Origin of the sequence: Nonomuraea sp. NPDC050227, assembly GCF_044459705.1 — a bacterium.
Classification (GTDB): domain Bacteria; phylum Actinomycetota; class Actinomycetes; order Streptosporangiales; family Streptosporangiaceae; genus Nonomuraea.
The window spans coordinates 1-224914 of sequence record NZ_JBITJF010000013.1; the positions used below are offsets into that span (position 1 = coordinate 1).

The 224914-nt window shown below is 73.3% G+C and carries 213 protein-coding genes and 2 pseudogenes (1 of these 215 cut by a window edge); 109 read left to right on the forward strand and 106 right to left on the reverse strand.

Annotation, left to right across the window (positions count from 1 at the left end):
* Nucleotides 1–88: 88 nt before the first annotated feature.
* Nucleotides 89–1366, reverse strand: a complete 1278-nt coding sequence (locus tag ACIBK9_RS39740; protein WP_397163972.1) for an NAD(P)/FAD-dependent oxidoreductase — start codon at nucleotides 1364–1366, stop codon at nucleotides 89–91.
* A gap of 53 nt (nucleotides 1367–1419) precedes the next feature.
* Nucleotides 1420–3273, reverse strand: a complete 1854-nt coding sequence (locus ACIBK9_RS39745; protein ID WP_397163973.1) for a serine hydrolase domain-containing protein — start codon at nucleotides 3271–3273, stop codon at nucleotides 1420–1422.
* A 227-nt stretch (nucleotides 3274–3500) separates the two neighbouring features.
* On the opposite strand from ACIBK9_RS39745, the gene ACIBK9_RS39750 reads away from it, so the two are divergent.
* Entirely contained in the window at nucleotides 3501–3965 is a 465-nt protein-coding gene (locus tag ACIBK9_RS39750; protein WP_397163974.1) for a hypothetical protein, read from the forward strand.
* Nucleotides 3966–4043: 78 nt separating this feature from the next.
* Complete coding sequence (locus ACIBK9_RS39755) at nucleotides 4044–4754, forward strand: SDR family NAD(P)-dependent oxidoreductase (RefSeq protein WP_397163975.1); 711 nt, start codon at nucleotides 4044–4046, stop codon at nucleotides 4752–4754.
* A 41-nt stretch (nucleotides 4755–4795) separates the two neighbouring features.
* Here the strand turns inward: ACIBK9_RS39755 and ACIBK9_RS39760 are convergent, their stop codons facing one another.
* The 8 genes from ACIBK9_RS39760 to ACIBK9_RS39795 form a co-directional block, all read right to left on the reverse strand.
* Nucleotides 4796–5773: a hypothetical protein gene (locus ACIBK9_RS39760; RefSeq protein ID WP_397163977.1), complete on the reverse strand. Its 978-nt coding sequence runs from the start codon at nucleotides 5771–5773 to the stop codon at nucleotides 4796–4798.
* The gene (locus tag ACIBK9_RS39765) at nucleotides 5770–6330 is read right to left on the reverse strand and encodes an RNA polymerase sigma factor (protein ID WP_397163979.1); all 561 of its coding nucleotides are present in this window, start codon (nucleotides 6328–6330) and stop codon (nucleotides 5770–5772) included. The genes ACIBK9_RS39760 and ACIBK9_RS39765 overlap by 4 nt, the downstream gene beginning before the upstream one ends.
* Before the next feature lie 119 nt (nucleotides 6331–6449).
* Entirely contained in the window at nucleotides 6450–7325 is an 876-nt protein-coding gene (locus ACIBK9_RS39770) for a hypothetical protein (protein WP_397163981.1), read from the reverse strand.
* Nucleotides 7318–7917 carry an RNA polymerase sigma factor gene (locus tag ACIBK9_RS39775; protein ID WP_397163983.1) on the reverse strand — a complete coding sequence of 200 codons (600 nt, stop codon included), beginning with the start codon at nucleotides 7915–7917 and terminating at the stop codon, nucleotides 7318–7320. Before ACIBK9_RS39775 ends, ACIBK9_RS39770 begins: the two co-directional genes overlap by 8 nt.
* A 106-nt stretch (nucleotides 7918–8023) precedes the next feature.
* A complete protein-coding gene (locus ACIBK9_RS39780; protein WP_397163984.1) occupies nucleotides 8024–9403 on the reverse strand; it encodes an amino acid adenylation domain-containing protein in 1380 nt (459 codons plus the stop codon).
* Nucleotides 9396–10670 (reverse strand): condensation domain-containing protein, encoded by a 1275-nt coding sequence (locus tag ACIBK9_RS39785; RefSeq protein WP_397163985.1) that lies wholly within the window; start codon nucleotides 10668–10670, stop codon nucleotides 9396–9398. The genes ACIBK9_RS39780 and ACIBK9_RS39785 overlap by 8 nt, the downstream gene beginning before the upstream one ends.
* Nucleotides 10667–11848: a cytochrome P450 gene (locus ACIBK9_RS39790; RefSeq protein ID WP_397163986.1), complete on the reverse strand. Its 1182-nt coding sequence runs from the start codon at nucleotides 11846–11848 to the stop codon at nucleotides 10667–10669. The genes ACIBK9_RS39785 and ACIBK9_RS39790 overlap by 4 nt, the downstream gene beginning before the upstream one ends.
* Nucleotides 11841–12137 (reverse strand): phosphopantetheine-binding protein, encoded by a 297-nt coding sequence (locus ACIBK9_RS39795; RefSeq protein WP_352353844.1) that lies wholly within the window; start codon nucleotides 12135–12137, stop codon nucleotides 11841–11843. The genes ACIBK9_RS39790 and ACIBK9_RS39795 overlap by 8 nt, the downstream gene beginning before the upstream one ends.
* A 118-nt stretch (nucleotides 12138–12255) precedes the next feature.
* On the opposite strand from ACIBK9_RS39795, the gene ACIBK9_RS39800 reads away from it, so the two are divergent.
* Nucleotides 12256–12708 (forward strand): hypothetical protein, encoded by a 453-nt coding sequence (locus tag ACIBK9_RS39800; protein WP_397163988.1) that lies wholly within the window; start codon nucleotides 12256–12258, stop codon nucleotides 12706–12708.
* A pseudogene (locus ACIBK9_RS39805) lies at nucleotides 12705–12863 on the forward strand (AbfB domain-containing protein); the annotation flags it as partial. The gene ACIBK9_RS39800 and the pseudogene ACIBK9_RS39805, both read left to right, overlap by 4 nt.
* A 38-nt stretch (nucleotides 12864–12901) precedes the next feature.
* On the opposite strand, the gene ACIBK9_RS39810 reads toward ACIBK9_RS39805, so the two are convergent.
* The gene (locus ACIBK9_RS39810) at nucleotides 12902–13807 is read right to left on the reverse strand and encodes a polysaccharide deacetylase (RefSeq protein WP_358293507.1); all 906 of its coding nucleotides are present in this window, start codon (nucleotides 13805–13807) and stop codon (nucleotides 12902–12904) included.
* A gap of 107 nt (nucleotides 13808–13914) precedes the next feature.
* Here ACIBK9_RS39810 and ACIBK9_RS39815 point away from each other — a divergent pair, with 107 nt between their 5' ends.
* Nucleotides 13915–14469 carry a TIGR00730 family Rossman fold protein gene (locus ACIBK9_RS39815; protein WP_397163989.1) on the forward strand — a complete coding sequence of 185 codons (555 nt, stop codon included), beginning with the start codon at nucleotides 13915–13917 and terminating at the stop codon, nucleotides 14467–14469.
* Nucleotides 14470–14549: 80 nt separating this feature from the next.
* Complete coding sequence (locus ACIBK9_RS39820) at nucleotides 14550–16601, forward strand: SpoIIE family protein phosphatase (protein WP_397163990.1); 2052 nt, start codon at nucleotides 14550–14552, stop codon at nucleotides 16599–16601.
* Here the strand turns inward: ACIBK9_RS39820 and ACIBK9_RS39825 are convergent, their stop codons facing one another.
* Nucleotides 16602–19301: a M48 family metalloprotease gene (locus ACIBK9_RS39825; protein WP_397163991.1), complete on the reverse strand. Its 2700-nt coding sequence runs from the start codon at nucleotides 19299–19301 to the stop codon at nucleotides 16602–16604.
* 2 nt (nucleotides 19302–19303) lie between these two features.
* Complete coding sequence (locus tag ACIBK9_RS39830; protein WP_397163993.1) at nucleotides 19304–19852, reverse strand: hypothetical protein; 549 nt, start codon at nucleotides 19850–19852, stop codon at nucleotides 19304–19306.
* A 184-nt stretch (nucleotides 19853–20036) separates the two neighbouring features.
* On the opposite strand from ACIBK9_RS39830, the gene ACIBK9_RS39835 reads away from it, so the two are divergent.
* The 4 genes from ACIBK9_RS39835 (at nucleotide 20037) to ACIBK9_RS39850 (ending at nucleotide 23525) form a co-directional block, all read left to right on the forward strand.
* On the forward strand, nucleotides 20037–21257 hold the full coding sequence (locus tag ACIBK9_RS39835) for an NAD-dependent epimerase/dehydratase family protein (RefSeq protein WP_397163994.1): 1221 nt from the start codon (nucleotides 20037–20039) through the stop codon (nucleotides 21255–21257).
* Nucleotides 21229–21690 carry a hypothetical protein gene (locus ACIBK9_RS39840; protein ID WP_397163996.1) on the forward strand — a complete coding sequence of 154 codons (462 nt, stop codon included), beginning with the start codon at nucleotides 21229–21231 and terminating at the stop codon, nucleotides 21688–21690. The genes ACIBK9_RS39835 and ACIBK9_RS39840 overlap by 29 nt, the downstream gene beginning before the upstream one ends.
* Nucleotides 21691–21692: 2 nt before the next feature.
* Nucleotides 21693–22151 carry a hypothetical protein gene (locus ACIBK9_RS39845; RefSeq protein WP_397163998.1) on the forward strand — a complete coding sequence of 153 codons (459 nt, stop codon included), beginning with the start codon at nucleotides 21693–21695 and terminating at the stop codon, nucleotides 22149–22151.
* 189 nt (nucleotides 22152–22340) lie between these two features.
* Nucleotides 22341–23525: an FAD-dependent oxidoreductase gene (locus tag ACIBK9_RS39850; RefSeq protein WP_397163999.1), complete on the forward strand. Its 1185-nt coding sequence runs from the start codon at nucleotides 22341–22343 to the stop codon at nucleotides 23523–23525.
* A gap of 168 nt (nucleotides 23526–23693) precedes the next feature.
* Here the strand turns inward: ACIBK9_RS39850 and ACIBK9_RS39855 are convergent, their stop codons facing one another.
* Nucleotides 23694–25541, reverse strand: a complete 1848-nt coding sequence (locus ACIBK9_RS39855; RefSeq protein WP_397164000.1) for a S8 family serine peptidase — start codon at nucleotides 25539–25541, stop codon at nucleotides 23694–23696.
* 220 nt (nucleotides 25542–25761) lie between these two features.
* Between ACIBK9_RS39855 and ACIBK9_RS39860 the strand changes: the two genes are divergently transcribed.
* From ACIBK9_RS39860 to ACIBK9_RS39890, 7 genes are all read left to right on the forward strand, one after another.
* Complete coding sequence (locus ACIBK9_RS39860; RefSeq protein WP_397164001.1) at nucleotides 25762–27150, forward strand: serine hydrolase domain-containing protein; 1389 nt, start codon at nucleotides 25762–25764, stop codon at nucleotides 27148–27150.
* A 164-nt stretch (nucleotides 27151–27314) separates the two neighbouring features.
* Nucleotides 27315–29375: a dipeptide ABC transporter ATP-binding protein gene (locus ACIBK9_RS39865; protein ID WP_397164003.1), complete on the forward strand. Its 2061-nt coding sequence runs from the start codon at nucleotides 27315–27317 to the stop codon at nucleotides 29373–29375.
* Entirely contained in the window at nucleotides 29372–30322 is a 951-nt protein-coding gene (locus ACIBK9_RS39870) for an ABC transporter permease (RefSeq protein ID WP_397164004.1), read from the forward strand. The genes ACIBK9_RS39865 and ACIBK9_RS39870 overlap by 4 nt, the downstream gene beginning before the upstream one ends.
* A complete protein-coding gene (locus ACIBK9_RS39875) occupies nucleotides 30319–31206 on the forward strand; it encodes an ABC transporter permease (RefSeq protein ID WP_352353874.1) in 888 nt (295 codons plus the stop codon). The genes ACIBK9_RS39870 and ACIBK9_RS39875 overlap by 4 nt, the downstream gene beginning before the upstream one ends.
* A 59-nt stretch (nucleotides 31207–31265) precedes the next feature.
* On the forward strand, nucleotides 31266–33128 hold the full coding sequence (locus ACIBK9_RS39880) for an ABC transporter substrate-binding protein (RefSeq protein ID WP_397164006.1): 1863 nt from the start codon (nucleotides 31266–31268) through the stop codon (nucleotides 33126–33128).
* On the forward strand, nucleotides 33125–34348 hold the full coding sequence (locus ACIBK9_RS39885; RefSeq protein WP_397164008.1) for an erythromycin esterase family protein: 1224 nt from the start codon (nucleotides 33125–33127) through the stop codon (nucleotides 34346–34348). The genes ACIBK9_RS39880 and ACIBK9_RS39885 overlap by 4 nt, the downstream gene beginning before the upstream one ends.
* Nucleotides 34345–36420 carry a prolyl oligopeptidase family serine peptidase gene (locus ACIBK9_RS39890; protein ID WP_397164009.1) on the forward strand — a complete coding sequence of 692 codons (2076 nt, stop codon included), beginning with the start codon at nucleotides 34345–34347 and terminating at the stop codon, nucleotides 36418–36420. The genes ACIBK9_RS39885 and ACIBK9_RS39890 overlap by 4 nt, the downstream gene beginning before the upstream one ends.
* On the opposite strand, the gene ACIBK9_RS39895 is transcribed toward ACIBK9_RS39890, so the two are convergent.
* The 6 genes from ACIBK9_RS39895 to ACIBK9_RS39920 all read right to left on the reverse strand — a co-directional run bounded on the left by ACIBK9_RS39895 (nucleotide 36398) and on the right by ACIBK9_RS39920 (nucleotide 43511).
* Nucleotides 36398–38059 (reverse strand): helix-turn-helix domain-containing protein, encoded by a 1662-nt coding sequence (locus ACIBK9_RS39895; protein ID WP_397164011.1) that lies wholly within the window; start codon nucleotides 38057–38059, stop codon nucleotides 36398–36400. The two genes, ACIBK9_RS39890 and ACIBK9_RS39895, sit on opposite strands and share 23 nt — an antisense overlap.
* An 89-nt stretch (nucleotides 38060–38148) precedes the next feature.
* The gene (gene menC, locus ACIBK9_RS39900) at nucleotides 38149–39258 is read right to left on the reverse strand and encodes an o-succinylbenzoate synthase (protein ID WP_397164013.1); all 1110 of its coding nucleotides are present in this window, start codon (nucleotides 39256–39258) and stop codon (nucleotides 38149–38151) included.
* Nucleotides 39255–40142 (reverse strand): GNAT family N-acetyltransferase, encoded by an 888-nt coding sequence (locus ACIBK9_RS39905; RefSeq protein ID WP_358293482.1) that lies wholly within the window; start codon nucleotides 40140–40142, stop codon nucleotides 39255–39257. Before ACIBK9_RS39905 ends, menC begins: the two co-directional genes overlap by 4 nt.
* Nucleotides 40143–40255: 113 nt before the next feature.
* Nucleotides 40256–41383 carry a M20 family metallopeptidase gene (locus tag ACIBK9_RS39910; protein WP_397164015.1) on the reverse strand — a complete coding sequence of 376 codons (1128 nt, stop codon included), beginning with the start codon at nucleotides 41381–41383 and terminating at the stop codon, nucleotides 40256–40258.
* A gap of 114 nt (nucleotides 41384–41497) precedes the next feature.
* Nucleotides 41498–42160 carry a TrkA family potassium uptake protein gene (locus ACIBK9_RS39915; RefSeq protein ID WP_352326306.1) on the reverse strand — a complete coding sequence of 221 codons (663 nt, stop codon included), beginning with the start codon at nucleotides 42158–42160 and terminating at the stop codon, nucleotides 41498–41500.
* Nucleotides 42153–43511 carry a TrkH family potassium uptake protein gene (locus tag ACIBK9_RS39920; protein ID WP_397164017.1) on the reverse strand — a complete coding sequence of 453 codons (1359 nt, stop codon included), beginning with the start codon at nucleotides 43509–43511 and terminating at the stop codon, nucleotides 42153–42155. The genes ACIBK9_RS39915 and ACIBK9_RS39920 overlap by 8 nt, the downstream gene beginning before the upstream one ends.
* 237 nt (nucleotides 43512–43748) lie before the next feature.
* Between ACIBK9_RS39920 and ACIBK9_RS39925 the strand changes: the two genes are divergently transcribed.
* Both ACIBK9_RS39925 and ACIBK9_RS39930 read left to right on the forward strand, forming a co-directional pair.
* A complete protein-coding gene (locus ACIBK9_RS39925) occupies nucleotides 43749–45344 on the forward strand; it encodes a PP2C family protein-serine/threonine phosphatase (RefSeq protein WP_397164019.1) in 1596 nt (531 codons plus the stop codon).
* On the forward strand, nucleotides 45341–46402 hold the full coding sequence (locus ACIBK9_RS39930) for a B12-binding domain-containing protein (protein ID WP_397164021.1): 1062 nt from the start codon (nucleotides 45341–45343) through the stop codon (nucleotides 46400–46402). The genes ACIBK9_RS39925 and ACIBK9_RS39930 overlap by 4 nt, the downstream gene beginning before the upstream one ends.
* A 46-nt stretch (nucleotides 46403–46448) precedes the next feature.
* On the opposite strand, the gene ACIBK9_RS39935 is transcribed toward ACIBK9_RS39930, so the two are convergent.
* Nucleotides 46449–47090, reverse strand: a complete 642-nt coding sequence (locus tag ACIBK9_RS39935; protein WP_397164022.1) for a 4a-hydroxytetrahydrobiopterin dehydratase — start codon at nucleotides 47088–47090, stop codon at nucleotides 46449–46451.
* Between the two features lie 196 nt (nucleotides 47091–47286).
* Between ACIBK9_RS39935 and ACIBK9_RS39940 the strand changes: the two genes are divergently transcribed.
* On the forward strand, nucleotides 47287–47586 hold the full coding sequence (locus ACIBK9_RS39940) for a hypothetical protein (RefSeq protein ID WP_397164023.1): 300 nt from the start codon (nucleotides 47287–47289) through the stop codon (nucleotides 47584–47586).
* A 24-nt stretch (nucleotides 47587–47610) separates the two neighbouring features.
* Here the strand turns inward: ACIBK9_RS39940 and ACIBK9_RS39945 are convergent, their stop codons facing one another.
* Nucleotides 47611–48072, reverse strand: coding sequence for a VOC family protein (locus tag ACIBK9_RS39945; RefSeq protein ID WP_397164025.1), 462 nt, complete (start codon nucleotides 48070–48072; stop codon nucleotides 47611–47613).
* A gap of 50 nt (nucleotides 48073–48122) precedes the next feature.
* Nucleotides 48123–49052: a LysR family transcriptional regulator gene (locus ACIBK9_RS39950; RefSeq protein WP_397164027.1), complete on the reverse strand. Its 930-nt coding sequence runs from the start codon at nucleotides 49050–49052 to the stop codon at nucleotides 48123–48125.
* Between the two features lie 72 nt (nucleotides 49053–49124).
* Between ACIBK9_RS39950 and ACIBK9_RS39955 the strand changes: the two genes are divergently transcribed.
* The 4 genes from ACIBK9_RS39955 to ACIBK9_RS39970 all read left to right on the forward strand — a co-directional run bounded on the left by ACIBK9_RS39955 (nucleotide 49125) and on the right by ACIBK9_RS39970 (nucleotide 52865).
* A complete protein-coding gene (locus tag ACIBK9_RS39955; RefSeq protein WP_397164028.1) occupies nucleotides 49125–50072 on the forward strand; it encodes an NAD-dependent epimerase/dehydratase family protein in 948 nt (315 codons plus the stop codon).
* Between the two features lie 6 nt (nucleotides 50073–50078).
* Complete coding sequence (locus tag ACIBK9_RS39960; RefSeq protein ID WP_397164030.1) at nucleotides 50079–50951, forward strand: aldo/keto reductase; 873 nt, start codon at nucleotides 50079–50081, stop codon at nucleotides 50949–50951.
* Nucleotides 50952–51011: 60 nt separating this feature from the next.
* Nucleotides 51012–52055 (forward strand): response regulator transcription factor, encoded by a 1044-nt coding sequence (locus ACIBK9_RS39965; RefSeq protein WP_397164032.1) that lies wholly within the window; start codon nucleotides 51012–51014, stop codon nucleotides 52053–52055.
* Between the two features lie 87 nt (nucleotides 52056–52142).
* A complete protein-coding gene (locus ACIBK9_RS39970) occupies nucleotides 52143–52865 on the forward strand; it encodes a hypothetical protein (RefSeq protein WP_397164033.1) in 723 nt (240 codons plus the stop codon).
* Nucleotides 52866–52936: 71 nt separating this feature from the next.
* Here the strand turns inward: ACIBK9_RS39970 and ACIBK9_RS39975 are convergent, their stop codons facing one another.
* Together ACIBK9_RS39975 and ACIBK9_RS39980 are read right to left on the reverse strand one after the other, a co-directional pair.
* Nucleotides 52937–54286 carry a S8 family peptidase gene (locus tag ACIBK9_RS39975; RefSeq protein ID WP_397164035.1) on the reverse strand — a complete coding sequence of 450 codons (1350 nt, stop codon included), beginning with the start codon at nucleotides 54284–54286 and terminating at the stop codon, nucleotides 52937–52939.
* A 91-nt stretch (nucleotides 54287–54377) separates the two neighbouring features.
* Complete coding sequence (locus ACIBK9_RS39980) at nucleotides 54378–55346, reverse strand: EamA family transporter (protein WP_397164036.1); 969 nt, start codon at nucleotides 55344–55346, stop codon at nucleotides 54378–54380.
* Between the two features lie 210 nt (nucleotides 55347–55556).
* Between ACIBK9_RS39980 and ACIBK9_RS39985 the strand changes: the two genes are divergently transcribed.
* On the forward strand, nucleotides 55557–56378 hold the full coding sequence (locus tag ACIBK9_RS39985) for a lysostaphin resistance A-like protein (protein WP_397164038.1): 822 nt from the start codon (nucleotides 55557–55559) through the stop codon (nucleotides 56376–56378).
* Nucleotides 56375–57034, forward strand: coding sequence for a transcriptional repressor LexA (gene lexA, locus ACIBK9_RS39990; protein WP_397164039.1), 660 nt, complete (start codon nucleotides 56375–56377; stop codon nucleotides 57032–57034). Before ACIBK9_RS39985 ends, lexA begins: the two co-directional genes overlap by 4 nt.
* A 9-nt stretch (nucleotides 57035–57043) precedes the next feature.
* Here the strand turns inward: lexA and ACIBK9_RS39995 are convergent, their stop codons facing one another.
* Nucleotides 57044–57658 carry a peptide deformylase gene (locus tag ACIBK9_RS39995; protein WP_397164041.1) on the reverse strand — a complete coding sequence of 205 codons (615 nt, stop codon included), beginning with the start codon at nucleotides 57656–57658 and terminating at the stop codon, nucleotides 57044–57046.
* Between the two features lie 164 nt (nucleotides 57659–57822).
* Between ACIBK9_RS39995 and ACIBK9_RS40000 the strand changes: the two genes are divergently transcribed.
* From ACIBK9_RS40000 to ACIBK9_RS40015, 4 genes are all read left to right on the forward strand, one after another.
* The gene (locus tag ACIBK9_RS40000; protein ID WP_397164042.1) at nucleotides 57823–58737 is read left to right on the forward strand and encodes a hypothetical protein; all 915 of its coding nucleotides are present in this window, start codon (nucleotides 57823–57825) and stop codon (nucleotides 58735–58737) included.
* A gap of 182 nt (nucleotides 58738–58919) precedes the next feature.
* A complete protein-coding gene (locus ACIBK9_RS40005) occupies nucleotides 58920–59966 on the forward strand; it encodes a methyltransferase (RefSeq protein WP_397164044.1) in 1047 nt (348 codons plus the stop codon).
* Nucleotides 59967–60034: 68 nt separating this feature from the next.
* The gene (locus ACIBK9_RS40010) at nucleotides 60035–60874 is read left to right on the forward strand and encodes a GNAT family N-acetyltransferase (RefSeq protein ID WP_397164046.1); all 840 of its coding nucleotides are present in this window, start codon (nucleotides 60035–60037) and stop codon (nucleotides 60872–60874) included.
* Between the two features lie 129 nt (nucleotides 60875–61003).
* Complete coding sequence (locus ACIBK9_RS40015; RefSeq protein WP_397164048.1) at nucleotides 61004–61510, forward strand: PepSY domain-containing protein; 507 nt, start codon at nucleotides 61004–61006, stop codon at nucleotides 61508–61510.
* Between the two features lie 116 nt (nucleotides 61511–61626).
* On the opposite strand, the gene ACIBK9_RS40020 is transcribed toward ACIBK9_RS40015, so the two are convergent.
* Genes ACIBK9_RS40020 through ACIBK9_RS40030 form a run of 3 tightly spaced genes read right to left on the reverse strand, consistent with a single transcriptional unit; the run spans nucleotide 61627 to nucleotide 64237 of the window.
* The gene (locus tag ACIBK9_RS40020; protein WP_397164050.1) at nucleotides 61627–62238 is read right to left on the reverse strand and encodes a class I SAM-dependent methyltransferase; all 612 of its coding nucleotides are present in this window, start codon (nucleotides 62236–62238) and stop codon (nucleotides 61627–61629) included.
* Nucleotides 62235–62849: a TIGR04282 family arsenosugar biosynthesis glycosyltransferase gene (locus tag ACIBK9_RS40025; RefSeq protein WP_397164051.1), complete on the reverse strand. Its 615-nt coding sequence runs from the start codon at nucleotides 62847–62849 to the stop codon at nucleotides 62235–62237. The genes ACIBK9_RS40020 and ACIBK9_RS40025 overlap by 4 nt, the downstream gene beginning before the upstream one ends.
* Nucleotides 62850–62890: 41 nt before the next feature.
* On the reverse strand, nucleotides 62891–64237 hold the full coding sequence (locus ACIBK9_RS40030; RefSeq protein WP_397164052.1) for a glycosyltransferase 87 family protein: 1347 nt from the start codon (nucleotides 64235–64237) through the stop codon (nucleotides 62891–62893).
* Between the two features lie 128 nt (nucleotides 64238–64365).
* On the opposite strand from ACIBK9_RS40030, the gene ACIBK9_RS40035 reads away from it, so the two are divergent.
* Together ACIBK9_RS40035 and ACIBK9_RS40040 are read left to right on the forward strand one after the other, a co-directional pair.
* On the forward strand, nucleotides 64366–65346 hold the full coding sequence (locus tag ACIBK9_RS40035; protein WP_397164054.1) for an NAD-dependent epimerase/dehydratase family protein: 981 nt from the start codon (nucleotides 64366–64368) through the stop codon (nucleotides 65344–65346).
* Nucleotides 65343–66032 carry a glycosyltransferase family 2 protein gene (locus ACIBK9_RS40040; RefSeq protein ID WP_397164056.1) on the forward strand — a complete coding sequence of 230 codons (690 nt, stop codon included), beginning with the start codon at nucleotides 65343–65345 and terminating at the stop codon, nucleotides 66030–66032. The genes ACIBK9_RS40035 and ACIBK9_RS40040 overlap by 4 nt, the downstream gene beginning before the upstream one ends.
* Here ACIBK9_RS40040 and ACIBK9_RS40045 read toward each other — a convergent pair.
* Nucleotides 66010–66342 carry a YnfA family protein gene (locus ACIBK9_RS40045; RefSeq protein ID WP_352353939.1) on the reverse strand — a complete coding sequence of 111 codons (333 nt, stop codon included), beginning with the start codon at nucleotides 66340–66342 and terminating at the stop codon, nucleotides 66010–66012. The two genes, ACIBK9_RS40040 and ACIBK9_RS40045, sit on opposite strands and share 23 nt — an antisense overlap.
* 173 nt (nucleotides 66343–66515) lie before the next feature.
* On the opposite strand from ACIBK9_RS40045, the gene ACIBK9_RS40050 reads away from it, so the two are divergent.
* Complete coding sequence (locus ACIBK9_RS40050; RefSeq protein WP_397164058.1) at nucleotides 66516–66680, forward strand: hypothetical protein; 165 nt, start codon at nucleotides 66516–66518, stop codon at nucleotides 66678–66680.
* Nucleotides 66681–66784: 104 nt separating this feature from the next.
* Nucleotides 66785–68002 carry a Na+/H+ antiporter NhaA gene (gene nhaA, locus ACIBK9_RS40055; protein ID WP_397164060.1) on the forward strand — a complete coding sequence of 406 codons (1218 nt, stop codon included), beginning with the start codon at nucleotides 66785–66787 and terminating at the stop codon, nucleotides 68000–68002.
* On the opposite strand, the gene ACIBK9_RS40060 is transcribed toward nhaA, so the two are convergent.
* Nucleotides 67999–68955: a WYL domain-containing protein gene (locus ACIBK9_RS40060; RefSeq protein WP_358293426.1), complete on the reverse strand. Its 957-nt coding sequence runs from the start codon at nucleotides 68953–68955 to the stop codon at nucleotides 67999–68001. The two genes, nhaA and ACIBK9_RS40060, sit on opposite strands and share 4 nt — an antisense overlap.
* Before the next feature lie 72 nt (nucleotides 68956–69027).
* On the opposite strand from ACIBK9_RS40060, the gene ACIBK9_RS40065 reads away from it, so the two are divergent.
* The 4 genes from ACIBK9_RS40065 (at nucleotide 69028) to ppk2 (ending at nucleotide 72702) form a co-directional block, all read left to right on the forward strand.
* Complete coding sequence (locus ACIBK9_RS40065) at nucleotides 69028–69786, forward strand: DinB family protein (protein ID WP_397164062.1); 759 nt, start codon at nucleotides 69028–69030, stop codon at nucleotides 69784–69786.
* 1 nt (nucleotide 69787) lies between these two features.
* A complete protein-coding gene (locus ACIBK9_RS40070; protein WP_397164064.1) occupies nucleotides 69788–70495 on the forward strand; it encodes an alpha/beta fold hydrolase in 708 nt (235 codons plus the stop codon).
* Nucleotides 70496–70563: 68 nt separating this feature from the next.
* Complete coding sequence (pstS, locus tag ACIBK9_RS40075) at nucleotides 70564–71640, forward strand: phosphate ABC transporter substrate-binding protein PstS (RefSeq protein WP_397164066.1); 1077 nt, start codon at nucleotides 70564–70566, stop codon at nucleotides 71638–71640.
* 102 nt (nucleotides 71641–71742) lie between these two features.
* Nucleotides 71743–72702 carry a polyphosphate kinase 2 gene (gene ppk2 / locus ACIBK9_RS40080; protein ID WP_358293419.1) on the forward strand — a complete coding sequence of 320 codons (960 nt, stop codon included), beginning with the start codon at nucleotides 71743–71745 and terminating at the stop codon, nucleotides 72700–72702.
* 54 nt (nucleotides 72703–72756) lie between these two features.
* On the opposite strand, the gene ACIBK9_RS40085 is transcribed toward ppk2, so the two are convergent.
* Nucleotides 72757–73254, reverse strand: coding sequence for a CAP family protein (locus ACIBK9_RS40085; RefSeq protein WP_358293417.1), 498 nt, complete (start codon nucleotides 73252–73254; stop codon nucleotides 72757–72759).
* A 246-nt stretch (nucleotides 73255–73500) separates the two neighbouring features.
* Between ACIBK9_RS40085 and ACIBK9_RS40090 the strand changes: the two genes are divergently transcribed.
* The 3 genes from ACIBK9_RS40090 (at nucleotide 73501) to ACIBK9_RS40100 (ending at nucleotide 75936) form a co-directional block, all read left to right on the forward strand.
* Nucleotides 73501–74607 (forward strand): dipeptide epimerase, encoded by a 1107-nt coding sequence (locus tag ACIBK9_RS40090; protein WP_364334226.1) that lies wholly within the window; start codon nucleotides 73501–73503, stop codon nucleotides 74605–74607.
* 528 nt (nucleotides 74608–75135) lie between these two features.
* On the forward strand, nucleotides 75136–75294 hold the full coding sequence (locus ACIBK9_RS40095) for a hypothetical protein (protein WP_397164069.1): 159 nt from the start codon (nucleotides 75136–75138) through the stop codon (nucleotides 75292–75294).
* Nucleotides 75295–75429: 135 nt separating this feature from the next.
* Entirely contained in the window at nucleotides 75430–75936 is a 507-nt protein-coding gene (locus ACIBK9_RS40100; RefSeq protein WP_397164071.1) for a hypothetical protein, read from the forward strand.
* A 115-nt stretch (nucleotides 75937–76051) separates the two neighbouring features.
* Here the strand turns inward: ACIBK9_RS40100 and ACIBK9_RS40105 are convergent, their stop codons facing one another.
* The 10 genes from ACIBK9_RS40105 to ACIBK9_RS40150 all read right to left on the reverse strand — a co-directional run bounded on the left by ACIBK9_RS40105 (nucleotide 76052) and on the right by ACIBK9_RS40150 (nucleotide 87831).
* Nucleotides 76052–77059 carry a dihydrodipicolinate synthase family protein gene (locus ACIBK9_RS40105; RefSeq protein ID WP_397164073.1) on the reverse strand — a complete coding sequence of 336 codons (1008 nt, stop codon included), beginning with the start codon at nucleotides 77057–77059 and terminating at the stop codon, nucleotides 76052–76054.
* A 1-nt stretch (nucleotide 77060) separates the two neighbouring features.
* Complete coding sequence (locus tag ACIBK9_RS40110; protein WP_397164075.1) at nucleotides 77061–78086, reverse strand: NAD-dependent epimerase/dehydratase family protein; 1026 nt, start codon at nucleotides 78084–78086, stop codon at nucleotides 77061–77063.
* Nucleotides 78073–79512: a beta-N-acetylhexosaminidase gene (locus ACIBK9_RS40115; RefSeq protein WP_397164077.1), complete on the reverse strand. Its 1440-nt coding sequence runs from the start codon at nucleotides 79510–79512 to the stop codon at nucleotides 78073–78075. Before ACIBK9_RS40115 ends, ACIBK9_RS40110 begins: the two co-directional genes overlap by 14 nt.
* Entirely contained in the window at nucleotides 79509–80279 is a 771-nt protein-coding gene (locus ACIBK9_RS40120) for a sugar phosphate isomerase/epimerase family protein (protein ID WP_364334208.1), read from the reverse strand. Before ACIBK9_RS40120 ends, ACIBK9_RS40115 begins: the two co-directional genes overlap by 4 nt.
* A complete protein-coding gene (locus ACIBK9_RS40125) occupies nucleotides 80276–81283 on the reverse strand; it encodes a Gfo/Idh/MocA family oxidoreductase (protein WP_352328344.1) in 1008 nt (335 codons plus the stop codon). Before ACIBK9_RS40125 ends, ACIBK9_RS40120 begins: the two co-directional genes overlap by 4 nt.
* Nucleotides 81284–81314: 31 nt before the next feature.
* Entirely contained in the window at nucleotides 81315–82127 is an 813-nt protein-coding gene (locus ACIBK9_RS40130) for a carbohydrate ABC transporter permease (protein WP_397164079.1), read from the reverse strand.
* A complete protein-coding gene (locus ACIBK9_RS40135) occupies nucleotides 82120–83052 on the reverse strand; it encodes a sugar ABC transporter permease (protein ID WP_358293385.1) in 933 nt (310 codons plus the stop codon). Before ACIBK9_RS40135 ends, ACIBK9_RS40130 begins: the two co-directional genes overlap by 8 nt.
* Nucleotides 83049–84341: an extracellular solute-binding protein gene (locus ACIBK9_RS40140; RefSeq protein WP_397164081.1), complete on the reverse strand. Its 1293-nt coding sequence runs from the start codon at nucleotides 84339–84341 to the stop codon at nucleotides 83049–83051. The genes ACIBK9_RS40135 and ACIBK9_RS40140 overlap by 4 nt, the downstream gene beginning before the upstream one ends.
* Nucleotides 84342–84396: 55 nt before the next feature.
* Complete coding sequence (locus ACIBK9_RS40145; protein WP_358293382.1) at nucleotides 84397–85512, reverse strand: GntR family transcriptional regulator; 1116 nt, start codon at nucleotides 85510–85512, stop codon at nucleotides 84397–84399.
* A 111-nt stretch (nucleotides 85513–85623) separates the two neighbouring features.
* Nucleotides 85624–87831, reverse strand: a complete 2208-nt coding sequence (locus ACIBK9_RS40150) for a hypothetical protein (protein ID WP_397164083.1) — start codon at nucleotides 87829–87831, stop codon at nucleotides 85624–85626.
* 234 nt (nucleotides 87832–88065) lie between these two features.
* On the opposite strand from ACIBK9_RS40150, the gene ACIBK9_RS40155 reads away from it, so the two are divergent.
* Entirely contained in the window at nucleotides 88066–88545 is a 480-nt protein-coding gene (locus tag ACIBK9_RS40155) for a hypothetical protein (protein WP_397164085.1), read from the forward strand.
* Here ACIBK9_RS40155 and ACIBK9_RS40160 read toward each other — a convergent pair.
* From ACIBK9_RS40160 to ACIBK9_RS40175, 4 genes are all read right to left on the reverse strand, one after another.
* Nucleotides 88534–89157, reverse strand: coding sequence for a cysteine hydrolase (locus ACIBK9_RS40160; RefSeq protein WP_397164086.1), 624 nt, complete (start codon nucleotides 89155–89157; stop codon nucleotides 88534–88536). The genes ACIBK9_RS40155 and ACIBK9_RS40160 overlap by 12 nt on opposite strands.
* 11 nt (nucleotides 89158–89168) lie before the next feature.
* A complete protein-coding gene (locus ACIBK9_RS40165) occupies nucleotides 89169–90197 on the reverse strand; it encodes an alcohol dehydrogenase catalytic domain-containing protein (RefSeq protein WP_397164088.1) in 1029 nt (342 codons plus the stop codon).
* 147 nt (nucleotides 90198–90344) lie between these two features.
* Nucleotides 90345–92039, reverse strand: coding sequence for an RICIN domain-containing protein (locus ACIBK9_RS40170; RefSeq protein WP_397164090.1), 1695 nt, complete (start codon nucleotides 92037–92039; stop codon nucleotides 90345–90347).
* 191 nt (nucleotides 92040–92230) lie between these two features.
* On the reverse strand, nucleotides 92231–93385 hold the full coding sequence (locus ACIBK9_RS40175) for an ROK family protein (protein ID WP_387670058.1): 1155 nt from the start codon (nucleotides 93383–93385) through the stop codon (nucleotides 92231–92233).
* 161 nt (nucleotides 93386–93546) lie between these two features.
* On the opposite strand from ACIBK9_RS40175, the gene ACIBK9_RS40180 reads away from it, so the two are divergent.
* From ACIBK9_RS40180 to ACIBK9_RS40215, 8 genes are read left to right on the forward strand one after another with little or no spacing between them, the layout of a single operon-like run.
* Nucleotides 93547–94848 (forward strand): glycoside hydrolase family 36 protein, encoded by a 1302-nt coding sequence (locus ACIBK9_RS40180; protein WP_397164092.1) that lies wholly within the window; start codon nucleotides 93547–93549, stop codon nucleotides 94846–94848.
* Complete coding sequence (locus ACIBK9_RS40185; RefSeq protein WP_397164093.1) at nucleotides 94845–95774, forward strand: carbohydrate ABC transporter permease; 930 nt, start codon at nucleotides 94845–94847, stop codon at nucleotides 95772–95774. Before ACIBK9_RS40180 ends, ACIBK9_RS40185 begins: the two co-directional genes overlap by 4 nt.
* Nucleotides 95775–95782: 8 nt before the next feature.
* Entirely contained in the window at nucleotides 95783–96592 is an 810-nt protein-coding gene (locus ACIBK9_RS40190; protein WP_397164095.1) for a carbohydrate ABC transporter permease, read from the forward strand.
* Between the two features lie 22 nt (nucleotides 96593–96614).
* Complete coding sequence (locus ACIBK9_RS40195; protein WP_397164096.1) at nucleotides 96615–97916, forward strand: ABC transporter substrate-binding protein; 1302 nt, start codon at nucleotides 96615–96617, stop codon at nucleotides 97914–97916.
* 8 nt (nucleotides 97917–97924) lie between these two features.
* A complete protein-coding gene (locus ACIBK9_RS40200; protein WP_397164098.1) occupies nucleotides 97925–99469 on the forward strand; it encodes an alkaline phosphatase D family protein in 1545 nt (514 codons plus the stop codon).
* Nucleotides 99470–99479: 10 nt separating this feature from the next.
* Nucleotides 99480–101429, forward strand: coding sequence for an NPCBM/NEW2 domain-containing protein (locus tag ACIBK9_RS40205; RefSeq protein ID WP_397164099.1), 1950 nt, complete (start codon nucleotides 99480–99482; stop codon nucleotides 101427–101429).
* A gap of 4 nt (nucleotides 101430–101433) precedes the next feature.
* Nucleotides 101434–103056: a beta-N-acetylhexosaminidase gene (locus ACIBK9_RS40210; RefSeq protein ID WP_397164101.1), complete on the forward strand. Its 1623-nt coding sequence runs from the start codon at nucleotides 101434–101436 to the stop codon at nucleotides 103054–103056.
* Entirely contained in the window at nucleotides 103053–103775 is a 723-nt protein-coding gene (locus ACIBK9_RS40215; protein ID WP_397164103.1) for a tyrosine-protein phosphatase, read from the forward strand. Before ACIBK9_RS40210 ends, ACIBK9_RS40215 begins: the two co-directional genes overlap by 4 nt.
* Before the next feature lie 19 nt (nucleotides 103776–103794).
* Here the strand turns inward: ACIBK9_RS40215 and ACIBK9_RS40220 are convergent, their stop codons facing one another.
* Nucleotides 103795–104637, reverse strand: a complete 843-nt coding sequence (locus ACIBK9_RS40220) for a PHP domain-containing protein (protein ID WP_397164105.1) — start codon at nucleotides 104635–104637, stop codon at nucleotides 103795–103797.
* A gap of 121 nt (nucleotides 104638–104758) precedes the next feature.
* Here ACIBK9_RS40220 and ACIBK9_RS40225 point away from each other — a divergent pair, with 121 nt between their 5' ends.
* A complete protein-coding gene (locus ACIBK9_RS40225) occupies nucleotides 104759–105403 on the forward strand; it encodes a TetR/AcrR family transcriptional regulator (RefSeq protein WP_397164107.1) in 645 nt (214 codons plus the stop codon).
* On the opposite strand, the gene ACIBK9_RS40230 is transcribed toward ACIBK9_RS40225, so the two are convergent.
* The 7 genes from ACIBK9_RS40230 to paaA are packed head-to-tail and all read right to left on the reverse strand — an operon-like array spanning nucleotide 105391 to nucleotide 110855.
* Complete coding sequence (locus tag ACIBK9_RS40230) at nucleotides 105391–106245, reverse strand: 3-hydroxyacyl-CoA dehydrogenase family protein (RefSeq protein ID WP_397164109.1); 855 nt, start codon at nucleotides 106243–106245, stop codon at nucleotides 105391–105393. The genes ACIBK9_RS40225 and ACIBK9_RS40230 overlap by 13 nt on opposite strands.
* Nucleotides 106242–106982, reverse strand: coding sequence for an enoyl-CoA hydratase/isomerase family protein (locus ACIBK9_RS40235; protein ID WP_397164110.1), 741 nt, complete (start codon nucleotides 106980–106982; stop codon nucleotides 106242–106244). Before ACIBK9_RS40235 ends, ACIBK9_RS40230 begins: the two co-directional genes overlap by 4 nt.
* Before the next feature lie 57 nt (nucleotides 106983–107039).
* Entirely contained in the window at nucleotides 107040–108125 is a 1086-nt protein-coding gene (paaE, locus tag ACIBK9_RS40240; protein ID WP_397164112.1) for a 1,2-phenylacetyl-CoA epoxidase subunit PaaE, read from the reverse strand.
* Nucleotide 108126: 1 nt separating this feature from the next.
* A complete protein-coding gene (paaD, locus tag ACIBK9_RS40245) occupies nucleotides 108127–108669 on the reverse strand; it encodes a 1,2-phenylacetyl-CoA epoxidase subunit PaaD (RefSeq protein ID WP_387670030.1) in 543 nt (180 codons plus the stop codon).
* Nucleotides 108666–109586, reverse strand: a complete 921-nt coding sequence (gene paaC / locus ACIBK9_RS40250) for a 1,2-phenylacetyl-CoA epoxidase subunit PaaC (protein WP_397164114.1) — start codon at nucleotides 109584–109586, stop codon at nucleotides 108666–108668. Before paaC ends, paaD begins: the two co-directional genes overlap by 4 nt.
* Nucleotides 109587–109599: 13 nt before the next feature.
* Complete coding sequence (gene paaB / locus ACIBK9_RS40255) at nucleotides 109600–109893, reverse strand: 1,2-phenylacetyl-CoA epoxidase subunit PaaB (protein WP_352324188.1); 294 nt, start codon at nucleotides 109891–109893, stop codon at nucleotides 109600–109602.
* The gene (gene paaA, locus ACIBK9_RS40260; protein ID WP_397164116.1) at nucleotides 109890–110855 is read right to left on the reverse strand and encodes a 1,2-phenylacetyl-CoA epoxidase subunit PaaA; all 966 of its coding nucleotides are present in this window, start codon (nucleotides 110853–110855) and stop codon (nucleotides 109890–109892) included. Before paaA ends, paaB begins: the two co-directional genes overlap by 4 nt.
* 91 nt (nucleotides 110856–110946) lie before the next feature.
* Between paaA and paaZ the strand changes: the two genes are divergently transcribed.
* Together paaZ and ACIBK9_RS40270 are read left to right on the forward strand one after the other, a co-directional pair.
* A complete protein-coding gene (paaZ, locus tag ACIBK9_RS40265) occupies nucleotides 110947–112986 on the forward strand; it encodes a phenylacetic acid degradation bifunctional protein PaaZ (protein WP_397164118.1) in 2040 nt (679 codons plus the stop codon).
* 1 nt (nucleotide 112987) lies between these two features.
* Entirely contained in the window at nucleotides 112988–113779 is a 792-nt protein-coding gene (locus ACIBK9_RS40270) for an enoyl-CoA hydratase/isomerase family protein (RefSeq protein ID WP_397164119.1), read from the forward strand.
* Between the two features lie 47 nt (nucleotides 113780–113826).
* Here the strand turns inward: ACIBK9_RS40270 and ACIBK9_RS40275 are convergent, their stop codons facing one another.
* Nucleotides 113827–114336, reverse strand: a complete 510-nt coding sequence (locus ACIBK9_RS40275) for an Lrp/AsnC family transcriptional regulator (RefSeq protein WP_397164120.1) — start codon at nucleotides 114334–114336, stop codon at nucleotides 113827–113829.
* A gap of 126 nt (nucleotides 114337–114462) precedes the next feature.
* Here ACIBK9_RS40275 and pdhA point away from each other — a divergent pair, with 126 nt between their 5' ends.
* From pdhA to ACIBK9_RS40295, 4 genes are all read left to right on the forward strand, one after another.
* Entirely contained in the window at nucleotides 114463–115563 is a 1101-nt protein-coding gene (pdhA, locus tag ACIBK9_RS40280; RefSeq protein ID WP_397164122.1) for a pyruvate dehydrogenase (acetyl-transferring) E1 component subunit alpha, read from the forward strand.
* Nucleotide 115564: 1 nt separating this feature from the next.
* Nucleotides 115565–116584, forward strand: coding sequence for an alpha-ketoacid dehydrogenase subunit beta (locus ACIBK9_RS40285; RefSeq protein ID WP_397164124.1), 1020 nt, complete (start codon nucleotides 115565–115567; stop codon nucleotides 116582–116584).
* Complete coding sequence (locus tag ACIBK9_RS40290; RefSeq protein WP_397164126.1) at nucleotides 116581–117963, forward strand: dihydrolipoamide acetyltransferase family protein; 1383 nt, start codon at nucleotides 116581–116583, stop codon at nucleotides 117961–117963. Before ACIBK9_RS40285 ends, ACIBK9_RS40290 begins: the two co-directional genes overlap by 4 nt.
* A 231-nt stretch (nucleotides 117964–118194) precedes the next feature.
* Nucleotides 118195–118536, forward strand: a complete 342-nt coding sequence (locus ACIBK9_RS40295) for a MazG-like family protein (protein ID WP_397164127.1) — start codon at nucleotides 118195–118197, stop codon at nucleotides 118534–118536.
* A 150-nt stretch (nucleotides 118537–118686) separates the two neighbouring features.
* Here ACIBK9_RS40295 and ACIBK9_RS40300 read toward each other — a convergent pair whose 3' ends face one another.
* From ACIBK9_RS40300 to ACIBK9_RS40310, 3 genes are all read right to left on the reverse strand, one after another.
* The gene (locus ACIBK9_RS40300) at nucleotides 118687–119007 is read right to left on the reverse strand and encodes a GYD domain-containing protein (RefSeq protein WP_358293340.1); all 321 of its coding nucleotides are present in this window, start codon (nucleotides 119005–119007) and stop codon (nucleotides 118687–118689) included.
* A 146-nt stretch (nucleotides 119008–119153) separates the two neighbouring features.
* Entirely contained in the window at nucleotides 119154–119759 is a 606-nt protein-coding gene (locus tag ACIBK9_RS40305) for a hypothetical protein (protein WP_397164128.1), read from the reverse strand.
* Nucleotides 119760–119924: 165 nt separating this feature from the next.
* The gene (locus tag ACIBK9_RS40310) at nucleotides 119925–120452 is read right to left on the reverse strand and encodes a hypothetical protein (protein WP_397164129.1); all 528 of its coding nucleotides are present in this window, start codon (nucleotides 120450–120452) and stop codon (nucleotides 119925–119927) included.
* 413 nt (nucleotides 120453–120865) lie between these two features.
* On the opposite strand from ACIBK9_RS40310, the gene ACIBK9_RS40315 reads away from it, so the two are divergent.
* The gene (locus ACIBK9_RS40315; RefSeq protein WP_397164130.1) at nucleotides 120866–122335 is read left to right on the forward strand and encodes an alpha/beta fold hydrolase; all 1470 of its coding nucleotides are present in this window, start codon (nucleotides 120866–120868) and stop codon (nucleotides 122333–122335) included.
* A 160-nt stretch (nucleotides 122336–122495) separates the two neighbouring features.
* Here ACIBK9_RS40315 and ACIBK9_RS40320 read toward each other — a convergent pair whose 3' ends face one another.
* The gene (locus tag ACIBK9_RS40320; protein WP_397164132.1) at nucleotides 122496–123062 is read right to left on the reverse strand and encodes a histidine phosphatase family protein; all 567 of its coding nucleotides are present in this window, start codon (nucleotides 123060–123062) and stop codon (nucleotides 122496–122498) included.
* 357 nt (nucleotides 123063–123419) lie between these two features.
* Here ACIBK9_RS40320 and ACIBK9_RS40325 point away from each other — a divergent pair, with 357 nt between their 5' ends.
* Both ACIBK9_RS40325 and ACIBK9_RS40330 read left to right on the forward strand, forming a co-directional pair.
* Entirely contained in the window at nucleotides 123420–124172 is a 753-nt protein-coding gene (locus tag ACIBK9_RS40325; protein ID WP_397164134.1) for a peptidylprolyl isomerase, read from the forward strand.
* A gap of 146 nt (nucleotides 124173–124318) precedes the next feature.
* Complete coding sequence (locus tag ACIBK9_RS40330) at nucleotides 124319–125074, forward strand: PASTA domain-containing protein (RefSeq protein ID WP_397164135.1); 756 nt, start codon at nucleotides 124319–124321, stop codon at nucleotides 125072–125074.
* Between the two features lie 184 nt (nucleotides 125075–125258).
* Here the strand turns inward: ACIBK9_RS40330 and ACIBK9_RS40335 are convergent, their stop codons facing one another.
* Both ACIBK9_RS40335 and ACIBK9_RS40340 read right to left on the reverse strand, forming a co-directional pair.
* The gene (locus tag ACIBK9_RS40335) at nucleotides 125259–125621 is read right to left on the reverse strand and encodes a DUF1622 domain-containing protein (protein WP_397164137.1); all 363 of its coding nucleotides are present in this window, start codon (nucleotides 125619–125621) and stop codon (nucleotides 125259–125261) included.
* 449 nt (nucleotides 125622–126070) lie between these two features.
* Complete coding sequence (locus ACIBK9_RS40340; protein WP_397164139.1) at nucleotides 126071–126679, reverse strand: TetR/AcrR family transcriptional regulator; 609 nt, start codon at nucleotides 126677–126679, stop codon at nucleotides 126071–126073.
* A gap of 288 nt (nucleotides 126680–126967) precedes the next feature.
* Here ACIBK9_RS40340 and ACIBK9_RS40345 point away from each other — a divergent pair, with 288 nt between their 5' ends.
* The gene (locus ACIBK9_RS40345) at nucleotides 126968–127330 is read left to right on the forward strand and encodes an STAS domain-containing protein (RefSeq protein WP_364334100.1); all 363 of its coding nucleotides are present in this window, start codon (nucleotides 126968–126970) and stop codon (nucleotides 127328–127330) included.
* Nucleotides 127331–127855: 525 nt separating this feature from the next.
* Here the strand turns inward: ACIBK9_RS40345 and ACIBK9_RS40350 are convergent.
* On the reverse strand, nucleotides 127856–128236 hold the full coding sequence (locus ACIBK9_RS40350; protein ID WP_397164141.1) for an STAS domain-containing protein: 381 nt from the start codon (nucleotides 128234–128236) through the stop codon (nucleotides 127856–127858).
* Between the two features lie 342 nt (nucleotides 128237–128578).
* Between ACIBK9_RS40350 and ACIBK9_RS40355 the strand changes: the two genes are divergently transcribed.
* The 3 genes from ACIBK9_RS40355 to ACIBK9_RS40365 all read left to right on the forward strand — a co-directional run bounded on the left by ACIBK9_RS40355 (nucleotide 128579) and on the right by ACIBK9_RS40365 (nucleotide 132312).
* Nucleotides 128579–129025, forward strand: a complete 447-nt coding sequence (locus ACIBK9_RS40355) for an ATP-binding protein (RefSeq protein ID WP_397164143.1) — start codon at nucleotides 128579–128581, stop codon at nucleotides 129023–129025.
* A gap of 156 nt (nucleotides 129026–129181) precedes the next feature.
* A complete protein-coding gene (locus tag ACIBK9_RS40360; protein WP_397164145.1) occupies nucleotides 129182–130045 on the forward strand; it encodes an SDR family NAD(P)-dependent oxidoreductase in 864 nt (287 codons plus the stop codon).
* A gap of 77 nt (nucleotides 130046–130122) precedes the next feature.
* Nucleotides 130123–132312, forward strand: coding sequence for a SpoIIE family protein phosphatase (locus ACIBK9_RS40365; protein ID WP_397164146.1), 2190 nt, complete (start codon nucleotides 130123–130125; stop codon nucleotides 132310–132312).
* A 94-nt stretch (nucleotides 132313–132406) separates the two neighbouring features.
* Here the strand turns inward: ACIBK9_RS40365 and ACIBK9_RS40370 are convergent, their stop codons facing one another.
* Nucleotides 132407–133114, reverse strand: coding sequence for an NADPH-dependent F420 reductase (locus ACIBK9_RS40370; protein WP_397164148.1), 708 nt, complete (start codon nucleotides 133112–133114; stop codon nucleotides 132407–132409).
* Nucleotides 133115–133434: 320 nt separating this feature from the next.
* Here ACIBK9_RS40370 and ACIBK9_RS40375 point away from each other — a divergent pair, with 320 nt between their 5' ends.
* Complete coding sequence (locus ACIBK9_RS40375; RefSeq protein WP_358293316.1) at nucleotides 133435–133950, forward strand: carboxymuconolactone decarboxylase family protein; 516 nt, start codon at nucleotides 133435–133437, stop codon at nucleotides 133948–133950.
* 23 nt (nucleotides 133951–133973) lie between these two features.
* Here ACIBK9_RS40375 and ACIBK9_RS40380 read toward each other — a convergent pair whose 3' ends face one another.
* Nucleotides 133974–134366, reverse strand: coding sequence for a nuclear transport factor 2 family protein (locus tag ACIBK9_RS40380; protein ID WP_352330337.1), 393 nt, complete (start codon nucleotides 134364–134366; stop codon nucleotides 133974–133976).
* A gap of 139 nt (nucleotides 134367–134505) precedes the next feature.
* Between ACIBK9_RS40380 and ACIBK9_RS40385 the strand changes: the two genes are divergently transcribed.
* Both ACIBK9_RS40385 and ACIBK9_RS40390 read left to right on the forward strand, forming a co-directional pair.
* Nucleotides 134506–135078, forward strand: coding sequence for a carboxymuconolactone decarboxylase family protein (locus tag ACIBK9_RS40385; RefSeq protein WP_387669993.1), 573 nt, complete (start codon nucleotides 134506–134508; stop codon nucleotides 135076–135078).
* Complete coding sequence (locus tag ACIBK9_RS40390) at nucleotides 135078–136613, forward strand: NAD(P)-binding domain-containing protein (protein WP_397164150.1); 1536 nt, start codon at nucleotides 135078–135080, stop codon at nucleotides 136611–136613. Before ACIBK9_RS40385 ends, ACIBK9_RS40390 begins: the two co-directional genes overlap by 1 nt.
* A gap of 64 nt (nucleotides 136614–136677) precedes the next feature.
* Here the strand turns inward: ACIBK9_RS40390 and ACIBK9_RS40395 are convergent, their stop codons facing one another.
* Complete coding sequence (locus ACIBK9_RS40395; protein WP_397164151.1) at nucleotides 136678–137820, reverse strand: glutamate--cysteine ligase; 1143 nt, start codon at nucleotides 137818–137820, stop codon at nucleotides 136678–136680.
* Between the two features lie 185 nt (nucleotides 137821–138005).
* Here ACIBK9_RS40395 and ACIBK9_RS40400 point away from each other — a divergent pair, with 185 nt between their 5' ends.
* Entirely contained in the window at nucleotides 138006–139262 is a 1257-nt protein-coding gene (locus ACIBK9_RS40400) for a cytochrome P450 (RefSeq protein WP_397164152.1), read from the forward strand.
* Nucleotides 139263–139287: 25 nt separating this feature from the next.
* On the opposite strand, the gene ACIBK9_RS40405 is transcribed toward ACIBK9_RS40400, so the two are convergent.
* Nucleotides 139288–140139 (reverse strand): DUF72 domain-containing protein, encoded by an 852-nt coding sequence (locus tag ACIBK9_RS40405; RefSeq protein WP_358293310.1) that lies wholly within the window; start codon nucleotides 140137–140139, stop codon nucleotides 139288–139290.
* 78 nt (nucleotides 140140–140217) lie between these two features.
* On the opposite strand from ACIBK9_RS40405, the gene ACIBK9_RS40410 reads away from it, so the two are divergent.
* Entirely contained in the window at nucleotides 140218–141075 is an 858-nt protein-coding gene (locus tag ACIBK9_RS40410; RefSeq protein ID WP_397164154.1) for an NAD(+)/NADH kinase, read from the forward strand.
* Nucleotides 141076–141081: 6 nt separating this feature from the next.
* On the opposite strand, the gene ACIBK9_RS40415 is transcribed toward ACIBK9_RS40410, so the two are convergent.
* On the reverse strand, nucleotides 141082–142371 hold the full coding sequence (locus ACIBK9_RS40415; RefSeq protein ID WP_397164156.1) for a YibE/F family protein: 1290 nt from the start codon (nucleotides 142369–142371) through the stop codon (nucleotides 141082–141084).
* 70 nt (nucleotides 142372–142441) lie between these two features.
* On the opposite strand from ACIBK9_RS40415, the gene ACIBK9_RS40420 reads away from it, so the two are divergent.
* Nucleotides 142442–143155 carry a DUF72 domain-containing protein gene (locus ACIBK9_RS40420; RefSeq protein ID WP_352354077.1) on the forward strand — a complete coding sequence of 238 codons (714 nt, stop codon included), beginning with the start codon at nucleotides 142442–142444 and terminating at the stop codon, nucleotides 143153–143155.
* On the forward strand, nucleotides 143155–144123 hold the full coding sequence (locus tag ACIBK9_RS40425; protein ID WP_397164157.1) for a magnesium transporter CorA family protein: 969 nt from the start codon (nucleotides 143155–143157) through the stop codon (nucleotides 144121–144123). Before ACIBK9_RS40420 ends, ACIBK9_RS40425 begins: the two co-directional genes overlap by 1 nt.
* Before the next feature lie 16 nt (nucleotides 144124–144139).
* Here the strand turns inward: ACIBK9_RS40425 and thrS are convergent, their stop codons facing one another.
* On the reverse strand, nucleotides 144140–145315 hold the full coding sequence (thrS, locus tag ACIBK9_RS40430) for a threonine--tRNA ligase (RefSeq protein WP_358293304.1): 1176 nt from the start codon (nucleotides 145313–145315) through the stop codon (nucleotides 144140–144142).
* A gap of 196 nt (nucleotides 145316–145511) precedes the next feature.
* Here thrS and ACIBK9_RS40435 point away from each other — a divergent pair, with 196 nt between their 5' ends.
* Nucleotides 145512–146486 carry a response regulator transcription factor gene (locus ACIBK9_RS40435; protein ID WP_387669976.1) on the forward strand — a complete coding sequence of 325 codons (975 nt, stop codon included), beginning with the start codon at nucleotides 145512–145514 and terminating at the stop codon, nucleotides 146484–146486.
* Here the strand turns inward: ACIBK9_RS40435 and ACIBK9_RS40440 are convergent.
* Nucleotides 146440–146940: an ATP-binding protein gene (locus tag ACIBK9_RS40440; RefSeq protein WP_358293301.1), complete on the reverse strand. Its 501-nt coding sequence runs from the start codon at nucleotides 146938–146940 to the stop codon at nucleotides 146440–146442. The genes ACIBK9_RS40435 and ACIBK9_RS40440 overlap by 47 nt on opposite strands.
* Nucleotides 146941–147146: 206 nt before the next feature.
* On the opposite strand from ACIBK9_RS40440, the gene ACIBK9_RS40445 reads away from it, so the two are divergent.
* The 3 genes from ACIBK9_RS40445 to ACIBK9_RS40455 all read left to right on the forward strand — a co-directional run bounded on the left by ACIBK9_RS40445 (nucleotide 147147) and on the right by ACIBK9_RS40455 (nucleotide 149065).
* On the forward strand, nucleotides 147147–147614 hold the full coding sequence (locus ACIBK9_RS40445; RefSeq protein WP_352354085.1) for an adenylyltransferase/cytidyltransferase family protein: 468 nt from the start codon (nucleotides 147147–147149) through the stop codon (nucleotides 147612–147614).
* Nucleotides 147615–147696: 82 nt separating this feature from the next.
* Nucleotides 147697–148281 carry a hypothetical protein gene (locus tag ACIBK9_RS40450; protein ID WP_358293300.1) on the forward strand — a complete coding sequence of 195 codons (585 nt, stop codon included), beginning with the start codon at nucleotides 147697–147699 and terminating at the stop codon, nucleotides 148279–148281.
* Between the two features lie 40 nt (nucleotides 148282–148321).
* Complete coding sequence (locus ACIBK9_RS40455) at nucleotides 148322–149065, forward strand: DUF427 domain-containing protein (RefSeq protein WP_387669971.1); 744 nt, start codon at nucleotides 148322–148324, stop codon at nucleotides 149063–149065.
* Between the two features lie 45 nt (nucleotides 149066–149110).
* Here ACIBK9_RS40455 and ACIBK9_RS40460 read toward each other — a convergent pair whose 3' ends face one another.
* The 6 genes from ACIBK9_RS40460 to ACIBK9_RS40485 all read right to left on the reverse strand — a co-directional run bounded on the left by ACIBK9_RS40460 (nucleotide 149111) and on the right by ACIBK9_RS40485 (nucleotide 156860).
* The gene (locus tag ACIBK9_RS40460; RefSeq protein WP_397164159.1) at nucleotides 149111–149710 is read right to left on the reverse strand and encodes a TIGR03086 family metal-binding protein; all 600 of its coding nucleotides are present in this window, start codon (nucleotides 149708–149710) and stop codon (nucleotides 149111–149113) included.
* Nucleotides 149711–149856: 146 nt separating this feature from the next.
* On the reverse strand, nucleotides 149857–151119 hold the full coding sequence (locus ACIBK9_RS40465; RefSeq protein WP_397164161.1) for a M20/M25/M40 family metallo-hydrolase: 1263 nt from the start codon (nucleotides 151117–151119) through the stop codon (nucleotides 149857–149859).
* Nucleotides 151116–152987 carry a prolyl oligopeptidase family serine peptidase gene (locus ACIBK9_RS40470; RefSeq protein WP_397164162.1) on the reverse strand — a complete coding sequence of 624 codons (1872 nt, stop codon included), beginning with the start codon at nucleotides 152985–152987 and terminating at the stop codon, nucleotides 151116–151118. Before ACIBK9_RS40470 ends, ACIBK9_RS40465 begins: the two co-directional genes overlap by 4 nt.
* Before the next feature lie 6 nt (nucleotides 152988–152993).
* Complete coding sequence (locus ACIBK9_RS40475; protein WP_397164163.1) at nucleotides 152994–154028, reverse strand: C39 family peptidase; 1035 nt, start codon at nucleotides 154026–154028, stop codon at nucleotides 152994–152996.
* Nucleotides 154029–154146: 118 nt separating this feature from the next.
* Nucleotides 154147–155259 (reverse strand): DUF5925 domain-containing protein, encoded by a 1113-nt coding sequence (locus tag ACIBK9_RS40480; protein WP_358293268.1) that lies wholly within the window; start codon nucleotides 155257–155259, stop codon nucleotides 154147–154149.
* 56 nt (nucleotides 155260–155315) lie between these two features.
* Nucleotides 155316–156860, reverse strand: coding sequence for a serine/threonine-protein kinase (locus tag ACIBK9_RS40485; RefSeq protein WP_397164165.1), 1545 nt, complete (start codon nucleotides 156858–156860; stop codon nucleotides 155316–155318).
* 95 nt (nucleotides 156861–156955) lie between these two features.
* Between ACIBK9_RS40485 and ACIBK9_RS40490 the strand changes: the two genes are divergently transcribed.
* The 5 genes from ACIBK9_RS40490 (at nucleotide 156956) to scpA (ending at nucleotide 164560) form a co-directional block, all read left to right on the forward strand.
* Nucleotides 156956–158821 carry a potassium transporter TrkA gene (locus ACIBK9_RS40490; RefSeq protein ID WP_397164167.1) on the forward strand — a complete coding sequence of 622 codons (1866 nt, stop codon included), beginning with the start codon at nucleotides 156956–156958 and terminating at the stop codon, nucleotides 158819–158821.
* Between the two features lie 40 nt (nucleotides 158822–158861).
* The gene (gene mtnA / locus ACIBK9_RS40495; protein ID WP_397164169.1) at nucleotides 158862–159800 is read left to right on the forward strand and encodes an S-methyl-5-thioribose-1-phosphate isomerase; all 939 of its coding nucleotides are present in this window, start codon (nucleotides 158862–158864) and stop codon (nucleotides 159798–159800) included.
* 78 nt (nucleotides 159801–159878) lie between these two features.
* Entirely contained in the window at nucleotides 159879–160658 is a 780-nt protein-coding gene (locus ACIBK9_RS40500; protein WP_397164170.1) for an N-acetylmuramoyl-L-alanine amidase, read from the forward strand.
* Between the two features lie 45 nt (nucleotides 160659–160703).
* On the forward strand, nucleotides 160704–162419 hold the full coding sequence (locus ACIBK9_RS40505; RefSeq protein WP_397164172.1) for a methylmalonyl-CoA mutase family protein: 1716 nt from the start codon (nucleotides 160704–160706) through the stop codon (nucleotides 162417–162419).
* Nucleotides 162416–164560, forward strand: a complete 2145-nt coding sequence (gene scpA, locus ACIBK9_RS40510; RefSeq protein WP_397164174.1) for a methylmalonyl-CoA mutase — start codon at nucleotides 162416–162418, stop codon at nucleotides 164558–164560. The genes ACIBK9_RS40505 and scpA overlap by 4 nt, the downstream gene beginning before the upstream one ends.
* A gap of 61 nt (nucleotides 164561–164621) precedes the next feature.
* On the opposite strand, the gene ACIBK9_RS40515 is transcribed toward scpA, so the two are convergent.
* Nucleotides 164622–166286, reverse strand: coding sequence for a protein kinase (locus tag ACIBK9_RS40515; protein WP_397164176.1), 1665 nt, complete (start codon nucleotides 166284–166286; stop codon nucleotides 164622–164624).
* A 101-nt stretch (nucleotides 166287–166387) separates the two neighbouring features.
* Here ACIBK9_RS40515 and meaB point away from each other — a divergent pair, with 101 nt between their 5' ends.
* The 5 genes from meaB to ACIBK9_RS40540 all read left to right on the forward strand — a co-directional run bounded on the left by meaB (nucleotide 166388) and on the right by ACIBK9_RS40540 (nucleotide 172725).
* Nucleotides 166388–167356, forward strand: coding sequence for a methylmalonyl Co-A mutase-associated GTPase MeaB (gene meaB, locus ACIBK9_RS40520; protein ID WP_352354119.1), 969 nt, complete (start codon nucleotides 166388–166390; stop codon nucleotides 167354–167356).
* A gap of 215 nt (nucleotides 167357–167571) precedes the next feature.
* A complete protein-coding gene (locus ACIBK9_RS40525; RefSeq protein WP_397164178.1) occupies nucleotides 167572–169755 on the forward strand; it encodes a CehA/McbA family metallohydrolase in 2184 nt (727 codons plus the stop codon).
* 121 nt (nucleotides 169756–169876) lie between these two features.
* A complete protein-coding gene (locus tag ACIBK9_RS40530) occupies nucleotides 169877–170497 on the forward strand; it encodes a TetR/AcrR family transcriptional regulator (RefSeq protein ID WP_397164180.1) in 621 nt (206 codons plus the stop codon).
* Nucleotides 170494–171555, forward strand: coding sequence for an acyltransferase (locus ACIBK9_RS40535; RefSeq protein WP_397164182.1), 1062 nt, complete (start codon nucleotides 170494–170496; stop codon nucleotides 171553–171555). Before ACIBK9_RS40530 ends, ACIBK9_RS40535 begins: the two co-directional genes overlap by 4 nt.
* 105 nt (nucleotides 171556–171660) lie before the next feature.
* A complete protein-coding gene (locus ACIBK9_RS40540; RefSeq protein ID WP_358293245.1) occupies nucleotides 171661–172725 on the forward strand; it encodes a glycoside hydrolase family 19 protein in 1065 nt (354 codons plus the stop codon).
* 19 nt (nucleotides 172726–172744) lie between these two features.
* Here the strand turns inward: ACIBK9_RS40540 and ACIBK9_RS40545 are convergent, their stop codons facing one another.
* Nucleotides 172745–173146 (reverse strand): MerR family transcriptional regulator, encoded by a 402-nt coding sequence (locus ACIBK9_RS40545; protein ID WP_352354129.1) that lies wholly within the window; start codon nucleotides 173144–173146, stop codon nucleotides 172745–172747.
* Between the two features lie 87 nt (nucleotides 173147–173233).
* Here ACIBK9_RS40545 and ACIBK9_RS40550 point away from each other — a divergent pair, with 87 nt between their 5' ends.
* A complete protein-coding gene (locus tag ACIBK9_RS40550) occupies nucleotides 173234–174124 on the forward strand; it encodes an NAD(P)-dependent oxidoreductase (protein ID WP_397164183.1) in 891 nt (296 codons plus the stop codon).
* A 76-nt stretch (nucleotides 174125–174200) separates the two neighbouring features.
* Here the strand turns inward: ACIBK9_RS40550 and ACIBK9_RS40555 are convergent, their stop codons facing one another.
* Both ACIBK9_RS40555 and ACIBK9_RS40560 read right to left on the reverse strand, forming a co-directional pair.
* Entirely contained in the window at nucleotides 174201–175970 is a 1770-nt protein-coding gene (locus tag ACIBK9_RS40555; protein WP_397164185.1) for an AMP-dependent synthetase/ligase, read from the reverse strand.
* A 50-nt stretch (nucleotides 175971–176020) separates the two neighbouring features.
* Nucleotides 176021–176203, reverse strand: a complete 183-nt coding sequence (locus ACIBK9_RS40560; protein ID WP_352354135.1) for a hypothetical protein — start codon at nucleotides 176201–176203, stop codon at nucleotides 176021–176023.
* 25 nt (nucleotides 176204–176228) lie between these two features.
* On the opposite strand from ACIBK9_RS40560, the gene ACIBK9_RS40565 reads away from it, so the two are divergent.
* The 3 genes from ACIBK9_RS40565 (at nucleotide 176229) to ACIBK9_RS40575 (ending at nucleotide 179654) form a co-directional block, all read left to right on the forward strand.
* Complete coding sequence (locus ACIBK9_RS40565; protein ID WP_358293235.1) at nucleotides 176229–176765, forward strand: CGNR zinc finger domain-containing protein; 537 nt, start codon at nucleotides 176229–176231, stop codon at nucleotides 176763–176765.
* 221 nt (nucleotides 176766–176986) lie between these two features.
* Complete coding sequence (locus ACIBK9_RS40570; protein ID WP_397164188.1) at nucleotides 176987–178615, forward strand: ABC-F family ATP-binding cassette domain-containing protein; 1629 nt, start codon at nucleotides 176987–176989, stop codon at nucleotides 178613–178615.
* Between the two features lie 37 nt (nucleotides 178616–178652).
* Nucleotides 178653–179654 (forward strand): hypothetical protein, encoded by a 1002-nt coding sequence (locus ACIBK9_RS40575; protein ID WP_397164190.1) that lies wholly within the window; start codon nucleotides 178653–178655, stop codon nucleotides 179652–179654.
* A gap of 71 nt (nucleotides 179655–179725) precedes the next feature.
* Here ACIBK9_RS40575 and ACIBK9_RS40580 read toward each other — a convergent pair whose 3' ends face one another.
* Nucleotides 179726–179983 carry a zf-TFIIB domain-containing protein gene (locus tag ACIBK9_RS40580; RefSeq protein ID WP_352331027.1) on the reverse strand — a complete coding sequence of 86 codons (258 nt, stop codon included), beginning with the start codon at nucleotides 179981–179983 and terminating at the stop codon, nucleotides 179726–179728.
* A gap of 59 nt (nucleotides 179984–180042) precedes the next feature.
* Nucleotides 180043–180897, reverse strand: a complete 855-nt coding sequence (locus ACIBK9_RS40585) for a phosphotransferase (protein ID WP_364389668.1) — start codon at nucleotides 180895–180897, stop codon at nucleotides 180043–180045.
* Between the two features lie 40 nt (nucleotides 180898–180937).
* Here ACIBK9_RS40585 and ACIBK9_RS40590 point away from each other — a divergent pair, with 40 nt between their 5' ends.
* Complete coding sequence (locus ACIBK9_RS40590) at nucleotides 180938–181252, forward strand: hypothetical protein (RefSeq protein WP_397164192.1); 315 nt, start codon at nucleotides 180938–180940, stop codon at nucleotides 181250–181252.
* Between the two features lie 63 nt (nucleotides 181253–181315).
* Here ACIBK9_RS40590 and ACIBK9_RS40595 read toward each other — a convergent pair whose 3' ends face one another.
* Nucleotides 181316–181555, reverse strand: a complete 240-nt coding sequence (locus ACIBK9_RS40595) for a hypothetical protein (protein WP_352331431.1) — start codon at nucleotides 181553–181555, stop codon at nucleotides 181316–181318.
* Nucleotides 181556–181703: 148 nt separating this feature from the next.
* Here ACIBK9_RS40595 and ACIBK9_RS40600 point away from each other — a divergent pair, with 148 nt between their 5' ends.
* Nucleotides 181704–182600, forward strand: coding sequence for a TIGR03619 family F420-dependent LLM class oxidoreductase (locus ACIBK9_RS40600; RefSeq protein ID WP_397164194.1), 897 nt, complete (start codon nucleotides 181704–181706; stop codon nucleotides 182598–182600).
* On the opposite strand, the gene ACIBK9_RS40605 is transcribed toward ACIBK9_RS40600, so the two are convergent.
* From ACIBK9_RS40605 to murQ, 3 genes are read right to left on the reverse strand one after another with little or no spacing between them, the layout of a single operon-like run.
* Nucleotides 182597–182977: a VOC family protein gene (locus ACIBK9_RS40605; protein WP_358293224.1), complete on the reverse strand. Its 381-nt coding sequence runs from the start codon at nucleotides 182975–182977 to the stop codon at nucleotides 182597–182599. The two genes, ACIBK9_RS40600 and ACIBK9_RS40605, sit on opposite strands and share 4 nt — an antisense overlap.
* A 4-nt stretch (nucleotides 182978–182981) precedes the next feature.
* Nucleotides 182982–184076, reverse strand: coding sequence for a serine hydrolase domain-containing protein (locus ACIBK9_RS40610; protein WP_397164196.1), 1095 nt, complete (start codon nucleotides 184074–184076; stop codon nucleotides 182982–182984).
* 55 nt (nucleotides 184077–184131) lie between these two features.
* On the reverse strand, nucleotides 184132–185031 hold the full coding sequence (gene murQ / locus ACIBK9_RS40615; RefSeq protein WP_358293220.1) for an N-acetylmuramic acid 6-phosphate etherase: 900 nt from the start codon (nucleotides 185029–185031) through the stop codon (nucleotides 184132–184134).
* A 57-nt stretch (nucleotides 185032–185088) separates the two neighbouring features.
* Here murQ and ACIBK9_RS40620 point away from each other — a divergent pair, with 57 nt between their 5' ends.
* Nucleotides 185089–186201: an exo-beta-N-acetylmuramidase NamZ domain-containing protein gene (locus ACIBK9_RS40620; RefSeq protein ID WP_397164198.1), complete on the forward strand. Its 1113-nt coding sequence runs from the start codon at nucleotides 185089–185091 to the stop codon at nucleotides 186199–186201.
* Nucleotides 186202–186203: 2 nt separating this feature from the next.
* Here ACIBK9_RS40620 and ACIBK9_RS40625 read toward each other — a convergent pair whose 3' ends face one another.
* From ACIBK9_RS40625 to ACIBK9_RS40660, 8 genes are all read right to left on the reverse strand, one after another.
* On the reverse strand, nucleotides 186204–187058 hold the full coding sequence (locus ACIBK9_RS40625; protein ID WP_397164200.1) for a GNAT family N-acetyltransferase: 855 nt from the start codon (nucleotides 187056–187058) through the stop codon (nucleotides 186204–186206).
* Nucleotides 187058–188068: an ABC transporter ATP-binding protein gene (locus ACIBK9_RS40630; RefSeq protein WP_397164202.1), complete on the reverse strand. Its 1011-nt coding sequence runs from the start codon at nucleotides 188066–188068 to the stop codon at nucleotides 187058–187060. Before ACIBK9_RS40630 ends, ACIBK9_RS40625 begins: the two co-directional genes overlap by 1 nt.
* A complete protein-coding gene (locus ACIBK9_RS40635) occupies nucleotides 188065–189051 on the reverse strand; it encodes an ABC transporter ATP-binding protein (protein WP_387669939.1) in 987 nt (328 codons plus the stop codon). Before ACIBK9_RS40635 ends, ACIBK9_RS40630 begins: the two co-directional genes overlap by 4 nt.
* 3 nt (nucleotides 189052–189054) lie before the next feature.
* Nucleotides 189055–189960 carry an ABC transporter permease gene (locus tag ACIBK9_RS40640; RefSeq protein WP_387669937.1) on the reverse strand — a complete coding sequence of 302 codons (906 nt, stop codon included), beginning with the start codon at nucleotides 189958–189960 and terminating at the stop codon, nucleotides 189055–189057.
* The gene (locus ACIBK9_RS40645; protein WP_387669935.1) at nucleotides 189957–190964 is read right to left on the reverse strand and encodes an ABC transporter permease; all 1008 of its coding nucleotides are present in this window, start codon (nucleotides 190962–190964) and stop codon (nucleotides 189957–189959) included. The genes ACIBK9_RS40640 and ACIBK9_RS40645 overlap by 4 nt, the downstream gene beginning before the upstream one ends.
* A 3-nt stretch (nucleotides 190965–190967) precedes the next feature.
* The gene (locus ACIBK9_RS40650) at nucleotides 190968–192800 is read right to left on the reverse strand and encodes an ABC transporter substrate-binding protein (RefSeq protein ID WP_397164204.1); all 1833 of its coding nucleotides are present in this window, start codon (nucleotides 192798–192800) and stop codon (nucleotides 190968–190970) included.
* A gap of 170 nt (nucleotides 192801–192970) precedes the next feature.
* Complete coding sequence (locus ACIBK9_RS40655; protein WP_397164205.1) at nucleotides 192971–193936, reverse strand: zinc-dependent alcohol dehydrogenase family protein; 966 nt, start codon at nucleotides 193934–193936, stop codon at nucleotides 192971–192973.
* A complete protein-coding gene (locus ACIBK9_RS40660) occupies nucleotides 193936–195129 on the reverse strand; it encodes a M20 family metallopeptidase (protein WP_397164207.1) in 1194 nt (397 codons plus the stop codon). The genes ACIBK9_RS40655 and ACIBK9_RS40660 overlap by 1 nt, the downstream gene beginning before the upstream one ends.
* A 100-nt stretch (nucleotides 195130–195229) precedes the next feature.
* Here ACIBK9_RS40660 and ACIBK9_RS40665 point away from each other — a divergent pair, with 100 nt between their 5' ends.
* From ACIBK9_RS40665 to ACIBK9_RS40685, 5 genes are all read left to right on the forward strand, one after another.
* A complete protein-coding gene (locus tag ACIBK9_RS40665) occupies nucleotides 195230–195970 on the forward strand; it encodes an HAD-IIA family hydrolase (protein ID WP_364334674.1) in 741 nt (246 codons plus the stop codon).
* A 176-nt stretch (nucleotides 195971–196146) separates the two neighbouring features.
* Nucleotides 196147–196329: a hypothetical protein gene (locus ACIBK9_RS40670; protein ID WP_358293204.1), complete on the forward strand. Its 183-nt coding sequence runs from the start codon at nucleotides 196147–196149 to the stop codon at nucleotides 196327–196329.
* Nucleotides 196330–196408: 79 nt separating this feature from the next.
* Nucleotides 196409–197338: an acyl-ACP desaturase gene (locus tag ACIBK9_RS40675; RefSeq protein ID WP_397164208.1), complete on the forward strand. Its 930-nt coding sequence runs from the start codon at nucleotides 196409–196411 to the stop codon at nucleotides 197336–197338.
* A gap of 53 nt (nucleotides 197339–197391) precedes the next feature.
* On the forward strand, nucleotides 197392–199359 hold the full coding sequence (locus tag ACIBK9_RS40680) for an AarF/UbiB family protein (protein ID WP_358293201.1): 1968 nt from the start codon (nucleotides 197392–197394) through the stop codon (nucleotides 199357–199359).
* Nucleotides 199360–199455: 96 nt separating this feature from the next.
* Nucleotides 199456–199989, forward strand: coding sequence for an NAD(P)H-dependent oxidoreductase (locus ACIBK9_RS40685; RefSeq protein WP_352327446.1), 534 nt, complete (start codon nucleotides 199456–199458; stop codon nucleotides 199987–199989).
* A gap of 24 nt (nucleotides 199990–200013) precedes the next feature.
* Here the strand turns inward: ACIBK9_RS40685 and arfB are convergent, their stop codons facing one another.
* A complete protein-coding gene (arfB, locus tag ACIBK9_RS40690; RefSeq protein WP_397164211.1) occupies nucleotides 200014–200424 on the reverse strand; it encodes an alternative ribosome rescue aminoacyl-tRNA hydrolase ArfB in 411 nt (136 codons plus the stop codon).
* Between the two features lie 145 nt (nucleotides 200425–200569).
* On the opposite strand from arfB, the gene ACIBK9_RS40695 reads away from it, so the two are divergent.
* Complete coding sequence (locus ACIBK9_RS40695) at nucleotides 200570–201349, forward strand: hypothetical protein (protein WP_397164213.1); 780 nt, start codon at nucleotides 200570–200572, stop codon at nucleotides 201347–201349.
* A gap of 20 nt (nucleotides 201350–201369) precedes the next feature.
* Here ACIBK9_RS40695 and ACIBK9_RS40700 read toward each other — a convergent pair whose 3' ends face one another.
* Nucleotides 201370–201636 carry a helix-turn-helix domain-containing protein gene (locus ACIBK9_RS40700; protein WP_387669925.1) on the reverse strand — a complete coding sequence of 89 codons (267 nt, stop codon included), beginning with the start codon at nucleotides 201634–201636 and terminating at the stop codon, nucleotides 201370–201372.
* Between the two features lie 155 nt (nucleotides 201637–201791).
* Here ACIBK9_RS40700 and ACIBK9_RS40705 point away from each other — a divergent pair, with 155 nt between their 5' ends.
* The 3 genes from ACIBK9_RS40705 to ACIBK9_RS40715 all read left to right on the forward strand — a co-directional run bounded on the left by ACIBK9_RS40705 (nucleotide 201792) and on the right by ACIBK9_RS40715 (nucleotide 204862).
* Complete coding sequence (locus ACIBK9_RS40705) at nucleotides 201792–202613, forward strand: hypothetical protein (protein WP_397164215.1); 822 nt, start codon at nucleotides 201792–201794, stop codon at nucleotides 202611–202613.
* Nucleotides 202610–203200: an HAD family hydrolase gene (locus tag ACIBK9_RS40710; protein WP_397164216.1), complete on the forward strand. Its 591-nt coding sequence runs from the start codon at nucleotides 202610–202612 to the stop codon at nucleotides 203198–203200. The genes ACIBK9_RS40705 and ACIBK9_RS40710 overlap by 4 nt, the downstream gene beginning before the upstream one ends.
* Before the next feature lie 117 nt (nucleotides 203201–203317).
* On the forward strand, nucleotides 203318–204862 hold the full coding sequence (locus tag ACIBK9_RS40715; protein ID WP_387669921.1) for an alkaline phosphatase D family protein: 1545 nt from the start codon (nucleotides 203318–203320) through the stop codon (nucleotides 204860–204862).
* Between the two features lie 146 nt (nucleotides 204863–205008).
* Here the strand turns inward: ACIBK9_RS40715 and ACIBK9_RS40720 are convergent, their stop codons facing one another.
* Nucleotides 205009–206901 (reverse strand): efflux RND transporter periplasmic adaptor subunit, encoded by a 1893-nt coding sequence (locus ACIBK9_RS40720; RefSeq protein ID WP_397164218.1) that lies wholly within the window; start codon nucleotides 206899–206901, stop codon nucleotides 205009–205011.
* Between the two features lie 176 nt (nucleotides 206902–207077).
* Between ACIBK9_RS40720 and ACIBK9_RS40725 the strand changes: the two genes are divergently transcribed.
* Genes ACIBK9_RS40725 through ACIBK9_RS40750 form a run of 6 tightly spaced genes read left to right on the forward strand, consistent with a single transcriptional unit; the run spans nucleotide 207078 to nucleotide 212900 of the window.
* Nucleotides 207078–208178 carry an efflux RND transporter periplasmic adaptor subunit gene (locus ACIBK9_RS40725; protein WP_397164220.1) on the forward strand — a complete coding sequence of 367 codons (1101 nt, stop codon included), beginning with the start codon at nucleotides 207078–207080 and terminating at the stop codon, nucleotides 208176–208178.
* A complete protein-coding gene (locus ACIBK9_RS40730; protein ID WP_397164222.1) occupies nucleotides 208175–208930 on the forward strand; it encodes an ABC transporter ATP-binding protein in 756 nt (251 codons plus the stop codon). The genes ACIBK9_RS40725 and ACIBK9_RS40730 overlap by 4 nt, the downstream gene beginning before the upstream one ends.
* Nucleotides 208917–210176: an ABC transporter permease gene (locus ACIBK9_RS40735; protein WP_397164224.1), complete on the forward strand. Its 1260-nt coding sequence runs from the start codon at nucleotides 208917–208919 to the stop codon at nucleotides 210174–210176. Before ACIBK9_RS40730 ends, ACIBK9_RS40735 begins: the two co-directional genes overlap by 14 nt.
* 5 nt (nucleotides 210177–210181) lie before the next feature.
* The gene (locus ACIBK9_RS40740) at nucleotides 210182–210739 is read left to right on the forward strand and encodes a hypothetical protein (RefSeq protein WP_397164226.1); all 558 of its coding nucleotides are present in this window, start codon (nucleotides 210182–210184) and stop codon (nucleotides 210737–210739) included.
* Complete coding sequence (locus tag ACIBK9_RS40745) at nucleotides 210736–211428, forward strand: response regulator transcription factor (RefSeq protein WP_358293176.1); 693 nt, start codon at nucleotides 210736–210738, stop codon at nucleotides 211426–211428. Before ACIBK9_RS40740 ends, ACIBK9_RS40745 begins: the two co-directional genes overlap by 4 nt.
* Nucleotides 211425–212900 (forward strand): sensor histidine kinase, encoded by a 1476-nt coding sequence (locus ACIBK9_RS40750; RefSeq protein WP_397164228.1) that lies wholly within the window; start codon nucleotides 211425–211427, stop codon nucleotides 212898–212900. Before ACIBK9_RS40745 ends, ACIBK9_RS40750 begins: the two co-directional genes overlap by 4 nt.
* Here the strand turns inward: ACIBK9_RS40750 and ACIBK9_RS40755 are convergent.
* Entirely contained in the window at nucleotides 212885–214264 is a 1380-nt protein-coding gene (locus ACIBK9_RS40755; protein ID WP_397164230.1) for an FG-GAP and VCBS repeat-containing protein, read from the reverse strand. The two genes, ACIBK9_RS40750 and ACIBK9_RS40755, sit on opposite strands and share 16 nt — an antisense overlap.
* A gap of 136 nt (nucleotides 214265–214400) precedes the next feature.
* Between ACIBK9_RS40755 and ACIBK9_RS40760 the strand changes: the two genes are divergently transcribed.
* Nucleotides 214401–215630: a cytochrome P450 gene (locus ACIBK9_RS40760; RefSeq protein ID WP_397164231.1), complete on the forward strand. Its 1230-nt coding sequence runs from the start codon at nucleotides 214401–214403 to the stop codon at nucleotides 215628–215630.
* On the opposite strand, the gene ACIBK9_RS40765 is transcribed toward ACIBK9_RS40760, so the two are convergent.
* From ACIBK9_RS40765 to ACIBK9_RS40805, 9 genes and pseudogenes are all read right to left on the reverse strand, one after another.
* Complete coding sequence (locus ACIBK9_RS40765) at nucleotides 215620–217026, reverse strand: MFS transporter (protein ID WP_397164233.1); 1407 nt, start codon at nucleotides 217024–217026, stop codon at nucleotides 215620–215622. The two genes, ACIBK9_RS40760 and ACIBK9_RS40765, sit on opposite strands and share 11 nt — an antisense overlap.
* A gap of 57 nt (nucleotides 217027–217083) precedes the next feature.
* Nucleotides 217084–217683, reverse strand: a complete 600-nt coding sequence (locus ACIBK9_RS40770) for a TetR/AcrR family transcriptional regulator (protein ID WP_397164235.1) — start codon at nucleotides 217681–217683, stop codon at nucleotides 217084–217086.
* A 111-nt stretch (nucleotides 217684–217794) separates the two neighbouring features.
* Entirely contained in the window at nucleotides 217795–218736 is a 942-nt protein-coding gene (locus tag ACIBK9_RS40775; RefSeq protein WP_397164236.1) for an urease accessory protein UreD, read from the reverse strand.
* Nucleotides 218718–219401 (reverse strand): urease accessory protein UreG, encoded by a 684-nt coding sequence (gene ureG / locus ACIBK9_RS40780; protein WP_397164237.1) that lies wholly within the window; start codon nucleotides 219399–219401, stop codon nucleotides 218718–218720. The genes ACIBK9_RS40775 and ureG overlap by 19 nt, the downstream gene beginning before the upstream one ends.
* Before the next feature lie 16 nt (nucleotides 219402–219417).
* The gene (locus ACIBK9_RS40785) at nucleotides 219418–220089 is read right to left on the reverse strand and encodes an urease accessory protein UreF (protein WP_397164238.1); all 672 of its coding nucleotides are present in this window, start codon (nucleotides 220087–220089) and stop codon (nucleotides 219418–219420) included.
* Nucleotides 220086–221810 carry an urease subunit alpha gene (gene ureC, locus ACIBK9_RS40790; protein ID WP_397164240.1) on the reverse strand — a complete coding sequence of 575 codons (1725 nt, stop codon included), beginning with the start codon at nucleotides 221808–221810 and terminating at the stop codon, nucleotides 220086–220088. The genes ACIBK9_RS40785 and ureC overlap by 4 nt, the downstream gene beginning before the upstream one ends.
* Before the next feature lie 274 nt (nucleotides 221811–222084).
* A pseudogene (locus tag ACIBK9_RS40795) lies at nucleotides 222085–222390 on the reverse strand (urease subunit beta); the annotation flags it as partial.
* Between the two features lie 31 nt (nucleotides 222391–222421).
* A complete protein-coding gene (locus tag ACIBK9_RS40800) occupies nucleotides 222422–222727 on the reverse strand; it encodes an urease subunit gamma (protein WP_352330244.1) in 306 nt (101 codons plus the stop codon).
* Nucleotides 222728–222736: 9 nt separating this feature from the next.
* Nucleotides 222737–223669 (reverse strand): urea transporter, encoded by a 933-nt coding sequence (locus tag ACIBK9_RS40805; RefSeq protein WP_397164242.1) that lies wholly within the window; start codon nucleotides 223667–223669, stop codon nucleotides 222737–222739.
* 225 nt (nucleotides 223670–223894) lie between these two features.
* Here ACIBK9_RS40805 and amt point away from each other — a divergent pair, with 225 nt between their 5' ends.
* Nucleotides 223895–224914: the 5' portion of an ammonium transporter gene (gene amt, locus ACIBK9_RS40810; protein WP_387669900.1), read on the forward strand. It continues 198 nt past the right edge of the window; only the first 1020 of its 1218 coding nucleotides appear in the window; its start codon is at nucleotides 223895–223897; its stop codon lies off the right edge, out of view.

Sequence of the window (224914 nt, forward strand, 5' to 3'; positions counted from 1 at the left end):
CGCCATCTGGCACAACCGCGCCACCGGCCAGCCCATCACCCGGTCCCTGATCGCCTACGACCACTGACCCGACTTAGGACTTACTCGTCTAGAGCGCCGCCCGGTCGAGGGCGGCCAGGCTTTCTGCGCGCAGCGACCGAAGGTCGTCGAGCACGGCGTCGGCCGCGCGCCGGCCGGACACCAGCGCCCCCTGCAGGGAGCCGGTGTCGCGGTGGTCGCCGCACACGTACAGGCCGGCCCGCAGCCGCACGGGCCTGCGCAGCGGGTACGGCGGCCGCATCGCCGGCAGCGCCGCCGGCACCTGGTACGTCGCCACGTGCTCCCAGCCGGAGGTGTCGCCGTAGATCTCGGTCAGGCGGCGGCGGACCGCGCGTTCGTCGTCGGCCAGGCCCAGGACCGACGTGGACACCAGCGCCCGCCCGTCGGCGGAGTACCCGGGGGCCGCGTCGGTGAGCACCAGGGTGTCGGTGACGGCCCCGGTGGCGTCCACGACCTGGATCGGCTCGCGCATGGGGGAGCGGGGCGCGGCGTGGTAGAAGGTGGTCACCGCGCGCATCTCGGGCGTCTCGATCCCGCTCAGCAGGCGGCCCGCGGCCCCCGGGTCGGCGGCCACCACCACGGCCCGGCCCCCGACCGTGGCGCCGTCGGCGAGCCGCACGCCGCCGGGGCTCACCTCGATGACCCGGGCGCCGAGCGTGACGGTGCCCGGCGGCAGCCGGTCGGCGAGCCGGCGCGGGATCTCGCCCATGCCCAGGGCGGGCACCGCGATGGTGCCGCGCGCGAACGACCGCCAGAACAGGTGGAAGATCCGGCTGGAGGTCTCCAGGTCGCGTTCCAGGAGCACCCCGGCCAGGAAGGGACGCATCAGGCAGTCGATCATCTTCTCCGACATGCCCCAGGCGCGCAGCTCGTCGTCGGTGCGCCGGTCGGGCCCGCCGCGCAGCCGGGACGCGGGCAGCACCAGGTCGCGGGCCGTGAGGGCGGCGAGCACGGCGTCGTCGCGCGGCGTGCCGAGGCCGGTCAGCAGCCCGCTCAGCGCGTGCCGGGGATGCCGCCACGGCAGCATCACCCTGGCCCTGGCCCGCGTCCCCTGGACGATCACGCCCGAGGCGAACGGGCGCAGGTCGAGCGCGTCCAGGTCGAGCAGCCGGCGGGCCTCGGGGTAGGCGGTGTTGAACACCTGGTAGCCGCGGTCCAGCCGGAACCCGTCCACGACGTCGGTGCGCACCCGGCCGCCCACCCCGTCGGACGCCTCCAGCACCCGTACCGGCACACCGGCCTCGTGCAGCCGCACCGCGCAGGCCAGCCCCGCCATCCCGGCCCCCACGACGATGACGGTGCCAGCCGTTCTCCGCTCGTTGTCCATGCCAGGGGCCCTACCCGCGTCCTCGCAGCTCAGACCCCACGAGTCGTCGTGCCCTACGCCCAGCCGTAGACCGACCTGACGGCCGCGGCGACCTCGTTGACCAGCGCCGTGTCGTTGCCGTTGGCCAGCACGGCGTAGCCCGCGCCGAGCTCCGGATAGCCCTTGAACACCGATCTGAAGCCGTAGTTGGAGCCGTCGTGGGTGTAGGAGAAGTTCTGGGTGCCGGAGCCGGCGACGAACAGGCCGCGTCCCATCCCGGGCTGCGGGCCCTCGGTGAGCAGCGAGCGCACCGACGCGCGGGTGAGCGGCCCGGCGATGTCGCCGGTGGCGGTCCAGGCCCGGTTGAGGTACGACACCAGGCGGCACAGGTCGAGCACGTTCGTGTAGAGGCCGGCGGCGGCGGACTCGGGATACCGGTTGTGGCCGCCGGGGATCACCGTCCCGGTGGAGGTGTGGCCGGAGGCGAGCTCGAAGGCGGGGGAGAGCGCGTACGAGCTGCCCGCCATGCCCAGCGGGGCGAACACCTCCTGGCCCATGTAGTCGGCCAGCGACCTGCCGGTCAGCTCCTCCACCATGCGCTGCAGCAGCACGTACCCGGCGCCGGAGTAGTGGTACTCGGCGCCTGGCTCCGTGGACAGCTCGATCCTGGGGGAGTTGCCCTCGCCGTTCATGACCTGGAGCAGTGACGGGACCGTGGCGGCGGCGCCGTACCCGGCGAAGCCGCCGCCGCCGGCGTCGAAGCCGGAGCAGGCCCCGGCGGGCGAGGTCGAGCCGCGCCCGACGACCCCGGCCCGGTGCGTCAGCAGCTGCTCGACGGTCGGCACCGCCGTCGGCGACACGCACGAGCGGGCCGGCAGCGTCCAGCCGAGATGCGGGCGGACGTCGGCGGTGAGCGCGATCTTGCGCGTCTGGAGCAGCCGCAGCACGCCCACCGCGGCCACCGCCTTGCTGATGGAGGCGGCCTGGAACGCGCTCTCCGGATGCGCGGCGGGGGCGCCGCCGGCGGCGAGCCGGCCGTATCCGGTGGACCAGGCGATCTTGTTGCCGACGACCACCGCGACCGCCACGCCCGGCGTCTTGTACGCGCTCATCCGCTGCCAGATGGTCGAGCCGCCGACCGCGTTCTCGAACTGGCGCACCCGGTCGGCGGGCAGCGCGGGCGCCTTGCCCCGGGAGCACAGCGCCCAGCCGCCGCCCGGCCGGAAGGCCACGTTGTGCAGCTGCCAGCCGCCGCCGGCCAGGCTCTTCATCTTCGCGAAGCAGGCGTCGTCGATGCCGCGGGCGTGGAACTCGTCCTGCGCGACCAGGGCCCAGCCGCCCGCCTTGGGGAAGGCGACGCGGGTCAGCCGGCGGCCGCCCTGGGTCAGGTTGCGCATCATCTGGTAGCACTCGTCGTCCACGCCGTTGGCCTGGAAGGCGCCGGACGCGACGACCGTCCAGCGGTCGCCCCCGGCGGGCGGGAAGGCCACGTCCACGACCTGCTGCCCGGCGGTGTAGTACGCCTTGATCCGGCTGAGGCACGCCGCGGGCAGGCCGCGGGACGACACGCCCTTGTCGGTGGTGATCACCCAGCGGTCGCCGCCCTCCGGCGGGAAGGCGATGGCGTTGACCTTCCGGCCGGCCTTGACCAGCGCCCCCAGCTCCGTGAAGCAGGCGTCGGGGATTCCGCGGGCGAAGTACCGCCCGTCCTGCGTGACCATGACCCAGCCGCCGGACGGCGTGAAGGCGAGCGCCGTGACGCCGTAGGGAGCCAGCTCGGCCAGCTTGGCGTGCGCCTCGGCGGTCAGCCCGGCGTCCGCGGACGGGTAGGCCGCCGCGAAGGCGGGCGCGGCGGGCACTGCGGCGGGCACTGTGGCGGCCGCCAGTCCGGCGACACCGGTCAGGGTGAGAAAACGTCTCCTGTCCACAGGGCTCCTCGGTCAAGGCGGGGCGAAACACGGTGATCTTGGCAGAGATGTCCGGCCAGGGCCAACCGCGACCGGCTCCGGCGGGGGCCGGGGGTGTATGCGAATCGGATGAATTCCCTGCGATGAGGGTCGATCTGATGGATCATGATCAGCGCATCGGAACAGGCGGAGGAGATCGGCGACGCCCTCTCCCCGCATTCGGCCGGACGAGCGGGAAGGACGAGGGGTTGACGACGAGAAAGCTGCTCGCGACGCTGGCCGCCCTGCTCCTGGTGTGCTGTGGTGCGGGCTGTTCCACCTGCTCCGTCGCGCAGGGGCCGCCGGTCACCATGCCGAAGCGGGACGCGGCCGCCGATGTGGTGGTGCGCGCGTATCTGGCGGCCATCGCCGCCCGTGACGACGAAGCGGTTCGTCTTCTGTCGGCGCCGGCTCATTACCGGCGTGTCCACAGCTGGCCCGACGACCCGCTGGACACCTGGGCCGACGTGCAGGTTTCCGACGTCGGCGAGCCGACATCGGACGAGTACGGCCCCGGCGGGTACCGGCAGGTGCGAAGCGTCGCCGTCGTCCTCGAGGTGCGCCGGTGCGATGAGGACCCGCCGAACGACGACAGGCACTGGCCGCACAGGTTTCTCACGGGCCGGCAGTCGGACGACGCTCCCTGGAAGGTCATCGGGTTCGGGGCGGGCTGAGGGCCGCCGGTGCGCCTGTGCCAAGGACCATCAGGGCGAATTGACTTCGAGCGCGCTCGAATTCCTAGCGTCGCGTCCATGACGACGACACTGATCACAGGGGCCAACAAGGGGCTCGGGTTCGAGACCGCGCGGCGGCTCGTCGGCGCGGGGCACACCGTCTACGTCGCGAGCCGGGACGCCGGACGTGGACGGGTGGCCGCCGAGCGGCTGGGCGCGCGGGCGGTGGCGCTGGACGTCACCGACGACGCGTCCGTGGCGGCGGCGGCGCGGGCCGTCGAGGCGGACGGAGGGCTGGACGTGCTGGTCAACAACGCCGGCATCCAGGTGGAGATGGGGGACGACCAGGCGGTGGCCGGGGCGGCGGAGGTGACCGCCGAGATGATGCGGCGCACGTTCGAGACGAACGTGTTCGGCATGGTGCGGGTGCTCCACGCGTTCCTGCCGCTGCTGCGGCGATCCGGCGCGCCGGTCGTCGTCAACGTGAGCAGCGGCCTGGCCTCGCTGTCCCGGATGACCGACCCCGGCAGGCCCGGCTATCCCTACCCGGGCGTCGCCTACCCGGCCTCGAAGGCGGCCGTCAACATGGTCACCGTCCAGTACGCGAAGGCGTTCCCGCAGATGCGGATCAACGCGGTCGAACCCGGCTTCACCCGTACCGACCTGAACGGCAACAGCGGCCTGCAGACCGTCGAGCAGGGCGCCGAGATCATCGTGCGCATGGCCCAGGTGGGACCGGACGGCCCCACCGGCGGCTACTTCGACGCCGAGGGGCCGCTCGCCTGGTGACCGTCCCGCGCGCCTCCCCGGGAGGCGCGCGGGACCGCCGGTCAGTCCTTGATGACCGCGTCGCGGGGGCCGCCGTAGACCGGGTTCTTGTCCAGGCGCTGCTCCGTCACGAGCAGCTGGATCACCCCCTTGGCGTTCTCCTCCGCCTCCCAGACCACCCAGTTGTCGCCGACGGGCGTGCTCTGGGTGCGGTCGATGCCGTACCCTCCCGGGTTGCCGGGCGGGACGCCGATGACGGCGAAGATCACCTTCTTGCCGCGCTTCCGCAGCTCGGGCAGCACCTCGCCGACCGTCTTCTCGTCCACCCGCAGGCCCTCCAGCGAGCGGCCCTTGTCGGTGGCGACGCGGAACTCCGGCTCCATCTGCCGCGGCGTGGGCGCGGGCACCGGCTCGCAGGGCGACACCGGGCCCTCCATCAGGTACGTCGTGGTCGTGCCGGTCCTGCCGCTGATGGTCCAGACGAACGTCTGGCCAGGACCGAACAGCTTGCTGTTGATGCGCATCTGCCAGCCCTCGGTCTCGCCGGGGATGTTCTCCGGCACGCTGTAGAGACCGCGCGGGATGTTCTCCACGAACTTCCCGCGCGGTTCGCGGCACATCATGCCCGTGGGGACGTGGTCCACCATCGCGGGCACACCCAGCTCCTTCAGCCGCCGCTCCAGCGCCGGGGCGTCGTCGAAGTCGCGGATCTGGATCGTCACCATCCCGTCGTCCAGGTTGACGGCCCACGAGGCGGGCGCGCCGTCCTTCAGCACGATGGGGACCGTCACCACACCCGCGGCCAGCGCGACCGCGGCGGCCAGCCCGAACGCCAGCCGCCTCGGCCTGACGCCCCGCCGCACCCGTGGGGCCGTGCCCGGCTCCGGCCCCGGCTCTTCGGCGGTGATCGCGGCCAGCAGCGCCCGCGCCCCCGCGCCGGACGGCTCACCTGCCCGCTCGCCCGGCGCGACCCGGGCCAACGCCCTGATCGCCGCGATCTCGTCGACCTTCTTCACGGTGTCCTTCACGGTGTCCTTCACAGCGCTCCCCCCAACGGCCTCTCCGCCGGGACCAGTCGGCTCTCTGCGGTGACGTGCACGCCCGCCGACGTCAGAGCGCGCGACAGGCGCTTGCGGGCGCGGTGCAGCCTGATGCGCACGGCGTTGCGGGACAGCCCCAGCGCCTTCGCGATCTCCTCGCGCTCCAGCCCTTCCCAGGCGACCAGGGACAGCAGCTCCCGGTCGTCGTCGGGCAGGCTGCGGAACGCCCGGCCGATCGCGTCCAGCTCGACCTGGGTGTCGGGCGAGTGGCCGTACCGGTCGGCCAGTTCGGCGTCGAGCTCGGCCGTGCGCTCCCTGCGGCGGTTGTCGCCCCGGAAGTGGTTGGCCAGCACCTTGCGCGCCACCCCGTACAGCCAGAGGGTGGCCTCCGGGCCCTCCGGCAGCTCGTCCACCCGCCGCCAGGCGACGGTGAAGGTCTCGGCCACCACGTCGGCGGCGTCCTGAGGCGAGTCGCACCGGCGTACGGCGTAGGCGGTGATCTGGCCGTAGGCCCGGTCGTAGGCGGCCTCGAACCTGGCCGACCGCTCGTCATCCACGGGCGGTTCCCATGGCGGATCTCCTCATCGAATCATTTGTTCGGACACCTCTGCCTATGTGCGCTCATGGGCCATCATTTCGCCGGAAACAGCGGCGAGGTGTGAGAGGAGCCGGAAGGTCACTCGCCGCTCACCGGGTTCTTCGGCACCCGCTTCTCCGACACCAGGAGCCGCACCGCGCCCTGCCGTTCCGGCTCGGCGGCCCACACCACCCAGTGGCCGCCCACCTTCGCCGACTGCTCGCGCGGGTTCACCGAGAAGCCGTTCCCGTCGGGAGCGGGTTCGATGATCTGGAACGTCACCTCCAGCCCCCGCCTGCGCGTCTCGGCCAGGACCTCGGCGACCGTGCGGCCGTCGGCGACGTACCCCTCCAGGGCCTCGCCCTTCCGGCCGGCGTCGGTGTTGTTCTGGTACGGCTCGCCGGGCCTGGCCGGACGGCCGAGGTAGAGCGTCCCCTTGCCGCCGAACCCCTTGGAGACGGTGACGGTGAGCGCGCAGCCCGGCTGCCCGGGGGTGCAGCCGTGCGGCCGGAGGGTGCCGCCGATGCGGTCGCGCTCGGTCGTGCCGGCGAAGCCGAGCCGGAAGACCCGGCCGACCCCCGTCGGGGACGCGGGCCGCAGGTCGAGGGCGACGTCCAGGCCCATCGCCCGGAACGCCTCGTTGTAGAGGGCGTGGTCGGCGAACGGGTCCGTGATCGTGGCCACGTACTCGTCGCCGCGCAGCTCGATGTCGATGGCGGCGTTGGCGTACGCGGCCGGACGGGCGTCGCGACCGGCCACCACCGGCCCCAGCACGGCCACGGCGGCCAGCACGGCGGCCGCCAGCAGCCCCGCGAGCAGGAAGCGGCCGCGCCGGGGAGCGCGCGGCGCGGCCGGGACGCGGTCCCCCTCCGCGGCCAGCGCGGCCAGGAAGCGGCCCTCCTGCGCGGCCAGCGCGTCCGCGGCGGGCGCGGGCACCTCGCAGCGGAGGCGTTCGAGCTCGGTCATCTCATTCATGGACGGGCTCCTCGCTGACGATGGCCATGGGGTTGACTCCGCCGAGCTCCCCGCGCAACTTCTCCCTGGCCCGGTTGATCCGCGACCGCACGGTTCCGACGCGTACGTCCAGCGCCTCGGCGACCTCGGGGTACGTCAGCCCGGCCCAGGCGACCAGGAGCAGCGCGTCCCGGTGCCCCCGGGGCAGCGTCGCCAGCGCCCCGGCCAGGCGGCGGCGGGCCGCGGCGGCGCTGACCCGGTCGTCGCTGCGGTCGGTGAAGGAGGCCGTGACCGGGTCGGCGCCGGTGCGTTCGAGCACCCGCAGCTGGTGCACCTCGGTGCGCACGTGGCGGCCCATCAGATTGGTGGCGATGCCGTACAGCCAGGGACGGGCGTGCGGGCGGGACAGATCGTAACGGCCGCGCTGCCGGAACGCCGTCAGGAACGTCTCCGCCACCACGTCGTCCGCGGCGTCGGCCCCCAGCCTTCTGGTGACGTACCGGGTGATGCCGGAGGCGTGCCGGCGGAACAGCTCGGCGAAGGCCTCCGGTTCGTGCAGGGAGCGTTGGACATGGGAGGCGTCATCACCTTCCGTAGGGTTCGGGGCGCTCACTTCGTGGCCTTTCGGCGATGAATCAGGACAACTGTTGTTGCCTGACCGGCCGCGAGCGGTTCCCGGCGACCGCGTACGGAACGCCCCCCATCATCCCGGGAGGCGGTCAGCCGCCGTCGAGGGCGTTGTAGTCGACCTTGCCGTTGGGCAGCCGCGGCAGCGCGTCCAGCCGCTGGAACACCGTCGGGACGGCCACGATCGGCAGCCGGTCCAGCAGGTGGGCGCGCAGGGCCCGGCGGTCGATCCGGTCCTCGCCGGTGACGAGGTAGCCCTTCAGCCGGGCCGGTCCTGAACCGGCCCGCGCGACCCCGACGGCGGCGGCCAGCACGCCGGGGAAGCCCGCCATGGCGTGCTCGATCTCCGCCCGTTCCAGCCGCGCGCCGCCCAGCTTGAGCTGGTGGTCGGCGCGGCCGTGGAACAGCAGCTCGCCGTCCGGGCGCAGGGAGACCAGGTCGCCGGTACGGTAGACGTCCCCGACGCCCTCGGCCAGGCCGGGGCCGGAGATCACCAGCTCCCCGACGCCGTCCGGGCCGGGATCGGCGATGGACACCCGCGCCCCCGGGACCGGGCGGCCGATCGGCACCCGGGCCGCCGCCGCGTCCTCGGGGACGCAGCGGTGGACCGTGCTCCAGACGGTGCACTCGGTGGGGCCGTACTCGTTGTGCAGCACCGCGCCGGGCAGCGCCGCGTAGTGCTCCCCGACCAGCGCGGGCGGGCACGTCTCGCCCGCGACGATCACCGTGCCGAGCGACCCGAACGCGTCGGCCAGGCCGTTGCGGAGCGCCAGCCCGTAGAACGACGGCACCATGAGCAGGTGCGAGGGCCGGTGCTCGACGGCGAAGCGCGCGACGGCGGCCAGGTCGGACGGGCGCTGGCTCGGGATGACCAGCCTGCCGCCGCAGGCCAGCGTCCAGTAGATGCCGGCGACCGAGCTGTCGAACGAGATGGACGAGCAGAGCAGGAACCCGCTGACCGGCGCCGCGTAGTGGGCCAGCCGGGCCCCGGTCGACCAGGCCAGGGCGGCACGCGAGACGGTGACGGGCTTCGGCGTGCCCGTCGAGCCGCTGGTGAAGCAGGTGTAGGCGAGCCGCGCCGAGGTCGCGGGCAGCGGCCCGTCCGGCAGTTCCGTGCCGGACATCTCCACGCGACGGGCCGGGCCGGTCAGCGGGACGATCATGTCGGGCTCGATGAGCGCGATCCGGGCCCCGCACGCCTGCGCGACGTCCTGCTGGCGCTGGAAGGGGAAGGCGGCGTCGATGGCCACGTAACGGCCGCCGGCCCGCAGGACGGCGAGCATGCCGATCACCGCCCACCGGGACAGATGCGCATGGATCACCACGGGCTCGTCGGGGCGCAGGCCCGCGTCCAGCAACACCCGGGCCAGCCCGGCGCTGATCCGGTCCAGGTCCCGGTAGGACAGCTCGCCCTCGCGGTCGGCGATCGCCGTGGCCGCGCCGCCCAGGTGCGGCTCGATGAGCTCAAGCATCGGCCAGCCGCTCCAGCACGCGCAGGAACCCGGCGACCTTCGCCTCCACCCAGTCCCGGCCGAACATCGCGGCCTCGTAGGCGACGATGCCGACCACCTCCTCGTCCACCCGCATCGACCACAGCAGGTGCACCGGCATCACGGGCGCGGGCTGCCGCTCCTCCGGCACGGGCGTCAGCACCAGCGCCGGGTCCTCGGCGGTGGGGGCGAACGGCGTCCTGGGGATGAGCTGGAACACCGGGAAGGTGCGCTCGACGACCTCCGACGGGTCGAACATCACGGCCGCCAGCTCCGGCGCCTGCGGCAGCACCCGCAGCAGCGGCACGTCGTGCCGGTAGGCCGCCCGGCACGCCTCGTCGGCGCGGCGGCTCAGCTCGTCCAGGTCGGCGGGGTCGCCGGTGGTGATCCGCAGCCACAACATGTTGAGCATGAACCCGGCCGTGTACCACTCCGACGGCTTGCGCCCCGCGGTGATGACCGGCACGACCGCGTCGTGGCGCCCGGCCCAGACCGACGCGGTGAACGCCGTCAGCAGCAGGGTGAACGGCGTGGTCCGGCGGCGGCGGGCCGCCCGGCCCAGGTCCCGCCACAGCGGGCCGGGCACGGTGAAGCGGCACGTCCGCTGGTCGCCGCGCCTGCCGGGCGTCGGCACCGGCATGGCGAGCTCCGCCACGCCGTCCAGCCGCTCCTTCCAGTACGGCAGCGCGTCGGTGATCGTCCGCTCCCAGGAGGGCGAGAAGTCGTCGGCGGCGACCTCGGCGTACCCCATGACGGCGGAGCCGGGCGGCGGGCCGCCGCGCAGCCGGGCGGTGTAGGCGTCCGACAGGTCGCGCGCCAGCAGCGGCAGCGACCAGGCGTCGGAGGTGAGGTGGTGGGCGACGATCGCCAGCAGGCTCGTGCCGTCCGCGCACCGGCCCAGGTGCACCCACAACAACGGCGGCTCCTCCGGCGGGTACGCCGAGCCGGTGGCCATCGCGAGGAAGGCGTCCTCGTCGTCCACGTCGTGCACCAGCAGGCGGCCCGGCGCGCTCTCGTGCACCCGCGCCCGGACCTCGCCGTCCGGGTCGCGCGACACGGCCGTGCGCAGCGCGTCGTGCCTGGCCACGACGTCTTCCACGGCCAGGCGCAGCACGCCGGCGTCCACCTCGTGCGCCACCCGGTAGGCCGCCCGCACGATGAACGTCGAGTTGACCACGCTCCCCGGCACGGCCTGCTCCAGCCCGAGCAGCAGCTGCTGGGCGTAGGTGAACGGGATCTCTGTCGTCATTGGCCTCTCCTGGGCGTCCCCGAGATGATCAGCTTCTTGAAACCGGTGAGGAAGGTCGATCGCACCCGGACCGGTTCGCCGGCCACCTCGACGTCGGCGAAGGTCGCGAAGAGCGACGCGAAGAACAGCCGCAGCGTCAGGCGGGCCAGGTGGGATCCGATGCAGTAGTGGTGTCCGCTGCCGAAGGCGAGGTGGCGGTTGGGCGTGCGGGCCGGGTCGAACGTGTCGGGGTCGGCGAAGACGGCGGGGTCGCGGTTGGCCGAGCCGATCCAGGCGACCACGGGCTCGCCCGCCGCGAGCTCCACGCCCGACAGCCGCACCGGCCGGGTCGTGTGCCGCATGAAGTGACTGCCGGGCGACGCCCAGCGCAACGCCTCCTCGACCCCGTCGCGCAGCAGGTCCGGACGGCCGGCCCAGGCGCGGTAGCCGCCGCCCCTGGCCAGCTCGAACACCGTCGAGCTGGCCACGTTCGGCAGGGTGACGCTCGCCCCCAGCAGCAGGCTGTAGCAGTTGGAGACGGCCGTGCCGGGGTCCATCCGGCCGCCGTCCTGCGACACCATCAGGCTGATCAGGTCGTCGCCCGGTTTGCGGGCGCGCTCCCGCACCAGGTGCAGGAAGTAGGCGAACAGCTCCCGGTGCGCCCGGCGCAGCGTCCCGGACGCGTCGCCGGCGAGCTGGTAGTCGGGGTCGTCCTCGGCGCTGGCCGCCATGACCAGCGTCAGCAGGCGCGGACGGTCGTCGCGGGGCAGCTCCAGCAGCGGCCCGACCAGCGCCAGCGGCAACCCCCGTACGGCGGCGGCCAGGTCGAACTCCGGCCCGTCCAGGCCGGGGGCGAGCAGGGCGGTGATCGCCGCGATGACGGACGGCTCGTAGGCCGTGGCCGACCGCATGCCCATGACCTTCTGCAGCGGGGCGCGCATCCGGTCGTGCTCGGGCGGGTCGGTGGCGGCGAGCTGTCGCCCGGCGGCCGGGTCGTCGCGGCCCAGGAGGTTGAGCAGGGTGCCGCGCTCGCTGGTGAAGCACATGTGGTCGCGCAGGACGCGGTCCACGTCGGCGTACCGGGTGACCGACCAGAAGCCCCGGTCGTGCCGGTGCACCGGGTCGTTCTCGCGCAACCACCGCCAGGTATCGTGCTGCCCGCCCGCCTCGAACAGGCCGGGGTCGGCGAGGTCACGCATGGTCGAGCGGGGCCGGCGAGCCGATCACCTCGGCCAGCTCGGCGATGGTCGGCGACAGGAACAGCGTCCAGGCGGGCACCTCGAAGCCGAACTCCCGGTCGATCGCGAACTGCACGTCGGCCGCCAGCAGGGAGTCGCCGCCCAGCTCGAAGAAGTCGTCCTCGATGCCGACGGGCGCGACGCCCAGCTTGGCCGACCACAGGCCGGCCAGCCGCCGTTCGATGTCGGTGCGCGGAGCCTCGTACGCCGATTCCAGTTCGAGGTCGTCCCGTGACGTGACAGTGGTCATCCCAGCTCCGTGGTGAGGTGAACGCGAAGACCCGGCCACCCTGCCCCCAAGGATGTTGAGCCCCCGTTGAGAATCCGTTGATCAACCCGCCCGGCTGGACTCCCGCCGGGAGGTGACCGTGAACGGTCCGCGCACGAGGAACGCGCTGCCGGCCCTCTGCCTGTCGGCCGCCCTCACCGCCTGCGGAACCCAGTGGTTCCCCCATCGCCTCCAGGCCGACCCGGCGGCCCTCGCCCAGGTCAGGGAGATCGGCCGGACAGTGCGACAGGAGCAGGCGGAGCTGGCCCATGACGGCACGATCCAAGTCGAGGACATCGTGGTGCTGGACCTCGGCGCCGCCACCTTCGAGGAGGCCCTGCGCCTGGCGCACGACCGCCTGCGGCGGCGCGGCTGGCAGGACGACGCGGACGGGCCGGATCGCCTCGGGATGAGCTCGCCCGCCTGGAAGCAGGCGTCACTCACCGTCGGCTCCCTCTGGAGCGCCGGCACCCACCGGATGCAGGCGGACGCCTACGCCGGTCGGCTGAAGTCCGATGCGGTCGTCGTGGTGCGGCTGTCTGAAACGGCGTGAGCCCGGCCCGCGTCTCGCTGCGCGCGACCACGGCCTGCTGCACCACCCGCTACCTGCGCCACCAGAACGACCAGGTGGTCACGTCGGTGATCGGTTCCGGCAGCTCGTCGCTGGACAGGAGCGACGCCACGTGGATCGTCCGCAGCGGCCTGGCCGGGGCCCGAGCCGTCCCCGGCCGGCGGCCGGGGACGGCTCAGTGCATGTCGGCCGGGCGCGCCCGCCCGTCGAAGGGAAAGCGGGCGCGGAAGTCGATCTCGGCCTCGGCCATCGACATGAACGTGACCCCCTTGTGCCCGCGCATGTACGCGATGAGCCGCTCCAGCATCAGCAGCACCTGGGGACGCCCGCTGACGTCGGGATGCAGCGTGACGGGGAAGACCGCGTAGTCCAGCTCGCGGTAGACCCAGTCGAACTGGTCGCGCCACTGCTGTTCGAGGTCGCGCGGGTTGACGAAGCCGTGGCTGTTCGGCGAGCTCTTGATGAACATCATCGGCGGCAGGTCGTCGAGGTACCAGTTGGCCGAGAACTCCACCAGGTCCACCTCCTGGCCGGGCACGAGCGGCTTCATCCAGGACGAGGCGGCCTGCTCGTAGTCGATGTGCGTCCATTGCTCGCCCTTGCGGGCGTAGAAGGGCTGGAAGTCGCGGTAGGACTGCGAGTGGTCGTAGCCGAAGCCGTAGCGCAGCAGCAGCTCGACGGTCCGCGCGGACATCTCCCACCACGGCGCCACATAGCCCCGGGGCCGGACGCCGAGCACCTTGTCCAGCACCTCCAGGCTGCGCGCCAGGACGTCCTCCTCCTGCTGGGCGGACATCGCGACCGGGTTCTCGTGCATGTAGCCGTGCGCGCCGACGTCGTGCCCGGCCTCGACGATCCGCCGCATCTGGTCGGGGAACGACTCCGCCGAATGCCCGGGGACGAACCAGCTCGTCCTGATCCCCTCGCGGGCGAACAGGCGCAGCAGCCTCGGGGTCCCGACCTCGGCGGCGAACACGCCCCGCTGGATGTCGTTGGGCGAGTCCTGGCCGCCGTACGAGCCGATCCAGCCCGCCACGGCGTCCACGTCCACGCCGAAGCAGACGTTGATGGCTTTCTTCATGGACCAGGACGTACCCCCGCCATGACGGACGGGCACCGGGCTCGACGGATCTTGGGCAGATCCTTCCCAGGTGCCCTGGCCTGGACAGGTTCGCCTACAGTTACGGCGTGAACATCTGCGTCTTCTGCTCCGCCGCCGACCTCGACGAGCGTTACACCCGCCCAGCCCGCGAGTTCGCCGAGCTCATCGGCAAGGGCGGGCACACCCTGGTGTGGGGCGGCTCCGACAGCGGCCTGATGAAGGTCATGGCCGACGGCGTGCAGGAGGCCGGCGGCCGCCTGGTGGGCGTCTCGGTCGAGTTCCTGGCGCACAAGGCCCGTCCGGGCGCCGACGAGATGATGATCACCCGCGACCTGGCCGAGCGCAAGGCGCAGCTCCTGTCCCGCGCCGACGGCTTCGTCATCATGGTGGGCGGCAGCGGCACGCTCGACGAGGCCACCGAGATCCTGGAGCTGCGCAAGCACGGCCTGCACAGCAAGCCGGTCGTGCTGCTGAACACCGCGGGCTTCTACGACGGGCTCAAGCAGCAGTTCCAGCGCATGGAGGCGGAGGGCTTCCTGCCGTTGCCCCTCGCCGAGCTGGTGTTCTTCGCCGAGGAGGCCGTCGGGGCGATCGCCTACCTGGAGGAGCAGTCGGGCCTGGTCCCGGGCGCCGGCGGCTGACCGGCCCCCGCGGCGCGCGTTCGGGGCGGATCGTGCGCGGGTAGGGGGGAGGGAGGCTGTGGCCGTCGGGGGAGGTCACGATGGGGGCTGACGGCGAGCCCGCGGGCAGCGGGCTGGCGTTCGAGGTGCTGGACCCGGCGCCGGTCGGCGTGGTGGTCGCGCGCGGCCCCGAACACCGCCTGGTCTACACCAACGCCGCCTACCGCTCCCTGTTCGCCGACAGCCGCACCGGGATGCCGGTCGAGGAGGCGTTCGCGGAGTTCGTCCAGGTGCACTTCCGCGCGCAGTTCGACCGGGTCTACGCCACCGGCGAGCCGTTCGTCACCACGGCGGAGCCGGAGTACGTCGTCGGGCCGCAGTGCGAGGAGCCGCGGTTCTTCACCTGCAGCCTGTCGCGCGTGGTCTTCGGGCCGGGCGACTACGGCGTGCTCGAAGTGGTGATGGAGGTGACCGAGCAGGTCACCGCGGCCCGCCGGATCGAGGCCCTGGCCGAGGAGCGCCGCCGCATCCTGCGCCGCTACGAGAGCCTGATGAAGGTCAGCGCGCAGATCGTCTGGGTGACCACCCGCGACGGCTACGTGCACGAGCCCAGCCCGAGCTGGGAGCGGGTCACCGGACAGCCGTGGGAGGGGCACCGCGGGCAGGGCTGGCTGAGGATGGTCCATCCCGACGACCGCCAGGACACGATCAGGTCGTGGTCCGGGGCGGTCAGCAGGGCCAGCGAGACCTGGGAGCACGTCTACCGGCTGCACACCGCCGACGGCTCCTACCGGCACTTCGAGATGCGCGCCGTGCCCATCTGCGAGAACGGTCAGGTCGTGGAGTGGGTGGGGTCGTGCACCGACATCGAGGAGCAGTGGCAGGAGCAGCGGCGGCAGCGCCTGCTCGACAGCGCCGCGGCGGCCACGGCCCAGCTCAGCAGCCTGGAGGAGATGCTCGGCGCGCTGTCCGATGTCATCGTGCCCGAGCTGGCCGACGGCTGCGGTGTCTACCTCGTCACCGACCTGACCGGCGATCGGCGCGGCGCGGTGCCGTTCGTCGTCGAGCGGCTGGCCGGCGCGGCGCGTCGCGGCCTGGTGCCGCTGTCGCCGTACAGCGAGGAGCAGCTCGACGACGGCAACGCCTTCGTGGCGGTCGTCCGCCGGCGGCGGCCCGTGCTCCAGACGTTCCCCGCCGGGTGCCCGCCGCCCGACCTGGCGCCCGCCGGCACCCGCGCGTGGCTGGCCGCCAGCGGCGCCAACAGCATGCTGGTCCTGCCGGTCGTGGTCGACGGCGCGGTGCCCGCCGTGGTCGGGGTGGTGACGTGCGGGGACCGTCCGGCGATCAACCGGGCCGACATCACGCTGCTGGGCAACATGTTCGGCCACGCCCACGACGCGCTGAGCCGGGCCATCCGCTTCCAGCGCACCCAGCAGGTCGCGCTGGCCCTGCAGTACAGCCTGCTCGCCGAGCCGCCGCGCCTGCCCGGCCTGCGGATCGTGGCCCGCTACCGGGCCAGTCCCAGCGCCGCCGAGGTGGGCGGCGACTGGTACGACTCCTTCGTCCTGCCCGACGGCGTCCCGGCGCTGGTCATCGGCGACGTGGCGGGGCACGACCTGTCGGCGGCCGTCCTGATGAGCCAGTTGCGCAACATGCTGCGGGCGCTGGCGATGGACCGCCGCGAGCCGCCCGGCGAGATCCTGACCCGGCTCAACGTCGCGATGGAGTCGTTGTCCTCCGAGGTCACGGCCACGTGCGTGTTCGCCCGCGTGGAGGAGGGCAACGGCGGCCACCGGCTGCGGTTCGCGGTGGCCGGCCATCCGCCGCCCCTGCTGGTCACCGCCCAGGGCCACGGACGTTTCCTGGAGGAAGCCGTCAGCCCGCTGCTCGGCTTCTTCGACGACGAGACCCGCGCTTCCGCGGCCGAGCCGCTGCCGCCGGGCAGCACGCTGCTGCTCTACACCGACGGGCTCATCGAACGGTCGGGCGAGCACCTGGACCTCGGTCTCGAACGGCTGCGCCGGGTGGCGGAGTCGCTCGCCGCCGAGCCGCTGGAGAGCTTCTGCGACCAGGTGCTCAGCGGCCTGCCCAGCACCGGCCTCGACGACATCGCCATCATCGCCCTGCGGCTGCCGCCCGCGCGGGAGGAGTGATCACGAGGGCAGCACGCCCGTGACCACGCACAGGCTGCGCAGAGCGTCGTGGTCGAGGATCGCCCGTGCGGAGTCCCCGGCCAGCAGGGCGGCCGCAGTCTCGCGTCCCATGGCCTGGACGGCCGGGTCGCGCGCGGCCATGGCGTACCCGGCGCTCCTGGCCATGCCCGCGATGACGCGGGAGAAGTCGCCCAAGGTGTTGGTGAACAGCAGTCCGGAGCTGACCGCGCCGACGGCCGAGCAGGCGCGGGCCGGTGGCAGCGGGCCCCGGGGAGCCGCGCCGAGCTCGCGGGCCACGGCCGCGCGATCGACGGCCACCGGCCTGTCGCCCGCGGCGGCCACCATGTTGACGGCCAGGTAGCCGAAGAGCAGCGTGGCGAGCGCGGTGGGGACGAGCGACAACACGGCGCCGACCGGCCGCCCGGTGACGCCGTTCCACGGACGCGCTCCCCAAGGCCGGGGGCCCGCGGCGGACAGCGCCTGCGCGGCGCCGCGCAGGGCGCTGCCCAGCCACGCGGCGCCGGTGCCCACGACGACCAGCCCGGCGAACCCGACCGAGAAGAACGGCCCGCTCTGCGACAGGTCGACGAGGCGCGGCAGAGGAGCCATGCAGGACGACAGATTCTCGGCGCCGCACGCCGCGATGACCAGGTGGATCATGATGAGCGGCACCAGGCCGAACACGGTCAGCAGCATGAGGATCCCGGCGCCCGCCACGACCGGCGCGGTGCCGCCCCGCCCTCCGGCCGCCACACCGAAGCAGAACGCCCCGGTCAGGGCCACGGCGGTCGCCACGACGAGCAGAGGGGCGAAGAGAGCGGCCGCGCTCTCCATGGGCACGGCCCCCGTGAGCGGCACGCCGCCGAAGGTCGAGCGCAGCCATCCGGAGAAGGGGATCATCACCCCGGCGTAGACGAGGCAGATCGCCAGCGCGGTGACGTTGACCGCCGGCAGCGGCATGCGGGGGGCCGCCAGACGGCTCGGCGGGGCGTCCCGCCAGACGGCCGCGAGGGGCCGGGGCGGCAGGCCGCGCCGCACCGCCCAGCCGATCGACGCGGTGGCGCAGGCCAGCACGACGCAGAGCTGCAACGCCGGGCTGAAAGCGGCGGTGAACAGGCCGTACCAGAGAATGTCCCAGCTCGCCGCGCTGTCGATCATCGACGCGATCATGTCGAACCAGTGGCTCAGCCACGCCCCGAAGATCACCGCCGACAGCGCCGAGCCGGCCAGCGCGGCCGTCCGGACCCGCCGGGCCAGCGGCAGCCACACCGACGCGCACAGGACCGCCCACCTCAGCATGAGCTGGAACAGGACGGCGAGCAGCGCCGCCAGCGCGACCGCGATCACGGGGGAGTCGGCCAGGACGTCGGCCCACGAGCCGGCCGCGGTCGGCAGCGGCGGCGCGACGAGCTGACCGGTCACCGTCCCCGCCGTCATCGCCAGCGCGGCGGGCAGCGTGGACGGCGGACGCGTGTGCGTGGCCTGCGCCAGCAGCCCGGCCCGCCACACGGTGCCGGCGACCGCCCCGGTGGCCAGCGCCCCGAACAGCACCCCGACGGCCAGGCGCTCCGGGCTGAACAGGGAGGCCACGGGCACCGTGAAGGTCATCTCCACGAGCTGGACGCACGGCGAGTACCCCAGTCCGAGCAGCGCGCCGGCGGCAGCGGACTCCACCACGCCGATCCGGAACAGCCGGGGCGCGCCGCGGATGACGCCGGCCCGCTCCTCGTCGCCCGGGTGGAAGGACCACGGTCCCCGGTCCCGTCGGCGCCGCCGGTTGTGCGGCCGTGACGGGCTCAGGGTGTCCAGGAGCAGCCGCTCGCCGTCCGGTGTGGCGCAGCCGCGCAGGTCGGCGTAGTACTCCCTGGTCCTGAGCACCGAGGTGCGGGCGAACCACAGCAGGGCCAGCACGGCCGCCAGCCGCCACGGCAGGACGGTGAGCAGGCCCGGCTGGACCGCCGCGAGCAGCAGCAGGGGCAGCGCGACGACCAGCAGGTACGCCCACCAGACCGCGAAGGCGAACGTGGTCAGGCCGACGTCCTTGTTGCGCAGATGGGCCAGCTCGTGGGCGAGGACGGTGTCGAGTTGCCCGGGGTCGGCGTCGGCCGCGCGCAGCAGCCCGAGGTCGAGGATGATCCGGTACCGGGGACGACGGCCGAAGGCCCGGCCGCTCGCGCTCGCGCGCAGGGTCGCGACGTACACCTCCGTCCCTGGGGCCAGGGCCCGTACGGTGTCCTCGACGCGCCGCACCACGGCGGCCATGCCCTCGTCCACCGCGAACTGGGCCAGCGGTCGGGGGCCGGAGAGCATGACCAGGCGCGGGTGCAGGAGGTGGATCACGACGGCCACCGCCAGCAGCCCGGCCACCATGCCGATCACCACCCACCCGGTGCGCGCCGAATACCGCTGGACACAGTCGATGTAGGCAGAGACCAGGACGCCGTCGGGGATCCGTCCCGCGCCGGATCCCGCGGCCAGGGCGCAGGCACGATAGCCGCGGTCAGGGCTGCCGGCGGCGTACCGGTCGAGCAGGAGCAGGTACAAGTGGACGGCGCTGGTGACCGCGACGACGATCATGAGCAGGAAGCGGGCCGTGGTCGCAGCCGGCAGCGCGAACGGGTCCAGCCGCGGAGGAGGCGGCGTCGCGGGCGTGCCGGCCCGCGCCGTCGCCTGCCGGAAGGGGCCGGCGGGCGGGGCCACGGTCAGGGCCGCGGGTCGATGAGGGCCGCGGCGAGCAGCGTGTTGACGCGCTGGGCCAGCTCCTCGGGCATCCCCGCCGCCAGCACGATTTCGGCCGCCTGCGCGCCGATCGCCGCCGCCTCGACCGCGCTGACCCTGGGCAACGGCGTGCGCTCGCCCTGCGGGGCGACGGCCGAGGTCAGCGCCCTGCGACGGCGGCGCTCCCGCCACCGGGCCCGCAGCCGGTCGACCCGTTCGGTGGTCATGCCCGTCAGCACCTCGCAGGCCACGCCGTTGAGCAGGGTCAGAACCACGCCGAGCACGAGCTGCATGCCCTCGCCCGCGTCGAAGCCGGTGGGCTGGTCGCGTTCGCGTCCGCGCAGCGTGGCGCGGACCGCGCGTCTGCGGGCGGCCGGGTTGCCGAAGAAGTCCGCGCAGGCCAGAGGCAGGAAGCGCACGTCCTCGGGGGCCACGTCGAGCAGGATCGTCCAGGCGGCCTCTTCGATGGTCGGCGCCGTACGACGGGAGCCGTCGCCGGAAATGCCGGGTTCTGGGGAGCCTGGTTCGGGCATGTCTCCTCGCCTGACTTGAACTGAGTCCCCGAATCACCCCTATGAGAGCATGTCCGCCGCTCTGCGGATACATGACCGCTGAAGGCGATCGGCCCCTTTCGCGGACGTCCCGCCGCCGGGGGAGTGTTGCGCTGGAAGTGAAGAGCGGGGGTCCGGACGGGCCGGGTGGGCCAGGATGGCAGGCATGCGGACACTTGTTCTCGGCGGCACGAGGTTTCTGTCCAGGGAGATCGCGCGGCAGGCCCGCGACCGCGGGCACGAGGTGGTGTGCGCGGCGCGCGGCGTGGCCGGCGAGCCGCCCTCGGGCGTGGAGTTCGTCCGGGTCGACCGGGCCGAAGACGGCGGGCTCGCGCCGCTGAAGGGGTCGTTCGACCTGGTCGTCGACGTCGCCAGGCTGCCCAGCCAGGTGCGGCGCGCGGTCACGGAGCTGGCGGGCCGGGCCGGTCACTACACGTTCGTGTCGTCGTGCAGCGTCTACTCCGACGCGACCCGGGTCAATCAGGTGCTGCACGACCCGTTGCCCGCCGGCGCCGACGAGAGCGACCCGGAGAACTACGGGCCGGCCAAGGTGGCGTGCGAGCAGATCCTCGGCGACGGCGCGCTGCACGTACGGGCCGGGCTGATCGTCGGCCCCGAGGACCAGTCCGACCGGTTCACCTACTGGGTCGAGCGGCTGGCGCGCGGCGGCCGCGTGCTGGCTCCCGGCTCGCCCGGCGATCTGGTGCAGCTCGTCGACGTACGCGATCTCGCGGCCTGGACGCTCGACGCGGCCCAGGCCGGGCTGACCGGCCCTTACGACGGCATCTCCATGCCCTTCACCAGGGGGGAGATGCTGGCGGGCATCGCCGAGGGGCTGGCGGTGGCGCCGGAGCTCGTCTGGGCGGGCCAGGAGTTCCTCACCGGGCACAAGGTCGAGCCGTGGGCCGGGCCGCGTTCGCTGCCGCTGTGGTTGCCGTTGCCGGAATACGCCGGGTTCATGGCCCGGGACACCTCCGCCACGCTGGCCGCCGGGCTGCGCATCCGCCCGGGTCGCCGACACCGCCCGCGACACGCTCGCCTGGCTGCGCGCCTCCGGCCACCGGGTGACCCGCGCCGGCCTCACCACCGACGAAGAAGCCGAACTCCTCCACCTGCTTCCCTGACCCCCGGTTCCCCGGTTTCCGGGCCCGGCCCCGGGCCCGGGCCCCTGATCCCTTGGCTTCCGGGCTTCCGGGCCGCATGGTCGCCCGGCTGCTCGCGGGGGCGCCGTGGCCGGGATCATGGAGGGTGTGTTGCGCGTGACGATGAACGACTCCGCGGCCGGTCTGCTCGGTGTGCCGGGCGGCCCGGCCCTGCCGGCACCGCCGGGCGGCCTCGCGCCAGGTCTGCGGGAACGGGTGGCCCAGGGGCTGGTCCGGCGGGGTGAGGTGCTCGGCTGGGCCGCCTCGACGGACGGCGCCGAACGTGCCCCCGCGCCCTTCCACGACCTCACCGGCTGGGAGTGCGACCGGAGTTCCGTGCATCTGGAGGACTTCGTCCCGGTCGAGGTCGTCACCGTCGATCACGCGCCGGTGATCGGCGACGACGGCCAGCGCGTGCTGCTGCTGCACGGCGTGGCGCTCGCCCTGGAGGTCGTCCGGCTCGCGCGCGCCCTGCACTCGCGCGGGCCGGTGCGCTGCGTCGTGACCGCGAACGAGACCAGCGCGACGTTCCGGTTCCACCAGATCAGGCCGGGCGAGAGCTGGAACGCCGCTGACCTGGACGGATACGCCGGCGACAAGGTGATCGTGGTCGATCGGGGGCCGTTCGCCGCACTCCAGGAGCATCCGGACGTGCCGGGCGCCGCGTACGATTCCTGATCGTGTCGATGAGGTTGAGCCTCGCGAAGATCGAGGCCGCGCTGCTGGAGTCCGTACGGGCCGACCCCGCCCTCATCGGGGCCGTCCTTGAGGGCCGGTCGCGCGGTCTCCCTCCAGAGACGGACGTGTTCGCGGACGACCACCGCTCGCTCACCGCCATCGCCGAGGGACGCGCCGAGGCGGAGCACGGCACCGCGCGATGGAGGCACTGCTTCCCCTGGCTGGCGGCGGCCACCGGCGAGGACGGCGCGAACGACGTGGCCGGGTGCGAGGTCGGCTATGGGCCGCCGTTCGCGCTGGATCCCGGTCAGGTGGCGGCGGTCGCGCGGGGCCTGGCCGAGGAGGGGTGGAGGTTCGGCGCCGGTCACGCGGACGGGACGTACGAAGGGCTGGAGGCGCTGGCGCCGTTCTACGCGGCGGCGGCCCGCGAGGGCAAGGCGGTCGTGGGCGCGGTGCGCTGACATCCCTCGCCCGTGGGGGCGCGGTGCGCTGACGGCCCTCGCCCATGTGCGGGGATGCGCGGCCCTGACTGTCGGCCTCGGGCCTCTGTGTGAACGTGCCGCCGGTGGTGTGGTGGGGGTGTGCAGGTTGGGGGCGGGTACCGTGCAGACTGCCCCTTGGATGGGGGTTCGGGCCTAACGTCCCGGAATATGCAGACAGTGGACGTTCTGGTGGTGGGGGCGGGGCTGGCCGGGTTGAGCACCGCCCGCCTGCTGGCCCGGCGGGGGCTGGACGTCATGGTCGTCGATCGCCGCAGGTCGTTGTCGGCCGGCGTCCGGACCACCGGGATCTTCGTACGCCGCACGCTCGACGACTTCGACCTGCCCGGCCACCTGCTCGGGCCCGGTGTCCGGGACGTCCTGCTGTATCCGCCGTCGCGGCGCTCGCCGATCCGGCTCACCAGCGACCGGGACGAGTTCCGGGTGGCCGACATGGCCGCCGTCTACGAGCACGCCCGCCGCGCGGCGGAGTCGGCCGGCGCCCGCGTCCTGCTGGGCGTCCGCTACACGGGCACCTCATCGGGCCTCGTACGCCTGGAGCGCACAAGCGGCGCGGAGGGCGCGGAGGGCGTGGACGGCGTCGTGGGGGTGGAGGTGGTGGGGGTCAGGTTCGTCGTGGGGGCGGATGGGGCACGGTCGCGGGTGGCGCGTGATCTCGGTCTCGACGTCAACCGGCGCTTTCTCGTCGGCGCCGAGATCGTCCATGCCGTCGCGCCGGGTTCGGGCGTTCCGGCGTTCCACTGCGTGCTGGATCCCCGGGTGGCTCCGGGGTACCTCGGGTGGGTGGTGGACGACGGGCGGCACGCCCATGTGGGGGTCGCGGGGGAGCCGGGGGCGGTGCGGGCCGGCGTCCGCCGTCTGCTGGACGCCTTCGCCGCCGACGCGCCCGGTCGCGCGACGCCCGCCGGGCCGGTCGAGCGCCGGGGAGGCCCGATCCCGGTCGGGGGCGTGCTGCGGCGGCTGGCGTGCCCGGACGGGCTGCTGGTCGGGGACGCGGCGGGCGCGGTGTCGCCCCTGACGGCCGGTGGGCTGGACCCTTGCCTGCGGATGTCCGAGCTGGCCGCGTCGGTGATCGCCGACTATCTGCGTACCGGTGACCGAGAGGTGCTGAAGCGGTACGACGGGGCCGCGCTGCGGGCCCGGTTCCGGGGCCGGTTGTTGCTGCGGCGGCTGTCGGCGGGGATCCGGTCGCCGGTCGCGGCGGAGGCCGCGGTGACCGTCCTGCGCACCCGTCCCGGCCGGGCGCTGGCGGCGCGGATCCTGTTCGGCGACGGCTCCTTCCCCGAGCTCGAACCCCGGCTCACGGCGGGGGCGGGCACGGTCCGGCGACCCTGACGATCCCCGGCGAGCCAGGCTCGTGAGCGGCCGCAGCGGGGCCGGGCGCGGCGTGCCCGAGATCGGGTCTAAACGCGGATGGGGGAGCGCGATCCCGTGTGGGAGAAGGTGGGAGGCCGGAGAACGGGGGCGACCCCGTGTGGGGCACGGGGTCGCGGAGGTGTGGGGTTACGGCTTGGTGTAGCCGCCCGTGTAGGCGCCGCTTCCGCTGTACGCGTACACGCGGATGCGGTAGGTGCCCGCCGTGCCGTTGTAGGTCAGCGACTCGTCAGGTCCGCTGCCCGCGCTGCTGGCCACCGTGGTCCAGCCGAGGATGCCCTGCTTCTGCAGGTACAGGTCGAAGTCCACGCCGGAGGGCCCGTCGAGGCACGCCCGGTGCGTCCCGGCGGCGGCCGTGTAGCCGGAGCTGTTCGGGTAGTACACGTTCTGCCCGCTGGTCAGGTTGCCGGAGAACGGCGTCTGGTAGCCGGTGCAGTTCCCTGGGGTGGTCCCGACCGTGATGCTCTTGCTGGTGGAGTTCGTGGCCCCGCCGTTGTCGGTCACGGTGAGGGCCACGGTGTACGTGCCCGCGGCGGCGTAGGTGTGCGACACGGTCGCGCCGCTGCCGGTGGAGCCGTCGCCGAAGGTCCACGCGTAGGAGGCGATGCTGCCGTCCGGGTCGCTGGAGCCGGAGCCGTTGAACGAGCACGCCCGCGTGGTGTTGTCGCACGACTGGGTGAAGCTGGCCACCGGCGGCTGGTTGCCACCGGTCGTCGGCGGGTACTGCGTGGCGTCGTGCACGTCGAGCAGTGGCTCCTTGACCCCGTCGCTGGCGTCGTCGGTCCAGTTGAGGTTGCCCGTGGCCTTGAGCTTGTCCCGTACGGCCAGCGCCCCCGCCCGGGTGGTGGGCTTGTTCGAGCCGCTGGTCAGCACGGCCGCGGCGCCCGCGACGTGCGGGCTGGCCATGGAGGTGCCGCTGATGGTGTTGTAGCCGCCGTTCATCCACGTGGAGTAGATGCAGGTGCCGGGGGCGGCGACCTCGACCGTGGTGCCGTAGTTGGAGAACCAGGCGAGGGTGTCGTCGGTGTCGGTCGCGCCGTCGGTGCGGCACGGCACGGTGATCGTGCCGACCAGGCCGCCGGGCTGGCCGTCGAAGTCGGTCACGGCCGAGACGGTGACGACGTCGGGGTGGTTGGCGGGGAAGAAGCCGGAGGCGTCGGCCGAGCTGTTGCCGGCGGCCACGACGACGACGATGCCCGCGTTGGTGGCGTTCGTGATCGCGTTGCTGATCGCGGAGCTGCTGCAGCCCTGGCAGCCGAGGCTCAGGTTGATGACCTCGATCGTGCTCGCCCTGGCCACGACCCAGTCGAGACCGGCGGCGATGCCGGCCAGCGTGCCGGAGCCCGCCGAGTTGAGCACCTTGACGGCGTGGATGCGGGCGCCGGGGGCCACGCCGACCGCGCCGACGGAGTTGTCGATGGCGCCGATCGTGCCGGCCACGTGGCTGCCGTGCCCGTTGTCGTCGTCGCCGGTGCCCGAGCAGACGCCGCTGGTGCAGTTGGTGCTGGCCACCACGTTCAGGTCGGGGTGGTCGAGGTCGACGCCGGTGTCCACGACCGCCGCGTCCACGTCGACGCGGACGTCGTCGGTGCCGTCGATGTCGAGGTTGATGTTCTGGTCGGCGAAGATGCGCTTGATGCCGCTCGGTACGGTCTGCGCGAAGGCGTGCACCTCGTGGTCGGGCTCGACGGTGAGCACACCGGGATCGCCCTTCAGCTTGGCGGCCTCCTCGGGGGTGAAGAGGGCCGAGTAGCCGTTGAAGGCGTACCGGTAGGTTCCCACCAGCACGCCCTTGTGCGCCGTGACCTGCTGCTGCGCCTCGTTCGCCACCTGCGCCCGCGACACGCCAGAGAGCTGGACGATGTAGCGCTGCTGGTCGGCGGCGGCCGGGGAGTCGGCCTCGGCGGCGGTGGCCCAGCCGGACAGTGCCAGGCAGACGCCGGAGGCCAGGGCTAACAGGGTTGAGATTCGACGCATGGAAACGCCTTTCTCCGGGGGTGACATGAGCTGTGCTCATGCGGCTTGTGAGCGGAACATCGCATATGACAGCGAGTCAGGCAATACTGAAATATCTGTCATAGATCACATCGGTCTGGGTCGTTCCGACGAAGAACCGGGGCCGTCATAGTGACGGTGGACGAACCGGGCGGTCCCCGCCGGCTCTAGGGTCGGGCGGAGTCGACCAGGGGGGACACCGGTGCCGGAGCTGGAGGAGATCGATGCGTGGCTGCGTCACCGGCTGGCGGGACTGCTCGCCGAGAACCAGGTGCCCGGGGCCGCCGTCGCGGTCCACGCGGGCGGCCGGACGGTCGAGGTCGCGGCCGGGACGCTGAGCACGGCGACGGGCGTCGAGGCGACCCCCGGCTCCCTGTTCCAGATCGGCTCGATCACCAAGGTGCTGACCGCGACGCTGGCCATGCAACTGGCCGACGAGGGCCTGCTCGACCTGGACGCGCCCGTGCGCGACTGCCTCCCGGCGTTCCGGATCGGCGACGAGCGGGCCGCCCGGCGGATCACCGCGCGCCAGCTCATGTGCCACGTCGCGGGCTTCGAGGGGGACGTCTTCACCGACACCGGCAAGGGCGACGACTGCGTCGAACGGTTCCTCGACGTCCTGCACGACGTGCCGCAGCTGTTCGAGCCCGGCGAGATGTTCTCCTACAACAACGCCGGCTACTGCGTGCTGGGCCGGATCATCGAGGTCGTGCGGGGCAAGCCGTTCGACGCGTGCCTGCGCGACCACCTGCTCACGCCGCTCGGCATGACCCACGCCGCCTGCGACCCGTACGAGGCGATCGTGCACCGCACGGCGGTCGGCCACGTCCAGCGCACGCCGGACGGCCCGTACCGGCCGACCCCGGTGTGGGCGCTGGCCCGCTCGAACGCGCCCGCCGGGTCGATGCTGGCGATGCCGCCGCGTGACCTGCTGGCCTTCGCCCGCATGCACCTCGCCGGCGGCACCGGCCCGGACGGAGCCCGCGTGCTGAGCGCGGAGAGCGTCGCGGAGATGCGGCGGCCGCAGGTCAGGTTGCCCGACTTCGCCCAGGGCACGGCCTGGGGCCTGGGCTGGGAGCTCTTCGACCGGCCCGGCGGCGCGGTCTTCGGCCACGACGGCAGCACCGTCGGCCAGGCGGCGTGCCTGCGCGTGGCGCCGGGGCGCGACGTGGCCGTGGTCGTCGTCGCCAACGGCGGGCGGACGCGGCCCGTGTTCGCCGAGATCACCGGCCGCGTGCTGGGCGAGCTGGGCGGGGTCGAGCTGCCCGCGCCGCCGGTGCCCGGCCCGGCCCCCGTCCCGCCCGCGAACGCGGCCCGGTACGCCGGCACGTACACGTCGAGCACCTGCGAGACGGAGGTGACCCTGGACGGCGCCGGGCGGCTGTGGCTGAGCCGGACGCCCGTGGGCATCACCGCCGCCCTGGACGAGGTGCCGTACCGCACCGAGCTGGCCGCCTGGCGCGACGACGTGCTGATCCCCCTCGAACCCGAGCGCGGCGCGCACGCGCCGATCGCCTTCCTCGGCGACGACGGGACCGGCCGCGCCCTCTACCTGCACGACGGCCGCGCCGACCGCCGCACGTCCGGCTGACCCCGCGAGAACGGCCCGCCCGCGCACAGCGCCGGCGGGCCGTTCTCATGCCCGCCCCCGTCTCCGCACCGTGCTGATCAGTTGGTACGCCCGGACGAACCCCGGCCCCAACGTTCGATGTCCGCGACGAACACCGCCGGGGACGCGGGTCCCACTATCGTCGGATGGATTTGGAGAGTGATCGCGTGCTGGCGATCCGGGATCTGTCGGTCGAGATCCGGCGCGGCGACAGGGTCGTCCGCCCGGTCTCGGACGTCAGTCTGGTGCTGAACCGCGGCGAGACCCTGGGGATCGTCGGCGAGACCGGGTCCGGCAAGTCCATGACCGGTCTCGCGATCATGGGCATGCTGCCGGCCGGCGGCCGGGTGACCGGCGGCTCGATCGACTTCGGCGGCGAGGAGCTGGTCGGCCTGCCCGCCGCGCGCTACCGGGCCCTGCGCGGCAACGAGATCGCGATGGTGTTCCAGGACTCGCTGACGGCGCTGAACCCGACCCGGCGCATCGGCGAGCAGGTCGCCGAGCCGGTCCGGCTGCACCACGGCGCCTCCAGGCGGGCCGCCCGCGAACGCGCCGCCGAGGTGCTCGCCCTGGTCGGCCTGCCCCGCCCGGCCGAGCGCATGGACGACTACCCGCACCAGCTCTCCGGCGGCATGCGGCAGCGCGTGATGATCGCGATGGCGCTGGCCTGCGAGCCGCGGGTCGTCATCGCCGACGAGCCCACCACGGCGCTCGACGTCACCATCCAGGCCGAGATCCTCGACCTCCTGGACGGCCTGCGCTCCCGGCTCGGCATGTCGATGATCCTCATCACCCACGACATGGGCGTCATCGCCCGGCACGCCGACCGCGTCGGCGTCATGTACGCCGGCCGCCTGGCCGAGACCGCCCCCACCCCCGTGCTCTTCGCCCGGACCCGGCACCGCTACACGCACGCGCTGCTGGCCTCGATCCCCTCGCTCACCCACGACCGGGACGAGCGGCTGTTCAGCATCCCCGGCGCGCCGCCCGACCTGACCGTGGCCGGGCCCGGCTGCCCGTTCGCGCCGCGCTGCGACGCCGCCACCGACCGGTGCCGCGAGGAGCGTCCGGCCCCCGTGGCCGAGGACGGCGGGCACGTCCACGCCTGCCACCATCCGGCCACCGGACCGGCCGACCGGGTCCAGAGCCGCTTCCGCACCCGCCCGGCGGAGCCCGCGGCGTCCGCGGAGCGCGCGCCGCGGTTGCGCGTCGTCGACCTCAGGCGCGAGTACCCGATCGGCGGCAGGGGCCTGTTCGGCGCGCGCCGCACCCTCAAGGCGGTCTCCGGCGTGAGCTTCGAGGTGGCGGCGGGGGAGACGTTCGGGCTGGTCGGCGAGTCGGGATGCGGTAAGTCCACCCTGGGCAGGATGCTCGTCGCCCTCGACCGGCCCACCTCCGGCGAGGTGATCTTCGACGGCGAGCCGGTCAGCCGGATGGGCGCGCGGGCGCTCGGCCCGCGCCGGAGCCGGCTGCAGATGATGTTCCAGGACTCCGGCGCCGCCCTCGACCCGCGCATGCGCATCGGCACGATCCTGCGCGAGCCGCTGGCGATCCAGGGCGCGGGCGACCGCGCCCACCGCACGGCCCGCGCCCGCGAGCTGCTGCGGGACGTCGGCCTTCCCGCGGGCGTCATGGAGCGCTACCCCCACGAGCTGTCCGGCGGGCAGCGGCAGCGGGTGAACCTGGCCCGCGCCCTGGCCCTGGACCCGGCGGTGCTGGTCGCCGACGAGCCGGTCAGCGCCCTGGACGTGTCCATCCGCTCCCAGGTGCTCAACCTCATGCGCGCCGTCCAGCTCGAACGCGGCCTCAGCAGCGTGGTGATCTCGCACGACCTCGCCGTCGTGCGGTACCTGGCCGACCGGGTCGGCGTCATGTACCTGGGCAAGCTGGTCGAGACCGGCACCACCGAAGAGGTGTACGGCGCCCCCGCCCACCCCTACACCGCCGGCCTGCTGGCCGCCGTCCCCGACGCGGACCCGCAGGCCCGGCAGCCGCGCGGCGAACGCGTACGCGGCGAGCTGCCGAGCCCGATCGACCCGCCCAGCGGCTGCCGCTTCCGCACCCGCTGCGCCCTGGCCGACGACCTGTGCGCCCAGGCCGAGCCCCTTCCGCGGCCGGTCACCGGCAGCCACCAGGTCGCCTGCCACCACCCGCTCCAGCCGCTCGAACCCGCGGCCACCCCGCTGAAGGGAGCCTCCCGGTCATGACCTGGTACGTCGTCCGGCGCCTGGCGATCTCGGTCGTCGTCCTGCTCGGCATCTCCGCGGTGGTGTTCCTGCTGCTGCACCTCGTCTCGGACAGCCCCGGGCGGGTGGTCCTGGGGCAGCGCGCCTCGCCCGAGGCGGTCGCCGACTTCAACCGGCAGCACGGGTACGACCGCCCGGTCCTCGCCCAGTACGTCGGCTACCTGGGCCAGCTCGCCCGGGGAGACCTGGGCAGGTCGTACAAGCTGAACGAGAACGTGGCCACCCTGCTCGGGCAGAACGCCGGCCGCAGCGCGATGCTCTCGGCGGCCGGCCTGGCGCTGGCCCTGGTGATCGCCGTGCCGCTCGGCGTGCTGCAGGCGGTCCGGCGCAACAGCGTCGCCGACCGGCTGCTCACGGCGGTCTCGTACGTGCTCTACGCGACGCCGTCGTTCCTGCTCGGGCTGATCCTCATCGCCGTCTTCAGCCAGGCGCTGCCGATCTTCCCGGCGGAGGCGTCCCAGTCGCACTCGCCCTGGGTCGTCCTCACCGATCCGCGGGCGATGGCGCTGCCGGTCATCACGCTGGCCGCGGCGAGCGTCGCGGTCTTCGCGCAGTACCAGCGCTCCTCGGCCCTTGACCAGCTCGGCCAGGACTACATCCGGGTGGCGCGGGCCAAGGGGCTGCCCGAGCGGCTGATCCTGCTGCGCCACCTGCTGCGCAACGCCTGCCTGCCGCTGGTCACCCTGGTCGGCACGCTCATCCCCACCCTCCTGGCGGGCAACCTGATCGTCGAGTCGCTGTTCAACTATCCCGGCCTCGGCCTGCTGTTCCTCAACAGCCTGCAACGCGAGGACTATCCGGTGCTGCTCGCCTACACCCTCGTCGGGGGCGTCCTGACCGTGGCCGGCAACTTCGTCGCCGACCTCGTCGTCGCCGCCGCCGACCGCCGAATCGAGCTGACGAAATGACCACACAGAACGTGGAGGCCCGGCCCGAGGCCGAGGCCGTCCCGGCGCGGAGCCGGCGCTCGGTGCTGCGCGGGCTGCGGCGCAGCCCGCTCGGCCTGACCGGCGGCCTGCTCCTGCTGCTGATCGCCGGGTTCTGCTTCCTCGGGCCGCTGCTCTACCGCACCAACCAGATCGACGTGGACCTGGTCAACGCGGCCCTGCCGCCCGGCCCCGGCCATCCGCTCGGCACGGACGCCAACGGCTTCGACGTGCTCGGCCGGCTGATGGCCGGCGGCCGCCTGTCGCTGCAGATCGGCCTGCTCGCCGCCCTGTTCGCCACCGCGATCGGCACCCTGTACGGCGCGGTCGCCGGCCTGGCCGGCGGCGTCGTGGACGGCTTCCTCATGCGCCTGGTCGACGTCATGCTCTCGGTGCCGTTCCTGTTCTTCGTCCTGATCCTGTCGGCCCGCTTCCACGCCGACGCGCTGTCGCTGAGCCTGGTCATCGGCGGGTTCTCCTGGCTGGTCTCCGCCCGGCTGGTCCGCGGCGAGGTGCTGACGCTGCGGGTTCGCGAGTTCGTGCTGGCCGCGCGGGTGATGGGCGCCTCCCGCCGGCGGCTCATCCTCACCCACCTGATCCCGAACGCGCTCGGCGTGATCATCGTCAACATCACGTTCCAGGTCGCCGACGCGATCCTGGTCGTGGCGGCGCTGGGCTTCCTCGGGTTCGGGCTGACGTACCCGACCGAGGACTGGGGCAGCCAGCTCGCCGGCGGCGTCGCCTACATCTCGGCCGACTACTGGTGGCTGATCTACCCGGTCGGGGGCTGCATCGTCCTGACGGTGCTGGCGCTCAACCTGCTCGCCGACGCCCTGCGCGACGCCGTCGGGCGCCGGGCCGACTGACGTCCGCCGACCGATGAACGCCGACTGACATCTCCACCCCCACATGTAGGGAGCCTGCAATGACGCACGTGTCCGGAAAGCAGCGAGCACGCCTGGCGGTGGCGCTCGCCGCCGCGGTGGCGGTGCTCGCCACAGCGTGCACCGGCGGCGGGGGCGCCGCGAAGGACCCCGCCGCGGGGTACGCCAGCCAGCCGGCGCAGTCGGGCAAGCCCAAGGACGGCGGCACGGTCACGGTCGCGCTGACCCCCGGCCTCAGCCCGAACTACATCTACCCCTACCCGCCGGCCGCCGCCAACGGGACCGTCATCGCCCGCGGCCTGATGTGGCGCTCCCTCTACCGGCCCAGCGGCGAGGGCGACCAGGTGGCCGACGCCGAGCTGAGCCTGGCCGAGCCGCCCGTCTACAGCACCGACCGCAAGACCGTGACCATCAAGATGAAGGACTACAAGTGGTCCGACGGCAACCCGGTCACCGCCGGTGACGTCGTCTTCTCTCTGACGCTGCTCAAGGCGGCGCTCGCGGAGAGCCCGGCCAACTGGAGCTTCTACACCCCGGGCCAGTTCCCCGACGGGGTCACCGCCAAGGCCGCCGCGCCCGACACGCTGACCCTCGAACTGGAGACGGCGTACAACCCGTCGTACCTGATGTCGATGCTGACGCTGCTGTACGTGATGCCGTCCAAGGCGTGGGACATCGACCGCGCGGGCGGCCCGCACCTCGACTACACCAAGCCGAAGAACGCCACGGCGATCTACAAGTACCTCACCAAGGAGTCGGAGTCGCAGTCCACGTTCGCCACGAACCCGCTGTGGCAGGTGGTGAACGGCCCGTTCCGGCTCAAGAGCTTCGACCCGACGACCGGCTCGTTCTCGCTGGCGCCCAACGAGTCCTACAGCGGGCCCGGCGACTCGCGGCTCGACCAGGTCGACTTCAAGGCGTTCACCTCGGCCGCCGCGGTGCTCAACCAGTTCAAGGCGGGGAACCTGACCGTCGGCACGCTCGACTCCAGCTTCATCACGCAGATCGGCGCGCTGAAGGCCAAGGGGTTCAACGTCTACGGCGCGCCCGCGCCCGCCCGCTTCGACTCGCTGACCATCAACTTCGGCAACACCGTGAACGGCTTCGACAAGATCATCGCGCAGCCGTACGTCCGGCAGGCCCTCCAGCGCCTGATCGACCAGCCGGGCTACATCGCCGGCCGGGGCATCTACAACGGCGCCGGCTCGCCCAACTACAGCACCGCGGGCAGCGGCTCGCCGTACCCGCCGGCCTTCGGCGACGCGCCGCCGTACCCGCACGACCCGGCGGCGGCGGCCAAGCTGCTCACCGACAACGGCTGGCAGGTGGTCCCGAACGGCTCCACCACCTGCGTGCGGCCCGGCACCGGGCCGGGCGAGTGCGGCGCCGGCATCCCGCGCGGCCAGAAGATCAGCTTCACCCTGGCCTCCGCGAACACCCCCGCCTACGTCGGCGCCCGGGACGTCGCCTTCGCCTCGGCGGCCAAGAAGCTCGGCGTCGAGGTCAAGATCGTCACCAAGTCCCTCACCTACATGTACGCCAACTACGGCAACACCTTCGCGCCCGCGAACAAGAACGAGTGGGCGATGCAGGACTACGGGCCGCTCTACCTGGCGGCCGGTTACCCCAGCAGCAACACGGTGTTCAACGCCAAGGGCAGTTTCAACCTGGGCGGCTACCGCGACGACGAGGTGGACCGGCTCATCGACGCCTCGACCTTCGGCGCCGACGCCGGGGCCCTGTCGGCCGAGGTGACCAAGATCGCCCAGGAGCTGCCCGTGCTGTTCTTCCCGACCCCGCACACCCTGGTCGTGTGGAAGGACACGCTGTCCGGCCCGCAGTCGTCGTTCCGGGCCCTGCTCAGCTACCTGTACACGCCCGAGCTCTGGTACTTCCACGCATGACGCGCGACGCCTTCGCCCGGCCGCTGCGCCACCTCGACCCGGCCGCCGCCGCCGTCGCGGACGCCCGCACACTGCGCGAGCTGGTCGGCGACGCCCGTGTGGTGGCCGTCGGCGAGGGGGCGCACAACGTCACCGAGTTCTACCGGCTCAAGGACCGGCTGTTCCGCATCCTCGTCCGCGAGCTGGGGTTCTCGGCGTTCGTGATGGAGTCCGGCTTCGCCGAGGGGCTGGCCGTGGACGCCTGGGTCCACGGCGGGCCCGGCGCGGCCGCGACGGTCGCCCGCGACGGCATCACCTACCGGTTCGGCGAGTGCGAGCCGATGCGGCGGCAGCTGCGCTGGATGCGCCGCCGCAACTCGGCGGGCCCGGGGCAGGTCTCCTTCTACGGCATGGACCTGCCCGGCTCGTCCACCTCGCCAGGCCCGGCGGTGCGCGCGTGCTTGGACCGCATGCCGGCCGGACCGGGCGACGAGGAGCTGCTGATCCTGAGCGACCTGGGCGGCCGCACCGAGGCGGCGGTCCGGTACGCGGCCATGCCCGCCGCGGGCCGGGCCCGCCTGCTCGCGGGGCTGCGCGAGCTGGCCGGGCGCGCGCTCGGGTCGGCGGACCCGGTGCTGCGCCGGTGCGCGGCCTCCCTCCAGGCGTTCGCCGACGAGGCCGAGGCGGGGGAGGCCGGGCCGGCGGGCGCGCCCTATCCCCGGGACCGGTTCATGGCCGAGACCGTGGAATGGGTGCTCGAACGGGAGCAGCGGATCGTCGTCAGCGCCCACAACTCCCACGTCCGGCGCTCGCCCTTCCACGGGCGGCCGACGCTGGGCGGCCTGCTCGCCGCGTCCCTGGGAGACGACCTGGTCGTCGTCGGCACGACCTACGGCTCCGGCCCGGAGGTGCGCTTCACGCAGCGCTCCCCGCGCCCGTTCGACTGCGACGTCTCGCTGGAGGCGCGCACCCTGCCGCCGAACTGCGTCGAGGCGCCGCTGGACCGGCTCGGCCCGCCCGTGACCGTCGTCGACCTGCGCCGCGCGCCGGGCGAGCTGTTCGACGGGATCGACGGCACGCTCGCCAGCGGCGGCCTCGACCCGGTGGACGACTTCCCGGCCGCCTACGACGCCCTGATCCACGTCCGCCGGGTCAGCCGGGTCCCCGGCGCGTTCGAACGGCTCCAGGCCGAGTTCGCCGCCGCCCGTCCTGCCCGTCCTGAATCGCCGGAGTCATCGTGACCCTTTCCTATCCGCCCGCGCGCACCGTCGAGGTGGTCGAGAACGTCGCGGGCGTCCGCGTGCCCGATCCGTACCGGTGGCTGGAGGAGGAGACGCCCGAGGTGCGGCGGTGGCAGCGGCGGCAGGCCGAGCTGGCCGCCGCCGTCGCCTACGACGGGCAGGACCCGGCGGCCGTCCGGGACCTGATCCTGGCCTTCGACGCCGGATCCCGCCCGGCCCTGCCCAGGTACGCGGCCGGCCGCTGGTTCCGCCCGGTCACCCCGCCCGGCGGGACGGCGTCCACCGTGGTCGTCGGGGACGAGCCCTACGGCCCCGGCCGGACGGTGGCCGACCTGGCGCGGTTCGGCGGCACGCAGGACGCGGTGCTGTCCTGGCTGGCGCCCTCCCCGGACGGCCGCGTCCTGGCCCTCGGCGTGTGCACCGACGGCAGCGAGCACAACACCATCCGGCTCGTCGAGGTGGACACCGGCCGCACGCTCGACGCGCCCGGCCAGGTCCTGCACAGCGCGTGGGCCGGCGGCGTCTCCTGGACGCCCGACAGCGGCGGCTTCTCCTTCCTCGCGCTCACCGGCCCCCCGGAGGAGTTCCGGCAGGCCGTGTTCAGCCACCGCCTCGGGACGCCGGGCGAGACCGTCGTGGAGCCGATCCCGATCCCGGCGGGCTCGCGGGAGTACACGCTCGTCCAGTTCTCCCCGGACGGCCGCTGGGCCGTGGCCGCGCACCGGGTGGGCAGCCCGATCCCGTGCGCCGTCCGCGACCTGTCCGTGCCCGGGTCCGCGTGGCGGCCCTTCGTCACCAGCTGCGCCGGCACGGTCGCCGGTCACGTCGTCGGCGACCGCTACGTGGCGGTGACCGACGTCGGCGCGCCGCGCGGCCGGGTGGTCGCCATCCCGCTCGACGCCGCCGACCCCGACGACCCGTCGGGATGGACGGAGCTGGTCCCCGAGGGCGAGACCGTGCTGCGCTCGCTCACGCCCGTAGGCGAGCACCTGTACCTCAGCGAGTTCGACCGGACGTTCGCCCGGGTGCGGATCCTCGACCGCGCGGGCGCCGTCGCCGGGGAGGTGCCGCTGCCCGGCCGGGGCGCGCTCGCCGCCCCCTTCTTCGCCCTGACCGCCCTGGCCACCGGCGCGCCCGCGGCCGACTTCGTCTTCGCCTTCTCCACGCTGACCAGCTCCTGGGGCGTCTACCGGCACCGGCCCGGCCAGGGCGTGCCGCACACCCTGTCGGCCCCGGCGGTCACGCTCGACGCCGAGGTGGAAGAGGGGCAGGCGGTGGCGGCCGACGGGGTCGCGGTGCCGTACCACGTGGTGCGCCCGGCCGGCCTCGACCCGGCGCGGCCCGCGCCGGCGCTCGTCTCGGCCTACGGGGCGGCCAACGTGCCCCTGCTTCCCCAGTACCAGCCGGACCTGGCCGCCTTCGTCGCCGCCGGGGGAGTGCTGGTGCAGGCGTACCTGCGCGGTGGCGGCGAGTTCGGCGGGGACTGGTACCGGGCCGCGCACCGGGAGCGGCGGCACGTCCGCGACTCCGACCTGGTGGCCGTCGCCGAGCACCTGATCGCCGAGGGCGTGACGGCCGCCGACCGGCTGGCGCTGACCGGCGGCTCCGACGGCGGGCTCATGTGCGGGATCGCCGTCACCAGCCGGCCCGAGCTGTGGCGGGCCGTCCTGCCGCGGGCGCCGCTGCTGGACCTGATCGGCGGCACCCGCGACCCGTACCTCGACTTCGTCATCCGCAAGGCGTGGGCGGACCCGGACGACCCCGAGGAGGTCCGGCGGCTGCTGCGGATGTCGCCGTACGAGCGGGTGCGCCCCGGCGTCTTCCCCGCGGTCTACCTCCAGGCCGGGGCGACGGACCCGCGCTGCCGTCCCTGGCACGCGCGCAAGTTCGCCGCCCGCCTCCAGGCGGCCCAGCAGGGGGACGAGCCCGTCCTGCTGCACGTCTTCGACGACGCCGGGCACGGCGCGGCCACCCCCCATGACGTGGCGGTCGCCCAGGACGCCGAATGGCTGGCCTTCCTCATCGGCACGCTGGGCCTGCGCGGCCCGGTCAGTCGTCCGGCGCGGACCTGATCGACATCAGGCGCAGCTGCAGCATGGCCGACAGGCGCGCGTCCGGGGAGCCGAGGTCGATCCGGCCCACCTCGGCCGCGCGCCGCAGCCGGTAGCGGAACGTGTTGGGATGCACGAACATCGCGGCGGCGGCCACCGAGACGTCGCCGAAGGCGTCGAGCCAGGCGTCCAGCGTCTCGACCAGGCTCGTCTGGTGCTCCTTGTCGTAGGCGACGACCCGGGCGACCGGCCCGCTGGGGACGTCGCCGCGCGGCACGAGGTCGGCCAGCTCCAGCAGCAGCGCGTCCACGTGCACGTCGTCCAGGCGGGCCACCTGCCGTCCGGCGCCGCCCGAGCGCAGCACGCGCAGCGCCCGGTCGGCGCCCGAACGCGAGCGGGCCAGGGCCGAGTTGTCCCCGGCCGGCCGGCCCACCCCGACCAGCGGGCGCAGGCGGGAGCCGACCCGGGCCAGGAACTCGGTGGCCACCAGGACCGCGCGCTCGTCGGCGTCCTGCCGGTTCTGCGGCAGCGGCAGGATGCCGTAGGCGACGTCGCCGACCAGCGCGGCGGCGGCCCGCGGGTGCACGGCCGACAGGTGCATGGCGAAGGCGTCGGCGAGCCGCTTGCGCTCGGCGGCGAGCTGGGCGGGCAGCGGGCTCTCGCCCGCCGGGCCGACGACGGTGAGCGCCAGGACGACCGCGGGCTCGTCCTTCAGCCCCAGGCGGCGGGCGGCCTCCAGGGAGCCGGGCCCGCTCTCCAGCGCGGTGCCCAGCAGCTCGGCCCGCAGCCGCCGTTCCATGTCGGCGTCGGCGCGCTGCCACACCATGTGCATCGCGACCAGCTTGGACGCCTCGTAGAGCGCCTGGCTGCGCTCCTCGCCCAGCGGCTCGGGGACGACGACCCAGATCGTGCCGAGGATCTCGTCGCCGGCGCGCACCGCGATCGCCACCCGGGGCAGCGCGGGCGGCTGCCGGCCCTCGGGGTCGGGCAGGGGTGCCACGAAGACGGGCCGGTCGCTGCGGTAGATCGCCTGGAAGACGCCGCGTTCCTCCAGGATGCGGGTGTACTGCTCGGGGACCTGGCGGCCCAGGATCGTCCGCACGCGGGAGGTGTCGGTGTCCTCCTGGCGGCTGGAGAAGGCCAGCAGCCGCGAGTGGCGGTCCTCGATGGTGACGGGCGCGTCGAGCAGCGCGGCGATGGCGTTGGCCACGGCGAACAGGTCGCCGGACCCGATCCGGCCCGAGGCATGGGCGTCGGGGTCGAGCCGGCCGCCGTCGGAGGTCAGCTCGCGCAGCATGCCGGCCAGGTGCGTCCAGGACGCGCCGCGGGCGAAGGCCAGCACCGCCACGCCCGCCCGGCCCGCCGCCGCGACCAGCCGTTCGTCGGCGACGACGGGCGCGCGGACGACCAGCGCGGCGGCGCCGTGCCGCCCGAGCCGGGTCACGACCTGCGCGATCTCGGCCGGGTCGTGCAGGCCGACGCCGAGGACGAGCGCGTCGGCGGGCAGCTCGGGCTCGTCGAGCGGGTCGTGGATGACGACGCCGCCGATGTCGCGGGCGAGCCCGGCGTCGCCGCAGACGACCTGGAGCAGGGTGGTACCGAGTTCCTCCAGGACGCGGCCCAGGCTGGCACGCGGGAGGCCGGTCACGGGGACAAGCACGCTCCCGACGCTAGCGCCGCCCCGGTGGCACATCGTTCGTCCGGGACGACGAAATGCCACCTGCTGACCTGTCGGAACCGACCAACAGATCAGGACGGCATCGGCACCCACGTCGTCGCGACGGTGACCTCCTCCAGCACCTCCGGGATCGGGGCGACGCCGATCCCCGGGCCGGTCGGCACGGCGAGGTGGCCGTCCTCCAGGCGGAACGGCGGCGTCAGGTCGGTCCGGTAGTAGCGGTCGGAGGCCGAGGTGTCGCCGGGCAGCAGGAACCCGGGCAGCGCGGCCAGCGCCACGTTCGCGGCCCGGCCCACGCCGGTCTCCAGCATGCCGCCGCACCACACCGGGACGTCGTGCGCGGCGCACACGTCGTGGATGCGCCGGGCCTCCAGATGGCCGCCGACCCGGCCCGGCTTGATGTTGACCACCTGGCAGGCCCCGAGCGCGATCGCGTCGGCGGCGGCGCGGGCCGAGACGATGGACTCGTCCAGGCAGATCGGCGTCGTGATCCGCTCGGCCAGCCGGGCGTGCCCGAGCAGGTCGTCCTGCGCGAACGGCTGCTCGATCAGCAGCAGGCCGAACGGGTCCAGCCCGGCCAGGTGCCGGGCGTCGCCGCGCCCGTAGGCGGTGTTGGCGTCCACCTGGAGCGGGACGTCGCCGAACCGCTCGCGCACGGCACGGACCGGCTCGACGTCCCAGCCGGGTTCGATCTTCAGCTTGATCCGCAGGTAGCCCGCGTCCAGGTACTCGGCGACGGCGTCCAGCAGCGCCGGGATCGACCCGGTGATGCCCACCGACACCCCGCACGGCACGCTGGCGCGCACCGCCCCGAGCGCGTGGGCCAGCGGGACGCCGCGGGCGCGCAGATCCGCGTCCAGGACGGCCGTCTCCAGCGCGGCCTTGGCCATCCGGTGCCCCTTGAACGCCGCCAGCGCCGGGGCGACCTTGTGCGCGTCCAGGTCCGCCACACCGGCCAGCGCCGGGACCAGGAACCGGGTCAGCACGTCGGCGGCGGCGTCGGTGTACTCCGAGGAGTACAGGGGCGCCGTGCCCGCCCCGCACTCGCCCCAGCCCTCGGCCTCGCCGGTGACGACCCGCACCAGCACCGCCCGCCGCACCGTCTCGGTGCCGAACGACGTGCGGAACGGCGTCACGAGCGGCATCTCGACCGTGCGGACCTCCACACCGGTGATCTTCACTCCGTCTCCTGTCTGTCCACGATGTACCAGCCTGTTCGGTCGAAGCCGCGTACCCGGCCGCCCTGTTCGAGCAGCTCGCCCAGCACGTCCCGCAGCGCCCTGCGCCAGTCGGCGGCGCGGGCCGGGTCGCTCTCGCGCATCGCCTCGACGTCGCCGGGCACGCCGACCAGGACGGTGGCCGCGCGGGCGTACCGGACCAGCGGCCCGCCCGCCGCCGACGCCTCCAGCGCCACGGCCGCGCCCGCCGCCCTGGCCGCCGCCGCGTCCGCCACGGCCGGACGGCCCGCGCAGGCCGCCTCGACGACGGGCGTCTCCAGCCGCCAGCGGACCAGGACGCGGTCGGTGGCGTCGGCGCGGTTGATGTCGTCGTCCATGGGGCCGTAGAAGTCCGGCAGGTACTCGGCCGGGTCGGCGCCCAGCTTGGCCAGGTTGAAGTAGGCGTTGCGGCGTACCAGCGGGTCGTAGGTCCAGCAGATCTCGCCGACGCCGCGCAGCATCGCCCAGGCCCGCTGGTGCAGCTTCATGGCGAACCCGACGTTGCGGCCCTGCATGCCGGCCAGCACGCCGGCGATGTGACTGTGCAGGGCGGCGCGCGCCGGCGGCGAGAAGAAGCCGAAGCACGCGCCCACCATCCGGTCGCCGTCGAAGGCGCCGCTCACGTAGCTGCCCGCCTTGGACAACGCGCGCAACATGTCGGCCGTCACCGGGGGGTTGTTCTCGCCGGTGCGCCAGATGTGCTCGTACAGGCGGCGGACGGCTTCCAGCTCGCCGACGCTGTCCAAGGGGCGGATGTCGATGCCCGCGCCGTCGGCGGCGGCCTGCGCCGCGGCGCACGCGGCCTCGACGGGCCGGGAGTCGCGACGGTCACGGATGAGATCAGTCACGCCGGTCATGGTCGCAGCCGCCTTCGTCCCGTAGCTGGTCGGCGAGCACCGGGCGGCGGCGTCCGGTTCGTCCGCCCGGACAACAGCGTCCAGGGCCCCCTTGTGAGGGGCGGTCACCGCGCTGCGGCCAGCAGGTCGGCGACCAGGGCAGTCAGCAGCCGGGTGCGGCCCGGCAGCTCCGCGACCAGCACGTGCTCGTCGTCGGCGTGCGCGCCGCCGCCGACCGCGCCCAGGCCGTCCAGGGTGGGGGTGCCCGTCCCGGCGGTGAAGTTGCCGTCGGAGGCCCCGCCCACGGCGACCGACGCCAGCGGGCCGATCCCGAGGGCGCCGGCGAGCCGGCACGCCCGCTCGAACAGCTCCTTCGACGCCGACGCAGGGAGCGGCGGCCGGTTGGGCCCGCCGCCGACCGTGACGTCCGCGCCGGGCAGCACCGGCCGCAGCCCGCGCATGGCCGCGTCCACCCGGTCCTGCTCGCGGGCGTCCCTGACCCGTACGTCCACGTCGAAGCGGGCCCGCGCGGGCACCGTGTTGACCGTGGTGCCCGACTCCAGGCGGGTCGGGGTGACGGTCGTGCCCAGCGCGGGATCGGCCAGCGCCGCCACGGCCGCGACCTGGTGGGTCACCTCGACCGTCGCGTTCACGCCGCGTTCGGGCTCCAGCCCGGCGTGCGCGGCCCGGCCCCGCACCAGCACCTCGTACCGGGAGACGCCCTTGCGCTCGGTCTTGAGCGCCCCGCCGGGACCGGCGGCCTCCAGGACCAGCGCCGCCGCGCAGCCGCGCGCCTCGTCCTCGACCAGCCGCCGCGAGGTGGGGGACCCGGGCTCCTCGTCGCCGGTGACCAGGACGGTCACGCCGTCCAGGTCGTCCAGCGCCGTCAGCGCGTGGAAGGCCATCACCAGCCCGGCCTTCATGTCGAAGCAGCCCGGCCCGCGCAGCACCCCGTCGCGCACCTCGAACGGGTGCCGCTCCAGCGAGCCGACCGGCCACACCGTGTCGTGGTGGCCGAGCAGCAGCACCCGGGGCTCGCCGCCGAACCGCCACCGCAGGTGGGTGCACCCGTCGATGACGACGCGCTCGGCCTCGGCCCCCAGGCGGGCGGCGCCCAGCTCGGCCACGGCCGTGGCGCTGCGGGCGACCGCGGCCAGGTCGCCGGACGGCGACTCGCAGCGTACGAGCCGCTCGATGTCGGCGATCATCGTGGCCTCGCGGGCCCGGTCGGACGGGGTACGGCTTGGTGTCATGGTGGCTGCCTCCGGTCGGACGGACCGCCCATCATCGTCAACCACGATCCGGACGGGCCTGTCGCCCCGGCCAACATCGGCCCGCCCCGTTGGGCCCCGCCGACGACCGCCGAACTAGGTGAGGTCGGCGAAGCGTTCGACGTCCTCGGTGCGGCCGGAGACGATGATCACGTCGCCGTACCCCAGCTCGGTGTCGGAACCGGCGTAGGTGAACTCCTCCTCCGCGCTCTTGACCGCCACCACGGTGACGCCGTGCTTGCGGCGCAGGTTGGACCGGCCGAGCGGGACCCCGATGTACTCCTTGGGCGGCCGGGTCTTGGCCATCGCGAAGTTCTCGTCCACCTGCATGAAGTCCAGCATCCGGCCGGTCACCATGTGGGCCACCCGCTCGCCCATGTCGTGCTCGGGGAAGACGACGTGATGGGCGCCGATGCGCCCGAGGATCCGGCCGTGCTGGCGGCTGACGGCCTTGGCCCAGATGTCGTCGATCTCCAGCTCGATCAGCAGCGACGTGGTCAGGATGCTGGCCTCCAGATCGCCGCCGATGGCCACCACCGCCCGGTAGAAGTCGGGCACGCCGAGCTGCCGCAGCGTCTCCAGGTCGGTGGAGTCGGCGGTGGCGATGTGCGTGATCTGCCCGGCCAGGCTCTGGGCGACCTTCGGCCGGTTGTCGATGGCCAGGACCTCGGTGCCGCGCCGGGTGAGCTCCAGGGCGAGCGAGGTGCCGAACCGGCCCAGGCCGATGACCACGACGGGGTCTGTCTTCTTGTCAGCCAACGATGACACGTTCCTCGGGTAGTTCGTAGCGACGGGTGCGCTCCTTCAGGGCGAGCGCGGAACCCAGCGTGAGCGGGCCGATGCGCCCGATGAACATCAGCGCCGCCAGCAGCAGGTGCCCGGCGGGCGTGGCGTCGGCGGTGATGCCGGTGGACAGCCCGTTCGTGCCGAACGCCGAGACCACCTCGAACAGCACCTGGTCCAGGCTGTGGGGCGTGAGCGCGAGCAGCAGGTAGGTGGAGACGGCGACCAGCACGACGCCGATCATGGTGATCGAGATGACCTGGCGCTGCGCGGACTCGGCCAGGCGCCGGTGGCCGATGTTCACCCGGGGCTCCCCCCGCAGCTCGGCCCAGATGATGAACGCCAGCAGCCCGAACGTGGTGACCTTGATGCCGCCCGCCGTGCCGGCGCTGCCGCCGCCGATGAACATCAGCAGGTCGGTGGCGAGCAGGCTGCTCGGGTAGAGCTGGCCGATGTCGAGGCTGTTGAACCCGCCCGACCGCGGCATGACCCCGGTGAAGAACGCGGCCAGCAGCTTGCCGGAGTCGTCGAGCCCGCCGAGCGTCCTGGGGTTGCGCCACTCGGTCACCAGGAAGACCATCGTCCCCACCGCGAGCAGGACGAGCGTCACCCCGACGGTGACCCGGGTGAGCACCGACCACCGGCTGGGCCGGCGCCAGGCGCGGGCCAGCTCGAACACCACCGGGAAGCCCAGCCCGCCCACGATCACCGCGAACGCGATCGGCAGGCAGATCCACGCGTCGGTGACGAAGCGCATCAGATTGTCCGGCCACAGCGCGAACCCGGCGTTGTTGAACGCCGACACCGCGTGGAACCAGCCCAGGTACATCGCCCGGCCCAGCGGCTCGCCGTAACCGGTGACGAAGCGCGCGGTGAGCACGGCGCCGACGATCAGCTCGGAGACGAGGCTGAAGATGACCACGTTGCGCACCACGCGCCGGACGTCGGACATGCTCAGCGTCTTGGTCTCGGCCTGGGCGAACATGCGGGCGCGCAGCCCCAGCCGGCCCGCGACCAGGACGGTGAACAGCGTCGCCATCGTCATGATGCCCAGCCCGCCCACCTGGGCCAGCATGGCGATCACCACCTCCCCGGCCACCGACCAGTGGGTGGCGGTGTCCACCACGACCAGGCCGGTCACGCAGGCCGCGGACGTCGCGGTGAACAGCGCGGTCAGCCAGCCGGCCGACTCGCCCGTGGCCGTGGCCATGGGCGAGGTCAGCAGGGCCGTGCCGGTCAGGATGAGGGCCGCGAACCCGGTCGCGATGACCTGCGCCGGATGGTGGAACCGGGACAGGAAGGCGCCCGTCAGCCGCAGGTTTCTCATGGCGCGCCCCCGCCGTGCGCGGCCGGGCGGGGGACATGGTGTGAGGCGAGCACGATCAGACGGTAGACCACCCGGCCACCGCTCCGGCACACGCGTCCGCAGACGGGGGCCGGGAGCGTGCTCCGAAGGTAACGCGACTAAAAATGCGACAAAGACGATTCGGCGTCGGGAAAGCCGTGCAGGTCACGTCAGTAGAGTGAAAATCTCGTAGGTGTTCACGAACGGGGCGCGATCGGCATGCTGGGGGAGGACACGCCGTACCCGATGCTGGTCGTCGACGCCTCGGGCGCCGTCGAGCGGGCGAACGCCGCCGCCCGGTCGCTGCTGGGCGACGCGACGCGGATCGCGCCGGACTGGCTGGCCCGCGCCCACCACGACCTGTGCGCCCGCCTGGCCGCCTCGCCCGACGCCGGGAGCACGCCCGAGCCCGCGCGGGGGCCGGTCGGGGAGCGGGTGTTCGAGGCCCATCCCGTGCGCGCCGGGCGCGACCGCGTCACCTGGTGGCTGGTCGACGTCACCGCGCGGGAGCAGGCCATGGAGGTGCTGCGGGGCGAGCGGGACTCGGCCGCGTCCATGGTGGCGGCGGCCACCGAGCTGCTGTCCTCGCTCAACCTCGACCGCTGCCTGGAGGCGGTCGCCCGCCTGGCCGTGACGCACCTCGCCCACGCCGCCCGGGTCGTCGTGCCGCTGGGCCCGCGCCGCTACGAGGTCGCCTACCACGAGGCCGGCGGCGCGGCCGTGCGCCGGAACCTGGACATCGACCCGCGCTCCATGCCGGGGCTGGCCGAGGCGCTGCGGGCCTTCCCGCCGGTCCCCGCCCGCTGGGTGGATCCCGAGCGGGCGCCCGGCTGGGTGCTGGGCGAGGGACGGGACGACACGCGTTCCGTGGTGGTGATCTCGCTGCCCGGCTACGGCCTGCCCGCGGGAGCGCTGATCCTGCTGCGCTCCTCGGCCGGCTTCTCCGCGGCCGAGGAGGTGTTCGCCCGGCTGTTCGTGGCCCGCGCCGGCACCGCGATCTCCATCGCCCGCGTGTACGCCGAGCAGGGGGCCATCACCGAGACGCTGATGGCCGACCTGCTGCCGCCGATGACGCCGTACCTCGACGTCGCCGACGTGGCGGCCCGCTACCGGGCGGCGGGCCACGGCGCGCTGGTCGGCGGGGACTTCTACGACGTCCACCCGGTCGCCGGATCGGGCGGGGCGGCGCTGGTGGTGCTCGGCGACGTCTCCGGCAAGGGGCTGGAGGCCGCCGTGCTGACCGGCAAGATCCGCAACACGCTGCGCGCCCTGCTGCCGCTGGCCGACGACCACCAGCGCGTGCTGGAACGGCTCAACGAGGTGCTGCTCGCCGAGTCCAGCCCGCGTTACGTCACGCTGGTGCTGGCCGGGGTCGAGCGCCGCGGCCACCGGCTGGAGCTGCGGCTGACCAGCGCAGGCCATCCGCCGCCGATGATCGTCCGCAACGACGGCCGGGTGGAGGACGCCCGCACCCGCGGCACCCTGATCGGCCTGCTCGACCAGATCACCAGCGTCACCGAGACGGTGCTCCTGGCCCCCGGCGAGACGTGCCTGCTTTACAGCGACGGCGTCATCGAGGCCAGGGGCGGCCCGCTGGGCGACGAGATGTTCGGCGACGACCGGCTGCGCGAGGAGCTGCGGCAGTGCGCCGGCATGCCGGCCGCCGCGCTGGCCGAACGCGTCCAGATGCTCGCCTCCCAGTGGGCGGGCGAGCGGGAGCGCGACGACATCGCCATCGTCGCCATCGGCGCGCCGCGCGAGGCCCCCGACGCCCCCGACGCCCCCGACGGCCCGGACGGGGGTCTTCCGGCGTGAGCGCCCCCGGCCTGCGGGAGGAGATCGAGCGCTGCGTCGAGGCGCTGCGGACGGCGGCGACGTCCGGCGACGAGTACGCCGCGATCGACGCCGCGCGGGCCGGTCTCGACGCCGGTGTGCCCCTGGAGACCATGCTCCTGGACGTCGTCGCCGTCGCGCAGGCCCGCGTGGGCCTGGACTGGGCGGCCAACCGGCTCACCGTCGCCCAGGAGCACACGGCGACCGCCGTCCACGAGCGGGTGCTGGCCGTGCTGGCCCACGAGCCGGGCGCGCGCGGCCGGCGCGCCGGCCCGGCCAGGGGGCGGGTGAGCGTGGCGTGCGTGGACGGCGAGTGGCACACCTTCCCGGCCCGGCTGCTGGCCGAGGTGCTCCGGCTGCGCGGCTGGCAGGTGGACTACCTGGGCGCGCACGTACCGACCGCGCACCTGGTCGTGCACGTGCACAGGACCGCCCCGGCCGCGGTCGCGCTGTCCGGGTCGATCGCCACCCGGCTGCCCGCCGCGCACGCGGCCATCAGCGCCTGCCAGGCGGCGGGCGCGCCCGTGCTCGTCGGCGGCGCCGCCTTCGGGCCCGACGGCCGCTACGCCCGTCTGCTCGGGGCCGACGCCTGGGCGCCCGACGCGCGGGCCGCCGCCGACCTGCTCGACGCCGGGCCGCCGCCGCGCCGGGCCGCGACCGGGCTGAGCCCCGGACGGCCGCCGCACCTGGCCGGCCCCGAGTACACGGCGCTCACCGACCGGGCCCCCGAGCTGGTCAGGGGCGTCATGCGGGAGCTGGACGAGCACGTGCCCGTCACCGCGGGCGAGGAGCCCACCGGCCACACCGCCGAGGACGTCGCCTACGTCGTCGACTACCTCAAGGCCGCCGCCTACGTCGACGACCCCGGCCTGTTCACGTCCTTCGTCAGCTGGATGGCGCACGTGCTGACGGCGCGCGGCGTGCCGGCCCGGGTGCTGGCCGTCACGCTGGACGCCCTGGCCGCCCGCCTGGCCGGCCTGCCGCGCACCCGCGAACTGCTCGCCCAGGCACGCGCCGGGCTGCCCGACGGGCCACGCTGACCACGCGCCGGGCTGCCCGACGGGCCCCGGTGACCGCCGCCGCGGCTCAGTCGCGCCCCTGCCAGGTGCACAGGCAGGCGTGGTTGCCCTCGGGGTCGGCCAGCACCCAGAACCGCGACGCCCCGTCGGTGTGCACCAGCCGTCCGCCCGCCGCCAGCGCCGCGTCGATCCGGGGCTGGACCTGCGCGGGCTCCACCCACACGTCGAAGTGCCAGCGCTGGCGGGGCTCCTCGTCGCCGGACGGCTGGAACCACACGCCCGGCAGCGCGCCGGCCGGGTCCTGCAGCTCGCCCCGGTCGTCGGCGGGCACCGCCAGCACCGCCGCCCAGAACGGCCGGACCGTGTCCCGCGCGGGGGTGTCGAGGCCGAGTTCGAGCACGGAGACGGACGCCGGGTCGAGGCGCACCCCGGCGTCGGCGGCGAGCGTCGTGACCGCGCGCGCCAGCCGCAGGTCGCGCTCGGTGACGCCGCCCGCGTCGTGACTGGACAGCCGGACGTCGACATGGGTGTAGCGCAGGTCGAGGTCGGGATGGTGGTCCATCTCCTCGGCCACCGCCCCGATGGCGTCGACGAGTGCGAGCCCGGCCGCGAACGTGCCGGTGTGGAGTCGGGTGTGCAGGCTGCCGAGCAGGTACGCCCACCCCGCCGGCCCCTCCTGTGCGATCTGAGCTCCGGTCAGCTTGGCCATGCGGCCATTCTCGCAGCACTCACCTTCTGCCTTCCCCGCGCGCGGCTGAGGTGAGCGCAACCAGATCCGTCAGGCGACAGACAGCCTGCGCATGCTCGGCTACCGTCCGCAGTATGGCGTACGACGACGAGCAGGAAGAGCGTCCGGTGAAGCAGTCCGGGGTGTCGTGCAAGTCCTGCAGCGGGACCGGCCGTAAGTGACGGACCCGATCACCTGCCCCGAATGCCAGGGCCGCCGCGGCGTGCAGCTCGGCGAGCTGTTCCTTTCCTGCACGTTCTGCGGCGGCCTCGGCCAGGTGGGCGGCGACCACGAGCCCGCCGAGCGCGGCGCGGAACCGCCCCCGGACGGGCCGCCGCCGGCCTGGCAGCACAACGTGTGGTCCGACCCGTGGATCGCCGAGACGCTGAAGTGCCGCTTCTGCCTCGGCTCGAAGAAGGTGACCCACATCGAAGCGGGCACGCTGGTCATCGTGCCATGCAGGTGCGCCGGCGACTGATTCGTCAGCTGGGCGTCCTGGACGTCAGTCGAGGCAGAACTCGTTGCCCTCGGGGTCGGTCATCACGATGTGGCCGGCGGCGAACGGGGGCCCGGGCTCGTGTCGCCGCACCCGCGTCGCGCCCAGCCCGACCAGCCGCTCGCACTCGGCCTCCAGCGCCGCCATGCGCTCCTCGCCGCGCAGCCCGGGAGCCGCCCGGACGTCGAGGTGCACGCGGTTCTTGGCGGCCTTGCCCTCCGGCACCCGCTGGAAGAACACCCGGGGGCCCCGGCCGTCGGGGTCCTCGATGGCCGACCGCGTGTCGCGCTCCTCCTCGGGGACGCCGATCCTGGCCAGGAAGTCGTCCCAGGCGGCCAGCGGGTCGGCGCCCCGCGGCAGCTCGACCCCGGGCGGGCCGGGGTGGACGTAGCCCAGCGCGTCACGCCAGAACGTCGACAGCGCCTTCGGGTCGTGGGCGTCGAAGGTGATCTGGACATGGCGGCTCATATGAATCACTCCGTTCGGTGCGGGAAAAGGTTCCCGGGGACACTGTGACATCACCGGCGGACAGGATCGGTCCGCTGCCGTCCCAGTGCCGCGGCCTCCTCGCGCAGCCACTCGACCAGCGTCGGCACCAGCGGGTGGTCGCGCCGCAGGGCGGTGGCGATCCCGAGGTAGCGGGCCGGGCGGGGTGGGTTCAGCGGCACGACGGCCAGGCCGGGCGTGTCGCGCGCCAGGCAGATGGACGGCACCAGGCTGACGCCCAGCCCGGCCGCCGTGAGCGCCTGCGCCAGGTGGTAGTCGGTGGTGGAGCCGCTGACCCGCAGCTCGAACCCGGCCGCGGCGGCGTACCCGCGCAGGAACGCCTCGGTCTTGGAGCAGCCGATCACCCACGGCTGCTCGGCCAGCTCGGTCAGGTCCAGCGACGCCCGGCCGGCCAGCGGATGGGCGGCCGGCAGCGCCACCGACAGCGGGTCCTCGGCCAGCGGCGTCCAGGCCAGCCCCGTGCGGTCGCCGGGCAGCACCGGCAGCGGCCCGTCGAAGTGGTAGGCGATCGCCAGGTCGGCCTCGCCGCGCCGGACCAGCGGCAGGCTGTCCTCCGGCTCCCGCTCGACCACGTTCGTCGCGACCTCGGGATGGGCGGCGACGAACCGCGCCAGCACGCCGGGCAGCAGCGCGCGGCCGCCGCTGGTGAAGGTGGCCACGGTCAGCCGCCTGCGCCCCGAGGCCAGCTCGTCGATCCGCTCCCGGGCGTGCCGCAGCTCGGCCGCGATCGTCTCGGCCGTCTCCACCAGCAGCCGGCCCGGCTCGGTGAGGGCCACGCCGCGGGTGCTGCGGGTGACGACCGGGGTGCCGAGCTGCCGTTCCAGCGCGGCGATCTGCTGCGAGACGGCGGACGGCGTGAGCAGCATCGCGGCCGCCGCCCGGTTGAAGCTGCCGTGCGCGGCCACCTCCCGCAGCACCCTGAGCCGGTGGGCGTCGATCAACAGTTCTCCTTAACACGAGGCCAGCAAGTCACCACTACCACTGCTGACGCCGTCCGGGCCAGTCTTGGCCGCATGCGACACATCTGCGTCATCGGCGGCAACCGCTACTTCGGCCGCCGCCTGATCCGCCTGCTGCTGGCCGGCGGGGACCGCGTGACCGTGGTCAACCGGGGCTCGGCCGCGCCGCCGCCCGGGGCCGAGCACGTCGTCGCCGACCGGGCGGACGCGGCGGCGCTCGCCCGCGCCCTGGACGGCCGGGCCTTCGACGCCGTCGTGGACCAGGTCTGCTACACGCCCTCGCACGCCGACGTCGCCCGCCGGGTCTTCGCCGGCCGCACCGCCCGCTACGTGATGACCTCCACCATGGAGGTCTACGACCCGGCCACCTCGCCGTCCCTGCTGCCCCCGGCCGCGGCCCCGGTCCGCGAGGAGACGGTCGAGGCCGCGTCCTGGCCGGTGGACCGCGGCCTGCCGTGGGGATCGCCGGACGCCCTGTCCCGGCTGCTCGGCGAGGCGGCCGCGTACGCGGAGGGCAAACGCCAGGCCGAGGCCGTGTTCGCCCGGGACCCGGCCTTCCCGTTCCTCGCCGTGCGCAGCGCCCACGTGCTCGGCGGCGGGGACGCCGACTTCACCGGACGGCTGCGCCACTACGTGGACCGCGTACGCGCCGGGCTGCCGGTCGCCGTGCACCGCGACCCGGCCCCCACCTCGTTCGTCCACCACGCGGAGATCGCCGCGTTCCTGCACTGGACGGCGACGGGCACCGATGCCACCGGCGCGCTCAACGCCGCCTCGCGCGACACGCTGACCGTCACCGGCCTGTGCGCGGCCGTCGCCGCCGCGACCGGCTCGCCGGCGCCCGTCCACCGCGTGGTGACCGGCGGCGAGCCCGCCTCGCCGTTCTCCTTCGACCGCTCCTACGCCATCGACGCCGGCCGGGCCGCCGCGCTCGGCTTCACGTTCACCGACGTCGCGGCCTGGCTGCCGCGAGCCGTCGCCGACCTCCTCCCGGAAGGCTGACCGACCATGATCACCCGCCGCGTCGGAACCGCCGAGGTCGGCGCCGTCGGCCTGGGCGCCATGCCGCTGTCCATCGAGGGCCGTCCGGACCGCGTCCGCGCGATCGCCACCGTGCACGCCGCCCTCGACGCCGGCCTCACCCTGATCGACACGGCCGACTCCTACCACTGGCACGCCGGCGAGCGCGGCCACAACGAGGAGCTCGTCGCCGAGGCCCTGGCCACCTGGTCCGGCGACGCCTCCGGCGTGCTGGTCGCCACGAAGGGCGGGCGCGGCCGTCCCGGCGACGGCTCCTGGACGGTCGACGGCCGTCCCGACCGCCTCAGGGCCGCCTGCGAGGGCTCCCTGCGCCGCCTGCGCGTCGAGGCGATCGGCCTCTACCAGCTGCACAAGCCCGACCCGGACGTCCCGTGGGCGGAGTCGGTGGGCGCGCTGCGCGACCTGCTCGACGCGGGCCTCATCCGCGGGGCCGGCGTCTCCAACGTGACCTGCGAGCAGATCCACGAGGCCAGGGCCGTCCTCGGCGACTCCCTGGTCTCCGTGCAGAACCGCTACAGCCCTCAACACCGCGACAGCCTGCCGGAGCTGCGGCTGTGCGACCGCCTCGGCATCGCCTTCCTGCCGTGGAGCCCCCTCGGCGGCATCGCCCGCAGCGCCCTGGACGGCCCCGGCGCCGCCCCGCCCCGCACCCCCTTCCACGAGGTGGCCGAGGAACGCGGCCGCACCCCGCAGCAGGTCTGCCTGGCCTGGCACCTGGCCCACTCCGAGCACGTCGTCCCCATTCCGGGCGCCACCCGGCCGGAGTCGGTGCGGGCGTCGGCGGAGGCGACGGTCCTGAAGCTGACCGAGGACGAGCTGCGGCGGCTGAATGTGACTTGACGTAGCCGAATGACTACCCTGTGCTTGCCGGGCGGGGCCGCGGCGTGCTGACCTGGCCGCGTGAGCTCATGCCAGGACCGGGTGGTCCACGAGGTGCGCACCCTGATGGACCGGGGCGTCGCGGCCGAGCACGTCGGCGCCGCCGTGTCCGCCGCCATCGCCCCGCTGCTGCCGCACGACGCGCTGAGGCTGGTCGGCACCAGCCCGGCGACCGGGCTCGGGCAGGGCTCGTTCAGCTTCTGGCACCGCTACGAACGCGAGCTGGCCGTCTCCCTGCTCGCCCACCGCCGCGCCCACGGCGACCCGTGCCGGCCCGCGTCGCTGGCCCGGCTGCGGGTGCCGGTCGCGGTGGCCGGCGCCGAGGAGGGAGCGCGGCGGGCGTTCGCGGCCTGCGGCGCCTCCTGCGAGCTGCGGCTGCTGCTGCGTGACGGGCGCGGCGGCGTGTGGGGCCTGCTCGGGCTGGTCCGCGCCTGCGACGCCGTGCCGTTCACCGAGGACGACCGGCGCAGGGCGACGCTGCTCGCCCCGGCCCTGATGACCGCGCTGCGCAGGTACGTCACCGCCGCCCCGCTCGCCCCCACCGCGCCCGCCCTGCCCGCCGGGGTGATCGTCGTCGGCCCCGACCGCGGCGTCCGCGCCGTGACGCCGCAGGCCCACGCGTGGCTCGACCGGCTGCGCCGCCCCGACCGGCACGGCGCGCACGCCTGGCTGGCCGACACGCTCGTCACCGCCCTGGCCGCCGACGCCGCCGAGCACGCGCGCGGCACCGACGCCGGCCGGCCGATCATCTGCGCCCCGGCGGCCCGGTACGGCCGCTGGCTCGCCGTCGAGGGTCAGGCCCTGGACGAGGACGGCACGGGCGAGGTGGCCGTGGTGATCCAGGCGGCGACCGGCGGCCTGCTGCTGCCCTCGTTCTGCGACTGGTACGCCCTCACCCCGCGCGAACGCGGCGTCCTCGACCTGCTGTGCGCCGGAGCCGCGCCGAAGCAGATCGCCCGGCTGCTCGACCTGTCCGGGCACACCGTGCACGACCACCTCAAAGCGATCTTCCGCAAGACCGGCGCGAGCGGCCGGGACGAGCTCATGGCCGCCTTCACCGCCTGACCGCCATCCCCAACATTGGGGGGCTGCCCGCGCCGCCGCCCCGCCCGACCATGAGGGAGTACGCAGCACTACCAAGGGGAGGCACCCGTGACCCAGATCTCAACCCCCGCCCGCCGCCAGGTCGAGCGCTTCCTGGACTTCTCCGACCACGTCGGGGGCCTGGAGGAGGCCGACGTGCTGGCCCTCCTGCGCGACCACGACATCACCACGCTGGAGCAGCTCGTCGCGAAGGCGGTCAGGGCGCCGCGCTCGGCCAAGCCCGTGCCGGCGGACCCCGCCAGGGCGCTGGCCCGGGCCGGGGCCGCGACGGCGCTCGCCGCCGCGCCCATCACCCACCCCGCGCCCGCCATGGCGGTGGTCGTGGACGGCGTCGAGCACGACCCGGCGGACCTGACCCGGTTCGACGGCCGCCCGCTGACCTACCTCTACCACCCCGAGCGCCTGACGGCGGTCACCGACGACACCGCGGTCAACGGCGCGCTGTGGGCCGCGGCGCTGCTGCGCGACCCGCGTCCGGCCACGCGGGGCGAGGTGCAGATGTTCGAGCACGTCGAGTACGCCGGCGACTGGTTCTGGTGCCCGGCCCGCCAGGCCTACAACGACCTGACCGACGTCCACCACGGCCCGCTGCACCTGCACGACTGGAACGACGTCATCAGCTCCATGGGCGGGACGAACTGCACGGTCCGCTACTACGAGCACATCAACTTCGGCGGCAGCTCGCTGATCGTGCCGCCCTTCTCCGACATCCCGAACCTCGTCCCCAGCGGGTGGAACGACCGGATCTCCTCGGTCTGGAACCACGGCTGACCCTTCGTCCACCGGCCCTCCCCGGCGGACGGCGGCGCCGCGTACCCACGGGTGCGCGGCGCCGTCGCGGTTCAGGCGGCCCGGGTGCGGTGCGAGCGGAGCGCGGCCAGGACGCCTGCGGGGTTGACGATGCCGTACCCGTAGTCGTGGTCGAAGCCGACCGTGCTGCGGTCCTCGGCGGTGCGGTTGAGCAGCGTGCGAAGCTGCGCGGGCGACAACTTGGTGGACGGGTGGCGGGTGCGCAGGGCGGCGATGACGCCGGCCACCACGGGGCAGGAGGTCGAGGTGCCGGTGTCGGGCGTGCCGGGGCCGCTGGCCTCGGAGCCGGCGTAGTGGGTGTAGGCGGCCAGGTCGGGCTTGTGGTCGCCCAGCCGGGCCGGCCCCTGCGAGGAGTAGCCGACGCGCTCCCCGTGGGTGTCGACCCCGGCCACCGTGACCACCTTCGGATGGCCGTTGCCGCCCACGATGTCGGTGAACCCGCAGCTCGCCGCCGGGCAGTCGCGCCCGCAGTTGCCCGCCGCGAACACGATGTCGGCCCCGGCGTGCTCCAGGCTGGAGATCATGACGTTGAACGGGTGCATCGGGTTGTCGGAGTAGTTGCCGGGGTGGCCGGGCGGGAAGTCCTGCTCCGGGTTGTACAGGCCCCAGCTGTTGCTGACGACCAGCGAGCGGGACTCGGCCGGCATGGCCTCCAGGAGCCCGCGCAGGTGGGTGTAGGCGGCCACGGCGTCGGACAGCATGCCCTCGACCGTGCCCTTCCTGCTCTGCAGGACGGCGATGTCGAGCAGCGTCGAGCGCGGGGCGGCGAGCTGGGTGTTGAAGGCGCACAGGCTGCCGTGCTCCACCGGGTAGCGCCCCGGCGTGGGCGTGACGCCGGGCGGTGCCCAGCTGTGCCCGGCGTCGAGGGTGACCTGGCGGCCGAGCTTGGTGCTCACGTGGTCGGCGTTGACGCCGCCGTCCACCACCGCCAGGTTGACGCCGTGGCCGTCGTAGCCGGCCGCGCGCAGGTCGGAGGCGTGCAGCAGCCGTTCGACGTCGTGCCAGTCGCCGACCGGGCCGGTGTCGGCGCAGGTCAGGTTCGGATGGATGGACGGATCGGCGAACACGCCGACGACCTCGCGTACGGACGACGACAACAACGCCAACCTGGACGGCACGTCGTCGTCGGAGAGCTCGCCGCGCACGAGCACGCTGGCGTGCTCGGCCGACAGGGAGAAGCCCAGCGGCCGGTTGAGCGACGACAGCAGGCCGCCCGAGGGCGGGGCGGGCAGCGCGCGCGGCAGGGCCACCGGGACGAACGCCCGGTCCAGGACGATTCCCGGCAGCTCTCCTGCCACGTCGGCGACCGTGGCGGTAACGCCGGGGTCGAGGACGGCTTCGACGGTTTCACGGGCGGGGCGGAGCTGGATCAGGACACGCAAAGCTCCACCTCCTTCCTCGGGACGGGGATGGGACAGTCGTTGCTTCCCCTTGTAAATACCCGCTGTGGTGAATTAACTACTTACAGTAGTGTCAGCACTTCATTGCTCCCGAGGTCACCTCTTTGTCGCCGTCCAGCCCCGTCGCTCGGGATGGTCGTGTGCGGCGGGTCGCGGTCTGGGCGAGGAGCGCGCCGGACAGCACGATCACGCCGCCCGCGATCTGCGGCCCGCCCAGGCCCTCGCCGAGCACCCCCCAGGCCGCCAGCGCGCCGCCGATGACCTCCAGCGACGCCACCGTGGCGCCCACGGCGGCCGACAACCGCCGCACCGCGTTCACCCCGAGGATGTAGGCCACCACGCTGGCGACCACCACCATCCACGCGAAGGCCATCGGCACGGGCAGCGTCAGGGCGCCGGGCGCGGGAGTGGCGGACGCCGTGAACGCCTCCCACCGCAGCGCCCACGGACGGGCGAACGGGACCAGCGCCACGGCCGCGCCCGCCATGCCCCAGGCGACCAGCCCGAGCGGGTCGACGTCGTCCCCGAAGCTGTCGTTCATCAGGAAGTATCCGGCGGAGCAGGCCGCGGCCAGCAGGCCGAGGGCCAGGCCCAGCGCGTCCAGCCGCAGGTCGTGCCAGACCTCGGCGACGATCCCGAGGCCGGCCAGGGCGACGAGCGCCCCGGCGTAGGCCGCCCGGGGCAGCCGGACCTTCCGGACCAGCCGCACCCAGGCAGCCACCATGACCGGGGCCATGTAGACCAGCAGCAGGGCGACCCCCACGGGCAGACGGGTGACCGCCGCGAAGTACAGCGACTGCACCCCGGCCACCGCCACGACCGCGTACAGCGCGAAGAACGGCCACCTGGCCCGCGGGATGCGCAACGCCGCGGGCCGGACCACGGCCAGCACGCCCAGCAGCAGGAGCCCGGCCGCCGCCATGCGCGCCCACACGGCCTCGATCGGCGTCAGCCCGGCCGCGACGAGGTACTTGGCCATCGGCCCCGAGAACGCGAAACACGACGAGGACCCGAACGCGAGCGCGAGCCCCGCATACCTCATACCGCACCACCAGCGCCGTTGCCGTTGTCAGGAAAGCCACGACCCTGACACGCGCCCCGGCGCGGGCGCAACGCGATTACCGGCCCTCAGCCGGTGGTCGTAGTCCCCGGGTGGCAGAGGCGGGGCGGCGATTCGGATCTTCGGCCGATGGGCGGCGGGAGCAGGCTCCTGAACACTTGGCGGGGCCCGCCCCCGGAGGAAGGTCCGCCCGTGTTCCGACAGCTCGACGACCGCGTCACGTCGATCGTCTACATCGTCCTCGTGCTCGCCGTCTCGGCGGGCACCGCGCGCGTCGCGGAGGGGCTCGTCCTGGCCCTGTCGCCGCTGCTCACCGTGCTGGTGCTGCTGTTCGTCGTCACCCGGGAGGGGTTCTCCAGGGACGGGCTGCGCCGCCTCGGCCTGGGCCGGGCCGGGCTGCGCGCCTGGCCGGCCGCCGTCGCCGCCACCGCCGGGGTGTGCCTGCTGGCCACGGCGGGCGCGGTCGTCCTGGGGTTCGGACGGTTCACCGCGCCGCGGGGCGACTGGGCGCAGTCGGTGGCGGCCGTGCTCGTCACCGGGCCGATCCTGGCCTTCGCCGAGGAGATCGGCTGGCGGGGCTACCTGCAGCCCCGGCTCGCCTGGCTGGGGGAGCGCACGTCCATGCTCGTCGCCGGGGTGGTGTGGATCGCCTGGCATCTGCCGTACATCCTGTTCACGCCGTACTACCACGTCGAGGGGGCGCGGGCCGTCGTGCTGCCGCTGTTCGGCGGGTCGGTGATCGCGTTCTCGTTCCTCTTCGGGTACCTGCGGGTCATGTCCGGCAGCGTGTGGCCGGCCGTGCTGGCCCACTTCGCGCACAACGCGACGTTCGCCCTGCTGCTGGAGCACGCCGTCGTCACCGACCGGCCCGTGGTGGTGGCCGAGTACCTGGCCGGCGACACCGGGCTGTTCGTCCTGGCGGGCACGGCGGCCTGCGCCCTCGCGGCCGGGATCGCCCGTTCCGCCGGCGGCCGCCACCGCTCCGGCCGGCCGGCCTCTAGCATTCCTCTGTGACCACCTACGACGACCATGACACGTTCGAGCACCTGAACGTCTCGGCCCTGCCGCAACGACAGCAGCGGATCCTGGCCACGATCCGCGACTGGGTGGTCAGACACGGATACCCGCCGAGCACCCGCGAGCTGGCCCAGGCGGTCGGGCTGCGCTCGCCCTCGTCGGTCTCGAAACACCTGAGGAGCCTGGAGGAGCAGGGCTTCCTCAGCCGCGGCGCGACGATGACCCGCCCGATCGACGTGCGCCTGTTCCTGCGGCCGCCGTCGGCCGAGCCGCCCGCCGAGCTGGTGAGCGTCCCCGTGGTCGGCGACATCGCCGCGGGCGCGCCCATCCTCGCCGACGAGCACCTCGACGACACCCTGACCCTGCCCCGCGACCTCACCGGCCGCGGCACCGTGTTCGGCCTGCGGGTGCGCGGCGACTCGATGGTCGAGGCGGCCATCTGCGACGGCGACATCGTGGTGGTGCGGCAGCAGCCCGAGGCGCATTCGGGGCAGATCGTCGCCGCCATGATCGACGGCGAGGCCACCGTGAAGGTCTACCGGCGGCGCGACGGCCACGTCCTGCTCGAACCGCGCAACCCCCGCTACGACGTCATCGACGGCGACCGGGCCGTGGTGCTGGGGATCGTGGTCTCGGTGATCCGCAGCGTGTGACCGGCGGCGTCAGGGGCGGGGGGCCAGGAGCCGTTCGTGGTTGGCGGTGGTCGACAACGAGCGGAGGTCGGCGCGGTCCAGGTAGATCGCGCCGTTCAGGTGGTCGGTCTCGTGCTGCGCGATGCGGGCCGGCCAGCCGGACAGCTCCTTCTCGTACGGGCGGCCGTCCCCGTCGAGGGCCGACAGCCGTACCCGCGCGTGCCTGGGCACGACGGCGGTCAGCCCCTCCACGCTGAGACACCCCTCGTAGAACGCCCGGAAGCCGGGGCCGAGGGGCGTCACGACGGGGTTGACCAGCTCCAGGGGCGGCTGCGGAACGCGTTCGCGCTCGGCGGCCAGATCGGGCGGCAGTTCGGCCGGGTCCTCGATGACCGCCAGCGCCAGCGGGATGCCGACCTGCGGCGCGGCCAGGCCCACGCCCACGCCCGGCAGGTGCCGGAACATCGCGTCGAGCAGCTCGCGCAGGAGGGCGTCGGAGAGCTGGCCGTCGTACGGCTCGGCGGTCCGGCGCAGCACCGGGTCGCCGATCTGGGTGACCGACCAGGGCCTGGGGGAGGCGAGCAGGGCGTGCACCCGCTCGGTCAGCTCCTCGGCGCTCGGGCCGGTGCCGTTCAGGGGGCTCATGGGGGTCCTTCCGCTCGACGTCGCTCGCTCAGCAGACGGTAGAGCATGCGCGGTGACCCGGTTTCGGCGGGTAAAGAGGGCTAGAAACATTCATAGAGTAGTTGATCCACTGCAATGGGTAATGATCGCTGCGGATGATCACGTAACGTCGCAGGGAGACACCCATGTGCAAGAGAACGATCGCCGTCCTCGGCCTGGCCGCAACGGGGCTGCTGACGGCGGCGGGCCCGGCGGCGGCCGAGGACGGCAGCAGGGCCGCCGCTCCGTGCGTCGCCGCCCGGCTGGAGGTCACCGGCGGGCCCTCGGTCGCGGGGGGCGCGCTGCTCGACACCTCGGCCGTGCGGACGTTCCTGCAGGGGCTCGTCCGCCCGGCGGACCGGCCCGGGGCGCTCCCGCGGTCGGCGGACGCGTCGTTCGCCGAGGCCGCCGAGTTCCCCGGCGTGCTCGACGCCTTCCTGCTCGACGTCGAGCGGGAGAACGGGCTGAGCAGGCCGGACGGCGGCACGGAGGAGGCCCGGCCGGCCGCGGCGGACGGCGACACCCTGGCCCGGCGGATCCTGGAACCGCTCGTCGCCGCCGCCCTGGACTGCGCCCCGGCCACCACCTCCCCGGCCGCCGACACGCCGGACACTGACACGTCGGCCACCGGCGCGTCGGACATTGATACGTCGGCCACCGGCGCGTCGGACATCGGGGCGTCGGGCACCGGCTGGGCGGAGACCGGGCTGCCGGACGCCGGCTCGTCGGCCGAGGCGGAGCCGGCGTCCCTGCTGGACGCCGCGGGAGCCACGGCGGTGCTCGAAGCGCTGGTCAACCGGCCCGAGACGTGCGTCACCGACGGCACCGCGACCATCCGCGCCGACGACGACGGCATGTCGGTCACGAGCTCGTCGTCCCGGGTGTCGCTGCTCGACGCGCTCGGCGTCAGAAGGACGCTGGACGTCCTGACCGGCCGGCCCTCGGCGGCCTGCCCCGCTGCCGACGTGCCCCTGTCGGCGGCGACCACCGAGCAGGACCGGCCGAGGTCGCTCCTGAGCGGCCTCGGTCTCGGGGCCCTGTTCTCCAGGCTCCTGGGCTGACGCACCCCCGGAGGCCGCCCCGCGCCGGGTTTGCGCGCGGGACCGGTTGGGGTTTCCGCATGGGACCGGCTGGAGGTTCGCGCGGGACCTGCTGGGCCTTTCGCGCGGGACCGGACGGGGTCGGGATCGCGTGGTAGGTTGCGGGCGAGCCTTGATCCTTCGGAGAGAAGGGGGTTGCGGCCGTGACAGGCACCGGCGACGAGACCGTCCACCCGACGGCGTGGCAGGCGGCGTGGGAGGTGCTGGCCCCCGTCACGGACATGGTCACCCCGATGGCCGTGCGCGTCGCGGCCACCCTGCGCCTGACCGATCTGATGGGCGCCGACGAGCTGCCCGTCGAGGAGCTGGCCCGCCGTTCGGGCGCCGACGCCGACGCCCTGGGCCGGCTGCTGCGCCACCTCTCCTGCCACGGCGTCTACGCCGAACGGGAGCCCGGCGTGTTCGCGGTCAACGAGCCCGCCGCGCTGCTGGCCGCCGGCCACCCCTCCATGATGCGCGACCGGCTCGACCTCGACGGCTTCGGCGGGCAGATGGACGTCGCGTTCACCGGCCTGCTGCACACCGTCCGCACCGGGCGGCCCGCGTGGGAGAGCGTCCACGGCGCCCCGATCTGGCACCATCTCGCCGCCCATCAGCAGGTCGGCGAGTCGTTCGACGCCCTGATGGCCGCCGGCGCCGACGACCTCACCGACGCGGCCGAGGGGTACGACTGGTCCGGCGTACGGCACGTGGTCGACGTCGGCGGCGGCACCGGCGCGCTGATCGCCGAGATGCTGAGCGCCCACCCGGGGCTGCGGGCCACGCTCGTCGACCTGCCGGACACGCTGGAGCGGGGCCGGCGGTACCTGACCGGGCTCGGGCTGGACGGGCGGTGCGCGTTCGCCGGCCAGAGCTTCTTCGAGCCGCTGCCCCCGGGCGGCGACGTCTACGTGCTCAGGCGCGTGATCCACGACTGGGACGACGCCGACGCCGAGCGCGTCCTGCGGCGCTGCGCCGACGCGGCCGGGTCGCACGGACGGGTCGTCGTGATCGAGTCCCGGGGCGGCGCCGGCGACGACCCGGCCATGTTCGCCGAGATGGACCTGCGCATGCTCGTGATCAGCGGCGGCCGCGAGCGCACCGTCGCCGACTACACCACGCTGGCCGACGCGGCCGGGCTCGACGTGGCCGGGGTGCGTCACACGCCGCTCGGCAACGTCGTCCTCGACTGCGTCCCCCGAAGCGGCTGACCGGCTCTCGTCCGGCGCGGCCCCGCGTGGGTGACATACTTGATCATCCGCACGCGAAGGAGGCCACGGTGACCATCGAATGGGCCGCGCTGTCCGCCACGGACCTGCCGGCGATCGCCGAGCTGGCCGGCAGGTGCGCGGCGCGCGACGGCGGGCTCCCGGCCACCGCGTCGCCCTCCTTCCTGGAACGCCGGTACGTCACGGGCACCGCGGTGGGCGCGTTCACGGAGGGGCGGCTGGTGGCCTGCGGGGCCGTGCGGCCGGTGGGCGAGACGTCGGCGGCGGCCGGCCTGGTCGACCCCGACCATCGCGGACGGGGGCTGGGGTCCGGCCTGCTCGACCGGCTGGCCGCCGAGCCCGGGAAGGTGCGGCTGGAGACAGAGTCGCTGACCCCGCAGGCGCACGAGCTCTTCCTGGCGCGCGGCTTCCGCCAGGCGTTCGCCGAGGACGTCTTCCGGCGCGACCTGACCCGGCCGCTGCCGGACGTCCCGATGCTGGCGCGGGTGACGGTCGAGGAGTGGTCCCCACTCACCGAAGGGGCCTTCCACCAGGCGTACTCCGCGTCCTTCGCGGACCGTCCGGGCTTTCCCGGGTGGACGCGGGAGCAGTGGGTGAACTGGCTGGTCGATGACGAGTTCCTGCCGGGGTGCTCGCTGGTGGCGTTCGAGGGCGACGTCGCCGTCGGCTTCGTGACGTGCGCGGAGGAGTTCCTGATCCAGGTCGGGGCCGTGCCCGGGTGGCGGCGGCGCGGGCTGGCGCGGGCGCTCGCCGTCGCGGCGCTCGGCCGGATGCGCGAGGGCGGCGCCGGCCAGGTCTTCCTGGACGTCAACGTCAACAACCCGGCCTCGGCCGGGCTCTTCGGCGGTCTCGGGTTCGAGAAGATCGCCCGCCGCGCCCGTTACGAGTAGGTCCGCCGGGGGTGCGGGGGCCGTTCGGCGTCTTAACCGGACGTTAGGGTTCCCGCAGTTCGTCGCTATCGTCCCGGCGGCCACTCTGGGAGGCGTCAGGACGACGACCGAACGACGGAGTGATTCCGCATGCGCAAGCCTATGATCATCGCTGGACTGGCCACGGCCGGCGTGCTCGCCGCCGGCGTCGGCACCGCCTTCGCCACCGCCTCCACCCCCACCTCTGCCGCCACGTCCGCGCCGGCTCCGGCGGTCTCCCGGGAGCAGGCCGAGAAGACGGCGCTGGAGAAGGTGCCGGGCGGCAAGGTCACCTCGGCCGAGCTGGAGAACGAGGACGCCGGCCAGGTCTGGGAGATCGACATCGACGCCGCCGACGGCACCGAGCGCGAGATCACCGTGGACGCCGCCAAGGGCGCCGTCCTCGCCGACGAGACCGACGACGAGACCGACGACCACGCTGACGACCAGGCCGACGACCGCTCGGACGACAGCACGGACGCCCAGAAGACCGACCAGAACAACGACCAGACCGCCAAGAGCGACGACGACGCCGACGACCACGGCCAGGCCGACGGCGACGCCGACGGCGACGACCACGGCAAGACCGGCGGCGACGCCGACGGCGACGACGACTGAGCGACGCCGTCCGGCCGTCCCGACCGGACGCTGATCCAGGCGCGTCCTGGGCGGCCGCGGCTCGGCCGGACGCCAGTGCCGGCCGGGCCGCGGGCGGTGGGCGGTGGGGCTGGAGGTCAGTGCAGGTGGGCCAGCCAGCGGCCGTGCGTCGGCCGGCAGTGGGCGGCCGTGAACCCGGCGTTCGCGGCCAGGCGCGCGATGTCGGCCGCCGAGACGGTCGCCCAGCCGAACCAGTCCCCGGCGCGCACGCCCACGCGCAGCCGTACCCGGTCGACCCGGCTGCGCGTCCACGGCGGCGCGAGCTCGGCCAGGACGGTGCCGCCCGGCCGTACGAGCTGCCGGACCCGCCGTAGCAGCGCCGCGGGGTCGCCGCCGATGCCGATGTTGCCGTCGGCGAGCAACGCCGTCGCCCACTGGCCGGTGCCGGGGACGTCGTCGAAGACGTCCCGCAGGAGGGCGAACCCGCCCGCCCGGCGGGTCAGGGCGACGGCGTGCGGCGTGACGTCGATGCCGAGCGAGGCGACGCCGCGCCGGGTCAGCGCCGCCGTGAGCCGGCCGGGGCCGGAGCCGATGTCCAGCGTGGGGCTGCGGCAGCGGCTCAGGATCTCCTCGTCGCCGTCGATCGGCGTGAACCAGCGCGCGGCCGCCAGGTCGGCGCGGGTGCCGTCCAGGTACTCGATCTCGGCGCGCTCACCCGCGAGCGCGGCCGCATAGATCTCCCCGATCACCGGTGCAGCGTTCTGAGGGTGGTGGCGAAGCAGGAGGTGGGGGACTGGCGGGCCACCTCGGTCGCGGCGGTGGCGGTGTCGACGTCGATCAGCTCGGGCAGGTGGTGGACGGCCAGCCCGGCGCGGACCAGCCGGTCGAGCTGGACCTTGCCGGTCTCCGGGTGCGACATGGGCACCCCGAGCAGCAGCGCCGGGTCCGGCCGCCGGAGCCCCAGCAGCCAGAAGCCGCCGTCGGCCGCCGGGCCGTACGCCGCGTCGTGGTCGGCCAGCGCCTCCCCGGCCTCGCGCAGCAGCTCGGGCGTGACCTGTGGGGTGTCCATGCCGATGAGCACGACGGGCCCGGGCCGCAGCCGGTGGGCGTCGGCGAAGGCCGCCGCGAGGCGCTCGTCCAGGCCGGCGCCGCGTTGCGGGATCACCACGAAACCGGGGGGCAGCCAGCGGCCCGGCAGGCCGTCCAGAGCGAGGACCCGCTGGGCGGCCGGGGTCGCGGCGACGGCGCGCAGGCTGTCGCGGAGCGCGGCCTCGGCCAGCGCGGCGGCCTCGGCCGGACTGTACGGGGGCGTCAGCCGGGTCTTGACGCGCCCGGCCACGGGCTCCTTGGCGATGAGCACGATCTGCGGCAGGTGCTCGAACGTGGGACGACTCAGCTTCCTCAGTCCTTCCGTGCCGATGACAGCAGGTGATCGCCGCGGGACCGCCGTACGGCCCAGCCGGCCAGCACGACGAGGGCGGCCACGGCGTACGCGGGGGTGCCGGGGGTGCCCGGGGCCGCCGGGCCGGCGGTGTAGGCGACCGCGCCGGCCAGGGCGACGCCCAGCCACTCCCACCGTCCGTCCAGCGCGGCCAGGGCGACGACGAGCAGCGCGTACCAGGAGTAGCCGGGGGTGAACAGCAGCAGGAGGGAGCCGCTGACCAGCAGCGCGCCGCGCCAGGGCCGGTCGGCGTCGCCGTACCGCAGGACGGCCAGGACGACCAGGACGAGCAGCGCGACCGCGGCCCAGGGCGCCCACCCGTCCGGCACGAACAGCCGCAGGACGGCATATCGGTTCCCGCCGCCGGGCCCGTCGTAGCGCTCCTCCTTGAGGTAACCCGGCAGGTAGCCCGCCACCGAGGCGCCCGAGACCAGCACGTACGGCAGGTAGGACAGCGCGATCACGAGCCCGGCGGGCCCGACGACGCCGAGCACCCGCCGCCAGGCCACACCTCCACCCGGGCCCCCGGACAGCACCCCGGACAGCACCCCGGACAGCGCGCCGGGCAGCGCGGTCACGGGCAGCAGCTTGGCCGCCACGGCCGCGCCGAGCAGCGCGCCGCGCCCCCGCACGGCGGTGAAGGCCAGCACCACCAGCAGCACGCCCAGCATGTCCACGTGCGCGTTGTTCACCGCCTCCACCGGCACGGCCGGGCACCACGCCCAGTACGCCGCCCGCCGGGCCCCCGCCGCCCGGCACAGGATGGCCAGCACGGCCACCGCCGCCGCGAAGCCGCCGAGCTGGAGCGCCTTGTGCCGCACCCCGTCCGGCGACAACCAGTGGACCAGCAGGAAGTAGCCCTGCGCGACCGGCGGATAGATCGTCGGCTCGGTGGGGCGGTTGATCCGGGTGCAGCCGCCGCCGGGCAGGGGCCACAGGGACGGAGCGTCGCAGGCGGCCGGGAAGAGCCAGTCGTCGCGCAGCCGGACGAGCGCCGGGTCGGCCGGCGGGTGGTCGTAGGGCGAGACGCCGGCGGCCTGCACGCGGCCGTCCCAGGCGTACCGGAAGGAGTCGGTGCTGCTGCTCGGCGGGGCGGCCAGGCCGGTCGCGGCGAGCGTGATCCCGCCGGCCAGGACCAGGACGGCCGCCCGCCGCTCCGGCAGCCGGGCGGCCTGCCACAGCGCGGCCGCGCACAGCGCCCAGGCCGCCAGGTACCAGCCCAGGTGGGGCGGGCCCGTCACCAGCCGCAGCACCACGGCCGCCAGGGCGGCGAGCGTCCCGGCGGCCGCCGTCGTGTTCCGGTTCACGGCGGCAGCCTCGCATCCGGAGGCCGGTCCGGGGCCGCCGCGGCGGTTCACGTTCGTCGTTCGTAAGAACCCTTACGAACCGCGAACGCGGCTTCGGTCCGCCCGGCCCGGCGGTTACCGTCGGCGGCGTGAGAGTGATGGTCACCGGCTCGGCCGGTTTCATCGGCGGCCACGTCGCCGAGGCCCTGGAGGCGGCGGGTCACGACGTCGTCGGCCTCGACACGCGGACCGGCGCGGACGTGCGCGACGCCACGGCCCTGGACGCGCTGCTGCCCGGCGTCGAGGCCGTCGTGCACCAGGCGGCCAAGGTGGGCCTGGGCGTGGACGTCTCCGACCTGCCCGCCTACGCCTGCGTCAACGTCTTCGGCACCGCCGTGCTGCTGGCCGCCATGGCCAGGCACGGGATCACCCGGCTGGTGCTGGCCTCCTCGATGGTCGTCTACGGCGAGGGACGCTACGCCTGCGCCGCGCACGGCGACGTCCGGCCCGGTCCGCGGACCGCGGACGACCTGGACGGCGGCCGGTTCGAGCCGCCCTGCCCGCGCTGCGGCGAGCCCCTGCGCTGGGCGCCGATCGAGGAGGACGCCCCGCCCGATCCGCGCAACGCCTACGCCACCAGCAAACTCGCCCAGGAACACCTGGCCGCCAACTGGGCCAGGGAGACCGGCGGGACCGTCGCGGCCCTGCGCTACCACAACGTCTACGGGCCCCGCATGCCGCGTGACACCCCGTACGCCGGGGTCGCCGCGATCTTCCGCTCGGCGCTGCGGGCCGGCCGGGCGCCGGCGGTGTTCGAGGACGGCCGCCAGCTCCGCGACTTCGTCCACGTGCGGGACGTGGCCGGGGCGAACCTGGCGGCCCTGACCGCGTCCTTGCCGCCCGGCGGGCTGAGGGCCTGGAACATCGCCTCCGGCGCGCCGCGCACCGTGGGCGAGATGGCCCGCGTGCTCGCCGCCGGGTGCGGCGGCCCCGGCCCGCGGGTGACCGGCGGCTACCGGCTGGGCGACGTCCGGCACATCGTCGCCTCGCCCCGGCGGGCGGAGGCCGAGCTCGGCTTCCGTGCCGCGGTCGGGTTCGAGTCCGGGATGGCGGAGTTCGCCCGGTCATGACGATCGACGTGATCCTGCCCTGCCTGAACGAGGAGGCCGCGCTCGCCTGGGTGCTCGGCCGCATGCCCGCCGGCTACCGCCCGATCGTCGTCGACAACGGCTCCACCGACGGCTCGGCGCGGGTCGCCCGCGAGTTCGGGGCGCGGGTGGTCGCCGAGCCCGTGCGCGGGTTCGGGGCCGCCTGCCACGCCGGGCTGCTGGCCTCCTCCGCCGACCTGGTCTGCTTCATGGACGCCGACGCCTCGCTCGATCCCGCCCAGCTGCCCCGGGTGGCCGGGCCCGTCCTCGGCGGGGAGCTCGACCTCGTGCTCGGCCGCCGGCGGCCGCGCGGCGCCGGCGTCTGGCCCGGGCACGCCCGGCTGGGCAACGCCGTCCTGGCCCGGAGCCTGCGCCGTCGCGCCGGGGTGGCGCTGCGCGACCTCGGGCCGATGCGGGCGGCCGCCCGCGTGCCGCTGCTGTCGCTCGGGACGGCCGACCGCCGCTTCGGCTACCCGCTGGAGACGGTGCTGCGCGCCGCGGCGGCCGGTTGGCGGATCGGCGAGACGGACGTGGACTACCTGCCCCGCGCGGGCCGCTCGAAGGTGACCGGCACCCTGCGCGGGACGCTGCGGGCCGTCGCCGACATGCGCCGCGTCATGGCGGACGCGCGCCCCGGGGCCGGGCTCAGGCGCGGGGGGCGTACATGATGACCAGGACGCCGACGAGGCAGATCAGGGCGCCGATGACGTCCCAGCGGTCGGGGCGGAACCCGTCGGCGACCATGCCCCACACCAGGGACCCGGCGACGAAGACGCCGCCGTAGGCGGCCAGGATGCGGCCGAAGTTGGCGTCCGGCTGGAGGGTGGCGACGAAGCCGTACAGGCCGAGGGCGACGACGCCGCCGCCGATCCACAGCAGCCCGCGCTGCTCGCGCACGCCCTGCCAGATCAGCCACGCGCCGCCGATCTCGGCGAGCGCGGCCAGGGCGAACAGCAGCAGTGAGCGGATCATCGTCATGACGGTCAGTACATCGCATCCGCGAGGGCGGCGGCGGGCAGGGGGCAGCCGGGGGAGAGGGGCAGGTCTGCGGTCATGTCCCGACGGTAACCCCGTACCCGGGTACCGGATTCAAGGGGCGGCGGGAACTTGTAGGGTAGGAGGGGGACACGATTGGACAAAAGGGAGGCAAGGTGCGCGAATTCCGCTCCTGCCTCCACTTCCCGTCCTGCCTCCACCTCGCGCGCGAGCGGCACGCCCGCCCGCTGCGCCCGCTGGAGTTCCGTCCGGTCGGCACGAACGGCTACGTCAGCACGTGGGGCGTGATCGCGGGCATCCGCCCGCCGCAGGTCCGCTGAGCGCCCGCACCCGGACGTGATCCGGGTGCGCGGGTCGCCATGAGGCCCGGGCCGCGCATGGGGCGGCCCGATCGTTACCCGTACCGTCCTGGAGTTCTCCCTTCATGTCTGCCTCCTCGCGGATCATCACTGCCCTGCGCTCCGACGCGGTCGGCGGCGTCCTGCTCATCGTCGCCGCCCTGACCGCGCTGGCCTGGGCCAACTCGTCCCTCGCCGGCTCCTACGAGGCCCTGCGCACGTGGTCCTTCGGCCCGGAGTGGCTGGGCCTGCGCCTGAGCGCGCAGGCGTGGGCCGCCGACGGGCTGCTGGCGGTGTTCTTCTTCATCGTCGGCAACGAGCTCAAGCAGGAGCTCGTGCACGGCGAGCTGCGCGACCCGCGCCGCGCCGCGTTGCCCGTGGTGGCCGCGCTCGGCGGCGTGGTGGTCCCGGCGCTGCTGTTCCTGGCGGTGAACGCCGCCGCGCCGGGCGAGGCGGCCCGCGGCTGGGGCGTGCCGATGGCCACCGACATCGCCTTCGCGCTCGCCGTCCTGGCCGTCGTGGGCCGCGGCCTGCCCGCCCCGCTGCGCACGTTCCTGCTGACGCTGGCGACCGTGGACGACGTGTGCGCGGTCGTCGTGATCGCCGTCGGCTACACCTCGGGGCTGAACCTCGCCGCCCTCGCGGGGGCCGCCGCCGCGCTGTGCGTGTGGGCGTACCTGCAGCACGGGCGGGGCCGGGCGGTCACCGCCGTGCGCCGCGCGCTGCCCGCGTGGCTGCTGTACGGGCCGCTCGCCGTGCTGATCTGGGCGCTGGTGCACGCCTGCGGGGTGCACGCCACCATCGCCGGCGTCGCGATGGGCCTGCTGATGCGCACCAGCCCGCGCGCCGGCGAGCAGGAGCCGCCCTCGCAGCGCGCCGAGCACGCGTTGCGGCCGTTCTGCGCCGGGGCGGTGCTGCCGGTGTTCGCGCTGCTGTCGGCCGGGATCTCCCTGTCGGGGGCGGGCGGCTTCTGGACGGGGACCGTGACCTGGGGCGTGCTGGCCGGGCTGCTGGCCGGCAAGCCGCTCGGCATCGTCGGCGCCGCCTGGCTCACCGCGCGCCTCACCAGCGCCCATCTCAATCCGCGGCTGGGTTGGAGCGACATCGCCGGGGTGGGCGTGCTGGGCGGCATCGGCTTCACCGTCTCGCTGCTGATCGCCGAGCTCTCCTACACCGGGCCGGCCCACCTGACGCAGGCCAAGGGCGCGATCCTGCTGGCCTCGGCGGCGGCGTCCGTGCTGGCCGCCCTGATCCTCGGCGCGCGCGTCCGCCGGCACCGTACGGCCGGGCAAGCGGCGGCCTAACCGGGCAGCGCGGCGGCCAGGCGGGCGGCCAGGCGGGCGACCGCCGCGCGCAGTTCCGGCCCGCCCTCGACGCGGAAGGGGAACGGCACGGCCGGCAGCCACTCCTGGGCGTACATGGCCGGGTTGCCCGTGCTGCCGACCAGCACGCAGCCCTCGTCATGCGGTTCGAGCCGTCCCATGGGCGGGTGCACCCAGGGCGCCACCTCGGCCAGGGGCGCGCCGAAGACCACGCGGGCCGCGTACGCCCATCCGGCGCCCAGGTTCTCCTCCAGCGCCGCCACCGGGTCCAGCCCGTCGGGCGGCCGGAAGCCGTGGACGGTCTCGTGGACGGCCCGGACGCGGTCGACCCGGTAGGTGCGGATCGCGCCGGCGCGGTGGGAGTGGCACAGCAGGTACCAGCGCCCGTACCGGACGACGACCGCCCAGGGGTCGACCTCGGCCTCCCACTCCGTGCCCGATCCGCTCCGGTAGGCGATGCGGACGCGCCGCCGGGCCGCGGACGCGGCGACCAGCGCGCTGGTCACGGCGACGCCGGGACGGGCCGCGTACCGGTCGGGCGCGGCGGAGGCGTGCTCGCGCAGCGCGGCGGCCTGCCGTCCGACGCCTTCCGGCAGGGCCCGGATGACCTTGGACAGGGCGGTGCCCACCAGGTCGTCGGGGTCGGTGGCGGCCGGCTGGCCGTCGAACACCGCCATGACCAGGGCCAGCGCCTCGGGCTCGGTGAAGGCGACCGGCGGCAGCCTGGTGCCGCGGCCGAGCCGGTAGCCGCCGTAGGGGCCTCTGGCCGACTCGACGGGGATGCCCGCCTCCCGCAGGATCCCGACGTACCGGCGGGCGGCGCGCTCGGTCACGCCCAGGGCCGCGGCCAGCTCCCCGGCCGTCACGCCGGGACGCTGCCGGAGGACCTCCATGGCGCGCAGGGCCCGCGCGGTGGGGCTGAGTTCGGTCGGCACCCGAGCAGATTAGAGCGGTTCCGGCAGGTACCGGAAGTAGAACGTCCGGAATACCGCCTACCGTGTGGCGTCATGACCGACTCCCGGGAAGACCCGCACGTCGAGGACGTGAGCGTGCGGCGGGCCACGTTCACCCGGCTGCGCGTGCGCGACGTCCGCGTGCGCGCGGCCGACCTGTCCGGCGTGCGGGTGCGCGGCGCCGAGCTCGTCGACGTCGAGATCAGCGGCGAGCTGCGGAACGTCGTGGTGAACGGCGTGGACATCGCCCCCCTCGTCGAGGCCGAGCTGAACCGCCGCATGCCCGAACGCGCCAAGATGCGCCCCGACGGCCCCGAAGGCTTCGGCGAGGCATGGGCGATCCTGGACCGCCTGTGGGCGGGCACCCTCGCCCGCGCCGCGACGTTCCCCGAGGCGGCGCTGCACCGCAGCGTCGACGGCGAATGGTCCTTCGTCCAGACGCTGCGGCACCTCAACTTCGCCTCGGCCGCCTGGGTCGGCCGGATGATCCTGGGCGACCCCTCGCCGTGGCACCCGCTCGACCTGCCGTGGGACGAGGCGCCCGGCTGGGACGGCGTCCCGTGGGACCGGGCGGCCCGGCCGCCGCTGGCGGAGGTGCTCGCCGTCCGCCGGGACCGCCGGGCGATGGTCGGCCGGGTCGTCGCCTCGCTCACGCCCGAGCTGCTCGGCTCACACGTCACCCGCGACGAGCCCGGCTGGCCGCGGCTGGCCGGATTCCCCCTCAAGGAGTGCCTGCACATCGTCCTGCGCGAGGAATGGGAACACCGGCTCTACGCGGAACGCGACCTGAACGCACTGGAGAAAGAAGACTGACATGGACATCCTGCTCATCGGCGGCCTCTGGCTCGACGCGTCCGCCTGGGACGAGGTGACGCCCGCGATCGAGGCGCTCGGCCACCGTCCCGTGCCGGTCGCCCTCCCCGGCCAGGGGGACGGGAACGCCGCCGCCACGCTCGCCGACCAGGTGGCGGCCGTGCTCGCCGCCGTGGACGCGGCCGACGGAACACCCCTGGTGGCCGGCCATTCCGCGGCGTGCACGCTGGCCTGGCTGGCCGCCGACGCGCGGCCGGACAAGGTGGGCAAGGTCGCCTTCATCGGCGGTTTCCCCGCCGCCGACGGCGACGCCTACGCCGACTTTTTCGAGGCCGTGGACGGCGTCGTGCCGTTCCCGGGATGGGCGCCGTTCGAGGGGCCGGACGCGGCCGACCTCGGCGAGGAGGCCAGGCGGAGGTTCGCCGCCGCCGCGGTCCCCGTCCCCGAGGGGGTGGCCAAGGGCGTGGTGCGGCTGACGGACGAGCGGCGGTTCGGGGTGCCGGCCGTCGTCGTGTGCCCCGAGTTCAGCCCCGCGCAGGCACGGGAGTGGATCGACGACGGCGACGACGCGGAGCTGGCCCGGGTCAAGCACCTCGACCTCGTCGACCTCGACTCCGGGCACTGGCCCATGTTCACCCAGCCGGTCGAACTGGCCCGCCTCCTGGCCGCCGCGGCCGACGGGACGCCGGACGGCTTGGCCACAAGGTAACCCTTCGTGTCCGAGGGCTTGACCGAGGGATGACGGGTCCGGACGCGTCCGGTTCATAGCCTTGTGCAATGGCAAGGCTGACATGGAGGGCCAAGTCGGTCCTGGTCGCCGTGCTCGTTCTGGCCGGCGGGGCCGCCGCCGCGGCCGGGGCCGTGTTCCTGAGCATGAGCAGCGAGGACGGCGCCGCTCCCGAGCCGGTGGTCGCGTGGCTGCACGGCTCGGGCTCGACCGCGCAGAAGGGCGCCATGGACGCCTGGACCGGCGAGTTCCAGCGCGTCCACCCCGAACTGCGCGTCGTCTACGAGGCCAACGGCTCCGACCGCGGCATCGAGGACTTCATCGCGGGCCGCAGCGCGTTCGCCGGCTCGGACGTGCCGATGACCCCGGAGGAGCAGGCGCGGGCCGACCGGCGCTGCGGCGGCCGGGCCGAGCACCTGCCGATGGTCGTCGCCCCGGTCGCGGTGGCCTACAACCTGACCTCCGTGCCCGGCCTGCGGCTGTCCCCGGCGACCCTGACCGGCATCTTCACCGGGCGCCTCACCAGGTGGAACGCCCGCGAGATCGCCGCCGACAACCCCGGCCAGCCCCTTCCTGGCACCCGCATCCACGTCTTCCACCGCTCCGGCCAGTCCGGCACCACCCAGAACCTCACCGAGTTCCTGCGGGCGACCGGCGGCTGGCCGCACCAGCCGTCCAGGACGTGGACCGGCGCCGGCCAGGGCGTCACCAGCTCCAGCGGCATGACCCAGGTGCTCCAGCACACCGGGGACTCCATCGGCTACGTCGAGTACGGCTTCGCGAGCAGCGCCCGCCTGAGCACCGCGGACGTGCGCAACGCCGCCGGGGAGTTCGTCGCGCTGTCGCCGGAGAACGCCAGCAAGGCCCTGCAGGGCGCCACGGTCGAGAGCGGCGAGCGCGGGCTGGTGCTGACGTTCGACCACAGGCGGCCGGTCCCCGGCGCCTACCCGATCGTGCAGGTCACGTACGAGATCATCTGCGCGGGCCGGGCGGACCCGCTGGCGCGCGCCTTCCTCGGCTACGCCGCCGGCGACGCCGGCCAGTCCTACCTGGCCCTGTACGGCTACGCCCCCCTGCCGCACGACCTGCTCGCCCAGGTACGCGCCCGCCTGGGAGCGACGAGCTGAACGGCCCGCGGGATTTCCGGAATAGGGCCCGCCGGCACGATTAGCCGGCCGCATCCGGTGAAGAGAGGACGCCATGAACGCGAACATCCGGTCGCGGGCCGCATGACCGGTCCAGGCGACGAGCAGCCCGTGGTCCTCGCCCCCCTGGCGGCCGCGGAGCACAGCGAACTGCTCGACACCACTCCCGGGTTGTGGGTGGACGACGGCGACGACGACGATCCGGTGCTGATGCGGGCCGACGGGCGGCCGGTGGACACCTGGCGGCAGCACTACCCCTACGACGAGCGCCTGTCCAGGGAGATCTACGAGCGGGACAAGCGGCTGCTGCAGATCGAGCTGCTCAAGCTGCAGTACTGGATCAAGGCCACCGGCCGCCGGCTGGTGGTGCTGTTCGAGGGGCGCGACGCGGCCGGCAAGGGCGGCACGATCAAGCGCTTCATGGAGCACCTCAACCCGCGCGGCGCCACGGTGGTCGCGCTGGAGAAGCCGAGCGAGCGCGAGCGCGGCCAGTGGTACTTCCAGCGCTACATCGCCCACCTGCCGGCCAACGGGGAGATCGTGCTGTTCGACCGCTCCTGGTACAACCGGGCGGGCGTCGAGCGGGTCATGGGCTTCTGCGACGTGCACGAGTACCTGGAGTTCATGGAGCAGGTGCCCCGCCTGGAGGACCTGCTGGTGGACTCGGGGCTGCACCTGGTCAAACTCTGGTTCTCGGTGTCGCGGGCCGAGCAGCGCACCCGGTTCATCATCCGCCAGGTGGACCCGGTGCGGCAGTGGAAGCTGTCGCCGATGGACCTGGCCTCCCTCCGCAGATGGGACGACTACACCCAGGCCAAGGAGGACATGTTCCTGCACACCGACACCGAGTCGGCGCCCTGGACCGTCATCAAGAGCAACGACAAGAAGCGCGCCCGGCTGGAGGCCATGCGCCACGTGCTCAGCCTCTTCGACTACGACGACAAGGACGACGAGGTCGTCGGCGTGCCCGACCCGCGGATCGTGATCTCGGCGGGGGACATCTTCGACGAGGACCATGTCGCCTCCCAGGGCACCGACCCGTGACCGTCAGGCGGCCGGTGGTCAGGGGGCCCTCGCCGCCCCCTGACCGGCCCGTCGTCAGGCGGGCAGGACGTTCTGGGGGTACTCGCCCTCGTAGTTGCCCGGGTTCTCGAAGACGAACACGATGTAGGTCTCGAACCCGTCGGGGCCCTGGCCGGCGACGCGGGCCGCGCCGACCCTCCTGGTGTCCTTCCAGACGAGCTGGCTGAAGTGGCCGGTCTTGGCCGGGTCGCCCGGCGGGTTCGCCCAGTTGTAGTCGGCGATCTCGTTGTACCAGGCGGTCACGGCGTCGCCGGCGGTCTTCGGCGTGGAGCCGGAGGACATGCCCCAGAAGATGTTCTCGCCGGTGGTGTCGCGCAGGCCGTCGTGGCCGGCCGACAGCTTCGCGTACTCCGAGCGCGAGGACGCGCGCTCCTTGGCGTACTCGACGAGCTTGGCGTCCATCTCCATGGGGGGCGCGTGGTGCTTGGCGCGGTAGGCGTTGGCCTCGTTCAGTGCCTCGGCCAGGAAGCTGTCGCTGGTCGCGTCCGGAAGAGCGGGACGGGTTCCGGCCATCACGATCACCTCGTCGTGAACGGGAGAAGTGGGGACCACCGAAGCCTGCGCCCGGGCGGGCCGCCGGTCAACGTCCGGATGCGGCCAGGGGCCCCGGCGAAAGGGCCGAATGAATTCCTGCCGTTGATTCTGAAATCAAATCCGGCGTGCTAGATTCGGGAGGCTTTAATGCTCGGGTAAGCATGAATTCCTGCTCATTGGAGAATGATGAGATCGCTGGTCGTCGAGCGTATTGAGATATTCGTCGTGGAATTGCCGTCCATCCGTTCGTTCAGCATTTCAGGCGGAAACGTCACCACCGAGGGGAAGCCCGCCGAGCGGGTTCTCGTCAAGGTGACGGCCGGCGGGGTGACCGGCTGGGGCGAGGCCACGCCGACGCCCGCCTGGACGTACGAGACCGTGGAGTCGATCTCGACGACGATCGCCGGCTACCTGGCCCCCGCCCTCCTCGGCCGCCCCGCCTGGGACCTGGACGGCGCCTGCGCGGCCTACGAGAAGGTGATCAACCGCGGGCTGACGATCGGGTCGCCCATCGCCAAGTCCGCGCTCGACATCGCCCTGCACGACCTGCTCGGCCGGGCCCTCGGGGTGCCCGTCGGCGTGCTGTGGGGCCAGCGCCGCCGCGACCGGATCACGCTCGGCTGGATCGTGGCCGGTCAGACGCCCGGCGAGGTGCGGCAGGCGGTCGAGGAAGGGCGGGCGGAAGGCTACCACGCGTTCAAGGTCAAGGTCGGCCTGCACGACGAGGCGACGGACCTGTCCGTCGTCGCCGCCGTCAGGGAGGCGGCCCCCGACGCCCCGCTGTGGGTGGACGCCAACCAGGCCTACACCGTGGACGGCGCGCTGCGCATGGCCCGCCGGCTGGCCGACCTGGACGTCACGGCGTTCGAGCAGCCGCTGCCCGCCAACGACGTCACCGGGCTGCGCCGCCTGCGCGACCACAGCCCGCTCCCGGTCGCGCTCGACGAGAGCCTGCGCCACCCCTCCGACCTGGCCACGTTCGTCAAGCTCGACGCCGTCGACATCGCCATCGCCAAGGTGCAGCGGTCGGGCGGGCTGACGTTGTCGCGCCGGCTGTGCCAGTTGGCCGAGGACGCCGGGCTGCGCATCATGGGCTCGGGGCTGACGGACACCGACCTGGGGTTCGCCGCCTCGCTGCACCTGTTCGCGGCGTTCGGCGTGGACACCCCGGTCGACCTCAACGGCCGCCAGTTCGTGCACTCGGCGTACGTCGGCGGCCCGACGGTGGAGGTCTCGGACGGGACGGCCCTGGTGCCCACCGGCCCCGGCCTCGGCGTCGAGGTGGACGAGAACGCCGTCCGCGCCCTGTCCACGGCCCACTGGACCGTCTGACGAACGAGAACCGGGACCGGGACACACGTCCCGGCCCCGTCCCGCGCGACGGTTGGTGACTACGGAGCCCGGACAGGTTGACACGAGCGCATCCGGCCTGCGGCAATCGCCCCGGGCCTCGTAGGCCAGGACTGCACTGGGGCGGCCCAACGCTTGGCTTGCCCGTCACCATGCTGACGCTGTCAGTGTCGTCACGCGCGAGCGAACGGGCCTATAGCGGCTCCACAGCGGATCCAAAGCGGGAGCGGGCATAGTCGGTGATCAGCCCGTCCGGCTGGACGCGGCAAGCGGTTCACCGGCGCCGGCCAAGGGCGCCGGCGGGCCCGAAGCCGATTGTCTGGACGGCCGAAGGGGCTGGCTGACAATCAGCGGTTCGGTGAGGCTGAGGTCCCGTCGGCGACACGACGACGCGGGGGAGTGTCGATGCGGCGGCTGACCGGGCGGGGCGGCCCGCGTTGTGCACTGAATCCGTGCCCGCCCCGGGGGCGGTCGGGAGGTCGTACATCAACAGCGACGAGAGGTGACGGCATGACCAAGACGACGCTCAGAATCACCGCGATCGGGCTGCTGACCGCAGCCGGACTCGCCCTGGCCGCCGGCCCCGCAGCCGCCAAGGAGGAACCCTGGCCCAGCTCGGGCGGGATCGCCCCGATGGGCGACGACTACTGGCCGCACAGCGGCGGGTGAGGTGTGCGACCCGGGCCGGACTTCCGGCACGAACCCTGATGCGCGGACAAAGTGATGGCATATGCGGCGGCGAACCGTCGCTGCGAATCCGCGGGCGCTCGACTTCCGAAGATCAGACAAACACGGGACGGTGTCATGCTCAAACTCAAGGCCGTGATCGCAGCGATCGTCATGGCGCTCCTCGCCAATTCGTTGATCGTGACCCCGGCCGCTCATGCGGCCACCAGCGGCGAATGGAAGACGTACGGCCCCTACAGCTTCGTGTTCGACCTCCCGAACAAGCTGTGCATGCTGTCCATCTCCGACGGCAAGACCTATGAGGGGAACTGCGCGCAAGGCGGCACCAGAGCCCGTTGGCACGTCCGCTACAACACGGTCACCCACATGGTCGTACTCCACAACGTCAACTACGACAAATGTCTGAATGTCGACAGCAGCTTCACCGTCAGCACCGGCCCCTGCGGCAACGTCTGGAGCCAGCAATTCAACGAGGAAAAGATCTCGGACGGCACCAGTCAACACAGTGGCCGCTATTGGTACCATCCGGTGGCTGACGCGAGCAAATGCCTCCTGAGAGGCTGGCGCGTCGGCTCCTGCAGCGAAAACGGCGCCATATATTATCAATACTACAATGCGCCGTAAGTAACCTCTGTGGCGGCCCGATGAATGGGGGCCCCGCTGCGTGTGCCGTCCACGAGCGGGGCCCTTGCACCCCCTTCGCATGGAGAGTGCCGCGGGATCGGGCCGGGCTTCGGTCTCAGCGCAGCCAGTCGTCCAGATGTGCGGCGACGAAGTCGTCGTCCACCAGCCACGGATAGGCCGCGCTCACCCGCGCGATCTCCTCGGCCTGCCCCGGTGACAGGCCCTCGTCCGGGTCCAGGCACCACGTCCCGGCCAGCAGGCCCTGGCGGCGCAGCACCTCGTGCACCCCGGCGATGCAGCCGCGGAAGCCGCCCGCCACGTCGAACACCGCGCCGTTGGCGTCGGTGAGGTCGCCGGCGCGGGCCAGCAGGGAACGCAGCACCTCGTCGTCCCCCGCCCACGCCCGGCGCACCTCGTCGAACATGAGCACCGCCGCCCGCGTCCACACCGCCCACTGGCCGAGCAGCCCGCCGACGATCCGGCGGCCCGCGACGGGGGAGAGCAGGTCGGCCAGGATGTTGTCGTCGTTGCCGGTGTAGAGCGCGATGTCGTCGCCGCGCCCGGACGCCGCCACCGCCCTGACCACGTCGAGCGTGCGATACCGGTCGAAGGGCGCCATCTTGATCGCCACCACCGACTCCTGCTCGCTCAGCGACCGCCAGAACGACGGGCCGAGCCGGCGTCCGCCCACCGCCTCCTGGAGGTAGAAGCCGATCACCGGCAGCACCTCGCCCACCGCCCTGGCCCGCGCCAGCAGCTCCGGCTCGCCCGCCCCGGGCACCTGGGGCGACAGCAGCACGGCGTGGTAGCCCAGCGAGGCGGCGAGCTCGGCCTCCGCCACGGCCTGGGCGGTGTCGCCGCACGCGCCCGCGACCATGACGAACGGCCGCCCCGCCTCCTTCGCCACGACCTCGGCGGCCAGCTCCAGCACCGGCCGCAGCAGCCCCGCCCGGCGGATCTCGAACTGCGTCGTGTGCACCGCCACGGCCGCGCCGCCCGCTCCCGAGGCCAGGTAGTAGCGGGTGAGCGCGCGCTGGCGGCGCTCGTCCAGGACGCGCCCGGCGGTCAGCGCCAGCGGGTGGGCGGGGATGACCGTCCCCTCCCGCAGCAGGCCGATCGACATGTCAGAACCTCCCGTCGCGTACCGCGAACTTGGTCGGCTTGCCCGACAGGGGCAGCCCGCGCGACAGCCAGCCGGCCTGCCACCCGATCAGGGTGTCCAGCGGCACGTCCGGGTAGCCGAACAGGCCGTGGCAGCGCGAGGCGTCGCTGAGCAGCGCGGTGCCGCTCTCGCCGCCGGTGAAGGACGCCCTCGTCCCCATCGCGGCGGCCAGCCGGGCCGCCGTGCGCCGCACCGAGGCGGTCTCCGGGCCGGTCAGGTTCAGGGTGAACGCCTCCGGGGCGCGCGCGTGGCGCAACGACCGCAGCGCGACCTCGTTCGCGTACCCCTGCCAGACGACGTTGACGTGCCCGGTGGTGAGGTCCACCGGCTCGCCCGCCGCCACGGTGGCCGCGAGGTCGGCCAGCACGCCGTAGCGCAGGTCCACCGCGTAGTTCAGGCGCAGGATCGCGACCCTGGTGCCGTACGCCGCGGCGGCGTGCTCGAAGACGCGTTCCCGGCCCAGGCAGCTCATCGCGTACTCGCCCACCGGGTCCGGCCGGTCCTCCTCGGCGCTGCCGCCGCCGGCCACGTCCACCAGCGGGTACACGTTGCCGGTGGAGAACACCGCGATCGCCGAGTCGCGGTAGCGCCGGGCCACGGCGGCCGGGAGCGCCGCGTTGACCGCCCACGCCTGGTACGGCGCCGCCGACGTGCCGAACTTGGCGCCCGCCATGAACACGACGTTGGCCGCGTCCGGCAGCCCGGCCAGGTCGCCGCCGGACATCAGGTCGGCGGCGACCACCTCGACGCCCTCGTCGGCCAGCGCCCGCGCCGCCCGGCCGTCCGACCAGCGGGACACGGCGTACACGCGGGCCGAGCCGCGGCCCGCCGCCTCCAGGGCCCGCCGGGCCAGCCGGACCAGGCTCGGCCCCATCTTGCCGCCCGCGCCGAGCACGACGAGGTCGCCGTCGAGCCCGGCGACGTCGGCGGCCAGCGCGGCCGACGGGGTGGCCAGCCGGTCCTCCAGCTCCTGCTCAGAGGTGAACACGCGGGGCTCCTTCGGGTCGCCGGTAGGCCACGCCCATCCGGTCCAGCAGGGGGAGGTGATCGGCCAGCCGCCGGGTGAAGCCGCCCAGGTCGCGGCCCGCCGACCAGGCGGCCTCGGCCACGGCGCACAGGCGCGGGAAGGCGTTGTGGTCGAAGCGTTCCCTGGTGGGCAGGTACTCGCCCCACAGCTGGGCCTGCATGCCGAGCACGGAGTCGCCGGCGTCGTACCCGTAGACCGTCTCCAGGGGGAGCGGCCCGGAGATGCTGACCGGCTCGCCCGGGGCGTCGGACTCGGCGTAGTCGAGGTAGGTGTGCGTATGCGGCGCGGCGACCACGTCGTGCCCGGCGCGCAGGGCCGCCTCGATCCGGTCCACGCCCCGCCAGGCCATGATCACCATGTCCTCGGGCGGGTCGTGGTCGAGCATGTCGTCCCAGGCCACCGCGCGGCGGCCGAGCCCGCGCAGGTGCCCGGCCAGCAGCCGGCCCCACCAGCCGAGCAGGGCCCGCGGCCCGTCGAGCCCGGCCTCGGCGACCCGCCGCGCGGCCTCGGGGTCGGCGGCCCACTCGCCGGCGCGCACCTCGTCCCCGCCGATGTGCACGTACCGGGACGGGAACACCTCGCACAGCTCGTCGAGCACGTCGCGGGCGAACCCGGCGGCCCGCTCGCCCACGTTGAGCACGTGGGAGGAGATGCCCCACGACGTCCGCACCTGGACGGGCGTCCCGGAGGGGTGGCCCAGCCACGGGCAGGCGGCGATGGCGGCCTGCGAGTGGCCGGGGAACTCGATCTCGGGGACCACGCTCACGCCGCGCGCCGCCGCGTAGGCCACCAGGTCGCGCAGCTCCCGCTGGGTGTAGAAGCCGCCGTGCGGGACGCCGTCGAACCGGCCCTCGCGGGCGTGCCCGGCCGGCGACTCGGCGCGGCGGGCCCCGGCCTCGGTCAGCCGCGGGTGCGCGCGCACCTCGAACCGCCAGCCCTGGTCGTCGGTCAGGTGCAGGTGCAGCACGTTGAACTTGTGCAACGCCAGCAGGTCGACGTACGAGCGCAGGAAGGACATCGGACGCCACCAGCGGGCCACGTCGATCATCACGCCGCGCCAGGCGTACCTGGGCACGTCGCGCACCGTCCCGCAGGGCACGCCGCCGGGGCCGTCGAGCTGGCGCAACGTCTGCACGCCCCAGCGCAGCCCGGCGACGTCCGCCGCGGCGACGACGGCCCGCTCCGGGGTGACGTCGAGGGTGTAGCCCTCCGCGCCGAGCGACGGGTCCGGCACCAGGCGCAGCTCGATCTCGCCGGAGGCGTCGCCGCCGGTGGCCGGTCCGAGCAGCTCCCTGGCCAGGGCGGCGTGCGGCCCGCGCACCGGCGCGCGCACGCCGGGCTGGAACGTTCCCTCGCCCCGGCGTACCGAGGCGGCCAGGGGGATCACCGTCCCAGCACCGTTCGGAAGGCGGCCAGGGCCTCGCCGACGGGCGCCGCGTCGGGGTACCAGGCGCGTTCCCACTCCAGCGCCAGGAAGCCCGCGTAGCCGATCCGGTCCAGCTCGGCCAGCACGCCCGGCACGCCCACCGCGCCCTTGCCCGGCAGCACCGGCGCGAGGTCGGCGGGCGAGGCCGCGTCCTTGATCTGCACGTGCCGCAGGTACGGGCCCAGCGCGTCCGCGGTGGCCGCGGCGCTCTCGCCGGCCCGCCACGGGTTGACCACGTCCCACAGCGCGCCGACGCGCGGCGAGCCGACCCCGGCCAGCACGCCGGCGACCGCCTGGCCCGTCAGGAACACGTCGTGCGTCTCCAGCAGCACGTCCACGCCGTTGTCCGGCAGCCGACCGGCCACGTCCGCGAGCCTCCGAGTCGCGGCGGCGGCCGGGTCGTCCTGCCCTTCGACCCCGCCGAAGACCCGCACGTACGGCGAGCCGAGCGCTTCGGCGATCTCGACGTGGCGCAGCACCTCGGCCACCGGGTCGCCGTCCGGCCGGGCCACGCGGGTGTAGGAGCACACGGCGACGATCCCGATCCCGGCGGCGGCGAACGTCCGGGCGATCGAGCGCAGCTCGGCGTCGGGGGTGTCCGGCGCGACGATCTCACCTTCGGCGCAGCGCAGCTCGACGGCGGCGCAGCCGTACCGGGCGGCGGTGGCGACGACCTCCTCGGCCGGTGCGCCCGGCATGCCGAGCGTGCTGAACGCGAGCGGGTTCATGACTGTCCCTTCACTGTGACGGTGGAGCCCCGGCGGGCGGACTCGTAGACGGCCAGGGCGACGTCGAGGACCGACAGGGCGTACTCGGCGGTGACCTCGGGGGCGGTGCGGCCGGCGCAGGCCCGCGCGAAGTCGGCGAGCTGCGCGGCGAACGCGGTGGCCATCTCGCCGATGCCGGGCGCGGCGACCTGAGTGGCGACGCCGCCCCGGAAGGACCAGACGCCCTCGCCGCGGCTGATGCGCAGCGCGCCCTCGCCGCACACGATCTCCGCCTCGTCGGTGAACGGCAGGCCGGTGCCGGTGACCGAGATCGTCGACCGGGTGCCGTCGGCGTGCCGGGCCAGGGCGACCGCCTCGGTCTCCACCGACCCGCCGGCGGGCCCGGCGACGTGCGCGGTGACCTCCGCGATCGGCGAGCCGACCAGCATCTGAAGCTTGTCGATGCTGTGCGTGCCGACGTTGAGCACGATGCCGCCGCCGGCCATGTCGGCGTCGAGGAACCAGCGGGGGCGCGTCGGGTCGGCGTAGTCGGCGGTGCGCCGCTCGGCGGCCACCACGACCTGGCCGAGCTCGCCCGAGGCGAGGAACCCGGCCGCCGCGCGCAACATCGGGACGAAGCGCAGCACGTGCCCGACGGCGAACACGACGCCGGCCGCCCGGCACGCCTCGATCATGCGGACGGCGTCCTCGCGGGTGGTGGCGATCGGCTTCTCCACGAGCACGTGCAGCCCGGCCGCGGCGGCGTCGAGGGTGATCGGGGCGTGCAGCGCGTGCGGCACGGTGATCACGACCGCGTCGAGGCCGCCGGCGTCGAGCATCGCCCGGTGGTCGGTGAAGACGCGGGCGCCGGCCTCGGCGGCCAGCTTCTCGGCCGCCTCGGCCCGGACGTCGCACACCGCGGCGACCTTCACCTGCCCGGCGCTCTGGCGGGCGGCGGCCACGTGGAACTCCGCGATGGTGCCCGCGCCGATGACGCCCAGGCGCAGCCCGGATGTTGTGGTCACGATTTCCTTTCCGGATCGGACATGGGCTCTGTCAGCCCTTGAGACCCGCGGACATGGTTCCGCGGACGAAGTAACGCTGGGCCAGCACGAACACCACCAGCATCGGCAGCAGGCTCATCATCGCCGCGGCCGTCACCAGCTGGTCGTTGCCGACGAACTGCCCCTTCAGGCTCAGCACGCCGACCGGCAGCGTGTAGTTCTCCGGCGAGGTGAGGTAGATCGTGGGCTCCAGCACGGCCTTCCACGAGGTGGTGAAGGTGAAGACCGCGAGCGTGGCCAGGGCGGGCTTGGCCAGCGGCAGGTGGATGCGCCAGAACACCTGCCAGGGGTTGGCGCCGTCGAGGCCGGCCGCCTCCTCGAAGTCCTTGGGGATGCCGAGGAACGTCTGCCGCATCAGGAAGATCCCGATCGGCGTGGCCAGCCAGTACGGCACGATGAGCGGCAACATCGAGTCCAGCCAGCCCAGCGAGCGGAACAGCAGGAAGTTCGGGACGATCGTGATGACGGTCGGCAACATCATCGTGCCCAGGGCCATCGTCAGCAGCGCCTGCTTGCCCGGCAGCCGCATCCTGGCCAGGGCGTGCCCGACCATGGCGCTGGTCAGCACGTTCCCGGCCACCGCGAGCACCGCGATCACCAGGCTGTTGGCCAGGTAGAGCCCGAACGGCGTGCGCCGCCACACCTCGGCGTAGTTGTCCCACTGGACCGGGTCGGGGATCCACGCGGGCGGCACCTGGATGTACTGGGCGAAGCTCTTGAGCGAGTTGCCCAGCGCCGCGGCGAACGGCAGCAGCATGACCGCCGCCCCCGCCAGCACCAGCACGTACGAGACGGTCTTACGCATAGTGCACCCACCTGCGCTGGAGCCGGAACTGCACCAGGGTCAGCGCGAGCACCAGCACGAACAGCACCCACGCCACGGCCGAGGCGTAGCCCATCTGGAAGAACTGGAAACCCTGCCGGTAGAGGTAGAGCACGGTCAGCTCGCTCGCGCCGTGCGGCCCGCCGTCGGTCATCACGAAGACCTGCTCGAACGACTGCAGCGTCTCGATGGAGGTGAGCACCAGCACCAGGAACGTGGTGCCGGAGATGCCCGGCAGGGTGATGTAGCGGAACCGGTTCCAGGCCGACGCGCCGTCGATCTTGGCGGCCTCGTAGCGCTCCTCGGGGATGGCCTGCAGGCCCGCCAGGAAGAGCACCGTCATGTAGCCGACGCCCTTCCAGACCGCGACCGCCGCCAGCGTGGGGATCACCAGCGCCGGATCCTGCAACCAGTTCTCGGCCGGCAGCCCGAGGAAGCCGAGCACCTGGTTGGCGATGCCGGTCTGCGGGTTGAAGACGGCGTCGGCCACGTAGGCGACGACCACCCACGAGGAGACGACCGGCACGAAGTAGGCCGCGCGGAACAGCGCCATGCCGCGCAGCCGCTGGTTGAGCGCGACCGCCAGGGCGAGGGCCAGCGCCGTCTGCGCCGGTACGAACAGCACCGCGAAGTAGGCGGTGTTGCCCAGCGTGCGCCAGAAGACCGGGTCGCCGAACAGCCGGGTGAAGTTGCCGAACCCGACGAACCTCGGCGCCGACATCAGGTCGTACTCGGTCATGCTGAAGAACAGCGAGGCCAGCAGCGGCCAGGCGGCCAGCGCGACCAGGTGCAGGAGGTAGGGCGAGGCGAACGCGAAGGCCCAGGCCCGCTCGCCCGTGCGCCGCCGCCGGGCGGGCGGCCGCGGCTCGGCGGCCACCTGCCCGGAGCGCCTGGTGAGCACCGTCACTGCGTCTTCCCGGCGTAGAAGCGGTCGATGACCTCCTGGGCCTCCTTCTGTCCGGTCTGCAGCGCGGTGGCGACCGGCGTGGCGCCCGACAGGGCCTCGTTCATGCGCTTGGCCAGGGCCTCGGTGTACTCCGACCACACGGCGTTGGTGCCGAGGTCGGTGGCCGCGTCCAGCGACTCCAGGAAGACCGGGCCGCGGTCGGCGGGCAGGGCCGTGGCGGCGACCTTCTTGTTGATCGGGATCGCCTCGCCCAGCTCGGCCCACTTGCGCTGCGGGCCCTCGCCGGAGAAGAAGGTGATCCACTTCCACGCCGCGTCGGCCTGCGCGGGGGAGGCGCCCTTGCCGACCACCCAGGAGTTGACGATCGCGACGTTGCCGCGCCCGGCCGGGCCCTTCGGCAGCGGCGCCACGCCGAAGTCGACGCCCGCGCTCACCGCGGGCAGCGTCCGGGCGTAGATGCCGTACGACATGGCGACGCGGCCGGTCGCGAACAGCGTGTGCACCACGCCCTTGCCCATGGCCTCGGTGGTCACGTAGTCGGGGGCGAAGCCGTCCTTGCCCATCGCGTGCAGCATCCAGTCGAGCGCGGCCGTGGACTGCGGGCTGTCGACGACGACCTTGCGGCCCCCGTCGGCGACGACGTCGCCGCCGAACGCCTTGACGATGGGCCACCAGCTCTCGGTGAACCCCGGCGAGTACGCGCGGAAGCCGTAGGTGTCGGGCTTGCCGTCGCCGTTGGCGTCCTTGGTGAGCTTCTTGGCCGCGGCGGCCAGGTCGTCGTAGGTCCACTCGGCCGTCGGCTCGGCCACCTTGGCCTCGGCGAACAGCTTCTTGTTGTAGAAGAGCACCGGGGTCTGGGCGCCCTGGGGGAAGCCGAAGACCCGGCCCTGGGCGTCGCGGTTCAGCTCGATGCCGGAGAAGTCGGCGGCGTTGACCGTCTTGACCCGGTCGCTCAGGTCGGCGAGCGCGCCGCGGGCGGCGAACTCCTGCACGAGCACGCCGTCCGACAACCACACCTGGGGCGCCTGGCCGCCGGCGATCTGCGTCCTGAGCCGCTCGAAGAACTTGACGTACGGCGCGACCTCCAGCTGCACCTTGATCGACGGGTTGGCGGCCGTGAACTCCTTGACGAGCTCCCGCATGGTCGTGTCGGCCGGGTCGCCCGCGGCGGCGTAGAAGCCGAGCTTCAGGGTGACCGCCCCGGAGTCGTCGGCCGGGCCGCCGCACGACGCCGTGCCGGCCACGGTGAGGACGGCCGCCGCGGCAGCGGCGAGCACGCGCACTCTCATTGGGTCCTCCAACAGGAACGAAGAGGGGGGAAGGGGGGTGAGGGGGAGGCCGCCGTCACGTCGGGACGCGGACCTCGACCAGGCTGCCGGAGGCGGCTCCGCAGGAGGCGCGGACGGCCAGGCGGGGCTGCAGCACGACCCGGCAGACGGGGGCGGCGGGGCCGAGCTCGATCCGGCGCAGCAGCAGCTCGGTCGCCATCCGGCCGACCTCGGCCTTGGGCGGCGAGACCGCGGTGAGCGGCACCTCCGACAGGTCGGCGACCTCGTCGTCATAGGCGACGACGGCGATGTCGTCGGGCACGGTCAGGCCGACCCGGCGCAGGTAGGGCAGCAGCGCGGTGGCCTCGCGGTCGCCGAGGCACACCACCGCGCGCACCTTCTCGGCGACCAGCGTGTTGGCGTAGGCCAGCATGTCGGGGCCGGTCCAGACGGGCTGCCTGGCCACGGCCTCCGGGATCTCCGGAAGCCCGAGGTCGGCGACGGCCTGGCGGTATCCCGCGAAGACCTGCTCGGAGCTGGCGGTGCCGATGCGGCCGAGGTAGCCGATCCTGCTGCGGCCGAGCCCGCTCAGGTGCTGCACCGCCGCGTAGCCGCCGCCGTGCACGTCGGTGCAGACGTAGGAGGTCGGGTCGGCCGGGCGGGGGTCGGCCGGGCGGCGTTCCACCAGCACGTACGGCACGGGCAGCCCGCGCAGGCGGGCCAGGTGGGCGTCGGGGTCGGCGGCGAGGTGCAGGTTGGGCACCAGCAGCAGACCGGCCACGCCGACGTCGACGAGCTGCTGGATCTGCCCGGCCTCGACGTCGGGGTCGTAGTTGGAGCAGGCCAGCACGAGCTGCACGCCGGCGGCGGTGGCCGCCCGCTCGATGCCCTGCACGACCTGCGGGAAGTAGTAGGTGTTCGACGGGACGAGCGCGCCGATGAGACGCGGCCTGGCCCCCGGGGTGACGGAGCTGGTCACGAAGGTGCCCGACCCCTGCCGGCGCCGGACGAGCCCCTCCTCGACCAGGAGGTCGACCGCGCGGCGCACGGTGTTGACCCCGACCGAGTAGGTCTGCGCCAGCTCGGACTCGGTCGGCAGCCGGCCGCCGACCGGCCAGCGGCCCTGCACGATCTCCTGCCGCAGGCGCGCCGCGAGGGTGCGGAATCGCCTTCCCCTGGGGAGGGAATTCATTCCTTCAGGTGGCTCCATAACGGGATTCTTCTCGCCATTCCAAAGTAATGTCAACCCTTAATTCACTCCGTTATTCGCGGCATATTAGGAATGAATTCCCTCCATTGGGGGTCACCAGCGGGCCGTGACGTCCTTGTCGCGGTCGTAGGCGGCGGCCCAGTAGTGGCCCGCGGCGGTCAGGCGGTGACCGGCGAAGCCCACCTCGCCGGTCGGCTGCTTCAGCGCCTCCGACGTCGCGGTGGCCCAGCCGTCGGCGCCCGCGGTCACCGTCACGTAGCGGCCGGCGGAGAAGGTGAACCGCCCGCGCACCGTGGCGGCCACCGGCTGCCCGCTCTCCTTGTCCACCACCCGCAGCCGTACGCGGGCCGCGCCGCCCTCCACCGTCACCGCCATCGACTGCACGACCATGGGCCGCAGGCCGCTCGCGCCGGTCGTCACGGTCACCGGGGCCGAGGGCGGGCCGCGGTGACCGGCCACGTCCACCGGCACGACCCGGTAGTGGTAGGTGGTGGCGGGCAGCAGGCCGGTGTCGGTGTGGGTGAGGCCGCGGGCCTTCCCGGCGAGCGTGCCGGGGCCCGGGGTGAAGCCCGCCTCGGTCGAGCGGTGCACCTCGTAGTGGGCGACCTCGGTGTCGTCGCGCGCCCGCCCGTACGTCAGGTCCACCGTGGCGTGGCCGAACGCCACGGCCCGCGGCGGCGAGGCCACGCCCGTGGGCGGCCCGGAGTCGGCGGGCGGCTCGGGCCACCTGGCCGATGGCCCCCAGACCGTGGGCAGCTCCCGGTAGGAGTCGTAGTGGTGCAGCGCGATCCCGGCGAAGGCCGGGCTGCCCCCGAACGCCTGGGAGACCTTGGCCAGCTCGGCCTCCAGCACGTCCCTGCCCTCCTCGCGGAAGGTGATGCTGGAGGGGTCGCCGCTGGTCGCGATGTCCAGCGTCTCCACGCCGACCACCACCGACAGCGGCTTGCCGATCCGCTCGGCGTAGGCCAGCTCGCCGGCCGCCTGCGCGATGATGCCGGCGCCGCCGTCCGCCTGGTCGCGGTAGTCCATGATCGCGATGTAGTCGCTGAGGTCCTGGACGTGCTCGGCCAAGGTGCGGGTGGTCCCGCCGTAGGTGATGCCGGTGCAGCAGGCGGAGGTGTCCAGCCAGCGCGGCACGGCCGGGCCGAACAGCAGCGGCTGCCCGGAGGCGTCCCGGCGGGCGATCATCGCGCGCAGCGTGTCCAGCCACTGGATCTGCACGTCGGGCTTGCCGCTGGTGAACCAGGGCAGGCTGTACGGCTCGATGTCGACGTTGATGCCGTCGAACCGCTCCGCCGGCTTGGCGGACAGGTTGTAGTCGAGCACCCGTTCCATCTCCCCGACGGCCCGCTCGCGGTAGCGGGACAGCGCCCCCAGGTACGGCGGCCGCGTCCCGCCGGCGACGGTGGCGTGCACCTTCATGCCCCGGCCGTGCGCCCAGGCCACCAGGTCACGCAGCCCGGGACGCGCGTCCTCGATCATGTCGCGCCCGGCGTAGGTGTCCACGCCCAGGTAGAGCGTCGACCCGGCGGGCAGGACGGTCTCCAGCAGGCGGCGCGATCCAGGGTTGAGCACCAGGTTGTAGGACGCCTTCTCCCAGATCCACATCGCCCGGTCCTGCCGGTGCGGCACCGGGGCCTGCCCGCGCGCCGCGCCGAGCGCCACATACGTGGTGGACGACCTGGACACGTGGCCGCGCGCGTCCACCGCCTCGGCCTCCAGGCTCGCCATCACGTCGCCGTACCTGGCCGGGTTCAGCAGCGTGACGTAGCGCCCCCGCGCGCCGGCGGCGGGTTGCCAGGGGCCGCCGTTGACGCGGACCCGGACCGAGCGCACGTCCGCGCCGGCCACGTCCACCCGGACCGGCGTGGGACGGGTGAGCCGGGCCCCGTCGGCGGGCTCGGCGATCGCCACGCGCGGGGCCCTGGCCTGCGGATTGTCCACGCGCAGGGTCAGCGGCGGCGACCAGGCGCCGTAGCGGGTGTCGGCGGCCGTGGCCTTGGCGTAGACCTCGATCTCGCCGTCCAGGGCGCCGGTGTCGAGGTCGTAGGACCAGGTTCCGCTGTCGTCGGCGTCGGGGTCGGTGACCTCGGCCCGCTCTACGCGCTCGCCGTCCACCACGACGGACACGTCGTAGGCGGTGGTGAAGCGGCCGGTCAGCCGGATCAGGCCGGGGGCGGGCTCGGCGGAGTCGATCACCACCGACGGCGGGTCCGCCGCGCTCGCCACGGCCGGTGCGGCCACTGTGAACGGGACGGCGAGCGCGAGCGCGCCCGCGATTCTCCATAGCCGTGAGGGCATGAAGCCACCTCCATAGGAATGAATTAACGCCGGAAACGGATATGTCCGGACATTGAATCCATGAGATGGCGAAACGATAGCCCCGAATTTCCAGAAGAAGAATGGCATGAATTCCGGCCGCCGAATCGCGGGCCCCTCGCCGACGCCGAAGGCGGGTGGGATCCCTCTGACGGGGGAGGAGGTTCGCGCGCGGTGGGGAGGGGCGGGCGCCGGGCGGTCCCTAGCGTTGCGGGCATGGTCGACTCTCATCACCCGCGGCGCTGGCCGGCGTACGGGCTTGCGGCGCTGATGCTCGGGTACGCGGCGGGCAAGGCCGCCTTCGCCGTCCAGGGCAGGCTCGGTTTCCCCGGCGGGCCGCCCGTGCCGGCGGCCGAGGCCGCGCGCTACTTCCTGGACCCGTCACTCGCGCAGGGGTTCGCGGCGGCCTCCGGGGTGCTGGGGGCCTGTGTCGCCGTGGCCACCGTCACGGCCGCGGGCCGCCGGCTGCCGCGGGCCGCGATGCTCGCCGTGCTGGCGGTGATGCTGGCGGCGCTCGGCGGAGGCGCGGGCATCATGATCCTCGACGGGTTCGTCGGCCTCGGCGTCGGCTGGCGCTGGTACCACGGGATCATCGGGCTCGTCGTGGCCGGCCTGGCCGCCGGGACGGCCCGGTCCTACTGGACGGCCACCCGCCCCGCCCGCCCGAGCCCCGGCTCGGCCCGGTCAGCCCCGTGAGAAGGCCGCGACGAGTTTCTCCGTGGTCAGGATGGCGTGGGCGAAGGTGGGACCGTTGAGCTCGTGCGCGGCGTGCAACATCTCCGGCAGGTACGCGGCGGTCGCGTCGCGCACCAGCGTCACGTGGTAGCCCAGCTCCATGGCGAACCGCCCGGTGGACTCCACGCACGTGTTGGCCAGCACGCCCACGGCCACCACGTGCGTGACGCCGCGCTGCCGCAGCTGGAGGTCCAGGTCGGTGTTGGCGAACCCGCTCTGCGCCCAGTGCTCGGCGGCGACGACGTCGCCCTCCTCCGGCTGGAGGTCGGGATGGAACTCCCCGCCCCACGAGCCGCGGGCGAAGGTGTGCCGCTCCTGGATGCCGTGCTGCGTCGGGTTCGGATGGGCCCAGCCCTCGTAGTCGCCCGGCTGCCAGCGGCGGTGCGGGACGAACACCACCCGCACGCCGGCCGCGCGCGCCGCGGCGATCACCGCCCGCAGGTTGTCCAGCAGGCCGATCGCCTGCGCCACCGGCCCGAGCCGCGGCCACACCTTGCCGCCCTCGGAGATGAAGTCGTTGTACGGATCGACCAGCAGCACCGCGGTGCGGCGCGGGTCGTAGGACTCGGTCATGGCCGCCCTCCTCAGTTGCCGGTGGTCAGGACCATGCGGAAGCGGGCCTGCCCGGACATCATCCGCTGGTACGCCGTCGCGGCCTCCTCCAGCGGCACCTCCTCCGTCCAGGCGCGCACGCCGCTCCGCGCGGCGAACCTCATGGTGTCCTGGGTGTCCACGGCGATGCCGGAGGCGTGCCCGTAGACCCGACGGGCGCCGCCGACGAGCTGCAGCGGAGTGACGGCGAGCGGGTCGGTGTCGATGCCGACGGTGATGAGCTCGCCGCGCCGGCCCAGCCCGTCGATCGTGCCGGACATCGCCGCCGAGCTGGTCACCGTCGCCAGCACCACCTTGGCCCCGCCCCGCGCCAGCAGCGCGTCGGCGGCCTGCTCGGCGGCGCCGTCGATGTAGTGGGCGGCGCCGAGCTCGCGGGCCAGCGGCTCCTTGTCGCTCCCGCGCGCGATGGCGACCGTGTCGAAGCCCATCCGCGCGGCGAACTGCACGCCCAGGTGGCCGAGGCCGCCCAGCCCGAGGATCGCGACGGTGTCGCCAGGCCGCGCCGAGCTGCGCCGCAGCGCGTTGAACACGGTCACGCCCGCGCAGGCCAGGGGCGCCGCCTGCACCGCGGTCAGCTCGTCGGGGATCGCGGCCAGCGCGACGGCCGGCGCCACGACCGAGTCGGCGAACCCGCCCGGGTAGGCGGCGCCCGGCACCTGGAGCTCGGGGCAGAGCACCCCGTCGCCCTCCCGGCAGGCGTCGCAGTGGCCGCAGCTCCCGCCGTACCAGCCGACCGCCACCCGGTCGCCCACGGACCAGCCCGCGACGCCGTCGCCGATCGCGTCGACGCGTCCGGCGATCTCGTGCCCCGGCGTGACGGGGAAGGCGGTGCCCGGGAGCGCGCCGCCGATGATCAGTGCGTCGGAATGGCACACCCCGCACGCCTCGACGGTGATCCGCACCTGGCCGGGGCCCGGTTCGCGGGTCCGCGCCGGGGCCTGGGCCAGGGCGCCGCCGGGCTCGGCGGCCTGGATGGAACGGTGCAGGGCAGAAGACGGCATGGCGTCTGCTCTTTCTTCGTACGGGACGCGGCGGCCTCACCGGGAGGCCCTCACAAGGCCACCTTTTCCACTTCCGCCTCGTTTACCCCACCGGCACGGCGAAGGCCCGGGACCCTGACGCGGGTCCCGGGCCTCAGGGGCCGCCGGTCAGCCCGCCGGGACGACCGGGACGCCGCCGAAGGTCACCACCAGGCGGCCGTCCGAGGCGAAGGACCAGTTCAAAGCGCCGCCGTAGGCCGAGCAGCGGGAGCCGTTCGAGCCGGACCAGAACTGGTTGGACGCGTCCGCGGAGCCGACGATCTTGTCGTTGGCGCCGCTGCCGGAGCGGCACGAGGTGTTGTCGCGGAACACCGAGGTGCCGCCGTCGAAGGAGAAGTTGCGCTCGGCGTTGTCGACGGCGACGTTCCCGGTGATCGACATCGTGCCGAGGTTGCGGTTGTAGGTGAAGCCGTGCTTGCCGTTGCGGTAGGCGATGTTGCGCCGCACGACGTGGTCGACCTTGATGTCCTCGCCGCCCAGCTTGTAGCCGTTGCGGTCGCCGTTGCCGGCCTGGCTGCCGTCGCTCAGCGTGCCGTTGCCGTAGGCCAGGGAGTCCTCGACGGTGACCGGGCCGATCGGGCCGGTCTCGGTCTTGGTGTACAGGTCCCAGCCGTCGTCGATGTTGTTGCGGGACACCGCGTACCGGAAGACGTTGCCGGGGCCGACGGTCAGCTTGGCGGCGAAGCCGTCGGCGTCCTCGCCGTCGGAGTCGGCGTTGTCGTGCGAGACCGTGCTCAGGACGAGGTTGCCGGACGGCCACCGGCTCTGCGGCGTGTCGGAGGCGATCCGGGAGAGCTGCAGCCCGGTGTCGCGGTTGTACCGGGTCACCGACCGTTCGATGATGTTGCCGCTGCCGCCGACGAAGATGCCGTTGTCGCCGGCGCGCTCGACGGTGATGCCGTACAGGTGCCAGTACGAGCCGTTGACGGCGAGCCCGCGGTTGGCCGGGTCCTCGCTCTGGGCCGCGAAGTTCAGCACGGGCGTCTCGCCGGGGTAGGCCGACAACGTCTTGCGGGCCGCGGCGGTGCCGTCGTTGCCGGGGGCGATGGTGACCGTCTGGCTGAAGGCGTACGTGCCGCCGCGCAGGTAGATCGTGCCGCCCGCGGCGACGCGGGTGATGGCGGAGGTGAGCGTCGTCGGGTCGGACCGGGTGCCGGTCGCGCCGTCCCTGCCGGTCGGGGAGACGTACAGCGCGCCGGTCGGCGGCGGGACGGTCGGCGTGACAGTGGGCGTCACAGTGGGCGTCGAGGTGGGGCCGGTGGTCGGTCCACCGCCGGCGGGCTTCAGGGTCCACTGCTTGGTGGCGGCCGAGTCGCAGGAGTTCTGCTGCAGCAGCGCGCCCGGCGCGGTGGAGTCGTCCTTGACGTTGAGGCACTTGCCGCCGCCCGCGTTGACGATCCGGTACGCGTCGCCGGCGGCGGTGAGCTGCCAGGTCTGGGAGGCGGCGCCCGTACAGGTCTCCTGCTGCACGGGCTTGCCCGCGCTGGTGGAGGCGTCGCGGACGCCGGCGCACTTCCCGCTGTGGGCGGCCTTGACCTGGAAGCCGCTCCCGGCGGCGGTGAGGGTGAAGACCTGCCCGGCGGCCTCGGCGCAGGCGTTCTGCGCGAGTTGCACGCCGTCGCCGGTGCTCTGCCCCGGCACGGTGGCGCACAGGCCGCTGCCGCCGTTGACCAGCGTGTAGTTCCCGCCGGCCGGGGCCGCCGAGGCGGGCGTGTTCAGCACGGCGACCAGGCCGCCGGCGGTGAGCAGGCCGGTGGTCAGCACGACCGCCAGTCTCGTCGCCAAGGGTTGGTTCTTACGCACGTCCAGCTCCGTTTCGAGGGAGGAGTGGAAGGGGGGTGCCGCGCGAGCCTTGCCAACCGGTTGCAGCAACAGTGGCTTCGTGTCGAGGAAAGGTCAAGATGTCCAGGTAAAACTGCAAACGCTTCGAGCGTTGTACCTGGTGGCGTGGCTATTTCTGCAACAACCGATTGCAGGAAACCCGCAAACGGGGGTCAGCGGGTGAGGGGCAGCGGGCCGCTCTCGGGGGTGAAGAGCTGCTCGTCGAGGTGGTCGACGGCGTAGTCGATCGCGCCCGCCACCACGCACTCGTCGCCCAGCGTGGACGCCCGCACCTCCGGCATGCGCATGCACCGCCGCTCCAGCCGTTCGCGCAGCGGCCCGAGCAGCACGTCCGCCGACCTGGAGAACCCGCCGCCCAGCACCACGACCTGCGGATCGAGGACGAGCACCATGGCGGCCGCGCCCACGGCCAGATCGTCGAGATAGCGCCCGACCGCCTCCAGCGCCACCGGGTCGCCGTTCCTGGCGGCGGCCAGCGTGTAGCCCGCCGCGTCCTCCGGCGGCGTGCCCTCGGGGACGGCCGCGCACGAGTTGAGGTGCTCGGGCGCGTCGAACCAGCGGGCCTCGGGCAGCATGGAGATCTCCCCGGCCGCCGCCCCGAACCCCCGGTGGACCCGGCCGCCGATGATCAGCCCGGCGCCCATACGCCTGCCGACGTGCAGGAACACCACGTCCTTGGCGCCCTGGGCGACGCCGCGCCGGGTCTCGGCCATGGCGGCCAGGCGGCTGTCGTTCTCGATCAGCACCTGGCAGGGGAACATCTCCCGCATCCGGCCCGCCAGGTCGAGGTCGCGCCAGGACGGGACGGCGGCCGAGTAGATGACCCGCCCCTCGATGTCGATGATGCCGATGGTGCCGACGGCGATCGTCCACAGGTCGGACACCGCGACGCGACCGAGCGACAGGCAGCCGGAGACGGCCCGCTCGATCGCGGCCAGCCGCTCCTCCAGCGGCGCGTCCGGCAGCACCGGCTGGCGGGTCTCGGCCAGGATCTCGCCGTCGAGGTCGGACAGGGCGGCGCGGATGTTGTGGCCGCCCACGTCGACGCCGACCAGGTAGCCGCTGTCGGCGCGGAAGCGGTAGCGGCGGGCCGGCCGGCCCATCGAGCCGGGGCTCGGCGGCACCTCCTCCACCCAGCCCAGGTCCATCAGCTCGCCGGCGACCTCCTTCATGGACGGCCGCGACAACCCCGTGCGCTCGGCCAGCGCCGACAGGGTGAGCGGGCCGGCCCGGCGCAACGCCCGGATGGCGGTCAGCGAGTTGAGCTGTCGCAGCCGTGACAGGTCGCCGCCGCGTAGATCCGCCATCGCCGTCCTTAACGTAGGTCTCCTCTGTAAGCAGAGATTATGCCAGGGGCCAGCTCGACGGCGCACCACCCATGAACCCCTTCAAATTGGGCGTTGACCCTCCGAAAGCGACGGTGCTACTAATGAAGCGCTCCTTCGTAAGTTGAGAGAGATGAGGTCTGATGTCATTCGTTGACGTCGGCGAGATCAGGTGCGACCAGGCCCGGACCCGGGTGTTCGAGCACGGCTGGCAGTCGTGGAGCCCCACCGGCGCCTACGGCCTCGGGGACCTTCCGCCCAGACCCGCCGACGAGACGATCCAGATCCTCTGCTACCGCCCCGAGACGCCCGTCCCCGACGGCGTCTTCCAGGGCGAGGGGCTGCTGGCCGTCGAGACCGGCGACGGCGCGGTCGAGCTGTGGAGCGCGCCCGGACCGCTCCAGGTGCCCTCCGTCCGGGCCCGCCGGGAGGGCGACCGCCTGGTCATCTCCGCCGACGGCCCGGTACGCCACCAGCGCGTCGAGGGCGACCTCGGCCGGGCCCTGCGCGACTGGGCGGACGGCATGGCAGAACCCAGGACGTTCCCCGCCGTCCCCCCCATGTGGTGCACCTGGTACGGCTACTGGGACAAGGTCACCGACGCCGACGTCCTGGAGAACCTGGCGCTGGCCGACCGGCACGGCCTGACCGCCGACATGTTCCTCGTCGACGACGGCTACGAGGCCGGCATCGGCGACTGGCTGGACCCCAGGCCCGGCTTCGGCTCCCTCGCCCGCGCCCTGGACGCCGTCACCGGCTCCGGCCGCCGCGCCGGCATCTGGACCGCCCCCTTCCTGGTCGGCCACGACAGCCGCCTGTTCCACGAGCACCCCGACTGGCTGGTGGACGGCGCGTACGCGGGCCGCATGTGGAACCAGGACCTCGCCGTCCTCGACGTCACCCACCCCGGCGCGGCCGAGCACCTGGTCCACGTCTTCGCCGCCTTCGCCGCCATGGGCGTCACCCACTTCAAGCTCGACTACCTCTACGCCGGCGCCCTGGCCGGCCGCCGCCACGAGGACCTCGACCCGATCGCGGCCTACCGGCGCGGGCTGGAGCTCGTGCGGCGCGGCGCGGGCCCCGAGGCCACCCTGCACGGCTGCGGCGCGCCCATGCTGCCCAGCATCGGGCTGGTCGACATCATGCGGGTCAGCCCCGACATCGCGCCCACCCTGCACCCCCGGTCGGGCGACATCAGCCAGCCCTCCCAGCTCGGCGCCCGGCTGACCGGCGCGGCCCGCGAGTTCCTGCACGCCCGCTGGTGGGTCAACGACCCCGACTGCCTCATCGTGCGGCCCGAGGTGGAGGCCCGGCAGAAGTGGGCGGCGCACATCGAGGGCACCGGCGGCCTGCGCGGCTCCAGCGACCCGATCGCCGCCCTCGACGAGTGGGGGCTGGAGACCACCCGCCGCCTGCTGGTCCCCACCGCCACGGACCCGTCGTGATCACCGAGACGGTCCGGGCCGCCGCCAAGGAGGCTCCGCGGCGGCCGCCGCGCAGGCGCACCCGTGACTGGCACGCCTACCTGTTCGTCGGGCCCAGCCTGTTCGGGGTGGTGGCGTTCCTGCTGCTGCCGGTCGTCATCGTCCTGGTGCTCAGCTTCTTCAACTGGGAGTTGCTGTCGGAGCCCACGTTCGCCGGGCTGGACAACTACCGCCGGCTGGCCGCCGACGGCGAGAGCTGGCACGCGCTTGGCGTCACCCTCCTGTACGTCGTCCTGTGCATCCCGCTGCAGACCGTGCTGGCCCTGCTGCTGGCGCTGCTGCTGGACCGCAAGGTCAAGGGCCTGCGGCTGTACCGCTCGTTGTACCTGATCCCGTGGATGGCCACCCCGATCGTCCTCGGCCTGGTCTGGAACTGGATCTTCGACCCGCGCGACGGCGCGCTCAACAGCCTGCTCGGCCTGGTCGGCGTCACCGGCCCGGACTGGCTGTCCGACCCTGCCTGGGCGCTGCCCGCGATCGTGCTGGTCAACGTCTGGCAGCACACCGGCTACACCATGCTGTTCTTCCTGGCCGGCCTCCAGGGCATCCCCAAGGAGCTGTACGACGCCGCCGCCACCGACGGCGCCACCCCCGCCCAGCGGTTCTGGCGCATCACGCTGCCGCTGCTCAACCCCACGATGTTCTTCGTCATGGTGACCAACCTGATCGGCGCCTTCCAGGTGTTCGACACCGTCTACGTCATGACCAACGGCGGCCCCAGCCAGAGCACCGAGGTGCTCAACTTCCGCATCTACGAGACGGCGTTCAAGCAGTTCGACTTCGGCTACGCCTCGACCCTGTCGATGTTGCTGTTCGGGGTCATCCTGCTGGTGACGCTGGCGCAGGTCAGGTTCTTCGGCAAGCGCACCACCTACGACCTGAGCTGAGGCCCCCCATGATCAAGCGCACCCTGCTCCACGTCGTGCTCGCGGCCGGCGCGTTCGTCTCCGTCTTCCCGTACCTGCTGGTCGTGCTGACCGGGTTCAAGACGCAGTCGCAGCTCAGCTCCACCGAGCCGTGGCTGCCCGGCCTGCCGCCGACCACCGCGAACCTGACCCGGCTGCTGAGCGGCGACTTCCCCCGGTACGTGCTCAACACCCTGCTGATGACGGTCGCGCTCACCCTCGGGCAGCTCGTCTTCACCACCTTCGCCGCCTACGCCTTCGCGCGGCTGCGCTTCCGGGGCAGGGAGGCCCTGTTCTGGCTGTACGTCGCCACCATGATGGTGCCGGGCGCGGTCACGATGATCCCCCTGTTCCTCATCATGCGCGAGCTCGGCCTGGTCAACACCTGGTACGGCCTGCTCATCCCGTACGTGCTGGGCACCCCGTACGGCATCTTCCTGATGCGCCAGTTCTTCAAGTCCCTGCCCGCCGGGCTGGAGGAGGCCGCCCGGATCGACGGGGCCGGGGCGATGACCGTCCTGCTGCGCATCCTGCTGCCGCTGTGCCGCCCGGCGCTCGGCACCCTGACGATCATCACCGTGATCTCGTCGTGGAACAGCTTCATCTGGCCGCTGATCATCACCAGCGGCGACGAGACCAGGGTGATGACGGTGGCGCTCGCCACCCTCAAGGTCGGCATCGGCGTCGACTACAACCTGATGATGGCCGGCGGGCTGATCGCGCTCGTGCCGATGGTGGCCGTCTTCGTCTTCTTCCAAAGACACATCGTCCGGTCGGTGGTCCTCACCGGCCTCAAGTAGCACACGAACAAGAGGTCAGCGAATGTTGCAATCCCCCCCGATTCGCTGGGCCGGGGCGCTGCTCTGCGCCGCCACGCTCATCCTGTCCGGCTGCGGGTCGGGCTCCGGAGACTCCGGCAAGGTCACGCTCACCTACCGGCTCTGGGACGACCAGCAGAAGGTCGGCTACGAGAAGGTGATGGCCGCCTTCGAGAAGGCCAACCCGGGCATCGACGTCAAGATAGAACTGCTGCCCTACGACCAGTACTGGACCAAGCTCACCGCCGACGCCGTCGCCGGGACCGCGCCGGACGTCTTCTGGATGAGCCCCACCCAGTTCCCCGAGTTCGTCACCAAGGGCGTGCTGGCGCCCGTCCAGGTGGACGGCTCCAAGTACCACCAGACCGTGGTCGGCTCGTTCACCTACCAGGGCAAGCTGTACGGCGTGCCGAAGGACTGGGGGATCGTCGGCCTGCTCTACAACAAGGACCTGTTCGCCAAGGCCGGCGTGACCATGCCGGACAAGCTCACCTGGGCGGCCGACGGCTCCGGCACCCTGCTCGACACCGCCCGCAAGCTCACCGTGGACGAGGCCGGCAAGCACCCCGGCGAGCCCGGCTTCGACCCCGCCAAGGTCACCACGTACGGCTTCGCCTCCTGGAACCACTACCAGACGCAGTGGATGAACTGGGTCAGCTCCAACGGCGGCAAGCTGCTGGACAAGCCCTTCGGCAGCTACACCTTCAACGACGCCGCCTCCGTCCAGGGGCTGCAGTTCGGCGTGGACCTGGTCAACAAGCACCACGTCTCGCCCCCGGCCACCCAGACCAACCCGCCCACCGGCAAGGTCACCGACATGTTCAAGGCCGGGAAGGTCGCCATGTTCCCGGCGAACAACGCGCTGCTGCCGTTCGTCGCGCCGGAGGCCAACTTCGAGATCGGCGTCGCCGCCATGCCCGAGGGCCCGCAGGGCCGTTCGGTGAACCTCAACGGCCTGTCCGAGGCCGTCTCCGCCAAGAGCGCCCACCCGGCCGAGGCGATGAAGCTGGCCACCTGGCTCGGCACCGAGGAGCCGCAGAAGATGATGGCCGACGGCGGCTACGTCTTCCCCGCGCTCAACGGCCTGGCGCAGGGCTACGTCGACTACTGGAAGTCCAAGAAGCTCGACGTCTCGCCGTTCCAGGAGGAGTCGGAGGGCCAGACCTTCCCGCTGCCGGTCACCACCGGCTTCACCGGCTTCGAGAACAAGCTCAACCAGATCCTCAACGAGATGTACCTCGGCAAGCTCACCCCCCAGCAGGCCGCCGACCAGGCCGTGGCCGCCGGCAACGCCTCCGTCAAGTAGGAGCTCCATTGATCACCCGGCGATCGTTGTTCGCCGGGGGCGCGAGCCTGGGCCTCGCCGCCGCACTGGGTGCCTCACCCGTGCGCGCGGCGGCCCGGCGTGCCCCCCTGTCCGACCCGTTCCAGCTGGGCGTCGCCTCCGGCGAGCCCACGCCGGACGGCGTCGTCCTCTGGACCCGGCTCGCCATGGACCCGGTCGCGCTCGACGGGCTCGGCGGCATGCCGGACCGCGTCGTGCCGGTGCACTGGCAGCTCGCCTCCGACGAGAACTTCCGCCACGTCGTGCGCCAGGGCGTCGAGCAGGCCCGCCGCGAGTCGGCCCACAGCGTGCACGTCGAGCTGGACGGCCTGCGCCCGGGCGCGGAGTACTTCTACCGCTTCCGCGCCGAGGGCGAGATCAGCGAGGTCGGCCGCACCCTGACCGCCCCCGCTCCCGGCGCCCGCTCCCGCCCCCTGAACCTGTCGTTCACCTCCTGCGCCGACTACCAGACCGGCTGGTTCACCCCCTACCGCCGGATGGCCGAGGACCACCCCGACCTCATCGCCTTCCTTGGCGACTACATCTACGAGTACGGCGACTACAAGTACCCCGTCCGCGACCAGGCCGGCGGCGAATGCCTCGACCTGGCCGGATACCGGCTGCGGCACGCCCAGCACAAGGCCGACCCCGAGTCGCGGCTGGCCCACGCGATCGCCCCCTGGGTGGTCGTGTGGGACGACCACGACATCGAGAACGCCTGGGCCGGCGACGTGCCCGAGCAGCCCGACCCGCCCTTCCTCGCCCGCCGGGCCGCGGCCTTCCAGGCGTACTACGAGAACATGCCGCTGCGCCGCGCCCAGCGCCCCGACGGCCCGGCCCTGCGGCTCTACCGCACGATCCGCTGGGGCGCGGTCGCCAACCTGCACATGCTCGACACCCGCCAGTACCGCGACCTGTACGCCTGCACCGGCAGGAGCGGCACGGTCGGCGCCGACTGCGCCGAGCGGCTGGCGCCCAACCGCACGATGCTCGGCGGCGAGCAGGAGTCCTGGCTCGACGGGCAGCTCAAGGGCTCCCAGGCCACCTGGGACCTGCTCGGCCAGCAGGTCTTCCTCATGGAGATGGACTGGACCAACGGCGAGGGCAAGGGCTACTCCAACGAGGGCTGGGACGGCTACGTCGCCTCCCGCAACCGGCTGACCGCCGCCATCGACGACCACCGGCGCAACGCGGTCGTCCTCACCGGCGACGTGCACTCCCACTGGGCCGGGGAGGTCAAGCGCGACTTCCAGGACCCCGAGTCGAAGTCCGTCGCGGTCGAGCTGGTCACCACGTCGGTCACCAGCGCCGGCAACGGCCTCGACGAGTACCCCAACACCCAGACGCTGCTCGCCGAGAACCCGCACGTGAAGTTCTTCAACGGCCGCCGCGGCTACGTCCGCGCCAAGCTCACCCAGCAGGAGATGAAGGTCGACTTCCGCTCGCTGTCCCGGGTGACCGAGCCGTACGCGCCCGCCTACACCTCCGGCTCGTTCGTCGTCGAGCCGGGCGACCCGAGCCTCCACCCAGCCTGACGGGATCCCCATGCGCACGATCACGGCCGCCGTCGCGGCGGCCCTCCTCACCCTGCCCTTCGCGCCCTTACCCGGTTCCGTGGCGACCGCGGCGGCCGTCGCGGCGCCCCCGATGGGCTGGAGCAGCCGCTCCCTGGGCTGCTCGGTCTCCGAGGCGGCCGTCCGCCAGGCCGCCGGCGCCCTCGCCCCGCTCGCGCCGCTCGGCTACCGGTACGTCGTGCTCGACGACTGCTGGCTGGCCGCCCAGCGCAGCGGCGGCGCCCTGGCCCCCGACCCGGCCCGCTTCCCGGGCGGCGTCAAGGCGCTGGCCGACGAGCTGCACGCCAAGGGCCTCAAGCTCGGCCTGAGCCTGTCGGCCGGCGCCAAGGCGTGCTCCGGCGGCGGCCCCGGCTCCTACAAGCAGGAGGCCGCCGACGCCGCCCAGCTCAGGGCCTGGGGCGCCGACTACGTCAAGTACGACTGGTGCAACGTCCCCACGGCCGACTTCCCCGGCCAGAACGTGCAGCAGATCGCCCAGACCCTCTACCCGCGCATGCGCCAGGCCCTCGGCGACGGCGTGGTGTTCGCCATGAACAACGAGGACGGCAGCACCGTGCCCTGGTTGTGGGGCAAGGACGCCGGCGCCACCACCTGGCGGACGAACGTCTACAACAAGCCCATCCCCGACAGCTACCCGAGCATGGTGGACATCTGGGAGACCAACCAGCTCAGAGCCGAGTACGCCGGGCCGGGCAGCTGGGCCGACCCCGACCTGATCCAGGCCGGGCGCGGCGGGATGACCGAGACCGAGTACCGCGCCCAGTTCACGTTGTGGGCCATGGGGGCCGCGCCGCTCGTCCTGCAGGCCGACCCGGCCAAGGCGCCGGCGGCCGTCGTCGCCAACCCCAAGGTGATCGCGGTGGACCAGGACCGGCTGGGCGCGCACGGCCGGCTCGTCGCCTCCGACGGCTGGTACCACGTCCTGGCCAAGCCCCTGGACGGCGGCGACCGGGCGATCGCGCTGTTCAACGAGAGCGACCGGGCGGCGGTCATCTCCACCCGGCTCGGCGCGGGCTCCCGCCACCGGGTCGAGGAGCTGTGGTCCGGCGCGGTCAGCTCGACAAAAGACGTGCTGTCGGCGCAGGTCCCGGCGCACGCGGCGGTGCTCTACCGGGTCTCGGAGAGCCGGGAGCAGGCGCCGCCGCTGGTGACCTTCGAGGCCGACCCGCCGCGCTTCCTCGGCGAGGACCGGCCCTCGGTGCTGGAACCCGGCGTGCCCGGCGAGCTGGTCACCCGCGTCACGAACACCGGGGCCACCGCCCCGCTGCGGGACGTCGAGGTCAAGGCGTCCGCGCCGGACGGCTGGCGCGCCGAGGCCCGCACGCCGGCCAGGACCGCCCGGCTCGGCGCCGCCGAGACGTTCACCGTGACCTGGACGGTCACCCCGCCCGCGGACGCCGCGCCCGGCACCTACGAGGTCGCCTTCACCCAGGGCGACCGGCGCGCCGTCGCCGTCGTCATCGTGGCCAGGGCGCCGGGCACGGGCCGCACCTACCTGAGCGACCTGGCCTGGACCAGGGCCACGAACTACTTCGGCCCGGTCGAGAAGGACACCAGCAACGGCGAGCGGGCCGCCGGCGACGGCCGTCCGATCACCGTCGAGGGCGTCCGGTACGCCAAGGGCCTGGGCACGCACGCCCCCGCCGACATCGAGTTCCACACCGCCGGCCGGTGCACGACGGTCGAGTTCCAGGCCGGCATCGACGACGAGGTCGGCCAGGCCGGCTCGGCCGACTTCGAGGTGTGGGCCGACGGCGGCCGGGTCGCGCACTCCGGCGTGCTGACCGGCGCCATGCCCGCCAGGAAGGTCACGGCGTCCGTCGCGGGCGCCCGGTTCGTCCGGCTGGTCGCGACCAACGGCGGGGACAACGCCACCTCCGACCACGCCGACTTCGCCGACGCCACCGTCACCTGTCAGTGAGGAGATGCACTTGAAGATCGTTCCCAGGCCCGTCAGCCACGGGACCAGGCGCGGGAGGTTCGTCCTCGACGGGCGCACGGCGCTCACCGCCGACCCGGCGCTCGCCGGGGTGGCCGCCTGGCTGCGCGCCGAGCTCGGCCAGGTCACCGGAGGTGAGCTGCTGCCCGGCACGCCGGGCCCGGGGACGATCACCCTGGGGCTGGGCGACGACCTCGGCCCGGAGGCGTACCGGCTGAGCGTGGGCGACGACGGCGTCGCCATCGACGCGGGCGGGCCCTCCGGGGCCTTCTACGGCGCGCAGACCTTCCGCCAGCTCCTGCCCGCCGCCGCCTACCGCCGGTCGCCGGCCGCCGAACCCCTGGTCGCGCCGGGCGTGCACATCGAGGACGAGCCCCGCTTCGGCTGGCGCGGCTGCCTCCTGGACGTCGCCCGGCATTTCATGACCAAGCACGACCTGCTGCGGTTCATCGACCTGATGGCCCTGCACAAGCTGAACGTCCTGCACCTGCACCTGACCGACGACCAGGGCTGGCGCGTCGAGATCAGGCGGTACCCCCGCCTGACCGAGGTCGGCGCGTGGCGGCGGGAGAGCCAGACCGGCTGGAACGGCGCCATGGACGGCCGCCCCCACGGCGGCTACTACACCCAGGACGACCTCAGGGAGATCGTCGCCTACGCCGCCGCCCGGCACGTCACCGTCGTGCCCGAGATCGACCTGCCCGGCCACACCCAGGCCGCCATCGCCGCCTACCCCGAGCTGGGCAACCTCGGCACGCCGCTGGAGGTCCGCACGACCTGGGGCATCGGCCGGAACGTGCTCAACGCCGAGGACGCCACCGTCGCCTTCTTCAAGAACGTGCTGGACGAGGTGCTGGAGCTGTTCCCCAGCCCGTACGTGTGCGTGGGCGGCGACGAGTGCCGCAAGGAGCAGTGGCGGGAGAGCCCGTCGGCCCAGCGCCGGATCAGGGAGCTGGGCCTGCGGGACGAGGAGGAGCTGCAGAGCTGGTTCATCCACCAGTTCGACGACTTCCTGGCCGCCCGGGGACGCCGCCTGGTCGGCTGGGACGAGATCCTGGAGGGCGGGCTGGCGCCCGGGGCGGTGGTGGCGTCCTGGCGCGGCGACCTCGGGGCGGTGGCCGCCGCCCGGCGCGGGCACGACGTCATCAACTGCTCCAACACCCAGGTCTACTTCGACTACCGCCAGGGGCCGGGGGAGGACGAGCCGGTGCCGTTCGGGACCGTGCTGGCGCTGGAGGACGTCTACGCCTTCGAGCCCGTGCCCGCGCAGCTGCGCGACGACCCGGCGGCGGAACGGGTGCTCGGCGCCCAGTGCGGGGTCTGGACGGAGCTGATCGACTCCAACAGGCGGGTCGACTACATGGTCTTCCCCCGGCTGGCGGCCTTCGCCGAGACCGTCTGGGGGCCGCCCGGACGCGACCTGGAGGACTTCCGCGCGCGGCTGGCGGGCCACCTGCCGCGGCTGGCGGCGATCGGGGTGGAGTACCGGCCGGAGTCGGGGCCGCTGCCCTGGCAGACCAGGCCCGGCGTGCCCGGACGGCCGGAGGATCCGAAGGAGTGGCAGGCCACCATCGACGCCTGGACCAGCAACCTGCGGGACCTCGCGTGACGCGCCTGGAGCCGCCGTCGGGCGGCCGGGTGCTGAGCTGGCCGGGCTGCGAGAACGTGCGCGACCTCGGCGGGCTCCCGACCGAGGACGGCGGGCGGATCCGGTGGGGCGCGCTGGTGCGGGGCGACCGTCCGAGGGGCACGGCCGTCCCGGCGCTGCGGGCGCACGGGATCCGGCTCGTCGCCGACCTCCGGCTGGCCGCCGAGTGCCGGGCCGACCCCGGTCCCGACGTGCCGGGCCGCCGCCACCTGCCCGTCCTGCGGGACGAGGACACCGTCCTGGAGGCGCTGGACGACACCCTGCCCGGCATCTACCGGGTGATCCTCGACCGGGGCGCCGCCCGGTTCGCCGCCGTCCTGTCGGCCGTCGCCCACGCGCCGGACGGGGGCGTCCTGCTGCACTGCCACTCCGGCAAGGACAGAACCGGGCTGGCGGTCGCGCTGGCCCTCTCGCTGGCCGGCGTCTCCCGGCAGGAGATCGCCGCCGACTACGCCATGACGGCCGTCTGCCTGCGCCTCGACGAGCACCTGGCCGCCCTGGACGGCGACGCGGGGCGGGCCAGGGCGCTGCGCCTGTTCGCCGAGGTCACCGCGGACACCATGCTGGCCGCCCTGGCCCACCTGGACGAGCGGCACGGCGGCGCGCAGGCGTACCTGCTGGCCGGCGGCCTGCCACCGGACGACCTGGCGCTGCTCCGGGCCCGCCTGGTGGACCGCTGAGGGGCCCGGAGGGCGGCGGTCAGCCCGTACGGCCCCAGAAGTCGTACGGGTCCCGGCCCGGGCGGAAGCCGTGCGCCCGGGCCAGCTCCGCCGCCTCCCGGAACCGGCGCGCGACGACGGACGGCTCGTGGGCGTCGCTGCCGAACGTCACGGCCTGCCCGCCCTCCTCCCGCCACCACCCGAGCAGCGTCGTGTGCAGCGGCAGGACCGTGTTGATCTCCAGCGCCCGGCCCGACCCGGCGGTCACCCGCAGCGCGTGCCGGAACTCCTCCTCGAAGCCGGCCGGGTCGAACGGCCCGGCCGCCCGCGGCCAGTAGCGCACCGGGTAGTCGACGTGGGCCAGCACGGCGAACACGTCGCTGCCCGCGACCAGTTCGGGGATCTCGGCCAGGTAGTCCCGGACCACCTGGGCGGCGGCGCTGCGGGCGTACAGGCCGGGCGGCTCGCAGAACCCGTCGCCGGCGGGCAGGCTGTGCAGGGAGCCGAGCACCCGGTCGAAGCGCCCGGCGGCGAGCACGCGGGCGACCTCCCCGGCGTGCCGGTGCGGCTCGCCCAGCTCCAGGCCGCTCAGGATGCGCAGCTGCGGGAAACGCTCGCGGCACCGCTCGACCGCCTCCAGGTAGCCCGCGGCGTCGAAGGCCGGGGGAGGGAGGTGGCCGTCCGGCGTCGTCAGCGCGAGCAGGTGGTCGTGGCCGTCGAGGGCGCCGGGGTCGACCGTCCAGACCGTGTGGTCGACGTGCTCGGTGAAGGCGATGGCGGGCAGGCCGAGCTCCACCGCCCGCGCGCAGGAACGCTCCATGTCGCCCTTCGGGGCGTCCCAGGACCATTCGCTGTGCACATGGCTGTCGGCGGGCAACGTCACGGGGCTCACTCCTCGGAGGGTAGGAGAAGATCGTCACGACTGTACCCCGCGAGCGTTCCGGCGTCCCGGGGGTGCGCCGCCTCGGGGAAGAGGTCTGATCTGCCGTGAGATGCTGGCTTTCGTGACGACGACCGAGCCCGCCGGGCCCGCCCCGCGCCGCGGGCGCGGCCGACCCGGCTACGACCAGGCCGCGATCCTGCGCGCCGCGGTGGAGCTGTTCAACCGCAGGGGATACGACGCCACCAGCATGGGAGACCTGGCCAAGGAGCTCGGCCTGACCAAGCCGGCCATCTACCACCACGTCACGGGCAAGGAGCAACTGCTCGGCCAGGCCCTCGACGACGCCCTCGACGAGCTCACCGCCGCCGTCACCGCCGCCACCCGCGACGCCGCCGGCCGCACGGCCTACGAACGCCTGCGCGAGGTCGTGCGGCGCAGCGTCGAGGTGCTGGTCGCCCACCAGCCGAGCGTCACGCTCCTGCTCCGGGTGCGCGGCAACAGCCCGGTCGAGCTGGCCGCGCTCGAACGCCGCCGCTGGCTCGACGACCGCCTCGCCGCGCTGGTCGCCGACGCCGTCGCCGAGGGCGCGCTGCGCGACGACGTGCCGCCCGCGCTGGTCAGCCGGCTGCTGTTCGGCATGGTCAACTCGCTGGTGGAGTGGTACCGCCCGGACGGCGCCTACGACCGGGCGATGGTCGCCGACGCCGTCACCGTGATCGCCTTCGACGGCCTGGCCGGGCACGCGCCCGGGGCTCACCAGGTGTAGAACCCCTGGCCCGTCTTGCGGCCGAGATGCCCGGCGGCCACCAGGTCGCGCAGGATCCGCGGCGGCTCGAACCGGGGGCCGAGCTCGCGGGCCAGGTGCTCGGTGATCGCGAGCCGCACGTCCAGGCCCACCACGTCGGTGGTGCGCAGCGGGCCCGTCGGGTGGCGGTAGCCGAGAGTCATGGCCGTGTCGATGTCGGCCGCGCTCGCCACGCCCTCCTCCAGCATCCGCATCGCCTCCAGGGCCAGGCAGACGCCGAGCCGGCTGCTCGCGAAGCCCGGCGAGTCGGCCACCGTGACCGGCGTCCTGCCGAGCGCCCGCGTCCACTCCTGGGCCCGTTCGACCAGCTCGGGGTCCGTCCGCGGGCCGACGACGACCTCGATGAGGTCGCTGACCGGGACGGGGTTGAAGAAGTGCAGCCCGATGAAGCGCTCCGGCGCGGCCAGGCCGGCCGCGAGCCCGCCGATCGACAGGCTGCTGGTGTTCGTGGCCAGCACCGCCCCCGGCGCCTGCCGCTCGACCAGGGCGAACACCTGGGCCTTGAGCGCCGCGTCCTCCGGCACCGCCTCCACGACCAGCTCGCACGGGGCCAGCTCGGCCGGGTCGGCCGTCGTGCGCAGCCGGGACAGGACGTCCGGGAGCGGGCTGCCCAGCCTGCCCTTCTCCGCGGCCTTGGCCAGGCTGCCGGTCACCCGTTCCAGGGCTGCGGCGGCGGCCCGCGGGTCGCTCTCCACGACGACGACCCGGCTGCCGGCGGCGAGGAAGGCGTGCGCGATGCCCGACCCCATCCGCCCGCCGCCGAAGACGCCGACGATGTGCGGCAGGGGTGATGGAGACGTCATGAGCGCGGCTCCTTCCGCCGGTCGAGGAACGCCGTCATGCGCGCGTGCTTCTCCTCGGTCTCGAACAGGACCGCCTGGGCCAGGTCGTCCACGAACGGGTGCGCGGCGCGCGGGGCGTGGAAGACGGCCTTGGTCAGCCGGGTGGCCAGCGGCGCCCGCGCCGCGATGCGGTCGGCCAGCCGGTGGCCGGCGGCGAGCAGGTCCTCCGGCTCCACGACGTCGTTGAGCAGGTGCGCCGCCCGCGCCTCGTCGGCCGTCAGCACCCGGCCGGCGAGCAGGATCTCCTTGGCCAGCGGCTCCCCGACCAGCTCGGCCAGCCGCCAGGCGGCCCCGGCGGCGGCCAGGATGCCGAGGTCGGTCTCCGGGTTGCCGATCCGGGTGCGCGGCGTGCCGATCCGGAAGTCGCAGGCGTAGGCCAGCTCGGCCCCGCCGCCCAGGGCGTAACCGTCCACGAGGGCGATGGTCGGCATCGGCAGCCGGTGGATCCGGTCGAAGATCCTGGAGTTGATGCCGCGCAGCGCGTCGCCCCGGTCCCGGTCGCGGAGCTGGGCGATGTCGGCCCCGGCGGCGAAGGTCGTGCCCTCGCCGGTGAGCAGCACGACGCGCGGCTCGTCCTCGACGGCGGCGCACGCCTCGTGCAGCGCGGCGACCAGCTCCCGGTCGATCGCGTTGCGCACCTGCGGCCGGTTGAGCCGCCACACCACCCGGTCGGCGCCCTCCTCGACGATGAGGGTCATGGGCGCTCCGCCTGGGGAGCGCGGGCTTTCGTCACGGAAAACTCCTCTGCGTCGGGGTCAGGCGTCGTAGTCCACGGTGACACGGTCGCCGGCCGGGAACGTCTGGCAGGTGAGCACGAAACCGGCGTCCACCTCGGCCGGTTCGAGCGCGTAGTTGCGGCGCATGTCCGCCGCGCCCTCGCGGACCACCGCCCGGCAGGTGCCGCAGACCCCGCCCCGGCAGGCGAACGGCAGGTCCGAGCGGGTCTGCTGGGCGCCGTCGAGCAGGGTGGACTCGCGCGAGACGGTGGCGGTCGTGCGCCTTCCGTCGAGCACCGTCGTCAGCACGGTCGTCGCGCCCGCCGGCACGCCCTCGGGCCGCCTCGGCTGAGGCGGGGGAGCGTCGACGTAGAAGAGCTCGACGTGCACCTTCGCGGCCGGGACGTCGAGCTCGGCGAGCACCTGGCGGGCGTCCTCGACCATGCGCAGCGGCCCGCACAGCCAGACGTGGTCGAACGTCTCGATCGGCACCAGCTCGGTGAACAGCCGCCGCAGCCGGTCGCCGTCCAGCCGGCCGGAGAACAGCTCGACGTCGCGCGGCTCCCGGGAGAGCACGTGGACGAGCTGGAGGCGGGGGCCGTACCGGTTCTTCAGGTCGCCGAGCTCCTCGGCGAACATCACGGTGCGGCTGCTGCGGTTGCCGTACAGCAGCGACACCCGCGCGCCGGGATGGGTGAGCACCGTCGAGGCGACCGACATCATCGGGGTGATGCCCGACCCGGCCGCCACGCACAGGTGCCGCTCGCCCGCGCCGGGGTCGGCCTGCCAGGAGCCGGTGGGGGGCTGCACCTCGATCCGCGTGCCCGGCCGCACCTCGCGGACGAGCCAGGAGGAGAAGAGCCCGTCCGGGATCTCCCGGACGCCGATGCGCGGCGCGTCCCCGGCCGGGGCGCAGATCGAGTACGACCGCCGCTCCTCCCGCCCGTCCACGAAGCGGCGCAGGGTGAGCGACTGGCCCGCGCGGAAGGCGTACGCCTGGCGCAGCTCGCCGGGCACGGAGAAGGTGATCGCGGCGGCGTCCTCGCACAGGTGGTCGACCGCCGCCACGGTCAGCTCGTGGAAGGCGGCGTGCGCCCGGGCCGGCGCGGGCGCGAGCGTGGTCATCTCATATCTCCTTGACATGCTCGAACGGTTCCAGGCAGTCGGCGCAGGCGTAGAGGGCCTTGCAGGCGGTGGCGCCGAACTCGGAGGTCAGCCGGGTGGCCCGGGAGCCGCAGCGCGGGCAGGCCGGTGCGGTCCTGGCCGGGCCGAGCGTCAGCGGCACCGGCCCGGACGTCCGCCGGGCCGGTCCGGGCGCCGACAGTCCGGCGGCCCGCAGGGCGTCCCGGCCGCGCTCGGAGATCCAGTCGCTCGACCACGGTGGGTCGAGCACGACCCGCACCTCGACCCGCGGGAAACCCGCCGCCCGCAGCCCGTGGACGAGGTCGTCGCGCATGGTCGCCATGGCCGGGCAGCCGGTGTACGTCGGGGTGATCGAGGCGACCACGACCTCGCCGTCCGGGCCCGGCCGCAGCTCGACGCCGCGCAGCACGCCGAGGTCGGCCAGGGTGAGCATCGGCATCTCCGGGTCCCGCACCCGCTCCGCGACCCGGGCGGCGCGCTCGCGGGCGTCCCCGGGCGCGGGGCCGGCGTGCTCGGCGGCGGTCACCAGCGGCCTGCCGGGTGGGCGCGGGCGACCGACTGCATGTCGGCGAGCAGGTCGGCCAGCGCCGGGGTGTGAACGCCGTCCCGGCCGCCGCCCGGCCTGTCGTCGTCCCGTCGGTCTTCGAGGGCCGGGCGGGGGACGTCGCTCACCGTCAGCACCTGGTTGAGCACGGCGTCCACGTCGGCGCGCAGCGCGGCGGCCTCCACGGCGACGCCCGAACGGGCGAGCGCGAGCTCGACGGGATGCGCGGTGACCAGCTCGGCCAGCAGCGGCCACAGCTCGCCGAGCGCGGCGTCGAGCCGGCGGCGCGACTCCTCGGTGCCCTGGGCCAGGGTGAGGAACCAGCGGCCCGCCCAGTCCCGGTGGTAGGCGACCTCCTTGACGCCCTTGGCGGCGACGGCGGCCAGCACCGTGTCCGCGCTCGCCGACAGCCGCTCCAGCAGCGCCAGCCGGGCCGTCGAGAACAGCAGCAGGCGCACGACGACGTGCGCGAAGTCGCCGTTCTCGACCTCGGCCAGCCACACGTTCCTGAACTGCCCGGCGTCGCGGAAGAACGCCAGCGCGTCCTCCGGCGGCACCGGCGAGCCCTCGGGCAGCGCGGGCACCACGCCGGGGTCGGCCGCGGCCGCCCGCGCCAGCAGCAGGCGCGCCTGCCCGAGCAGGTCGAGCGCCACGTTGGCGAGCGCGATGTCCTCCTCCAGGTCGGGGGCGCGGCTGCACCACTCCGTGAGCCGCTGCGACATCACCAGCGCGTCGTCGCCGAGCATGAGGCAGTACGCGGCCAGCTCGGCGGAGCCGACCCCGTCGGGCACGGTGGTGTCCACGCCCGCCAGCGGGTCCTCGAAGTCCGTGCCGAACGCCCACTGCGCGGAGTCCCCGCCGGTCAGGCCGTCGAAGATGCTCTCGTGGTCATCGCTCACGCTGGACCCCCTCTCACATGTGCGGGACGTCGCCCGGGATGTCGTAGAACGTCGGGTGCCGGTAGACCTTGTCGCCGCTCGGCGCGAACAGCGGGTCCTTCTCGTCCGGGCTGGAGGCGGTGATGGCGTCGGAGCGCACGACCCAGATGCTCACGCCCTCGTTGCGCCGGGTGTAGACGTCGCGGGCGTGCCGCAGGGCCATCGCGTCGTCGGGGGCGTGCAGCGATCCGACGTGCACGTGGTTGAGCCCGCGCTTGACCCGGACGAACACCTCGTACAGCGGCCATTCCCGCCGGTCGGCGCTCATCGGGCGCCCGCCCCGGCAGCCGTGCGGCTCGCGAACGCCGACGCGGCCTCGCGCACCCAGGCGCCGTCCTCGTGGGCGGCGCGGCGGTGGCGCATCCGCTGGGCGTTGCACGGCCCGTCGCCGCGGATGACCGCGGCCAGCTCCGACCAGTCCGGCTGCCCGAAGTCGTGGTGCCCGCGCTCCTCGTTCCAGCGCAGGTCGGGGTCGGGCAGCGTGACGCCGAGCGCCTTGGCCTGCGGGACCGTCATGTCGACGAACTTCTGGCGCAGCTCGTCGTTGGAGTTGCGCTTGATGCCCCAGGCCATCGAGCGCTCGCTGTTGGGGGAGCGGTCGTCGGGCGGGCCGAACATCATGAGGGAGGGCCACCAGAACCGGTTGACCGAGTCCTGAACCATCTCCCGCTGGGCCTGCGTGCCGCGCATCATCGTCATCAGCAGCTCGTAGCCCTGCCGCTGGTGGAAGGACTCCTCCTTGCAGATGCGGATCATCGCGCGCCCGTACGGGCCGTAGGAGGTGCGGCACAGCGGCACCTGGTTGCAGATCGCGGCGCCGTCCACGAGCCAGCCGATCGTGCCGACGTCGGCGTAGGACAGCGTCGGGTAGTTGAAGATCGAGGAGTATTTCTGCTTCCCGGACAGAAGGAGTTCGGTCAGCTCGGCGCGGGAGACGCCCAACGTCTCGCACGCGGAGTACAAATAGAGGCCGTGCCCGGCTTCGTCCTGCACCTTGGCCAGCAGGATCGCCTTGCGGCGCAGCGACGGCGCGCGCCCGATCCACTCGCCCTCCGGCTGCATGCCGATGATCTCGGAGTGCGCGTGCTGGGCGATCTGGCGGACGAGCGTCCTGCGGTACGCCTCCGGCATCCAGTCGCGGGGCTCGATCCGGTCGTGACCCGCGATGGTCGCGTCGAAGGCGGACTGCAGCCGCTCCTCCAGGTCCGGCTCCGCCGGCGTGGTGGTCATCGTCCCTCCGAGACATCGGTCTTATTTACTTATCGCTCGGTCAGTAATACGGTTGCATGAGTCGGGGCTTCCGCGCAAGAGAGGAGACAGCGTGAGCGCGCTGCTGGAGAGCTACGCCGCCGGACGATGGTTCCGCGCGTCGGACGACGGGGAACCCTTGCTCGACGCCGCGACGGGCGAGGAGGTCGCGCGGATCTCCAGCCGGGGGCTGGACGTCGCGGCCATGGTCAGGCACGCCAGGGACACCGGCGGCCCGGCGCTGCGGGCCCTGACCTTCCACGAGCGGGCCGCCCTGCTCAAGGCGCTGGCCAAGCACCTGCTCGAAGGCAAGGACGCGCTGTACGCCCTGTCCACGCGCACCGGCGCCACCTCCCGCGACACCATGGTCGACGTCGACGGCGGCATCGGCACCCTGTTCAGCTACGCGAGCAAGGGCGTGCGCGAGCTGCCCAACGACACCGTCTTCCTCGACGGCGGCCTGGAGCGCCTGGGCAAGGGCGGCACCTTCGCCGGCCAGCACCTCTACACCTCGCGGCCGGGCGTCGCCGTGCAGATCAACGCCTTCAACTTCCCCGTCTGGGGCATGCTGGAGAAGCTGGCCCCGGCCTTCCTCGCCGGGCTGCCCTCGATCGTCAAGCCCGCCGCCCAGACCGCCTACCTCACCGAGCTGGCCGTCCGGCAGATCATCGAGTCCGGCATCCTGCCGGAGGGGACGCTCCAGCTCCTGGCCGGCAGCCCCGACGGGCTGCTCGACGAGCTGACCGTCCAGGACTCCGTCGCCTTCACCGGCTCGGCCCACACCGCCGGCATCCTGCGCCGCCACCCGAACGTGCTCGACGGCGGCGTCGTGCTCGGCGTCGAGGCCGACTCGCTCAACTGCTCGATCCTCGGCCCCGACGTGCGCCCGGACGATCCGGAGTTCGACCTGTTCGTCAAGGGCGTCGTCACCGAGATGACGGTCAAGGCGGGCCAGAAGTGCACGGCCATCCGCCGCGTGCTCGTGCCGGCGAACCTGGCGGACCAGGTGACCGAGGCGCTGGCCGCGCGCCTGGCGTCGATCACCGTCGGCGACCCGCGCAACCCCGGCGTGCGCATGGGCCCGCTGGCCAGCCTGGGCCAGCGCGAGGAGGTGCGCAAGGCGGTGGAGGCGCTGCGGGCCGGCGCGGAGGTCGTCCACGGCGACCCGCGCGGCGCGTCCCTGCTGGAGGGCGACCCCGAGCGCGGCGCGTTCATGACCCCGCTGCTGCTGCGCGCCCGCCCCGGCGCCGCCGAGCCGCACGACGTGGAGCCGTTCGGGCCGGTCGCGACCGTGCTCGCCTACGACGGCGTCGAGGAGGCGGTCGCCCTGGCCGCGCGCGGCAAGGGCAGCCTGGTCGCCTCCGTCGCCACCCACGACCCGCAGGTCGCGCGGTCCGTCGTGCTCGGGCTCGCGCCCTGGCACGGCCGGGTCCTGGTCCTCGACCGCGACGACGCCAAGGAGTCCACCGGGCACGGCTCGCCGCTGCCGGTCCTCGTCCACGGCGGCCCCGGGCGGGCCGGCGGCGGCGAGGAGCTGGGCGGCGTGCGCGGCGTCCTGCACCACATGCAGCGCACCGCCGTCCAGGGCTCGCCGGACCAGCTCACCGCGATCACCGGCCGCTGGACGACCGGCTCGGCCCGCGCCGACTCCGGCGTCCACCCCTTCCGCAAGTCGCTGGCCGAGCTGCGGGTGGGCGACACCATCGCCTCCGCGCCGCGCACGGTCTCGCTCGCCGACATCGAGCACTTCGCCGAGTTCACCGGCGACACCTTCTACGCCCACACCGACCCCGAGGCCGCCGCCCGCAACCCGCTGTTCGGCGGCATCGTCGCGCACGGCTACCTGGTGGTGTCCCTGGCCGCCGGGCTGTTCGTGGACCCGGCGCCCGGCCCGGTGCTGGCCAACTTCGGCGTCGACGGGCTGCGCTTCCTCACCCCGGTCAAGGCCGGCGACGCCATCGCCGTCGCGCTGACCGTCAAGCAGATCACGCCGCGCAGCGGCGCCGACTACGGCGAGGTGCGCTGGGACGCCACCGTGACCAACCAGGACGGCGTCCCGGTCGCCACGTACGACGTGCTGACCCTGGTGGCCAAGACCTGGCCGGAGGGCTGACGTGCACGACACCCCGGTCCTGCTCGAACGCGACGGCGCCGTGGCCGTCGTGACGCTCAACCGTCCCGACCACCGCAACGCGCTGAACGACGGGCTCAAGCAGGCCCTGCGCCGGGCGCTGGAGGAGGTCGCCGCCGACGACTCGGTCAGGGCCGTGCTGCTGACCGGCGCGGGCCGCGCGTTCTGCGTCGGCCAGGACCTCGCCGAGCACGCCGAGGCCCTGCGCGCCGACCCCGGTCACGCCTTCGACACCGTCGAGGCGGACTACGCGCCGGTCGTCCGGCTCCTGGCCACGATGCCCAAGCCGGTCGTCGCCGCCGTCAACGGCGCCTGCGTGGGCGCCGGGCTGGCCTTCGCGCTCGCCTGCGACCTGCGCGTCCTGGCCGAGGACGCCAAGCTGGCCACGGCGTTCACGGGGATCGGGCTCACCTGCGACTCCGGCCTGTCGGCGACGCTGACGCGGGCGGTCGGCGAGTCCAGGGCCAAGGAGCTGGTGCTGCTCGGCGAGCCGTTCGGGGCCGCGCAGGCGGTCGCGTGGGGCGTGTCGGGGCGGGTGGTGCCCGGGGCCGAGGTGTGCATGGCGGGACGCGAGCTGGCCGCCCGGCTGGCGGCCGGGCCGACCGCGGCCTACGCCGAGTCCAAGCGGCTCATCGCGCAGGGGTGGGAGCAGGGCCTCGGCGCGGTGCTCGCCGAGGAGGCCCGCGCGCAGGCCCGCCTCGGACGCACCGCCGACCACGCGGGCGCGGTGGAGGCGTTCCTCGCCAAGCGCAGGCCGACCTTCGGAGGGCGCTGAACGAGGGCGCTGAACGAGGGCTCGGAGTGGGGGCTCGGAGTGGGGGCTCAGCTGTCGTGGGCCCCCCATTCCGCGCCCCGGCCGCGGGCCTCCTCGAACACCAGCCAGGTCCGGGTGGCCCGCACCCCCGGGATGTCCTGGATGCGTTCCAGCACGACGTGCCGCAGCGCGGCGTTGTCCGGCGTCCTGACCAGCACCAGGACGTCGTAGTCGCCGCCGACCATGGCGAAGTGCTCCACGTACGGCGTCTCGCGCAGCCGTGCCGTGACCTGGCGCCAGGAGTTCTGCTCGATCGTCACCGACACGTACGCGCTGGTGCCCAGGCCCGCCCGGTGCGGCGCCAGCTCGGCGGTGAAGCCGGTGATCACGCCGTCGTCCATCAGCCGGGTGAGCCGGGCGTAGACGTTGGCGCGCGAGACGTGCACGCGTTCGGCCAGGGTGCGCATCGACATCCGGCCGTCGCGCAGCAACTCGGCGATGATCGCCCGGTCCACTCCGTCCAGGTTTGCTGCCGAACGTCCCGGCCAGCCGCCCTCGACGCCCTCGTTGGTTGACAATTGGCCCTCCACTAGTCCCATATAAAGCCGTTTGTCGCTCATCATGCCTGATGTCTTGAACGGATGGCCCCGGAAGCGGACGCTTTCCCTCACAAACGTCCAGAGAAAGTGAGCGTCGCCATGTCCGTGAGGAGGAGTCCCCAGACGGTCGACGGCCTGCTGCCCTCACCAGAGCCGGTGCGCTTCGTCGCCGAGGACGGCACCGCCGTCGAGCCGCCCGCCGGGTACGCGGAGCCCGCCGGGGAGCACCTGGTGGAGGCGTACCGGCGGATGGTCCTGGGCCGCCGCTTCGACCGTCAGGCGACCGCGCTGACCAAGCAGGGCCGGCTGGCCGTCTACCCCTCCAGCCGCGGCCAGGAGGCCTGCCAGATCGCCGGCGTGCTCGCGCTGCGCGAGGACGACTGGCTGTTCCCCACCTACCGCGACTCGGTCGCGCTCGTCTCCCGCGGCCTCGACCCGGTTGAGGTGCTCACGCTGCTGCGCGGCGGCTGGCACTGCGGTTACGACCCCGCCGCCACGCGCGTCGCCCCCCAGTGCACGCCGCTGGCCACCCAGACGATCCACGCGGTCGGCATGGCCGAGGCCATGCGCCGCAAGGGCGAGGACGGCGTCGTCATGGCCTTCATCGGCGACGGCGGCACCAGCGAGGGCGACTTCCACGAGGCGCTCAACTACGCCGCGGTGCTGCGCGCCCCCGTCGTGTTCTTCGTCCAGAACAACAAGTACGCCATCTCCGTCCCGCTGGCCAAGCAGAGCGCGGCCCCGGCGCTGGCCTACAAGGGCATCGGCTACGGCATCCCCTCCGAGCAGGTGGACGGCAACGACCTCGTCGCCGTGCTGTCGGTGCTGACCGCCGCCGTGACGCACGCCAGGACCGGCGGCGGCCCGTTCCTCGTCGAGGCGCACACCTACCGCATGGACCCCCACACCAACGCCGACGACCCCACCCGCTACCGCGAGAGCCAGGAGGTCGAGCAGTGGGAGTCGGCCGACCCGCTGGCCCGGCTGGAGACCTACCTGCGCGGGCGCGGCCTGCTCGGCGCCGAGGACGTCGCCGCCGCGCACCAGGTCGCCGAGGAGTACGCGGCGCGCCTGCGCGAGGCGATGAACGCCGACCCCGAGGCCGACCCCTTCGAGCTGTTCGACCACGTCTTCGCCGAGCCGACGCCCCAGCTGCACGAGCAGCGGGCCCTGCTGGCGTCCGAGCTGACCGCGCGGGAGGACTGACATGACCGCGAAGATGACCATGGCCCAGGCGTTGAACGCCGCCCTGCGCGACGCCCTGCGCGAGGACGAGCGCGTCCTCGTCTTCGGCGAGGACGTCGGCCCGCTCGGCGGCGTCTTCCGCGTCACCGACGGGCTCACCAAGGAGTTCGGCGAGGAACGCTGCTTCGACACGCCGCTGGCCGAGGCGGGGATCGTGGGCCTGGCCGTGGGCCTGGCCATGGGCGGCTTCCGCCCGGTGATCGAGATGCAGTTCGACGCCTTCGCCTACCCGGCCTTCGAGCAGATCGCCTCGCACGTGGCCAAGCTGCGCAACCGCACCCGCGGGCGGCTGTCGCTGCCGATCGTGATCCGGATCCCGTACGCGGGCGGCATCGGCGGCGTCGAGCACCACTGCGACTCCAGCGAGGCGTACTACGCCCACACGCCGGGGCTCAAGGTCGTGACGCCCGCGACGGCCGACGACGCCTACTGGCTGCTGCGCGACGCCGTCGCCGACCCCGACCCGGTGATCTTCATGGAGCCCAAGCGGCTGTACTGGTCCAAGGAGGAGACCTCCCTCGAAGACCGCCGCGCCGCCGGGTTCGGCCGGGCCGCCGTCCGCCGCGAGGGCCGCGACGCGACGCTCGTCGCCTACGGGCCCAGCGTGCCCGTGGCGCTCCAGGCCGCCGAGGCCGCCGCCCGGGACGGGCTCTCGCTGGAGGTGGTCGACCTGCGGACGATCGTCCCGTTCGACGACGAGACCGTGGTGGCCTCCGTGCGCAGGACGGGGCGCTGCGTGGTGATCCAGGAGGCCCAGGGGTTCGCCGGGGTGGGGGCGGAGATCGCCGCCCGCGTGCAGGAGCGGTGCTTCCACTCGCTGGCCGCGCCGGTGCTGCGCGTCACCGGGTTCGACATCCCGTACCCGCCGCCCATGCTCGAACACTCCCACCTCCCGGACGTTGACCGCGTCCTCGACGCCGTGGACCGGCTCCAGTTCGACGACCAGCCCGACCTGCTGCACCTCACCCGGGAGGCGTCATGACGGCGACCGCCGCGCGGCAGGTGTTCCGGCTGCCGGACCTCGGCGAGGGCCTGACCGAGGCCGAGATCGTCGAGTGGAAGGTGGCCGTGGGGGACACGGTGGAGATCGACCAGATCGTGGTGGAGGTGGAGACCGCGAAGGCGGCGGTGGAGGTGCCCGTGCCGTACGCGGGGACCGTCCTGCGCCTGCACGCCGAGGCGGGCGCGGTCGTGGCGGTGGGGGAGCCGCTCATCGAGGTCGGGGACTCGCAGGAGGACCCGGCGGCGGCGCGGTACCGGGAGGAGGAACGCGCCGGCTCGGGCAACGTCCTGATCGGCTACGGCACCACCGGCACCCCCCACAAGAGCCGCCGCCGCCCCCGCCCCACCAACCCGGCTCCCTCCACCCCGGCCCCCGCACCCGCTCCGGGATCGGGCCCCGCACCGGCACCCGCGCTGGAGGCGGTTGCTTCTCCGTCCCCGGGCGGGTCGGAGCGTGCGCCTCGGGTGATCTCGCCGCTGGTGCGCCGGATGGCGCGCGAGCACGGCGTGGACCTCGCCGCCGTCCTTGCCACCGGACCGCACGGCGTCATCCTCCGCCGGGACGTCGAACACGCCATCGCCAACCCGGGCGCCAACCCGGGCGCCGACTCCGGCGCGACCCCTGACGCCCCGTCCGCCGACCAGGCGGCGTCTCCGGTGGCCCTGGTGGCGGAGCGCATCCCTCTGCGCGGCCTGCGCCGTACGGTCGCCGACAAGCTGACCCGCAGCCGCACCGAGATCCCCGACGCCACCACCTGGGTGGACGTGGACGCCACCGACCTGCTCGCCATCCGCGACACCCTCCGGCGGACCAGCCCGGACCTGGGCATCGGCCTGCTGGCACTCCTGGCCCGAGCCTGCGTGGCCGGCCTGCTCCGCTTCCCCGAGCTGAACTCCTCGGTCGACACCGACCGGGCCGAGATCGTCCGCCACGGCCACATCAACCTGGGCTTCGCCGCCCAGACCGAACGCGGCCTCGTCGTGCCGGTGGTCCGGGACGCGCACCTCATGACCACCGCCGGCCTGGCCGCCGAACTGGCCCGCCTGACCGCGCTGGCCCGCTCGGGCAGCCTGCCCCCGTCCGCGCTGACGGGCGGCACGTTCACCCTCAACAACTACGGCGTCTTCGGCGTGGACGGCTCCACCCCCATCATCAACCACCCGGAGGCGGCGCTCCTGGGGGTGGGCCGCGTGATCGACCGCCCCTGGGTGCACGACGGCGCAGTGGTGCCCCGCAAGATCACCCAGCTGTCCTTCACCTTCGACCACCGCGTCTGCGACGGCGGCGCGGCGGGCGGCTTCCTGCGCTTCGTCGCCGACTGCGTGGAGAACCCCGCCGTGCTGCTCGCCCACGTCTAGCAGCACGCTCCCCAGGCGGGCGTACGTCACCCGGTGGGCCCAAGGGCGGCAACCCTCGGGCCCACCGGACACCGAGCTCTCTCACGCTCACGACGGTGCAGAAGCTCAACTCACGCCACCGATCATTGCGCTGGGCGCTCTGAGCGCACCACTCTGAGTCCATCGAACGCTGCCGTCCGTGACGCGGACGCCCGGCCTCGACGCCAGACGCCGGCATGGAGGAGGAGCCCGATGCCTGATCCCACCTCGACAGACCCGTGGTCCACGATCGGCGAGCTGGTGGCGTGGCTGGACCGTAACAACGGCCGGGACCCTCACGAGCTCACGCTGCGCGTCATGAAGATCGGCGAGGAGTTCGGCGAGGCGGTCGAGGCCCGCATCGGGGAACTCGGCCAGAACCCGCGCAAACCCGCCTCCCACACCCGCCAGGACCTCGCCGACGAGTTGTGCGACGTGATCGTGACGGCAATGGTGGCCCTCACCTCCGTCGTCGACGACCCGCGGGCTGTGTTCGAGGCGAAGCTGCGGAAGATCGCCGACCGCGTCTCAGCGCTGGAGGTTGAGCGCGCCTGACCTTCCCCGGCGAGCCGTACAAGCCGCCACTCTGGCCCTCGCCGCGCGGTTCGCACCTGCGTAGTGCCTCACCGCCGTGTCCAACGGCTGCCTTCGCCGACATCCCGCGAGCCGAGGCATGGGCCTGCGCCTGCATCTGCCGCCTGGCTGTCACGCGCCAGGAGCCCGGTAAGCCACATCCATCCGGGTGGCTTCGTCGACCTCCTCCGCCGTCAGCAGGGCGACCGTTGTCGTCCGCACCGCCCCGGACGCCGACACCGCCATCCCCAACGCCGCCGACGCCGCGTTGCTCGGCAGGTCGACGACCACGAACGTGTCCGTTTCGCCGAACGCGAAGTACATCTGCTCGACCCGCCCGCCCAGGCTTTCCACCAGGCGATCCACCGCTTGCCGGCGTCCGGTGCCACCGTCCCGCAGCACCCCGCGGAGCCCCTCTGTGGTGTACGTGGACTGGATCAGATATTTGGGCATGGTCGAGTTCCTCTTCTCGTGCCGCCGCCCCGATGCGAGGTGGCGGTCGCGGGTCACGAGGTCGGAATTCTCGGCTCCGGATGAAGGTAATCCCACCGGTAGTGCTGGGTTTGCCCTGCGGCCCTCGAACCGGCCGACACCGCCGTCTAGGCCGAGACCGTCAGCACCACGATCACCGCCCCGAGCGTCAGGTCGAGCGCGGCGCAGAACTCGGCCATCGACCGGGCCACCACCTTGTTCCTGCGCCAGAGGACCACGTCCAGAACGGCATGCCCGACCAGGGCCGCGGCGACCAGGCAGCCTCCGAACGCAGGCGACAGGGACAGCGCGGCCACCGACACCGCCCCGAAGACCAGCATCGCGGGAACCTGCGCCGCGACGAGCGTCGGCTTCCTCACCAGCCCGTCCGCCAGGCCGCCCGCCAGGCCGACGAGGGCGACGCACACCGCACCCCCGACCAGCCCCGGCCACGGCGTCAGCCCGAGCAGCCGCAGCACCGCCACCGCCACCACGGACGCCCCGAACAACGGCCAGGCCACCTGCGGCCTGCCGGTCACCGCCGTGGCGAGGTAGACGAGCGCGGCGAGGAACACCACAAGGGCCGCGTCCCGCCCGTCCTCCAGCCCGAGGACATTGAAGACCATGAAAGCCACGCCCAGCACCGTGGGCCAGCGACGTGCGACGGCCATGAGCACCCGGCCGGTGGGGGAGCGCTCCTGCGAGCCGCCTTGCGCGGACGACATCTCAACCATGACCCGACTCTCCCGCGCCGCCTCCGCCCACCTTGAGGTCGAACACCCCGAACGTCCAGAATCCTGCGATCCCGGTCCGCCCACCCCACGTTCACCCCGCCGACCGCGTGGGTGAAGCAGACGGCCCTGAGGTGACGGACGCCTTTGTGGGGAGGCGGTCCGTCGTCAGGCGGGCCCGACCGACCGCAGCCAGACCGCCGCCGAGTACGGGCCGGTGAAGCGGAGCACGCGCAGGGGAGCGAAACGCGGATCACGGGTGCGCCGCCGGATCTCCGCCTGTCGCGCCGCGTGCTGCGACCAGGCCCACCACGCCGGATGATCACTCTGGAACCATCCGGCGACCGTCTCCCGATTGCCGTTGAAGACGGGTTCGCGCAGAACCGTCCTGCGCAGCGAGCGCCGCAGGACCCGCGGCATGACGACCCGGCGCGGATAGTCCAGCCAGACGATGGTGTCGGCGCGTTCCCACAGCAGGTCGCGCACCTCCGGGTAGCCGAAGGAGTCGAAGATCCACGCCGGGGTCCCGGCGATCTCGGCGACCCGCTCCGGGAACGCCTCGTCCACGGCCCAACCTGGCCCGGCGAAGTACAGGCCGTCCATCTCGTGACAGGGCACGCCGATCCGGTTGCTCAGTGCGCGCGCGAGCGTCGACTTGCCCGCCCCGCTGATGCCCGCCACCAGAATCCGCCGCATCCCGGCAGGCTAGCGCAGCCGTACCCGCCGAGCCCGCCGTGCTGCCAGGCCGTTCGAACGCGCACGACGCCTTCCCGCGCCCCTGCCGGGCGACGACCCGCCCCTCACCGAGCGTCCTGACCGCACAGACTCCTCGACGGTGAGGTGACGAGACAGCCTGCACGAGCAGTAACACGGGCTCCGGATCCTGCCTGACATTGGCTGGACCACGGGCCGTGCGTGGCGCCGGCTGGACCACGGATCGTGCATGACACCGGCTGGACCACGGGCCGTGCGTGGCACCGGCTGGACCACAGAGCGGGTGCGTGGCACCGGCCAGACCACGGTCTGACAACCCGTGGTAGGACTTCCCCGCTCCAAGATCAGACCCTGGTCCGACGCGCTCCCGACCCCCGCGCCGCAATCATGACCGCATGCCGAAACCCCTCGCCACGACCCTGGCCGCCCTGCTGGTGATCACCGGCCAACCCGCCATGGCCACCGCCACCCCGAGCGCCGAGACCCGACCCGGCAGCGAGAGCCCAGCCCGTCCCTCCTCGGTCACCCCATCCGCCATGACCGCCGGAACCTCACTGACCTGGCAGCCCTGCCCCAACGACAAGATCGGCATGGAGTGCGCCGACCTCCAGGTCCCGGTCGACTGGCGCAAGCCCGACGACCGCAAGATCACACTGAAGCTGGGCAGGCTGAAGGCGACCGGCGCCTCCAAAGGATCGGTCCTGGTCGCCTACGGCGGCCCGGGAGGCCCCGGCATCGCCACCACCGCAGCCGTCCCCGAGTGGTGGGCCCGGCTGCGCGAGCGCATGGACATCGTCACCTGGGACACCCGTGGCTACGGCGAGCAGTTCGGCGGCCTGAGCACCGGCCTGGCGTGCGTCTGGACCCGCATCCCCATCCCGGAAGCCCCGCGTGACGACGCCGGCTTCGGCCGCCTGTCCGACACCAACCGCGGCTTCGCCGAGACATGCCGCCACCAAGACCCCCAACTGTTCGCCAACATGAGCTCGGCCGACCAGGCCAGAGACATGGAGGCGATCAGAAAGGCCCTGGGCGGCGCGAAGCTCAACTACTACGGCGCCTCCTACGCGGGCTTCTACGGCCAGGACTACGCCCGCCTCTTCCCCGACCAGATCCGCACGATGGTCCTCGACGGCACCTGGAACCACAGCCCCACCGACTGGTCGCGCGAACTGGAGGAGATGGCGAAGTCCAACGAGCAGTCCATGCGGCGCTTCTTCACCTGGTGCGCCACCCACGACTGCCAAGACATACCCGGCCTCTGGCACAAGCTGACCGAACGAGCCCGCCGCAAGCCCATCCCCACCACGACGGCCAACATGGCCTACAACGCCCGCGACCTGCAGTCCCTCGCCCTCTTCATGGCCCGCCAAGGAGCCCCCGCCTGGCCCGCCCTGGCACGCGCGATCCGCAAGGCGGCCGGCCAGGGCGACGCCTCCGACTTCGTCCCAGCCCGTGGGGCCCGCTACCCCGACCAGACCACCCCCGTCACCGAATGCCTCGACTGGCCGCGCCCCACGACCCTCAAGGAACTGGCCAGCACCGACGCCCGCCTCCGCAAGATCGCCCCTCTCACCGGCACCGCCAACACGCTGGCCTCGGCGACCCTCACTTGCATCGGCTGGCCGGCCCCGGTCACCAACCCGCCCGCTCCCCTCCCGAAGGGCGTGCCTCCGGTCCTGGGAGCAGGCGCCTGGGGCGAGTCGGACGCGGTCGAACGTGCCCTGGCCGCCGTCCCCGGCAGCGTCACCATCCGCCACGACGGCCCCGGTCACACCCTCTACGGCTTCAACCCCTGCGCCCGCGACCTGATGAACCGCTACTTCACCGATCTGACCCTGCCGCCGCCGAACACCCAATGCTGACCACCTCGAACCCGCCGGTAGGCAGCCATCCGGGCGAACGGGAAACGTCCTCGCCCCACGCTTCAGCCGGAGCAGTTCGGCTCCCGAGCGCGAGAAGCCCGAGCGCGAAGGGAAGGACCGAGTCCTGCTGGGCCAGTACGCCAGCCGCAGCCGGCGATCTTCAACTCGTCCGGACGGGGTTCTGCGGCGCCCGGTGGAACTCGATGCTCACGAACCGACCGTCGTCGAAGCCGAGGCGCGCACCGTCGCAGTGCGCGAACGGCGTCCCCCAGGAGTCGTGTGCAGCGTCCGGAAAGCACGCCGCCAACGCCAGCTCGATCGCCCCTCCATGCCCGACCAGGAGCGCCGAGCAGCCCTCCGCGACGTCGCGGACCGTGTCCACCCAGATCGCTCGGTGAGTCTCGGCCACGGTCGCCGCCTCCCGGCCCTCCCGGATGATCTCCGCGAGCCGCCGGTAGGGCTCGGTCCAGCCCCATTGCGCGTGCCGAGCGATCTCTCCCGGCACATAACCCGACGGCATCTCCATGGTGTCGTCGACGGCGAAACCCATCGCGACAGCGGTCTCGACGGCCCGAGGAGACGAACTGGTGACCACGCGCTCGTAGGGACCGACTCCGGAGCCGATGAAGCGGGCGAGGGCGATGCCGTCACCCGACAGGTGTGACCCACGGCCACGTGCCGCGCCCTTCTTGGTCAAGCTGTGTCGGCGCACGTCGAGCCAGCGCACTTGGCGTCCTCCTGCAACGGTGTTCCGGTGGGCAAGGGCAGAGGCGCGTGCGGCCACCGCGATCATCGAACGGTGTGCTGACAACCAAAGATCATGTGGCCGCAGGCCAAAGCGTAGCCGCGCCCGGCCGAGCAAAGGAGGGCGAAGGGCGAAGGGCGAAGGGCGAAGGGGTGGTGGTGAGGGGCAGCTGTCACGCCGACCTCGGCCCGGCCCCAGCGCGCCGACCAGGGGCGGACTCAGGCTGCCGCGGAAGTCGCACAAGGGGGCGCCGACCTCGTGCGGCCACGGTATTGACTGGGCGGGTCAGATCGACTAGACCACAGGAAGCCCGGCGATCATCACGCAGTGGAGGACACGATGTCCGGCAGAGCGTTGGTACGACTCGCGGCCCGCGCCGCGTTATCCGCAGTCACGACGGGCGCGCTGGTCGCGGCCGCCGCGATGCCGGCCTCCGCGACGGTCCTGGAGCGGCCGCCGCGGACGACCAAGGGGCCGTGCGCGTACACCGAGACCCCCGACGACCCGGCCGTGCGCAAGGTTCCGCTGCCGCCGGACCCGCGCCACACGCCCACCCGTCCGGTCTCGGCGGTGCTCAGGACCAACCACGGCGACATCGGGCTCACCCTCGACCCGGCCAAGGCGCCGTGCACCGTGCAGAGCTTCGTGCACCTGATCCGTCATCGTTTCTACGACGTCACCTCCTGCCACCGGCTCACCGCGTACGACCGGCTGAAGGTGCTGCAGTGCGGCGACCCCAGCTTCACCGGCGAGGGCGGGCCCGGCTACCGGTACAAGGACGAACTGCCCACCGACCTGCCGCCGTGGCCCGGCGACCCGACCGGAGTGCGCAAGACGTACGCGCGGGGCGTGCTGGCCATGGCCAACGCCGGGCCCGACACCAACGGCAGCCAGTTCTTCCTGGTCTACGGCGACTCGGGCCTGGCGCCCAACTACACGGTCTTCGGCACGGTCGACGCCGCCGGGCTCGACGCGCTCGACCGGATCGCCGCGGGCGGTATCCAGCCGGAGCCCGACGGGCCCACGCCGCCCGTGGACGGCAAGCCCGTCCTGCCGGTCGACATCCGGGACGCCCGGGTCTGCCGGAAGTAGGCGTCACTCCCGCTCCAGCGCCGCCCCCGTCCCCGATGCCGGTGGAAGGGCTCCCGCCCCGCATGCCGGTGGAACGGGGGCGGCACGGTCTGGAACGCCCTCAGGGCGAGGGCTCCGACCGAGGAGCCGGGAGCAGGGAGAGACGCATGAACCTGACACGCGCGTTCGGCACGGTGGCGGGGCTGGCGCTGGCCGCCGCGGGGATGGTGGGGCTGAGCGGGCCCGCGTGGGCGGCGCTGCCCTTCGCCACCCCGACCACCTGTACGTTCCAGACGGTCAACACCGGGAACTACCTGACCGCGGTGGGCGGCGGGGGCCGTACGACCGATGTGATCCACAGTGACGCGACCGTGGCCCGCTCGTGGGAACGCTTCACCCTCGTGGACGCCGGCGACGGCGTGCACGTCGGCATCAGGACGCTGACCGGCAACTACCTGACCGCCGTGAACGGCGGCGGCCTGCAGACCGACGTCATCCACTCCAACGCCACGCTCCTGCAGGCGTGGGAGAAGTTCGCGCTGGTCCGCCAGGGCGGCGACGGCTTCGCGATCCAGACGGTCGACGGCCACTTCCTGACCGCCGTGGGCGGCGGCAACCGCACCACCGACGTGGTGCACAGCGACGCGACCCAGGTGCGGTCGTGGGAGCTGTTCCGGGTGCAGTGCAACCTCACCACCGTGCCCAACGTGCAGGGCTTCGACGACGGCAGCGCGCGGAACTCCATCACCGGGGCGGGCCTCACGGTCGGCGGGGTCACGTTCGACAACAACTGCGTCGACGTTCGCGGGACCGTGTTGTTCAGCAGCCCGGGGGCGGGGGCGACCGTGCCGCGCGGTTCGGCGGTGAACCTCAATGAGTCCAGCGGGGTGGATCGCAATGGGCGGCCCTGCATCTTCAGATGACCCCGGCGGTCCGGCCGCCCGAGGCGACCTCGCCTCCTCGGGCGGCCGGACGCCTTGAAGCGGATGGCTGCGTCGCTCCGAATCGGGCGCTTCCTTCGCAGCGTGCGATTTCGAGCGATGTGGTCCACTTCGTGGGATTCGCTGCGTTCGGGTGGGTGGTCGCGTTCGGGCGGGTCGGGCGGGTTCAGCTGGGGGTGTCGGTGCTGCGCCGTGGCTGCCAGGGCAAACGGTTCTCCAGCTCGACCTCCAGCGAGAAGCTGAGGAAGGTCCGTACGAGCACGATGAGCGCGAGCACGCCGACGCTCACGAACGTCGGAGCCACCGCCACCGTACGGATGATGTCCCCGGCCACCAGGAATTCCAGCCCGAGCAGGATCGCCCGTCCGAGGCCCTGGCGGTAGGCGCGGTAGACGCCGTGCGGGGCCTCTCTTTCGCGTAGCCGCAGCACGAAGGACACGGTGGCCGTCAGCGCGCCCAGCACGATGATCGCCACGCCTGCGAGATCGACAGCCTGGCCGATCGCCTCCACGATCCGCGCGAAGTCCATGACCACCCTCTTTGCCCCGCCTTCAGCAAGGATCAGCGTCCCGCGCCCCGCGTACCGCCCCGACACGCCGCACCAGCCCCCCTCTTTGCCGGGCCACCGCACGGTGCCTCGCGTGGGGAGGGCGCGGGCTTTGGCAGGGAGCCATACGAGGCCAGATGGAGGAGCGGGAGACCGTTTCCCGGTCGGATGGCGGGCGAACGTGGGGCGGAGGGGATGAGAGGCGGGGTTGGGGCGGGAAGCCGTGCTTGGCCGTAAGGGACAGGGGCGGCCTCGGGCGGGGGCTTATGCGTGATCGGAGGGCAGAGGGGCGGACCTGGGATGGAGGGTTGTGTGCGGTTCGGGGCATTGCGGTGCAGCTTCCCGGGGCGGCAGGGGGCTTGAGGGAGGAAGTTGGGCCGTCCAGGTGGTGGTCTGGACGGCAGGGGTCTTCGTGGTGGGAGGAGGGGAGGTCAGTTTGTGGGGTGAGGGGGGTTCGTGGGGAGGGAGTCGAGCCAGTGGGTCAGGCGGGTGCCCTGGCGGGTCATGATCTCGGGGTCGCGCAAGGCGTTCGCCAGCAGCGACATCCCCTGGTACGCCCCGACGAAGGTGAGCGCGAGATCGTCGGCGTCCGGCTGGCCGAGGTCGCGGAACTGGCGCTCCGACCAGTCGAGGAGCAGCCGTATGACCCGGCCCGCCTCGACGTCGAGGCCGCCCTCCGCACGTTTGTCCAGCTCGGAGGCGAGCGTGCCGGTGGGGCAGCCGTACCGGGCGGCGATGTCCCGCTGGCTCACCCAGGCGTCCACCATGGCCTTGAGGCGGGCGCGCGGGTCGGGGAGCCGGTCTAGTTCGGAGGTGAGCTCGGCCAGGTGCCCGGCGTGCTCGGACAGTGCGGCCAGGACCAGTTCGTCCTTGGTCTTGAAGTAGTAGTACACGTTTCCCACGGGCACGCCGGCGGCCTCGGCGATGTCGGCGATGGTCGTCCGCTCGACGCCCTGCTCGTGCAGGACGCGGGCGGCGGCGGCCATCAGCCTGCGCCGCTTGTCGGCCCCCCGGGCCCGTGTCCTCGTTGAGTCAGTCACCCAACTTACTATATGTCCAAGACGGCCGGGACGGGCGGTTCCACGTACCGAATGAGTCGGCGCGGCGCGGGCGGGGTGAGGACGCGGCGAAGATGTCGGGAGGCGCACGACGTGAGGCGGCAGGCTGAAAGGCGGCCACCCAAGCTGTGGCGGCTGAGCCACATCGTGCTTACCTGGGTACGCGTGGAGGAGCAAGGCTGCCGCTGAGGGGTAGGGACGGGCGATGTTCGATGTCGCCGCCGATGTGCCGGTTGCGGACAGCGGTGGCGCTGAGCTCTGGATCCCCTCATGACAGAGTTAGCGATCAACGTCCAACGTCTGCCGGGCTGCCATGTGGTGCATCTCGACGGCGACCTCGACCGCGTGACCCGCATGCCGCTGGCCCGTACGCTCGCGGAACTCCTGGAGGCGGAGCGTCCGAAGGTCGTGATCGATGTCACCGACCTGGCCTTCTGCGACTCGTGCGGCCTCTGGGCCCTCATCGTCGGCCAGCGGCAGGCCGAGCGGCGCGGCGGCAGCGTCCGGCTGGTCGGGGTGCACGGGCCGCTGGCCCGCCTGCTGGACATCACCCGTCTGTCGCGCCTGTTCCCTTCGGACGAAGGTCCGGCCGAGACCGCGAGCTGGGCCAAGCCGCGCGGCTGGCCGTCCTGACCCGCCGAGGGACGGTGAGGGCGGCGGCCACGGCCGCTCGGCAACGACATGCGCGGGTCCGGTCCCAGTACGGGTCAGCCGGGCCAGGGGCGCGGCGAGGGCTTCAGGCCAGGAGCCCGACGACGGCCCTTCGGGGCGGCGGGAATCGCGGCGGACGCCCAGGCCGGATGTGCCGGTGAAGGGTCACAGCACGGCGCGCCGGGCCGACAGCGGGATCGGGAGGGACCGGGAGGGACCGGCAGCGGGTCGAGAGCGGCCGGCAGCGGGATCAGGAAGGACCAGCAGCATGGCCGGGAGGGGCCGGCAGCGCGGTCGGGAGGGATCGGCAGCGCGGTCGGGAGAGGCCGACAGCGGGGTCAGGAGGGATCGGCAGCATGGCCGGGAGGGGCCGGCAGGGGGGTTGGAAGGGGCCGGTAGTGGAGTCGGGCCCGGGCCCCTGGGGGGGCGAGGCCGGGCGGGGCGGGGGCCTGCGGGGCCCGGGCGGGCGGTGACGGGCAGGGGCCCCGAAGCGGCCTGGGTGTCAGGTCAGGACGGTGGGGAGGGGGCCGGGTCCGGGCCAGGGGGATGTGACGCGTTGATCACCTGGTACAGCTGATCCTCCGGCCCCAGCCGCCAGCCGAGCAGTTCCAGCAGCTCGCGCACCGTCGGCGAGGCGTTCTGGAGCACCAGCCTGCGCGGAGGCGGCAGGTCGGTGGCCGTGCTGATGATCAGCCGCAGCCCGCCGGCGTCGATGAAGGTAAGCTCGGACAGGTCCAGATGGACGTCGGTCTCGCCGATGCGTAACGCCCACGCCAGCGCTCGGGCCAGTGCGGGCCGTCCATGGTGGTCGATCTCGCCGCGTACGCGCAGGCCGAAGGGGTGCACCATGGGCAGCACATCGGCAGGGTCGCCGGTCTGGTCGGTCATTGAAATCACACCAATGCGGTCGTCTAGGGCAGAGCCGAGCCGCGCCACGTTCCCTATCGAGGGAAGGTGCGGGCGCCCCTGACAGATCGCCGAAAACAAGAGGGCCCGGCGCGCCGCGCGTCCATACAGCGTCGGCACATCGGGCAGAAGGAGAAGCAGATGTCGGGCGATCAACCCTTTCCGCCAGGCATCGTCCAGGTCACCACGGCTTCGGCCGCCGGTGAACCGGACAGGTGCGCCCGTGGCGCGCCCGGCTCGGCTCGTTTACTCGGTCGCCTTACTCTCTGCCCTCGATCGAGCGCTTTACGCCGCCGTAACCCCCGTACACGGTAGGGGCAAGCCATGCAAGCACCCTTCCACCTGCGGTGCACCATCATTAACAATCTCGCGCTCACCCGCGATCTGGTGCGCGTCTACGCCACCCACGCGGGGCTGTCCGGCGCGCGGCTCGACCACCTGGTGCTCGCCGTCAACGAGGCCGCCGCGAACGTCCTGGAGCACGGTGGCGGTCGCGGCACGGTGACGGCCTACACCGACGCCGCCGTCCTCACGGTCGATGTCTGCGACACGGCCGGACGCCTGCGGGCCGAGCATCTGGCCGACGCCCGGCTCACGCGTCCCTCGCCCTCGGCGCGGCGCCTCGGCCTGTGGCTGATCCATCGTCTGTGCGACGAGGTGGGCATCGACCATCCGCAAGGGGGCAGCAGGCTGCGGCTGCGTATGCGTCTGCCCCTCGCCACCCGCCTGCGTCCCTGGCAGGGCGGCGACTCCTCACCCGCGGCCAGCTAGCCACGGTGATCCGCCCGTCCGTCTCTGCTGTCGGACGGGTGGTGAGCCGTCCTGATGAGCGGTGAGCCGCCGGTGAGGACGCGGTGAGCCGGCCCCGCCACTGTTGACCTGTCTCCGCGACCGCGGAGCACAGGCCACACACGTGGGGAGCGGACAATGGGCATGCTGACCGGCAAGACGGCGCTGGTGACGGGCGGTTCCCGGGGCATCGGCCGGGCGGTGTCGCTGCGGCTGGCCGCCGAGGGCGCGCTGGTGGCCGTCCATTACGGCGGCGACGACGAGGCGGCCAAGCAGACCGTCGCCCTGATCGAGGAGCGCGGCGGCCGGGCGTTCGCCGTGCAGGCCCGCTTCGGCGCGAAGCCCCAGCAGAGCGTCAAGGACGCGGAGGGCGCGGAAGGCGTACATGGTGGAGCGGACGTCATCGGTGCGGAGGGTGCGCAAGAGGGCAGGGGCGTCGAGGGGGCGGTGGAGCGGTTGTTCGAGGGGCTGGCCGACGGGTTGGCCGGGCGTGGCCTGGACATCCTGGTCAACAACGCCGGCATCGCCTCGACCGTCCCGATCGCGCACCTGACCCCGGCGGAGTTCGAGCGGGTGATGACGGTCAACGTCACCACTCCGTTCTTCGTGATCCAGCGTGCGCTGCCGCTGCTGAACGACGGCGGCCGCATCATCAACATGGGCTCGACGGCCAGCCGGTTCGCCGTCACCACGCAGATCGGCTACACGATCAGCAAGGCGGCGCTGGAGGCGATGGCCCCGACGCTCGCCAACGAGCTGGGACGGCGCGGCATCACCGTGAACACGGTCGCGCCCGGCGCCGTACGGACCGACATGACCGCGGGCTACACCTCGATCCCCGAGGTGGTGGCCGCGCTGGAGTCCATCACCGCGCTCGGCCGGCTCGGGGAGCCCGAGGACGTCGCCGACGTGGTCGGCTTCCTGGCCGGTCCGGCGGGCCGGTGGGTGACCGGGCAGACCATCGACGTCTCCGGTGGCACGTACCTCGGGCCGCTCGCCTGACGGAGCCTTGGAACACTTTGCCCATCCATTACGGACCGTGCATATTCCCGTACGGGGAGCTTGCATAGCCTGATTTCATGGGAGATGTCCCCCACAACCCGCCACCACCTCCCGGCCCGCCGGCCGGCAACGGCGGCCCGGCCCACAACGGCGCGCAGGCGCACGACGGCGCGCAGGCGCACGACGGTGGCTCGGCGGGCGATGCGCACGTCGACAGGCTGCTGCTCGGCGCGGCCACCAGCACGCAGGCGCACGTGTGCGTGCTCTTCGTGCTGGCCGAAGACGGGCGCGTGCTGATGATGGACGCCGAGTCGGGGCTCCCCGAGCCCTTCTCGCGCTCGTGGGTCCTGATCAGGTCCACCGACCAGTCGCCGGTCGCGATGGCGGTGCGGCAGCGGCGGCTGGTGTGGGTGCCCGACCGGGAGGCCATGGCCCGCGAGTTCCCGCTCGTGGCGCTCGCCTTCCCGTACGGGTTCGCGCTGGCCGTCGCGCCCCTGGTCGACCGCGACGGCGAGGTGCGCGGGGCCATGATGCTGCTCTGGCCGCCCGCCCCGGCCCGCCGTCCCACCCGGCACCAGCTCGACGTCCTGACCGCCACGTGCGCCGACCTGGCGGAGATCGTCCCGAGGGGGAACCGGCCGGTGCCGCCGGGGCACCAGCCGCGCGTGCTGACCAGGGAGCCGCCCGGCGGCGAGGACCTGCTGACCTGCCTCAACCGGCTGCCCGAGGGCTACTGCATGCTCGACGTCGAGGGGCGGCTCACCCTGGTCACCGCCCCCGCCGAGGAGCTCCTGCAGGCCGAGGCGGGCGAGCTGACCGGCAAGCGCCCCTGGGACGCCCTGCCCTGGCTGGGCGAGCCCGCCTACGAGGACCGCTACCGCGCCGCCGTGGTCAGCCAGGAGGTCACCTACTTCACCACCCGCAACCCGGGCGGCCAGTGGCTGGCCTTCCACCTCTATCCGGGCCTGGCCGGCGTCACCATGCGGGTCACGCCGAGCACGATGGCCCGCGACCCGCGTCCGGTCATGCCCGACCAGCTCGTCGCCGCAGACCGGCCGCCGCGTCTGGTCGCGCTGCACGAGATGCTGCACCTGGCCACCACCCTGGCGCGGGCCGTCACCGCCCAGGAGGTGATCAACCTGGTCGCCGACCACGTGATGCCCGCCTACCACGTGCAGGCCCTGGCCATCCTCACCTCCAGGGGCGGGCGCATGCAGGTGGCCGCCTCGCGCGGGTACAGCGAGAAGGCGATCGAGGAGTACGACGGCCAGCCCCTTCTGCACCTGTCGCCCGGCCACCCGCTGGCCGCCGGCGCACCGGCCTTCTTCGGCACCTGGGCCGAGCTGCGCGCGACGTACCCGGAGGCGATCAGGTCGGACGACATGTCGGCGTGGGCGTTCCTGCCGCTGACGGCCGGCGGGCGGACGGCCGGCATGTGCATCCTGGCCTACGACCGTCCTCACCGCTTCACCACCGACGAGCGGGCCAGCCTGACGGCCCTGAGCGGGCTCATCGCCCAGGCGTTCGAGCGCGCCCGCCTCTACGACGTCAAGCACCAGTTCGCGCAGTCGCTGCAGTCGAGTCTGCTGCCGCGCACCCTGCCCGGCATCCCCGGGCTGGAGGTGGTCGCCCGCTACCTGCCCGCCACGCCCGGCATGGACATCGGCGGCGACTTCTACGACCTGATCCGGCTGGAGGAGAAGGTGGCCGCCGCGGTCATCGGCGACGTCCAGGGGCACGACGTCACCGCCGCCGCGCTGATGGGCCAGGTGCGTACGGCCATCCACGCCCACGCGAGCGCGGGCGCCAACCCCGGCGAGGTGCTCGCGCACACCAACCGCCTGCTCAACGAGCTGGCCCCGGACCGGTTCACGAGCTGCCTGTACATCAGCGTCGACCTGGGGCGGAGCATGGCGTGCGTGGCCAGCGCGGGCCACCTGCCGGCGCTGCTGCGCCGGCCCGGCGAGCCCGCCCAGGTGGTGGAGTCCGCCCCCGGGCTGCTGCTCGGCATCGAACCCGGCACCGAGTACGCCACCACCCAGCTCGCCCTGCCGCCCGGCTCGGTGCTGGCCCTCTACACCGACGGGCTCATCGAGGTCCCAGGGCACGACCTCGGCGAGGCCATCGGCGACCTGGCCGCCGGGTTCGCACCCGCGCCGGACCAGCCGCTCACCGACGTGGCCGAGGACATGATCGCGGCCGCGGCGGCCGTCGAGCACCGCGCCGACGACATCGCCATGCTGCTCCTGCGCACCGGCCCAGCCTGAGCAGCACCGGCCGAGCCTGAGCAGCGCCGACCGGGCCTGGGCAGCGCCGGGCGGGGGGCAGGCGTCCCGGGCGGGGGTAGGCGTCCTGGTCGGGTCAGGCGCGCCACTCCGGTGTACGTTCCTGGCGGGCCTGGGCCAGGGCCTCCCTGACGCCCTCGGCGTCCTTGTCGGTGGTGTAGACGGGGCTGCCGGGCTGCTGCCGCCACGACTCGTCGAGCCCGCCGGCGTCCACGGGGTCGAAGCCGAGCGCGTCCACCAGGCCCATCACGATCTTCTTGCCGCGCTCGTCGTCGGCGGCCACGGGCAGGGCGATGCGCCCGGGGGTGCCGGAGGGGCGGCCGCCGTGGGCGAGGTGGTCGGCGAAGATGTTGTTGAACGCCTTCACCACCGGATGGCCGAGCTGCTGCTCGACCCACCGGCTCTCCGGCATCCCGGCCTCGATCTCGTCGATCCGGCCGTCGCGCTGGGGGTAGTAGTTGCCGGTGTCCACGACGGTCAGGCCGCCGGTGACGTCGTCGAACAGGTCGTCGGGCAGCTCGGGCACCTTGCCCTGGGGGATCGTGACCACGACCAGGTCGGCTCCCTGGGGCGCCTCCTCGACGGTCACCGGGGTCGCGCCGGTCTCGGTGGCCAGGCCGGTGAGCGTCTGGGGGCCCCGGGAGTTGGCCACCGCCACCTCGTGCCCCAGCTCGGTCAGGCGCCGGGTGAGCGTACCGCCGATGTTCCCCGCGCCGATGATGCCGATCTTCATGCTCCGCCCCCGGTTGTGCGCCTCAGCTACTGCTCGCCAGGATATCGTCACAATGCGTTATCGCTGGTCGGGGGTCGTGTCGGCGCGCCGGACGGCACCCGAACCCGATTCCGGGCGGATGGTTCCAGCGGCGCCGCTGGCATCAAGTGGTCACCGGCACGCAACTTCCTGGTCGTTCCGCGGCGGAATCTGCGCGCGACGAACCCGCACACTGGAACCCATAGGCAGGCAAACGGACGTTGGAGGACCGAATGGGAAATTCAGCATTACGTTCCGTCTCGCACGACGCTGGGCGGCGTGAATTCGTTAATCACGCGGGCGGGACGCGTCCGCATATCCAGCTGGTGTCCGACGAGCCGGGGATTCGGGGGTTGTTCCGTTACCGTCCCGAGGCGGCCGAACCGCTGACCCTGCTCTCCGAGGTGCTGCTGTGCGGGGACAGTCCGCTGACCCGGGGCGAGCGCGAGCTGATCGCGGCGTACGTGTCGTCGCTCAACCGGTGCCGGTTCTGCTTCCACACCCACGCGGCCTTCGCGGCCGTCCGCGTGCCGGACGGCATGACGCTGGTCGACGAGACCTGCGCCGACCCGGCGGCGGCCCCTCTCTCCGGCAAGCTCAAGGCCCTGCTCGGCATCGCCGGGGCGGTGCAGCGCGGCGGACGGGAGGTCACCGACGAGCACGTGCGCGCGGCCAGGGCCGAGGGCGCCACGGACCTGGAGATCCACGACACGGTGCTGATCGCGGCGGCCTTCTGCATGTACAACCGGTACGTGGACGGCCTGGCCACGCTGGCCACCGACGACCCCGGTCACTATGCCGACAGGGCCCGTCTGACCAGCGGATACGTGAAGGTGTGGAACGACGAGGCGCTGGACGAGGCCGGCTGAGCGGCCCCGTCCGGCGGGCCTGATCAGCCGAAGAACTCGTCCACCGAATAGGGGTCGAGCGGGAAGCTCCAGCGCTCGCTGATCTTCCCGTCGGTGATCCGGAACAACTGCATGCCGCGGTCGTCGAGCGAGCGGCCGTCGCGCTCACCGCGGATGCGCAGGACGGCGGCGACCTGGTCGCCGCCGACGAGGTAGGACTCCGGCTCCAGGCGCAGCGTGCCGGTGGTGGACTTCAGCAGCTCGGCCAGGTAGCCGAGCACGGCTTCCTTGCCGGAGTAGTCGCGGGCCATCGGTCCGCGGCCGGGGACGTGGAAGATCACGTCGTCGGCGAGCAGCCGGCGAAGGTCCTCCAGGTCGCCCTTGGCAATGGCGTCGTAGGTGTTGCCGGCAACGGTGATGTGGGGATGCTCATCCATGACGACCGCCAGTCACAAACGGGGTTTAGGTGGCGTCCGTGACATTACGCGCGTCAGTTGCAGGAGACAAGAAGGAGGCACGATTAACGAGATCTTGCGCAATTTGCCAGAGTGTGCAGACTAGGAGAAAACCGCATCGATGGGAGCTTGCGTGCCCCATATTGCCCTCGATTCCGATGAACCCGGAATCCGCGGACTTTTCCAGTTCAGCCCAGAGACGGCCGCCCCGATGAACGCGCTGGCCGAGGTCCTCCTGCGTGGCGACAGCACACTGAGCCGCGGCGAGCGGGAGCTGATCGCGGCCTACGTGTCAGGGCTCAACGAGTGCCGGTTCTGCACGGCCTCGCACGCCGCCTTCGCCGCCGCCCAGCTCCCCGAGGGCATGACGCTGGTGGACCAGGTCCGCGCCGACCCCGCCACGGCGCCCGTCACGCCCAAGCTCCGCGCCCTGCTCGCCATCGCCGCCGCCGTGCAGCGGAGCGGCAGGGACGTCACCGACAAGCTGGTGGCCGCGGCCAGGGCGGAGGGGGCCACCGACAAGGAACTGCACCACACCGTGCTGATCGCGGCCGCGTTCTGCATGTTCAACCGGTACGTCGACGGCCTGGGCACCTTCGCCCCCGACGACCCCGCCGGGTACGACCTGGCCGCGCAGCGCATCCTGACGCACGGCTACACGACCGTCCCACCGGCGGCGGGACAGCAGGACTGATGGACGCGGAACACCACCGGTTCGTGATCATCGGCGCCGGACCCGGCGGGCTGCAGCTCAGCTACTTCCTGCAGCGCGCCGGGGCCGACTACGTCACCCTGGAACGCGAGGACGCGCCCGGCGGCTTCTTCCGCAGCTACCCGCGCCACCGCCGGCTCATCTCGCTGAACAAGGTGCACACCGGCGAGAAGGAGCGCGAGATCCAGCTCCGCTGGGACTGGAACTCCCTGCTCAACGACGAGCCCGACCTGATGTTCCCGAACTACTCGCGCGAGTACTTCCCGCACGCCGACGACCTGGTCCGCTACCTGGCCGACTTCCAGCGCGTCCACGGGCTGCGGGTGCGGTACTCGACGGCCGTCGAGCGCGTCGAGAAGGACGGCGCGGGCTTCGTCGTCCACACCGGTGACCAGGTCCTCCGCGCCGACTGCCTGATCGTCGCCACCGGCTGGGGCGGCCCGCACATCCCTGACATCCCGGGCATCGAGCTGGCCACCGGCTACGAGGACGTCCCCGTCAACGGCGAGGACTTCGCCGACCAGCGCGTCCTGGTCATCGGCAAGGGCAACTCGGCGTTCGAGACCGCCCAGGCGCTGCTCCCGTACGCCGCGGTCATCCACCTGGCCAGCCCCAGCCCCGTCCGCCTGGCCTGGACGAGCAAGCACCCCGGCCACGTCCGCGGCCAGTACGGCGCCTTCCTGGACAGCTACTGGTTCAAGACCCTGCACGGCGTCCTGGAGTGCACCGTCGACCGCCTCTGGCGCGAGGGCGGCGGGATCAGGGCCGCGATCACGTACACGCTGGCCGACGGCGAGCAGGCGCTGCTCGACTACGACGCCGTCCTGCGCTGCACCGGCTTCACCATGGACACCGGCCTGTTCGGCGACTCCTGCCGGCCCGCGCTGACCCCCGGCGGCCGGATGCCGGCGATCCGCCCCGACTTCCAGTCGGCCGACGTCGACGGCCTGTACTTCGCCGGCACCCTCATGCAGGCCCGCGACTTCAAACGGGCCTCCTCGGCGTTCATCGACGGCTTCCGCTACAACCTGCGCTCCCTGACCGCCCTGCTGCTCGAACGCTACGAGGGCCGGCCGCTGCCCGTGCGCGAGCTGCCCGCCGACGCCGACGTGCTCACCGGGTCGATGCTCGACCGGGTCAACCACAGCTCGGCGCTGTGGACCCAGTTCGAGTACCTGTCCGACGCGTACGTGCTCGGCCAGGACGGCGTCGTGCGGCACTACGAGGACCTGCCGGAGGACTACGCCCGCGAGCGCTTCGCCGCCGCCGGGCTGTGCCTCACGCTGACCCTGCGCTGGGGGCCGCGCGACCGGGCCGACGTGTTCGCCATCCAGCGCCACCCCACGCCCGAGCGGGCCGACGAGTGCGCCTTCCTGCATCCCGTCGTCCGGGCCTGGCGGTACGGCGAGCCGGTCGCCGAGCAGCACCTCCTGGAGGACCTCCAGGCCCGCTGGCGCGACCCCGTACGCCACGTCGAGCCGCTGCGCGCGTTCCTGGCCGACCGGCTCCAGCCGTAGGAGCCGGCCGGCTTCAGCCGCAGGAGGCCCGGCCGGCTCCAGTCGTAGGAGGCTCCGGCCGGCTTCAGTCGTAGGCGGAGAAGCGGGCCACGAGATCGTCGACCACGTCGGCGAGCGCCCCGCGCCGGGCGTGCGCGGCCCGCTGGCGCTCGGCGCCGCCGCCGTGCTCGCGCAGCAGCCGCCACCCCTCCTCGGCCGCCTCCAGGTCGCCGGCCGCGGCCAGCGCGGGCCCGACGTGCTCCAGCAGCCGCGTCACCAGCTCGGCGACCGGCCGCGCCGCCCCCGTGAACGGATCGACGCCGGACCCGCCCAGCCCGTCCCTGGCGGCCCGCCAGTAGGCCACGCGCAGCAGCTCGGCGGGCACCTCGGGGCCCGGATCGCCGTCCCGCACCCGGTGCAGCGACGTCGTGACCAGCGCCCGCACCACCAGCGCCAGGAACACCGACTCGCGCGTGGAGGCGGGCACGTCGGCCACCCGCACCTCCACCGTGGGCAGCCGGGCCGACGGGCGCACGTCCCAGAACAGCGTCCCGGGGTCGACCAGCGCGCCGCTGTCGGTCAGCGCCGCGACCGTGCGCTCGAAGTGCTCCAGCGACCCGAAGTACGGCGGCGGCCCGGCCACCGGCCACTTGCCCCAGGCCAGCACCCGCCAGCCCGCGTAACCGGTGTCGCGGCCGGCCCAGAAGGGCGAGTTGGCCAAGAGGGCGAGCAGCACCGGCAGCCACGGGCGCACGTGGTTGCAGACCAGCACGGCCTGCTCCCGGTCGGGCACGTGGACGTGCACGTGACCGGCGCAGATGGCCTGCTCGTCGTGCAGGGCGCGGTAGTTGTCGATGCCGACGCCGTACCGGGGGTGCTCGGTGATCGGCGGCGGGACGACGTCGCCGATCACCGGCGTGCCGGAGGCGACCACGGCCAGCCCCTCGGCGCGCGCGGCGGCGGCCACGACCTCGCGCATCCGCCGCAGCTCCGCCTCCAGCTCGGCCCGGCTCGCGCAGGGCGCCGTCTTGGCCTCCACCTGGAACTGCGTGATCTCCGTGCAGACCCGGTCGCCCAGCCCGGCCGCGGCGCGCCCGACGACGGCCGCCGCCCCGGGGGCCACGGCGCGGGTGGCCGGATCGACGACCAGGTACTCCTCCTCGACGCCCATCAGGCGGGCGGTCACGCCGCCGGAGGACTGCCGTAACGACTCGGCGGTAGCCGTCATGTGCGCTCCACTCCACTGCTCGACTCGACTGCGGGGACAGCGCGGGGACGCCGCGGGGACACCGCGGGGACGCTGCCATCCGATCTTGCCCTGCCGGTGGCCGCCGCAGGGCCGAATGGCGCACACGCCCCGGGGGAATGGCTCTCCTGGCCGCATCACCCCCGCATCCACAGGAGGGCCCGCCCGTGACCGCGACCATGTCCGTGGAGGAGGCCGGGCACGTGTTCGCCACGCCCGCCGCGTACGCCGACGAGACCCGGCTGCACGAGGCCCTGGCGCTGCTGCGCCGCGAGTCCCCGGTGCACCGCGTGGAGGTGCCGGGCTACAACCCCTTCTGGGCCGTCACCCGGCACGCCGACCTGCTGGAGATCGAGCGGAACAACGCCCTGTGGCTGAGCGCGCCGCGCCCGGTGCTGCGGAGCGCGGAGATCGACGCCCGGCTGGCCGAGCAGCGGGCCCGCGGCACCGGCCTGAAGACGCTCGTCCACATGGACGACCCCGAGCACCGCGTCGTGCGCGCCGTCGCCGCCGACTGGTTCCGGCCCAGGGCCATGCGCGCCCTGGAGGTACGCGTCCGCGACCTGGCCCGGCGCTACGTCGACCGGATGACCGCCCACGGCGGCTCCTGCGACTTCGCCCGGCAGGTCGCCGTGCACTACCCGCTCTACGTCATCCTGTCGCTGCTGGGCCTGCCCGAGTCGGACTTCCCGCGCATGCTGCGGCTCACCCAGGAGCTGTTCGGCCAGGACGACAGCGACAACCGGCGCGGCGGCACCGCCCAGGACCACACCGCCGTGCTGGCCGACCTGCTGGACTACTTCCGCGAGCTGACCGCCGCGCGCCGGGCCAGGCCCACCGGCGACCTCGCCTCGGAGATCGCCAACGCCCGCGTGGACGGCCGCCCGCTGAGCGACCTGGAGGCCGCCTCCTACTACGTCATCATCGCCACCGCCGGGCACGACACCACCAGCTCCACCATCGCCGGGGGCCTGGAGGCGCTCATCCGGCACCCCGGCGAGCTGCGGCGGCTGCGCCGGGACCCCGGGCTGCTGCCGCTGGCGGCCGAGGAGATGATCCGGTGGGTCAGCCCGGTGAAGGAGTTCATGCGCACCGCCGCCGCCGACACCGCCGTACGCGGCACGCCGGTCAGGCGGGGGGAGTCGGTGCTGCTGTCGTACCCGTCGGCCAACCGGGACGAGGAGGTGTTCGCCGAGCCGTTCCGCTTCGACGCCGGCCGTGACCCCAACCGGCACCTGGCCTTCGGCTCCGGCGTGCACTTCTGCCTCGGGGCCGCGCTGGCCCGGATGGAGATCCGGGCGCTGTTCGCCGAGCTGCTGCCCCGGCTGGAGAGCGTGGAGTTCGACGGCGAGCCCGCCTGGGTGGCCACCACGTTCGTGGGCGGGATCAAGCACCTGCCGATCCGCTACACGCTGCGCGCGTGAGGCCGCCCGCGCCGCTGCCGGGCGGTCAGAACAGCGTGGGGGGCTCGGCGGGCATCGGCTCGGGCAGCGGGCGCAGCTCCGGCACCCGGGCGCGCACCTCGTCGTGGAAGCGGCGGGCGAGCATCGGCGCGTCGGCGTTGTCGGGCGTGTGGACGAACACGGTGGGGGAGCGGCCCTCGCGCAGCCATCCGGCGACCGTGTCCACCCACTCCCGCCAGCCCTCGACCGTGGCCTCGACGGAGTCGCGGCCCAGGTAGCGGACGATCGGATGGCCGGTGAGCGCGCGGGTGCGGCGCGGCACGCGCGGCTTCTTCGTCCACGCGTCGCGTTCGGCGTCGCTGGTCGGCGGGGTGCGGAACAGCGTCACCGTGTCGAACGGCACCCATTCGGCGCCGGCGGCGGCCAGCACCCGTTCGAGCTGCCCGGCCTGGCGGGCGTCGTCGAAGAAGGCGCGGTGGCGGACCTCCACGGCGTAGCGGTGGGAGCGGGGCAGGCGGTGCAGGAAGGCCGCCAGCGTGCCGAGGTCGGCGGGGCCGAAACCGGGCGGTAACTGCACCCACAGGGCGTGCGCGCGCGGCCCGAGCGGCTCGATGGCGTCGAGGAAGGCGTGCAGCTCCTGCTCGGCGCCGGTCAGCCGGTGGTGGTGGGTGATGGCCTTGGGCAGCTTGACCACGAAGCGGAAGTCGGGGTCGAGCTGCCGGGCCCACGACTCCACCGTGGCGCGGGCGGGGGTGGCGTAGAACGTGGTGTTGCCCTCGACCGCGTCGCACCAGGTGGCGTAGGCGCGCAGGCGCTCGCCCGGCGGGAGCGGATGGGGCAGGAAACGTCCGTTCCACGGTGTGTGCGTCCACATCGCGCATCCCACATGAAGCCGCATGCCTCCGACGTTAGCGGAGCCGCCGGGTGCCCGGGGCCGCCGCGGATGTCCGGGTACGCGACCGTTTAGGCTGGTCGTATGGGCATGGTCGGGACGGTCGGGCTGGTGCTGCATCCCCAGCGCGACTCCAAGAAGGCGATCGACACGATCCTGCGCTGGGCCGCGGACAAGGGGGCCACCGTCCTCGGGCTGCCCGAGGAGGTCGGGCGCATCGACTGCAGCGCGGTGCCGGTCGACGCGGTCGCCCTGGTCGAGCGGGCCGACCTGCTGGTGGGGCTCGGCGGCGACGGCACAATGTTGCGGACCATGCGGCTGCTGGCCGGCCGGCCCACGCCCATCCTGGGGGTGAACCTGGGCAAGCTCGGCTTCCTGGCCGAGATCGACGTGGACGAGCTGGCCGGCACGCTGTCGGCCATCGACCGCCACGAGTACACGATCGAGCCGCGGATGGCGATCAGGAGCGTGGTCGCGGGGGTCGCGGTGACCGCGTTCAACGACATCGCGCTGGTCCGCATCCCCGGCGAGGGGCTGGCCGGGGTGTCGGTCACCCCGTCGGGCAGCCCGTTCGTGAGCCTGTCCGCGGACGCCGTGATCGTGGCCACCTCCACCGGCTCCACCGCCTACAGCTTCTCGGCCGGCGGGCCGATCGTCTCGCCCCGCGTGGAGGCCGTCCTCGTGGTGCCCGCCGCCGCCCACTCCTCCTTCAACCGGGCCCTGGTGCTGCCCGCCGACGAGGAGGTGACGCTGGAGGTGCTGCCCACGAGCGGCAGGCTCGCCGTCGAGGTGGACGGACGGGTGGTCGGCCACCTGTGCCCCGGCGACACCGTCACGGTCACGGCCTGGCCGGGGGCGGCGAAGGTGGTCCGCGTCGGCACCACCTTCTACGAGCGCGCCCGCCGCAAACTGGGGGTGGACGGCAGCGCCGGGGTCGGCTGACCCCGCTCAGCGACGGTGCCGGGCGGGCCTGGTGAGCGGCCCGCCGGCCCGCACGGGCCTGGTGGACGGCTCGTCCTCCGGCATCTCCGCGGGCCGCGCGCCGCGGGCGGCGACCAGGGCCGACAGCGCGGTCGTGATCGGCACGGCGGCGATCAGCCCGAGCGTGCCCACGACGCTGCGGACGATCTCCTGGGTCACGACCGGCGTGGTCAGCACGTCGCCGAGCGGCTGCGCGCCGATGCTGAACAGCAGCAGCAGCGGCAGCGACGCTCCCGCGTACGCCAGGATGATCGTGTTGATCACCGAGGCGATGTGGGCCCGTCCGACGCGTCCCGCGGCCCGGTACAGGCGGGCGAAGCCGTAGGAGGGGTTGGCCGCGGCCAGCTCGCCCACCGTCACCGCCTGGGTGACGGTGACGTCGTCGAGCACGCCGAGCGCCCCGATGATGATGCTGGCCAGCAGCAGCCCCTCGGTGTCGATGGACAGGCTCATGCCCAGCGTCAGGGCGGTGTCGTCGGTGACGCCGTTGAGCCGGGCCAGGCCGAGCGCCCCGTACGACAGCAGCCCGGTGAGCGCGAGGCTGGCCAGCGTGCCCAGCACGGCCATCGACGTGGTCAGCGAGAAGCCGTGGGTGAGGTAGAGCACCGTCAGCATGATCGCGGCCGAGCCGACGACGGCGACCAGCATCGGCGGCTCGCCCGCCAGGACGGCCGGGATGACGAACGTCAGCAGCAGCCCGAACGTGACCGCCAGCCCCACCAGCGCCGTCACCCCGCGCCACCGCCCGAACGCGATGACCGCCAGCGCGAACGCGCCGCCCAGCAGCCACAACGTCGTCGACCGGTCGTGGTCGGAGAGCTGGTAGTCGCCGTCGGCGGCGCGCAGCAGCAGCACGTCGTCGCCCGCCGTGAACCGCTGGGCCCCCGGGCCGCCTGGCAGCCGCAGCGTGACGTCGCGGCCGGTGTCGGGCCCCGAGCCGACCCGCACGGTGGCGTTGCCGCAGGTGGCCGGGTCGGGCACCGGCATGCCCTCCTGGACGGCCGGGCAGCGCCTGAGCGCGACCGAGGCGATCGTGCCCTCGACCCGCTCGACCGCCGGCCCCTCCCGCCCGTCCTGGCCGTCCGGCGCCGCCTGCCCCGCGGGCCAGAGCCACACCAGGCAGGCCAGCGTGGCCAGGGCCAGCGGCACCAGCACGGCCAGGCTCGCCACGACCGCGCCGCGCGACGGCGGCGCGGCGGCCACGCCGTGGGAGTGGCCGTGACCGTGGGAATGGCCGTGGAAATGATCGGCGCCCATCGCGTGAAAGATCCTCCTAGGCTTCCGGGACTGCGACAGTAACGCACCCGGCGCGGGGTAGGAGCCGGGTGTGGCGACGCTGGTGGGCACCTCCGGATGGCAGTACAAGGACTGGCGCGGCGTGCTGTACCCCGAGGGGGTCCCCCAGCGGTTGTGGCTGGAGACGTACGCGGCCGAGTTCCCCACGGTCGAGAGCAACAACGCCTTCTACCGCCTGCCGTCGCCGGAGACGTTCGCCGCCTGGCGGGAGCGCACGCCCGACGGGTTCGTGATGGCGGTCAAGGCCAGCCGCTACCTCACCCACATCAAGCGGCTGACCGGGCCCGAGGAGCCGGTCGCCCGGCTGATGGCGGCCGCCGGGGCGCTCAAGGAGAAGCTGGGCCCGGTCCTGCTGCAACTGCCGCCCACGCTGCGCGCCGACCCCGCCCTGCTGGACCGCTGCCTGGGCTGCTTCCCCGGCGGCGTGCGGGTGGCGGTGGAGCCGCGGCACGACTCCTGGTGGACCGGCGAGGTGCGCGAGGTGCTGCTCGCGCGGGGCGCCGCGCTGTGCTGGGCCGACCGGCTCGGCCGGCCGCTGACGCCGCTGTGGCGCACCGCCGACTGGGGGTACGTGCGCCTGCACGAGGGCCTGGCCGCCCCCCGGCCCTCCTACGGCGCGGCGGCGCTGAAGAGCTGGGCGAGGAGGGTGGAGCAGGCCGGATGGCGGGACGTCCACGTCTACTTCAACAACGATCCGGGGGGAGCGGCCGTGCGCGATGCCCGGCGATTTGCCAGACTCGCCTGATGCGCACGCGTCTGTACAGGAACGGCGTCCTCGAAAAGGAGGGCTTCCCCGTCGAGGAGGTCTCCGAGCACGTCGGCGACCCGGAGGCCGCCGTCTGGTTCGATCTGTGCTCGCCCACCCCCGAGCAGCTCAACCAGGTCGGCGAGGAGCTCGGCCTGCACGAACTGGCCGTCGAGGACGTCCTCAGCGACCACCAGCGCCCCAAGGTGGACGTCTACGACAACCACCTGTTCATCACCGTGTACGGCATCCACCTCGACGAGGGCCGCCTCGTCCCCGTCGAGGTGAACGCCTTCGTCACCCCCAACGCCCTGGTGACCGTGCGGGAGAACGCCTGCTTCGACATCGACGAGGTGGTCAGGCGCTGGGACGCGACCTCCCGCCTGGCCGGGCACGGCGTCGCCTTCCTGCTGCACGGCCTGCTCGACTACGTCGTGGACAGCCAGTTCGACCTGGTCCAGGACCTCGACGCGCGGGCCGAGGCCATGGAGGAGTCGCTGTTCGACGACGCGCCCCGCGACGGCAGGCAGCTCCAGCGCGCCATGTACCTGCTGCGCAAGGACACCGCCAGGCTGCGCAAGATCTCCATGCCGATGCGGGAGGTGCTCGGCACGCTGCTCCGCCGCGACCAGGAGATCGTCGCCGACCCGGTGATGGCCCCCTACTACGAGGACGTCTACGACCACGTCCAGCGGGTCGCCGAGTGGGTGGAGGCGATCCGCGACATGCTCGCCAACGTCCGCGAGACCCGCCTGGCCCAGCAGGGCTTCCGCCTCAACGAGATCATGAAGCGGGTGACGAGCTGGGCCGCCATCATCGCGGTGCCCACCGCCATCACCGGCTTCTACGGCCAGAACGTGCCCTACCCCGGCTCCGGGGACATCTCGGGCTTCTGGGCGTCGTCGGTGCTGGTGGCGGTGGCGTCCGTGGTGCTGTACGCGGTCTTCAAGAAGAAGGACTGGCTCTGAACGCCGGTGACGGACGTCAGAAGCGCGGCCGGCACTCCGCGGCCAGCCTCTCGACCGGCACCGGGCCCGCCTGGCCGCCGTCCCGCAGCCGGACGGACGGCACGCCGTCCGAGACCTCCCGCGGCCCCACCACGAGCTGGTACGGCACCAGCCGGTGCGCCCTGATCCTGGCCCCGAGGCTGCCCCGGTCCGCGGGCGCCAGCTCGGCCCGCAGCCCGGCGGCCACCGCCCGCCGCAGCAGGTCCTCGGCCGCCGGGAGCTCGGCGTCCGACAGCGGCAGCACGACCGCCTGCACGGGCGCCAGCCACGCCGGGAACGCGCCGCCGTGCACCTCGATCAGATGCGCGACCAGGCGCTCGATCCCGCCGACCACGCTGCGGTGCACCATGACGGGACGCCGCCCGCCCGCGTACGACAGGTCGAAGCGCTCGGGCTGGTACAGGTCCACCTGGACGGTCGACAGGGTGCTCTCGCGGCCCGCCGGGTCGGCGATCTGGATGTCGATCTTCGGGCCGTAGAAGGCGCCCTCGCCGCGTTCCTCGTCGTAGGCGCGGCCGCGTTCCTGCAGCACCTCGCGCAGCACGGCCTCCGAGCGCGCCCACATCGCGGGGTCGTCCACGAACTTGCCGCCCTCGCCGCGCAGCGAGAGCCGGTAGCGGGCGGCCTCGATGCCGAGCTGGGCGTGCGCGGCCTCGATCAGGTCGAGCGCGGCCGACACCTCGGCCGCCGCCTGCTCCGGCGCGCAGAACACGTGGCCGTCGTTGAGCTGGATGGCCCGCACCCTGGTCAGGCCGCCGAGCACGCCCGACAGCTCCGAGCGGTACATGCCGCCGAGCTCGGCCACGCGCAGCGGCAGCTCCCGGTGGCTGCGCCCGCGCGAGCGGTAGATCAGCGCGTGGTGCGGGCACAGGCTGGGCCGCAGCACGAACTCCTCACCGCCCACGTTCATGGGCGGGAACATGTCCTCGGCGTAGTGCGCCCAGTGGCCCGACCGTTCGTACAGCTCCCGTTTGCCGAGCACGGGGGAGTTGACGTGCACGTAGCCGTGGCGGCGTTCGAGCTCGTGGACGTAGTCCTCCACTGCCTTGCGCACGGCGGCCCCGGCGGGCAGCCAGTAGGGCAGGCCGGAGCCGATCAGCGGGTCGGTGCCGAAGATCTCCAGCTCGCGGCCGAGCCTGCGGTGGTCGTTCATGATCGTCCTTTGCGGTGAAAGGGCGAACGACCAGCTCCCGGGCGCCCGCCCGGGATGCATGGAATCAGCGCGCCGGGACCGTGTCCGGCGTCGTCGTGACGAGAGCGCGCTGCATGCCTGCCACCGTAGCACCGCGGCGGCCGTGAAGAAAATCTTCAAGAGCAGGGCAAGGAATGGCAAATGATATAAAAGAGCCGTGGCTGAGATCACCTTGAGCGTCCGCCAGTTGCAGGCGTTCGCCGAGGTCGGCTACCAGGTCGCGGGCGGTGGCGGCGCGCACGCGGCGATGGCGGCGCTGCGCCAGGTGGTCCCGCTCGACGCCTACGAGTTCGTCGCCTACGACCCCGCCACCGGGCGGCACCACAGCGTCGTCTCCGACGGCCACCGCCGCATCGACCGCGACGCCGCCGAGGAGTACGCCGCGCTCGACGCCTGCCGCGAGGCCATCGCCGGGCGGCGGCCGGTGCCCATGCCGCAGCCGGGCACCGAACGGTACTTCCGCCGCCACCTGGCCCCCTACGGATGGCGGGCCGGGCTGACCGCGCCGCTGTTCCTCGCCGACGGCGGCCGCTACACCGGCCTGCTGCACCTGGCCGCCAAAGACGCCTTCCCGCTGCTGGCCGGCGCCCTGGTCGCCGCCGTGAGCCCGATGCTCGCGCACGTCACCGACCTGACCCGGTGCGTGATCGACCCCGCCGGGCTGCCGCCCGACTTCCGCGCGGTCGCCTTCGACCGGCTCGGCGAGCGCCGCGCGGTGCCCGGCCACGAGGTCTCCCGCGAGCTGTGGGACGACCCCGCCATGGCGGCCTTCGCGCGCGCGTTCATCGACTCGCGCGAGCTGAGCCGGCGCGGCCTGTGGCTCGACGGCGGCGGCCGCTGGCACGAGGTGCGGCTGCTGCGGGCCGGCGTCGGCTACCAGGGCTCGCTGCAGGGCGCGGTCGCCGCCGAACGGCCCTGCCCGCTGCCCTACGACCTGACCGGCCGCGAGGTCGATGTGCTCACCCGGGTCGCGGCCGGCGACTCCAACCCGCAGATCGCGGCCTGCCTGGTGCTGAGCGTCCGGACGGTGACCACCCATCTGGAGCACATCTTCGCCAAGCTGGGCTGCGACAGCCGGACCAGGCTCACCACGAAGGCGCTGGCCGAAGGGTTGTGCCGGCTCGACCTGTGACGCACGGCTCCTGCCCGGCGGGCACGCGGGCCTGCGTCAGCTCGAACCAGACGGTCGTCGAGCCCCCCTCGCGGACGAACCCCCACCGGTGGCTGAGCGCCTCGATCAGCGGCAGCCCCCGGCCGCTGGTGGCCTGCGGAGCGGTCCGGCACACGCACGGCGGGCCGTCCGCGCCGCCGTCGGCCACGCACACCCGGACCGTGGTGTCCGAGCTGAGCACCGACACCGTGAACGAGCCGCCGTCCCCGGACCTGGTGTGCAGGATCGCGTTCGTGGCCAGCTCGCTGGTGAGCAGCACCACGTCGTCATGGAAGGGATGATCGCGGCCGAGCGCGTCCGTCACGAGCCCCCTGGCCCGTGAGACCTGGGACGCGACCCCCGGAAGCCGGACCGCGAGGTCGCGGAAGCCGGGCGTCTCACCCCCGTCGGCATGGTCTGAGTCCCTCGGCGCCACGGCGACCTCCCCCGAATCAGGTGACGTCATGAGACGCGCGGGCAGGGGGCGAGAGATTATCGCGAAAAGGTAGGAATGCTCTTTCCAAGGTCGCCTGCACGACCTGCCGCGGCGACCGAGTACGCTGCGATCGACGAGTCGTCTAGGCCCGTGGGGGAGCAAAGCGTGCACAGCAGCCTACTCGCCCGGCCGTCGGAGGAGGTCGCGTGAGCAGCCTGGAGGCCGTCTGGGTGGAGCCGTACGACCGGCCCGGGGCGGCCGTCGTGACCGGTGTCTTCGACATCCTGCACGTCGGCCACGTGCGCTACCTGGGCGCCGTGGCCGCCCGCGGGCTGCCCCTGGTGGTCGGCGTGGAGGACGACCCGCGCGTGCGGGCGTGGAAGGGGCCCAGCCGGCCGTTCAACCCGGCGGCGGAGCGGGCCGAGGTGCTGGCCGCGCTGCGCTGCGTGGCAGGCGTCTTCGTGGTGGCCGGGCCGCCCGAGGCGCACGGCCCCGAGGACTACATCGACCTGCTCGCGCCGATGCGGCCCGGCGCGCTGGCCCACACGGCCGGCGATCCGCACGCGGGCGCGCGGGCCACGGCGGCGGCCATCCTGGGCGCGGAGTGCTGGGAGATGGCGGCCATCCCCGACCGCTCCACGACCCGCATCGTGAACGCCGCCGGCAAGGGCTGACCAGGCGGCCCCGGAGCGGCCCCGGAGCGGCCGGGGCGTCGCTGAAACGGGCAGCGGCCATGATCGCGTAATCTTTCATGCCATGATGGCCGACCTGGTGGCGAAGCGGGTGACGAACCTGCTGGCACCGCAAGTGCTGGTGATCGTCATGCCGCCCGCCGTGGGCCTGCTCGCCCAGGGATGGGCCGGCGCGGCCTGGGGGCTGGTGGCCTCGGCGTTCTGCGGCGGCGTGCCGGCGGCGGTGATCGCGCTCGGCGTGCGTTCGGGGCGGCTCGACTCCCACCACATCGTCGACCGGGCCCGCCGCACCGGTCCGCTGCTGGCCGCCGTGGCCGCCGTGCTGGTCGCGCTCGCGCTGCTGGTCGTGCTGGGCGCGCCGCGGCTGCTGGTGGCCACGGTGACCGCGATGCTGGTCGCCCTGGCGGTGACCGTGCCGATCACCACCCGCTGGAAGATCTCCTTCCACGCCGCGGTCTCGGCGGGCACGGTGGTGGTGCTGGCGCACGTGCTGCCCGCCGTGCCGGTGGCGATCGCCGGCGCGGCCGTCGTGGCGCTGGTGTGCTGGGCCAGGGTCCGCCTCGCCCATCACACATGGGCGCAGGTCGCGGCGGGCGCGGTCACCGGCACGCTCACCACGTGGGCGACGCTGGCGCTGTTCGGGGTCTGAATGCCGGAATAGCCCCGCCGCCACGCGGGTTGGCCGGGACATGGATGCCACGAACCGGGGCCGGGTCCGCGTCGAGCGGTCGGCCAAGCGCGTGCGGACCTACCTGGGCGGCCGGCCGATCGCCGACACGACCCGGGCCCTGCTGGTGTGGGAAGGCCCCTTCTACCCCACCTACTACTTCCCCCTCCAGGACGTCGATGAGGCGGCGCTCAAGCCGACCGGCGCGTCCAGGCACTCCCCGAGCAGGGGTGACGCCGCCGTCCACACGGTCACCTCGGGCGCCGCGCAGGCCCCGGAGGCGGCGCTGGTCTACGACGACTCGCCGCTGGAGGAGATCCGCGGGCACGTGCGCTTCGACTGGGACGCCATGGACGCCTGGTTCGAGGAGGACGAGGAGGTCTACGTGCACGCCCGCGACCCGTACACGCGGGTGGACATCCTGCCGAGCTCGCGGCACATCCGGGTGGAGGTGGACGGGGTCACCGTGGCCGACTCGCGCAACGCCCGCATCCTGTTCGAGACCGGCCTGCCGGCCCGCTACTACCTGCCGAAGACCGACGTACGGCTCGACCTGCTGGAGCACACCGACACCGCGACCCACTGCCCGTACAAGGGGACGGCGGAGTACTGGTCGGTCAACGGGAAGAAGGACCTGGCCTGGTCCTACCGCACGCCGCTGCCCGAGAGCGAGCGCGTGGCTGGGCTGATCGCCTTCTACAACGAGAAGCTGGACATCTTCGTCGACGGCGAGCGCGAGGAGCGTCCGCAGACCAAGTTCTCCTGACCGAGGGAGTGCGCCCCGCCGCTCAGGGCGAGGCGCGCGCGGGCCTCAGGCTGCCGGCGACCAGTGCGGGTCGCGGCCGAGGTAGCGCAGCAGGGCGGCGACCTCGTCGCCGGAGGCGTCGTCCGGGAGCGCCGGGGCGTAGGCGCCCCACGGGCGCAGCGGGTCGGCGATCTGCCGGGCGACCTCCAGCAGCGGCCCGGCCATCTCCGGCGTCAGCGGCGAGGGCTGACCGGTGGCCACGGCGATGTCCCAGGCGTGCACGGCGGCGTCGAGCGCGCACGCCGTCGAGCCCGCCCACGGCGACATCTTGTTCGGCGGCACCGGCGTGGGCACCTCGGCGGCGTCCCGGTCGACCGCGGCCCATGCCCTGGCCGAGCGGGTCAGCGCGTCCTCCAGCTCGGCCGCCGGGTCGGCGCCCGGCTCGGCGGGCGGGTCGAACGGGTTGAACGCCGGCCCGGCCTCGCCCGTGAGCGTGGCGGCGAAGCCGATCTGGTCGCCCACGGCGTGCTTGAAGACCTTGGTGACGCTCCACTCGGAGCACGGGGTCGGCAGGTCCCAGCCGTCGGCCGGGATGCCGCTGACGGCCTTGCGCAGCGCCTCGTGCGAGGCGTCCAGAACGTCCCAGCCGCTGATGATGTCGCCCATGTGGAGCTCCTTTCGAGATGACTCCATATTAGCAGAACGGAATGCTTTGTTCCACTAGTTTGCGGCAGCCTGTGCGAGACCGTCGATCAGCAGGTCCAGGGCCTGGTTCGGCCCGGCGGCCTGAGGGCGTCGCCGGGCCGGGACCGTCAGGTGAGCAGGCGGGTCAGCACGCGGGTGCCGAACTCCAGGCCCTCCACCGGCACCCGCTCGTCCTTGCCGTGGAACATGCCGAAGTAGTCCAGGTCGGGCCGGAGCATGAGCGGGGCGAAGCCGTACCCCTGGATGCCGATGGTGGCGAAGGACTTGGCGTCGGTGCCGCCGCTCATCACGTACGGGACCGGCCGCGCCCGCGGATCCTCGGCCACCAGCGCCCCCGCCAGCTCGTCGAAGAACGCCGACGGGTACGGCGCGGCGGGCGCCTCCTCCAGGTTCACGAACTCGCGGGTGATCTTCGGCCCGAGCAGCTCGTCGATCGTCGCGAGGAACTCCTCCTGCAGGCCCGGCAGGTACCGGCCGTCCACGTGCGCCGAGGCCGTCGAGGGCACCACGTTCACCTTGTAGCCGGCCGCCAGCATCGTCGGGTTCGCCGAGTTGCGGATCTGGCCGTGGAACAGCTCGCCGAGCGCGCCCAGCCGGCCGGCCTCGGCGTCCAGCCGGTCCAGGTCGATCGCCTGGCCGGTGATCTCCGACAGGCTCTCCAGGAGCGCGGCGACCGACGGCGTCAGGCGTACCGGCCACTGGTGCGCGGCGACCCGCGACAGGGCGTGGGCCAGCGTGGCGACGGGGTTGTCCACGGCGGGCCGCGAGCCGTGGCCCGCCACGCCGTGGGCGGTCACCTTCATCCAAGCGGTGCCGCGCTCGCCGACGGCGATCGGGTAGACGCGCCGCCCGCCGGCCTCGACGCTGAAGCCGCCCGACTCGCTGATGGCCTCGGTGACGCCGTCGAACAGGTGCCGGTGCTCGGTCACCGCGTACCGGGAGCCGTGGTCGCCGGTCGCCTCCTCGTCGGCCAGGAAGGCCAGCACCAGGTCCCGCTTGGGCCGCACGCCGCGCGCCGCCATGTCCAGCACGGCCGCGAGCGTCATCGCGCACGAGCCCTTCATGTCCACCGCGCCCCGGCCGTACACGCAGCCGTCGGTGATCTCGCCGGAGAACGGGTGCATCCGCCACTCGGCGGGGTCGGCCGGCACCACGTCCAGGTGGCCGTGGACGAGCAGCGCGTCGGAGGAGTCGCCGTCGATCCTGGCCACGACGGTCGTGCGCCGGGGTTCCGACTCGAACACCACCGGCTCTAGCCCCGCGTCGGCCAGCAGCGTGGCCACGTACTCGGCCGCCGGGCGCTCGCCTGAGCCCGGGTTGGTGGTGTCGAACCTGATCAGGTCCGAGCAGATCTCGGCGACGCTCTTCACGCTCTCCCCTTCAGCGTCAGCGGCGGCACGCCGGGCGTCTCCAGGTCGAAGATCAGCCCGTAGAAGGCCAGCTCGGCCTCCAGCACCGCCACGATGGTCTCTTCCCTGCGCCAGCCGTGCTGCTCGCCGGCGAAGGTGAGCAGAGCCCACTGTTTGCCGTGCTTGTCCAGTTCGGCGGTGAATCGCTCGGCCTGGCTCACGTCCACGATCGCGTCCTCCAGACCGTGCAACATGAGGCATGGGCCCGATGCCCGGGCCGCGTTCAGGAGCGGCGAGCGGTCGGTGTACCGCTGCCGCGTCTCGGGCAACGGGCCCACCAGGCCGTCGAGGTAGCGCGACTCGAAGTCGTGCGTCTCGGCCGCCCAGCTCTCCGGGTCGGTGATCGCGTAGTGCGCGACGCCGCCCGCGAACACGTCGCTGTGCACCAGCGCGGCCACCGTGGTCCAGCCGCCGGCGCTGCCGCCCCGGATCGCGATCCTGGCCGCGTCCGCCAGTCCGAGCTGCACCAGCCCGCGCGCCACCTTCGCGCAGTCCTGGACGTCCACCACGCCCCACTGGTGCCGCAGCCGCTCGCGGTAGGCCCGGCCGTAACCGGTGGAGCCGCCGTAGTTCACCACGGCCACGCCGATCCCTCTGCTGGTGAAGTAGGCGACCTCCAGGTCCAGCACGACCGGCGTGTTCCCGGTCGGGCCGCCGTGCACGAAGATCACGTACGGCGCCGGCCCGGCGACCCCCGCCGGCGGGTGGAGATGGGCGTGCACGCCCTCGATCGTCACCGCCTCCGGCGTGGGCAGCAGCGCCCGGTCCGGCAGCGGCTTGGGGGCCGAGACGACCTCGTGCCCGCCGGTGGCGAGGTCGACCAGCGTCACCTCCAGCGGCGTGTACGGCGTCGCCCCCACCGCCACCGCCTTGCCCCCGGCCGCCGACACCGTCGAGGCCCAGTACGTGTGCCCGTCACCGCCGATCTCCCGCAGGCCGCCCGTCGCCGGGTCCAGCACGCCCAGGCGGCGGTGGTCGGCGGTGCCGTACACGACGACCAGTTGCTCGCCCGCCGGGGCCAGGCAGGCCAGGCCCGGCTTCCAGGCCGCCGCGCCGAACTCCAGCTCCACGGGGGTGAGGTTGCGCGAGGGGGAGCCGTCGAGGTGCACGAGGTGCACGTTCCACCAGCCGGTCGGGTCGGTGACGGCGTACAGGGAGTCCTCGTCGCGCCACTCGGCCTGCGTCACCGACTCCTCGGGGCCGCCGGCCACGACCCGGTGGGGGCCCGCGACGCCGTCCGCGGACAGGTCGGCCACGCACAGCTCGGTGCCGTCCCAGGGCATGTCGGGGTGGTTCCAGCCGATCCAGGCGATCCGGGTGCCGCCGGGGGACAGACGCGGGTTCATCAGGAAATGGTGGGCGCGGACGACGACCCTGAGCGGGCCGCCGTCCAGGGGGACCGCGACCAGGTCACGCACGTCGTCGATCTCGCGGACCGCCCACACCTCGTCGCGGCCGGGCGGCAGGTAGAGGTCGCCGTACCGGGCCGGGCCCTCGGGCGTCAGGGCGACCGGCTCGGCGGCCGTCCCGGGGGCGGCGTCCAGGCGGTAGAGCCGCTGGTCGGCCCAATGGGTGAAGACCAGGCCGCCGCCCGGCAGCGGGCGCCAGGAGCGGCCGCCGTACTCGACCAGGCGGTTGCGGGCGTTCCAGCCCTGAGGCAGCGCGTCGGCGCGCGAGCCGTCGGGCAGGCGGCGCACCACGCAGCGCCTGCCGCCCTCGTGCGGGCGCGGCTCGTCCCACCACACCTCCACGCCCTCGGGCGTGGCGACGGCCTCCACCCACTGGGGGCCGCCGTCGGTACGCGCCACATCGATCGGTCGAATACTCATGAAAGATCACCAATTGCCGTTGGTACAGGGAGGCAGCGGGTGCCCGGGCGGATGGAGGACGTACACGATGCCGCCGCTGCCCGAGCTCCTCAGCCACACGTTCTCGAACGCTGCCCGCGGGTAGATCCGCCGAACCTCGCCGTCCGCGGGCGCGGCGGGGTCGTTGACGACGACGTCGCCCGCGGCGGTGAAGCCGGTGACGACGAGGATGTGGCCGTTCGTGGAGTAGCCGGAGCCGGGCAGCTCATGGGCCCGGAACGACAGCGAGGCGATCACCGGGATCCCCGCCAGGACGAACGCCTCCAGCTCGGCCGCCGACAGCAGCCTGGTCACGAAGCCGGTCAGCCCGTAACGCCCGGCGTAGGCCACGTTGAACGGCCAGTTCCCGGTGCCCTGGTAGCTGTCGTCGTAGGTGCCCATGGCCGCGTGGTCCACCGCCGGGGCGGGGTCGTCCGCGTCCACCCAGGCGAGCTCGCCGGGCTCGGGGCCGCGGCCCCAGAAGGCCAGCACCATCGCCACCGAGGCGGGGCTGCACCAGTTCGCGCCGCCGCCGTCCCAGCGCGGGTGGTGCCCGGCGTGCGCGTACTGGGAGTGGCCGGGCACGTCCAGCTCGACGTGCCCGGCCACCCCTGGCGTGCTCACCGTGACCGGACGCTGCGGCAGGGCCGAGGCCAGCACGCCGAGAGAGGTCATCCGCGCGCCCTCGCCGCGCGCGGTGACCCTCAGCTGGAACGCCACGACCGGCCGCCTGGCCACGAACGTGTCCACGGCCACGTCGCCGTCCTCGTCGCCCTGGCCGGGCACCGAGGTGCGCGGCCCGTGCTCGGACCACCGGCCCATGACGTACCACTTGGTCAGCGTGCCCGCCCCGGTCCTGGCCCGCAGCTCCACCTCGACCCCGCCGCCGGGCGGGGTGCGCGCGGTCCACGAGGGCACGAGCTGGGTGGCCGCGAAGCCGACCCGGTGTTCCTCGCTGGTCCACGTGCCTCCGGGCACGGTGAGACGGGTGAAGGCGACGCGCGCCAGATCGACGGTGAGCACCAGCCATATTGTGGTTTCACACCCGGTGTCGCACATCGGTTGGTTTACGTACCAGCCCGGACGTGCCCCCGGCGCGCGGGACGCCGGGGACGCGCGTGGCGCCCCCGGCGGAGCCGGATCAGAGGTAGAGACCGGTGGACTCGTCCGTGCCCGCCGGGGCGATGGCGCGGCCGGCGCGCAGGGCGTACAGCTCGGCGAGCGTCGCCCCCGAGGCGCCCACGCCCTGCGACGACCCCAGCCAGGCGACGGCCTCGTCCCTGGTCAGCGGGCCCACCTCGATCTGCGCCAGGCACCGGCCCGGACGGATCACGGCCGGGTGCAGGCGGGTCAGGTCTTCGTTCGTGGTGATGGCCACCAGCACGTCGCGGCCCTGGCCGAGCAGGCCGTCGGTGAGGTTGAGCAGCCGCGACAGCCCCTGCCCCGCCTGGGCCTTGGCGCCCGAGCTGATCAGCTCGTCGCAGTCCTCCAGCACCAGCAGCCGCCACCGCTGCGTGTCGTCGTCGGTGTCGTAGCCGACCGCCACCTCCATCAGGTAGCCCGGGTCGTTGAACAGCCGCTCGGGGTCGAGCACGCAGTCGACCTGGCACCAGTCGTGCCACTGCTTGGCCAGCGTGCGCAGCAGCGTGGTCTTGCCGGTGCCCGGCTGGCCGTGCAGCAGGATCAGCCGGCCGTTGACGTCGGCGGGCGTGGTCGCCATCAGGCGGCCGAGCGCCGGGCGCACCTGCGCCGAGTAGTTCGTGCCGATCTCGTCCCATGGCTGGGCGGTGATCGGCTTCTCCGACCGGTTGCCGCCGTGGGAGCCGCGCCACCAGAAGCCCATCTCGACGTGGTCGGCGTCGGGCATCGGCTCCTCGGCGCCGTCGATGCTCTCCTTCAGCACCGAGGCGGCCAGCTCCTCGCTCACCGCCGTCACGCTCACCGTGGCGGTGCGGTTGCGGTGCCGCACGACCCGCAGCGTCCAGCCCTCGCCGCAGATGAGCCGCGACTCCGAACCGTCCTCCACCTGCGCGGTGCGCAGCATCCGGCCCTCGGCCGGCTGCAACCGGGCGTCCGGACGTACGCGCTCCAGATTGGCCAGCTTGGACCAGGGCTGGACGCCGGTCGCGAACGGCGACAACGCCAGGGCGTCGATGACGTCGATCGCTGAGTCGGCGTCGTCGATCCAGATGTTCATCGGCAGCTCGGACGAGGAGTCCGCGCTGGGGAACGGCACCTCCCTGATCACAGACATAGGTAAAGGATCTCCTTCGTGGGCTCGGATGTCGAAGGGTTATACGGGTGGTTCGGTCACTTTTTGCCGAGATCGCCGGTCTGGGTGACCATGCCCAGGCCGGGCACGTCCCGCCAGGTGTAGGTGAGAGTGTCGCCTTCAAGCTCCAGCCAGACAGTACCCGGGATGCAGCCGCCCGTGGACGTCCCGAGGGAGAAAGTCAGCCGGTCCGGGCGCACCTCGGTCAGGGTGATCGTGGCGGCGCAGTCGACCTGGGAGTCCTTCTCCGTCCAGGCCGCCCGCGACTGGCCGGCCTTCAGTTCCACCGTGTTCTCGGCGCCGTCGGGGTCGAGCGGGTTGGTGGTGTCGGTGTGGCCGGACCAGGTGCCGGCGAAGGCCGCCGGGATCTTCGGATCGCCGGTGCCGCCGGGGGTCGCGGTGGCCGGCGCCGTGGCCGTCCCGGAGGTCGCGGCGGGTGTGGCGGGGCCGGTGGCCGTGGCCGGCGGGGTGGAGAGGGCGGCGGCGGCCGTGGACGGCGGCGGGGTGGACAGGGTGGCGGTCGAGCCGGGCGTGCGGGTGGTCAGCAGGACCACGCCGCCGGCCACGGCCAGGGCCAGCAGGGCCGCTCCGGCGCCGACGAGGGCGCGGCGTCCCCGATTTCGGGCCGCGCGGCTCTCGCGCGTGTCGGCCGCCCCCGGATCGCCCCGCAGAGCCCCCGCTCCCGGCCCCGCTCCTGCTCCCGATCCTGCTCCCGATCCCGGTCCTGCTCCCGATCCCGTGGCCGGGGTGGGGGAGACCAGGGTCATCAGGAGGGCGGCGGCCGTCGGGCGGTGGGCGGGGTCCTTGGCCAGGGCGCCGGCGACCGGCCCGCGCAGCCGGGGCGGCAGCGCCGACAGGTCGGGCTCGGCGTGCAGCACCCGGTGCAGCACCGCCGGCACGGTGTCCGCCCCGAACGGGCTGACCCCCGTGGCCGCGTAGACCATCGTCGCCCCCCACGCGAACACGTCGGAGGCCCCGGAGGCGGGCGAGCCCGCGATCTGCTCCGGCGACAGATACGCGGGCGTGCCGACCAGCCCCGAGGTGTGCGTCGCCGCCCCCTCGGCCCTGGCGATGCCGAAGTCCACCACCCGCGGCCCGTCCGGCCCGAGCAGCACGTTGGACGGCTTGAAGTCCCGGTGGACGACCCCGGCCGCGTGGATGGCCGCCAGCGCGGTGGCCGTGCCGACCGCCAGGCGTTCCAGCTCCCCGCCGCGCAGCGGGCCGCGCCCGGCGGTGTTCCCGGCGGTGTTCCCGGCGGTGTTCCCGGCGGTGTTCCCGGCCACCCGGTCGGCCAGCGAGGGCCCGTCCACGAACTCGCTCACCACGTACGGCCGCGAGCCCCGCGTCGAGACGCTGAGCACGCGGGCCGTGCAGAAGGAGGCGATCGACTCCAGCGCGTCGAGCTCGCGCGCCAGCCTGGCCCGGGTCTCCTGGTCGCCGGCGTTGAGCAGCTTGACCGCGACCGGCTCCCCGGAGGCGGAGTGGGCCAGGTAGACCACGCCCTGCCCGCCCTCGCCCAGACGCCCGGCCAGGCGGAAATCGCCCAGGAACGCCGGATCGTCCGGTGTGAGGGGGATCACCATGGCGGCTACGTTACCGGTCGCCATGCGGAAGCCAAGATCGCCCGGTACCTTGTGACGTCGGTTTAAATCACTCCTTACACGGAGGTATCGGGGAAGTGTCGAGGATCACGGTCCGCGAACGGGCGCGGTACTGGTTCGACAACACCATGTCCAGGGGGACGGCCTCGCTCATCGGCTGGCTCGCGGTGGTGTCGGTCGCGCTCATCCTCGTGGTGGCCGCGCTCACGCTCTGGCTCGCGCCCGACGAGCCCGACGGCGTCAGCGGCCCCGGGCAGGTGCTGTGGGTGGCCCTCATGCACGCCCTCACCCCCAGCAAGGTCGCCAGCGACAAGGGCTCGTTCGGCTACATGACCGTCATGTTCGCCGGGTCGCTGGGCGGCATCTTCATCGTCAGCATGCTCGTCGGCCTGCTGTCCAACGGCCTCAAGCAGAAGGTGGACCGCCTGCGCAGAGGCCGCTCGCGCATCGTCGAGTCCGGCCACACCGTGGTGCTCGGCTGGTCCGACCAGATCTTCACGATCGTCACCGAGCTCGTCAAGGCGCACGCCAGCCAGAAGAACTCGGTCATCGCCGTCCTGGCCGACCGCGACAAGCTCGCCATGGAGGAGGACATCCGCGAGCACGTCGGCGACCTCGGCAGGACCCGCCTGGTCTGCCGCACCGGACGTCCCACCGAGCCGCGCGACCTCGGCCTGATGAACCTCACCGCCGCCAGGTCCGTCGTCGTGCTCTCGCCCGAGGGCGAGGACCCCGACGCGCACGTCATCAAGATCCTGCTCGCCCTGGCCAAACGGGACGGCTCCCACCCGCCCGTGGTCGCCGCCCTGGCCTCCGCCCGCAACCTCGCCGCCGCCCGGCTGGCCGGCGGCGCGGACGTGCACCTCGTCGACTCCGACGACACCGCCTCCCGGCTGATCGTGCAGTCCTCCCGCCAGTCCGGCATGTCCGTCGTCTGCATGGACCTGCTCAACTTCGACGGCGGCGAGATCTACCTGCGCGCCGACGAGGAACTGGTCGGCGCCACCTACAGCAAGGCCCTGCACGCCTACGAGACCGCCGCCGTCATCGGCTTACGCGGCCCGGCCGGCGTCGTGCTCAACCCGCCCATGGACACCGTCATCACGGCCAAGGACCAGGTCGTCGTCATCGCCCACGACGACTCCCACATCACCCTCGCCACCGGCGAGCCCCCGATCGACGAACAGGCCGTCACCACCGCCGCCGCCCCGCAGCCCGAGCCCGAACGCACCCTCCTGCTCAACTGGAACGGCCGCGCCGAGCAGATCGTGCGCTACCTGGACGGCTACGTCTCCACGGGCTCGGTCCTGGACATCGCCGCCGACCACCCCAAGGCCGGCACCGGCCTGACCGGGCTGCGCACCCTCACCGTCAACGTCAAGGACTGCGACACCACCGACCGGTACGCGCTGGAATCCCTCGGCGTCGGCCTCTACCAGCACGTCATCGTCCTGTCCGACGACCGCTTCGACCCCCACCACGCCGACACCCGCACGCTCATGACCCTGCTCCAGCTCCGCGACATGCAGAGCACGCTCGGCGAGCACTACTCGATCGTCAGCGAGATGCACGACGAGGGCAACCGGGCGCTGGCCGAGGTCACCGAGGCCGACGACATCGTCATCAGCGACACCGTCATCGGCCTGCTGCTGGCCCAGCTCGCCGAGAACCGGCACCTCGCCGACGTGTTCGGCTACCTGTTCGACTCGCACGGCTCGGAGATCTACCCCCGGCCCGCCGCCTCCTACGTCCGGACCGGCACCGAGGTCACCTTCGCCACCATCGTCGAGGCGGCCCGGCGCAGGGGCGAGACCGCGATCGGCTACCGCGACAACGTCTCCAGGAACGTCCCGCCGCACTACGGCATCGTGCTGAACCCCGCCAAGAGCGACACCGTCGTCCTCGGCCGGCAGGACTCGGTGATCGTCCTGGCCGAACGCTGACCCCCGGCCCGGCCCAGGCCGGTGGGCTACCGTGTGCGGCGTGAGGACCATCGACTGGGCCGGCGACGCCGTCGAGCTCGTGGACCAGACCCTGCTGCCCGGCCGGTGCGTGCGGCTGCGCGTCGAGACCGTGCCCGAGCTCGTCGCGGCGATCAGGCGGCTGGCCGTGCGCGGCGCCCCCGCGCTCGGCGTGGCCGGCGCGCTCGGCGTCGTCCTCGCCGACGGCGACCTCGGCCAGATCGCCGAACTGCGCGCGGCCCGCCCGACCGCCGCCAACCTGGCCTGGGGCGTCGACCAGGCCGCCGCCCACCTGGACAAGGGCCGGCAGGCGGTCCTGGCGGCCGCGCTGCGGATCCGCGACGACGACATCGCCGCCTGCCTGGCCATGGGCGAGCGCGGCGCCGCCCTGCTGGAGGGCGACCGGTTGCGGATCATGACCGTGTGCAACACCGGCGGCCTGGCCGCCGTCGAACGCGGCACCGCCCTCGGCGTCGTCCAGACCCTGCACGAACGCGGCCGCCTGGCCGAGGTGCTCGCCCTGGAGACCCGCCCGCTGCTCCAGGGCGCCCGGCTCACCACCTGGGAACTGGCCAGGATGGGCGCGCCGCACCGGCTGGTCGCCGACTCGGCGGGGCCGTACCTGCTGGCCAAGGGCGAGGTGGACGCGGTGCTCATCGGCGCCGACCGCATCGCCGCCAACGGCGACACCGCCAACAAGATCGGCTCGTACGCGCTCGCGCTCGGCGCCGAACGGGCCGGAGTGCCGTTCATCGTCGTCGCGCCCGAGTCCACCATCGACCCCGCCACCCCGACCGGCGACCACATCGAGATCGAGGACCGCGACCCCGAGGAGATCCTCACCGTCGGAGGTGTACGCCTGGCCCCCGAGGGCACACAGGCGCTGAACCCCGCGTTCGACGTGACGCCGCACGATCTGATCACCGCGATCGTGACCGAACGGCGGGTGATCAGACCGTGAAATAGCGCGATCCCCGGACCTGCTCACCTCGCTGGCGTTACGCTCGGTCGTCCCGATATCTACTCTCGGAGAGCACTCGTGGACATCGATCTGGTGTTACGCCGCGACTGGCAGGCCCGCGCGCCCCGCGGCTCCTACACCCAGCTTGACTCGACCAAGGGCGTCAAGGTCCACTACACCGGCGGCCGGGTCGAACCCGCCATCGTGTCCGACCACGCCGGCTGCGTCTCCCTCGTGCGATCGATCCAGGCGTACCACATGGACGGCAACGGCTGGATGGACATCGGCTACAGCTTCGTCGCCTGTCCGCACCGGAAGGTGTTCGAGGGGCGGGGGCTGCATCACCTGCCGGCGGCCAACGGTCCCGGGCTCAACGCCGGTCACTACGCCGTGCTCGGGCTGGTCGGCAACGCCGGGCTCGTGCAGCCGCCCGACGCGATGCTGGACGCCGTCCTCGACGCCGTCCAGTACGTGCGCGACCGGGGCGGCGCCGGCAAGGAGATCAAGGGCCACCGCGACGGCTACTCGACCGACTGCCCCGGCGACCCCCTGTACGCCTGGATCAAGCGCGGCGCGCCCCGCCCCGGCGGCGGCACCACCCCGCCGCCGCCCAAGGGCGCGCCGCCCTTCCCCGGCCGGTTGCTGAAGTACCCGCCGGTCATGGAGGGCGAGGACGTGCGCACCTGGCAGCGGCAGATGCACAAGCGCGGCTACGACCTGACCGTCGACGGCGCGTACGGCGCCCGGTCCCGCGACGTGTGCCGCGAGTTCCAGCGCGAGCAGGGCGTCGAGGACGACGGGATCGTGGGCCCGCTCACGTGGAGGCTGGCCTGGGAGGCGCCGACGGCTGACGGGTAACCCCCGGATTACTGCGGCGGCCGGGCAGCGCCTACTATCCGTTGCATGGAACTGGCAGCGGGCTTTCCTCCCACCACTCGCGACGACTGGCGGAGGCTGGCGGTCGAGGTCCTGCGCAAGTCGGGGGTCGAGGCGGGCTCGCCCGAGGAGGCGCTGTCCAGCCCGACCTACGACGGCGTGCCGGTCATGCCGCTCTACGACGCGGGCGACCTGCCGGGCGATCCGGGGCTGCCGGGCGCGCCGCCGTTCACGCGGGGGGCGCGGGCGCGGCCCGGCTGGGACGTCCGGCAGCGGCACGCCGTGGCCGACCCCGAGGCGGTGCTGGCCGATCTGGAGAACGGCGTCACCTCGCTCTGGCTGGTCGTCGGCGACGGCGCGATCCCGGTGGGGGCGCTGCCCGCCGTGCTGAAGGACGTCTACCTCGACCTGGCCCCGATCGTGCTGGAGGCGGGGGAGCACACGCGGGAGGCCGCCGAGGCGCTGTTCGGCCTGGCCGCCGCGCAGGGCGTCACGCCCAGCGGCAACCTGGGCGCGAGCGGCGTCGAGGGGGCGGAGCTGGCCGGGCGGTGCGTCGCGGTCCCGGGGTTGCGCGCGGTCATGGTCGACGCCACGCCGTACCACGACGCGGGCGCCGCCGACGCCGAGGAGCTGGGCTGCTCGATCGCGCGGGGCGTGGCCGAGTTGCGCACGCTCACCGGCGCCGGCCTCACTGTTGAGCAAGCGCTAGGCCAGATCGACTTCCGGTACGCCGCCACCGCCGACCAGTTCGCCACCATCGCCAAGCTGCGCGCGGCGCGCCGGTTGTGGGCCAGGGTGGCCGAGGTGTGCGGCGCCGCCGAGCACGGCGGCCAGCGCCAGCACGCCGTCACCAGCGCGGCCATGATGACCGCCCGCGACCCCTGGGTGAACATGCTGCGCACCACGCTGGCCTGCTTCGCGGCGGGCGTCGGCGGGGCGGAGGCGGTCACCGTGCAGCCGTTCGACGCCGCGCTCGGCCTGCCCGACGCCTTCTCCCGGCGCATCGCCCGCAACACGCAGTCGCTGCTGCTGGAGGAGTCGGGGATCGGGCGGGTGGCCGACCCCGCCGGCGGCTCCTGGTACGTCGAGCGCCGCACCGCCGACCTGGCCGAGCGTGCCTGGGCGTGGTTCCAGGAGATCGAGGCCGCCGGAGGCGTTGAGGCCGCCGGCGAGCTGATCGAGCGGCGCGTCGCGGCCACCCGGGCCCGCCGCGACGACGACATCGCCCACCGCCGCTTCCCGATCACCGGCGTCAGCGAGTTCCCCGATCCCGGCGAGAAGCCGCTGCGCCGGCCGCCCGCTCCCGCCGGGCGGCCGGTGGCCCGCTACGCCCAGGAGTTCGAGGCGCTGCGCGACGTCGCCGACGCCCTGCCCGAGCGTCCGAAGGTGTTCCTGGCCACCATCGGCCCGGTCGCCGCGCACACCGCGCGAGCCTCCTTCGCCGCCAACCTGTTCCACGCCGGCGGCCTGGCCACCGAGACCGCCGGGCCGGGCGCCGACCCTGAGCAGATCGCCACCGCCTTCGCCGTGAGCGGCGCCGCCGTCGCCTGCCTGTGCTCCACCGACAAGCTGTACGCCCAGCACGCCCGCGCCGTGGCCGCCGCCCTGCGGCACGCGGGGGCGAGACGCGTCTGGCTGGCGGGGAAGGGAGACTACGAGGGCGTGGACGCCTGCCTCTACGCGGGGTGCGACGCGCTCGCCGTGCTCCGTCAGACGTTCGAGGACCTGGAGGTGCTGCGATGATCCCCGACTTCTCGGGCGTCCCGCTCGGGCCGGGGGCCGGCTCCGGCGCGGCGGCCGTCCCCGGGGGCGAGGTGTGGGAGACGCCCGAGGGCATCGGGGTCAAGCCGCTCTACACGGCCGCCGACCTCGACGGGCTCGACTTCCTGCGCACCTATCCCGGCGTGGCCCCGTACCTGCGCGGGCCCTACCCCACCATGTACGTCAACCAGCCCTGGACGATCCGCCAGTACGCGGGCTTCTCCACGGCCGAAGACTCCAACGCCTTCTACCGGCGCAACCTGGCGGCCGGGCAGAAGGGCCTGTCGGTCGCCTTCGACCTGGCCACGCACCGGGGCTACGACTCCGACCACCCGCGCGTGGCCGGCGACGTGGGCATGGCCGGGGTGGCGATCGACTCCATCTACGACATGCGGCAGCTCTTCGACGGCATCCCGCTCGACCGCATGTCGGTGTCGATGACCATGAACGGCGCGGTGCTGCCCGTGCTCGCGATGTACATCGTGGCGGCCGAGGAGCAGGGCGTCGCGCCGGAGGAGCTGGCCGGGACCATCCAGAACGACATCCTCAAGGAGTTCATGGTCCGCAACACCTACATCTACCCGCCGGCCCCTTCGATGCGCATAATCTCGGATATTTTCGCTTATACGAGCGAAAAGATGCCGAAGTTCAACTCGATCAGCATTTCTGGGTATCACATCCAGGAAGCCGGGGCGACCTGCGACCTCGAACTCGCCTACACCCTCGCCGACGGCGTCGAGTACCTGCGCGCCGGCATCGCCGCCGGGATGGACGTCGACCGGTTCGCCCCCCGGCTGTCGTTCTTCTGGTGCATCGGCATGAACTTCTTCATGGAGGTCGCCAAGCTGCGCGCCGCCCGGCTGCTGTGGGCCAAGCTGGTGTCGCGGTTCGGGGCGGCCAACCCCAAGTCGCTGAGCCTGCGCACGCACAGCCAGACCTCCGGCTGGTCGCTCACCGCCCAGGACGTCTTCAACAACGTCGCCCGCACCTGCGTCGAGGCCATGGCCGCCACCCAGGGCCACACCCAGTCGCTGCACACCAACGCCCTCGACGAGGCGCTCGCGCTGCCCACCGACTTCTCGGCCCGCATCGCCCGCAACACCCAGCTCCTCCTGCAGCAGGAGTCGGGCACCACCCAGGTCATCGACCCCTGGGGCGGCTCCTACTACGTCGAGCGGCTCACCCACGACCTCGCCGAGCGCGCCTGGGCCCACATCGAGGAGGTCGAGGAGGCCGGCGGCATGGCCAGGGCCATCGAGGCGGGCCTGCCCAAGCTGCGCATCGAGGAGGCCGCGGCCCGTACCCAGGCGCGCATCGACTCCGGCCGCCAGCCGGTCATCGGGGTCAACAAGTACCGCGCCGCCGACGACGAGCCCATCGAGGTGCTCAAGGTCGACAACAGCGCCGTACGCGCCCAGCAGCTCGACAAGCTGGCCCGTCTCCGGGCCGAACGCGACGGCGAGGCCGTGCAGCGCGCGCTCGACGCGCTCACCAAGGCCGCCGAGAACCCCGCGCCGGGCCTCGACGCCAACCTGCTCAAGCTCGCCGTGGACGCCGCCCGCGCCAAGGCCACCGTCGGCGAGATCTCCGACGCCCTGGAGCGGGTGTTCGGCCGGCACGCCGAGCAGGTGCGTACCATCTCCGGTGTGTACCGCGACGAGTCCGGCAACGCCGAGGCCATCGAGCGCGTCCGCCTGGCCTGCGCCGACTTCGAGCGGGACGAGGGCCGCCGCCCGCGCATCCTGGTCGCCAAGATGGGCCAGGACGGCCACGACCGGGGCCAGAAGGTGATCGCCACCGCCTTCGCCGACCTGGGCTTCGACGTCGACGTCGGCCCGCTGTTCCAGACGCCGGAAGAGGTGGCCAGGCAGGCGGTCGAGGCCGACGTGCACATCGTGGGCGTCTCGTCGCTGGCGGCCGGGCACCTCACGCTGGTGCCCGCGCTGCGGCGCGCCCTGGCCGACCTCGACGCCGCGGACATCATGATCGTGGTGGGCGGCGTCATCCCGCCGGGCGACCACGACGAGCTGCGCGCCGCCGGCGCCGCCGCCATCTTCCCGCCGGGCACGGTGATCGCCGACGCCGCCCTCGACCTGCTCCGGACGCTCTCCGCCCGCCCGTAGCGCTGCGGGCGGCTCGGCGGGTCATCGGCCGCCCCGTGACCCTCCGGGCGGCTCGCCCGGGTCAGAGGGCGTCGTCGCAGATGGTGACGGCGACGGTGCGCTGACGGGTGATCGGCGCGGTGATCCGCAGCGTGACGCTGTGGAGGCCGGCGGTCGTCAGCGCGGTCGGCGAGGTCAGGTGGCGGGGGGCGTCCTCGGCGACCGTGGCCGAGGAGCGGGCGGTGACCGTGCCGTCGACGATCCAGGTGTACCGGAGGGTGACCGGGTCGCCGGTCCTGGTCACCGCCGCCTGGAGCCGTACCGTGCCGTCCCAGCAGTCGCCGTTCCTGGTGCCGCCGGACGGGCGCAGGGAGGCCAGGGTGAGGCGGTCGGGGGCCGGGGTGGCGCCGGAGGTGCTCTCGTCCTGCGGCCCGGGGACCGGTGTGCGGGTGTGTCGTGGGCGTCGGGTGGGGGAGGTCGCGGTGCCGGGGGTGGGCGCGGGGGTGGGGGCGGTGGTCACGTCGGCCACGTGGGTGGCCTTGGGCGTGGGCGTCGAGGGAGTGAGCCACACGATCGCACCCGACAACACCAGCACGGACACCCCGGAGACCCCGGCCACCATCGCCGTCTTCACCCGCCGCCGCACCTTGACCTTGGGCGCGGCTCCCGGCGTGGCGGCCTGCGGGGCCGGGACCTGTGAGGCCGGGACCTGTGAGGCCGGGACCTGTGAGGCCGGGACCTGTGAGGCGGGGACCTGTGGGGCCGGCGAGCCCCCGTGGGGGAGGGGCGGCGTGCCCGCGACCAGACGCAGCCCGGTGGTCCCCGACGCGACCCCCGGCCCTGCGGCGGGCGCGGGGCGAGCCGGCGCCCCGGCGGGTGCCGGGCGGGTCGGCGTTCCGGAGAGGGACGGGCGAGGCGAGGGGCCGGAGGGCGCCGGGTGGGGGGAGGGGCCGGAGGCGGAGGCGGGGATGGTGAGCAGGTGGCGGAGGACGTCGGCCATGGGCGGGCGGCGGGCGGGGTCCTTGGCCAGGCAGGCGAGGACCACGCCGAGCAGTGGTTGCGGCAGGTCGCCGGTGCGGGGTTCGTCGTGCAGGATGCGGTTGATCACCGCCGGCAGCGAGTCCTCGCCGAACGGCGGCATGCCCGTCGCCGCGAAGACGATCACCGACGCCCACGCGAACACGTCCGCGGGCGCGCCCGCCTCCCGTCCCGAGAGCTGCTCGGGCGCCATGTACGCGGGCGTGCCCGTGATGGCGCCGGTCGCGCTCACCCCCGTCCCGAACGCCGCCGAGACGCCGAGGTCGGTCACCCGCGGACCGTCCGGCCCGAGCAGCACGTTGGACGGCTTGAAGTCGCGGTGCGCGACGCCCGCCCGGTGCGCCTCGGCCAGCGCCGTCGCGGTCGTCACCGCCAGCCGCCGCAGCTCGTCCGCGCCGCGCAGGGCGCCGGCGTCCTGGAGCGAGGGCCCGTCCACGTACTCGGTGACGACGTACGGCCGGCCCCTGACCGAGGCGTCCAGCACCCGCGCGACGCAGGACGGCTCCACGGCACGGGCGGCGGCGATCTCCCTGGCGAACGGCTCACCGGCGGTGACGCCCTCGGCGAGCACCTTGACGGCCACCGGACCGCCGTCGCGGCCGCGGGCGAGGTAGACGACACCGTGGCCGCCCGCGCCGAGCCGCCCGGCCAGCCGGTAGGGTCCCACCGCCGCCGGATCGCCCTCGCGGAGGGGTTCGACGTTGGGCATGAGGGGAGTGACTCCTGTGACGGCTGTGATCAGAACTCCAGCACCTTACTGGCAAATAACCGGACTTGTCAGAAGTTAGGCTGATCAATGAGAAGAAAGGGGTGAACCGCGTGCGCTCGCTGGAGGACTACGCCCAAGGCGTACGGGCAGGCTCCCGTACGTGGATCGCCCGCGCGATCACCCTGGTCGAGTCGACCAGACCGGACCACATGGCGCTGGCCCAGCGGCTGCTCGTCGAGCTCACCCCGCTGTCCGGCCGGGCCCGCCGGGTCGGCGTCTCGGGCGTGCCCGGAGTGGGCAAGTCCACCTTCATCGACGCGCTCGGCACGTACCTCACCGGCCAGGGGCACCGGGTGGCCGTGCTGGCCGTCGACCCCTCCTCGACCAGGACGGGCGGCAGCATCCTCGGCGACAAGACCCGGATGGCCCGGTTGTCGGTCGATCCGGCCGCGTTCATTCGCCCGTCGCCGACCTCCGGCACGCTCGGCGGCGTCACGAAGGCGACCAGGGAGGCCATGGTCGTGGTGGAGGCCGCCGGGTTCGACGTGGTGCTGGTCGAGACCGTCGGGGTCGGGCAGTCGGAGACCGCCGTGGCCGACATGGTGGACACGTTCCTGCTGCTCACCCTGGCCCGTACCGGCGACCAGCTCCAGGGGATCAAGAAGGGCGTGCTGGAGCTGGCCGACGTGATCGCGGTCAACAAGGCCGACGGCGAGTACGAGCTCGCGGCCAGGAAGGCGGCCAGGGAGCTGGCCGGAGCGTTGCGCATGCTCCGCTCGGACGCCGGGCCGCCGCCCGTCCTGACGTGCAGCGGGCTCACCGGCGACGGCCTGGAGGAGCTGTGGCGGCGGATCCTGGCCCATCAGGACTCGCTGGACCTGGCCGCCAAGCGCCGCCGTCAGCAGGTCCAGTGGACCTGGACGCTGGTCCGCGACCGCCTGCTCGCCGAGCTGCGCCACGACCCCGAGGTGGCGGCGATCACGGCGGAGGTCGAGCGGGAGGTGCTGGCGGGGGAGCTCACCCCCGCGCTCGCCGCCGACCGCCTGCTGTCGGTGTTCAAGCGGCCCTGACATCCGGCCGTGGCTGTTCGAGTGGCCCTGACGTCCGGCTGTCGGTGTTCGAGCGGCTCTGACGTCCGGCGGCGGGCGCCCGGAGCTCTCCACTCCCCGGAGGAACAGACTTGCGCCCGGGGGAGAAATATCCCCATCCACAGCGTCATCTCCGATCCGACGGCTTGAGCGGGACATGTCACGATGTCGCGCAACCGACGTGGGGAGAAGCGCAGATGTGTGCGGAACCGATGCTGCCCGGAACGGTCGCGGAGGCCCTGGAGGAGTACGGTCGCCTGCTGGCCGAGCACGGCATCACCTGGGGCGAGCCGGAGATCCACTACGTGAAGTTCTTCGCCCGGCGCAGGGTGCTGCCGCCCTCGCTGTTCGGCACGTTCTGGCGCCTGGCCTTCGAGGAGGCCGCGCGGCTGCACCCGGGGCAGCCGATCGACCGGCTGGCCGCCCATCTCGCCGAGCCCGACTACGACCGGGTGCTGCGCGACGCCCTCGCCGGCGAGCTGCCGCCCCACCTGACCGCGCTGCGCGTCGGCCCCGACCGGATCGAGCTGCGCGGAGCGCCGATCACCGTCCTGACCCCGGGAGAGCCGTACTCGGGCCCGCGCGGGGTGGGCGCGGTGCCGGTCGCGGACGCCCGGCCCGCGACGGCCGTTGAGGCGCCGCCGCCGCCCTCCGGACGCGGTGCGGAGAAGATCTTCCTGCTCGTCGACTCCTCCCGCGACACCCCCTGCCCGGTCAGCGTGGACGACGCCCGCCGCGAGCTGGCCCCCCACGGGGCCTGGCTGGTCGAGGCCGACGCCGGCAGCGTGATCATGGCCGACGGGCAGCGCGTCCGGCTCGATCCCCTGCTGCGCCCGGTCCCAGTCGCCCGGCTCACGCTGGTGGCGGGGGAGCCGTGCCGGTGGAGCGTCGCCTCCCGGGACGGCCGCGGCTGGTACCCGCCCGGCGTCCCGGCCCGGCACGACTACCACGGCAGGCCCTACTTCCACGGTGACGGCCGCACCCTCGACGTCCCGGCCGAACCGCTGACGATCACCGTCACCCGGGGCATGGAGTACACCGAGTCCGCCCTGGACGTCACCCTGGCCCCGGGCGAGGAACGCGTGGTCCGGCTCACCCCGGAACGCCTCTACGACGCCGCCGCCCGCGGTTGGTACGGCGGAGACCTGCACGTCCACCTCAACTGGGCCGGCGACCTGGTGGGCCTGCCCGCCGACGCGGCCGCCGCCCAGCTCGGCGAGGACCTGCACGTGCTCAACCTGCTCGCCGGGAACGTCTCAGGGCCGCGCGTCTACGACCGGGAGGCCCTCGACCACTGGGCGGGGGAGGACCTGCCCTGGTCCGACGCCACCCACCTGGCCCGCATGGGCGTCGAGTACCGCAACGATCTGCTCGGCCACGTCTACGCCTTCGCCCCGGAGCGCGCGCCGGGCCGGTTCCACACCGGGTTCGCCGGCGACGCCGACTGGCCGCCGAACGCCGAGGGGCTGCGCGAGCTGCGCGGCCTCGGCGCGGTCCTCGGCTACAGCCACCCCTTCGCCACGCCGCTCGCCGACGGCGATCCGCCCAGGGCCGTCGTCTCCCCGGCGCCGCGCAACTGCGCGGCCCGCGAGCTGGTCGCCGACGCCGCGCTCGGCCTGGTGGACAGCCTCGACGTGCTCACCCACGCCTCGATCCCGTCCACGGCGGCCGTCTACCGGCGGCTGATCGGCGCCGGCAACCGGCTCGCCGTCACCGCCGGGACCGACTCGATGATCTCCTTCACGCGTTCGGACAACCAGTCCAACCCGCCCGGCTGGGCCCGCGTCTACGCCCGGGTGGAGGGTGAGCTGACCGCCCGCGCGTTCGCCGACGCCGTACGGGCGGGCCGCACGTTCGCCACCACCGGCCCCTGGCTGGAGCTGACGGTGGACGGGCACGGCCCCGGCCACGTCATCGACGCCCGCCCCGGCGACCTCGTCCGGGTCACCGCCACCGCGATCGGCCCGGAGGTGGCCGCCGTGCGCGTCCGCACGGCCGAGGGCGTCCGCGCGGGCGCGGAACGGCTCCCGGCCGGCGAACGGCTCCGGGACGGCGAACGGCGCCCGGACGGCGAGGAGCGCCTGACCGTGACGGCCGACCTGCGCGTGGACGAGCCGACGTACGTGCTGGCCGAGGTCGTGTGCGACCCCCACCCGCGCACCATGACCGGCACCGGCTACGCCCTGACCAGCCCCGTCTACGTGGACCTGGCCGGCCGCCGGGTGGCCAGGCGGGACGACGTGCGCTGGTGCCTGGAGTGGCTGGACCTGCTGGAGGAGCTGATCAGGTCGCACGCCCGCCTGACCGCCCCCGGCCAGCTCGCCGACCACGTCGCCCTGCTGGACCAGGCCAGGGAGATCTACCGCGACCGCCTGTCCTGACCCCGGCGCGATCCCTGACCCCGGCGCGGTCCCTGGCCTCTCGCGGTTTCCGACCCCTGTGCGACCCCTGTGCGACCCCTGACCCACTCGCGTTTCTGGCCGCCTGTGCTAGATTTTGGCCATGCGGTCAGAAAATCAGTCGGGCGGCCAGAAGGCGCGCTCGTTCATCGAGGAGGCCAGGCGGGCGCAGATCATCGCCTCGGCCGTGGAGGTGATCGCCGAGGTCGGGTTCGGTCAGGCGTCGCTGGCGCGCATCGCCCAGCACGCGGGCATCAGCAAGGGCGTCATCTCCTACCACTTCGCCGGCAAGGAAGAGCTGATGGAGGAGGTGGTCAACAGCGTCTACGGCGAGATCGCCGCACACGTCATGGCGCGGATCGAGGGCGTCGAGGGCCCCACCGCGATGTTGCGGACGCACATCCTCGCGGTCACCGAGCACATGCGCGGGCACCGCACCCGGCTCAAGGCCCTCGGCGAGATCTTCTACAACCTGCGCACCGCCGACGGTCAGCCGCGCTACGGCGTGAAGGCCAACGAGGAGCTCTACCAGGCGATGGAGCAGATCTACGCCTACGGCCAGGCCACCGGCGAGTTCCGCGACTTCGACCGGCGCGTCATGGCCATCACCCACTCCTCCGCCATCGACAACATGTTCGCCTACTGGGTGGCGAACCCCGACCACGACCTCGACGCGCACGCCGCGGAGCTGGCCGACCTGTTCGAGAGGGCATGCAGGCGATGAAGACCGAGACCGGCACGAGACTCCTCGCGATCGACAACCTGCGCGTACTGCTGACCGCGCTGGTCGTCGCCCATCACGTCGCCGTCACGTACGGCAACATCCCGATCTGGTACTACGCCGAACCGGCCACCGACCCCTCCGGGGTGGCGCTCGACCTCCTGGTGGTCTTCAACCAGGCGTTCTTCATGGGGTTCTTCTTCCTCATCTCCGGCTTCTTCACCCCCGGCTCCCACGACCGCAAGGGCGGGCGGGCGTTCGTCCGCGACCGGCTGGTCAGGCTCGGGGTGCCGTTGCTGGTCTTCGTCCTGCTGCTGCGGCCGCTGCTGACGCTCGGCGACCACGGCATGCCGTTCTGGAAGTGGTACGTCGTCTCGTGGGACCCGGGGCCGATGTGGTTCGTCGAGGTGCTGATCGTCTTCGCCCTGATCTACGCGTGGTGGCGGCGTGCGGGCAGGTCCGGCGGGCAGGCGGCCGGGGCGCCGAGCCTGAAGGGCGTCGTGCTGTTCACCCTGGGGCTGGCGGCGGTCACCGTCCTGTGGCGCGTCCCGGTGCCGCAGGGCACGTACGTGCCGGTGCTGGGCTTGCCCACGCCCTACTTCCTGCCGCAGTACGCGGCGATGTTCACGGCCGGCGTGGTCGCCTTCCGGCGCGGCTGGTTCGAGGCGCTGCCCAGGCGGGCGGCCCGCGCCGGGTTCGCCGTCACGGGCGTGGCGAGCCTGGTGCTGCTGCCGGTGTCGAGCCTGACCACGGGCCTGGTGGCGTCGGCGGCCATGGCCCTGTGGGAGTCCGTGGTCGCCGTCGGCATGATCGTCGGGCTGACGGTGCTGTTCAGGGAGCGGTTCGCCGGGCAGGGGCCGCGCGGCAGGTTCCTGGCCGGCAACGCCTACGCGGTCTACGTCATCCATCCGCTGGTGCTGGTCGCCGTGGCCTGGGCGGTGCGGGGGCTGCACGCGGCGGCGGTCGTCAAGTTCGCCCTCGTGCTGGCGGTGTCGCTGCCGTTGTGCTGGGGGCTGGCGTACGCGGTCCGGTCGTTGCCGGGGGCCAGGCGCGTCCTCTGACTGCGGGCTTGACTTTGGGCCTTGCCGGGCCCTTGGCGGCGTGCCACCATCGCGCTAACTCTTAGGAAACTTTCTTAAGAGATTCCGTGAAGGGAAGTGATCGGGGTGCGCCGGAGCCTGACGCTGTTCGCCGCCGCGCTGCTGGTGGCGGGCGTCCTGTCGGCCGTCGTGCCGGCCCCGCCGGCCGGGGCGGCCACGTGCGCGACGCCGTGGAACGCCTCGACGGCCTACAACGGCGGCGCGGTGGTGTCCCGCGGCGGGCACAACTGGTCGGCCAGGTGGTGGACGCAGAACGAGACCCCCGGCACCGCCGCGGTCTGGGCCGACCAGGGCGCCTGCGGCGGCGGCGGTACCCCCACGCCAGGCTGCGACCACCCGAACTGGGTGGCCGGCCGGTACTACGCCACCGGCAGCATCGTGCGATACACCGACGGCAACTATTACATCGCCGTCCACGACAATCCCGGCTACGACCCCGTGATCAGCACCTGGTACTGGGACCCGTACGCGTGCGACGGCGGCGGCACGCCCACCGACCCGCCGGACCCGGGAGGCTTCGTGGTGAGTCAGGCGCAGTTCGACCAGATGTTCCCCGGCCGCAACTCCTTCTACAGCTACAGCGGCCTGACCACGGCCATCGCCGCCTTCCCCGCCTTCGCCGGGACCGGCTCGGCCACCGTCAGGAAGCAGGAGGCCGCCGCCTTCCTGGCCAACGTCAGCCACGAGACCGGCGGGCTGGTCTACATCGTCGAGCAGAACACCGCGAACTACCCGCACTACTGCGACGCGACCCAGCCCTACGGCTGCCCGGCCGGGCAGGCCGCCTACTACGGCCGCGGGCCCATCCAGCTGAGCTGGAACTTCAACTACAAGGCCGCCGGCGACGCCCTCGGCATCAACCTGCTGAACGACCCCTGGCAGGTGGAACGGAACGCGTCCGTGGCCTGGAAGACCGCGCTGTGGTACTGGATGACCCAGAACGGCCCCGGCACCATGACCCCGCACGACGCCATGGTCAACAGCCGCGGCTTCGGCGAGACCATCCGCAGCATCAACGGCAGCCTGGAGTGCAACGGCGGCAACCCGGGCCAGGTGCAGAGCCGGGTCAACGCCTACCAGCGGTTCACCCAGATCCTCGGCGTCGCCCCCGGCGGCAACCTGTCCTGCTGACCGCCTCCCCGGCGTCCGATCAGGCCGGTCGCGCTCCCGCGGGGGCCCGGCCGGCCTCATCGGCCGGCGCGCGCCGTTCGGTGGTCTCCAGGTAGCCGCGCAGGGCGCGCCGGGAGCGGCTGAGCGTGTCGATCTGCTCGTCGAGGCCGCGCAGCCGGGCGCGCAACGTGTCCAGCAGCTCGGGGCAGGGCACCAGATCGGGGTCGGGGCCCGTGACGCAGGGCAGCAGGTACGCGATCTCGTCGGTCGACAGCCCGGCGTCGAGCAGCTTCCTGATCTGGGCCACGGTCAGCACGGCCCCGTCGTCGTACTCGCGGTAGCCGCTGGCGCGGCGGCTGGGCTCCAGCAGGCCCTGGGCCTCGTAGTAGCGCAACTGGTGCGGGCGGACGCCGGTCCGCCGGCTCAGGTCACCGATCAGCACGGCCGTCCCCCTTGACCTTCATACCGGTCTGAACGTTGACGATTCTCCCATAGCTGCTGAACCACCTCTTTTGGGAGAGCGACTGTGATGACGAAGGAAAGCCGTACCCCCGTGACCGTCCTCGGCCTGGGGCTGATGGGGGAGGCGCTGGCCGGGGCGTTCCTGCGCGACGGCCGGCCGACGACCGTCTGGAACCGTACGGCGGCCAAGGCCGACCGGCTGGCCGGGCAGGGCGCCGTACGGGCCGGGTCGGCGCTGGAGGCCGTGACCGCCGCCCCGCTCGTGGTCGTCTGCCTGACCGGGTACGACGCCGTGCGCGAGGTGCTCGACCCGCTGGCCGAAGCCCTGGACGGCCGGGTGCTGGTCAACCTCACCTCCGGCACCTCCGCCGAGGCCCGCGACACCGCCGCGCGGGTGGCCCGGCACGGCGGCGCCTACCTCGACGGCGCGATCATGACCACCCCCGCCGCCATCGGCACCCCGGCGGCCGCCCTGCTCTACAGCGGCCCGCGATCGGCCTTCGACCTGCACGAGCCGGCCCTGCGCAGCCTCGGCAGCGCGACGACGTACCTCGGCGCGGACCACGGCCTGTCGGCGCTCTACGACGTCGGGGTGCTGAGCCTGATGTGGAACATCCTCAACGGCTTCCTCCAGGGCGCCGCGCTGCTCGGGGCCGCCGGGGTGGAGGCGGCGGCGTTCGCCCCGGTCGCGCGGAACGGCGTCGAGACCGTGGCCGGCTGGCTGGCCGACTACGCGCGGCAGATCGACGAGGGCGCGCACCCGGCCACCGACTCGACCCTCGACACGCACGTCGCCGCCATGGACCACCTCGTGCACGAGAGCGAGTCGCACGGCGTGGACGCCACGCTGCCGCGCTTCATCAGGGAGCTGGCCGGCCGGGCCGTCGCGGCGGGCCACGGCGGCGAGGGCTACACGGCGCTGATCGAGCAGTTCCGCAAGCCCTCCGGCCAGGAGTGAGACGACGGGCCTCGGCGCCAGGCCCGCCGGACGGCGGCGGGTCCTCGGGTCCGCCGCCGTCGGTCGGCGGGCGTCGTCAGTCGGCGTAGAAGCCGTCGAGGACGTCGGCGTGGCGTTCCTCGACGGCCTTGCGCCTGATCTTGAGGCTGGGCGTCAGCTCGCCGGTCTCCACGGTGAAGTCGCCGGCCAGGATCGCGAACTTCTTGACCGTGGCGTAGCTGGCCTGGTCGGCGTTGACCTGCCGGATCGCCTTGTCGACCTCCTCGCGCATGCGCGGGTGCCCGCACAGCGCCTCGGGGTCGGCCGGCAGCGACTCGGCCTCGGCCCACGGGCGCACGACGTCCATGTCGAGGGTGACCAGCGCCGTCACGTAGTTGCGGCGGTCGCCGTGCACGAAGACGTGCGAGGCGAACGGGCAGGCGGCCTTGATCCGGCCCTCCAGGTAGGTGGGGGCGACGTACTTGCCGCCCGAGGTCTTGATCAGCTCCTTCTTGCGGTCGGTGATCAGCAGCCGGCCGGCCTGGTCGAGCTCGCCGATGTCGCCGGTGTGCAGCCAGCCGTCCGTCAGCGCCTCGGCCGTCTCCTGGGGCAGGCCGTGGTAGCCGCGCATCACGCCGCGCCCGCCGATGAGGATCTCGCCGTCGTCGGCGATGTGGACCTCGGTGCCCGGCAGCGGCGGGCCGACCGTGCCGAACCGCACCGACTCGGGACGGTTGAGGAAGCTGCCCGCCGACGACTCGGTCAGGCCGTACCCCTCCAGGATCGTCAGGCCGGCGCCGTCGAAGAACTCGGCCACGTCCCGCGACAGCGGCGCGGCCCCGGAGATGAAGAAGCGGATCCGGCCGCCGAAGCGCGCCCGCAGCTTGGCGAAGACCAGCCGGTCGGCCAGCGCGTGCTCGACCCGGGTGGTGAGCGGGACGGCCGCCTCGCGCTGCCGCGCCCTGCTGACCCGCAGGCCGGTCTCCCGCGCCCACTCGAAGATGCGCAGTTTGACCCCGCCCTCGCGGCGCACGGTGGCGACGACCGTGTTGTGGATCTTCTCGAAGATGCGCGGCGCGGCGGCCATCACGGTCGGGCGCAGCGCCCCCAGGTTGTCGGCGATGCGGTCGAGGCGGCCGTCGATCGCCGTCGGCACGCCGATGTCGATCATCACGACCTCCAGCAGCTTGCCGAACGAGTGGGACAGCGGCAGCCACAGGAAGTGCAGGTCGCCGGGGGACAGCAGGCCGATCTCGCGGACCGAGCCGGCCGCGAACAGCCAGTTGTCGTGGGTGAGCTCGACGCCCTTGGGACGTCCGGTGGTGCCGGAGGTGTAGATGAGCGTGGCCAGGTCGTCCTGGGCGATGGCGTCCACCAGGGCGTCGTAGTCGTCCGGCGCGTCGCCCTCGCCCTGGCCGACCGAGTCGAGGGTGACCACCCAGCCGTCGTCGCTCGCCGAGCCGTCGACGACCACCACGCGCGTGACGTCGGGCAGCTCCTTCTGCACGGACCTGAGCTTGGCCACCTGCTCGTCGTCCTCGGCGATGACGATCGTGCTGCCGGAGTCGGTGATGACGAAGGCGCACTCGGCGGCCGTGTTCGACGGGTAGATGGTGGTGGTGGCCGCGCCCGTGGAGAGCACGGCCAGGTCGGCGAGGATCCATTCGAGCCTGGTCGAGCAGAGGATCGACACGCGCCTGCCGGGCCCCGCGCCGAGCCTGGACAGCCCCAGCGCCAGTCCGCGGACGCGCTCGCCGACCTCGCTCCACGACAGGGAGGTCCACGCCTCGCCCGACGGCACCCGGTACGCCTCGGCGTCGGGGGTGGCCGCGATCCGGTCGCGCAGCAGGGAGGGAATGCTGGACATGCCTGACCTCCTGAGGGGTGTGCCGCCGACTCTAGGACGAGTGCGCCGGATCAGTCGATGGCCGTGATCGACCTGCCGCCGGCCGGGGGCGGGCCGGCGCTCGCGACCGTCCGCGACGTGCGCACCTCCCACGCGCCGCAGGCGCAGCGCAGGTAGGAGACCAGGCCCTCGGAGGTGCGGTGGGAGGAGACGAGGGTCAGGGCGAAGGGGTCGTGCGGCTCTCCGGGATGCATGACTCCAACCTGATGTAATGACCTTGTGCATTTCAACACTTACGGCGGCAATGGCGCCGAACTCGCCGCGGCCCTGGTCAACGCGAGCGACTTCAGCCCGGCCGCGGTGCGGGAGACGCTCACGGCCAACGCCATGTGGCGCACGGACGTCACCCCGGCCCAGGCGGCGGAGCTGGCGGCCTGGGCGCGCCGGCTGGCTCCCGTCTTCGGGGAGCCCGACCTCGGCGTCCAGGTGCGGCTGATCAACGAGCTGCTGGAGATCACCGCGTCCAGGCCGCACATCAGCACCCACGACGGCCTCGAACCCCACCTGCACTTCTTCTCCGCCGAGGCCGACATCGTCTCCAGGGCCAAGGACACCACCGCGGGCGGCCTGGCCATGGCCGTCTGCTTCTCCGACGGGCGGCGGCTCGGGCGGTGCGACCGGACGGGGTGCGAGACCGTCTATGTGGACACCTCGCGTAACGGGCGGCGCCGGTTCTGCTCGCTGACCTGCGCCAACCGGGTCAACGTGGCCGCCCATCGCGCCCGGGACGTTGCCCGTCGGTCGTGTTTCGGGTAGTGTGTCCGGGTCGTATCGCCGACCCCTGGGGGCAGCTGACGTGAGGATCTGAGGCCGCGGGCACCGCGCCTACCGCCCGGTCACGGGCTCTGTCGCGTGCGCACCTCGACCTCGGCGACCTCTTCGCCCCGGTTCTTCGCAGCTCAAGCTGTCTGGTTGTCGCGCGCAGCGGTGTTCCCGCCAAGTCACGAAATTTCGATTTTTGTGATGGGAGCCGCCATATGTCTTTCTCCATTGTCGTCGATCACGTGTCCTTCGGCTGGCCCGACGGGACCATGGTGCTCGACGGTCTCGACGCCGCCTTCCCCGCCGGGCGTACCGGGCTCATCGGGGCGAACGGGTCGGGCAAGTCCACCCTGCTCAAGATCATTGCCGGGGAGCTGACCCCGGGATCGGGCTCGGTCTCGGTCGCCGGCGAGGTGGGGTACCTGCCGCAGAACGTGCCGCTGGAGGGCAGCCGCACGGTGTCCGACCTGCTGGAGATCAGCGGGAAGCGGGCCGCGCTGCACGCCGTCGAGAGCGGCGACGTCGCCGAGGAGCACTTCACCGCCATCGGGGACGACTGGGACGTCGAGGAACGCGCGCGGGCCGAACTCGACCGGCTCGGGCTCGGCCACGTCGGGCTCGACCGCACGGTCGCGACGCTGTCGGGCGGCGAGGCCGTCATGGTCGCGCTGGCCGCCCAGATCCTCAAGCGGCCCGCCGTGCTGCTGCTCGACGAGCCCACCAACAACCTCGACCTGGACGCCCGGCGGCGGCTCTACGCCGCGGTCTCGGCGTACCCAGGGGTGCTGGTCGTGGTCAGCCACGACCGGGCGCTGCTCGACCTCGTGGACCAGGTCGCCGAGCTCCGCGACGCCGCCGTGCGCCTGTACGGCGGCAATCTGAGCGACTACGAGGAGCAGGTCGCCGCAGAGCAGGAGGCGGCCGAGCGCACGGTCAGGACCGCCGAGGGCGAGGTGCGGCGGCAGCAGCGTGAGCTGATCGAGGCCAGGACCAAGCTCGACCGGCGCAACCGCACCGCGCGGAAGGCGTTCGAGAACAAGAAGGTGCCCAAGATCGTCGCCGGCGGGCTCACGATGAAGGCCCAGGTGTCGGCGGGCAAGCACCGCGCGCTGCACCAGGAGCGGCTGGCCGCGGCCAGGGGCAGGCTGACCGAGGCGGAGCTGGCCGTGCGCGACGACGCCGAGATCCGCGTCGAGCTGCCCGGCACCGCCGTCCCGGCCGGCCGGACCCTGCTGACGCTGCCGCTCGACCGCCCCGACCGCCCCGACCGTCCCGACCGTCCCGACGGCCCTGACGGCACGCCCGGCCGGGACGGGCTCAAGGCGCTCGACCGGCTGGACGTCCGGGGCCCCGAACGCATCGCGCTGCTCGGGCCCAACGGGTCGGGCAAGACGACCCTGCTGCGCCGGATCGTCGAGCACGGCGCGCACGTCCCGGTGGGGTACCTGCCGCAGCGGCTGGACGTGCTCGACGACGCCCTGAGCGTCGTGGACAACGTCCGGGCCGTGGCGCCGGCCGCCTCGGTCAACGACGTGCGGGCGCGGCTGGCCCGCTTCCTGTTCCGCGGCACGCGGGCCGACCAGCCCGTGGGCACGCTGTCGGGCGGCGAGCGGTTCCGCGCCGCCCTGGCCGCGCTGCTGTCGGCCGATCCGCCGCCGCAGCTGCTCCTGCTGGACGAGCCGACGAACAACCTGGACATGTCCAGCGTTCGCCAGCTCTCCCAGGCGCTGGCGGCCTATCGGGGCGCGCTCGTCGTGGCCAGCCACGACGTCCCGTTCCTGGAGACGCTGGGGATCACCCGGTGGCTGCGACAGGATCGGGATGAGGGACTGGCCGAATCGTAATTGACGTCTGGGGATCAACCGGGCAATAGTGGGGCAGGTGGCTTCACCCCGGTTGATCTCCTGCGTTCTCGCCCTGGCGACGGTGACGCTCGCCGCCTGCTCCTCTCCGCCACCGCTGACCGGCGGTGAGCCGAAGGTCAGCGGCGTGGCGGACGGCAAGGGCGGAGCCTTCAGCGGCGATCCCGGCGGCGATCCCAGCGGGGACCCCTCGTCGGGGTCCAGCCCCGCCGTCAGCGCCCTGACGCCGGAGGCGTACAAGGGCGAGCTCGACAGCAGGCACAAGGCGATGACCGGCGCGATCAGCGGCCTGGCCGGCGCGCGCGGGGTCCAGGCGCTCAACCAGCGCGTGGACAAGGCCGAGCAGGCGCTGAGCGGCGCCGCCGACGCCCTGTCCGCGATCGCCCCGCCCGCCGAGATCCGCGCCCAGCACGACGCGTACGTCACCAGCCTGCGCGACTTCGCCACCGAGCTCGGCTCCACGGCGGGCAAGGTCGGCAGCCGCGAGCTGTGCACCCCCTCGGCCGTGCTGAGCGACCTGAACACCAAGCTCACCGCACTGAACAAGGCGGGCGAGGCGCTGCAGAGCGCCGGCGACTACCCGGCCGACGTCGTCACCGTCAAGGCCGGCGGCAAGCAGAACAGGCGGCTGAAGAACGGCGCGTTCATCCGCCGGACCTCCCTCGGCGGACGCAGCTCCCTGGAGGTCGACAACGGCGGCACCCGCGACGCCGTCGTCACGGCGGTCAGGGGCGGCGGCAAGACGTTCAGCGTGTACGTGCGCAAGAAGGCCAAGTTCAAGGTCAGGGGCGTGCCCGACGGCACGTACAAGATCTACTTCACCCACGGCGTGGACTGGGACGGCAAGAGCCGGTCCTTCAGCCGTCAGTGCAGCTTCGAGCGGTTCCAGAAGTCGGTGAAGTTCAAGACCACGGTCACCGCCACCCAGATCCTCTGGCACGACTGGCGGGTCACCCTGCACGCCATCTCCGGCGGCAACGCCCGCACCGCGCCCGTCAACCCCGACGACTTCCCCAGCTGACCGGCCCGCTCGGGCCCGCACACGCGAAAGGGCCGCGCGAACGCGCGGCCCTTTTCCGGCTGCCGGGGCGATCAGGTCGAGAACAGCATGCCCACCCAGCTGCGCTGGCGGTGGTGGCCGTAGTGGTGACCGCCGTGGTGGGGGGCGCCCCAGGCCGGCCCGGGGGCGGGGGGCGGCGGCGGAGCGGCGTGGTACTGCGACTCCATGCGGGTCAGGGTCTCCAGCTCGCCATAGTCGAGGAAGATCCCACGGCAGTTGTCGCACTGCTCGATGTGGACGCCGTTGCGCTCATATGTCCGCATGTTGCCGCGGCACTTCGGGCACTGCATCTAAGTCGCTCTCCTTGGATCCGGGGTCTCAGGCTGAAACCTACCGCGTGCGGCCCCCGTCACGCTCGGACGATTCTGCTGCACGATTCGATTAACGCGTGCTCCACCTCGTCGAGTTCCCGGTTCTCGCGCTCGGCGTTGAGCACGGCCACGGCGGCCAGTTGCACGGTGAGCGCCCGGGCCGGCAGGTCGAGCCGCTGCCAGGGATCGTCGCCCTGGCCGAGCGCGGGGCCGCCGGAGGCCAGGTAGGCGCCGAGGAACCGCTCCCAGACGGCCGGTTCCAGCAGGCCCGCCGCGTACCAGGCGGCCGGTCGCGCCAGGTCCCAGGCCGGGTCGCCGACGCCCAGGTCGTCGACGTCGATGAGCAGCCAGCGGTCGCGGCAGACGAGCTGGCCCAGGTGCCAGTCGCCATGGGTGAGCAGGCCCGGCACCGGGGCGGGCTCGGGCAGCTCCTTGAACGCGTGCCTGACGAGCTGCTCGACCGGGCCGTCGCCGCTCATCCTGGACACCGCGCGGGCGGCCCGCGCCGGGCCTCCGGCGGGCGGCATCGGCGGCACCACCGTCAGGGGGACGGCGTGCAGCCGGGCCAGCAGCCGCGCGCCCTCCTCCCAGGGGGCGGACCCGGGGTCGTCGTGGGGGACCGGGCGGCCGGCCGGCCAGACGCTGACCGCGCGGCCCGCCGCCGTCAGCACCTCGGCCTCCAGCGGGGCCAGCAGCACGCCGTTGACCGCGGCCGCGGCGGCGGCCCTGAGGCGGGCGCGCAGCGGCTCCACCTCGTCGCGGGCGGAGTGGGCCTTGACCACCACCTCGCCCATCCGTAACACGACCACGTCGGTGCGTGTCTGGTGTCGCACGGGCTCGCCCGTGCCGCCGTACGCCGCGGCGATGCCCGCCAGCTCCTCCTCTAGACCCACTCGTACAGAGTATTGGGCAGTGTTGGGGGTAAATGCCGTCGTGATGGCGGGAGCGAGGGAGTGGGCGGCGCTGGCGCGCGAGTGGCTGAGGGCGAGCTCGCCGCGGGCCGCCCAGGCGATGCGCGAGCACGATCAGGAGGCCGCCCGGCGCCGCCGTGAGCGGCGTCCGGCGGCGCGCCGGGGGAGGCCCGCGGACCAGGAGGCCGCCCGGGAGCCGGCGCGGTGGGCGGTCGAGCCCGAGGCGGCGGACGGTCCGGGCCAGGAGGAGATCGAGCGGGCGCGTGCGGCGCTGGCGCGGGCGACCTCACTGGAGCGGGCGCGGGCCCGGGCGCGGCGGGAGCGGGGACACAGGTGACGGATGAAGCCACCCGAGCCCTCGCGAAGGGCCGCCGTCAGGCGCTGCCGAGCCTGACCGCGCCTACTTCCTGAGCCAGAGCATGTAGTACGGGCTGTCCCAGCGGCACTCGTACTCCTTGTACCCCTTCGTGACGAGCAGCGTGGTGCCCGCCGACACGCAGTTCTGCAGCGTGCGGTACGCCTGGTACGGGGTCCAGCTCGTGGCCGAAGCGCCGGCCGGAGCGGCGACGGAGAGGGTGCCGACGGCGAGGGCCCCGGCCATGGCCAGTGCCACGCCGAGCCGTGCGGACTTCTGTCGCATGCATCGTCCTTCCTCGTGGGGCGGCGCGGACGCGCCGTGTTGATCATCCTCACGCTAGCGCTTCTTGATCAGAAAGATGCCCTTTTTGTCGATCTTGCACCCTTCGTGTGGTGGGAGATCGCGCACCCGGGTCGGTCAGACTGGGAGCATGAGAATCGGTTTCGCCGTACCCCAGTCAGGGCCCTGGGCCACACCGGAGAACATGCGCCGCGTCGCCGCGCGGGCCGAGGAGCTGGGCTACCACGAGCTCTGGACGTTCCAGCGGCTGCTGTACCCCGTCGGGCATCCCATGGGGCCGACCTACCGCAGTGTCCACGACCCGCTGGTCACGCTGGCGCACCTGTCCGGCGTCACCCGGACGATCCGGCTGGGCGTGGCCGTGGTGAACGCGTACGTGCAGCCGGTCGTGCTGGCCAAGCAGCTCGCCACCCTGCAGACCCTCTCCGGCGGCCGGGTCAGCGCCGGCGTCGGGCTCGGCTGGGTGCCGGAGGAGTTCGAGGCCGCGGGCGTCGGCATGGAGCGCCGCGGGCGCCGGGGCGAGGAGTTCGTCGAGCTGCTGCGCAAGGCGTGGACGGACGACGTCGTCGAGCACGACGGCGAGTTCTACCGGGTGCCGGCCTCCCACATCGACCCCAAGCCGGCGCCGGGACCGCCGCAGATCCTGCTGGGCGGCACCGCCGAGGTCGCGCTGCGCCGGGCCGGCCGGCTGGCCGACGGCTGGATCAGCTCCAGCAGGGAGGACCTGTCGGCGGTCGCCGGCCGGATCGCACTGATCAAGGAGTCGATCGCCGGCGCCGGACGCGACGCGGCCTCGTTCCGCTACGTGTGCCGCGGCGTCACGCAGGTGCGGCCCGCCGGCGCCGAGGACGCCCGCCGGCCGCTGACCGGCACGTACGAGCAGATCAGGCAGGACGTCGCCGCCCTGGACGCCGAGGGCGTCACGGACGTCTTCCACGACCTCAACTTCGACAAGGAGATCGTCACCGCAGACGCCGGGGAGGCGATGCGCCGGGCCGAGGAGGCCCTGGAGGCGCTGGCGCCCTAACCGCCGCCGTAGGGGACCGTGATGATCTCCAGGTTGTGCCCGTCGGGGCCCGACCAGTAGAGCCCGCGGCCGCCGTCGTGGGTGTTGATCACGCCGGGCCTGGTGTGCCCCGGATCGGCCCAGAACGTCAGGCCGCGGCTCCTGATCCGCCCCCAGATCTGGTCGAACTCCTCCTCGCCGACGAGGAAGGCGTAGTGCTGCGGGGTCACCTCGCCGTCGGCCTGCATCACGTCGAGCGAGACGTCGTTGGCCAGCGTCACGACCCGGAACGGGCCGTAGACCGGCGCGGGCTCCAGGCCGAGGACGTCGACCAGGAAGGCGGCCGTGGCGTCCCGGTCGGTGGCGGCGACGATGGTGTGGTTCAGCTGCACGGGCATGCGTTCACGCTACGTGCCGCAGCGCCTCGGCGGCCACCGCGCACCGCAGCTCGCGCATCCCCGGCCGCCCGCGCACCGGATGGACGGCGTTGGTCAGCAGCACCACGGTCAGCCCGCGCGCCGGATCGACCACCAGCGACGTCCCGGTGAACCCGGAGTGGCCGTAGGCGCCGCTCAGCGGGCCCACGATGCCGGGGTCGCCGATCCGCACGCCGAGCCCGTGCCGGAACGCGGCCCCCTCCGCCCCCTGGTCGCGGGTCATCTCCGCCACGTTCGACGGGCTCAGCATCGCGCCACCGCCCAGCCGCAGCGCCTCCCCGAAGGCCAGCAGGTCGTCCGCCGGGGCGAACAGGCCCGCGTGCCCGGCCACCCCGCCCAGGGCGTGGGCCGTCTCGTCGTGCACCTCGCCGCGCACGCAGCCGGGGCCGGGGCGTTCGGGCTTGAACTCCGTCGCGGCGACGCGCTCGGCCGGCCCGCCGCCGCCGACCGGGCGGTAGCCGGTGCCGGAAAGGCCGAGCACGTCCGTGATCCGGGCGCGGACCAGGACGTCGAGCGGGGCGGACGCGGCCAGCTCGGCGATCCGGCCGGCCATCACCATGCCGACGTCGCTGTAGAGGTAGGGGCCGCCGACCGGGCCGGTGACCGGCGTGGTGAGCATCGCGGCCATGCGCTCGTCCGGCCCGGCCTGCGGAAGCTCCAGGTCGATCCGGCGGGTCGGCGTCAGGCCCGCCGTGTGGGTGAGCAGGCGGCGCAGCGTGATCCGCGGGTCGGCCCCAGGGAGCCACGACCGGACCGGCTCGTCCAGGTCGAGCAGGCCCTCCTCGGTGAGCGAGAGCACCGCCGCGGTGGTGAAGAGCTTGCTGACCGAGGCCAGGTCGAACACCGAGTCCCGGCGCGCGGGGGGCCGATCGGCGGCGAGCGTCCCGGGGGCCCCCGGCCCGGCGTCCGATCCGGTGGCCGGCTCGGCGTCGGCGTACCTGACCAGCTCGCCCACCGCCGCGGCGGCGGTCACCGTGCCGTGCGCGGCGATCAGCGCGACCGCCGCCGGGCACACCTCAGGCACCGCGGCCGCCAGCAGGCGCTCCAGCCGGTCCGACATCCCCGTTCCCCCCTCGTCAGTCCCCGATGGCGCCCCGGCGCCTCCCGCCCGTACGTCAGCCGCTGAGCGCGTCGCTGAGCCGCTCTCCGTGCGACTCCAGCAGCGCGCGGGCGGCGTCGGGGTCCAGGCCGTGCTGGATCATCACCACGGCCGTCTTCGCCTGCCCGCCGGCCGCCTCCAGCGCCGCGCCCGCCGTCGCGGCGTCGGCCCCGGTGATCTCGCGCACCATGCGCAGCGCGCGGGAGGCGAGCTTGCTGTTCATGGCCGACATCTCGATCATCTTGTTCCCGTAGGTCCGGCCCAGCCGGACCATGGAGATCGTCGAGATCATGTTGAGCACGAGCTTCTGCGCCGTGCCCGCCTTCAGCCTGGTCGAGCCCGCCACCACCTCGGGCCCCACCACGACCTCGATCCCGTGCTCGGCGGCGGCCGACAGCGGCGCGCCCGTGTTGCACGACAGCGCCGCGGTCAGCGCCCCCCGGCCGGCGGCCTCGGCCAGCGCGCCCAGCACGAACGGGGCCCGTCCGCTGGCCGACACGCCCACCACCGAGTCGAGCGCGCCCACCTCCAGGTCCTTCATGGCCGCCGCGCCCGCCTCGGCGTCGTCCTCCGCGCCCTCGATGGACCGGGTCAGCGCCTCCGGCCCGCCGGCGATGACGCCCTGCACCAGCGAGGGGTCGGTGCCGAACGTCGGAGGGCACTCGCTGGCGTCGAGCACGGCCAGCCGTCCCGAGGTGCCGGCGCCGACGTACAGCAGCCTGCCTCCCTCGGCCATCCGGGCGGCGATCGCGTCGATGGCCGCCGAGATCGCCGGGACGGCCGCGGCCACGGCCACGGGCACCTCGGCGTCGGCCTGGTTCATCAGTCGGGCGATCTGCTCCGTCGGCAGCCGGTCGATCTGGCTGTAGCGGGGATCGCTCTGCTCGGTGGACAGCTCGGGCAGCGGATCAATCATGACGCTAATTTCCACCCTTTACTTCTCAGTTGTAAATATCTTTCAGAGAATGGATCCATGTCACACGTACGCACCGGAGCCGAACGGCTGGCCGCGGACCCCGCGCTGGCCGGCGGCGCCCGTCTCGGCCTGATCACCAATCCCACCGGCGTCCTGCCCGACCTGACCCCCACGACCGACGCCCTGCTGGCCGCGGGGCTGCCCCTGACCGCGCTGTTCGGCCCCGAGCACGGCCTGCGCGGCACGGCCCAGGCGGGAGCGAGCGAGCGCGACGCGGTGGACCCCGCGACGGGACTGCCGGTCTACGACACCCACGAGCTGTCGGGCGACGACCTCGACCGCGTGGTCGCCGCCTCCGGCGTGGACACGCTGGTCTTCGACATCGCCGACGTGGGCGCCCGTTTCTACACCTTCGTGTGGACCATGTACGACCTGCTGGCCTCGGCCGCGCGGCTGGGCCTGCGGTTCGTGGTGCTGGACCGGCCCAACCCCCTGGGCGGGACCGTCGAGGAGGGCCCCCTGCTGGACCCGGCGTTCGCCAGCTTCGTGGGCCGCTTCCCGCTGCCCGTGCGCCACGGCAGGACCGCGGGGGAGCTGGCGGCGCTGTTCGGCTTCGACGCCGATCTGCGGGTGGTCACGATGGAGGGCTGGCGGCGGGACATGAGCTGGGCGGAGACCGGCCTGCCCTGGGTGATGCCCTCGGTCAACATGCCGACCCCCGACACCGCGCTGGTCTACCCGGGCACCGGGCTGTTCGAGGGCACCAACTTCTCCGAGGGCCGCGGCACCACCCGGCCGTTCGAGCTGGTCGGGGCGCCGTACGCGGACGAGCGCTACGCGGCCGCCCTGAACGGGCTGGAGCTGCCGGGGGTGCGGTTCAGGGACACCTGGTTCACCCCGACGTTCCACAAGCACGCGGGCCTGCCCGTCCGCGGGGTGCAGCTGCACGTGCACGACCCGCGGGCCTTCCGGCCGGTGCTGACCGGGTTGTCGATGCTGCACACGGCCCGCGTCCTCTACCCGGACGACCTGGTCTGGAAGGGCGAGGAGCTGTTCCTCGACCTGCTCTGGGGCTCCGACACGCTCACGCGCTGCCTGGAGGCCGGGGACGACCCGCGCGAGCTGTGCCCGCCGCCCGGCCGTCCAGAAGGACATCTGCTCTACAGCTGACATCAGGCCAGATCGCGCCGGTAGAGCCAGAAGACGCGTTCGGCTCGCGCGCCCACGGCGCGCGAGTAGAACCGCAACGGCCCCACCCATCCGATCTCGGCGCTCTCCTGACCGGCGGCCCGCTGCTCGGCCAGGCAGCGGCGCAGCAGCACCCCGCCGAGGCCGAGCCCGCGGGCGTCCGGAGCGGTGCCCATCGGGCCGAACCAGGCCGGCCGCGCCCCCCAGGCGGCGAAGGCCAGGACACGCCCGTCGCGCTCGGCGTAGTGCAGGCCGGTCGCGTTGGCCGCCTCCCAGGCCCACCGCTCGTTCCAGTGCTCCTCGACGAACGCGGCCACGGCCGAGCGGTCGGCGCCCGCCGCCCGCACCGTGACCCCCGCCTGCTCCAGCCGCGCCAGGTCGTCCTCGACGGACAGGTCGGCCCGCAGGTCGGCGGTCATGTTCCAGGCGACGTGGTAACGCTCGTAGCCCAGGCTCTCGGCCAGGCAGGCGGCCGCGGTGTACCGCACGTCGATGCCGGGCCAGGCGTAGCAGGGCGGGTTCCCGGCGAAGCGCGCCTGCCGCACGCCGTGCCCCCGCAGCCACTCCTCGGCCGCCCCCACCAGCGCCCGCCCGTGCCCGCGACCCTGGACCGAGGGGTGCACGGCCAGCAGGTCCAGGTGCCCGACCTCGGGGTCCCTCGACGAGACCGACGTCATCACCACCCCGCCGTCGGTCGCGAGGGCCGTCCAGCGGCGGTCGGCGGGCGGCTCGGCCAGGCGCCGGACCAGGTCGGGAGCCTCGGACGCGTCCAGCGTCAGCGCGGCGGCGGCCACCCGGGCGGCCTCGGCCAGGTCCGCGCCGCGGACGGTGGGCGACATCACACCTCGCTCATCGGGCGGGCGATCACGTCGCGCCGCTCGGGGTAGAAGCACGCGTGCTGCTGCGGCACGCCCTCGGTGATCTGCAGCAGCGGCCGCTCGCCCGCGCACCGCTCGCCTTGGAAGGGGCAGCGGCGGGCGAACAGGCAGCCCTCGTCGGCCTTGCTCTCGTCCAGCGACTCCAGCGGCGTCACCGGCTGCGCGCCGGGCTCCTCCAGGCCGTGCAGCACGGGGATGGCCGACAGCAGCGACTGCGTGTACGGGTGCACCGGGTCGGCGATGACCGTGTCCACCGGGCCGCGCTCGACGACCTGGCCGCGGTAGATGACGTAGAGCTCGCCGTCGTCGCCGATGTAGCGGGCGGTGGCCACGTCGTGGGTGATGAACAGCACGCTCACGCCCAGCCGCTCGCGCAGGTCCTTCAGCAGCGCGAGGATGCCCAGCCGGAGCGAGACGTCGATCATCGAGACGGCCTCGTCGGCGACCAGCATCTCCGGGTCGACGGTCAGCGCGCGGGCGATGACCACCCGCTGCCGCATGCCGCCCGAGAGCTGGTGCGGGTAGCGTCCCAGCACCGAGCCCGGGTCGAGGCCCACCATCGACAGCACCTCGGCGGCCCGCTCCTCGATCCACTCCTTCGACCGCCCGGTCTGCCCGGCCCGCAGGCTGAGCGGCGCATGCAGCGTCTGGTGGATGGTCCGGGTCGGGTTGAGCGCCGAGTACGGGTCCTGGTGGATCATCTGGATCTTGCGGAAGTACGGCTGGCGCCTCTTCTGCTTGAGCCCCGACATGGACACGTCGCCGATGACGATCTCGCCCTCGTCGTAGGTCTCCAGCCCGGCGATGATCCGGCCCAGCGTGGTCTTGCCGCAGCCGGACTCGCCGATGAAGGAGGCCGCGCCGCCCTTGGGGATGGAGAAGTCCACCCCGCGCAGCGCCCGCACCTCCCGCCCGGCCAGCACGTTGCCGCGCTGCTTGTACGTCTTGACGATGCCGGTCCCGGTGATCACGCGTGCTCCTTCACGGTCACGGCGTGGCAGGCCACGACCCTCGATCCATGCGCCACGGCCTGCGGGTCGACGGTGTCGCAGACGTCCATGCGCAGCGCGCAGCGCTCCCTGAACACGCAGCCCTCCTTCGGCACCGTGGCCAGCGTCGGCGGCCGGCCGGGCAGCGCCTGGGCCTCGGCGATGTCGCCCACGAGCCGCGGGATGGCCCTGATCAGGCCCCGCGTGTAGGGGTGGCTGGGGGAGCCGAGCACGTCGCGGGTGGGGCCCTGCTCGACCAGGCGGCCGCCGTACATGACGACCAGGCGGTCGGCGACCTCGGCCACGACGCCGATGTCGTGCGTGATCACCAGCGTGGTCAGGCCGCGCTCGGCGTGCACCTCGCGGACGATCTTCAGGATGTTCGCCTGAGTGATCATGTCCAGGGCGGTCGTCGGCTCGTCGAGCACCACCAGGTGGGCGTTGAGCACCAGCGCCAGCATGATGCCGACCCGCTGGCGCATGCCGCCGGACAGCTCGTGCTGGTGCGAGTCGAGCACGCGCGCGCCGTCCAGGCCCATCCGGCCGAGCAGCTCCTTGGCCTCGCGGACCAGGCCGGGCAGGTCCTCGACGCCGTGCGAGCGGCCCAGGTCGAGGAGCTGCTTGCCGACCGTCTTGAGCGGGTTGAGCGAGTTCTGGGCGGCCTGGAAGACGTACCCGATGTGCCGGCCGCGAGCCTTGCGCAGCTCCTCGCCGGCGAAACCGGTCACGTCGCCGAGACCGTCGATCTCGACGCTGCCCGCGGCGATCCTGCCCGGCGGCTGCACCGCGTTGAGCAGCGACAGCGCCAGCGTGGACTTGCCCGAGCCGGACTCGCCGACGATGCCGGTGATCGTGCCGGGCTCCAGCGTCAGCGTGACGTCCCGGACGGCGGGCAGTTCGCCCGCGGGGGTCTTGTAGACGACCGTCAGGCCGTCGATGCGCACTCCCGGCGCTTGTTCGGCCACTTGCTACTCCTCGCGCAGCCGGGGGTTGAAGATCTCGTCCATGGCGTCCACCACGAGCACGATGCCGAGCGTGAGCAGCAGGATCGCCAGCAGCGGCGCCAGCAGGTAGCCCAGCGCGTTCGGCGTGATCATCGCGCCCGCCTGGAACACGGCGAGGTTGAGCATCACACCCCAGTTGTCCGACTCGTACGGCAGCACGCCCAGGAAGAACAGGCCCACCTGCGAGTAGACCGCGCCGGTGACCGCGATGAGCATGTTCATCGCGATGTAGGGCGCCATGCTCGGCAGCAGCTCCTTGCCGATGATGTGCGTGGTGGACAGCCCGAGCCCGCGGGCGGCCTCGATGAACCCGCGCTCGCGCAGCGACAGCGTCTGCGCGCGCACCGCCCGCGCCACGCCGCCCCAGCCGAGCAGGCCGAGCACCAGGCCCATCTGGACGGGGTTGCCGAACTTCCACACGGTCGCCAGCACCAGCAGCAGCGGCAGGCCGGGGATGGTGAGCTTCATGTCGGTCAGCCGCATGAGCACGGTGTCCCAGCGGCCCCGCCTGAAGCCGGAGAACAGGCCGATCGCGGTGCCGGCGACGACCGTGATGATCGCGGTGACCAGGGCGGTGAGCAGGACGTAACGCGAGCCCTTGATCACCAGCGCGATCACGTCCCGGCCCTGCGGGTCGGTGCCGAACCAGTGGTCCCAGCTCGGCGGCTGGGTGATCGCGCTCGCGTTGCCCGGCAGGTGCTCGGGCAGCAGCATCGGCCCGATCACCGCCATGACGATGAAACCGGCGATGATGACGACCCCGGCCATGCGGCTGGGCTTGCGCCTCATCACCCGCCAGACGCCGTTCCAGAAGTTGCGGCGCATGGCCGAGGCGGCCGGTGCGGCCTCCGGGATGAGCGTGGCGCTCACGAGCCCTCCTCTCCGCTGCGCACCCGCGGGTCGATGACCGTGTAGAACAGGTCCGCGACGATGTTGGCGATGATCGTGCCGACCGTGATCAGCAGGAACGCCCCGCCCATCAGGCCGTAGTCGCGGTCCTGGACGCCGCTGATAAGCAGCCAGCCGAGCCCCGGGTAGTTGAAGATCTTCTCGATGAAGACCGCGCCGCCCAGCAGCAGGCCCAGCGACAGGGCGAGCATGGTGAACAGCGGCAGGATCGCGTTGCGCGCGATGTAGCGGAACACGATCGAGCGCTTCATGCCGCGCAGCTCGGCGGCCAGGATGAAGTCGTCGCCCAGCACGGTGACCACGCTCGACTTCATCGCCAGGATCCAGCCGCCGTAGGCCGACAGCGCGTACGTGGCCACCGGCAGCACCGCGTGCTCGACCAGCGAGCCGATGTAGCCGGCGTTGAAGCCGGGCTCGAACAGGATGTCCACCGAGCCGTCGGCCGGCAGGATCGGGAGCAGCGTCGCGAAGATCACCACGAGCAGCATCGCCAGCACGTACTGCGGGATGCCGTGCAGCAGCGAGCCGGAGATGGCCAGGGCGTCGCCCAGCTTGCCGGTGCGCTTGATGGCGGCGTACACGCCGAGCAGGATCCCGACGAAGAAGCTCAGCAGCGTGCCGGCCAGCACCGGTAGAACGGTCCACTTGGCCGCGTCGGTGAGCACGTCGACCACGGAGGTGCCGGGCCGGCTGACCGACATGCCGAGGTCGAGGTGGAGCAGTCCGGTCATGTAGTCGGTGTACTGCTGCCACAGCGTGCCGTCGGGCAGGAAGCCGTACAGGACCTTGACGGCCTGCGCGGCGGCGTCGGGCGACATGCCCTGCTCGATCAGCTTCTCGTAGCGGGCGGCCATCGGGTCGCCGGGGATGTTGTTGATGATGAAGAAGCTGATCGTCGCGACTACGAGGATCATGACGAACCCGCGGGCCAGGTGGCCCGCGAGTCGTCGTGCGATGAGCGCCATGAACTACGACTTCGCCTTGATCATGCCGAGCTGGATCCAGACGCCCGAGGGCAGGACGCCGGCGCCCATGCGCAGGATCTCGTCGTCGTGCGGCCAGCCGGTGAAGCGGCTGTTGTTGACGAACTGGGTGTTGACGTAGTCCCAGAGCTGGATGACCGGGAGGTCCTGGTTGGCGGCCTTGGCGAGCTGGGCCATGATCGGCTTGGCCTGCTCCTCGGTGGCCGAGTTCAGCTTGCCGGTCAGCTCACCGGGGTTGATCTTGGCGCCGTCGACCTCGATCTCCTCGGGGCCGCCCATCCAGTTGCCGGCCTTGCCGGGCTCGGAGTGCTTGACCTTGCCCGCGACGTTCGTCCAGCCGTTGGAGGCGCCGTACAGGCGCTGGTAGATGTCGTACGGCGCGGGGCCGAGCGCCATCAGCCAGAAGCCCACGTCGTACTTGCCGGCCGCCAGCTCCTCCAGGTAGAGGGGGTAGTCGTTGGCCGTGACGACCTCGGCGTCGACGCCGGCCTTGACGAGCTGGCTCTTGATGTTCTCCTGGGCCGACAGCCAGTCGGAGAAGCCGGAGGGCGCGTGCATGGAGACCTTCCACGCCGAGCCGTCGGCCAGCGTCCACTTGCCGTCCTTCTTGGTGAGGCCGGCCTCCTTGAACTCGGCCTCGGCCTTGGCCACGTCGGGCGCGTACGGCTCCAGCTTGGGCAGCTCGTCGGGGATCCACGCCTGCGCGGCCTTCTGGTGGATGCCGCTGGTGGTGACCGCCGCCGTGCCGCCCTCGGGCGAGGCGACCTTGGTGACCTCCTCGCGGTTGATCAGGTAGGCCAGGCCGCGCCGCACGTGCACGTTGTCGTACGGCTTCTTGGACTGGTTGAAGGCCATGCTCACCGCGACCGGCGAGTAGCCCTTGATGACCTCGTTGCCGGCGGCCGCCTTGATCCGGTTCATCACGTCGGACGGGGCGGCGGTGAAGCCGGCGTGGTCGAGCTTGCCCGCGGTGAGGTAGTTCCAGATCTGCTCGTTGCCGGTGTAGTTGAGGAACTTCACCTGCGCCGGCGCCACGTTCGCGGCGTTGTAGAAGTACTTGTTCTTGACCAGCAGAGCCTCGGACGGGTTCACCCGCTCCAGCACGAACGGGCCGGCCGAGGTGTCCTTCGGCGGGGCGAAGGTGAGCACCTTCTCGCCCAGGCCGGTGATGGTCTCGCGGGCCTTGTCGGCCTCGGCGCCCTCGCCCCTGGAGGCCTTGAGCTGGTCCCAGAAGTCCGCGGGGAGCACGCTGCTCCACACGTGGGAGGGCAGGACGAACGTGTCGAGCACGCCGCGGGCGAACTTGGGGCTCGGGTTCGCCATGTCCTGGGTGATCTTGAGGGTGTGGTCGTCGACCACGGTCACGTCAGCCGCCGCGCCCGCGGCGCCCGGCGTGATGGAGAACGCCGTGCTGCCCTGGGTGTAGGCGATGCCGATGGACATCTTGACGTCCTCGGCGGTGACCGGCTTGCCGTCGGACCACTTGGCGTTCGGCTGGAGCTTGAGGGTGATCGCCGAGTTGTCCGGCGCGATCTCCCAGCTCGCCGCGATGCCGGGGAGGGCCTGGTTGGGGTCGGTCAGGTGGTTCTTGACCCAGCCCAGCTTCATCGCCGTGTAGCCGGGGAAGGAGTTGCCCTTCGGGTTGTACGGGTTGGCCGGGGCCGTGGCCTCCAGGCCGGGCCTGTTGACGTCGATCGTGGTGAAGAGCCCGCCACCACCACCGCTCGAGCCGCCGGACTTGTTGTTAGTACCACCACTGCACGCCGCTGTGGCGGTGGCGAGGCCCAGCAACGCCACTACCGCTGCCAGTCGCTTCATCTGCCGCTCCGGGGGATGTCGGACCTGTTGAGGATCTGTAGGGAATTGACCGGACCCTACGGTCGCCAGCAGGCAGCGTCAATAATCTCCAGATGTTGTGAGTGTAATGTAACTTTCCTTCATAGAGGTCCACCGTGGCGCCAATCTCCATCGTGCGACGGAGCGGGGCTTCAGTCCACGACCAGCACGGCGGCGCCGCTGACGCGGTCGGCGGCCAGATCCGCCAGCGCCCGGCCGGCCTCCTCCAGCGGGTAGAGCGTGGTCGCCACGCGCGGCGGATGGGCCAGCGCCAGCTCCAGATAGGCCCGGCCGTCGGCCCTGGTGTTGGCGGTCACGCTGCGCAGCGTGCGCTCCTGGAACAGGTGCCGCTCGTAGTTCAGCGCGGGCACGTCGGTCAGGTGGATGCCGGCGATCGCCAGCGTCCCGCCGCGGTCGAGCGCCTCCAGCGCGGGTGGCACCAGGTCGCCGACCGGCGCGAACAGGATCGCCGCGTCCAGCGGCTCGGGCGGCCGGTCGCCCGCCGAGGCCGCGCCCAGCTCCAGCGCCAGCTCCCTGGAGGCGTCCGACCTGGTCACGGCGTGCACCGTGGCGCCCTGCGCGATGGCCGCCTGCGCGGTGAGATGGGCCGAGGAGCCGAAGCCGTAGATGCCGAGCCGGCCGCCCGGCGGCAGGTCGCAGCGGGCCAGCGCCCGGTAGCCGATGATGCCGGCGCACAGCAGCGGCGCCAGCCGCTCGGCCGGCACGTCGTCCGGCAGGGCGTAGACGTAGCCGGCGGGGGCCACGACGTACTCGGCGTAGCCGCCGTCGGCGTCCCAGCCGGTGTAGGTGGAGTCCGGGCAGAGGTTCTCGGTGCCGCGCAGGCAGTAGCGGCACCGGCCGCACGTCGAGCGCAGCCAGGCCACCCCCACCCGCTCGCCGGAGCCCTCGACCCGGCCCACCACCTGGTGCCCGGGGGTGGTCCGCGGCCGCCGCGGCGCGAGGTCGCCCTCGGCCAGGTGCAGGTCGGTCCGGCACACGCCGCACGCCTCGACCCGGACCAGCACCTCGCCGGGGCCGGGCTCGGGGACGTCCCGCTCGACCCGCACGAGCGGGCCGGTCGCCATCGGCCCCGGCCGGTCCACCACCCAGGCGCGCATCACGACCTCGACAGGCGCTCGTAGGCCAGCGAGGCGTACAGCGCGGCGCCGTCGGGCAGCACGGAGTCGTCGAAGACGGCGTCCGGCGAGTGGTTGTAGGGCGCCGTGGCCGGGTCGCGGTCGGGCGGGCAGGCCCCCAGGAAGACGAACGCGCCCGGCACCTCCTCCAGCACGTACGAGAAGTCCTCCGACCCCATGACCGGCTGCGGCGCCACGAAGTAGCGGCCCGGCCCGAACAGCTCGTCGGCGGTCGCCGAGACGAACCCGGCCTCGCCCTGGTCGTTGACCGTCACCGGGTACCCCATGCCGAACGACGCCTCGACCGCGAGCCCGTGCGCGGCCGCGATGCCCTCGACCACCTCCACCAGACGCCGCTTGACCAGCCTCCGGTGCTCCTTGCTGAACGTGCGCACGGTCGCCTCGAAGCGCGCCTCGTCGGGGATCACGTTGTCGGCCGAGCCGCCGTGGAAGGTGCCCACGGTGATCACCACGGGGTCGAACACGTCGAACGTGCGGGTCACCATCGTCTGCAACGCCGTCACCATCTCGCAGCCGGCCGCGATCGGGTCCTTGGCGCGGTGGGGGCTCGACCCGTGCCCGCCGGTGCCCTTCACCGTCACGCAGAACACGTCGGCCGCGGCCATCATCGGGCCGCCCCGCGAGGCGAACAGCCCCGGCGGCAGCATGGCCGACACCACGTGCATCCCGTACGCCGCCACCGGCCGGGCGCCGGCCGCGTCGAGCACGCCCTCGCCGATCATGTGCTTGGCGCCGTCGTGTCCCTCCTCGCCCGGCTGGAACATGAAGATCACGTCACCGGCGACGTCCGCGCGCCGCGCGCTGAGCAGCCGGGCCGCGCCGACCAGCATGGCGGTGTGCAGGTCGTGGCCGCAGGCGTGCATCTGGCCGACGTTCCGGGAGATGTAGGGCAGGTCGTTGCGCTCGGTCACCGGCAGGGCGTCCATGTCGCCGCGCAGCAGCACCGCGGGGCCAGGCCGGCCGCCGCGCAGCACCGCGGTGACCGAGCTGAGCGTCTTGCCGGTGGTGATCTCCAGGGGGAGCCCGTCGAGCGCGGCCAGCACCTTCTCCTGCGTCCTCGGCAGTTGCAGGCCGAGCTCGGGGGTGGTGTGCAGGGAGCGGCGGAGCTGGATGAGTTCGTCCCGCATGTCCAGGGCGGATTCAGTGAACGACATGATGAACATTGTTCACGTGTGCGGCGAGAAGTCGACAAGGCACGCTCGATACCATGAACGGGTGACTCAGCGTAAGCGGATCGACTCCTGGTTGTCCGACATGGACGGCGTCCTCGTCCACGAGGGGCGGCCGATCCCCGGTGCGGACGAATTCATCAAACGGCTCAAGGAGTCCGACAAGAAGTTCCGGGTCCTGACCAACAACTCCATCTACACCCAGCGCGACCTGTCGGTGCGCCTGGCCGGCGCCGGCCTCGACGTGCCCGCCGAGTCCATCTGGACCTCCGCCCTGGCCACCGCCCAGTTCCTCGACGACCAGCGTCCCGGCGGGTCGGCGTACGTGATCGGCGAGGCCGGCCTGACCACGGCCCTGCACGAGGTCGGCTACATCCTGACCGACCTCGACCCCGACTACGTCGTGCTCGGCGAGACCCGCACCTACAGCTTCACCCAGATCACCCGGGCGATCCGGCTCATCGAGGCCGGCGCCCGCTTCATCGCCACCAACCCCGACCCGATCGGCCCCTCCACCGAGGGCTCGCTGCCGGCCTGCGGCGCGGTGGCCGCGATGATCACCAAGGCGACCGGCGTCGAGCCGTACTTCGTGGGCAAGCCCAACCCCCGCATGATGCGCAGCGCGCTCAACGCCATCGAGGGCCACAGCGAGACCACCGCCATGATCGGCGACCGCATGGACACCGACATCGTCTCCGGCATGGAGGCGGGGCTGTTCACGATCCTGGTGCTGACCGGCGTCACCCAGCGCGACCAGATCGACCGCTTCCCCTACCGTCCCTCGCTGGTCGTCGAGTCGGTCGCCGACCTCGTCGACCTGATCTGAGCCCGGCGGCCGGCTCGGCCGGCTCGTCCGGGATGACAAGTCTTCTTCCGGGGCGCGGAGGATCGTGGCCCGGAAGAAGAAAACCACTCCCGGCGGCCGCCGTCCGGCGGCGCGGCGCGCGTCCGGCTGCGATCCTTGGTCGCGGAAGGTGACTTACCGAATGCGAGGAGGCGGCCGTGTGGCGTGAGGAGCCGGGGGAGCAGGGCGCGGAGGCGGAGCTGGCGACGCTGCGCGTCGAGGTGACCGAGGAGCTGCGGTTCGTCAGGACGGCGATGGCCGAGGAGTTCAACTCGCTGCGCTCGGAGATCCTCGACCTCAACATCAAACTGGACCGGCTGTTGCAACACGTCGGCATTTAGGACAACGAGGTCGACACCGCATCACATGGCCTTCGGGTAGCCTAACCTACGGTCCCGTAACCTGAAGGAGAAGATCTTTATGGCGATGTCTCAGACGGAACTGCTGCACGAGCTCGAACCCGTCGTGGGCGTGGAGCTCGATCGCCACAACGCGACGGCCAAGGAGTGGTTCCCGCACGAGTACATCCCGTGGAGCGAAGGGCGTGACTTCGACGGCATCTACGGCGGCCAGGCGTGGCAGGAGGGCGACTCGAAGATCCCCGAGGCCGCCCGCATCTCGCTGATCGTCAACCTGCTCACCGAGGACAACCTGCCCAGCTACCACCACGAGATCGCCACCACGTTCGGCCGTGACGGCGCGTGGGGCACGTGGGTCCACCGCTGGACCGCCGAGGAGGACCGCCACGGCACCGCCCTGCGCGACTACCTCACCGTCACCCGCGCGGTCGACCCGGTCGCGCTGGAGCGGGCCCGCATGCACCACATGGAGCAGGGCTTCGTCACCGAGTACAACACCATGCTCCAGCAGCTCGCCTACGTCTCCTTCCAGGAGCTGGCCACCCGCATCTCCCACCGCAACACCGGCAGGGCCTCCGGCGACGAGGGCTGCGAGCGCCTGCTCGCCCGCATCGCCGCCGACGAGAACCTGCACATGCTCTTCTACCGCAACCTGCTCAAGGCGGCCTTCGAGCTCGACCCCAACCAGACCATGCGCGCGGTGACCGACGTCGTCACCACCTTCCAGATGCCCGGCACGGGCATGGAGGGCTTCGCCCGCAAGGCCATGATCATCGCCCACGAGGGCATCTACGACCTGCGCCTGCACCTCGACGACGTGCTCATGCCGGTGCTGCGCCAGTGGGCGGTCTTCGACAAGACCGGGCTCGACGCCGAGGGCGAGCGGGCCCGCGAGGAGCTGTCGGCGTTCCTGGCCAAGACCGAGGTCACGGCCGCCAGGTTCGTCGAGCGCCGCGACGAGCGCCGCGCCCGCGCCGCCGCCAGGGGCTGACACCGGGCCGCCGCCGGGCCGCCGCCTGCGCGGCCGTGGCATGATCCCTCCTCATGGAGCTCCTGGGCACGCTGTTCGTCTCGCTCGCCATCCTGGTGATGATCCTGCTGCTGGCGACGGCGGCCCAACGCCTGCTCGGGGTCAGGTTCGGCGCGTTACGCACCTTCCTGGCCGCGATGGTGGCCTGGGGCCTGGCCCAGCCGATGCTGACGCCGGTGATCGCCTCGTTCGGGCCGGTCAACCCGGAGACCACGCCCGACGCGGGCGCGCTCGGGCTGCTGCTCCTGATCGCCATGTGCATGGTGCTCATCCCCATGGTGATCCTGGTGCTCGCCGAGGCGCTGGTCCCGCCGGGCTCGGTGCCGGGGCCGCTGGAGGTGCTGCGCTCGCTGCGCGGCCGGATCCGCCGGGCCCGGCGCTACTCGCAGATCACCAGGATCGCATTCCGGCACGGCCTCGGCCCCTACCTGCGGGGCCGTGGCGAGAGCCTGGAGGACAGGTCGGGCAAGGTGCGCCTGGCCAGGTCGCTGCGCCAGGCGCTCGACGACGGCGGCGTCACCTTCGTCAAGCTCGGCCAGGTGCTGTCCACCCGGCGCGACCTGCTGCCGGCCGAGTTCATCGACGAGCTGGGCCGCCTGCAGGACCACGTCGCCCCCGCGCCGTGGGAGCGCATCGAGCCGGTGCTCGCCGCCGAGCTGGGCGGGCCGGTCGAGGAGGTGTTCGCCGCCTTCGACCGGACGCCGCTGGCCGCCGCCTCCATCGGCCAGGCCCACACCGCCCGCCTGCACACCGGCGAGGACGTCGTGGTCAAGGTGCGCAGGCCGGGCATCGAGGGCGTGGTGGCCCAGGACCTCGACATCGTCCGCCGGCTGGCCGCCACGCTGGAGTCCAGGACCCGGTGGGGGCGTTCGCTGGGGCTGCGCGACCTGGCCGAGGGGTTCGCCGTCGCCATCCGCGAGGAGCTGGACTTCCGCGTCGAGGCCGCCAACATGGCCGCCGTGGCCGCCTCCGGCAGCGGCGGCGTCACCTACCCCGAGCCGTTCCCCGCCCTCTGCACCGAGCAGGTGCTGGTCATGCGGCGCCTGTCGGGCGGGCCGGTCACCGCGGCCGCCCCCGGCCAGGGGCCCGCGCTGGCCCGCGACCTGCTCGACTGCCTGCTCAGGCAGATCCTCGTCGAGGGCGTCTTCCACGCCGACCCCCACCCGGGCAACCTCATGCTGCTCGACGACGGCACGCTCGGCCTGCTCGACTTCGGCTCGGTCGGCCGCCTGGACGGCTCCGTCCGCTCGGCCCTGCAGCGTTTCCTGCTCGCGATGAACCGGCAGGACCCGCTCGGCGTCACCGACGCGCTGCTGGAGGTCGTCCCGCGGCCGGAGGAGATCGACGAGGCGGCGCTGGAGCGGGCGCTCGGCCAGTTCATGGCCAGGCACCTCGGGCCCGGCATGGACAGCGTGCAGATGTTCACCGACCTGTTCAAGATCGTCTCGGAGTACGGGCTGTCCATCCCGCCCGAGGTGGCCGCCGTCTTCCGGGCCCTGGCCACGCTGGAGGGCACGCTCGTGCGCCTGTCGCCGGGCTTCAACCTGATCGGCGAGGCCCGCGCGTTCGCCGGGCGTTACCTGGCCGAGCGGGCCGGGCCGGAGTCCGTCAAGGAGGCCGTGGGCCAGGAGCTGGCCGCGCTGCTGCCGATGCTGCGCCGCCTGCCGCGCCGGGTCGAGCGCATCGCCAGCGCCGCCGAGCACGGCAGGTTCAGCCTGAACGTCCGGCTGCTGGCCGACGACCGCGACCGCCGCTACGTCACCGGGCTGGTCCACCAGGTGCTGCTCACCGTGCTCGGCGCGACGGCCGGGCTCATGGCGGTGCTGCTGCTCGGCATTGAGGGCGGGCCCGTCGTGGTCGGCACCACGAGCCTGTACCAGCTCCTCGGCTACAACCTGCTGGTGATCGCCTCGATCATGGTGCTGCGGGTGCTCGCGCTGATCTTCCGACGCCCGCCTGACCAGGAGCGTCACCGGCGCTGAGGCGAAGACTGAGCTGGTTTTGACCTCGGGCTGGTCTTGGACATCCGAGGCATCGGGAAGTTTCCAGGTGACACCGGAACGCCTGGGGAGCAGTAGGTGAAAATCATCGGGATCGCCGCCAGTCTCCACGCGGGGTCTTTCATCAACAGATTGCTGGACGCAGCGGGCGGCGAACTGCCGGAAGGCGTACGGTTCGAGATCTGGACGGGGATGGGCGACGTCCCGCCGTACCAGCCGGGCAAGGTGCCGGTGGCGGCCAGGGAGCTGCTCGGGCTGGTCGCCGGGGCGGACGCGGTGCTGCTGACGGCTCCCGAGCACAGCCTGCTGCCGCCGGAGCTGACGTACACGCTGGAATGGCTCTCGGCCGGCGACGTGCTGTCCGGCAAGCACGTGGCGGTGATGAGCGCCAGCGCGCGGGCGTGCGGCGCGATGTGGGCGCAGGCGGAGCTCTACAAGCAGCTCCAGGGCGCGGACGCGGTCGTCATGGGCGCCGAGCTGGTCATCTCGCCGGCCTGCCCGCACTTCGACGACGACGGCCACCTCACCGACCCGGTGCTGCGCGGCCAGGTGCGCGCGGTGATCGGGCAGCTCTGCCCGGCGGGGGTCAGGGAACCGGCGTTCTCGCTCTGATCCCGGCGTGCTCCCGGGGCGGGCTCAGTGAGGGTCGCGGCGCAGGCGCTTGACGTCGGAACGGTGCTTCTTGCCCGCGATGCGGCGCTCGACGGCGCCCCGGCTCGGCTTGGTCGGGCGGCGGCGCTTGGGCGGCGGCGCGACCGCCTCCCGGACGCGCTGGGCCAGCCGGTGACCGGCGGCCTCCCGGTTGCGCAGCTGGGACCGGTACTCCGAGGCCACGACGATGATCGTGCCGGCGCCCAGACGGTCGAGCGCGCGGGCCTTGAGCGCGGGCGGGATCGCGGTGCTCGCGGCCACGTCGAAGATCAGCTCCACCCGGCTGTCGGTGGTGTTGACGCCCTGGCCGCCCGGACCTGAGGAACGGGAGAAACGCCAGACGAGCTCGGCGTCGGGGATGACGATCGAGTCGTTGACGACCAGCGGGCCGGGCATGGTGGTGGCTCCTGTTCCGGATGAATGCGCCTTGCTCAGATGAGTGTCACCGTATATGAGCGACATATGCCGTCCGCAACGGCATTTTCAATCACTGTCCTCGCTGCGAATATGGAGAGAACATTTCGCGGGAAGGGCTCATTCCATGGACCCGAAGTGGGTCGCGCAGGCGGCGCTGACCGTTGGGCTCGCCGTGGTCTCCGCCGTCGTCTTCCTGCTGCTGAGGTGCCAGGGGAAGGGCCGGCCCTTCGGGCCCGCCGGGCGGCGGCTCGCGGTCGCCATCAGCCTGCTCACCGGCGGTCTGTCCGCCGGCGTCGCGCTGGCCGGGCACGCGCTGCTGAGCGACTCGCTGGCCACCGTCCTGGGCGCGGCCGCGCCGAGCGGCCTGTGGCTCGGCCAGATGCGCGCCAGGCAGGACGAGCGGCGCTCGCTGGCCCGGGAGGCGGCCACGTTCTGGTTGGTGTCGCTGCTGGCCCGGCTCGACCAGGCGATGGCCGAGGACGAGCGCGTCTGGTGCGAGAAGCGGGTGGACCCGTCCTGGAACGTCTACGAGCTGAGCCTGGCCGCGGCCCGCTACCACGAGCGCATCCGCGAGCGCCTGTCGGCCGACGACCGGCGGCGCGAACGGGTGCACGCCCGCCTGGACGCCGTCGAACGCAGGCTGGACGTGGCCGCCCTGATCGAGGACGGCGCCGCCCGCTCGAAGGTGGCCACCGCGCTCACCCTCTCCCGCCACACCAGGACCCCCAGGTACGAGCGCTACCTCGGCAACCTTCACCGGCTGCACGGCGTGCTGCGGCACGACGCGGAGAACGACGTGCTGCGCCTGCTGGCCGCGGCCTACCGGGCCGGCTACCGCTCGCTGCCGGGATACGTGCCGCCGTCACGGGCCCGCGGCGGCGAGCACATCGCCCGCGCCCGCTGACCGGGCGTGGCGGCCGGCGCTCAGGCCAGGGCGGCGGGGGAGTCCTCGGCGTCGCCGAGCGTGAGCTCCAGGCGAGCGCCGAGCGCGTCGACGACCGCGCCGAGCGTGCGCAGCGTCAGGTTCTCGTCGCCGGAGAGTATCTGGCTCACCCGGCCGGGCGAGACGCCCAGCGACGTGGCCAGATCGGCACGGGTGATCTTGTGTTCCCGCATGTACCACGTGATCTCGTCGACGACCTCTTGGGCGAGACCGCCCACCTCGTCACGGGGGTTCCGGCGAAAGGCCATGTCGGTCTCGCTCTCGACGCTGTCCGTCCTCGTGACTCCACTTTAGCTCTACCTAAACCTTTAGGCAAGACTAAACTCCGGTGGCTCTTGACGGGCGGGGACGGGCGGCGTATGCCAATATCCGCGGAAAGATCGAGCGGTCAGGGGGAGGCGCTGTGACGGCCATCGTGGGCGTGCACGGGATCGGCAAGTACAACTACTACCTGGAGGCCGGCGGGTCGGCCACCGGGGCCGCCGCGGCCATGCGGCTCAAGTGGGACCGCTACCTGCACGCGGCGCTCGGCGGCGAGACGGCCGCCTACTTCAGCGAGGTCGCCTACTTCTCCCACCTGCTGCGCGACCCCAAGCCCGGGGAGAGCTCCCCGCAGGCGGCGGCCCGCGTCGAGGCCGCCACCCAGCAGGTGCTCGTCGAATGGGCCAAGGACCTCGGGCTCGGCGAGCACGTCACCGGCGCGCTCAAGTCGTTCACCGGATGGCTGCTCGGCAAGCTCGACAGCAGGTCGGCGGCGTTCGCCAAGCTTTTCGCGCCCGAGGTCGCGGTCTACCTCACCGACCAGGAGCGGCGCGAGAAGTGCCGGCTGGCCGTGGCTGACGCCATCCGCAGGAACCGGCCGCGGGTGGTCATCGCCCACTCGCTCGGCAGCGTCGTGGCCTACGAGGCCCTGTGGGCCAACCCCGACCTGCCCGTCGACCTGCTGCTGACGCTCGGCAGCCCGCTCGGCATGCGCAACGTCGTCTTCGAACGCCTGCTGCCCGCCCCCGTCAACGGCCTCGGCGAACGCCCCAAGAACGTCGCCCGCTGGGTGAACATCGCCGACAAGGACGACATCGCCGCCATCCCGCCCGCCCTGCGCGCCAGCTTCACCGGCGTGGACGTCGAGGAGCTGGTCAACCTCGACTGGATCGACTTCCACACGGCCGAGAAATACCTGGGCTGCCCGGCGCTCGACCCGCATCTGCGACCATTCCTTGCATGACGTGGATTGTGTTCGACTACGGCAACGTCCTGTCCCTGCCGCAGCCCGCGGCCGACGTCGAGGCCATGGCGCGGGCCGTCGGCGCGGAGCCCGAGGCGTTCCTGCGCCGCTACTGGGAGCACCGCCTGGAGTTCGACCGGGCGAGCCTGAGCCCCGTCGGCTACTGGTCGGCCGTGCTGGACCGGGCCGCCACCCCGTCCGAGGTCGCCCGCCTGGTGGCCATGGACGTCGCGAGCTGGGCCTACCCCGACGAGGGCACGGTCGCCGTCCTCGGTGAGGTCCTCGACGCGGGCGACGGCGTGGCGCTGCTGTCCAACATGCCCGTGTGCATGGCCGACGGCCTCGACGAGCTGCCCTGGATCGCCGCCATCGGCCACCGCTTCTACAGCGGCAGGATGGGCCTGGTCAAACCCGACCGGGAGATCTTCGACGAGGTCGCCCGCGAGCTGGGCGCCGACCCGTCCGAGATCGTCTTCGTCGACGACCGGGCCGAGAACGTCGAGGGCGCCGAGCGTGCGGGCATGACCGGCGTGCTCTTCACCGGCGCCGCCGCGCTCCGCAAGTCCCTGCGCGAGCTGCCCCGCTGACCTCCCGCCGGCTCTCCGCCGGCCTCCCGCCGGGCGACCGGCGCTGTTCACCCACGCTTGACTCCGCTGTCATGACGGGGCCACGACGGGGTCAGCGCGGGCGGACATACCTGGAGCGTGGACCGCAGAACGTTCCTGACAGCGGCGGCAGCCGGCCTCGTCGCGCCCCGCGCCGTCACCTCGCCCGCCTCCGCCACGACACTCAGATCCGATCCGTTCACCCTCGGCGTGGCCTCCGGCGACCCCTCCGCCGACGGCTTCGTCCTGTGGACCAGGCTGGCCGTCGACCCGCTCGGCGGCGACGGCCGCGGCGGCATGCCCGCCCGCGACGTCGAGGTCGACTGGCAGGTCGCCACCGACGAACGGTTCTCCTCGGTCGTGCGGTCGGGCACCGCGACCGCCCGGCCGCGCGACGCCCACAGCGTGCACGTCGAGCTGGACGGGCTGGAGCCCGGCCGCGACTACTTCTACCGGTTCAGGAGCCAGGGCAGGCTCTCGCCCGCCGCCCGCACCCGGACGACGCCCGCCGGTGAGAGCCCGCTCACCTTCGCCGTGGCCGCCTGCGCGCACTACGAGCACGGCTACTACACCGCCTACCGCCGCCTGGCCGAGCAGGAGCCCGACCTGGTCGTCTTCCTCGGCGACTACATGTACGAGTACGGCCCCAGCGGCTACACCGCCCTGGCCGGCCGGGTGCGCACGCACACGCCGGGCAAGTGCGCCACCCTCGCCGACTACCGGCTGCGGCACGCCCAGTACAAGAGCGACCACGACCTGCAGGCCGCGCACGCGGTCGCGCCCTGGCTGGTGGCCTTCGACGATCACGAGATCGAGAACAACTGGGCCGGCCCCGTCTCCAGCACCGGCGCGCCCGGCTTCGCCCGCCGCCGCGCCGACGCCTTCCGCGCGTACTACGAGAACATGCCGCTGCGCCGTGCCAGCCTCCAGGGAGCGGTGCTGCGCATCAACCGGCGCGTCTCCTGGGGGACGCTGGCCCGCTTCCACCTGCTGGACACCCGTCAGTTCCGCGACGACCAGGCCTGCCTGGACGGGGTGCGGGCCGGCTGCGACGAACGGCTGTCCGACGGGCGCACGCTGCTCGGGTCCGCCCAGTGGCGGTGGCTGGAGGAGGGGCTGAGCGGGTCCGGCGCCCGGTGGAACCTGCTGGGCCAGCAGATCCTGATGGCTCAGCGGGACTACAGGATCGGGCCGGGCCGCGAGGTGAACCTCGACTCCTGGGACGGCTACGCCGCCGAGCGCACCCGCCTGCTCGGGTCGCTGTCGGGCACCTCGAACCCCGTCGTCCTGACCGGGGACGCGCACATGCACCACCTGGCCGACCTCAAGACCGACTTCGACGACCCGGACTCGCCGGTGGTGGCCAGGGAGCTGGTGACGTCGTCGATCGCCAGCGACGGCGACGGCTACCGGGACCGCACGTGGATCGCCGAGGCCCTGCAGGAGAACCCGCACATCTCCTACATCGACCAGCGGCGCGGCTACCTCATGGCCCGGCTGACCAGGGACGAGCTGTCGGTGGACTTCCGCACGCTCGACTACATCTCCCGCCGCGGCGCGCGGGCCCGCACCGCCCACCGGCTCACGATCCCGGCCGAACCGCCCCGCTCAGCCGCCGGACGGGCCGCGCCCCGCCATGGCTGAGGGCCGGCGGGGCACGCAGCCTTCGCCGGCCGGGGACGGCGGGATCGGCGGTCTTCGTCGGCCGGGGAGCTGCGGGGGTGCGGGCCTCGTCGGCTGAAGGTTCGCTGGGAGCGGGCTGAGGGCCGGCTGGGAGCCGGGGCGGGTGGTCAGGCGCCCGGCCAGGTCGCGTCGGGGAACTCGCCGGTGGTGGTGCCGGACATGACGACCTGGTCCCGTTCGTCCAGACCTGAGGTGATCTGGACGTACTGGTCGCCGCGGACGCCGGTGCCGACCACCTTCGCGGCGTCGTGCCCGCCCGAGCGCACGGTGACCACCTGGGCGCCGTCGGAACGGCTGCGGACGGCGGCGGCCGGGACGTAGATCGCGTCCTTGGCCTCTGCGGTGGTCACCGACACCGTGGCGGTCTGGCCGAGCATGAGCCCGGCGGGCGGCTCGTCGAAGGCCAGGGTGACGGAGTAGCGGACGAGCCGGTCCTCGACCGTGGCGGTCGGGGCGATCGCGGTGACCGTGCCGCCGTGGCGCTCGCCGGGACGGGTGGCGAGGGTGATGGCGGCCTGCTGGCCGAGCTTGAGCCGGTTGACGTCGGACTCGGTGACCATGGCCTGGACCTGGAGCTCGTTCAGGTTGCCGAGGCTGATGAAGGTGCCGGTGCCGGCCGTGTCGCCGACCCGGCCCGCCACGGACAGGACGGTGCCCGAGGTGGGGGCCACGATGCGGGTGGCGCGCACGGCGTCGGCGGCCTCCTCAAGGGCGGCTTCGGCGCGGTCGACGTTCGCGGCGGCCTGGTCCTCGGTGATCCCGCCCCTGGCGCCGTCCTTGGGGGTGGTGGCGGTCCTGGCGGTGGTGTCCCGGGAGGTCGTGCCGGGTGAGCAGGAGCCGGTGGAACGGGCGGAGGCCGTCGCGTGCGGCTTGGCGGTGGCCTTCGCGGTGGGCTTGGTGGTGGGCCTGGCGGTCGCGGACGGGGGCGCGGTGGTCGAGGGCCTGGCCGTGGCGGGCGGCTCGGCGGTGGACGGGCCGCCCGGTGTGGACGGTTCGCCGGGGTTGGACGGTGTGCCGGGGGTCTGGCTACTTCCGGGGGTGCCGCCGCCGGGCGGGGTCGCCGTCACGGTCACCGTCGCCGTCACCGTGGCGGTCGCGGTGACCGTCACCGTGGGCTGGGGCTCGGAGGGCTCGTGAGTGGGGGTGGGGGGCGCGGTCGGGGGCCGGCTGTGAGCTGGGGACGCGCCGGAGGTCCGCGTGGAGGAGGGGGAGGCGGCCTTGTTCGCCTTGGTGGCGGGTGCGCCGGTAGGCGCGGCGGTGGTCGTCGTGGCGGTCGTGGCGCTCGTGGCGGTGGTGGGCGGAGTGGTGGCGGGCGAGGTGGTGGTAGGCGGGGTGGTCGGGCCGAAAACGCCCTCGCCCGCCGAACCTCCGCCGATAGCCGTGCCAGGGCCGCCCGTCGCCCCCGGGACGGTCGCGCCCCCAGGGGTGGCGGCGCTGCCGGGAGTGGCAGCGGCGCCGGTGTCCGGGGCGGGGGAGGTGGCGGGGCCGGTGCCACCAGTGGTCGCGGTGGGGTTTGAAGTGACCGGCGGTGTGGGCTTCGAGGAGGCTGACGGGGTGGGGCAGTTGCCGGCGTTCGGCGACCCGGCGGAGAACGGCGAACCGGTGGTCCTGGTCCCGGTGGGGCCGGTCGTTCCGGTGGAGCTGGCGGTGGTGGTGGTGAGGGATTGTTGGGCGGCGGAGAGGTCGGCCTTGGCGGCTGCGTACGCCTCGCGGGCCCCTCGTCCGTCGATCCTGGCCAGCACCTGGCCCTTGGTCACCTTGGTCCCGACCTTGACGTACACCTTGGTCACCGGGCCGGACGAGCCGAACGCCAGGTCCCGGCGGGCACCGTCCACAGTGTTGCCGGCGGCGCTGACCAGGGCCGTGACCGGGCCCCGCTGGGCGGCGGCGAGCCGTACCCGGACGGCGGGCGGGTCGTCGTCGCGGAGTGCCAGCGCCAGGCCCGACCCGGCGACGAGCACGGCCAGGGCGAGCCCGCCCAGCGCGAAAGTCGGTCTCATGGCCGCCCATCCTGGCCGACCAGCTTCACGGCAGCCTGCGAGCAGCCTGAGAGTTCGCTGTGTGACCCCGCCCGGGCCCGGGTTGTCAGCGAACGTTCAGCTCCGTCACGGCTGCGGCGCAGGCTGGTGTGCAAGGGTCACCGGCTGTGAAGGTGTCGACAAGGCGCAGAGCGCTGATGACCAACGGAGCGCTGGGCGTGCTCCTGCTGGGCGGGGCCACGCTCGCCTACGTCCAGCTCGGCACGGACCGCGCGGCCGGCGAGACGGCCGTGCGCACGGTGACCGCGAGCCGCGGCTCGGTGTCCGCGTCGGTGTCCGCGTCGGGCGCGGTGGCCAGCTCCAGGACCAGGTCCCTGTCGTTCGGCACGGGCGGCACGGTCGAGCGGATCTACGTCAAGGCGGGGGACAAGGTCGACAAGGGCGACATCCTGGCCAGGCTCGACGACTCCGCCGCGCAGGAGAGCCTGTCGGCGGCCAAGGCCACGTACCAGAGCGCGGTCGACGAGGGCACCGGCACGGCCGCGCTCTACGCCTCCTACGTCAAGGCGCGCAACGCCTACCGCCAGGCCGAGCGCACGGTCGCGGCCACCGTCCTGCGGGCCCCGTTCAAGGGCACGGTCACGGCGGTCAACGGATCCGTCGGCGGCACCGCCTCCGGCTCGGGCGGAAGCCAGAGCCAGTCCCAGGGCCAGTCCCAGGGCCAGTCGCAGAGCAGCGGCAGTGGGAACAGCACAGGGACGGGCGGGTTCGTCGACCTGGCCGACACCGGACGGCTCCAGCTCGTGGGCACCTTCACCGAGTCCGACGTCGGCAAGCTCGAACAGGGACAGAACGCCACCGTCACCTTCGACGCCCTGCCAGGGGTGACCGCCGACGGCAAGGTCACGCAGATCCAGCCGGTCGCCTCCACCAGCAACAACGTCGTCCAGTACCCGGTCACGGTCACCTTCACCAAGGTCCCCGCGAAGGTCCGGCTGGGCCAGACCGCCACCGTCGAGGTCGTCGTCGGCAGGGCGGAGAACGTCGTCACCGTCCCCTCCACCGCGGTCTCCACCAGCGGCGGCCAGACCACGGTCACCCTGCTCAGGGACGGCCGCCAGGTCAGGACCCCGGTCGAGGTCGGCGTAAGGGGCACGGCGCTCACCGAGATCAGGTCCGGGGTGTCCGAGGGCGACCAGCTCGTGCCGCCCGCGACCGGCACGCAGAGCGCCAACCAGCGCGGCGGGTTCGGCGGCGGCTTCCCGGGCGGCGGCGGCATGCCGGGCGGCGGGCGATGACGGCCCCCGCCACCGCGACGGCGGCCCCCGTCCTGCGGGTGAAGGACCTGGTCAAGGAGTACGGCGAGGGCGACGCCAAGGTCCACGCCCTGCGCGGCGTCAGCCTGGACGTCGAACGCGGCGACTACGTCGCCGTCATGGGCGCGTCCGGCTCCGGCAAGTCCACCCTGATGAACATCCTCGGCTGCCTCGACGTGCCCACCTCCGGCACGTACCAGATCGACGGCGCGGACGTCGGACGGCTGGCCGAGCACCAGCTCGCGATCCTGCGCAACCGCAGGGTGGGGTTCGTCTTCCAGTCCTTCAACCTGATCCCGCGCATGAGCGCGCTGGCCAACGTCGAGCTGCCGCTGGTGTACGGCGGCGTCGGCCCGGCCGAGCGGCGCTCGCGCGCCCTGGCCGCGCTGGAGCAGGTCGGGCTGACCGACCGCGTGCGGCACGAGCCGAACCAGCTCTCCGGCGGCCAGCAGCAGCGCGTGGCCGTGGCCAGGGCGCTGGTCACCGCCCCCGCGCTGCTGCTGGCCGACGAGCCCACCGGCAACCTGGACACCGCCTCCACCCGCGACGTGCTGCGGATCCTCGACCGGCTGAGCGAGTCCGGACGCACGATCGTGCTCATCACCCACGAGGACGACGTGGCCGCGCACGCCAAACGGGTGATCCGGCTGGTGGACGGCGAGATCGTGGAGGACCGCCGCCAGGCGCCGGTCGACGGACCACCCCCGAGGACGGCGGCCAGTGAACCAGCTTGAGATCCTCCGCTTCGCGCTGCGCGGCCTGCTGGCCAACAAGATGCGCAGCGCCCTGACCACCCTGGGCATCCTCATCGGCGTCGCCGCGGTCATCCTGCTGGTGGCGGTCGGCGAGGGCTCCTCGCAGAGCATCCAGAAGAACATCCAGCGCCTCGGCGCCAACACGCTGACGATCTCCCCGTCCTTCTCGGGCGGGGGCGGCGGCGGGGGCGGCTTCGGCGGGCGCGCGCCGGGCGGCGGCGGCAACACCGGGCCGCGCACGCAGGCCAGGCAGCTCAGCCTGGCCGACGCCAAGGCGCTCACCGACCGGACGCTCGCGCCGTCGGTCAGGTCCGTCTCGCCGGTGGTCGGCGCCAACTCCGCCACCGCCGCCTACGGCGCCGCCAGCCACACGATCGCGCAGTTCGTCGGCACCTACCCCAGCTACTTCGAGGCCATGAACAAGCCGGTGGCCAAGGGCACGTACTTCTTCAACGACGACGTGCTGGCCGCCAGGAAGGTCGTGGTGCTCGGCCAGACGGTGGTGGAAGAGCTGTTCGGCGCGGTGGACCCGATCGGCCGGCAGGTCAGCGTGTCCGGGGTGCCGTTCACGGTGGTGGGGGTGCTCAAGGAGAGCGGCTCCACCGGCATGCAGGACGCCGACGACGTGGCCGTGGCGCCGCTGCCCGCCGTGCAGCAGAGCCTGAGCGGGTTCGGCTCGCTGGACTCGATCGTCGTGCAGGCCACCGGGGCCGAGGCCACCACGGCGGCGCAGTCGGAGGTGACCGCCGTCCTGAACCAGCGGCACGGCATCACCGACGGCAACCCCGACTACCGGATACTCAACCAGGCCACCCTGCAGGAGACGGTGAGCGAGGCCACCGGCACGTTCACCGTGCTGCTCGGGGCGGTGGCGGCGATCTCGCTGCTGGTGGGCGGCATCGGCATCACCAACATCATGCTGGTCACCGTGACCGAGCGGACCCGGGAGATCGGCATCCGCAAGGCGATCGGCGCGCCGCGCAGCGCGATCCTGGGCCAGTTCCTGATGGAGGCCACCCTGCTCAGCCTGGTCGGCGGGCTGCTCGGGGTGCTGGTGGCCTTCGTCGGCACCCGGTTCACCGTGGCCGGCATCGAGCCGGTCCTCGTGCCGTCGTCCGTCGCGCTGGCGCTCGGCGTGTCGGTGGGGATCGGGCTGTTCTTCGGCAGTTATCCCGCCAACAGGGCGGCCAAGCTGCGGCCGATCCAGGCCCTGCGGCACGAGTAGGCGGCATGAGTAAGGAGAAAGACATGGACCGGCTCGACTCCTCGCCCTTCCCCGACGACCTGGGGGAGGAGCTCGCCGTCCGGCCGCGCGGCGGCGTCTCGAAGCTGACGCTCGGGCTGGCCGCCGGGGTGGTGCTGGTGGCCGGCGTGCTCATCGGCATCCAGGCGGGCAAGCTGTTCGGCACGTCCGACGCCGCGCTGGCCGCCGCGCAGCTCGGGCGTACGAACGGCCAGTTCCCCGGCGGCGGCTACGCCCAGCGCGGCAACGGCGCCCAGAACGGCGCCCAGAACGGCGGGTTCGGGCAGCGCATGGGCGGCGGCACGGTCGGCACCGTCCAGAAGGTCGACGGCGACAAGATCTACGTCAGAACCATGGACGGCGCCACGGTGACGGTCACCACCAGCGACCAGACCACGGTCCAGATCTCCAAACCCGGCAAGGTCGCCGACCTGGCCGCCGGCACCACCGTCGTGGTGCGCGGTCAGCAGTCCGGCGACGGCTCCGTCACCGCGACCGCCATCACCCAGGGCGCCCAGGGCACGCCGGGAGGGGGCCCGCGATGAACCAGCCCGAGGCCAGGCTGCTGGTGGTCGACGACGAGCCCAACATCAGGGAGCTGTTCTCGGCCAGCCTGCGCATGGCCGGGTTCGAGGTGCTGACCGCCGCCGACGGGCGGGAGGCGCTGCGGGTGGCCGAGGAGAGCACGCCCGACCTGGTGATGCTCGACGTGATGCTGCCCGACATCGACGGCCTGGCGGTCGCGGGAAGGCTGCGGTCCCGCGGCCGCCGGGTCCCGGTGCTGTTCGTGACCGCCAAGGACACGCCGGAGGACCGCATCACCGGTCTCGGCCTCGGCGAGGACTACGTGACCAAGCCGTTCAGCCTGGAGGAGGTCATCGCCCGGATCCGGGCGGTGCTGCGCAGGACCCGCAGGGGCGCGCCGCCGCCCCACCGGCTGAGCGTCGCCGACCTGGAGCTGGACGAGGAGAGCCACGAGGTCTGGCGCGACGGCGTCCCGGTGCGGCTGTCGCCGACGGAGTTCCGGCTGCTGCGCTACTTCATGCTGAACGTCGGCCGGGTGCTGTCCAAGACGCAGATCCTCGACCACGTCTGGAACGGCGACTGGCGCACCGACGTGGGCCTGGTCGAGTCGTACGTGTCGTACCTGCGGCGCAAGATCGACACCGGCGACCGGAAGTACCTGCACACGCTGCGCGGGGTCGGCTACATCCTGCGCCCGCCGCGCATATGAGGAAGCACCTCGCCCGCGCCCCGCTCTGGCTGCGCCTGGTCTCGGCCACGCTGCTGCTGGTCACCCTCGCCATCACGGTGACCGGCCTGTTCGCCGTGCGGCTGCTGCGCGGATACCTGGTCGAGCGGGTGGACCGGCAACTGGTGGCGGCCGCCGCGCCGCGCGACCCGCCGCCGCCCGAGGCGTGGCCGGCCGGGCGGCAGCCGCAGCGGTTCTTCGGGCTGTTCCACTCGGTGCTGGTGGACGCGGGCGGCGCCACCGTACGGGTGATGAGCGAGTCCACCGAGGAGCACACGCCCAAGCTGCCCCGGCTGACCGGCGCGGACGTCGCCGCGCGCGGCGGGCGGCCGTTCACCGTCGAGTCGCGCGCGTCCGGCGGGCCGGACTGGCGGGTGGTCGCCGTCCCGGCCCGCGACGGCGACAGCCGGGTGATCGCCATCAGCCTCGGCGACGTCGAGGGCACGGTGGCCAGGCTCGCCCTCATCGTGGCCTTCGCCGGCGGCGGCACGCTGGCCGTGCTGGGCGTCGCCTGCTACTGGCTGGTACGGCGGAGCCTGCGCCCGCTGCGCGAGATCGGCCGCACCGCCAGGGACATCGCGGGCGGCGACCTGTCGCGCCGGGTGCCGATGTGGGCGAGCACCACCGAGGTCGGCAAGCTGGGCCGCTCGCTCAACGGCATGCTCGCCCAGATCGAGTCGGCGGTGCGCGAGCGGGAGGCGGCGGCCGAGTCGGCGCGCGAGTCGGCGACGGCGGCGCGGCGTTCGGAGGAGGTCATGCGCCGGTTCATGGCCGACGCCTCGCACGAGCTGCGCACGCCGCTCACCTCGATCAGGGGGTTCGCCGAGCTGTTCCGGCTGGGGGAGGAGAAGGACCTGGCCGAGGCCGTGCGGCTGCTGAGCCGGATCGAGGGGCAGGCCGCGCGCATGGGCCTGCTGGTGGAGGACATGCTGCTGCTGGCCAGGCTGGACCAGCGGCGGGAGCTGGCACGACGGCCGGTGGACCTGCTCAGCCTGGCCGCGACCGCCGTGATCGACGCCCAGACGCTCGCCCCCGACCGGCGGATCGAGCTGGTCCGCCTGGACGGCGGCGAGGGCGAGGTGCTGGTGACCGGCGACGAGTCGCGGCTCGGCCAGGTGGTCGGGAACCTGGTGGGCAACGCGCTGCAGCACACGCCGCCCGGGACGCCGTTCGAGGTGCGCGTCGGGGTGGACGGCGAGCGGGCCGTGGTGGAGGTGGCCGACGAGGGGCCGGGGTTCCCGCCGGAGGTGGCCGAGCGGGTGTTCGAGCGGTTCTACCGGGCCGATCCGGCGCGCGGGGTGGGCGGGGCCGGACTGGGGCTGTCGATCGCGGCGACGCTGGTCGAGGCGCACGGCGGCGTCATCATGGCCGAGGGGGAGCCGGGCAAGGGGGCCCTGTTCCGCGTGCTGCTGCCACCCGCTGAGAGCCCAGGGGGTGTTCAGCCGAAGGTGTAGCCGTACAGGCCGGCGCCCTGGGAGACCTGGCGGAGGCGGCCCAGGCGCAGGCCCGTCTCGCGGACGCCGGGGGCGTACATGACCAGGCCCTGGTCGGGGGCGGCGACCAGGAGCCCGTCCAGGGGGCGGCCGGCGGTCAGCGCGCGGTAGCGGCCGGCCCCGCCGGGCAGCGCGGCCAGCGCGGCGCCGAAGTCGCGTCCCCTGCCCTTGATCAGCAGGTTCCCCTTCCGGGTCAGGCCGCCCGACGCGCGTCCCTGGAGCACCTGGACGGCGTGCTCGCCGGGGACGCCGATGGCCAGCTCGTCGCTGCCGTCGCCGGTGAAGTCCCCGGCGGCCAGCGCCGCGCCGAACCGGTCGTAGTAGCGCGGCTCGCCCTTCAGCGAGCGTTGCGACCACGCCTCGCTGCCGTGGGTGCGCAGGCCGGCGCGCGAGCCGTACAGGACGTCCACGGTGCCGTCGCCGTAGTCCATGGCCCGCTGGTTCTCGCTGAGGCCCTCGCCGGGGACGCCGATCGCCAGGTCGTCGCGGCCGTCGCCGTTGAAGTCGCCGGTGGCCAGGGCCGCGCCGAAGGCGTCCCACTTCTCCGACGCGCCGGCGATCCCCGGCGAGCTCTGCGTGAGCAGCCGGGCCCCTCGGGCGCGCGGGTCGAGCACGGTCACCGATCCCTGGCCGTCCAGGCGCACGCTGTCGGCGGGCGCGCCGACGGCCAGCTCGTCGCGGCCGTCGCCGTCGAAGTCGCCGGCCGCCAGCGCCCCGCCCCACTGGTCGGTGACGTTCGCCGACTGCCGCACCCACGACGTCTTCTGGGTGATCTGGTACGCCTTGCGGCCCTTCATCCCGTAGACGGTGACCGCGCCGCCCGAGGCGTGGCTGGGAGAGCCCACGGCCAGCTCGTCGCGGCCGTCGCCGTCGAAGTCGCCGGCCGCCAGCGCCGCGCCGAACCGGTCGCTGCCCCGCCGGGCCGGGGCCAGCTCCTCGCCGGCGACCAGCCCGGCGGGGGAGCCGTCGAAGATCTGCACGACGCCGTTGCCGTCCGCGCCGGGCACCCGCTTCCCGGCGAACTCCTCCGACACCCCGACCGCCAGGTCGGCGCAGCGGTCGCCGTCGAAGTCGCCGACGGCCAGCGCCGAGCCGAAGGCGTCCCCGGGTTCCGCGCCGGGCTGGGTGAGCTTGACGGTCCGGCCCGAGCCGTACATGACGGTCACCGAACCGGCCCTGGAGTCGTCGTAGGGAGCGGCGACGGCGATGTCGGCGCGGCCGTCGCCGTCGAAGTCGAGAGGGTGCCCGCCGCATCCGGGTGCGGCGGCGGGTGCGGCACCGGACACGAGGGGAGCGACCAGGCAGACGGCGAGCAACGCGTTCATACCGACAGTCATCTCCGTCCAGGCCGAACCCGGACTTAACGCCACGAGAACGGGCCAGGAGGGCATGATGCACATCCGCTTCGGAAGGGACTTTCGGCCCGTCCGCCGGGGCGTGGGAGCGTGCCAGGATAGACGGGTGGACATCGACCTCGCTGATCTGGACTTCTGGCGCAAACCGCTCAAAGAGCGGAATGAGGCCTTCGCCCGGCTCCGGCAACTGGAGCACCCGGTGTTCTTCCCGGAGAAGAAGGTGCCCTTCCTCCGCTCCGGCAAGGGCTTCTACGCCCTCGTCCGGCACGCGGACGTGGTCGAGGCCAGCCGCAACGCCAAGATCTTCTCCAGCGAGCCCGCCGTGACCAACCCCGAGCCGCCGGGCTGGGTCAAGCAGGTGTTCGGCGAGTCCATGGTCAACATGGACGACCCCCGCCACGCCCGCCTGCGCCGCATCGTGACGCGCTCGTTCAGCCCCAGGATGCTGGCGGGGCTCCAGGGCGACATCGAGGCCGCCTGCGCCCGCATCGTCGACGACGTCGTCAAGGAGGGCCCGCGCGACTTCGTCGCGCAGGTGGCCGCCAAGCTTCCCATCCACGTCATCTGCGACATGCTCGACATCCCGCAGGAGCTGCGCGCCAAGGTCCACCAGCACGTCGACATCTCCACCGCCTACACCGGCGTGCGTCCCAGCCTGGCCCGCAGCGTCCAGATGGCCGGCCAGAACATGCTGGCCCTGCTGGCCCTGCAGCGCATGGTCATCAAGCTCGGCCACGAACGCGTCGCCGAGCCGAAGGGCGACCTGGTCTCGCTCCTGGTCAACGCCAACCCCGACGGCGAGAAGCTGACCGACAAGGAGCTGGGCTCGTTCTTCTCGCTGCTGCTGGTGGCGGGCAACGAGACCGCCCGCAACACCATGGCCCACGGCATCCGGCTGCTCACCGAGAACCCGGCCCAGCGCGAGTTGCTGACCTCCGACTTCGACGCCCACATCAACGGCGCGATCGAGGAGATGGTCCGCTACGTCTCGCCCATCATGCAGTTCCGCCGCACGGTCACCGAGGATTACACGCTGCGCGGGCTGGAGCTGAAGCAGGGCGACAAGGTCGTGCTGTTCTACGGCTCGGCCAACCGCGACGAGTCGGTCTTCCCCGACCCCGACACCTTCGACATCACCCGCGACACCAAGCCCCACGTCGGGTTCGGCGGGCCCGGCCCGCACTTCTGCCTCGGCGCCAACCTGGCCAGGCAGGAGATGCGCACGATGTTCCGGGAGCTGCTGACCCGGCTGCCCGGCGTGCGCTCGGTCGGCGAGCCCGAGCTGCTGCTGTCCAACTTCGACAACAGCGTGCGTAGTCAGGCGTTCACGTACTAGCCGGCTCCGGCTCCCCGGCCAGCACGTTCGTCCTGATGGTGAAGAACGTGACGGCCGCGGCGACCGCCATCATGGCGGCGCTGATCAGCATGGCCGCCCGGAACCCGGCGTCGAACACCGGCGGGTTCTCGAACGCGTCGCCCACCAGGCCGACCAGCGGCGGCACGGCGGCCACCGCCAGCAGGCTCCCGGTGCGGGCCACGGCGTTGTTGACGCCGCTGGCCGTGCCGGCGTAACGCTCGTCGGCCGTGGCCAGCACCGTCGCGGTCAGCGGCGCGACGGCCGCCGACAGGCCGAGCCCGAAGACGGTCACCGCGGGCAGCACCAGCAGCGGGTAGGAGGCGTGCGGGCCGATCATGCTCATCAGCACGAACCCGGCCCCCGCCAGCAGGATCCCGATCGTCATCGGCCAGCGCGGCCCGAGTCGCCGGGCCGTCTCCCCGGCCCGCGACGACAGCAGCATCATCAGGATCGTGGTCGGCAACATCGACAGCCCGGCCGCGATCGGCGAGAACCCGGAGACCACCTGGAGCTGGATCACCAGCAGGAAGAACACCACGCCCATGGCGGCGTACATGATGAGCGTGACGACGTTGACCGCCGTGAAGACGTGGTTCCTGAAGATGGCGACCGGCACCAGCGCCTGCGGCGACCTGCGCCGCTCGGTCACCACGAACGCCGCCCCGAGCAGCGCCCCCACGATCAGCGGCACCGGCGCGCCCTTCTCGATCAGCCCGTACGTGATCCCGGCCAGCGCCAGCGCGGCCAGCAGCGAGCCCAGGACGTCGAACCGCCCGGCCGCCTGCTCGTCGCGGCTCTCCGGCACGTGCCGCAGCGTCACCAGCACCACGACCAGCGCGAACGGCAGGTTGATCAGGAACGCCCACCGCCAGCCCGCCGTCTGCACCAGCCAGCCGCCCAGCAGCGGCCCGATCGCGCTGGCCACGCCGCCCAGCCCGGACCAGACGCCGACCGCCCGCGGCCGGTCCTGCTTGACGAACGACGCCTGGATGATGGCCAGCGACCCCGGCGTGAGCAGCGCGCCGCCGACGCCCTGCAACGCGCGCGCCCCGATCAGGAACTCGATGTTCGGCGACAGGCCGCACAGCGCCGAGGCCACGGCGAACCACACCGTGCCGATCAGGAAGATCTTGCGCCGCCCGTAGCGGTCGCCCAGCGAGCCGCCCAGCAGGATCAGGCCCGCCAGGGTGAGGGTGTAGGCGTTGACGGTCCACTGCAGGCCGTCCATGGCCGCGTGCAGCTCCTTGCCGAGGAACGGCAGCGCGACGTTGACCACGGTGCTGTCGAGCAGGGCCAGCCCGGAGCCGAGCACGGTCGCGCCGAGAATCCACCGCCCGCGCGCCGACTTCACCTGGATGTGACCGTTCTGTCCCATCCGACAATCTTGTCACCGTGCCCGGCGGCCTCCGGCGGCCACCCCGGCGTTCGGCCCCTACGGGCGGGCGCCGAGGGCCCGGAGCACGAAACCGGACACGGCCTGCTCGGCCGTCTCGACCGTGACCTCGCCGCTGATCAGCGGCACCCGCTCGGCCCCGATGACGGCCAGCACCATCCGCGCCGTCGCGCCCACCTCGGGCACCTGGAAGTCGCCCGCCCGCACGCCGTCGTCGAGGATCTGCACCAGCACCCGCTGCATGGGCGCGACGTGCTCGGCGAGCTGCTGGTAGGCGTCGGGCCCGAGCGCCGCGCCGAGGTCGGCCGCGCCCGGGTGGGGGTGGGCGAGCAGCCCCGCGAGCTGCAGCCGGACGAAGGCCCGCAACCGGTCGGCGGGCGAGGCGTGCTCGGGCAGCTCCCGCTCGTAGCTCTCGATGAAGTAGCTGGTGACGCGCTCGGTGAAGGCCAGCAGCAGCGCGGCCTTGTCGGGAAAGTAGTTGTACAGGACCGTGCGGGTGATGCCGGCCTCGTGGGCCACGTCCGTCAGGGAGATGGCGTCGATGCCCTGGGCCCTGGACAGCCGCGAGACGGCCTGCAGGATGCGGTCGCGCGTCTGGGCGCGATGCTCGCCGATCGTGGCGGCCGAGATGCGGGGCATAGGCCCATGGTAGGCCGGTTCGCCGCCGGCGCACCCCTGACCGCTTCCGGGAGCCTCGCGCCGGCGCATCCGTGGCTGCTCCCGGGAGCCCCGCGCCGGCGCGCGCCGGGGTCAGGGTTTGCGCCGGTCCGGGGCCGGGTGGCCGGTGACGGCGCGCCGGGCGAGGTCCCACAGGCGTTCCAGGGCGGCGAGGACGGGCGGCGACTCCGGCCCGAGCAGCCTGGCCCAGGCGCCCGCCCCGTTCGGCAGCGTGCTGGCCCCGCCGGGCAGCCCGCTGCCCGCCGCCACCTCGTGCAGCGCGCCGGCCAGCTCGGCCGCGGGCACGGCGGAGGTGATCACGTACAGGGTGGACAGCACGCCGTGCTCGCCGAACATCGCCGGCCCGGTGACCGGGGCGCGCTCGGGCACGAGCCTGAGCGGGTCGGCGAACAGCAGCCCGCCGCCGGCGTCGCGGACGTCCAGGTCGTTGCAGTACGCGGTGTAGGCGTGCCGCTCGCCGCGGGCCAGCCGCCCGGCCAGCACGGTCTCCCCGAGGATCACCGTGGCCCCGGGCCCGGCGCTCACCAGGGTGCGCTGGTAGAACCGGGACCCGGCGAAGGGGATCACCGGGTCCGGCAGGTACTCCAGGTAGCCGTCCGGCCCGGCGGTGAGCGTGACGAGCTGGGTGGCGTAGTCCTGCTCCATCCGGTAGAGCTTGGTGGCGGCCTGCGTGGTGACGTGCACGGACGCGCCCGCGCCGCAGGTGACGTCGAGCCGGTGGCGGTCGCCCTGGAGCACGCCGCCGCCGGTGGACATCACCATCACGTACGGCAGGTCGGGCCGGGCCGGGTCGTAGTAGTGCGGCCGCATGATCTGCAGCGGCGCCTTCTGGAAGTGGCCGGTCAGCTCGGTGCGCCCGCCCCGCCGCTCGAAGGCCAGCTCCAGCACGCCGACCTTGCCGGGGCTGCCGACCGGCAGGGTGTCGGGCACGCCGGCGTGCCGGGCCACGTCCGCCGGGACCGAGTCGATCGTGTAGTGGCCGGCGGCCAGCCGGTCTACCGGACCGGCGAGCACGCCCGCGCCCCGCTGAGGACGAAGTCGGCCACCTCGGTCACACCGGTGCCGCGCAGGGCGTCGGTGAGCACGACCGGCCGCCCGTCGCGGACCCGGTCGGCGTCGCGCGCCATGACCTCCAGGTCGGCCCGCACGTACGGCGCGATGTCGATCTTGTTGATGACCAGCAGGTCCGAGTCGGTGATGCCGGGGCCCCGCTTGCGCGGCATCTTGTCCCCCTCGCCGGTGTCCAGGACGAAGACGTAGACGTCGGCCAGGACGGGGCTGAAGGTGAGGGTCAGGTTGTCGCCGCCGCTCTCGAACAGCAGCGTGTCGATGTCGGGGAAGCGCTCCAGCAGCTCGGCCCCGGCGGCCAGGTTCATCGTCGGGTCGTCGCGCACGGCGGTGTGCGGGCAGGAGCCGGTCTCGACGCCCACGACCCGCTCGGGGTCCAGCACGCCGTCCAGGGTGCGCCGGACGTGCTGGGCGTCCTCCTGGGTGTAGATGTCGTTGGTGACGACGGCCACGCTGCGTCCCCGGTCGAGCAGCACGGGCACCAGCGCCTCGATGAGGGCGGTCTTGCCGGAGCCGACCGGGCCGCCGACGCCGATCTTGAAGACGCGGTCCATGGCGGTGCCCGCGGGCACGTTCACGGCCGGGTGCGGGTGCGGGTGGTGGTGATGCATCGGGACGCTTCCCTTCTCAGGTGGTGAACAGCCGGGCCTCGGCCCGTTCGTGGGCGGCGCTCATCGTGTCCGCGAGCGGCGTGGCGGCGTGCAGGTCCAGCGGGCCTCGGGCGGTCAGGGCGTGTTCGGCGGCCCGCCCGATCGCGCCGGACGCGCCGTACAGGGTGGCCTGGGCCTGGCGGAAGTCCAGCAGGCGCAGCCGTACGGCGGCGCTGACCCAGCTCGCGGCGAACGCGTACAGGTCGCCGGTCACCGCGTCGGCCTCCCGGACGCCGAGCCCGGCGTAGGCCGTGCCCAGCACGACGGCGTGGTTGCCCGGCGCGACCCTGGCCTCGACCAGCTCCGACAGGCGGGCCAGCGCCGGCGTCGCGAAGACCAGGGCGGCCGTGCGCAGGACCTGGTTGCCGGTCCTGGTGGCGGCGGCCCGGATCTCCCGGCCGAGCTTGACGGCGTGCAGCCGCCGGTCCACCTCGGTCACCGCGTCCCAGTCGCCGGCCGTCACCGCCCGGTGGGTCAGGACCAGGGCGGTGGCGTCGCCCGGCCCCGCCGCGTGCAGCAGCAGGTCCTCCAGCAGCGCGGCGACGTCCACCGGGCCGGCCTGCGCGTACGCCTCCAGCCCGTGCGAGAGCGTGTAGAGGCCGCCCGGGAAGGCCGAGTCGGTGAGCTGGAGCTGGGCGAGCAGGCTCATGCCAGGAAGAACAGGTGGTTCAGCGGCAGCTCGCGGGCCGGCGCGATGGTCGCGTGCTCGCCGTCCACCGTGACCTTGTACGTCTCGGGGTCCACGGTGATCCTCGGCAGCGCGTTGTTGCGGATCATGTGTCGTTTGTCCACCGTCCTGGTGTGGCGCACCCTGGCGATCAGCCGTTGCAGGCCGAGCCGTTCCGGCACCCCGGCGGCGATGGCGGCGTCCGGCAGGAACGTCACGTTGCTCTTGCGCTGCGCCATCCCCATCGCGCCGAACATCGGCCGGTAGTAGACCGGCTGCGGCGTGGGCAGCGACGCGTTCGGGTCGCCCATCTGCGACCAGTTGATCAGGCCGCCCTTGACCACCAGCGCCGGCTTGGCCCCGAACGAGGTGAACGGCCACAGCACGACGTCGGCCAGCTTGCCGTCCTCCAGCGAGCCGACGTGCTCGGCGATGCCGGTCGTCCGGGCCGGGTTGATGGTCAGCTTGGCCAGGTAGCGCAGCACCCGCGCGTTGTCGTTGCGCTCGGAGTCCTCCGGCAGCCGGCCGCGCTGGTCCTTGCAGTGGTGGGCGGTCTGGAAGGCGCGGGTGAAGGTCTCCCCGATCCGGCCCATCGCCTGGGAGTCGGAGGAGAACATGCTGATCACGCCCATGTCCTGCAGCACGGTCTCGGCCGCGATGGTCTCCACCCGCACCCGGCTGTCGGCGAAGGAGACGTCCTCGGGGATGTCGTGATTGAGGTGGTGGCAGACCATCACCATGTCCAGCAGCTCGTCGGCCGAGTTGATGGTGTACGGCAGCGTCGGGTTCGTCGAGGACGGCAGCGCGTTCGGCTCGCCGGCGATGCGGATCATGTCCGGCGCGTGACCGCCGCCCGCGCCCTCGGTGTGGAAGGTGTGGATCGCCCGGCCGTCGATGGCGCTGATCGTGTCCTCCAGGTAGCCGGCCTCGTTGAGGCTGTCGGCGTGCAGCGCCACCTGGACGTCGTACTCGTCGGCGATGCGCAGCGCGCAGTCCACCACCGCCGGGGTGGAGCCCCAGTCCTCGTGCACCTTCAGCGCGCACGCCCCGGCCTCGATCTGCTCGGCCAGCGCGGCCGGCAGGCTGGCGTTGCCCTTGGCCATGATGCCGATGTTCACCGGCAGCGCCTCGACGGCCTGCAACATGCGGCCGATGTTCCACGGGCCGGGCGTGCAGGTGGTGCCGCGGGTGCCGTCGGTGGGGCCGGTGCCGCCGCCGATCAGCGTCGTGACGCCGTTGGTGAGCGCGGCCTCGGCCTGCTGTGGCGCGATCAGGTGCACGTGCGGGTCGATCGCCCCCGGCGTGGCGATCATGTTCTCGCCCGCCAGCACCTCCGTCCCGGCGCCGATCACCAGGCGGCGGTCCACGCCGTTCTGGGTGTGCGGGTTGCCCGCCTTGCCGATCCCGACGATCCGCCCGTCCTTGATGCCGATGTCGCCCTTGACCACGCCGAGCACCGGGTCCAGCACGACCGCGTTGGTGATCACCAGGTCGAGCGCGATCGTGGCGTTCTGGGACCCGGGGTCGGCCGCCATGCCGTCGCGGGCGGTCTTGCCGCCGCCGTAGACGGCCTCGTCGCCGTAGAAGCCGGCCGTGTGGTCCTTCTCGATCTCGATCACCAGGTTGGTGTCGGCCAGCCGGACCCGGTCGCCCACGGTCGGGCCGAACATGGCGACGTACTGCCTGCGGTTCATGGTGCTCATCAGCTCAGGCCTTCTTCTTCCTGGCGGCCGGCTGCTTGGCCGCCGGCTGCTTGGCTGCCGGTTCCTTGGCGGCGGGTTCCTTGGCTGCCGGTTTCTTGGGGGCGGCCTTCTTGGCGGGCGCCTTGCGCGCGGGCGGCTCCTCGCGTGTAGGCGGCTCCTTGCGCGCCGGAGGCTCCTCGCCTGGCGCGCGGACCGTGGCCCCCGGCTCCGGCTGGTCGGCGTACCCGAGCTCGGCCAGGCGGCGCAGGGCGCGGGTGCGGCTGTCCCTGGCCCGCAGGCCGCCGTCCACCAGGCCGGCGAAGCCGACGACGCGCATGCCGCCGGCGAACTCGACCAGGGTGACCTGGCGGGTGTCGCCCGGCTCGATGCGTACGGCGGTGCCGGCCGGGATGTCGAGGTGCATGCCGTACGCCTTCTCGCGGTCGAAACTGAGCGCCCGGTTCGCCTCGAAGAAGTGGAAGTGCGAGCCGACCTGGATGGCCCGGTCGCCGGTGTTGCGCACGGTCAGGGTGACCGTGGCGCGACCGGCGTTGATCTCGATCGGCTCGTCCCCGTACATGATCCGGTCCGTGTCCGTCATGGCGAACCGCTCCTTTCTGGTCGCGGCGGTGTCAGCCGCCGATGGGGTCGTGGCAGGAAACGAGCTTGGAGCCGTCCTTGAACGACGCCTCGACCTGCATCAGCTTGAGCATTTCGCGCACCCCGGGCATGACGTCCCCGGCGCCGAGCACCTGCTTGCCGAGCTCCATGCACTCGGCCACCGTCCTGCCGTCCCGGGCGGCCTCCAGGACCGCGACGCTGATCAGCGCCACCGCCTCGCTGTAGTTCAGCTTCACGCCGCGCTCGCGGCGCTTGGCGGCCAGGTCGGCGACGACGTAGATCAGCAGCTTGTCGATCTCGCGCGGTGCGAGGTTCATGAGCTCTCCTTAGGTGGAAGCGCGCCGGACGCCGGAGAACGCCGGGACCGCCGCCAGGAAGATCCAGGTGACCAGGACGAAGGGCCAGGTCAGGGTGTGCCCGCCGACCGGCGCGAACAGGTGGCCGACGAACGCCGTCAGCACGGTCGCCGACACCACGCCGGCCAGGGCGTACAGCAGGCCGAGGACGGTCGGCACGACGAACGCGCAGCACAGCGCGATGCCGGTGAGCACCGCGTTGTAGCCGTACAGGCCGGCGCCGATGTCGGCCGCGGGCGCGCCGAGCAGCACGGCCACCAGGATCCCGACGGCGCTGGCGGCCAGCGCGGCCCCCGCCACCCGCCACCCGGCGAACGCCAGGCCGATCAGGAAGATCAGGCCGACGTACCACTTGCCCTGGAAGAACACCTGGCCGACGCCGTTCAGCAGCCCCTGCCACAGGTCGGCGAACGTCACCGCGGTCCCCGGGGACGTCGCCGACGGCGGCGCCGCCAGGACGTGCCGGCGCCAGACCCGCTCGTAGGCCGGGCCGCCGACCACCATGATCGTGGCCACCGCGCAGAACGGCGCCGTGAGCCCCGGCAGGTCGTGCGGCCCGAGCAGCGTCTTGAGCGCCGACGTCAGGACGCTGCCCATGATCGCGCCGACGACGACCAGCAGCAGGGTGATCCACCGGGCCTGGAAGTACAGCACCAGCGCGACGCCGATCAGCGTGCCGTTGAACCCTTCGAGCCCCGCGGCCACGCTCTCCCTGGACGCGCCGAGGAACCAGGCGGTGAGCGTGCCCACGGCGGCGCCGACCAGGCCGAACAGCGCGAAGCGCCATCCGGCGGCGAGCAGCGCGACGACGAAGCAGATCGCGGTCCCCAGGTTGTTCTGCAGGTCCACCTGGCTGACGCCGCGGAGCGTGGCGAGCGGCAGGTCGGGCATCTCGGCGCGCATGTCCGCCTGCCTCTCTCGCCGGCACCGGGGTTGACGAGCGGCAACATTCCCCTGCGGGCGGCGGGCCACGCGGCGGCGGCGGTGGGATGGACATTCTTTGCGAAAGCCGTCGAGGACTAAGAGCGCCTCAACAATGCACATGCCCGGCAAAGGCGCTTTACCAGGGAGTTTTGCCTCCGGTTCCTCCGATCATCTCTGTCTGGGGACAGGGAGGGAGGTCGGGCGATGCCGCCAGGGCTCAACACCGGCGATTCGGCCTGGGTGCTCGTGAGCGCCGCCATGGTGCTGCTCATGACGCCCGGACTGGCCTTCTTCTACGGCGGCATGGTCCGCGCCCAGAACGTGCTCAGCATGCTGTTCATGAGCTTCGTCTCGATCGCCCTGGTCACGATCCTGTGGTTCGGCTACGGCTACGGGCTGGTCTTCGGCCCTGACGTGGGCGGCGCCGGCGTGATCGGCTTCGGCGACCTGCGCTTCGCCGACATCACGCCCACCATGCTGCACGGCCGCGTCCCCACCTACGCCTTCGCGCTGTTCCAGCTCACCTTCGCCATCATCACGGTGGCCCTGATCAGCGGCTCGGTCGCCGGCCGGACCCGGCTCGGGCCGTGGATCGTGTTCTCCGTCGTGTGGGTGACGCTGGTGTACTTCCCGATCGCGCACTGGGTGTTCGACCGGCAGGGCTGGATCAGCCGGTGGGGCGTGCTCGACTTCGCCGGCGGCCTGGTGGTCGAGCTGAACTCCGGCATGGCCGGCCTGGCCCTGGCCCTCGCGCTCGGCCCCGGCGTGCGCTTCCGCAGGAAGGAGCCGCCCCGGCCGAGCAACATCCCGTTCGTCATGCTCGGGCTGGGCCTGCTGTGGTTCGGCTGGTTCGGCTTCAACGCCGGCTCGGCCATGGCCGACGGCGGCATCGCGGTCAACGCGTTCCTGACCACCATGATCGCCGGGGCCGCCGGGATGCTGACCTGGCTCGTCCTGGAGTGGTTGCGGTACCGGCACTTCACCCGGCTCGGCTCGGCCACCGGCGCGCTGGCCGGGCTGGTGGCCATCACGCCCGCCTGCGCCTTCGTCAACGCCGAGGGCGCCCTGGTCGTCGGCATCGTGGCCGCCGTCGTGGTGTCGTACGCGGTCACCTGGAAGCTCGTCCTCGGCTACGACGACACCCTCGACGTCGTCGGCGTGCACGGCGCGGGCGGCATCGTCGGCACGGCCCTCATCGGTCTGCTCGCGACCGGCGTCAGCGCC

Coding starts and splice junctions, on each gene's coding strand:
- ACIBK9_RS39740 (WP_397163972.1), bottom strand. CDS start 1,366: ATGGACAACGAGCGGAGAACGGCTGGCACCGTCATCGTCGTGGGGGCC.
- ACIBK9_RS39755 (WP_397163975.1), top strand. CDS start 4,044: ATGACGACGACACTGATCACAGGGGCCAACAAGGGGCTCGGGTTCGAG.
- ACIBK9_RS39770 (WP_397163981.1), bottom strand. CDS start 7,325: ATGAATGAGATGACCGAGCTCGAACGCCTCCGCTGCGAGGTGCCCGCG.
- ACIBK9_RS39780 (WP_397163984.1), bottom strand. CDS start 9,403: ATGCTTGAGCTCATCGAGCCGCACCTGGGCGGCGCGGCCACGGCGATC.
- ACIBK9_RS39785 (WP_397163985.1), bottom strand. CDS start 10,670: ATGACGACAGAGATCCCGTTCACCTACGCCCAGCAGCTGCTGCTCGGG.
- ACIBK9_RS39790 (WP_397163986.1), bottom strand. CDS start 11,848: ATGCGTGACCTCGCCGACCCCGGCCTGTTCGAGGCGGGCGGGCAGCAC.
- ACIBK9_RS39795 (WP_352353844.1), bottom strand. CDS start 12,137: ATGACCACTGTCACGTCACGGGACGACCTCGAACTGGAATCGGCGTAC.
- ACIBK9_RS39810 (WP_358293507.1), bottom strand. CDS start 13,807: ATGAAGAAAGCCATCAACGTCTGCTTCGGCGTGGACGTGGACGCCGTG.
- ACIBK9_RS39820 (WP_397163990.1), top strand. CDS start 14,550: ATGGGGGCTGACGGCGAGCCCGCGGGCAGCGGGCTGGCGTTCGAGGTG.
- ACIBK9_RS39830 (WP_397163993.1), bottom strand. CDS start 19,852: ATGCCCGAACCAGGCTCCCCAGAACCCGGCATTTCCGGCGACGGCTCC.
- ACIBK9_RS39835 (WP_397163994.1), top strand. CDS start 20,037: ATGCGGACACTTGTTCTCGGCGGCACGAGGTTTCTGTCCAGGGAGATC.
- ACIBK9_RS39850 (WP_397163999.1), top strand. CDS start 22,341: ATGCAGACAGTGGACGTTCTGGTGGTGGGGGCGGGGCTGGCCGGGTTG.
- ACIBK9_RS39855 (WP_397164000.1), bottom strand. CDS start 25,541: ATGCGTCGAATCTCAACCCTGTTAGCCCTGGCCTCCGGCGTCTGCCTG.
- ACIBK9_RS39865 (WP_397164003.1), top strand. CDS start 27,315: ATGGATTTGGAGAGTGATCGCGTGCTGGCGATCCGGGATCTGTCGGTC.
- ACIBK9_RS39870 (WP_397164004.1), top strand. CDS start 29,372: ATGACCTGGTACGTCGTCCGGCGCCTGGCGATCTCGGTCGTCGTCCTG.
- ACIBK9_RS39875 (WP_352353874.1), top strand. CDS start 30,319: ATGACCACACAGAACGTGGAGGCCCGGCCCGAGGCCGAGGCCGTCCCG.
- ACIBK9_RS39880 (WP_397164006.1), top strand. CDS start 31,266: ATGACGCACGTGTCCGGAAAGCAGCGAGCACGCCTGGCGGTGGCGCTC.
- ACIBK9_RS39885 (WP_397164008.1), top strand. CDS start 33,125: ATGACGCGCGACGCCTTCGCCCGGCCGCTGCGCCACCTCGACCCGGCC.
- ACIBK9_RS39910 (WP_397164015.1), bottom strand. CDS start 41,383: ATGACACCAAGCCGTACCCCGTCCGACCGGGCCCGCGAGGCCACGATG.
- ACIBK9_RS39920 (WP_397164017.1), bottom strand. CDS start 43,511: ATGAGAAACCTGCGGCTGACGGGCGCCTTCCTGTCCCGGTTCCACCAT.
- ACIBK9_RS39925 (WP_397164019.1), top strand. CDS start 43,749: ATGCTGGGGGAGGACACGCCGTACCCGATGCTGGTCGTCGACGCCTCG.
- ACIBK9_RS39935 (WP_397164022.1), bottom strand. CDS start 47,090: ATGGCCAAGCTGACCGGAGCTCAGATCGCACAGGAGGGGCCGGCGGGG.
- ACIBK9_RS39945 (WP_397164025.1), bottom strand. CDS start 48,072: ATGAGCCGCCATGTCCAGATCACCTTCGACGCCCACGACCCGAAGGCG.
- ACIBK9_RS39955 (WP_397164028.1), top strand. CDS start 49,125: ATGCGACACATCTGCGTCATCGGCGGCAACCGCTACTTCGGCCGCCGC.
- ACIBK9_RS39960 (WP_397164030.1), top strand. CDS start 50,079: ATGATCACCCGCCGCGTCGGAACCGCCGAGGTCGGCGCCGTCGGCCTG.
- ACIBK9_RS39980 (WP_397164036.1), bottom strand. CDS start 55,346: ATGAGGTATGCGGGGCTCGCGCTCGCGTTCGGGTCCTCGTCGTGTTTC.
- ACIBK9_RS39995 (WP_397164041.1), bottom strand. CDS start 57,658: ATGAGCCCCCTGAACGGCACCGGCCCGAGCGCCGAGGAGCTGACCGAG.
- ACIBK9_RS40000 (WP_397164042.1), top strand. CDS start 57,823: ATGTGCAAGAGAACGATCGCCGTCCTCGGCCTGGCCGCAACGGGGCTG.
- ACIBK9_RS40015 (WP_397164048.1), top strand. CDS start 61,004: ATGCGCAAGCCTATGATCATCGCTGGACTGGCCACGGCCGGCGTGCTC.
- ACIBK9_RS40040 (WP_397164056.1), top strand. CDS start 65,343: ATGACGATCGACGTGATCCTGCCCTGCCTGAACGAGGAGGCCGCGCTC.
- ACIBK9_RS40045 (WP_352353939.1), bottom strand. CDS start 66,342: ATGACGATGATCCGCTCACTGCTGCTGTTCGCCCTGGCCGCGCTCGCC.
- nhaA (WP_397164060.1), top strand. CDS start 66,785: ATGTCTGCCTCCTCGCGGATCATCACTGCCCTGCGCTCCGACGCGGTC.
- ACIBK9_RS40065 (WP_397164062.1), top strand. CDS start 69,028: ATGACCGACTCCCGGGAAGACCCGCACGTCGAGGACGTGAGCGTGCGG.
- ACIBK9_RS40070 (WP_397164064.1), top strand. CDS start 69,788: ATGGACATCCTGCTCATCGGCGGCCTCTGGCTCGACGCGTCCGCCTGG.
- pstS (WP_397164066.1), top strand. CDS start 70,564: ATGGCAAGGCTGACATGGAGGGCCAAGTCGGTCCTGGTCGCCGTGCTC.
- ppk2 (WP_358293419.1), top strand. CDS start 71,743: ATGACCGGTCCAGGCGACGAGCAGCCCGTGGTCCTCGCCCCCCTGGCG.
- ACIBK9_RS40085 (WP_358293417.1), bottom strand. CDS start 73,254: ATGGCCGGAACCCGTCCCGCTCTTCCGGACGCGACCAGCGACAGCTTC.
- ACIBK9_RS40095 (WP_397164069.1), top strand. CDS start 75,136: ATGACCAAGACGACGCTCAGAATCACCGCGATCGGGCTGCTGACCGCA.
- ACIBK9_RS40100 (WP_397164071.1), top strand. CDS start 75,430: ATGCTCAAACTCAAGGCCGTGATCGCAGCGATCGTCATGGCGCTCCTC.
- ACIBK9_RS40105 (WP_397164073.1), bottom strand. CDS start 77,059: ATGTCGATCGGCCTGCTGCGGGAGGGGACGGTCATCCCCGCCCACCCG.
- ACIBK9_RS40120 (WP_364334208.1), bottom strand. CDS start 80,279: ATGAACCCGCTCGCGTTCAGCACGCTCGGCATGCCGGGCGCACCGGCC.
- ACIBK9_RS40130 (WP_397164079.1), bottom strand. CDS start 82,127: ATGCGTAAGACCGTCTCGTACGTGCTGGTGCTGGCGGGGGCGGCGGTC.
- ACIBK9_RS40140 (WP_397164081.1), bottom strand. CDS start 84,341: ATGAGAGTGCGCGTGCTCGCCGCTGCCGCGGCGGCCGTCCTCACCGTG.
- ACIBK9_RS40145 (WP_358293382.1), bottom strand. CDS start 85,512: ATGAATTCCCTCCCCAGGGGAAGGCGATTCCGCACCCTCGCGGCGCGC.
- ACIBK9_RS40150 (WP_397164083.1), bottom strand. CDS start 87,831: ATGCCCTCACGGCTATGGAGAATCGCGGGCGCGCTCGCGCTCGCCGTC.
- ACIBK9_RS40155 (WP_397164085.1), top strand. CDS start 88,066: ATGGTCGACTCTCATCACCCGCGGCGCTGGCCGGCGTACGGGCTTGCG.
- ACIBK9_RS40160 (WP_397164086.1), bottom strand. CDS start 89,157: ATGACCGAGTCCTACGACCCGCGCCGCACCGCGGTGCTGCTGGTCGAT.
- ACIBK9_RS40165 (WP_397164088.1), bottom strand. CDS start 90,197: ATGCCGTCTTCTGCCCTGCACCGTTCCATCCAGGCCGCCGAGCCCGGC.
- ACIBK9_RS40175 (WP_387670058.1), bottom strand. CDS start 93,385: ATGGCGGATCTACGCGGCGGCGACCTGTCACGGCTGCGACAGCTCAAC.
- ACIBK9_RS40180 (WP_397164092.1), top strand. CDS start 93,547: ATGTCATTCGTTGACGTCGGCGAGATCAGGTGCGACCAGGCCCGGACC.
- ACIBK9_RS40190 (WP_397164095.1), top strand. CDS start 95,783: ATGATCAAGCGCACCCTGCTCCACGTCGTGCTCGCGGCCGGCGCGTTC.
- ACIBK9_RS40195 (WP_397164096.1), top strand. CDS start 96,615: ATGTTGCAATCCCCCCCGATTCGCTGGGCCGGGGCGCTGCTCTGCGCC.
- ACIBK9_RS40205 (WP_397164099.1), top strand. CDS start 99,480: ATGCGCACGATCACGGCCGCCGTCGCGGCGGCCCTCCTCACCCTGCCC.
- ACIBK9_RS40210 (WP_397164101.1), top strand. CDS start 101,434: ATGCACTTGAAGATCGTTCCCAGGCCCGTCAGCCACGGGACCAGGCGC.
- ACIBK9_RS40230 (WP_397164109.1), bottom strand. CDS start 106,245: ATGACGTCTCCATCACCCCTGCCGCACATCGTCGGCGTCTTCGGCGGC.
- ACIBK9_RS40235 (WP_397164110.1), bottom strand. CDS start 106,982: ATGACCCTCATCGTCGAGGAGGGCGCCGACCGGGTGGTGTGGCGGCTC.
- paaE (WP_397164112.1), bottom strand. CDS start 108,125: ATGACCACGCTCGCGCCCGCGCCGGCCCGGGCGCACGCCGCCTTCCAC.
- paaB (WP_352324188.1), bottom strand. CDS start 109,893: ATGAGCGCCGACCGGCGGGAATGGCCGCTGTACGAGGTGTTCGTCCGG.
- paaA (WP_397164116.1), bottom strand. CDS start 110,855: ATGACCACCACGCCGGCGGAGCCGGACCTGGAGGAGCGGCTGCAGTCC.
- ACIBK9_RS40285 (WP_397164124.1), top strand. CDS start 115,565: ATGACCGCGAAGATGACCATGGCCCAGGCGTTGAACGCCGCCCTGCGC.
- ACIBK9_RS40290 (WP_397164126.1), top strand. CDS start 116,581: ATGACGGCGACCGCCGCGCGGCAGGTGTTCCGGCTGCCGGACCTCGGC.
- ACIBK9_RS40295 (WP_397164127.1), top strand. CDS start 118,195: ATGCCTGATCCCACCTCGACAGACCCGTGGTCCACGATCGGCGAGCTG.
- ACIBK9_RS40300 (WP_358293340.1), bottom strand. CDS start 119,007: ATGCCCAAATATCTGATCCAGTCCACGTACACCACAGAGGGGCTCCGC.
- ACIBK9_RS40305 (WP_397164128.1), bottom strand. CDS start 119,759: ATGGTTGAGATGTCGTCCGCGCAAGGCGGCTCGCAGGAGCGCTCCCCC.
- ACIBK9_RS40310 (WP_397164129.1), bottom strand. CDS start 120,452: ATGCGGCGGATTCTGGTGGCGGGCATCAGCGGGGCGGGCAAGTCGACG.
- ACIBK9_RS40315 (WP_397164130.1), top strand. CDS start 120,866: ATGCCGAAACCCCTCGCCACGACCCTGGCCGCCCTGCTGGTGATCACC.
- ACIBK9_RS40325 (WP_397164134.1), top strand. CDS start 123,420: ATGTCCGGCAGAGCGTTGGTACGACTCGCGGCCCGCGCCGCGTTATCC.
- ACIBK9_RS40330 (WP_397164135.1), top strand. CDS start 124,319: ATGAACCTGACACGCGCGTTCGGCACGGTGGCGGGGCTGGCGCTGGCC.
- ACIBK9_RS40335 (WP_397164137.1), bottom strand. CDS start 125,621: ATGGACTTCGCGCGGATCGTGGAGGCGATCGGCCAGGCTGTCGATCTC.
- ACIBK9_RS40345 (WP_364334100.1), top strand. CDS start 126,968: ATGACAGAGTTAGCGATCAACGTCCAACGTCTGCCGGGCTGCCATGTG.
- ACIBK9_RS40350 (WP_397164141.1), bottom strand. CDS start 128,236: ATGACCGACCAGACCGGCGACCCTGCCGATGTGCTGCCCATGGTGCAC.
- ACIBK9_RS40355 (WP_397164143.1), top strand. CDS start 128,579: ATGCAAGCACCCTTCCACCTGCGGTGCACCATCATTAACAATCTCGCG.
- ACIBK9_RS40360 (WP_397164145.1), top strand. CDS start 129,182: ATGGGCATGCTGACCGGCAAGACGGCGCTGGTGACGGGCGGTTCCCGG.
- ACIBK9_RS40365 (WP_397164146.1), top strand. CDS start 130,123: ATGGGAGATGTCCCCCACAACCCGCCACCACCTCCCGGCCCGCCGGCC.
- ACIBK9_RS40380 (WP_352330337.1), bottom strand. CDS start 134,366: ATGGATGAGCATCCCCACATCACCGTTGCCGGCAACACCTACGACGCC.
- ACIBK9_RS40385 (WP_387669993.1), top strand. CDS start 134,506: ATGGGAGCTTGCGTGCCCCATATTGCCCTCGATTCCGATGAACCCGGA.
- ACIBK9_RS40390 (WP_397164150.1), top strand. CDS start 135,078: ATGGACGCGGAACACCACCGGTTCGTGATCATCGGCGCCGGACCCGGC.
- ACIBK9_RS40395 (WP_397164151.1), bottom strand. CDS start 137,820: ATGACGGCTACCGCCGAGTCGTTACGGCAGTCCTCCGGCGGCGTGACC.
- ACIBK9_RS40405 (WP_358293310.1), bottom strand. CDS start 140,139: ATGCGGCTTCATGTGGGATGCGCGATGTGGACGCACACACCGTGGAAC.
- ACIBK9_RS40410 (WP_397164154.1), top strand. CDS start 140,218: ATGGGCATGGTCGGGACGGTCGGGCTGGTGCTGCATCCCCAGCGCGAC.
- ACIBK9_RS40415 (WP_397164156.1), bottom strand. CDS start 142,371: ATGGGCGCCGATCATTTCCACGGCCATTCCCACGGTCACGGCCACTCC.
- ACIBK9_RS40425 (WP_397164157.1), top strand. CDS start 143,155: ATGCGCACGCGTCTGTACAGGAACGGCGTCCTCGAAAAGGAGGGCTTC.
- thrS (WP_358293304.1), bottom strand. CDS start 145,315: ATGAACGACCACCGCAGGCTCGGCCGCGAGCTGGAGATCTTCGGCACC.
- ACIBK9_RS40450 (WP_358293300.1), top strand. CDS start 147,697: ATGATGGCCGACCTGGTGGCGAAGCGGGTGACGAACCTGCTGGCACCG.
- ACIBK9_RS40455 (WP_387669971.1), top strand. CDS start 148,322: ATGGATGCCACGAACCGGGGCCGGGTCCGCGTCGAGCGGTCGGCCAAG.
- ACIBK9_RS40460 (WP_397164159.1), bottom strand. CDS start 149,710: ATGGGCGACATCATCAGCGGCTGGGACGTTCTGGACGCCTCGCACGAG.
- ACIBK9_RS40470 (WP_397164162.1), bottom strand. CDS start 152,987: ATGAGTATTCGACCGATCGATGTGGCGCGTACCGACGGCGGCCCCCAG.
- ACIBK9_RS40480 (WP_358293268.1), bottom strand. CDS start 155,259: ATGTCTGTGATCAGGGAGGTGCCGTTCCCCAGCGCGGACTCCTCGTCC.
- ACIBK9_RS40485 (WP_397164165.1), bottom strand. CDS start 156,860: ATGGTGATCCCCCTCACACCGGACGATCCGGCGTTCCTGGGCGATTTC.
- ACIBK9_RS40505 (WP_397164172.1), top strand. CDS start 160,704: ATGGAACTGGCAGCGGGCTTTCCTCCCACCACTCGCGACGACTGGCGG.
- scpA (WP_397164174.1), top strand. CDS start 162,416: ATGATCCCCGACTTCTCGGGCGTCCCGCTCGGGCCGGGGGCCGGCTCC.
- ACIBK9_RS40515 (WP_397164176.1), bottom strand. CDS start 166,286: ATGCCCAACGTCGAACCCCTCCGCGAGGGCGATCCGGCGGCGGTGGGA.
- ACIBK9_RS40525 (WP_397164178.1), top strand. CDS start 167,572: ATGTGTGCGGAACCGATGCTGCCCGGAACGGTCGCGGAGGCCCTGGAG.
- ACIBK9_RS40530 (WP_397164180.1), top strand. CDS start 169,877: ATGCGGTCAGAAAATCAGTCGGGCGGCCAGAAGGCGCGCTCGTTCATC.
- ACIBK9_RS40535 (WP_397164182.1), top strand. CDS start 170,494: ATGAAGACCGAGACCGGCACGAGACTCCTCGCGATCGACAACCTGCGC.
- ACIBK9_RS40550 (WP_397164183.1), top strand. CDS start 173,234: ATGACGAAGGAAAGCCGTACCCCCGTGACCGTCCTCGGCCTGGGGCTG.
- ACIBK9_RS40555 (WP_397164185.1), bottom strand. CDS start 175,970: ATGTCCAGCATTCCCTCCCTGCTGCGCGACCGGATCGCGGCCACCCCC.
- ACIBK9_RS40560 (WP_352354135.1), bottom strand. CDS start 176,203: ATGCATCCCGGAGAGCCGCACGACCCCTTCGCCCTGACCCTCGTCTCC.
- ACIBK9_RS40570 (WP_397164188.1), top strand. CDS start 176,987: ATGTCTTTCTCCATTGTCGTCGATCACGTGTCCTTCGGCTGGCCCGAC.
- ACIBK9_RS40580 (WP_352331027.1), bottom strand. CDS start 179,983: ATGCAGTGCCCGAAGTGCCGCGGCAACATGCGGACATATGAGCGCAAC.
- ACIBK9_RS40595 (WP_352331431.1), bottom strand. CDS start 181,555: ATGCGACAGAAGTCCGCACGGCTCGGCGTGGCACTGGCCATGGCCGGG.
- ACIBK9_RS40600 (WP_397164194.1), top strand. CDS start 181,704: ATGAGAATCGGTTTCGCCGTACCCCAGTCAGGGCCCTGGGCCACACCG.
- ACIBK9_RS40605 (WP_358293224.1), bottom strand. CDS start 182,977: ATGCCCGTGCAGCTGAACCACACCATCGTCGCCGCCACCGACCGGGAC.
- ACIBK9_RS40610 (WP_397164196.1), bottom strand. CDS start 184,076: ATGTCGGACCGGCTGGAGCGCCTGCTGGCGGCCGCGGTGCCTGAGGTG.
- murQ (WP_358293220.1), bottom strand. CDS start 185,031: ATGATTGATCCGCTGCCCGAGCTGTCCACCGAGCAGAGCGATCCCCGC.
- ACIBK9_RS40620 (WP_397164198.1), top strand. CDS start 185,089: ATGTCACACGTACGCACCGGAGCCGAACGGCTGGCCGCGGACCCCGCG.
- ACIBK9_RS40625 (WP_397164200.1), bottom strand. CDS start 187,058: ATGTCGCCCACCGTCCGCGGCGCGGACCTGGCCGAGGCCGCCCGGGTG.
- ACIBK9_RS40645 (WP_387669935.1), bottom strand. CDS start 190,964: ATGGCGCTCATCGCACGACGACTCGCGGGCCACCTGGCCCGCGGGTTC.
- ACIBK9_RS40650 (WP_397164204.1), bottom strand. CDS start 192,800: ATGAAGCGACTGGCAGCGGTAGTGGCGTTGCTGGGCCTCGCCACCGCC.
- ACIBK9_RS40655 (WP_397164205.1), bottom strand. CDS start 193,936: ATGCGCGCCTGGGTGGTGGACCGGCCGGGGCCGATGGCGACCGGCCCG.
- ACIBK9_RS40660 (WP_397164207.1), bottom strand. CDS start 195,129: ATGTCGTTCACTGAATCCGCCCTGGACATGCGGGACGAACTCATCCAG.
- ACIBK9_RS40665 (WP_364334674.1), top strand. CDS start 195,230: ATGGACGGCGTCCTCGTCCACGAGGGGCGGCCGATCCCCGGTGCGGAC.
- ACIBK9_RS40675 (WP_397164208.1), top strand. CDS start 196,409: ATGGCGATGTCTCAGACGGAACTGCTGCACGAGCTCGAACCCGTCGTG.
- ACIBK9_RS40680 (WP_358293201.1), top strand. CDS start 197,392: ATGGAGCTCCTGGGCACGCTGTTCGTCTCGCTCGCCATCCTGGTGATG.
- arfB (WP_397164211.1), bottom strand. CDS start 200,424: ATGCCCGGCCCGCTGGTCGTCAACGACTCGATCGTCATCCCCGACGCC.
- ACIBK9_RS40695 (WP_397164213.1), top strand. CDS start 200,570: ATGGACCCGAAGTGGGTCGCGCAGGCGGCGCTGACCGTTGGGCTCGCC.
- ACIBK9_RS40700 (WP_387669925.1), bottom strand. CDS start 201,636: ATGGCCTTTCGCCGGAACCCCCGTGACGAGGTGGGCGGTCTCGCCCAA.
- ACIBK9_RS40710 (WP_397164216.1), top strand. CDS start 202,610: ATGACGTGGATTGTGTTCGACTACGGCAACGTCCTGTCCCTGCCGCAG.
- ACIBK9_RS40720 (WP_397164218.1), bottom strand. CDS start 206,901: ATGAGACCGACTTTCGCGCTGGGCGGGCTCGCCCTGGCCGTGCTCGTC.
- ACIBK9_RS40725 (WP_397164220.1), top strand. CDS start 207,078: ATGACCAACGGAGCGCTGGGCGTGCTCCTGCTGGGCGGGGCCACGCTC.
- ACIBK9_RS40730 (WP_397164222.1), top strand. CDS start 208,175: ATGACGGCCCCCGCCACCGCGACGGCGGCCCCCGTCCTGCGGGTGAAG.
- ACIBK9_RS40740 (WP_397164226.1), top strand. CDS start 210,182: ATGAGTAAGGAGAAAGACATGGACCGGCTCGACTCCTCGCCCTTCCCC.
- ACIBK9_RS40745 (WP_358293176.1), top strand. CDS start 210,736: ATGAACCAGCCCGAGGCCAGGCTGCTGGTGGTCGACGACGAGCCCAAC.
- ACIBK9_RS40750 (WP_397164228.1), top strand. CDS start 211,425: ATGAGGAAGCACCTCGCCCGCGCCCCGCTCTGGCTGCGCCTGGTCTCG.
- ACIBK9_RS40755 (WP_397164230.1), bottom strand. CDS start 214,264: ATGAACGCGTTGCTCGCCGTCTGCCTGGTCGCTCCCCTCGTGTCCGGT.
- ACIBK9_RS40765 (WP_397164233.1), bottom strand. CDS start 217,026: ATGGGACAGAACGGTCACATCCAGGTGAAGTCGGCGCGCGGGCGGTGG.
- ACIBK9_RS40770 (WP_397164235.1), bottom strand. CDS start 217,683: ATGCCCCGCATCTCGGCCGCCACGATCGGCGAGCATCGCGCCCAGACG.
- ureG (WP_397164237.1), bottom strand. CDS start 219,401: ATGCATCACCACCACCCGCACCCGCACCCGGCCGTGAACGTGCCCGCG.
- ACIBK9_RS40785 (WP_397164238.1), bottom strand. CDS start 220,089: ATGAGCCTGCTCGCCCAGCTCCAGCTCACCGACTCGGCCTTCCCGGGC.
- ureC (WP_397164240.1), bottom strand. CDS start 221,810: ATGAGCACCATGAACCGCAGGCAGTACGTCGCCATGTTCGGCCCGACC.
- ACIBK9_RS40800 (WP_352330244.1), bottom strand. CDS start 222,727: ATGAACCTCGCACCGCGCGAGATCGACAAGCTGCTGATCTACGTCGTC.
- ACIBK9_RS40805 (WP_397164242.1), bottom strand. CDS start 223,669: ATGCGCGCCGAGATGCCCGACCTGCCGCTCGCCACGCTCCGCGGCGTC.